General features: G+C 67.4%; 230 protein-coding genes, 5 pseudogenes and 1 riboswitch (2 of these 236 only partly in view). Of the genes and pseudogenes, 106 read left to right on the forward strand and 129 right to left on the reverse strand.

Annotated features, from left to right (window positions below):
* On the forward strand, nucleotides 1–877 hold the 3' portion of the coding sequence (locus tag AB431_RS16160) for a glycogen/starch/alpha-glucan phosphorylase (protein ID WP_047330785.1). The gene continues 1,646 nt to the left of window position 1, outside the view; 877 of the gene's 2,523 nt are visible here — the last part of the coding sequence; its start codon lies off the left edge, out of view; its stop codon occupies nucleotides 875–877.
* On the opposite strand, the gene AB431_RS16165 is transcribed toward AB431_RS16160, so the two are convergent.
* Both AB431_RS16165 and AB431_RS16170 read right to left on the reverse strand, forming a co-directional pair.
* Nucleotides 874–1,806, reverse strand: a complete 933-nt coding sequence (locus tag AB431_RS16165; RefSeq protein WP_200902648.1) for a zinc-binding dehydrogenase — start codon at nucleotides 1,804–1,806, stop codon at nucleotides 874–876. The genes AB431_RS16160 and AB431_RS16165 overlap by 4 nt on opposite strands.
* A 24-nt stretch (nucleotides 1,807–1,830) precedes the next feature.
* Entirely contained in the window at nucleotides 1,831–3,456 is a 1,626-nt protein-coding gene (locus AB431_RS16170; RefSeq protein WP_047330786.1) for a cytochrome bc complex cytochrome b subunit, read from the reverse strand.
* 247 nt (nucleotides 3,457–3,703) lie between these two features.
* Here AB431_RS16170 and AB431_RS16175 point away from each other — a divergent pair, with 247 nt between their 5' ends.
* Genes AB431_RS16175 through AB431_RS16185 form a run of 3 tightly spaced genes read left to right on the forward strand, consistent with a single transcriptional unit; the run spans nucleotide 3,704 to nucleotide 5,888 of the window.
* Nucleotides 3,704–4,702, forward strand: coding sequence for a DUF3533 domain-containing protein (locus tag AB431_RS16175; protein ID WP_235435693.1), 999 nt, complete (start codon nucleotides 3,704–3,706; stop codon nucleotides 4,700–4,702).
* Between the two features lie 17 nt (nucleotides 4,703–4,719).
* Nucleotides 4,720–5,700, forward strand: a complete 981-nt coding sequence (locus tag AB431_RS16180; RefSeq protein ID WP_052960296.1) for an MOSC domain-containing protein — start codon at nucleotides 4,720–4,722, stop codon at nucleotides 5,698–5,700.
* Between the two features lie 2 nt (nucleotides 5,701–5,702).
* A complete protein-coding gene (locus AB431_RS16185) occupies nucleotides 5,703–5,888 on the forward strand; it encodes a hypothetical protein (protein WP_047330788.1) in 186 nt (61 codons plus the stop codon).
* Here AB431_RS16185 and AB431_RS30830 read toward each other — a convergent pair.
* Genes AB431_RS30830 through AB431_RS16195 form a run of 3 tightly spaced genes read right to left on the reverse strand, consistent with a single transcriptional unit; the run spans nucleotide 5,885 to nucleotide 7,929 of the window.
* Complete coding sequence (locus AB431_RS30830; protein ID WP_158423544.1) at nucleotides 5,885–6,028, reverse strand: hypothetical protein; 144 nt, start codon at nucleotides 6,026–6,028, stop codon at nucleotides 5,885–5,887. The genes AB431_RS16185 and AB431_RS30830 overlap by 4 nt on opposite strands.
* A gap of 43 nt (nucleotides 6,029–6,071) precedes the next feature.
* A complete protein-coding gene (locus AB431_RS16190) occupies nucleotides 6,072–7,028 on the reverse strand; it encodes an enolase C-terminal domain-like protein (protein WP_047330789.1) in 957 nt (318 codons plus the stop codon).
* Between the two features lie 7 nt (nucleotides 7,029–7,035).
* Nucleotides 7,036–7,929, reverse strand: coding sequence for a mycobacterial-type methylenetetrahydrofolate reductase (locus tag AB431_RS16195; protein ID WP_047330790.1), 894 nt, complete (start codon nucleotides 7,927–7,929; stop codon nucleotides 7,036–7,038).
* Nucleotides 7,930–8,060: 131 nt separating this feature from the next.
* Here AB431_RS16195 and AB431_RS30450 point away from each other — a divergent pair, with 131 nt between their 5' ends.
* The 3 genes from AB431_RS30450 to katG all read left to right on the forward strand — a co-directional run bounded on the left by AB431_RS30450 (nucleotide 8,061) and on the right by katG (nucleotide 11,077).
* Entirely contained in the window at nucleotides 8,061–8,294 is a 234-nt protein-coding gene (locus AB431_RS30450) for a hypothetical protein (RefSeq protein WP_144418277.1), read from the forward strand.
* A gap of 67 nt (nucleotides 8,295–8,361) precedes the next feature.
* Nucleotides 8,362–8,793, forward strand: coding sequence for a Fur family transcriptional regulator (locus tag AB431_RS16205; protein WP_047330792.1), 432 nt, complete (start codon nucleotides 8,362–8,364; stop codon nucleotides 8,791–8,793).
* Nucleotides 8,794–8,851: 58 nt separating this feature from the next.
* Nucleotides 8,852–11,077 carry a catalase/peroxidase HPI gene (gene katG, locus AB431_RS16210; protein WP_047330793.1) on the forward strand — a complete coding sequence of 742 codons (2,226 nt, stop codon included), beginning with the start codon at nucleotides 8,852–8,854 and terminating at the stop codon, nucleotides 11,075–11,077.
* 137 nt (nucleotides 11,078–11,214) lie between these two features.
* Here katG and AB431_RS16215 read toward each other — a convergent pair whose 3' ends face one another.
* From AB431_RS16215 to AB431_RS16225, 3 genes are all read right to left on the reverse strand, one after another.
* Nucleotides 11,215–11,517, reverse strand: a complete 303-nt coding sequence (locus AB431_RS16215; RefSeq protein WP_047333486.1) for a hypothetical protein — start codon at nucleotides 11,515–11,517, stop codon at nucleotides 11,215–11,217.
* 70 nt (nucleotides 11,518–11,587) lie between these two features.
* Nucleotides 11,588–12,406 carry a cytochrome c biogenesis CcdA family protein gene (locus tag AB431_RS16220; protein WP_369803069.1) on the reverse strand — a complete coding sequence of 273 codons (819 nt, stop codon included), beginning with the start codon at nucleotides 12,404–12,406 and terminating at the stop codon, nucleotides 11,588–11,590.
* Nucleotides 12,407–12,453: 47 nt separating this feature from the next.
* Nucleotides 12,454–12,942, reverse strand: coding sequence for a protein disulfide oxidoreductase (locus AB431_RS16225; RefSeq protein ID WP_047330795.1), 489 nt, complete (start codon nucleotides 12,940–12,942; stop codon nucleotides 12,454–12,456).
* A gap of 121 nt (nucleotides 12,943–13,063) precedes the next feature.
* Here AB431_RS16225 and AB431_RS16230 point away from each other — a divergent pair, with 121 nt between their 5' ends.
* From AB431_RS16230 to AB431_RS16240, 3 genes are read left to right on the forward strand one after another with little or no spacing between them, the layout of a single operon-like run.
* Nucleotides 13,064–13,684 (forward strand): TetR/AcrR family transcriptional regulator, encoded by a 621-nt coding sequence (locus AB431_RS16230; RefSeq protein WP_235435694.1) that lies wholly within the window; start codon nucleotides 13,064–13,066, stop codon nucleotides 13,682–13,684.
* 2 nt (nucleotides 13,685–13,686) lie between these two features.
* Nucleotides 13,687–14,757 carry a DUF1214 domain-containing protein gene (locus AB431_RS16235; protein ID WP_144418278.1) on the forward strand — a complete coding sequence of 357 codons (1,071 nt, stop codon included), beginning with the start codon at nucleotides 13,687–13,689 and terminating at the stop codon, nucleotides 14,755–14,757.
* Entirely contained in the window at nucleotides 14,754–16,001 is a 1,248-nt protein-coding gene (locus tag AB431_RS16240; protein WP_047330798.1) for a sulfotransferase, read from the forward strand. Before AB431_RS16235 ends, AB431_RS16240 begins: the two co-directional genes overlap by 4 nt.
* Here AB431_RS16240 and mug read toward each other — a convergent pair.
* On the reverse strand, nucleotides 15,974–16,495 hold the full coding sequence (gene mug / locus AB431_RS16245) for a G/U mismatch-specific DNA glycosylase (protein WP_047330799.1): 522 nt from the start codon (nucleotides 16,493–16,495) through the stop codon (nucleotides 15,974–15,976). The genes AB431_RS16240 and mug overlap by 28 nt on opposite strands.
* A 124-nt stretch (nucleotides 16,496–16,619) precedes the next feature.
* On the opposite strand from mug, the gene AB431_RS16250 reads away from it, so the two are divergent.
* Nucleotides 16,620–17,489 (forward strand): aldo/keto reductase, encoded by an 870-nt coding sequence (locus AB431_RS16250; RefSeq protein ID WP_047330800.1) that lies wholly within the window; start codon nucleotides 16,620–16,622, stop codon nucleotides 17,487–17,489.
* A gap of 9 nt (nucleotides 17,490–17,498) precedes the next feature.
* Here the strand turns inward: AB431_RS16250 and AB431_RS16255 are convergent, their stop codons facing one another.
* On the reverse strand, nucleotides 17,499–18,074 hold the full coding sequence (locus AB431_RS16255) for a restriction endonuclease (RefSeq protein ID WP_235435695.1): 576 nt from the start codon (nucleotides 18,072–18,074) through the stop codon (nucleotides 17,499–17,501).
* A gap of 111 nt (nucleotides 18,075–18,185) precedes the next feature.
* Here AB431_RS16255 and AB431_RS16260 point away from each other — a divergent pair, with 111 nt between their 5' ends.
* Complete coding sequence (locus tag AB431_RS16260) at nucleotides 18,186–19,148, forward strand: LLM class flavin-dependent oxidoreductase (RefSeq protein WP_047330801.1); 963 nt, start codon at nucleotides 18,186–18,188, stop codon at nucleotides 19,146–19,148.
* 172 nt (nucleotides 19,149–19,320) lie between these two features.
* On the forward strand, nucleotides 19,321–19,752 hold the full coding sequence (locus AB431_RS16265; RefSeq protein WP_082135699.1) for an STAS domain-containing protein: 432 nt from the start codon (nucleotides 19,321–19,323) through the stop codon (nucleotides 19,750–19,752).
* 9 nt (nucleotides 19,753–19,761) lie between these two features.
* Here the strand turns inward: AB431_RS16265 and AB431_RS16270 are convergent, their stop codons facing one another.
* Nucleotides 19,762–20,691 carry a homocysteine S-methyltransferase family protein gene (locus AB431_RS16270; protein WP_047330803.1) on the reverse strand — a complete coding sequence of 310 codons (930 nt, stop codon included), beginning with the start codon at nucleotides 20,689–20,691 and terminating at the stop codon, nucleotides 19,762–19,764.
* A gap of 128 nt (nucleotides 20,692–20,819) precedes the next feature.
* On the opposite strand from AB431_RS16270, the gene AB431_RS16275 reads away from it, so the two are divergent.
* Nucleotides 20,820–21,305 (forward strand): hypothetical protein, encoded by a 486-nt coding sequence (locus tag AB431_RS16275; protein WP_369803070.1) that lies wholly within the window; start codon nucleotides 20,820–20,822, stop codon nucleotides 21,303–21,305.
* 4 nt (nucleotides 21,306–21,309) lie between these two features.
* Here the strand turns inward: AB431_RS16275 and AB431_RS16280 are convergent, their stop codons facing one another.
* The 3 genes from AB431_RS16280 to AB431_RS16285 form a co-directional block, all read right to left on the reverse strand.
* Nucleotides 21,310–22,428: a YeiH family protein gene (locus AB431_RS16280; RefSeq protein ID WP_047330804.1), complete on the reverse strand. Its 1,119-nt coding sequence runs from the start codon at nucleotides 22,426–22,428 to the stop codon at nucleotides 21,310–21,312.
* A gap of 3 nt (nucleotides 22,429–22,431) precedes the next feature.
* Nucleotides 22,432–22,572, reverse strand: a complete 141-nt coding sequence (locus AB431_RS30920; protein WP_162489405.1) for a hypothetical protein — start codon at nucleotides 22,570–22,572, stop codon at nucleotides 22,432–22,434.
* Nucleotides 22,573–22,642: 70 nt separating this feature from the next.
* Nucleotides 22,643–23,431 (reverse strand): CDP-diacylglycerol diphosphatase, encoded by a 789-nt coding sequence (locus AB431_RS16285; RefSeq protein ID WP_047333489.1) that lies wholly within the window; start codon nucleotides 23,429–23,431, stop codon nucleotides 22,643–22,645.
* Between the two features lie 115 nt (nucleotides 23,432–23,546).
* Here AB431_RS16285 and AB431_RS16290 point away from each other — a divergent pair, with 115 nt between their 5' ends.
* From AB431_RS16290 to AB431_RS16300, 3 genes are read left to right on the forward strand one after another with little or no spacing between them, the layout of a single operon-like run.
* Nucleotides 23,547–23,951, forward strand: coding sequence for a molybdopterin-binding protein (locus tag AB431_RS16290; RefSeq protein ID WP_047330805.1), 405 nt, complete (start codon nucleotides 23,547–23,549; stop codon nucleotides 23,949–23,951).
* Complete coding sequence (gene modA / locus AB431_RS16295) at nucleotides 23,948–24,709, forward strand: molybdate ABC transporter substrate-binding protein (protein WP_047330806.1); 762 nt, start codon at nucleotides 23,948–23,950, stop codon at nucleotides 24,707–24,709. The genes AB431_RS16290 and modA overlap by 4 nt, the downstream gene beginning before the upstream one ends.
* A gap of 21 nt (nucleotides 24,710–24,730) precedes the next feature.
* Nucleotides 24,731–25,867 (forward strand): alkaline phosphatase family protein, encoded by a 1,137-nt coding sequence (locus tag AB431_RS16300; RefSeq protein ID WP_047330807.1) that lies wholly within the window; start codon nucleotides 24,731–24,733, stop codon nucleotides 25,865–25,867.
* Here AB431_RS16300 and AB431_RS16305 read toward each other — a convergent pair.
* Nucleotides 25,858–26,487, reverse strand: a complete 630-nt coding sequence (locus AB431_RS16305) for a nitroreductase family protein (protein WP_047333490.1) — start codon at nucleotides 26,485–26,487, stop codon at nucleotides 25,858–25,860. The genes AB431_RS16300 and AB431_RS16305 overlap by 10 nt on opposite strands.
* A gap of 47 nt (nucleotides 26,488–26,534) precedes the next feature.
* Nucleotides 26,535–27,815: a diguanylate cyclase gene (locus AB431_RS16310; RefSeq protein ID WP_047330808.1), complete on the reverse strand. Its 1,281-nt coding sequence runs from the start codon at nucleotides 27,813–27,815 to the stop codon at nucleotides 26,535–26,537.
* Nucleotides 27,816–27,942: 127 nt separating this feature from the next.
* Between AB431_RS16310 and yaaA the strand changes: the two are divergent.
* Together yaaA and AB431_RS16320 are read left to right on the forward strand one after the other, a co-directional pair.
* A pseudogene (gene yaaA, locus AB431_RS16315) lies at nucleotides 27,943–28,688 on the forward strand (peroxide stress protein YaaA).
* A 178-nt stretch (nucleotides 28,689–28,866) separates the two neighbouring features.
* Nucleotides 28,867–29,991: a GGDEF domain-containing protein gene (locus AB431_RS16320; RefSeq protein WP_047330809.1), complete on the forward strand. Its 1,125-nt coding sequence runs from the start codon at nucleotides 28,867–28,869 to the stop codon at nucleotides 29,989–29,991.
* Between the two features lie 3 nt (nucleotides 29,992–29,994).
* Here AB431_RS16320 and AB431_RS16325 read toward each other — a convergent pair whose 3' ends face one another.
* Complete coding sequence (locus tag AB431_RS16325) at nucleotides 29,995–30,393, reverse strand: nuclear transport factor 2 family protein (protein ID WP_047330810.1); 399 nt, start codon at nucleotides 30,391–30,393, stop codon at nucleotides 29,995–29,997.
* A gap of 118 nt (nucleotides 30,394–30,511) precedes the next feature.
* Here AB431_RS16325 and speB point away from each other — a divergent pair, with 118 nt between their 5' ends.
* Nucleotides 30,512–31,510 (forward strand): agmatinase, encoded by a 999-nt coding sequence (gene speB / locus AB431_RS16330; protein ID WP_047333491.1) that lies wholly within the window; start codon nucleotides 30,512–30,514, stop codon nucleotides 31,508–31,510.
* Here the strand turns inward: speB and AB431_RS16335 are convergent.
* Nucleotides 31,504–32,628 (reverse strand): hypothetical protein, encoded by a 1,125-nt coding sequence (locus AB431_RS16335; RefSeq protein ID WP_047330811.1) that lies wholly within the window; start codon nucleotides 32,626–32,628, stop codon nucleotides 31,504–31,506. The two genes, speB and AB431_RS16335, sit on opposite strands and share 7 nt — an antisense overlap.
* A complete protein-coding gene (locus tag AB431_RS16340; RefSeq protein ID WP_047330812.1) occupies nucleotides 32,625–33,944 on the reverse strand; it encodes a hypothetical protein in 1,320 nt (439 codons plus the stop codon). The genes AB431_RS16335 and AB431_RS16340 overlap by 4 nt, the downstream gene beginning before the upstream one ends.
* A gap of 66 nt (nucleotides 33,945–34,010) precedes the next feature.
* Between AB431_RS16340 and AB431_RS31010 the strand changes: the two genes are divergently transcribed.
* Complete coding sequence (locus AB431_RS31010; RefSeq protein WP_200902649.1) at nucleotides 34,011–34,670, forward strand: hypothetical protein; 660 nt, start codon at nucleotides 34,011–34,013, stop codon at nucleotides 34,668–34,670.
* 5 nt (nucleotides 34,671–34,675) lie between these two features.
* Here AB431_RS31010 and AB431_RS16350 read toward each other — a convergent pair whose 3' ends face one another.
* From AB431_RS16350 to AB431_RS16365, 4 genes are all read right to left on the reverse strand, one after another.
* Complete coding sequence (locus AB431_RS16350; protein ID WP_047330813.1) at nucleotides 34,676–36,058, reverse strand: CHAT domain-containing protein; 1,383 nt, start codon at nucleotides 36,056–36,058, stop codon at nucleotides 34,676–34,678.
* Nucleotides 36,049–37,731: a hypothetical protein gene (locus AB431_RS16355; protein ID WP_047333493.1), complete on the reverse strand. Its 1,683-nt coding sequence runs from the start codon at nucleotides 37,729–37,731 to the stop codon at nucleotides 36,049–36,051. Before AB431_RS16355 ends, AB431_RS16350 begins: the two co-directional genes overlap by 10 nt.
* 100 nt (nucleotides 37,732–37,831) lie before the next feature.
* On the reverse strand, nucleotides 37,832–38,329 hold the full coding sequence (locus tag AB431_RS16360; RefSeq protein ID WP_047330814.1) for a lipoprotein LpqH: 498 nt from the start codon (nucleotides 38,327–38,329) through the stop codon (nucleotides 37,832–37,834).
* 167 nt (nucleotides 38,330–38,496) lie between these two features.
* Nucleotides 38,497–39,759, reverse strand: coding sequence for an amidohydrolase family protein (locus AB431_RS16365; protein WP_047330815.1), 1,263 nt, complete (start codon nucleotides 39,757–39,759; stop codon nucleotides 38,497–38,499).
* A gap of 24 nt (nucleotides 39,760–39,783) precedes the next feature.
* Here AB431_RS16365 and AB431_RS16370 point away from each other — a divergent pair, with 24 nt between their 5' ends.
* On the forward strand, nucleotides 39,784–40,644 hold the full coding sequence (locus tag AB431_RS16370) for a helix-turn-helix transcriptional regulator (protein WP_047330816.1): 861 nt from the start codon (nucleotides 39,784–39,786) through the stop codon (nucleotides 40,642–40,644).
* Between the two features lie 212 nt (nucleotides 40,645–40,856).
* On the opposite strand, the gene AB431_RS16375 is transcribed toward AB431_RS16370, so the two are convergent.
* On the reverse strand, nucleotides 40,857–41,492 hold the full coding sequence (locus AB431_RS16375; protein ID WP_047330817.1) for a hypothetical protein: 636 nt from the start codon (nucleotides 41,490–41,492) through the stop codon (nucleotides 40,857–40,859).
* 215 nt (nucleotides 41,493–41,707) lie between these two features.
* Between AB431_RS16375 and AB431_RS16380 the strand changes: the two genes are divergently transcribed.
* The 3 genes from AB431_RS16380 to AB431_RS16390 all read left to right on the forward strand — a co-directional run bounded on the left by AB431_RS16380 (nucleotide 41,708) and on the right by AB431_RS16390 (nucleotide 44,657).
* Entirely contained in the window at nucleotides 41,708–42,145 is a 438-nt protein-coding gene (locus AB431_RS16380; RefSeq protein WP_047330818.1) for a hypothetical protein, read from the forward strand.
* 53 nt (nucleotides 42,146–42,198) lie between these two features.
* A complete protein-coding gene (locus AB431_RS16385) occupies nucleotides 42,199–43,668 on the forward strand; it encodes an amidase (RefSeq protein WP_047330819.1) in 1,470 nt (489 codons plus the stop codon).
* A gap of 74 nt (nucleotides 43,669–43,742) precedes the next feature.
* A complete protein-coding gene (locus AB431_RS16390; RefSeq protein WP_047330820.1) occupies nucleotides 43,743–44,657 on the forward strand; it encodes an alpha/beta fold hydrolase in 915 nt (304 codons plus the stop codon).
* Between the two features lie 91 nt (nucleotides 44,658–44,748).
* Here AB431_RS16390 and AB431_RS16395 read toward each other — a convergent pair whose 3' ends face one another.
* Complete coding sequence (locus AB431_RS16395; protein WP_047330821.1) at nucleotides 44,749–45,276, reverse strand: hypothetical protein; 528 nt, start codon at nucleotides 45,274–45,276, stop codon at nucleotides 44,749–44,751.
* A gap of 56 nt (nucleotides 45,277–45,332) precedes the next feature.
* On the reverse strand, nucleotides 45,333–45,560 hold the full coding sequence (locus tag AB431_RS30015; RefSeq protein ID WP_082135702.1) for a hypothetical protein: 228 nt from the start codon (nucleotides 45,558–45,560) through the stop codon (nucleotides 45,333–45,335).
* Between the two features lie 261 nt (nucleotides 45,561–45,821).
* Here AB431_RS30015 and AB431_RS16400 point away from each other — a divergent pair, with 261 nt between their 5' ends.
* A complete protein-coding gene (locus AB431_RS16400) occupies nucleotides 45,822–46,079 on the forward strand; it encodes a hypothetical protein (protein WP_047330822.1) in 258 nt (85 codons plus the stop codon).
* Here AB431_RS16400 and AB431_RS16405 read toward each other — a convergent pair.
* From AB431_RS16405 to AB431_RS16415, 3 genes are read right to left on the reverse strand one after another with little or no spacing between them, the layout of a single operon-like run.
* The gene (locus tag AB431_RS16405; RefSeq protein ID WP_047330823.1) at nucleotides 46,076–47,338 is read right to left on the reverse strand and encodes a competence/damage-inducible protein A; all 1,263 of its coding nucleotides are present in this window, start codon (nucleotides 47,336–47,338) and stop codon (nucleotides 46,076–46,078) included. The two genes, AB431_RS16400 and AB431_RS16405, sit on opposite strands and share 4 nt — an antisense overlap.
* Nucleotides 47,339–47,362: 24 nt before the next feature.
* Nucleotides 47,363–47,827, reverse strand: a complete 465-nt coding sequence (locus AB431_RS16410) for a hypothetical protein (protein ID WP_047330824.1) — start codon at nucleotides 47,825–47,827, stop codon at nucleotides 47,363–47,365.
* Between the two features lie 12 nt (nucleotides 47,828–47,839).
* Nucleotides 47,840–48,505 (reverse strand): GNAT family N-acetyltransferase, encoded by a 666-nt coding sequence (locus AB431_RS16415; RefSeq protein ID WP_047330825.1) that lies wholly within the window; start codon nucleotides 48,503–48,505, stop codon nucleotides 47,840–47,842.
* 229 nt (nucleotides 48,506–48,734) lie between these two features.
* Between AB431_RS16415 and AB431_RS16420 the strand changes: the two genes are divergently transcribed.
* Both AB431_RS16420 and AB431_RS16425 read left to right on the forward strand, forming a co-directional pair.
* The gene (locus tag AB431_RS16420; RefSeq protein WP_082135703.1) at nucleotides 48,735–51,491 is read left to right on the forward strand and encodes a sugar-binding domain-containing protein; all 2,757 of its coding nucleotides are present in this window, start codon (nucleotides 48,735–48,737) and stop codon (nucleotides 51,489–51,491) included.
* Between the two features lie 95 nt (nucleotides 51,492–51,586).
* Nucleotides 51,587–52,483 carry a DMT family transporter gene (locus tag AB431_RS16425; protein ID WP_047330826.1) on the forward strand — a complete coding sequence of 299 codons (897 nt, stop codon included), beginning with the start codon at nucleotides 51,587–51,589 and terminating at the stop codon, nucleotides 52,481–52,483.
* On the opposite strand, the gene AB431_RS16430 is transcribed toward AB431_RS16425, so the two are convergent.
* On the reverse strand, nucleotides 52,480–52,905 hold the full coding sequence (locus tag AB431_RS16430; RefSeq protein ID WP_047330827.1) for a TIGR03618 family F420-dependent PPOX class oxidoreductase: 426 nt from the start codon (nucleotides 52,903–52,905) through the stop codon (nucleotides 52,480–52,482). The two genes, AB431_RS16425 and AB431_RS16430, sit on opposite strands and share 4 nt — an antisense overlap.
* A gap of 52 nt (nucleotides 52,906–52,957) precedes the next feature.
* On the opposite strand from AB431_RS16430, the gene AB431_RS16435 reads away from it, so the two are divergent.
* A complete protein-coding gene (locus AB431_RS16435) occupies nucleotides 52,958–53,782 on the forward strand; it encodes an HAD family phosphatase (protein WP_047330828.1) in 825 nt (274 codons plus the stop codon).
* Nucleotides 53,783–53,785: 3 nt separating this feature from the next.
* On the opposite strand, the gene AB431_RS16440 is transcribed toward AB431_RS16435, so the two are convergent.
* Nucleotides 53,786–54,529: a glucose 1-dehydrogenase gene (locus AB431_RS16440; protein WP_047330829.1), complete on the reverse strand. Its 744-nt coding sequence runs from the start codon at nucleotides 54,527–54,529 to the stop codon at nucleotides 53,786–53,788.
* A gap of 106 nt (nucleotides 54,530–54,635) precedes the next feature.
* On the opposite strand from AB431_RS16440, the gene AB431_RS16445 reads away from it, so the two are divergent.
* Together AB431_RS16445 and AB431_RS16450 are read left to right on the forward strand one after the other, a co-directional pair.
* Complete coding sequence (locus tag AB431_RS16445) at nucleotides 54,636–55,712, forward strand: diacylglycerol kinase (protein ID WP_047330830.1); 1,077 nt, start codon at nucleotides 54,636–54,638, stop codon at nucleotides 55,710–55,712.
* Between the two features lie 75 nt (nucleotides 55,713–55,787).
* Nucleotides 55,788–56,135, forward strand: coding sequence for a hypothetical protein (locus AB431_RS16450; protein ID WP_047330831.1), 348 nt, complete (start codon nucleotides 55,788–55,790; stop codon nucleotides 56,133–56,135).
* Here the strand turns inward: AB431_RS16450 and AB431_RS16455 are convergent.
* Nucleotides 56,132–56,410 (reverse strand): hypothetical protein, encoded by a 279-nt coding sequence (locus AB431_RS16455; protein ID WP_047330832.1) that lies wholly within the window; start codon nucleotides 56,408–56,410, stop codon nucleotides 56,132–56,134. The genes AB431_RS16450 and AB431_RS16455 overlap by 4 nt on opposite strands.
* Before the next feature lie 171 nt (nucleotides 56,411–56,581).
* Here AB431_RS16455 and AB431_RS16460 point away from each other — a divergent pair, with 171 nt between their 5' ends.
* Nucleotides 56,582–57,715 (forward strand): nitronate monooxygenase, encoded by a 1,134-nt coding sequence (locus AB431_RS16460; RefSeq protein WP_047330833.1) that lies wholly within the window; start codon nucleotides 56,582–56,584, stop codon nucleotides 57,713–57,715.
* A gap of 67 nt (nucleotides 57,716–57,782) precedes the next feature.
* Here AB431_RS16460 and AB431_RS16465 read toward each other — a convergent pair whose 3' ends face one another.
* A complete protein-coding gene (locus AB431_RS16465; protein ID WP_047330834.1) occupies nucleotides 57,783–58,226 on the reverse strand; it encodes a hypothetical protein in 444 nt (147 codons plus the stop codon).
* A 465-nt stretch (nucleotides 58,227–58,691) separates the two neighbouring features.
* Between AB431_RS16465 and AB431_RS16470 the strand changes: the two genes are divergently transcribed.
* The 3 genes from AB431_RS16470 to AB431_RS16480 all read left to right on the forward strand — a co-directional run bounded on the left by AB431_RS16470 (nucleotide 58,692) and on the right by AB431_RS16480 (nucleotide 61,195).
* Nucleotides 58,692–59,003 carry an STAS domain-containing protein gene (locus AB431_RS16470; protein WP_047330835.1) on the forward strand — a complete coding sequence of 104 codons (312 nt, stop codon included), beginning with the start codon at nucleotides 58,692–58,694 and terminating at the stop codon, nucleotides 59,001–59,003.
* A gap of 10 nt (nucleotides 59,004–59,013) precedes the next feature.
* The gene (locus AB431_RS16475; protein ID WP_047330836.1) at nucleotides 59,014–59,829 is read left to right on the forward strand and encodes an ANTAR domain-containing protein; all 816 of its coding nucleotides are present in this window, start codon (nucleotides 59,014–59,016) and stop codon (nucleotides 59,827–59,829) included.
* Between the two features lie 706 nt (nucleotides 59,830–60,535).
* Nucleotides 60,536–61,195, forward strand: coding sequence for a hypothetical protein (locus AB431_RS16480; RefSeq protein ID WP_144418280.1), 660 nt, complete (start codon nucleotides 60,536–60,538; stop codon nucleotides 61,193–61,195).
* Between the two features lie 3 nt (nucleotides 61,196–61,198).
* Here AB431_RS16480 and AB431_RS16485 read toward each other — a convergent pair whose 3' ends face one another.
* Nucleotides 61,199–61,909 carry an SDR family NAD(P)-dependent oxidoreductase gene (locus AB431_RS16485; protein WP_047330837.1) on the reverse strand — a complete coding sequence of 237 codons (711 nt, stop codon included), beginning with the start codon at nucleotides 61,907–61,909 and terminating at the stop codon, nucleotides 61,199–61,201.
* An 89-nt stretch (nucleotides 61,910–61,998) separates the two neighbouring features.
* Complete coding sequence (locus AB431_RS16490; RefSeq protein WP_047330838.1) at nucleotides 61,999–62,577, reverse strand: TetR/AcrR family transcriptional regulator; 579 nt, start codon at nucleotides 62,575–62,577, stop codon at nucleotides 61,999–62,001.
* Nucleotides 62,578–62,692: 115 nt separating this feature from the next.
* Between AB431_RS16490 and AB431_RS16495 the strand changes: the two genes are divergently transcribed.
* Together AB431_RS16495 and AB431_RS16500 are read left to right on the forward strand one after the other, a co-directional pair.
* Nucleotides 62,693–63,973: a cytochrome P450 gene (locus AB431_RS16495; protein ID WP_047330839.1), complete on the forward strand. Its 1,281-nt coding sequence runs from the start codon at nucleotides 62,693–62,695 to the stop codon at nucleotides 63,971–63,973.
* On the forward strand, nucleotides 63,970–64,161 hold the full coding sequence (locus AB431_RS16500) for a ferredoxin (protein WP_047330840.1): 192 nt from the start codon (nucleotides 63,970–63,972) through the stop codon (nucleotides 64,159–64,161). The genes AB431_RS16495 and AB431_RS16500 overlap by 4 nt, the downstream gene beginning before the upstream one ends.
* On the opposite strand, the gene AB431_RS16505 is transcribed toward AB431_RS16500, so the two are convergent.
* Nucleotides 64,155–64,439: a hypothetical protein gene (locus tag AB431_RS16505; protein ID WP_047333496.1), complete on the reverse strand. Its 285-nt coding sequence runs from the start codon at nucleotides 64,437–64,439 to the stop codon at nucleotides 64,155–64,157. The two genes, AB431_RS16500 and AB431_RS16505, sit on opposite strands and share 7 nt — an antisense overlap.
* 53 nt (nucleotides 64,440–64,492) lie before the next feature.
* Between AB431_RS16505 and AB431_RS16510 the strand changes: the two genes are divergently transcribed.
* From AB431_RS16510 to AB431_RS16530, 5 genes are all read left to right on the forward strand, one after another.
* Nucleotides 64,493–65,296 (forward strand): helix-turn-helix domain-containing protein, encoded by an 804-nt coding sequence (locus AB431_RS16510; protein WP_144418281.1) that lies wholly within the window; start codon nucleotides 64,493–64,495, stop codon nucleotides 65,294–65,296.
* A 109-nt stretch (nucleotides 65,297–65,405) separates the two neighbouring features.
* Nucleotides 65,406–66,653 (forward strand): cytochrome P450, encoded by a 1,248-nt coding sequence (locus tag AB431_RS16515; protein ID WP_047330842.1) that lies wholly within the window; start codon nucleotides 65,406–65,408, stop codon nucleotides 66,651–66,653.
* Between the two features lie 29 nt (nucleotides 66,654–66,682).
* The gene (locus tag AB431_RS16520) at nucleotides 66,683–67,228 is read left to right on the forward strand and encodes a YceI family protein (RefSeq protein WP_047330843.1); all 546 of its coding nucleotides are present in this window, start codon (nucleotides 66,683–66,685) and stop codon (nucleotides 67,226–67,228) included.
* Between the two features lie 126 nt (nucleotides 67,229–67,354).
* Nucleotides 67,355–68,077, forward strand: a complete 723-nt coding sequence (locus tag AB431_RS16525; RefSeq protein WP_047330844.1) for a FadR/GntR family transcriptional regulator — start codon at nucleotides 67,355–67,357, stop codon at nucleotides 68,075–68,077.
* Nucleotides 68,074–68,757: a sterol desaturase family protein gene (locus AB431_RS16530; protein WP_047330845.1), complete on the forward strand. Its 684-nt coding sequence runs from the start codon at nucleotides 68,074–68,076 to the stop codon at nucleotides 68,755–68,757. The genes AB431_RS16525 and AB431_RS16530 overlap by 4 nt, the downstream gene beginning before the upstream one ends.
* On the opposite strand, the gene AB431_RS16535 is transcribed toward AB431_RS16530, so the two are convergent.
* From AB431_RS16535 to AB431_RS16560, 6 genes and pseudogenes are all read right to left on the reverse strand, one after another.
* Complete coding sequence (locus tag AB431_RS16535) at nucleotides 68,747–69,502, reverse strand: L,D-transpeptidase (RefSeq protein ID WP_047330846.1); 756 nt, start codon at nucleotides 69,500–69,502, stop codon at nucleotides 68,747–68,749. The genes AB431_RS16530 and AB431_RS16535 overlap by 11 nt on opposite strands.
* A 148-nt stretch (nucleotides 69,503–69,650) precedes the next feature.
* Nucleotides 69,651–70,820: a hypothetical protein gene (locus AB431_RS16540; RefSeq protein ID WP_144418282.1), complete on the reverse strand. Its 1,170-nt coding sequence runs from the start codon at nucleotides 70,818–70,820 to the stop codon at nucleotides 69,651–69,653.
* A 253-nt stretch (nucleotides 70,821–71,073) separates the two neighbouring features.
* Entirely contained in the window at nucleotides 71,074–71,418 is a 345-nt protein-coding gene (gene fdxA, locus AB431_RS16545; RefSeq protein WP_047330847.1) for a ferredoxin, read from the reverse strand.
* Between the two features lie 95 nt (nucleotides 71,419–71,513).
* A complete protein-coding gene (locus tag AB431_RS16550; protein WP_052960301.1) occupies nucleotides 71,514–72,083 on the reverse strand; it encodes a hypothetical protein in 570 nt (189 codons plus the stop codon).
* 187 nt (nucleotides 72,084–72,270) lie between these two features.
* Nucleotides 72,271–73,125 (reverse strand): cyclopropane mycolic acid synthase family methyltransferase, encoded by an 855-nt coding sequence (locus tag AB431_RS16555; RefSeq protein ID WP_047330848.1) that lies wholly within the window; start codon nucleotides 73,123–73,125, stop codon nucleotides 72,271–72,273.
* 210 nt (nucleotides 73,126–73,335) lie between these two features.
* Nucleotides 73,336–73,542 (reverse strand): annotated as a pseudogene (locus tag AB431_RS16560) (hypothetical protein); the annotation flags it as partial.
* 158 nt (nucleotides 73,543–73,700) lie between these two features.
* Between AB431_RS16560 and AB431_RS16565 the strand changes: the two are divergent.
* Nucleotides 73,701–74,771: a S1C family serine protease gene (locus AB431_RS16565; RefSeq protein ID WP_047330850.1), complete on the forward strand. Its 1,071-nt coding sequence runs from the start codon at nucleotides 73,701–73,703 to the stop codon at nucleotides 74,769–74,771.
* 2 nt (nucleotides 74,772–74,773) lie between these two features.
* Here the strand turns inward: AB431_RS16565 and AB431_RS16570 are convergent, their stop codons facing one another.
* Nucleotides 74,774–75,544 (reverse strand): class I SAM-dependent methyltransferase, encoded by a 771-nt coding sequence (locus AB431_RS16570; protein WP_047333499.1) that lies wholly within the window; start codon nucleotides 75,542–75,544, stop codon nucleotides 74,774–74,776.
* Nucleotides 75,545–75,601: 57 nt separating this feature from the next.
* Between AB431_RS16570 and AB431_RS16575 the strand changes: the two genes are divergently transcribed.
* The gene (locus tag AB431_RS16575; RefSeq protein WP_047330851.1) at nucleotides 75,602–76,168 is read left to right on the forward strand and encodes a chorismate mutase; all 567 of its coding nucleotides are present in this window, start codon (nucleotides 75,602–75,604) and stop codon (nucleotides 76,166–76,168) included.
* Here AB431_RS16575 and AB431_RS16580 read toward each other — a convergent pair.
* Nucleotides 76,165–77,175, reverse strand: coding sequence for a DUF4331 family protein (locus AB431_RS16580; protein WP_047330852.1), 1,011 nt, complete (start codon nucleotides 77,173–77,175; stop codon nucleotides 76,165–76,167). The two genes, AB431_RS16575 and AB431_RS16580, sit on opposite strands and share 4 nt — an antisense overlap.
* Nucleotides 77,176–77,193: 18 nt before the next feature.
* Nucleotides 77,194–78,075, reverse strand: coding sequence for a TIGR03854 family LLM class F420-dependent oxidoreductase (locus tag AB431_RS16585; protein WP_047330853.1), 882 nt, complete (start codon nucleotides 78,073–78,075; stop codon nucleotides 77,194–77,196).
* A gap of 135 nt (nucleotides 78,076–78,210) precedes the next feature.
* On the opposite strand from AB431_RS16585, the gene AB431_RS16590 reads away from it, so the two are divergent.
* Complete coding sequence (locus tag AB431_RS16590; RefSeq protein WP_047330854.1) at nucleotides 78,211–79,035, forward strand: polysaccharide deacetylase family protein; 825 nt, start codon at nucleotides 78,211–78,213, stop codon at nucleotides 79,033–79,035.
* On the opposite strand, the gene AB431_RS16595 is transcribed toward AB431_RS16590, so the two are convergent.
* Entirely contained in the window at nucleotides 79,022–79,432 is a 411-nt protein-coding gene (locus AB431_RS16595; RefSeq protein WP_047330855.1) for an SRPBCC family protein, read from the reverse strand. The two genes, AB431_RS16590 and AB431_RS16595, sit on opposite strands and share 14 nt — an antisense overlap.
* Before the next feature lie 37 nt (nucleotides 79,433–79,469).
* On the opposite strand from AB431_RS16595, the gene AB431_RS16600 reads away from it, so the two are divergent.
* Nucleotides 79,470–79,925 (forward strand): SRPBCC family protein, encoded by a 456-nt coding sequence (locus AB431_RS16600; RefSeq protein WP_047330856.1) that lies wholly within the window; start codon nucleotides 79,470–79,472, stop codon nucleotides 79,923–79,925.
* 41 nt (nucleotides 79,926–79,966) lie between these two features.
* Nucleotides 79,967–80,470 (forward strand): nuclear transport factor 2 family protein, encoded by a 504-nt coding sequence (locus tag AB431_RS16605; protein ID WP_047330857.1) that lies wholly within the window; start codon nucleotides 79,967–79,969, stop codon nucleotides 80,468–80,470.
* A 1-nt stretch (nucleotide 80,471) separates the two neighbouring features.
* Here the strand turns inward: AB431_RS16605 and AB431_RS16610 are convergent, their stop codons facing one another.
* The 3 genes from AB431_RS16610 to AB431_RS16620 are packed head-to-tail and all read right to left on the reverse strand — an operon-like array spanning nucleotide 80,472 to nucleotide 82,467.
* Nucleotides 80,472–80,660: a hypothetical protein gene (locus AB431_RS16610; protein ID WP_047330858.1), complete on the reverse strand. Its 189-nt coding sequence runs from the start codon at nucleotides 80,658–80,660 to the stop codon at nucleotides 80,472–80,474.
* 29 nt (nucleotides 80,661–80,689) lie between these two features.
* Complete coding sequence (locus AB431_RS16615) at nucleotides 80,690–81,802, reverse strand: pyridoxal-phosphate dependent enzyme (RefSeq protein ID WP_235435696.1); 1,113 nt, start codon at nucleotides 81,800–81,802, stop codon at nucleotides 80,690–80,692.
* On the reverse strand, nucleotides 81,799–82,467 hold the full coding sequence (locus AB431_RS16620) for a YoaK family protein (RefSeq protein ID WP_047330859.1): 669 nt from the start codon (nucleotides 82,465–82,467) through the stop codon (nucleotides 81,799–81,801). Before AB431_RS16620 ends, AB431_RS16615 begins: the two co-directional genes overlap by 4 nt.
* A gap of 99 nt (nucleotides 82,468–82,566) precedes the next feature.
* On the opposite strand from AB431_RS16620, the gene AB431_RS16625 reads away from it, so the two are divergent.
* Together AB431_RS16625 and AB431_RS16630 are read left to right on the forward strand one after the other, a co-directional pair.
* Nucleotides 82,567–83,847, forward strand: coding sequence for a cytochrome P450 (locus tag AB431_RS16625; RefSeq protein WP_047330860.1), 1,281 nt, complete (start codon nucleotides 82,567–82,569; stop codon nucleotides 83,845–83,847).
* A gap of 41 nt (nucleotides 83,848–83,888) precedes the next feature.
* Nucleotides 83,889–85,199, forward strand: a complete 1,311-nt coding sequence (locus AB431_RS16630) for a cytochrome P450 (protein ID WP_047333501.1) — start codon at nucleotides 83,889–83,891, stop codon at nucleotides 85,197–85,199.
* Here the strand turns inward: AB431_RS16630 and AB431_RS16635 are convergent.
* Nucleotides 85,152–85,568: a hypothetical protein gene (locus AB431_RS16635; protein ID WP_047330861.1), complete on the reverse strand. Its 417-nt coding sequence runs from the start codon at nucleotides 85,566–85,568 to the stop codon at nucleotides 85,152–85,154. The two genes, AB431_RS16630 and AB431_RS16635, sit on opposite strands and share 48 nt — an antisense overlap.
* A gap of 39 nt (nucleotides 85,569–85,607) precedes the next feature.
* A complete protein-coding gene (locus AB431_RS16640; RefSeq protein WP_047333502.1) occupies nucleotides 85,608–86,744 on the reverse strand; it encodes a glycosyltransferase in 1,137 nt (378 codons plus the stop codon).
* A 102-nt stretch (nucleotides 86,745–86,846) separates the two neighbouring features.
* Between AB431_RS16640 and AB431_RS16645 the strand changes: the two genes are divergently transcribed.
* Nucleotides 86,847–87,194 (forward strand): hypothetical protein, encoded by a 348-nt coding sequence (locus AB431_RS16645; RefSeq protein WP_200902650.1) that lies wholly within the window; start codon nucleotides 86,847–86,849, stop codon nucleotides 87,192–87,194.
* On the opposite strand, the gene AB431_RS16650 is transcribed toward AB431_RS16645, so the two are convergent.
* Nucleotides 87,191–88,105, reverse strand: coding sequence for a dienelactone hydrolase family protein (locus tag AB431_RS16650; protein ID WP_047330862.1), 915 nt, complete (start codon nucleotides 88,103–88,105; stop codon nucleotides 87,191–87,193). The two genes, AB431_RS16645 and AB431_RS16650, sit on opposite strands and share 4 nt — an antisense overlap.
* 67 nt (nucleotides 88,106–88,172) lie before the next feature.
* Between AB431_RS16650 and AB431_RS16655 the strand changes: the two genes are divergently transcribed.
* The 4 genes from AB431_RS16655 to AB431_RS16670 all read left to right on the forward strand — a co-directional run bounded on the left by AB431_RS16655 (nucleotide 88,173) and on the right by AB431_RS16670 (nucleotide 91,879).
* Nucleotides 88,173–88,685 (forward strand): flavin reductase family protein, encoded by a 513-nt coding sequence (locus AB431_RS16655; RefSeq protein WP_047330863.1) that lies wholly within the window; start codon nucleotides 88,173–88,175, stop codon nucleotides 88,683–88,685.
* The gene (locus AB431_RS16660; RefSeq protein WP_047330864.1) at nucleotides 88,675–89,559 is read left to right on the forward strand and encodes an SDR family oxidoreductase; all 885 of its coding nucleotides are present in this window, start codon (nucleotides 88,675–88,677) and stop codon (nucleotides 89,557–89,559) included. The genes AB431_RS16655 and AB431_RS16660 overlap by 11 nt, the downstream gene beginning before the upstream one ends.
* 69 nt (nucleotides 89,560–89,628) lie before the next feature.
* The gene (locus AB431_RS16665; RefSeq protein ID WP_200902651.1) at nucleotides 89,629–91,419 is read left to right on the forward strand and encodes an amidohydrolase family protein; all 1,791 of its coding nucleotides are present in this window, start codon (nucleotides 89,629–89,631) and stop codon (nucleotides 91,417–91,419) included.
* Nucleotides 91,409–91,879, forward strand: a complete 471-nt coding sequence (locus AB431_RS16670) for a limonene-1,2-epoxide hydrolase family protein (RefSeq protein ID WP_047330866.1) — start codon at nucleotides 91,409–91,411, stop codon at nucleotides 91,877–91,879. Before AB431_RS16665 ends, AB431_RS16670 begins: the two co-directional genes overlap by 11 nt.
* Before the next feature lie 5 nt (nucleotides 91,880–91,884).
* On the opposite strand, the gene AB431_RS16675 is transcribed toward AB431_RS16670, so the two are convergent.
* A complete protein-coding gene (locus AB431_RS16675; RefSeq protein ID WP_144418283.1) occupies nucleotides 91,885–92,415 on the reverse strand; it encodes a hypothetical protein in 531 nt (176 codons plus the stop codon).
* A 207-nt stretch (nucleotides 92,416–92,622) separates the two neighbouring features.
* Here AB431_RS16675 and AB431_RS16680 point away from each other — a divergent pair, with 207 nt between their 5' ends.
* Nucleotides 92,623–93,021, forward strand: a complete 399-nt coding sequence (locus AB431_RS16680) for a hypothetical protein (RefSeq protein WP_047330868.1) — start codon at nucleotides 92,623–92,625, stop codon at nucleotides 93,019–93,021.
* 418 nt (nucleotides 93,022–93,439) lie between these two features.
* Nucleotides 93,440–94,486, forward strand: a complete 1,047-nt coding sequence (locus tag AB431_RS16685) for a hypothetical protein (protein ID WP_047330869.1) — start codon at nucleotides 93,440–93,442, stop codon at nucleotides 94,484–94,486.
* A 19-nt stretch (nucleotides 94,487–94,505) separates the two neighbouring features.
* Here the strand turns inward: AB431_RS16685 and AB431_RS16690 are convergent, their stop codons facing one another.
* From AB431_RS16690 to AB431_RS16705, 4 genes are all read right to left on the reverse strand, one after another.
* Nucleotides 94,506–95,531, reverse strand: a complete 1,026-nt coding sequence (locus AB431_RS16690; protein ID WP_047330870.1) for a PE-PPE domain-containing protein — start codon at nucleotides 95,529–95,531, stop codon at nucleotides 94,506–94,508.
* Nucleotides 95,532–95,627: 96 nt separating this feature from the next.
* Nucleotides 95,628–96,740, reverse strand: coding sequence for an amidohydrolase family protein (locus AB431_RS16695; RefSeq protein WP_047330871.1), 1,113 nt, complete (start codon nucleotides 96,738–96,740; stop codon nucleotides 95,628–95,630).
* Entirely contained in the window at nucleotides 96,741–98,099 is a 1,359-nt protein-coding gene (locus AB431_RS16700; RefSeq protein WP_162489414.1) for a glutamine synthetase family protein, read from the reverse strand.
* 37 nt (nucleotides 98,100–98,136) lie between these two features.
* Nucleotides 98,137–98,634 (reverse strand): carboxymuconolactone decarboxylase family protein, encoded by a 498-nt coding sequence (locus AB431_RS16705; RefSeq protein WP_047330872.1) that lies wholly within the window; start codon nucleotides 98,632–98,634, stop codon nucleotides 98,137–98,139.
* 89 nt (nucleotides 98,635–98,723) lie between these two features.
* On the opposite strand from AB431_RS16705, the gene AB431_RS16710 reads away from it, so the two are divergent.
* Entirely contained in the window at nucleotides 98,724–99,629 is a 906-nt protein-coding gene (locus AB431_RS16710) for an FkbM family methyltransferase (protein WP_047330873.1), read from the forward strand.
* 1 nt (nucleotide 99,630) lies between these two features.
* On the opposite strand, the gene bfr is transcribed toward AB431_RS16710, so the two are convergent.
* Entirely contained in the window at nucleotides 99,631–100,110 is a 480-nt protein-coding gene (gene bfr, locus AB431_RS16715; protein WP_047330874.1) for a bacterioferritin, read from the reverse strand.
* Between the two features lie 136 nt (nucleotides 100,111–100,246).
* On the opposite strand from bfr, the pseudogene AB431_RS31590 reads away from it, so the two are divergent.
* Nucleotides 100,247–100,393: pseudogene (locus AB431_RS31590) on the forward strand (bacterioferritin-associated ferredoxin); the annotation flags it as partial.
* 115 nt (nucleotides 100,394–100,508) lie between these two features.
* Here AB431_RS31590 and AB431_RS16725 read toward each other — a convergent pair.
* The 5 genes from AB431_RS16725 to AB431_RS16745 form a co-directional block, all read right to left on the reverse strand.
* Entirely contained in the window at nucleotides 100,509–101,264 is a 756-nt protein-coding gene (locus tag AB431_RS16725; RefSeq protein WP_047333505.1) for an enoyl-CoA hydratase/isomerase family protein, read from the reverse strand.
* Between the two features lie 59 nt (nucleotides 101,265–101,323).
* Nucleotides 101,324–102,640 carry an HNH endonuclease signature motif containing protein gene (locus AB431_RS16730; RefSeq protein WP_047330876.1) on the reverse strand — a complete coding sequence of 439 codons (1,317 nt, stop codon included), beginning with the start codon at nucleotides 102,638–102,640 and terminating at the stop codon, nucleotides 101,324–101,326.
* Nucleotides 102,641–102,726: 86 nt separating this feature from the next.
* A complete protein-coding gene (locus AB431_RS16735) occupies nucleotides 102,727–103,170 on the reverse strand; it encodes a TIGR03618 family F420-dependent PPOX class oxidoreductase (RefSeq protein WP_047330877.1) in 444 nt (147 codons plus the stop codon).
* On the reverse strand, nucleotides 103,167–103,877 hold the full coding sequence (locus AB431_RS16740; RefSeq protein WP_047330878.1) for an EthD domain-containing protein: 711 nt from the start codon (nucleotides 103,875–103,877) through the stop codon (nucleotides 103,167–103,169). The genes AB431_RS16735 and AB431_RS16740 overlap by 4 nt, the downstream gene beginning before the upstream one ends.
* A gap of 18 nt (nucleotides 103,878–103,895) precedes the next feature.
* Nucleotides 103,896–104,519 carry a PaaI family thioesterase gene (locus AB431_RS16745; RefSeq protein ID WP_047330879.1) on the reverse strand — a complete coding sequence of 208 codons (624 nt, stop codon included), beginning with the start codon at nucleotides 104,517–104,519 and terminating at the stop codon, nucleotides 103,896–103,898.
* Nucleotides 104,520–104,682: 163 nt separating this feature from the next.
* Between AB431_RS16745 and AB431_RS16750 the strand changes: the two genes are divergently transcribed.
* Nucleotides 104,683–106,266 (forward strand): hypothetical protein, encoded by a 1,584-nt coding sequence (locus tag AB431_RS16750; protein ID WP_047330880.1) that lies wholly within the window; start codon nucleotides 104,683–104,685, stop codon nucleotides 106,264–106,266.
* Here the strand turns inward: AB431_RS16750 and AB431_RS16755 are convergent.
* Nucleotides 106,263–106,646: a cupin domain-containing protein gene (locus tag AB431_RS16755; RefSeq protein ID WP_047330881.1), complete on the reverse strand. Its 384-nt coding sequence runs from the start codon at nucleotides 106,644–106,646 to the stop codon at nucleotides 106,263–106,265. The genes AB431_RS16750 and AB431_RS16755 overlap by 4 nt on opposite strands.
* A 69-nt stretch (nucleotides 106,647–106,715) precedes the next feature.
* On the opposite strand from AB431_RS16755, the gene AB431_RS16760 reads away from it, so the two are divergent.
* From AB431_RS16760 to AB431_RS16775, 4 genes are read left to right on the forward strand one after another with little or no spacing between them, the layout of a single operon-like run.
* Complete coding sequence (locus tag AB431_RS16760; RefSeq protein ID WP_047333506.1) at nucleotides 106,716–108,404, forward strand: tetratricopeptide repeat protein; 1,689 nt, start codon at nucleotides 106,716–106,718, stop codon at nucleotides 108,402–108,404.
* Nucleotides 108,405–108,421: 17 nt separating this feature from the next.
* Nucleotides 108,422–109,138 (forward strand): rhomboid-like protein, encoded by a 717-nt coding sequence (locus tag AB431_RS16765; RefSeq protein WP_235435697.1) that lies wholly within the window; start codon nucleotides 108,422–108,424, stop codon nucleotides 109,136–109,138.
* Nucleotides 109,139–109,149: 11 nt separating this feature from the next.
* Complete coding sequence (locus AB431_RS16770) at nucleotides 109,150–109,629, forward strand: nucleoside deaminase (RefSeq protein ID WP_047330882.1); 480 nt, start codon at nucleotides 109,150–109,152, stop codon at nucleotides 109,627–109,629.
* Nucleotides 109,626–110,933, forward strand: coding sequence for an alpha-amylase family protein (locus AB431_RS16775; protein ID WP_047330883.1), 1,308 nt, complete (start codon nucleotides 109,626–109,628; stop codon nucleotides 110,931–110,933). Before AB431_RS16770 ends, AB431_RS16775 begins: the two co-directional genes overlap by 4 nt.
* Here the strand turns inward: AB431_RS16775 and AB431_RS16780 are convergent.
* Entirely contained in the window at nucleotides 110,928–111,344 is a 417-nt protein-coding gene (locus AB431_RS16780; protein WP_047330884.1) for a DUF1810 domain-containing protein, read from the reverse strand. The genes AB431_RS16775 and AB431_RS16780 overlap by 6 nt on opposite strands.
* 226 nt (nucleotides 111,345–111,570) lie before the next feature.
* On the opposite strand from AB431_RS16780, the gene AB431_RS16785 reads away from it, so the two are divergent.
* From AB431_RS16785 to AB431_RS16810, 6 genes are all read left to right on the forward strand, one after another.
* Entirely contained in the window at nucleotides 111,571–112,569 is a 999-nt protein-coding gene (locus tag AB431_RS16785) for an esterase family protein (RefSeq protein ID WP_047333508.1), read from the forward strand.
* Between the two features lie 130 nt (nucleotides 112,570–112,699).
* The gene (gene lon / locus AB431_RS16790; RefSeq protein WP_047333509.1) at nucleotides 112,700–115,018 is read left to right on the forward strand and encodes an endopeptidase La; all 2,319 of its coding nucleotides are present in this window, start codon (nucleotides 112,700–112,702) and stop codon (nucleotides 115,016–115,018) included.
* A gap of 69 nt (nucleotides 115,019–115,087) precedes the next feature.
* Nucleotides 115,088–115,420, forward strand: coding sequence for a TfoX/Sxy family protein (locus AB431_RS16795; protein ID WP_047333510.1), 333 nt, complete (start codon nucleotides 115,088–115,090; stop codon nucleotides 115,418–115,420).
* Between the two features lie 39 nt (nucleotides 115,421–115,459).
* The gene (locus AB431_RS16800; RefSeq protein ID WP_047330885.1) at nucleotides 115,460–116,275 is read left to right on the forward strand and encodes an LLM class F420-dependent oxidoreductase; all 816 of its coding nucleotides are present in this window, start codon (nucleotides 115,460–115,462) and stop codon (nucleotides 116,273–116,275) included.
* Nucleotides 116,276–116,337: 62 nt separating this feature from the next.
* The gene (locus tag AB431_RS16805) at nucleotides 116,338–116,979 is read left to right on the forward strand and encodes an endonuclease (protein WP_047330886.1); all 642 of its coding nucleotides are present in this window, start codon (nucleotides 116,338–116,340) and stop codon (nucleotides 116,977–116,979) included.
* 3 nt (nucleotides 116,980–116,982) lie between these two features.
* Nucleotides 116,983–117,711, forward strand: a complete 729-nt coding sequence (locus tag AB431_RS16810; RefSeq protein WP_047330887.1) for a DUF72 domain-containing protein — start codon at nucleotides 116,983–116,985, stop codon at nucleotides 117,709–117,711.
* Here AB431_RS16810 and AB431_RS16815 read toward each other — a convergent pair.
* The 4 genes from AB431_RS16815 to AB431_RS16825 all read right to left on the reverse strand — a co-directional run bounded on the left by AB431_RS16815 (nucleotide 117,697) and on the right by AB431_RS16825 (nucleotide 122,342).
* Nucleotides 117,697–118,440: an SHOCT domain-containing protein gene (locus AB431_RS16815; protein ID WP_082135707.1), complete on the reverse strand. Its 744-nt coding sequence runs from the start codon at nucleotides 118,438–118,440 to the stop codon at nucleotides 117,697–117,699. The two genes, AB431_RS16810 and AB431_RS16815, sit on opposite strands and share 15 nt — an antisense overlap.
* Nucleotides 118,441–118,462: 22 nt before the next feature.
* Nucleotides 118,463–119,551, reverse strand: a complete 1,089-nt coding sequence (locus AB431_RS29560) for a hypothetical protein (protein ID WP_052960302.1) — start codon at nucleotides 119,549–119,551, stop codon at nucleotides 118,463–118,465.
* Nucleotides 119,520–120,785: a hypothetical protein gene (locus AB431_RS29565; RefSeq protein ID WP_052960303.1), complete on the reverse strand. Its 1,266-nt coding sequence runs from the start codon at nucleotides 120,783–120,785 to the stop codon at nucleotides 119,520–119,522. Before AB431_RS29565 ends, AB431_RS29560 begins: the two co-directional genes overlap by 32 nt.
* 90 nt (nucleotides 120,786–120,875) lie before the next feature.
* Nucleotides 120,876–122,342, reverse strand: a complete 1,467-nt coding sequence (locus tag AB431_RS16825; RefSeq protein WP_047330889.1) for an acetyl-CoA acetyltransferase — start codon at nucleotides 122,340–122,342, stop codon at nucleotides 120,876–120,878.
* Nucleotides 122,343–122,459: 117 nt separating this feature from the next.
* Between AB431_RS16825 and AB431_RS16830 the strand changes: the two genes are divergently transcribed.
* Both AB431_RS16830 and AB431_RS16835 read left to right on the forward strand, forming a co-directional pair.
* Nucleotides 122,460–123,206 carry an alpha/beta fold hydrolase gene (locus AB431_RS16830; protein ID WP_047330890.1) on the forward strand — a complete coding sequence of 249 codons (747 nt, stop codon included), beginning with the start codon at nucleotides 122,460–122,462 and terminating at the stop codon, nucleotides 123,204–123,206.
* A gap of 143 nt (nucleotides 123,207–123,349) precedes the next feature.
* A complete protein-coding gene (locus tag AB431_RS16835; protein WP_052960304.1) occupies nucleotides 123,350–123,751 on the forward strand; it encodes a hypothetical protein in 402 nt (133 codons plus the stop codon).
* 71 nt (nucleotides 123,752–123,822) lie between these two features.
* Here AB431_RS16835 and AB431_RS16840 read toward each other — a convergent pair whose 3' ends face one another.
* Nucleotides 123,823–125,259 carry an aldehyde dehydrogenase gene (locus AB431_RS16840; RefSeq protein WP_047330891.1) on the reverse strand — a complete coding sequence of 479 codons (1,437 nt, stop codon included), beginning with the start codon at nucleotides 125,257–125,259 and terminating at the stop codon, nucleotides 123,823–123,825.
* Complete coding sequence (locus tag AB431_RS16845) at nucleotides 125,256–127,589, reverse strand: CoA transferase (protein WP_235435698.1); 2,334 nt, start codon at nucleotides 127,587–127,589, stop codon at nucleotides 125,256–125,258. Before AB431_RS16845 ends, AB431_RS16840 begins: the two co-directional genes overlap by 4 nt.
* Nucleotides 127,590–127,683: 94 nt before the next feature.
* Between AB431_RS16845 and AB431_RS16850 the strand changes: the two genes are divergently transcribed.
* Together AB431_RS16850 and AB431_RS16855 are read left to right on the forward strand one after the other, a co-directional pair.
* Nucleotides 127,684–130,110, forward strand: coding sequence for a phosphoketolase (locus AB431_RS16850; RefSeq protein ID WP_047330892.1), 2,427 nt, complete (start codon nucleotides 127,684–127,686; stop codon nucleotides 130,108–130,110).
* A gap of 54 nt (nucleotides 130,111–130,164) precedes the next feature.
* A complete protein-coding gene (locus AB431_RS16855; RefSeq protein ID WP_047330893.1) occupies nucleotides 130,165–130,929 on the forward strand; it encodes a CPBP family intramembrane glutamic endopeptidase in 765 nt (254 codons plus the stop codon).
* On the opposite strand, the gene AB431_RS16860 is transcribed toward AB431_RS16855, so the two are convergent.
* Complete coding sequence (locus AB431_RS16860) at nucleotides 130,921–131,499, reverse strand: CGNR zinc finger domain-containing protein (protein WP_047330894.1); 579 nt, start codon at nucleotides 131,497–131,499, stop codon at nucleotides 130,921–130,923. The two genes, AB431_RS16855 and AB431_RS16860, sit on opposite strands and share 9 nt — an antisense overlap.
* Nucleotides 131,500–131,621: 122 nt before the next feature.
* Between AB431_RS16860 and AB431_RS16865 the strand changes: the two genes are divergently transcribed.
* A complete protein-coding gene (locus tag AB431_RS16865; protein ID WP_235435699.1) occupies nucleotides 131,622–132,125 on the forward strand; it encodes a hypothetical protein in 504 nt (167 codons plus the stop codon).
* A gap of 1 nt (nucleotide 132,126) precedes the next feature.
* Here AB431_RS16865 and AB431_RS16870 read toward each other — a convergent pair whose 3' ends face one another.
* From AB431_RS16870 to AB431_RS16890, 5 genes are all read right to left on the reverse strand, one after another.
* Complete coding sequence (locus AB431_RS16870; protein WP_047330895.1) at nucleotides 132,127–133,152, reverse strand: zinc-binding alcohol dehydrogenase family protein; 1,026 nt, start codon at nucleotides 133,150–133,152, stop codon at nucleotides 132,127–132,129.
* A gap of 63 nt (nucleotides 133,153–133,215) precedes the next feature.
* The gene (locus tag AB431_RS16875) at nucleotides 133,216–133,515 is read right to left on the reverse strand and encodes a GlsB/YeaQ/YmgE family stress response membrane protein (protein ID WP_047330896.1); all 300 of its coding nucleotides are present in this window, start codon (nucleotides 133,513–133,515) and stop codon (nucleotides 133,216–133,218) included.
* 102 nt (nucleotides 133,516–133,617) lie between these two features.
* The gene (locus tag AB431_RS16880; protein ID WP_047330897.1) at nucleotides 133,618–134,610 is read right to left on the reverse strand and encodes an APA family fibronectin-binding glycoprotein; all 993 of its coding nucleotides are present in this window, start codon (nucleotides 134,608–134,610) and stop codon (nucleotides 133,618–133,620) included.
* A gap of 119 nt (nucleotides 134,611–134,729) precedes the next feature.
* Nucleotides 134,730–135,812, reverse strand: coding sequence for a sulfate/molybdate ABC transporter ATP-binding protein (locus AB431_RS16885; RefSeq protein ID WP_047330898.1), 1,083 nt, complete (start codon nucleotides 135,810–135,812; stop codon nucleotides 134,730–134,732).
* On the reverse strand, nucleotides 135,805–136,620 hold the full coding sequence (locus AB431_RS16890) for an ABC transporter permease (RefSeq protein ID WP_235435700.1): 816 nt from the start codon (nucleotides 136,618–136,620) through the stop codon (nucleotides 135,805–135,807). The genes AB431_RS16885 and AB431_RS16890 overlap by 8 nt, the downstream gene beginning before the upstream one ends.
* 115 nt (nucleotides 136,621–136,735) lie before the next feature.
* Between AB431_RS16890 and AB431_RS16895 the strand changes: the two genes are divergently transcribed.
* From AB431_RS16895 to AB431_RS16915, 5 genes are all read left to right on the forward strand, one after another.
* Nucleotides 136,736–137,407 carry an SDR family oxidoreductase gene (locus AB431_RS16895; RefSeq protein ID WP_047330899.1) on the forward strand — a complete coding sequence of 224 codons (672 nt, stop codon included), beginning with the start codon at nucleotides 136,736–136,738 and terminating at the stop codon, nucleotides 137,405–137,407.
* A 43-nt stretch (nucleotides 137,408–137,450) separates the two neighbouring features.
* Entirely contained in the window at nucleotides 137,451–138,380 is a 930-nt protein-coding gene (locus tag AB431_RS16900; RefSeq protein ID WP_047330900.1) for an LLM class F420-dependent oxidoreductase, read from the forward strand.
* A 108-nt stretch (nucleotides 138,381–138,488) separates the two neighbouring features.
* A complete protein-coding gene (locus tag AB431_RS16905) occupies nucleotides 138,489–139,859 on the forward strand; it encodes an NAD(P)/FAD-dependent oxidoreductase (RefSeq protein ID WP_047330901.1) in 1,371 nt (456 codons plus the stop codon).
* A gap of 111 nt (nucleotides 139,860–139,970) precedes the next feature.
* Nucleotides 139,971–140,360 carry a heme-binding protein gene (locus tag AB431_RS16910; RefSeq protein WP_047330902.1) on the forward strand — a complete coding sequence of 130 codons (390 nt, stop codon included), beginning with the start codon at nucleotides 139,971–139,973 and terminating at the stop codon, nucleotides 140,358–140,360.
* 112 nt (nucleotides 140,361–140,472) lie between these two features.
* Nucleotides 140,473–141,786 carry a HAMP domain-containing sensor histidine kinase gene (locus AB431_RS16915; RefSeq protein WP_047333515.1) on the forward strand — a complete coding sequence of 438 codons (1,314 nt, stop codon included), beginning with the start codon at nucleotides 140,473–140,475 and terminating at the stop codon, nucleotides 141,784–141,786.
* On the opposite strand, the gene AB431_RS16920 is transcribed toward AB431_RS16915, so the two are convergent.
* From AB431_RS16920 to AB431_RS16955, 8 genes are all read right to left on the reverse strand, one after another.
* Nucleotides 141,777–142,409, reverse strand: coding sequence for an urease accessory protein UreD (locus tag AB431_RS16920; RefSeq protein WP_047330903.1), 633 nt, complete (start codon nucleotides 142,407–142,409; stop codon nucleotides 141,777–141,779). The genes AB431_RS16915 and AB431_RS16920 overlap by 10 nt on opposite strands.
* Before the next feature lie 6 nt (nucleotides 142,410–142,415).
* Nucleotides 142,416–143,096, reverse strand: coding sequence for an urease accessory protein UreG (gene ureG / locus AB431_RS16925; protein ID WP_047330904.1), 681 nt, complete (start codon nucleotides 143,094–143,096; stop codon nucleotides 142,416–142,418).
* Nucleotides 143,097–143,106: 10 nt separating this feature from the next.
* Complete coding sequence (locus tag AB431_RS16930) at nucleotides 143,107–143,742, reverse strand: urease accessory protein UreF (RefSeq protein ID WP_047330905.1); 636 nt, start codon at nucleotides 143,740–143,742, stop codon at nucleotides 143,107–143,109.
* Between the two features lie 8 nt (nucleotides 143,743–143,750).
* Nucleotides 143,751–145,472, reverse strand: a complete 1,722-nt coding sequence (locus tag AB431_RS16935) for an urease subunit alpha (RefSeq protein ID WP_047330906.1) — start codon at nucleotides 145,470–145,472, stop codon at nucleotides 143,751–143,753.
* On the reverse strand, nucleotides 145,469–145,780 hold the full coding sequence (locus tag AB431_RS16940) for an urease subunit beta (protein WP_047330907.1): 312 nt from the start codon (nucleotides 145,778–145,780) through the stop codon (nucleotides 145,469–145,471). Before AB431_RS16940 ends, AB431_RS16935 begins: the two co-directional genes overlap by 4 nt.
* A gap of 16 nt (nucleotides 145,781–145,796) precedes the next feature.
* Nucleotides 145,797–146,099, reverse strand: a complete 303-nt coding sequence (locus AB431_RS16945; RefSeq protein ID WP_047330908.1) for an urease subunit gamma — start codon at nucleotides 146,097–146,099, stop codon at nucleotides 145,797–145,799.
* A 52-nt stretch (nucleotides 146,100–146,151) separates the two neighbouring features.
* Complete coding sequence (locus AB431_RS16950) at nucleotides 146,152–146,580, reverse strand: PaaI family thioesterase (protein WP_047330909.1); 429 nt, start codon at nucleotides 146,578–146,580, stop codon at nucleotides 146,152–146,154.
* A gap of 163 nt (nucleotides 146,581–146,743) precedes the next feature.
* The gene (locus tag AB431_RS16955) at nucleotides 146,744–147,463 is read right to left on the reverse strand and encodes a hypothetical protein (protein ID WP_047330910.1); all 720 of its coding nucleotides are present in this window, start codon (nucleotides 147,461–147,463) and stop codon (nucleotides 146,744–146,746) included.
* A gap of 239 nt (nucleotides 147,464–147,702) precedes the next feature.
* Between AB431_RS16955 and AB431_RS16960 the strand changes: the two genes are divergently transcribed.
* From AB431_RS16960 to AB431_RS17000, 9 genes are all read left to right on the forward strand, one after another.
* Nucleotides 147,703–148,119 carry a BlaI/MecI/CopY family transcriptional regulator gene (locus AB431_RS16960; RefSeq protein ID WP_047330911.1) on the forward strand — a complete coding sequence of 139 codons (417 nt, stop codon included), beginning with the start codon at nucleotides 147,703–147,705 and terminating at the stop codon, nucleotides 148,117–148,119.
* Nucleotides 148,120–148,133: 14 nt separating this feature from the next.
* A complete protein-coding gene (locus AB431_RS16965; RefSeq protein WP_047330912.1) occupies nucleotides 148,134–149,060 on the forward strand; it encodes a M56 family metallopeptidase in 927 nt (308 codons plus the stop codon).
* 59 nt (nucleotides 149,061–149,119) lie between these two features.
* Nucleotides 149,120–150,574: an NADP-dependent phosphogluconate dehydrogenase gene (gene gndA / locus AB431_RS16970; RefSeq protein WP_047330913.1), complete on the forward strand. Its 1,455-nt coding sequence runs from the start codon at nucleotides 149,120–149,122 to the stop codon at nucleotides 150,572–150,574.
* A gap of 23 nt (nucleotides 150,575–150,597) precedes the next feature.
* On the forward strand, nucleotides 150,598–152,034 hold the full coding sequence (locus tag AB431_RS16975) for a GuaB1 family IMP dehydrogenase-related protein (protein WP_047330914.1): 1,437 nt from the start codon (nucleotides 150,598–150,600) through the stop codon (nucleotides 152,032–152,034).
* Nucleotides 152,035–152,231: 197 nt separating this feature from the next.
* The gene (locus AB431_RS16980; protein ID WP_047330915.1) at nucleotides 152,232–153,593 is read left to right on the forward strand and encodes a hemolysin family protein; all 1,362 of its coding nucleotides are present in this window, start codon (nucleotides 152,232–152,234) and stop codon (nucleotides 153,591–153,593) included.
* Nucleotides 153,586–154,638: a hemolysin family protein gene (locus AB431_RS16985; protein ID WP_047330916.1), complete on the forward strand. Its 1,053-nt coding sequence runs from the start codon at nucleotides 153,586–153,588 to the stop codon at nucleotides 154,636–154,638. Before AB431_RS16980 ends, AB431_RS16985 begins: the two co-directional genes overlap by 8 nt.
* Nucleotides 154,631–155,548 (forward strand): hypothetical protein, encoded by a 918-nt coding sequence (locus AB431_RS16990; RefSeq protein WP_047330917.1) that lies wholly within the window; start codon nucleotides 154,631–154,633, stop codon nucleotides 155,546–155,548. The genes AB431_RS16985 and AB431_RS16990 overlap by 8 nt, the downstream gene beginning before the upstream one ends.
* A 19-nt stretch (nucleotides 155,549–155,567) precedes the next feature.
* Complete coding sequence (locus AB431_RS16995; RefSeq protein ID WP_047330918.1) at nucleotides 155,568–157,784, forward strand: malate synthase G; 2,217 nt, start codon at nucleotides 155,568–155,570, stop codon at nucleotides 157,782–157,784.
* 51 nt (nucleotides 157,785–157,835) lie between these two features.
* A complete protein-coding gene (locus AB431_RS17000; protein WP_047330919.1) occupies nucleotides 157,836–159,731 on the forward strand; it encodes a substrate-binding domain-containing protein in 1,896 nt (631 codons plus the stop codon).
* Here the strand turns inward: AB431_RS17000 and AB431_RS17005 are convergent.
* The 12 genes from AB431_RS17005 to secA2 all read right to left on the reverse strand — a co-directional run bounded on the left by AB431_RS17005 (nucleotide 159,728) and on the right by secA2 (nucleotide 171,936).
* The gene (locus AB431_RS17005; protein WP_082135710.1) at nucleotides 159,728–160,594 is read right to left on the reverse strand and encodes an alpha/beta fold hydrolase; all 867 of its coding nucleotides are present in this window, start codon (nucleotides 160,592–160,594) and stop codon (nucleotides 159,728–159,730) included. The two genes, AB431_RS17000 and AB431_RS17005, sit on opposite strands and share 4 nt — an antisense overlap.
* Before the next feature lie 12 nt (nucleotides 160,595–160,606).
* Nucleotides 160,607–163,462: an aminomethyl-transferring glycine dehydrogenase gene (gene gcvP / locus AB431_RS17010; RefSeq protein WP_047330920.1), complete on the reverse strand. Its 2,856-nt coding sequence runs from the start codon at nucleotides 163,460–163,462 to the stop codon at nucleotides 160,607–160,609.
* 159 nt (nucleotides 163,463–163,621) lie between these two features.
* Nucleotides 163,622–163,719: riboswitch (glycine riboswitch) on the reverse strand.
* Nucleotides 163,720–163,732: 13 nt separating this feature from the next.
* Nucleotides 163,733–164,377 carry a MerR family transcriptional regulator gene (locus AB431_RS17015; RefSeq protein ID WP_047330921.1) on the reverse strand — a complete coding sequence of 215 codons (645 nt, stop codon included), beginning with the start codon at nucleotides 164,375–164,377 and terminating at the stop codon, nucleotides 163,733–163,735.
* A gap of 245 nt (nucleotides 164,378–164,622) precedes the next feature.
* Nucleotides 164,623–165,117: a bifunctional nuclease family protein gene (locus AB431_RS17020; protein ID WP_047330922.1), complete on the reverse strand. Its 495-nt coding sequence runs from the start codon at nucleotides 165,115–165,117 to the stop codon at nucleotides 164,623–164,625.
* 49 nt (nucleotides 165,118–165,166) lie between these two features.
* Entirely contained in the window at nucleotides 165,167–165,907 is a 741-nt protein-coding gene (locus AB431_RS17025; RefSeq protein WP_047330923.1) for a MerR family transcriptional regulator, read from the reverse strand.
* Nucleotides 165,907–166,374: a glycogen accumulation regulator GarA gene (garA, locus tag AB431_RS17030; RefSeq protein WP_047330924.1), complete on the reverse strand. Its 468-nt coding sequence runs from the start codon at nucleotides 166,372–166,374 to the stop codon at nucleotides 165,907–165,909. Before garA ends, AB431_RS17025 begins: the two co-directional genes overlap by 1 nt.
* A 155-nt stretch (nucleotides 166,375–166,529) precedes the next feature.
* Nucleotides 166,530–166,925 (reverse strand): glycine cleavage system protein GcvH, encoded by a 396-nt coding sequence (gcvH, locus tag AB431_RS17035; protein WP_047330925.1) that lies wholly within the window; start codon nucleotides 166,923–166,925, stop codon nucleotides 166,530–166,532.
* 22 nt (nucleotides 166,926–166,947) lie between these two features.
* On the reverse strand, nucleotides 166,948–167,709 hold the full coding sequence (locus tag AB431_RS17040) for a DUF881 domain-containing protein (protein ID WP_047330926.1): 762 nt from the start codon (nucleotides 167,707–167,709) through the stop codon (nucleotides 166,948–166,950).
* A 1-nt stretch (nucleotide 167,710) separates the two neighbouring features.
* Complete coding sequence (locus AB431_RS17045; protein ID WP_036344963.1) at nucleotides 167,711–168,043, reverse strand: small basic family protein; 333 nt, start codon at nucleotides 168,041–168,043, stop codon at nucleotides 167,711–167,713.
* Nucleotides 168,044–168,088: 45 nt separating this feature from the next.
* Nucleotides 168,089–169,003, reverse strand: coding sequence for a DUF881 domain-containing protein (locus AB431_RS17050; protein ID WP_047330927.1), 915 nt, complete (start codon nucleotides 169,001–169,003; stop codon nucleotides 168,089–168,091).
* On the reverse strand, nucleotides 168,990–169,586 hold the full coding sequence (locus tag AB431_RS17055; RefSeq protein ID WP_047330928.1) for a CDP-alcohol phosphatidyltransferase family protein: 597 nt from the start codon (nucleotides 169,584–169,586) through the stop codon (nucleotides 168,990–168,992). Before AB431_RS17055 ends, AB431_RS17050 begins: the two co-directional genes overlap by 14 nt.
* 16 nt (nucleotides 169,587–169,602) lie before the next feature.
* Complete coding sequence (gene secA2 / locus AB431_RS17060; RefSeq protein WP_047330929.1) at nucleotides 169,603–171,936, reverse strand: accessory Sec system translocase SecA2; 2,334 nt, start codon at nucleotides 171,934–171,936, stop codon at nucleotides 169,603–169,605.
* A gap of 215 nt (nucleotides 171,937–172,151) precedes the next feature.
* Between secA2 and AB431_RS17065 the strand changes: the two genes are divergently transcribed.
* Both AB431_RS17065 and AB431_RS17070 read left to right on the forward strand, forming a co-directional pair.
* Entirely contained in the window at nucleotides 172,152–174,059 is a 1,908-nt protein-coding gene (locus tag AB431_RS17065) for an ABC transporter ATP-binding protein/permease (protein WP_162489446.1), read from the forward strand.
* Between the two features lie 84 nt (nucleotides 174,060–174,143).
* Nucleotides 174,144–174,522, forward strand: a pseudogene (locus AB431_RS17070) (LuxR C-terminal-related transcriptional regulator); the annotation flags it as partial.
* Between the two features lie 4 nt (nucleotides 174,523–174,526).
* Here the strand turns inward: AB431_RS17070 and AB431_RS17075 are convergent.
* Genes AB431_RS17075 through AB431_RS17085 form a run of 3 tightly spaced genes read right to left on the reverse strand, consistent with a single transcriptional unit; the run spans nucleotide 174,527 to nucleotide 177,215 of the window.
* Nucleotides 174,527–175,990, reverse strand: coding sequence for an FAD-binding protein (locus AB431_RS17075; RefSeq protein ID WP_047330931.1), 1,464 nt, complete (start codon nucleotides 175,988–175,990; stop codon nucleotides 174,527–174,529).
* A complete protein-coding gene (locus tag AB431_RS17080; protein ID WP_047330932.1) occupies nucleotides 175,987–176,478 on the reverse strand; it encodes a VOC family protein in 492 nt (163 codons plus the stop codon). The genes AB431_RS17075 and AB431_RS17080 overlap by 4 nt, the downstream gene beginning before the upstream one ends.
* The gene (locus AB431_RS17085; protein WP_200902652.1) at nucleotides 176,475–177,215 is read right to left on the reverse strand and encodes a TetR/AcrR family transcriptional regulator; all 741 of its coding nucleotides are present in this window, start codon (nucleotides 177,213–177,215) and stop codon (nucleotides 176,475–176,477) included. The genes AB431_RS17080 and AB431_RS17085 overlap by 4 nt, the downstream gene beginning before the upstream one ends.
* Nucleotides 177,216–177,315: 100 nt before the next feature.
* Between AB431_RS17085 and AB431_RS17090 the strand changes: the two genes are divergently transcribed.
* Nucleotides 177,316–177,756 carry a nitroreductase/quinone reductase family protein gene (locus AB431_RS17090; protein WP_047330933.1) on the forward strand — a complete coding sequence of 147 codons (441 nt, stop codon included), beginning with the start codon at nucleotides 177,316–177,318 and terminating at the stop codon, nucleotides 177,754–177,756.
* Here the strand turns inward: AB431_RS17090 and AB431_RS17095 are convergent.
* The 6 genes from AB431_RS17095 to AB431_RS17120 all read right to left on the reverse strand — a co-directional run bounded on the left by AB431_RS17095 (nucleotide 177,753) and on the right by AB431_RS17120 (nucleotide 184,223).
* On the reverse strand, nucleotides 177,753–178,448 hold the full coding sequence (locus tag AB431_RS17095) for a hypothetical protein (RefSeq protein WP_047330934.1): 696 nt from the start codon (nucleotides 178,446–178,448) through the stop codon (nucleotides 177,753–177,755). The two genes, AB431_RS17090 and AB431_RS17095, sit on opposite strands and share 4 nt — an antisense overlap.
* A 139-nt stretch (nucleotides 178,449–178,587) precedes the next feature.
* Complete coding sequence (locus tag AB431_RS17100) at nucleotides 178,588–179,994, reverse strand: FAD-binding oxidoreductase (protein WP_047330935.1); 1,407 nt, start codon at nucleotides 179,992–179,994, stop codon at nucleotides 178,588–178,590.
* A gap of 28 nt (nucleotides 179,995–180,022) precedes the next feature.
* Entirely contained in the window at nucleotides 180,023–181,147 is a 1,125-nt protein-coding gene (locus AB431_RS17105) for a cation:proton antiporter (protein WP_047330936.1), read from the reverse strand.
* A gap of 5 nt (nucleotides 181,148–181,152) precedes the next feature.
* The gene (locus tag AB431_RS17110) at nucleotides 181,153–181,635 is read right to left on the reverse strand and encodes a cation:proton antiporter regulatory subunit (RefSeq protein WP_047330937.1); all 483 of its coding nucleotides are present in this window, start codon (nucleotides 181,633–181,635) and stop codon (nucleotides 181,153–181,155) included.
* 33 nt (nucleotides 181,636–181,668) lie between these two features.
* Nucleotides 181,669–182,550, reverse strand: a complete 882-nt coding sequence (locus AB431_RS17115) for a sterol desaturase family protein (RefSeq protein WP_082135712.1) — start codon at nucleotides 182,548–182,550, stop codon at nucleotides 181,669–181,671.
* A gap of 134 nt (nucleotides 182,551–182,684) precedes the next feature.
* Nucleotides 182,685–184,223 (reverse strand): carboxylesterase/lipase family protein, encoded by a 1,539-nt coding sequence (locus AB431_RS17120; protein ID WP_047330939.1) that lies wholly within the window; start codon nucleotides 184,221–184,223, stop codon nucleotides 182,685–182,687.
* Nucleotides 184,224–184,383: 160 nt separating this feature from the next.
* Between AB431_RS17120 and AB431_RS17125 the strand changes: the two genes are divergently transcribed.
* A complete protein-coding gene (locus tag AB431_RS17125; RefSeq protein ID WP_047333518.1) occupies nucleotides 184,384–184,728 on the forward strand; it encodes a multidrug efflux SMR transporter in 345 nt (114 codons plus the stop codon).
* Entirely contained in the window at nucleotides 184,728–185,051 is a 324-nt protein-coding gene (locus AB431_RS17130; RefSeq protein ID WP_047333519.1) for a multidrug efflux SMR transporter, read from the forward strand. Before AB431_RS17125 ends, AB431_RS17130 begins: the two co-directional genes overlap by 1 nt.
* On the opposite strand, the gene AB431_RS17135 is transcribed toward AB431_RS17130, so the two are convergent.
* The gene (locus tag AB431_RS17135) at nucleotides 185,020–186,213 is read right to left on the reverse strand and encodes an MFS transporter (RefSeq protein ID WP_047330940.1); all 1,194 of its coding nucleotides are present in this window, start codon (nucleotides 186,211–186,213) and stop codon (nucleotides 185,020–185,022) included. The genes AB431_RS17130 and AB431_RS17135 overlap by 32 nt on opposite strands.
* A gap of 39 nt (nucleotides 186,214–186,252) precedes the next feature.
* Here AB431_RS17135 and malQ point away from each other — a divergent pair, with 39 nt between their 5' ends.
* The 5 genes from malQ to AB431_RS17160 all read left to right on the forward strand — a co-directional run bounded on the left by malQ (nucleotide 186,253) and on the right by AB431_RS17160 (nucleotide 193,500).
* Nucleotides 186,253–188,385, forward strand: a complete 2,133-nt coding sequence (gene malQ / locus AB431_RS17140) for a 4-alpha-glucanotransferase (protein WP_047330941.1) — start codon at nucleotides 186,253–186,255, stop codon at nucleotides 188,383–188,385.
* A 2-nt stretch (nucleotides 188,386–188,387) separates the two neighbouring features.
* Complete coding sequence (locus AB431_RS17145; RefSeq protein ID WP_047330942.1) at nucleotides 188,388–188,885, forward strand: NUDIX domain-containing protein; 498 nt, start codon at nucleotides 188,388–188,390, stop codon at nucleotides 188,883–188,885.
* A gap of 9 nt (nucleotides 188,886–188,894) precedes the next feature.
* Entirely contained in the window at nucleotides 188,895–189,776 is an 882-nt protein-coding gene (locus AB431_RS17150; protein ID WP_047330943.1) for an LLM class F420-dependent oxidoreductase, read from the forward strand.
* Complete coding sequence (locus AB431_RS17155) at nucleotides 189,773–190,228, forward strand: nuclear transport factor 2 family protein (RefSeq protein WP_047330944.1); 456 nt, start codon at nucleotides 189,773–189,775, stop codon at nucleotides 190,226–190,228. Before AB431_RS17150 ends, AB431_RS17155 begins: the two co-directional genes overlap by 4 nt.
* A gap of 191 nt (nucleotides 190,229–190,419) precedes the next feature.
* Nucleotides 190,420–193,500: an adenylate/guanylate cyclase domain-containing protein gene (locus tag AB431_RS17160; protein ID WP_369802913.1), complete on the forward strand. Its 3,081-nt coding sequence runs from the start codon at nucleotides 190,420–190,422 to the stop codon at nucleotides 193,498–193,500.
* 66 nt (nucleotides 193,501–193,566) lie between these two features.
* Here the strand turns inward: AB431_RS17160 and AB431_RS17165 are convergent, their stop codons facing one another.
* The 11 genes from AB431_RS17165 to AB431_RS17215 are packed head-to-tail and all read right to left on the reverse strand — an operon-like array spanning nucleotide 193,567 to nucleotide 205,208.
* Nucleotides 193,567–194,598, reverse strand: coding sequence for an isopenicillin N synthase family oxygenase (locus tag AB431_RS17165; RefSeq protein ID WP_047330946.1), 1,032 nt, complete (start codon nucleotides 194,596–194,598; stop codon nucleotides 193,567–193,569).
* On the reverse strand, nucleotides 194,595–195,170 hold the full coding sequence (locus AB431_RS17170) for a hypothetical protein (protein ID WP_052960306.1): 576 nt from the start codon (nucleotides 195,168–195,170) through the stop codon (nucleotides 194,595–194,597). Before AB431_RS17170 ends, AB431_RS17165 begins: the two co-directional genes overlap by 4 nt.
* Nucleotides 195,167–196,177, reverse strand: coding sequence for an allantoicase (locus tag AB431_RS17175; RefSeq protein ID WP_047330948.1), 1,011 nt, complete (start codon nucleotides 196,175–196,177; stop codon nucleotides 195,167–195,169). Before AB431_RS17175 ends, AB431_RS17170 begins: the two co-directional genes overlap by 4 nt.
* The gene (locus tag AB431_RS17180) at nucleotides 196,174–196,920 is read right to left on the reverse strand and encodes an aspartate/glutamate racemase family protein (RefSeq protein ID WP_047330949.1); all 747 of its coding nucleotides are present in this window, start codon (nucleotides 196,918–196,920) and stop codon (nucleotides 196,174–196,176) included. The genes AB431_RS17175 and AB431_RS17180 overlap by 4 nt, the downstream gene beginning before the upstream one ends.
* Complete coding sequence (gene allB / locus AB431_RS17185; protein ID WP_052960307.1) at nucleotides 196,917–198,263, reverse strand: allantoinase AllB; 1,347 nt, start codon at nucleotides 198,261–198,263, stop codon at nucleotides 196,917–196,919. The genes AB431_RS17180 and allB overlap by 4 nt, the downstream gene beginning before the upstream one ends.
* Nucleotides 198,260–199,093, reverse strand: a complete 834-nt coding sequence (locus AB431_RS17190; RefSeq protein ID WP_047330951.1) for an N-acyl homoserine lactonase family protein — start codon at nucleotides 199,091–199,093, stop codon at nucleotides 198,260–198,262. Before AB431_RS17190 ends, allB begins: the two co-directional genes overlap by 4 nt.
* 5 nt (nucleotides 199,094–199,098) lie before the next feature.
* Complete coding sequence (locus AB431_RS17195) at nucleotides 199,099–200,679, reverse strand: ABC transporter substrate-binding protein (RefSeq protein ID WP_047330952.1); 1,581 nt, start codon at nucleotides 200,677–200,679, stop codon at nucleotides 199,099–199,101.
* The gene (locus AB431_RS17200; protein WP_047330953.1) at nucleotides 200,676–201,317 is read right to left on the reverse strand and encodes a cysteine hydrolase family protein; all 642 of its coding nucleotides are present in this window, start codon (nucleotides 201,315–201,317) and stop codon (nucleotides 200,676–200,678) included. Before AB431_RS17200 ends, AB431_RS17195 begins: the two co-directional genes overlap by 4 nt.
* A gap of 5 nt (nucleotides 201,318–201,322) precedes the next feature.
* The gene (locus AB431_RS17205) at nucleotides 201,323–202,327 is read right to left on the reverse strand and encodes an ABC transporter permease (protein ID WP_047330954.1); all 1,005 of its coding nucleotides are present in this window, start codon (nucleotides 202,325–202,327) and stop codon (nucleotides 201,323–201,325) included.
* A gap of 11 nt (nucleotides 202,328–202,338) precedes the next feature.
* Entirely contained in the window at nucleotides 202,339–203,208 is an 870-nt protein-coding gene (locus AB431_RS17210) for an ABC transporter permease (protein ID WP_047330955.1), read from the reverse strand.
* A complete protein-coding gene (locus tag AB431_RS17215; protein ID WP_047330956.1) occupies nucleotides 203,208–205,208 on the reverse strand; it encodes an ABC transporter ATP-binding protein in 2,001 nt (666 codons plus the stop codon). Before AB431_RS17215 ends, AB431_RS17210 begins: the two co-directional genes overlap by 1 nt.
* Before the next feature lie 220 nt (nucleotides 205,209–205,428).
* Here AB431_RS17215 and AB431_RS17220 point away from each other — a divergent pair, with 220 nt between their 5' ends.
* The 6 genes from AB431_RS17220 (at nucleotide 205,429) to AB431_RS17245 (ending at nucleotide 211,618) form a co-directional block, all read left to right on the forward strand.
* Nucleotides 205,429–206,082, forward strand: coding sequence for a TetR/AcrR family transcriptional regulator (locus tag AB431_RS17220; RefSeq protein ID WP_047333520.1), 654 nt, complete (start codon nucleotides 205,429–205,431; stop codon nucleotides 206,080–206,082).
* Nucleotides 206,083–206,091: 9 nt separating this feature from the next.
* The gene (locus tag AB431_RS17225) at nucleotides 206,092–207,531 is read left to right on the forward strand and encodes a serine/threonine-protein kinase (protein ID WP_047330957.1); all 1,440 of its coding nucleotides are present in this window, start codon (nucleotides 206,092–206,094) and stop codon (nucleotides 207,529–207,531) included.
* A gap of 10 nt (nucleotides 207,532–207,541) precedes the next feature.
* Nucleotides 207,542–209,026, forward strand: a complete 1,485-nt coding sequence (locus AB431_RS17230) for a cryptochrome/photolyase family protein (RefSeq protein WP_047330958.1) — start codon at nucleotides 207,542–207,544, stop codon at nucleotides 209,024–209,026.
* Between the two features lie 129 nt (nucleotides 209,027–209,155).
* The gene (locus AB431_RS17235; RefSeq protein WP_047330959.1) at nucleotides 209,156–209,569 is read left to right on the forward strand and encodes a hypothetical protein; all 414 of its coding nucleotides are present in this window, start codon (nucleotides 209,156–209,158) and stop codon (nucleotides 209,567–209,569) included.
* 52 nt (nucleotides 209,570–209,621) lie between these two features.
* Nucleotides 209,622–210,521 carry a metal-dependent hydrolase gene (locus AB431_RS17240; RefSeq protein ID WP_047330960.1) on the forward strand — a complete coding sequence of 300 codons (900 nt, stop codon included), beginning with the start codon at nucleotides 209,622–209,624 and terminating at the stop codon, nucleotides 210,519–210,521.
* On the forward strand, nucleotides 210,518–211,618 hold the full coding sequence (locus AB431_RS17245) for a PDR/VanB family oxidoreductase (RefSeq protein WP_047330961.1): 1,101 nt from the start codon (nucleotides 210,518–210,520) through the stop codon (nucleotides 211,616–211,618). Before AB431_RS17240 ends, AB431_RS17245 begins: the two co-directional genes overlap by 4 nt.
* Here the strand turns inward: AB431_RS17245 and AB431_RS17250 are convergent, their stop codons facing one another.
* On the reverse strand, nucleotides 211,619–212,929 hold the full coding sequence (locus tag AB431_RS17250) for an NAD(P)/FAD-dependent oxidoreductase (protein ID WP_047330962.1): 1,311 nt from the start codon (nucleotides 212,927–212,929) through the stop codon (nucleotides 211,619–211,621).
* Nucleotides 212,930–213,018: 89 nt separating this feature from the next.
* On the opposite strand from AB431_RS17250, the gene AB431_RS17255 reads away from it, so the two are divergent.
* Nucleotides 213,019–213,798: a hypothetical protein gene (locus AB431_RS17255; protein WP_047330963.1), complete on the forward strand. Its 780-nt coding sequence runs from the start codon at nucleotides 213,019–213,021 to the stop codon at nucleotides 213,796–213,798.
* Here AB431_RS17255 and AB431_RS17260 read toward each other — a convergent pair.
* The 7 genes and pseudogenes from AB431_RS17260 to AB431_RS17290 all read right to left on the reverse strand — a co-directional run.
* A pseudogene (locus AB431_RS17260) lies at nucleotides 213,784–214,821 on the reverse strand (phosphatase PAP2 family protein); the annotation flags it as partial. The gene AB431_RS17255 and the pseudogene AB431_RS17260 overlap by 15 nt on opposite strands.
* Before the next feature lie 151 nt (nucleotides 214,822–214,972).
* Nucleotides 214,973–215,530 carry a hypothetical protein gene (locus AB431_RS17265; protein WP_047330964.1) on the reverse strand — a complete coding sequence of 186 codons (558 nt, stop codon included), beginning with the start codon at nucleotides 215,528–215,530 and terminating at the stop codon, nucleotides 214,973–214,975.
* A 64-nt stretch (nucleotides 215,531–215,594) separates the two neighbouring features.
* On the reverse strand, nucleotides 215,595–216,080 hold the full coding sequence (locus AB431_RS17270; protein ID WP_369802914.1) for a MarR family winged helix-turn-helix transcriptional regulator: 486 nt from the start codon (nucleotides 216,078–216,080) through the stop codon (nucleotides 215,595–215,597).
* Between the two features lie 169 nt (nucleotides 216,081–216,249).
* Complete coding sequence (locus AB431_RS17275; protein WP_047330966.1) at nucleotides 216,250–217,638, reverse strand: acyl-CoA desaturase; 1,389 nt, start codon at nucleotides 217,636–217,638, stop codon at nucleotides 216,250–216,252.
* 14 nt (nucleotides 217,639–217,652) lie between these two features.
* The gene (locus AB431_RS17280) at nucleotides 217,653–218,750 is read right to left on the reverse strand and encodes a ferredoxin reductase (protein WP_047330967.1); all 1,098 of its coding nucleotides are present in this window, start codon (nucleotides 218,748–218,750) and stop codon (nucleotides 217,653–217,655) included.
* A 185-nt stretch (nucleotides 218,751–218,935) separates the two neighbouring features.
* Nucleotides 218,936–220,429, reverse strand: a complete 1,494-nt coding sequence (locus AB431_RS17285; RefSeq protein WP_200902775.1) for an NAD(P)/FAD-dependent oxidoreductase — start codon at nucleotides 220,427–220,429, stop codon at nucleotides 218,936–218,938.
* 78 nt (nucleotides 220,430–220,507) lie between these two features.
* Nucleotides 220,508–221,107 (reverse strand): TetR-like C-terminal domain-containing protein, encoded by a 600-nt coding sequence (locus tag AB431_RS17290; RefSeq protein ID WP_235435701.1) that lies wholly within the window; start codon nucleotides 221,105–221,107, stop codon nucleotides 220,508–220,510.
* 100 nt (nucleotides 221,108–221,207) lie between these two features.
* Here AB431_RS17290 and AB431_RS17295 point away from each other — a divergent pair, with 100 nt between their 5' ends.
* Nucleotides 221,208–222,527, forward strand: a complete 1,320-nt coding sequence (locus AB431_RS17295; RefSeq protein ID WP_047330969.1) for an MFS transporter — start codon at nucleotides 221,208–221,210, stop codon at nucleotides 222,525–222,527.
* Here AB431_RS17295 and dtd read toward each other — a convergent pair.
* The 3 genes in view from dtd to AB431_RS17310 are tightly spaced (at most 38 nt apart) and all read right to left on the reverse strand, a layout consistent with a single transcriptional unit that may run on beyond the window.
* Nucleotides 222,505–222,936, reverse strand: a complete 432-nt coding sequence (gene dtd, locus AB431_RS17300) for a D-aminoacyl-tRNA deacylase (RefSeq protein ID WP_047330970.1) — start codon at nucleotides 222,934–222,936, stop codon at nucleotides 222,505–222,507. The genes AB431_RS17295 and dtd overlap by 23 nt on opposite strands.
* A 30-nt stretch (nucleotides 222,937–222,966) precedes the next feature.
* Complete coding sequence (locus AB431_RS17305) at nucleotides 222,967–224,403, reverse strand: aldehyde dehydrogenase family protein (RefSeq protein WP_047330971.1); 1,437 nt, start codon at nucleotides 224,401–224,403, stop codon at nucleotides 222,967–222,969.
* A gap of 38 nt (nucleotides 224,404–224,441) precedes the next feature.
* Nucleotides 224,442–225,052, reverse strand: partial view of a thiamine pyrophosphate-binding protein gene (locus AB431_RS17310; protein ID WP_047330972.1) — the 3' portion only. It continues 1,105 nt past the right edge of the window; only the last 611 of its 1,716 coding nucleotides appear in the window; the start codon falls outside the window, past its right edge; its stop codon occupies nucleotides 224,442–224,444.

Consider the following 225,052-nt stretch of genomic DNA (forward strand, 5'->3'; position numbering starts at 1 on the left):
TCGACTCGCCGAGTACGTGCACTCCGCGACCGGCATCGAACTCGACCCGACCTGGATGTTCGACATCCAGGTCAAGCGCATCCACGAATACAAGCGTCAGCACCTCAACGTGCTGCACATCATCACCCTGTACAACCGGCTCAAGCGCAACCCGGGCTTCGCGATCGCGCCGCGGGCGTTCATCTTCGGCGGTAAGGCGGCACCCGGCTACTTCATCGCCAAGCGGATGATCCGGTTGATCACCGCTGTGGGCGCCACCGTCAACAACGATCCCGACGTCAACCGGTTCATGCGGGTGGTGTTCCTGCCGAACTTCAACGTCAAGAACGCCCACCTCATCTACCCCGCGGCCAATCTGTCCGAGCAGATCTCCACCGCCGGCAAGGAAGCATCCGGCACCGGGAACATGAAGTTCATGATCAACGGCGCGTTGACCATCGGGACGCTCGACGGCGCCAATGTCGAAATCCGCGAGGAAGCCGGCCCCGAGAACTTCTTCCTGTTCGGCCTCACCGTCGAGGAGGTGGAGGAACTCAAAACCGGCGGTTACCAGCCGACGAGCTTCGTGGAGCGCGACCCCGAGCTGGCCGAGGTGCTTGAACTCCTCGCCGGCGGCACCTTCACCCACGGTAATACCGAGGTGTTGCGGCCGCTGCTCGACAACCTGCTGCACCACGATCCGTTCCTGGTGCTCGCGGACTATCGCTCGTATGTGGACTGCCAGGCGCGGGTCAGCGCCGCGTGGCAGGACACCGACGCGTGGTCGCGGATGTCGATCCTCAACGCCGCGCGCAGCGGCAGATTCTCCTCGGATCGCGCCATCGCCGAGTACTCCGACGAGATCTGGCATGTCGGTGCGATGCCGGTGACGCTCTAGGGCTCCAGCACGACCTTGATGGCTCCGCTTCGGCGGTCGCCCGCAACGCGAAATGCCTCCGCAGCGTCGGCCAGAGGGAAGCGGTGGGTGATGACCGTGGCCGCGATTTCCGGGTCCGCCGCCAATGCCGCTGCCGCGTCGATGAATTCACGACCGCCGGGCTTGCGGTCGTAGCACATGGAGGCGGTCAGCGTCAGTTCCTTGAGCATCCACGGGATGCCGGGAATCGCTCGGTCTCCGTGCGAGACACCGACTACCGCGATCCGGCCGCCCGGCACGGCCTGTCGCACACAGTCGGCCACCGCCTCGTCGGAGCCCACCGCCTCGACGACGACGTCGTACTCGCCTTTCGGGGCTCCGCCGCCGAGTCGCTCGCCGGCTTCGATCTGATGCGGGTGGCGGGCCTGCAGGTCGACCTCCAGGCCCATGGCGCGGGCCGCGGCAACGGCCAGCAACCCGACGCTGCCGCCGCCGACGACCAGCACCCGGTCGGTCGACCCGGCGCCGACCTTGCGCAACGCATGCCAGGAGACCGCGAGGGGTTCCACCAGGCAGGCGTCGGACACGGGCAGGCCGGCGGGCAGCGGGACAAGGCACTCGGTTGGCACCCGGACGCGGTCGGCGAGACCGCCGTCGAATGCGACCCCGAGCAGCCCGTGCGGCGCGCGTCCCCGGCACCGCTGCGGTGACCCGCCGCCGCACTGATCGCACTGCCCGCAGCCCACTGTCGGTTCGACACAGTACGTCTGGCCATCCACGGTTCCGGCGATCTCGTGACCAATCGTGACCGGCAGGCTGAACGACAGCATGCCGAGGTCACTGCCGCAGATGCTGGCCGACCCGACCTCGAGGACCGGCCACACACCCGTGGGCTCGTCCACGTCGACGACGGTGGCTGACCCCTGGATCGAGCGGACGGCGCGCATCATCGTTCGATTGTCCAGTAGGCGTCGTCACCGGCCGTGCACGGACCCGTCGAGGGCCTGACGTTCCTTCAGCGCGGTGCGTGCCCGTTGCTCGGCGGCGTGTGCCGCCTCGGTGAGCGCGGCGTCCTCGTCGGCGGGGTCGGCGGTGAGGAAGCTGCCGCTACCGGGTGCGCCACCGAAGCCGAGCTTGTTCATCCGCTTGGGCACCGGAGCGCCCTGGTATTCCAGCGCGATCGGGTGTCCGTCGGCGCCCACCGGTCCCAGCGGCTGATGCAGCTCGACGTATGCGCCGTGCGGCAGCCGCTTGAGGATGCCGGTCTCGACGCCGTGCTCGAGCACCTCCCGGTCGCTGCGCTGCAGCGCGACCGCCCAGCGGTAGGTGATGAAGAAGACCAGCGGTGGCAGCACCACCATTCCGATGCGGCCGATCCAGGTCGTCGCGTTCAACGATATGTGGAAGGTGTAGGCGATGATGTCGTTCATCGCGCTGTAGGTCAGCACGATGTAGAAGGCGATCGCCATGGCGCCGATGCCGGTTCGCACCGGTGCGTCCCGCGGCCGCTGCAGCAGGTTGTGGTGCGCGTCATCGCCGGTGAACCGCTTCTCGATCCACGGGTAGGCGATGAGCACCAGGAAGATGACGCCCATCAGGACGGCGACCGCGACCGCCGCCGGAATGGTGTGGTGGCCGACGTAGATTTCCCATGCGGGCCACAACCGGATCAGCCCGTCGGTCCACATCAGATAGAAGTCGGGCTGGCTACCCGCCGACACCTGGGCGGGCTTGTATGGGCCGATCTGCCAGATCGGGTTGATCTGCAGCAAGCCCCCCATCAAGCCCAGGATGCCGACCGTCATCGCGAAGAAGGCACCCGACTTCACCGCGAACACCGGCATGACCCGCACCCCGACCACGTTCTTCTCGGTACGGCCGGGACCAGGAAACTGCGTGTGCTTTTGAAACCACACCAGCGCCAGATGAAGACCGATGAGCGCCAACATGATTCCGGGGAAGATCAGGATGTGGATGGCGTAGAGCCGCGGGATCAGAACTTCGCCCGGGAAGTCGCCGCCGAACAGCGCCCAGTGCAACCAGGTGCCGATCACCGGAATCCCGAGTGTGATCGACGACAGCGCCGCCCGGATTCCGGTGCCCGAGAGCAGGTCGTCGGGCAACGAGTAGCCGAAGAACCCTTCGAACATGGCCAAGATCAACAGCAGTGATCCGATCACCCAATTGGCCTCGCGGGGGCGACGGAAGGCGCCGGTGAAGAAGATGCGCGCGAGGTGCACCATGATCGCCGCGGCGAACAGCAGCGCCGCCCAGTGGTGAATCTGGCGGACGAACAAGCCGCCACGCACCTCGAAGGTGATGTCGAGGGTGGAGGCGTAGGCCTTCGACATCTGGATACCGCGCAGCGGCTGGTACGCGCCGTTATACGTGACCTCGGTCATCGACGGGTCGAAGAACAACGTCAGATATACGCCCGTCAACAGCAGGACGATGAAGCTGTACAACGCGATCTCGCCCAGCAGGAACGACCAATGTGTGGGGAAGACTTTGTTCAGCTGGCGCCGGACCGCGGCCGACGGGTGATAGCGAGAGTCGATTGCATCCCCTTGGGATGCGACCAGCGTGGACAGTGATTTCATTGCGAGGCTCCTGCAAGCTGCGCCCGTGCTGAGTTGAGCAGACAAGGGTGCTTCGGAGCCGCGCGCGCCGCGGATGGCCGCCGGGGCGCCTGGTCATTATTACGTCAGAATTGGCGGCTCAGGCCTCGAGCGGCGCGCTGGTCTTGACGGCACCCACCGGCAAAGTGCGCCATGCCTTTTGGCAGGGATCGAGAACGTTCCGTGTCGTCGGGGTACGTTGATCTGCGACGGATGACGAGGAGTGTGAGTGGGTGCAGTGACGGAGGACGCTCCCCCGGCTGGGTTCCGGCGCATCCCGCTGGAAATCCGCAAGGTCGCCACGGTCCTTGCCATCGCGATCGTGCTGGCGTCGAGCTTCGCCGCCGCCTACACCGTCGCACTCGGACGGCCCTCCCCGCGCAACCTGCCGGTCGGCGTGGTCGGGTCGACAGCGGCCACCGCACCGTTTGTGAATGCGTTGCACAGCAACAAGAACGAGTTCGACGTTCACGGTTACCCGACGCGGGACGAGGCGGTCACCGCGATCAACCAGCAGCGCATCACGGCCGCGATCGACGCCACCGCAAGTCCGCCGCAGCTGTTGCTGTCCAGTGCCAGCGACCCGTCGGGCAGCCGCGCCCTGATCCAGCTGGACCAGACCCAGCCTGGACAGTTCATCCTGCCCATCGTCGACCTGCATCCACTGCCGCCGTCCGACCCCGCGGGGCTGGCCACGTTCTATCTCGTCATCGCCGCCACGATCCTGGGCTTCATAACGATGTTCCAGCTGCGCGCCAACGTCAAAACACTCACTTTGCGGCGCTGGCTGCTGTGCATGCTGGTGCTCGCGGTCGTCGGCGGAGCGGCGCTGGCGGTGGTGACCGGACCGGTTCTCAAAGCGCTGAGCACCCCGTTCCCCCAGCTCTGGCTGCTGATTTCACTACAGATCGCAGTCGCTGCGGCGTTCAATTCGACGATGCTCGTGCTGATCCACCGGTGGGCCATCATCCCGACCTGGCTCGTGTTCATCCTGCTGGGCAACACCTCGTCCGGCGGGGCGGTGTCGGCGACGCTGCTGCCGCAGCCGTTTGCGTTCTTCAACCACGCGCTGCCCAGCGGCGCGACGGTGTCGGCGATCCACGCGGCGACCTACTTTCCGCACAATCAGCGACCGCTGCCGTACATCGTGCTCGGCCTCTGGCTGGCGGTCAGCCTGACCGCGCTGGTCGTGGCCTCGCGCACGCTGCGCCGCTCACCGGCGGAGTGACGATCTACGCTGGGTGAATGATTACCGCCGGCCGTATCACCTCGATCTGGCGTTATCCGGTGAAGTCGATGCAGGGCGAGCGTGTGGCCGAGGCCGCGATCGGTGAGCTCGGTCTGCACGCCGACCGCACCTGGGCCGTGCGCGACATCGAATCGGACGCCACCACCAGCGCCAAACGACTGCCCGGGCTGCTGTGGTTGACGGCGCACTACGCGACGACCCCGGCGCCGGACGCCGGGCCGGGACACGCCCCCGAGGTGCTGATCAGCTTCCCGGACGGCGCCCAAATTTCCAGCTCTGATCCCGATGTGCACCAAGCACTTTCGCGATACCTCGACCGCGAGGTCGAGCTTCGGCCGCTGCCGCCGCTCGACCGCCGAGACCAATACCGCGGACCCATGGCCACAAAGACCGACCTGCGCACGATCTTCGGCCTCGAGGACGACGAGCCGCTACCCGACCTGTCGATGTTCCCGGTACGCAAGCTCGCCGAGATCAGCCGCTACGCCACCCCGGTCGGCAGCTACGTGGATGCCTACCCGGTCCACATCATCACCGAGCAGAGCCTGGCCACCCTCGGGTCAATGGCACCCGATTCCGATTTCGACGTCCGGCGGTTCCGCCCGACGATCGTCGTGGACTCCCCCAGCACGGCGGCGCATCCGGAATGGGAGTGGTGTGGCGGACGGCTTCACAGCCCGCGTGCCGAACTGCAGCCGCTGATCCCCACCATCCGCTGCGTGATGCCTTCGCACGAGCAGCCCGAGCTCAAGCGGGACAAGGACATCACCCGAACCATCGCCGCACATACCCGCCGCTGTTTGGGCGTCTACGGCAACGTCACGCGCGCCGGCCATCTCGCCGAAGGCGATGTGCTGCAGTTGAATCCGCCCAATCGAACGGCGCTGGGCGCGACCGCCGGCTCCGGTGCGGCGACAGTGAAGCGAGCCGTCATGCGCGCGGTGTCCGCGGCCATGCCGAGCGGGAAAAGGGGTTGAGCATGCGTCATGTCATCGGTGGTCTCGGCGTGCTGGTCGCGCTGTTCGGGCTGTTGTTCACGCTCCAGGGCTTCGGAGCGGTTCAGGGCAGCCCGATGAGCAACACCACGACCTGGTCGGTACTGGGGCCGATCGTGGTCCTGGTCGGCGTCTTCCTTGCCTTCATGGTCTGGCGACCGCGCCGCTAGGTGGCGTAGACCCAGTACAGAACCAGGATGATCGCGGCCACCACGTAGGTCGTCCACAGGACGATGACGGTGGTTCGCCTCGACTCGAACGGGGACATCGACTGCGGTGGGATGGGCGGATCCGCCGGCTCTGAAGTCATCGGCGCGTTTGTACCCACAGGTCGTTGCGATCAAACAATGTGCTCACAGAAGTTCGCGGGCGATGCGCAGCCGCTCGCGCCACCATGCGATGCGGTCGGCGTCGTCGACGGCGAATTCGGCGACCCGACGCAAATCGGGCGCCGGGGCCGAGGGTGCCACCGGCAGGAAACCGTCGTCGGAGATCAACACGCGCGCCGCGGGCACGAGGTCTCCGGCCAGCGCCGCAGCAGTCCGCAGCCCGCTGGCGAATGGAAGCTCGGGCAGCGCGCCGGCCAACGCGAGACCGCTGGCCAACCCCATGCTGGTCTGGCCGACTGCCGACACCACCAACGGGAGGTCACACTTCTCGGCGAACCGCAGTGCCCGGCGTACGCCGCCGAGGGCGGCCACGTCCAGCACCACGACATCGGCGACCTCCGACAGGGTCAGCCCGTCACTGCTGAGGTCGGACACGTCGACCGCAATCGGCACGTCGACCTGGCGGCGCAACATGGCCAGCTCACCTGCCGTCGCGCATGGCTGCTGGACGAACTCCAGACCACCGGCCGCGGTGTCCAGCCGCGGGACCATCGCAGCGGCGGTCTCGACGTCCCACGCTTCGACGGCCACGCATCGGACCGCCCCGTCCGATCCGAGGGCCGCGCGTACCGCCTCGAGCCGCTCGGCGTCGTCGGGCTGACCGGTGACCACCACGTCAGCCGAACGGCAGCCACTGTCGGCGGCGATGGCTCCCGCCTGCTCGGCGCTCACTGCGGGTACCGCCACCGCCACCGCCACCCGGCCACGGATGGGGTCCGGCCAACCGACTGTGCCGCCCTCGATGGCCGAGGTCAGCCAGCGGGCAGCCACCAGATCGCTGCTCCCGCGGGGCGGGCAGAACTCACCCCACCCTTGCGGACCCTCGACGAGCATCCCCTCGCAGCCGCCGAAGCCGTGATAGCCGTCGCGGGCCGGGATGGCGAAAACCGGTGCGCCGTCGAAGTCGATCAGTGCCTTCATGTGGCGCTCAGGAGGCGGACGCGGCCGGCGACCAGTAGGCCAGCATCTCCGCGAAGGTGTCGAAGGCCGGGCGGGACATGCCGTAGGTGGCTTCGAAGTGGATGCTCAGGGGGAACCCGAGGTCGGCGACGCCGTCGATGACACGCTTGTAGAGGTCGACCAGCAGCTGCCGCTTGACTGCCGGGTCGCTCTCGGCGAGTGAGCGCACGAAGTCCTGCTCGGCCTCGACGGCCGCATTGCCGGGGTCCTGGATCAGCCAGTTGATCAGGCCGACCCGGGACTCGACCTTCGGCACGAACCCGAACGACAGCAGGATCTCCGGGCGGTACTCGGTGGTCGCGGCGAACTCGGTCAAGAAGCCCACGATCGCGTCGGAGTAGAGCAGCTGCGTCATCCCGTACGTGGCGCCCCGGCCGCATTTGAATCCGAACCGGCCGGCTTCCTCGGCTCGGGTCGGAATGAGGATCGCGCCTCGATTCGGGACGAGGTCGGAGAAGATCGTCAACGCGTCGGTCGGTGCCACGCCGGCACCCTCGCCGTCGTTCATGGTCCGCGGAACACCCACGAACGCAACACCTTCCATGCCCGCATCGAGCAGAGCGGTCAGTCGAGCGAGCAGTGTCGGCTCGTCCATGAAGGCCGTCACCTGGGTGCACAGGCCGCGAACCCCGGGGAGCTCTGGAGAGATGCGCAACCAGTAGTCGAGCACGTCCAGCTTGGGCTTCATCTCGATCGGACGGCCACTGTCTTCTTCGATCATGCCGGGGATCATCACGTGCCCGATCCGAAGGCCGGTCTCGGCCGACAGCTGCACGACCTTGCGCGCTTCCTCCAGCATCTCGCCCGGGCTGCGGTCGGTGTTGGGCGGCACGAGTTCGAGCGCGACGGTGTTGAGGGGCACGAAACTGCTCCTGACGAGACGACTGGTTCCGGTATGTGGTCCGGGTTGGCCGCCGGACGCGATCCGCCGATCACCATACAGATAGCCCGGTCGAGGCCTTGATTCGCCCGAAACGCGGTAACTTTCTGGGGATGCAGAGGCGGAGCCGAACGGTGTGGCTGGTGGCGTTGGCCGGTGTCGGCGTCGTCGCGTTCCCGGCGTGCGGATCCAAGGACCACGGCGCTCCGGCCCCCACGCCCTCGAGCGCCTCGGTGCAGCCCACCAGTAAGGCCACGATTCCAGGGCCGAACAGCTTCAGCCCCGCGCCGATCGCGCCGCTGAATCCCACCGCCAGTCCACGAAACGCGCCCCCGCAACGCCCCTGACCGGCACCCCGGAAATCGATTGCGAACAACTCTTGACTGATTCCAGAAAAGAGACGACTATCAAAACGTGACCTCCGTCTCGGACCTCTCCGACCAGCTGCGGGCAGCGCAGCTGAGGGTCACCCGCCCCCGTATCGCGGTCCTGGACGCGGTGCACTCACACCCGCACGCCGATACCGACACCATCTTCGGAGCCGTCCGGACCGGCCTGCCGGACGTGTCGCGGCAGGCGGTGTACGACGTCTTGCACGCGCTGACCGCGGCCGGTCTGGTGCGGCGCATCCAGCCGTCCGGCTCGGTGGCCCGCTACGAGGCACGCGTCGGCGACAACCACCACCACGTGGTGTGCCGCTCGTGCGGTGTCATCGGCGACGTCGACTGCGCCGTCGGCGACGCACCGTGTTTGACGCCGTCTGATCACAACGGTTTCGTGCTCGACGAAGCCGAGGTCATCTACTGGGGCCTGTGTCCGGATTGCTCACCCAAAGAACCCTCCTGATCACACAAGTGATCACGGACCAATCGTCAACAGTTGTACGGAATTAGAAAGGGAAACAGTGTCCTCTGATACGTCCGAAAGCCACCCGCCGGCCCCGAACCAGGGCGCTTCGACCAGCGAGAGCGAGAACCCGGCGATCAAATCCCCGGAGCCGAAAGCGCGCGGACCGCGGACCAACCAGGACTGGTGGCCGAATCAGGTCGACGTCACCAAGCTGCATCCGCATTCGCCGTACTCCAACCCGCTCGGCGATGACTTCGACTACGCCACCGAGTTCGCCAAGCTCGACACTGCCGCACTGAAGGCCGACCTGCTCTCGGTCATCACCACCTCGCAGGACTGGTGGCCCGCCGACTACGGCAGCTACGCCGGCCTGTTCATCCGGATGAGCTGGCACGCCGCCGGCACCTACCGCATCTTCGACGGCCGCGGCGGCGGCGGACAGGGCATGCAGCGCTTCGCCCCGCTCAACAGCTGGCCGGACAACGCCAACCTGGACAAGGCCCGCCGGCTGCTGTGGCCGGTGAAGAAGAAGTACGGCAACAAGATCTCCTGGGCCGACCTGCTGGTGTTCGCCGGGAACGTCGCGCTGGAGTCGGCCGGCTTCCAGACCTTCGGCTTCGGCTTCGGCCGCCCCGACGTGTGGGAGCCCGAAGAGACCCTGTTCGGCGAGGAAGACGAATGGTTGGGCACCGACAAGCGCTACTCCGGTGAGCGCGAGCTCGCCGAGCCGTACGGTGCCACCACCATGGGTCTGATCTACGTCAATCCCGAAGGACCGGAAGGCAATCCGGACCCGCTGAAGGCCGCGATCGACATCAAGGAAACCTTCGGCCGGATGGCGATGAACGTCGAGGAGACCGCGGCGCTGATCGTCGGCGGCCACACGCTGGGCAAGACCCACGGCGCCGGTGACGGCGACCTGGTCGGGCCCGAGCCCGAGGGTGCCCCGATCGAGCAGCAGGGCCTGGGCTGGAAGTGCCCGTTCGGCACCGGTAACGCCGGCGACACCATCACCAGCGGCCTCGAAGTGGTGTGGACCCCCACCCCGACAAAGTGGAGCAACTCCTTCCTGGAGATCCTCTACGGCTACGAGTGGGAGCTCACCAAGAGCCCGGCCGGTGCGTGGCAGTTCCAGGCCAAGGACGCCGAGGCGATCATCCCGGATCCGTTCGGCGGACCGAATCGCAAGCCCACCATGCTGGTCACCGACGTCTCGATGCGGGTCGATCCGGAGTTCGGTGCGATCACCCGGCGTTGGCTCGACCACCCCGAGGAGCTCAACGAGGCGTTCGCGAAGGCCTGGTACAAGCTGCTGCACCGCGACCTGGGCCCGATCACCCGCTACCTGGGCCCCTGGGTTGCCGAGCCGCAGCTGTGGCAGGACCCCGTTCCCCCGGTTCAGGGTGAGCTCATCGACGACTACGATGCCGCGACCCTGAAGGCCAGGATCCTGGACTCCGGCCTGACGGTTCAGCAGCTGGTCAAGACGGCATGGGCGTCGGCGTCGAGCTACCGCAACACCGACAAGCGCGGCGGTGCCAACGGCGCCCGGCTGCGGCTGGAGCCGCAGCGCAACTGGGAGGCCAACGAGCCCGCCGAGCTGGCCAAGGTGCTTCCGGTGCTGGAGAAGATCCAGCAGGAGTTCAACGCCGCGGGTGGCAAGACGGTGTCGCTGGCCGACGTGATCGTGCTCGGCGGCAATGCCGCGATCGAGAAGGCGGCCAAGGAGGCCGGTTACGCGATCGACGTGCACTTCGCCCCCGGCCGCACCGACGCCACCCAGGAGCAGACCGACGTGGAGTCGTTCGCGGTTCTCGAACCGCGGGCCGACGGGTTCCGCAACTATGTGCGGCCCGGCGAGAAGGCTGCGTTGGAGGAGCTGCTGATCGAGAAGGCCTACCTGGTGGGTGTCACCGCTCCGGAGATGACCGTGCTGTTGGGCGGTCTACGGGTGCTCGGCGCCAACCACGGCGGCACCAAGCACGGCGTGTTCACCGACCGGGTCGGTGTGCTCTCGAACGACTTCTTCACCAACCTGCTCGACATGGGCACGGAGTGGAAGCCGTCGGAGAACACCGAGAACGTCTACGAGGGGACCGACCGGACCACCGGTGCGCTCAAGTGGACGGCAACCGCCAACGACCTGGTGTTCGGCTCGAACTCGATCCTGCGCGCGCTGGTCGAGGTCTACGCCCAGGACGACAACGCGGGCAAGTTCGTCGAGGACTTCGTCGCGGCGTGGGTCAAGGTCATGAACGCTGACCGGTTCGACCTGTCCTGATCTGAAGCGGTAAGCGAAACCCCGCGGGCATTGCCCGCGGGGTTTCGTCGTTGTGGCGCACAATCTCTCACCAACGTGCGTCGTCATACGCGACACGCCGTGCGGGGCGTATCGCAGCGCACGCTCGCGGCCGAAATCTAGCGGCAGCCGCCCGCGCTGACCCAGCGACCGTTGTAGCCGACACACCCGGTTACCGGCGGGGGCGGCGGTGGCGGAGGCGGTGGGTAGTCCTCGGGCATCGGCGCGTAGTACGACGGTGGCGGTACGTAGGGCGCCATCACATCCGAGAGGTTCGCGCAGCCGCTGACCGAGATTCGCCGACCGGCGCTGGCGCAGACATCGGCATTGGCCTGACCGCTCGGCTGGATCGTCACGATCGACGCGGGAATCCCGGTCAGTGCCAGCACAGCCGCCGCGGCGGCCCCCCAGGTTCGTCTCATGAATGTCTCCTCCCCTGCGTCGTGCGTGTAGCGCGGAGTATATCGGCGCGCGCCGCCCGATTCACCGAGATCAGTGCCTGCGCTGGCGGCCGCGTCGCAGCCGGACCAGAACTGCCGCCGCAAGCAGAATGGCCAGCACCGCGAACCACGTCCACGCGCTGGTGCGGTAGACCCAGCCGGCCAGCGCTCCCTGCAGCCGCCCGGCGGCGGCTATCACTGGATCGGCGGGGTTCTGCTGCGCGCTGAACAACCTGATCTCGTAAAGGCCGTAATAGCCGACGTAGAGCCCCACCGCGATCAGCACAACGCCGCTGATCCGGTTGACGTAGGGCAGCAGCCGGCGCAGCCGATCCACCAAAGCTGTTCTGGTCAAGGCGATCCCGACTGCCAGCACGCCGACCACCAGCGCGAGGCCGGCCGCGTAGGCGGCGTAGACCAACACCGCGTGAACAGCAGAGCCGGTACGCAGGGTGCTGCCGGTGACTGCGAGGAACGGGCCGATCGTGCACGACAGCGACGCGACGGCATAGCCCACCCCGTAGCCGAACATCGATCCCAGTCGCGCCGTCGGCGCCCAGCGCCAGTTGGGGCCGATCGGGCCCGGGGCCAACTCCCGACCGGAGAGAAACCAAATGCCAAGGGCGACAAGAGCTATGCCGATGACGACCGTCGCATAGGGCAGGTAGCGCTGGACGGCGGAGGCGACCGGCACCGTCAGCAGGCCGAAACCTCCGAACACCGCCAGGAAGCCCAGTGCCATTGCACCGGTGGCCCCGAGCGCGCGCCCGACCGCAGCGGTCCGGCCCGGACCGGCATCCTCACCGCGCACCACGAGCGTCAGATAGGCCGGCAACATCGCGAACCCACACGGGTTGAGCGCAGCCACCATCCCCGCGGCCAATGCCAGGCCGGTCAGATTCGCGTCCACCGACAGGCTCAGGACGCGAGCGCGCGCACCCGGTCGCTGAGCTCCTGCTCCGACATCGCCGAGGTCGGGTTGTTGACGAACGTCGACGAGCCGTCGGGACGCAGGAAAACGTACGCGGGTTGCCATGGCACGTTGAATCGCGCCCAGATGGACCCGTCCGCGTCGTTGAGGTTGGTGAAGTTCAGGTTGTATTTCGACACGAAGGCCTGCATCTGTCCGACATCGGAGCGCGCGGCGACACCCACGAACGTGACCTTCGGATTGGCCGCGGCCACCTGGCTGACGTTGGGTGCTTCCTGATTGCAGAACGGGCACCACGGGGTCCAGAACCACAGGACCGCCGGCTTGCCCTGCAGGCTCGCGCCGTTGAACGACGCTCCGCTCAGCGTGGTGCCGCTGAACGCCAGCTGATCGTCGGCGACAGCCGAGCCGGCTGACGCAACGCCGATGGTCAGTGCGGACAGCACCACGGCCAGCGCTCGAAGCATGAGTTTCATGGCATGACCTCCTGGCCGTCGGGATCAACTGATTCTGGTGTCACGATTCCCCTGGGTGAACGGGTTCAATCCGGACGTCACACTCTTGACAGTTTACGTTACGTAACGAAACATAATCCGCGTGACAACGCCCGATCGCGCGGTGGCGGTGCCCGAGCCGGTGCGAGGCCGGCCGCGAGACCCGCGCACCGACTCCGCGATCCTGGCGGCCACCCGCCGGCTGCTCACCGATGTCGGCTACGACCAGGTGTCCATGGAGTCGATCGCCCGCGCGGCCGGCGTCAGCCGCCCGACCCTCTATCGGCGCTGGCCGTCCAAGGCTCATGTGGTGTTCGAGGCGGCATTCGGAACCGACGGCGCCACAAGCGGATTGCCGCGGTCCGGTGACTTCGAAGCCGATCTGCGCGAGTTCGCCCGTGGGGCCGTCGCATTCTGGCGCGAGCCGGTCGTCGAAGCCGCCACGATGGGCATTCTCGCCGAACGACGCCGCGACGCCGAATTGCACATCCGCACACAGCAATTGCTCGACGACAGGATCCGCGCCGAGCTCGCCGACCTCGTCCGCGCCGGTGCCGCACAAGGGGTGGTGCGCGCCGACATCGACACCGACACGCTGTTCAACGTGCTGGTCGGCACCACCTTCTACGGCGCGCTCGTCGACGGGCGCGACGACACCGATCTTCTGGTCGACAAGCTCTGTTCCCTGGTCATGCAAGGCGCGCAGCCACGAGAGAAGGAATGACGATGGCAGGCGACGAACTATCCACGGCTTTTCACGAACTCCTCGACGAACTCGGCGCAATCGAACGCAAATTCCTGGCCAGCGATCCGCCGCTGTCCGAGGCGGACATCCTCGACGGGTACCGGCTGACGTTCAGCCTGCTGCGGGTGGCGGTCGACGCCTACGTCTGGGGCGATAAGGACAATCCGCGTTTCGTCGACGTCATCGGCCCCTATCAACGGTGGGGTGGCGACAATTCGGATGCGTTCTATCAACTCGCCCCCATCGACCCCGCCCGCACCTACCGGGTGACCGGCAATCGCGGTGACTCGGTCTACCTGTCGATCACCGTCTACGGCGGTCCCGACGACGGGCATTACAGCAACCGCATCGTCGGAACCATGAACGACCGGTCGCTGGAGTTCGACGACTCCGGCAACTTCGAATTCACCATCAGCCCCGACCCACAGCCCGGCGCGTGGCTCAAACTGGAGGACGACGCCGTCGTCGCCCTGACCCGCGACTACCTGAACGACCCCGAGACCGATCGCCGGGTGCAGTGGAAGATCGAGGCGGTCGATCCCCCGGCCCGCAAGCGGGACGACCGCGCCGACCTCATCCGCCGGCTGCGGGCCGCCCGCACGTGGCTCACCGAGCAATACTCGTTCATCCCCACCAAGGTCGAGCCGGCCAACGAGATCGCCGAGCCTTACCCCGTGCCGCAGCAGACCTACGGCTGGGCGGCCGGCGACGCCGCCTATGCGATGGGGGCCTACGAATTGCAGCCCGGTCAGGCACTGATCATCGAGGGCAGCTCACCACCGTGCGTGTTCTGGAACCTGTGCCTGTGGAATCCGTTCCTGCACACCTACGACTACACCTACGAGCGGGTCACCATCAACGGCGCGCACGTCATCTACGAGCCCGACGGCTCATGGCGGATCGTGGTCAGCGACACCGATCCCGGCCACCCCAACTGGGTGTCGACGGCCGGGCGGACCAAGGGCCTGATCTGGCTGCGCTGGTTCCTGCCCGAGGAGACCCCGAAGCGGCCGACCTGCCGGGTGGTCGACGTTGCGGAGGTGACGGCGTGACCGCCGGTGTACAGCGCCCCGGGCCGATCAAGTTCACCGACCTCGCTCGCCCGGTGTTTCCCGAGGCCGCGCAGCCGCTGCGCGAGGCGCTCGCCGGCTACGGGTCGATCCTCGAGCTGACCTCGGCTGCCCTGTTGGCCACCGCGGCCGAACGCACCGGTCTGGACTGCTGGGGCGAGGACAGCTTTCGGGAACGGCTCGATGTCTTGACCGCCTCACTGCGCGAGGAGGCCGGCCTGTCCGACGTCGGCGTCGCCGTGGTCTTCGAACAACTCGTCGGCAATCTGGTCAATCGGTTGCGACTGGAGGCGCTGATCGCCGAGCACCCGGAGATCGAGGACATCGAGATCGCCCGGCCGATCGTGATCTGCGGCCTGCCCCGCACCGGTACCACCCACCTGCACAACCTGATCGCCGCCGACCCCAATATGCGCTACCTGCCGTACTGGGAGAGCCTGGAGCCCTTTCCCGCTCCCGACGACGACGACCAGGCGCGACGAGACCGATGTACGGCCGGACTCGAGCTGGTTGACACGTCGATGCCGGAGTTCAAGCGGATGCACGACATGACTGTCGACCATGCCCACGAGGAGATTCAGCTGCTGGCCAACGACATCTCCGGCATGCTGTTCGAAACCACCTACTATCTGCCGTCGTTCGCCGCGCACTACAAGGCCCACGACCAGGGCCGGTCGTACGCCTACCTCAAACGCCAGCTGCAGGCCATGCAGTGGCTGCGCGGCGGCACCCGCTGGGTGTTGAAGTCCCCCCAGCACCTCGAGCAGTTCCGCACCCTGCATGCCACCTTCCCCGACGCGACTTTCGTTGTGACGCATCGGGATCCGGTTGAGGTGACGCGCTCGATGCTCACCATGATCGCCTATGCCTCCCGAATGGCGTGCGCCGAGCCGGATCCGGTCAAGATCGGCCGGTACTGGCTGGACCGGGCCGACGATCTGTTCGGCGGGTGCCTGCGCGACCGCGACCTGCTTCCCCCGGAGCAGTCGATCGACGTGCGGTTCACCGACTTCATGGCCGACGAGCAGGGCACCCTGTCGGCGATCTATGCGCTCGCCGATCAGCCGTTCGGTGACGACGCGCGAGCCGCGATGGCTGACTTCATCGCCGAGCACCCGCGCGGCCGCTACGGCGAGGTGATCTACGACCTCGCCGACGTGGGACTCGACGCCGCCGAGGTGGCCGAGCGGCTCAGCGCCTACCGGGACCGGTTCATCGCGACGTAGTCGTACAGTTCGGCGTACGCCGCGACAAGCGCCTCGAGGGTGAACCGTTGATTGCGGCCGCTCGGGTTCGGCAAGACCCACGCCGCTGCGTCGGCGACGGTGTCGCGTTGGAGACCCCACCCCACCGAGTTCGTTCCGAGTGCTACCGAGATCGCCGGTTTACCCAGAAAGGCCAGCGTGCCGGGCGCGATATTCCGCATTTTCGTGTCGAACGCCGAAAGTGATTGCCGTATCTCGACGTTCGACACTTCGTGCGCAGCCGATGTCGGCCGCGCCACGACGGCAGTGATCCCACACCCGTAATCCAGGAGGGTCCGCTCCTCCGACGGCGCCAGCTGCCGGTCGGTGAAACCGGCCCGGTAGATCGCCGTCCAGAACCGGTTGGTGGGGCTGGAGAAGTTGTATCCATCGGCCTGCGCGGTGAGCGCCGGATTGATGCCGCAGAACACCACATCCAGGCCAGGGGCCAGGATGTCTGGTTGATATGTGGGCATCAGGAAGAAAGTGAAGCACGAGAGCCGTCACCGCCGATGCGCTCACTCGGATCGCCACCATTCGACAGGCCAGAGCACCGGTGCCACGCTGGGGTGTGGATCCCCCACCAACGAACGGAGCACCATGACGGACGCGACGACCGCGGCGGCAGCAGGCACGATCGCCATCGGCGACCTGACCGTCAACCGGCTCGGCTTCGGATCGATGCGACTCACCGGCAAGGGGGTCTGGGGTCCTCCGGACGATCACGACGAATCCATCCGCGTCCTGCGTCGCGCGGTCGAACTGGGTGTCAACTTCATCGACACGGCCGACTCCTATGGCCCCTATGTCGCCGAAGAATTGATCCACGAAGCCCTGCACCCATACCCCGACGACGTCGTGATCGCCACCAAGGCAGGGCTGCTGCGCACCGGGCCGGACGTCTGGATTCCGCTCGGCAACCCCAGCTACCTGCGTCAAGAAGTCGAACTCAGCTTGCGCCGCCTCGGCGTCGATCGCATCGACCTGCATCAGCTGCACCGCGTCGACCCGAACTTCCCGCTCGAGGACCAGGTCGGCGAACTCGCGACGCTGCAACAGGAGGGCAAGATCCGGCACATCGGACTCTCCGAGATCGACGTCGACCAACTCAAGGCCGCCCAGAAGGTCGCGCCCATCGTCTCGGTGCAAAATCTGTACAACTTGACGACCCGCACGGCCGAACCGCTGCTCGAGGAGGCCGAAGCCCAAGGCATCGCGTTCATTCCGTGGTTCCCCCTGGCCGCCGGCCCTCTCGCCGACACCGGCGGTCCCCTCGGTTCACTGGCCGCCGACCACGGCGCGAGCCCGTCCCAACTGGCGCTCGCCTGGCTGCTGAAGCGCTCGCCGGTGATCGTCCCGATCCCCGGGACGTCACGCGTCGACCACCTCGAACCGAACGTCGCCGCTGCGGGGATCGAGCTCACCGAGGACGAGTTCCGAGCCATCGACGCGGCGACCGCCGGCACCTAGCGCCGCGGTTCAGCGCCGCGCCCGTGACAACCGTGCCAACCGGGTGCGGTCGATCAATACGCAGCCGTGCACCTCGGCGAGTTGCTCGGCGGCCCTGGTGTAGCGGTTGTTGGACACCACCATCGTCGCGGCGCAGTCGTGGACGGCGGCGCCGGCGACCACCTGCTGAACAGCGGACCCGTTGACCACCCGGTTCTGCCGCTTGCACTGCACCGCGGTCCGGGCGCCGTCTTTCGTCGCGATCAGGTCGACGCCGAAATCGCCTGTCACCCTGGTCAGTTCGACGGTATAGCCGATCCCCCGCAATACGGCGGCAACGTAGAGCTCGAACTCGACACCGGTCATGGCATCCACGGCAGCCTGCCCTGTGGCGCGGTAGAGCGCGTCGCGCCTGAGGTTCCGGCGGTGGTCGAGCCAGGCAAGCAGAGCGCGCCACGCACACGCCGCGACCGCCACCGCACTCAGCGCGGCCAACAACCAGGCCGCCTTGTTCAGCATGCCGACGAAGATCAGCAGCGCGGTGGCGGCCACCCACAACCCCAACCACTGCAACGCCGTCGTCACCGCGGCCGAGCTCTCCCGCACGCCGTCACGGTAGCGGCGGCCCCTGACAGCGATTTCGGCGACGAGGCACAGCAGCCAAATCGTGACCCGTTCGCATCGAGTTTGGCGTAATCGCACCCATACAGTGCTCAGATGCTCGCAATTCTCCGCTTCAATTTCGCCTCTCCCGGAGGAGATCCCGGCGTTCAGGGTGAATTGCTTTCCGCTGCAATGGAGTTGGCTCAGTTCGGCGACCGGCACGGCATCGCGGCGATCAGCGTCGACGAGCACCACGTCACCGGCCACGGCTGGAGCTGCAATCCGGTGATGATCGCGGGGATGTTCCTGGCCCGTACCGCCAACATCTTCGCCAGCATCGACTGTGCGCTGGGGCCCCTGTGGAACCCGGTCCGGATGGCCGAGGACATCGCGCTGGTCGATGCCATGAGCCAGGGCCGGCTGCACACCACCGTCGGCCTGGGCTACCGGGAAGAGGAGTACCGGGCCCTCGGGGTGGATTTCGGCCGCCGCGGCGAACTGATGGATCAGCTGCTGGACACCATGTTGGCCGCGTGGACCGGTGACACCGGCATCGTGTCCGGCACCTGGACCAAGCCGCACCCCCCGCTCTACGTAGGTGGCGGCGTCCGGGCCACCGTCCGCCGGGCGGTGCGGTTCGGCCTGCCGCTGAGCCTGCCCGACCACCGCCCCGATCTGGCGGAGTACTACTCGCAGCTGTGCCGGGAGGCCGGCCTGCGGCCGTTCGTCCTGATGCCGCCCGCGGTCAACCGCGGAATGATCTATCTGCACGAGGATCCCGAGCGCGCCTGGGCCGAACTCGGTAGCCACATTTTGTGGGAGGCGGTCACTTATGGAGCGTGGTCGGATGACCCGTCGCGGTCGTCCATGCACCTGCCCGGAGTGCAGACTCTCGAGGAGGTCCGGGCCTCGGGCCGCTATCGGTTCCTCACCCCCGACCAGTTGATCGACGAAGCCCGCGGATGCGCAAACTACGGACCGATCGTGATGCATCCGCTGGTCGGAGGCATGCCGGTGGAGGAGGCATGGAAGTCCGTAACTCTGCTTACAGACGAGGTTCTGCCGGCTCTGCGTTAGCCCTTCCGGTGGCCGACGTTGCCCGTTTTGGTGCTTGCTCGCCAAAGTTGGGTTCTTAACAGAGTTTTAGCCGCTGCTCCCGGTGACCTTAGATTTGCGGCATAACGTTTGCGTCAAGTTGAGGTGGCCGTTGGGTCGCCACACACGCAACAGGACCGAAATGAGGCACCCCATGACGAGCTTCACGTCGCGATACGGAAACCCCGCTGTCGACTACGAGGGCGCCCACATCCGAGCACACTCGCGCCACATGGCAACCGTTGTCGCGGTCAGCGGAAGCATCGATTCCGTCAACGTCGACCGGGTGACCGAATGCGCGAAGCGATTGGTGCTCGCCGAGAAGCCGTTCGTTCTGGACCTGTCGGGGGTGAGCTCGTTTGCTCCGCAGGCCATCCGATTGCTGTGTGACATCGACGACGTCTGCACCGCGGCCGGTGTCGAATGGGCCGTCGTCGGTAGCGAAGCGGTCAACCGCCGCCTGCGCCGCGACAGCGATGTCGTGTTCCCGATCGTGGCGTCGGTCGCCGAGGCCGAGCATGAGTTCGATGACGCGGTTCTGAGCCGTCGCCGGCTGCTGCTCCCCCTGCTGAGCAAGACCGCCTGATCCGAACGCTCACCCGTTGGTGAGCAACTGCCCCAGAGCGCGCATATGGGCGTCGGTCGTGCCACAACATCCGCCGACGACGGGCACGTCGTAGCCGCGTCGTAGGTCGTTCATGGCCGCGGCGAACTCGGCAGGCGGATCGCTCTCGGCATGGTCCAGCGCGATGAGTTCAGCGGGTGTCAGCATGGAGCCGTTGGCCTTCACCTCACGAATTCGGCTGCCAGCTTCGGCGCAGCCGGCCAGCGCACGTGCAGCGACCGTCGGATGGATGCACGACAGCGAGAAGTAGGTTGGTGCCGCTTCGTCATCCACTCGATGGATGGCCTCGGCCAGCGCCGTTCCGTCCAGGACCCGGGTATCGGCGTCGAGCACCCAGGACACGACGAACGGCAAGCCGGTGCGGGCCATCGCCCGGGCTACTCCGATCGCTTCGCCGACGGCGGGCAAGGTGGCCGCGAACAGGAAGTCCACCCCGGCCTCGGCGAGGGCTTCGATCTGCGGCCGGTGGTACTCGGCGGCAGCCGGTGCCGACGGCGCCTCGGCGGGCCGGTAAGCGTCGCCGGCCGGCCCGATCACCCCGGCAATCCACGCCGGCGGACCGGGGTGACCGTCGAGCAACTCCCGGTGAAAGGCGACCGCGGCGCTGTTGAGCCGCTGCACGGCATCGACATCGCCGAGACCGGCGCGGCGGGTGTAGTTGACGCTCGCTCGAAAGGTGGGTGTCCCGATCACCACCGGCACGCCGGTCGAACTCGCGGCATCGAGATAGCTCCGGTAGATCGCCCTCAGGGCGGGCGCACCCTGTGGGTCGCCGACCAATCCGGCGACCTGGATCTCGGGATTCATCGTGATCGACGTCTCGAACATGACGCGCGTCTCGATGCCGCCGTCGGTGAGCACCGGAGTTCCACTCGCGATCGCGTCGCTGAAGCTGGGCATCCGCTGACGTTAACTCAGTCCGGTCCGAGTGGGTCTGAACCCGGGTTACCCTAGTTGACGTGGGTCGACTAACGATCGTGATCGCAATCAGCTCGCTGGCGCTGACCGCCGGCGTCCTCGGCGGGGGTATGGCAGCCGCCGACCCGGCGACCACTCCGGCGCCCACACCGTCACCGACCGGGCCCGCGCCCGGCCCGGTCAACGCTGCGGCCCCGTCGGCGGCACCCGGCGCGACGCCCGCACCGGTACCTGCCGGCGCACCCAAGACCACCATCGACAGCGACGGAACCTACAAGGTCGGCGTCGACATCGTGCCGGGGACCTACGCATCGGCAGGCCCCGTCGAGGGCGGCGCCTGCTACTGGAAGCGGACCGGCGGGCCCGACGGGCAGACCAACGTGGACAACGCACTGACGAAGAAGCCTTCGGTGGTGCAGATCGATCCGGGCGACGTCTCGTTCAAGACCGACGGTTGCCAGCCGTGGACGCTGACCGACGCCCAGCCACCCGCTCCCGCCGGGCCGCTGCTGTCCCAGCTTCAGCTGCGCCATGCTCTGGACACCCTCAACGGAATGGCGGGGGCATCCGGCCAGGGTCAGCTTCCGCCGTACTGATCGTTCAGGTCGCGCCCACTCCCCAGTGCAGCACCCGTGAGGTGAACAGGACCAGGCCGAGCGACACCACGGCCACCACGACCAAACCGATGACCGCCACGACCAGTGGACGCCACCCGGTACGGGCCAGTTCCCGGAAGTTGGTGTTGAGCCCGACGCCGGCGAAGGTCAACAGGAAGGCCCACTTCGAGACGTTGCCGAGGTTCGCGATCTGGCCCTTGCTCAGCAGGTGCGCCGTGGCGAGCGTCGACACTGCCAGGAAGCCCAGCACGAACTTGGGGAACTTCTCCCACACGAACCTCGCCTTGGCCCCGAACCCGGGCGCGAGCTCGTCGGCCTCGCCCTTCGACGCCCAGTACAACGCAAAGCCCAAGACGACGAACCCGATCAGCGCGTTGCGGACCGACTTCACCAGCACGGCCAACTTGCCGGCCTCGTCGGAATACAGGTAGCCGGTCGCGGTGGTCTCGGCGGTGTTGTCGACTGCCAGACCCGCCCACAACCCGAACTCATGGCTGGACAACCCCAGCGCGTGACCGATGACCGGCAGCGTGAACAGGGCGACCGCACCCAGCGCGAGGATCGCTGCGATCGCATAGCTGACATCGGAATTGCGCGCGCGGATCGCGCCCTTCGAGGCCACGATGGCCGACACCCCACAGATGGACGTGCCGATGGCCAACAGCGATCCCAACTTCCCGGACAGTCCGAACGCCTTGGCGGCCAACAGAATGATGGTGCCGGCGATCGTCATGTCGAGCAGGATCTGCACCAGTGAGATGCCGCCCAGTTTGACGATGTCACCCAAGACGAACCGCGCACCGAGCAGAACGATCCCGATCTTCAGCCAGAACTCGTAGGTCTGTACGCCGGGCCGGAAAATCCGGTGCAACCCAACGGTATTGGTGATCAGGAGACCGATCACGATCGCCCACAGAACGTACTCGATATCGGGAACAGTCCAATGTTGGTTCTTGGCAAGCGCATTCCACCAGATTTGGGCGTACTTACCCAGCAGGCCGATGCCGATGAGCAGCAGGACACCGGGGACGTAGTCCAGCAGGTTGCGGCTGGTGAAGATCGGCTGCTCTTCGGAAGTCTGCGCGACGTCAGTTGTGGTCACCGGTCACCACGGAATCTTGGGGAGCACACCTGCGACGGCGAGCACGACGAAGACGCCTGCGACGATGGTCGCCCACCAGTCGACGCCAATGCTGAAACGACTCCGGCTCGCTGCGCTTCTGCCGGGCTCTTTTGATTCGGTCACGGTCACCGATGTTGACGACCTGGCACGGTCCTGACCAGGAATGTGCTCGCGGTGATTCCAGAGGTGATGGCTATTTGGCGGTGGCCGATGACGCCGGCTGCAATGCCGGACAGGCGTCGTGGTCTTGCAGCTCTTCACCGCCGGCACTGCCGGTGGCATCGGCGCGGTCGGCCAAGACGACGAAGCCGGCACGCCCGACCGGGTTGGCGGCGCCCACGACCACCAAGGTGAACTGCCCCATGTCGTCGCGTGCGCCGTCGAGGCCGTCGGCGAGCAGGCGAAAGGGGTTGGCGTCCAGATCGGTGCCGTCGACGCCCATTGCCCAGTAGGTGTGGCCGGTCAGCGGAACCGGCAACGGCGCCCACGCCGCCCCGATGGCACCGGCCGCCGAGCGCAGCGCGTCGTGCACATCGGCGCGCAGGCAGTCGACGTGGATGTGCAGCTGGTTCTGCGTGCGGGCTACGGCGGAGTTGACCGCCAGGCTCATCCAGTCTCGCGGGATCGTTCCGCCGGCCCGCTGTTCGACGAACGACCGGGCCTGCCAGGCCGCGCCGAAGTAGTTGACGGTGTGCGGGTTCAGCAGCTCGGGGCTCTCGATGCCGGCGATGCGGGCGGTCGGGATCAGCAGATACTGCCGGTCGCCGACCATGTCCTTGAAGACCGCGTAGCCGGCACCTTCGCCGCCGCTGAGGTCCACCCGTGCACACGGCGCCGGATCGCGGTGCTGCTGCACATCGACGACGCACTGGTCGTGGACGATATTCCACAAGGCGTCCGGGTCGGCATGGGCGGCCCCGGGGGCCAGTAGCAGTAGCGCCAGTGCCGCCGCCAGCGGCCCGCTGCCGCGCGTATGTCGCACGGCCACACCCTACGACGCGAGGGTAAAGGCCCCAACCGGACCATCACCAGCCGCATATGCGGTTGCAAAGCAGTATAAGACCCGCGGATGCGGTCAGACCGGCTACGCTTCACACGTGCCGATGCTGCGGGTCCGCGAAGCCGCCGAGTTGCTGGGCGTCAGCGATGACACCATCCGGCGCTGGATCGACGACGGTGACCTGCCGACGGGCAGCGACCAGTCCGGTCGGAAGACCGTCGACGGAGCCGCACTGGCCGCCTACTCCCGTCGCAATGCCGCCGCGGCCCCGAAGGACCCGCTGTCGGTCGCCAGCTCCGCCCGCAACCGGTTCGCCGGGCTGGTCACCAAGGTGCTCACCGACACCGTGATGGCCCAGGTGGAGATGCAGTGCGGGCCGTTCACCGTGGTCTCGCTGATGAGTAGCGATGCCGTGCGCGAGCTGAATCTCGAACCGGGAAGCGTCGCGGTCGCCGTCGTCAAAGCAACCACGGTGATCGTCGAAACATCAGGACAATTGTGATCAGGACTCCGTTGCCGGTACTGGCTGTCGCTCTGCTGCTCACCGCGGGCTGCAGTTCCTCGTCCCAACAACCGCCGGCCGGGCAGCAGACAATCATCGTGTTCGCCGCCGCTTCATTGAAGGCCGCCCTCACCGCGCTCGGCGACCAGTTCAGCAAGGACAACCCCGGTGCCTCCGTGGAGTTCTCGTTCGCGGGGTCCTCGGATCTGGTGACCCAGCTGACCCAGGGTGCGCATGCCGACGTCTTCGCCTCCGCCGACACCAAGAACATGGACAAGGCTGCCAAGGCCGGTCTGCTCGCCGGCCCTCCGGTCGACTTCGCTTCCAACACACTGACCATCGCCGTCGCCCCCGGAAATCCGAAGGGCATCAAGACATTCCAAGACCTGAGCAGGCCCGGCCTCAACGTCGTGGTGTGCGCGCCGCAGGTGCCATGCGGAGCGGCCACCCAGACGGTGGAAACCAAGACCGGCGTGAGCCTGAACCCGGTCAGTGAGGAGTCCGCGGTCACCGACGTCCTGAACAAGGTCACCAGTGGTCAGGCCGACGCCGGCCTCGTCTATGTCACCGATACCGCGGGCGCCGGCGCCAAAGTCCTCGCGGTGTCGTTCCCCGAGGCGGCCGGTGCGGTCAACACCTATCCGATCGCGACCCTCGCCCACGCCGGAAATGCAGTCCTGGCAGGCAAGTTCGTCAACCTGGTGACCGGGCCGGCCGGACAGGAGATCCTGACGAAAGCCGGCTTCGGCAAGCCCTGACAGTCTGGCAGGCTCGAAGCTGTGAACCTGCCGCGCGTGGACACCGAGACTCCCCATCTGGCCGACGTGGTGCCGTCGGTGTTGGCCGCGATGGGAGTGGCCGGCTTCGAGCCGCGGATCGACCTGCCTCGACCTGTCGCCGGAGGCTGCGTGCTGCTGATCGACGGCCTGGGCGCCGAGCTGCTCGACACCTACGCCGACGACGCCCCCGTTCTGGCCGGCCTGCGCGGACGCACCCTGCATGTCGGGTTTCCCTCGACGACCGCGGCGGGGCTGGCCGCGGTCGGCACCGGGCTTGCCTCGGGTGGCCACGGCCTGGTCGGGTTGTCCTTCCGGCTCCCCGAGGTCGGCATCATCAACGCATTGCGCTGGCGTCCGCATCCATGGGGCGATGACGCGCGTGAGCTCGCGATCCCCGAGGAAATCCAGCCGCTGTCAACGACTTTCGAGCGCGCCACATCAGCCGGCATGGCGGTCAGCGTGGTGTCGGGAGCCGAGTTCACCGGCTCCGGACTGACCCGTGCGGTGCTGCGCGGCGGCCGCTACGTCGGCGTGATCGGTCTCGGCGATCTGGCCGCCGAAGTCCGCACCACGATCGCCGGTGGTGGCTTCTGTTACGGCTATCACGGTGATCTCGACCTGATGGGTCACCTCTACGGTCCCGGTTCGCCCGCCTGGCGGCTGGAACTGCGTCAGGTGGACCGGCTGGTGGAGTCTGTCGTCGAGAGCCTGCCCGCCGGCGGGCTACTCGCGGTGGTGGCCGATCACGGGATGGTTGCCGTCGACGGCTCGGCCACCGTCGACCTCGACGCCGCCACCGACCTTCTCGAGGATGTGGTGGCGATCGGCGGCGAGGCGCGGGCCCGTCATGTCTACGTCCGCGACGGTGCAGCCGCCGACGTCCTGGCCACGTGGCGCGAGACATTGGCCGACCACGCCTGGGTGGTCTCCCGGGACGAGGCCATCGCCGCCGGCTGGTTCGGCGACGGAGTCGACGACCGGGTCCGGCCCCGCATCGGCGACCTGGTGGCCGCCACCCGCGACCGCGCCGCACTGGTACGCCGGACCGCCGAGCCCATGGAGTCGTCGCTGATCGGCCAGCACGGCTCGCTGACCAGCGCCGAGCAGCAGGTGCCGCTGCTGCTGGCCTACGGCTGAGCGTCTTTCGCGGCCAGTAGTTCGTCGGCTGGAGCATCCCAGCGGTCGAGGTTTACCGCGGCCGAGAGGGGACGTCGCCGCAACGGACCGTGCCTGCCCCGCGGCCAGCCAACCACGACGTGGCCGGCGATCAGCCAACCCGCGGGTACGCCGACCGCCTCGCGAAGCAGATCTGCGCCGCCGTACGACGCCCAACCGGTCGGACACGCGCCCAGCCCCTGAGCCCGGGCGGCCAACAGGAAGTTCTGCATGGCCGGGAAGATCGAGCCGCCGAGGAGCAGCTCCGAAGCGGTCGGATAGTGCTGTTGGGCAAATAGTACCGAGGTGAATTCCCCTGCGCGGTCGTGCAATTCGTAGGTCGCTCGGTTGTTGCGGGCCTGCCTGCCGGTGTCATCGGGCGCCGGCCGGCTCATGCCGTACACCGGCTCGATGACCTCCAGCGCGCGGGCTGCCGCTTCGGCGACGACCGCCCGCTGCTCGGGTGAACGCAACACCACGAACCGCCAGCCCTGCGCATTCGCTCCCGAGGGGGCCCAGGTTGCCGCCTGCAGGCAGCGGGCCAGCGTGGCGTCGTCGACCGGCTCGGAGGTGAACCGCCTGATGGTTCTGGCGGTCGACATCACATCCCAGACATCGCTGCTGATTGCCTTCACGCTCTGACGGTTTATCAGACGTTCGGACCGCCTGGGACAGCGGAGTCGCCAAGCCGGGCCTTGTGCCGGTACATGTCGATGTCGGCCTTGCGGATGAGTTCCTCGGCGTGATCCTCGTGACCCCACGTCCACCCCACCGACGCGGTGAGGTCGAACTCGCTGGAGTCAACGACGTAGCGGCCGGTCAGCGCCGAGCCGACCGCTGCAGACAGCTCGCCCACCTCGGCTTCCCGCGCGGCCCCCGGGACCAGCACCACGAATTCGTCGCCCCCGAGGCGGTAGGCCGAATCCGGTTCGGCGACAGCGCTATTCAATCGGCGGGCAACCTCGGCGAGAACGACGTCGCCGGTGGCGTGCCCGTGCGTATCGTTGACCTGTTTGAATCCGTCGAGGTCGATGAAGATCAGGCCCAACGGGGTGCCCGGCCTCGCGGTCTGGTGCTCGGCGACGCGGCTCACCAGGGCGCGACGGTTGTACAAGCCGGTCAGCTGATCTGTGACGGCCATCCGGGCCAGCTCGGCTTCGGCGTGCCGCCGGGCGGTCACGTCCTGGAACTGTGCGATGACGAGGTCTTCGGCGCCCGGCAACCGTCCGGGCACGAGTACCGCGCTGCGCTGCATCCAGATGACGTTGCCGTCGCGGCGGATGTAGCGACGCTCGGACGAGACCTGGGTGACCGTCCCGGCGAGCAGCGCCGCCATCTCCTGCTCGCCGGCGGCCACGTCGTCGGGATGAACGAATTCGCGATAATCGCGGCCGACGAGTTCGTCTGCGCTGTACCCGATCAGCGCGCACAGAGCCGGGTTGGCGAGCAGCATCTCGCCGGTTGTGGTCACCACTGCCTTGCCGAACGGCGCGTTGGCCATGCTGATCTCGAACAGTCGTCGCCCGTCGTCGAGGGTCCGCTCGGCGTTGGCCTCCTCGGTCAGATCGGTGCCCTGGATGTAGAAACCCTGCACCTCGCCGTCGACGATGTCGGGGATATAGGACAGCAGCGTGCGGCGTCGAATTCCGCCGAGGCCGATCAGCTCACGCTCGAAGAGCTGTGGCCGGCCGGCGAGCGCGCCCATGATGTAGGGCAGGTTCAACGCGTAGACGGTCTCCCCCAGCACCTCGCGGATATGCCGACCGTGAACCTGGTGCGGCGCCATCGCGAAGTAGCTCAGATACGCATCGTTGGCAATCACGTTGCGCAGATTGCGATCCCAATACCCGACAATTCCCGGCAGATGGTTGATCAGCTGCCGGAGTTGCCGTACCTCGTCTTCAGGGTTCGGCTGTTCGGCCGGCGCCACCTTTGCCCCTCGGTGTGCAGCTGCATATTCCGTGTCCTGTTGCGTCAAGACATGTCAGCGCCAAATTTATCAGCGTCACGGCGGGGGCCGGCACTGGCTGGCCGCGCCGGCCGCTAGCGTCTGGGACGTGATCGTTCTGCTTCCGCCGTCGGAGACCAAGCGCGCCGGCGGTGACGGACCCCCACTGCGGCTGGACGATCTCAGCAATCCGGCGCTGGGTCCGCTGCGCCGGATCCTGGTCGACGAACTCGTCGCGCTGGCCGCCGAGCCGGCGGCATGCCGGGCCGCGCTGGGCATCTCGCCGGCGCAGCATGCCGAGATCGAACGCAACGCCGCCCTGCTGAGCTCACCGACTCTGCCGGCCATCACCCGCTACACCGGTGTGCTCTATGACGCGCTGGATGTGGAGTCACTGCGCGGTGCCGCGGCCGCACGGGCGCGCGCCCGCCTGGCGGTTGGCTCCGCCCTCTTCGGCGTGCTCCGAGCCGACGACCCGATTCCGGCCTACCGGCTGTCGGCCTCCTCGAAACTTCCGGGCAGCACGACGCTCGCCGCTCGGTGGCGCCCCGTCCTGGAGCCGGTGCTGGCCGAGATGGCCGCCGCCGAGCTGATCGTCGACCTGCGGTCAGGTTCCTACGCGGCCTTGGGCCGCCTTCCCGACGCGGTGCGCGTCGACGTCCTCGCCGAACACCCCGATGGTCGCCGCACCGTGATCACCCACTTCAACAAGGCACACAGGGCCGGTTCGCCCGGGCGCTTGCGACGACGCGGTCCGAACCCGGTGACGCGGCCGCGGTCGCCGCCGTCGCGCGCCGGGCCGGGATGCGGGTCGAGCGCACCGGCAACGAGCTGACCGTCGTCGTCTCGGCCTGACCGATTTCGACCGTTCGCCAGCGCCGTCGAAATTGTCGCAGCTGCAAAATCTCAGAAAAGCCGGGGTGGCCTGTGCAGAAAGCGTTCGCTAGGCTCGTTATCCGGCACCGATGGCGCGACCGCGAATTCGTTGCTGGCGAATCGTGCAGCAGCGGTGCGATGACGAAGGGGTGGGTTGATGCGACTGTCGTTGTCGGCCCGTTCCGCGAATCAGTACTACACCCTGACCGCGCTGCTTGCAGCCCGCGGCGCGCAGACCTACACGTCCCGGGTGATTGCGGGAAGTGTCTTCACGTTGGGCCTGATCACGCTGTCGACGATCGGGAGCGGGGCGACGCTGCAGTGGCCGATCAGCCGCCCGCTGCTCATCGGCGTGTCCGTCCTGTGCTTCGCGTCCACGTTCATCTGGCTACGCCACCGCTGGCCGACCCGCAACGAGTCGGCGTTGCTGGTCGCCATCGCGGCGGTTGCCATTCCGGTCGGGACCATCGTCCCGGTGATTCCGTTGTACGGGCTGCTGGGCGCATCGTCGTTCGCGTTGATCATCGGCTACACCGCGCTCTTTCATGGCCCGCGGCTGCTGGCGACGGTCCTGACAATCGCCGTCGGGACACTGATCTACCTCGCGGTGCGGATGGCCAGGATCGACCTGCCTTTGGCGTTGGCCGGTGTCGCGCTGATGCTGCTGCTGTATGTGTTCGCCGCCTTCTCCTGCCGGCTGGTGGTTTGGCTGACCGGAGCCGAGGACGGGGCCGACGCCGTCGAACCGCTGACCGGCCTGCTCAACCGCGATGCGTTCTATCTTCAGACCGCCACACTGCTGGCCTCCCGCAACCGCGACGACGACCGCTACCTGGTGATCGCCGTCGTCAACATCGACAGCTTCGCGGCGATGGTCGCCGTCGCCGGGAACCGGGGCGGTAACCGGGCGCGGGTGGCCGCCGGTCAGGCGCTGCGCGAAACCGTCCGCCGGGACGCCATCGTCGGCCACGTCAGCGAGGCCGAATTCCTTGTGGCCGACTGCTTCACGACCCCCGATTCGTCACCGCTGATCGAGCGCATCCGCGGCGCGGTCGCCTCATCGCCGGCCGGCATGACAGCCAGCATCGGGGTGGTGAGCACCCCGCTGCAGCCGTTGGTGGAGCACCCGCCCAACGAGATCCTCGACGAGATCGTCGCGCTGGCGACCACGGCGATGTACGAAGCGCGCCGGGCCGGCGGTAACCAGGCCCGCTACGTGGTGCGCCCGAACCTCAGCATCTCCGACGACGAGGCCGACGGTTACGACACCCCGCTGCTGTGATCCTCAGCGAGCCGCTGGCCGGACGTCGGCGGGCGCGCCCACCGAGTCCGGGTCGACCTCCACGCCGTACGACGTGATCGACGCGATCTGCGGGCCGACGAATCGGCAGATGTGGCAGCTCGAGACGACGGTGACGCCGTCCGGGCGCTGGTACCGGCCCAGTACCTCGACGACCACGGTGTCGGCCTGCTCCACCGTCAAGCATCGGTCCCAGGTGGCGACCGTCGCGGCGAGCCCGCCTGCGGTGTCGCGGCAGGTGGTGCCGACGGCGTCGGCGCCCTCCAGCACCGAGAAGCCGACGATCGTCCACACCACATCGCGGGCCAGATGAGGCAGGGCCTCGTCGAAACGGTGCTGGGCGAAGGCGCGGGCGATCTCAACCCGGTCGGTCGGTTCGCTCACTGCTCAACTCCTATCGACGGCACTGTCTTCGAGGCTAACTCCGGCGGCGGGCCGGAGGTAATGTCTGGCCATGAGTTCCGGCCATGACGACAAGCCCGTGCGCGAACTGCCTCCCGGGATGGCCGGGCAACTGGATCTGCCCTACGCGGGCCTGGCGTCGTTCGGGCATCGCCCGTTTCTGACCGAGCCGGAGCAGTTGGACAGCTGGCGTCCGGATGTGGCGATCGTCGGGGCCCCGTTCGACATCTCGACCACGAACCGCCCGGGTGCCCGATTCGGGCCGCGGGCGATCAGAGCCACCGCGTACGAGCCCGGCACGTACCACATGGATCTCGGGCTGGAGATCTTCGACTGGCTCGAGGTCGTGGACTTCGGTGACGCGTATTGCCCGCACGGGTTGACCGAGGTCTCGCACGCCAACATCCGCGAACGGGTGCACACCATCGCCTCGCGCGGCATCGTGCCGGTCGTCCTCGGCGGTGACCATTCGATCACCTGGCCGGCGGCGACCGCGGTGGCCGACGTGCACGGCTACGGCAATGTCGGGATCGTTCATTTCGATGCCCACGCCGACACCGCCGACATCATCGACGGCAACCTTGCCAGCCACGGAACTCCGATGCGACGTCTGATCGAGTCCGGCGCCGTTCCCGGAACGCATTTCGTTCAGGTCGGTCTGCGCGGGTACTGGCCACCGCAAGACACTTTCGAGTGGATGCAGGAACAGGGCATGACCTGGCATACCATGCAGGAAATCTGGGACGTGGGCTTCAAGGACGTGATGCGCCGGGCCGTCGCCGAAGCCCTCGACAAGGCCGAAAAGCTTTACGTCTCAGTCGATATCGATGTTCTGGATCCGGCGCACGCCCCGGGCACGGGCACACCGGAGCCGGGCGGCATCACCAGCGCCGACCTGCTGCGCATGGTCCGGCAACTCTGTCACGAACACGACGTCGTCGGCGTCGACGTGGTCGAGGTCGCCCCGGCCTATGACCACGCGGAGCTGACCGTCAACGCTGCCCATCGGGTGGTGTTCGAGGCGCTGGCCGGGATGGCGGCGCGCCGCCGTGACGCGGCGAACGCCAAGCCGGGACCACCGTCCCCGCTGGCTCAGTAGTCGGACTCGGCGGCCAGTATCTCGGCGAGGTAGGCGTCCGGCCCCGGTTGGGCGAGACGGCGCCTCGCGAGTTGCCGGACCCGCTCGCGTGCTTGTCTCGACTCCGCCACCTCCGCCCCGACCGTGACCGCGGTCGCCGACCAGTCCTGGTCCCACGCCGCCGACGCGGTCACCGGGGCGTCTGCGTCGTCGAGGAGTGTGATCGTCGCCCGGCCCCACGAGTCCAGCGCGCCGGCTCCGGTGAACTCCCCACAACGCAGGGCGATGGGAATACCGGCCGGCGAGCCCGGGCCGATCGCCGCGGCGTACACCGTCGCGGTCACCCGGTCGCCGTCGGCGGCCACCGCCCAGCTCACGGTGTCCTCGGCGGCGTCGAACACGCCGCCCGGTACCCCGGACCAGGCGATCGACGCGGCGCCACGGGCGATCAGCCCGGCCGGCGCCGGTCCGGCATCGCCTCCCGCGGCCAGCGCATAGTCGTCCTGGTGCGCGGTCGCCTGGTGGTGCTGCGCGTTCTCCACTGCGTCGGACAGCTCGGCCCAGCCTGGGGCGTCGACGCCGGCATCGTCGGCCAGGTGGACGGATCTGCGCACCAGTTCCACCACCCGCGGATCCCCGACCAGCAGGTGCATTGTCAGAGCGGCCGCGTGCGGGGCCAGCAGCGCGGCGATGTCGCCGTCGATGCTGTCCTCCCCCACGAAGTCCTCGGCGTCCGCGGTCAGCAGCGCGATCTCGGCATCCAACAGCGCCGGATCCAGTCCGCTGATGCCGTCGCGTACGCTCGCCGGCCACCAACGGCGCAGCCAGTGCCCCAACGCCAGCCTGCGTAAGCCGTCGAGTGCGCCGACCCGTACCTCGACTCCGGAAAGCTCAACTCCGGCAGTGTGATCCGGCGGGTCCTCGGTGGCGGCCGCCAGGGCATGATGGCCGTCCTCACCGAGCACCTGCCACAGCCAATCGGCCCGGGTGGTGTCGGTCAGCGTGATCTGGGCGCCCGCATCAAGCTCGTCAACGGTCCAGGCCAGCACGGCGCCATCGACCTCGAGCACCGCGACCAGTGGCACCGCCGCCACCGCCGGCCCGAGACGCCACAGCCCGGAGTCGGCAACCATTCTCATTGCGCCACCTGCACTTCCAGCATCGCCTTGATCCGCTGGCGGTGATCGAGGCTCACCGAACGGGCGACGCCCTCCAACAGGGCTCGCAGATCGTCGACGTCATCACAGGGTTCCTGCCACACGTCGCGACCGTGCAGCCGCGCCCACAGCCGGCTCAGGTACGGCCTGGCGAAGCGGGCAAGATCCTCGACGACCTGGCGCTGCCGCGGATGCACCGGCTCGGCACCGGCCAGAACGCGGCGTGCGTGCAGCACGTAAGCTTCCTTGCGCAGCCGGGCCTGAATGATCGACGCCAGCTGATACCCAGCGACGGCACGTTCGTCCAGGGGCGCCAGCTGGCCGGCCACCTCGATGCCCGCCACCAGTGCGGCCTGCTTGTCCTCACCGAGGAAACCCCAAGGGGCGCAAGCCCGGTCGACCTCCTCGGCGCACAACAGCGGGACGTCCGGCAGCTCATCGCGATCCAGTGCCCGGCGCAGGGTCGCGCGGACGCGGTCGACCACGCTGCGGTCCAGCGGCCGGTCGCGCTCCGGTCCGCCGGACAACGACGGCGGCGCCAGCGGCAGCGCCGAGGTGAGGCCGAGGTCGAGGATCGACCAGGGCAGCGCTGACGGCTCGGTGCGCGCCCGAGCGCCGAGGTTGTGCGGCGTCGCGTCGGCGATCAGTGCCGACCACACCCGTTGACGGGCAACGCCGGCGCGATGTCCCTCGGCCGGCCCCAGCACCGTGGTCAGCCCGGCCAGGAATGGTCCACTGATGCTGTCGTCGGCCCGGACGTCGGCCCAGCTGCGGTCCAGTTGGGCCGACAGGCGAGCAACGACCTGCGGGGAGGCCACGTGCTGGTTGAGCACTTCGACAGCTGTGCGGTCGCGGTCGTCGTGGACGGCGCGCAATGCGTCTGCCGCGGCGCGGGTGCCGTGGTCGCCGGGCGCGCCGTCGGTGACCGCGAGCTCGAAACACACCGGGAAGTAGAGATCCTGGGCGTTGCCGGTGGTGATGCGCAGGCGGCGACGCTCCTGCTTCATCAGCTCGAACCACGCTGCGGCCCATCGCAATCGGTCGGCATGATCGAGAATCACATCGGTCATCTCGGCTGCCAGGTCGGCGTCCACGAACGGCGCCGAATACGCGGGATTACTGCGTAGCCGCAGCACGAGCGGGTCGATGATGCGCTTCACCGTCCGACGCAGTGGGCCGCCGTCGTCGCCGCTGAGAACCTCCACACCCGGCCCGATCGTCCGCCACGCACGGTCGATCACGGCCCGCCGCGGTTGCGACGTGCCGACACCCACGACCGTGTCCGAGCCGGCGCTCATCGGGACAGAATAAGGCCAGCGCAAAGTTGGGTTCGGTAGCCGGTGACGGTAGGCACGCTGCTCACCATGTCTGATGCACTCCTGGGCGCCATCGCCGTCGTCTCCGCCATCGCACTCGCCTCGATCATCGTCGCTGCCGGGCTCGCCGGCCAGCCGCCGCGACCGTCCCGCCCCCGCAGTACCCGCTGCTCGCGTTCGATCGGTGTCGGCACCGTGCAGATGGTCGCCGGCGCCGACGATCCGGTCATCGTCGTCGAGGTGGAAAGCGTTGCCGGTCAGCGCTTCACCGGACGCCTGTGCCACGGCCACAACGATCCGGTGGTGTCGGCCCTGCGTCCCGGCCTCATCGTGCTGGTGTCGTTCGACCCGGCCAGCCGCAAGCGGCTCTCGCTGGCCGACGATGCGATCGCCGTGCGGGCCGCCGCCGACCACACGCTGCTGCGTCAGGGCGTGCTCACCCACGACCAGCTCGATCTGATCCGGTTCGGCACCCGGTCCTGCGGTGTGGTGACCGGGATGCGGGCCACCGGCCGTGAGCGCGAGGACTATCGCGAAGTCGAACTGGATCTGATGGTCAGCCGCCGGGGCGGCGGGCAGTTCCCGGCCCAGGAGGTCACGCTGGTGCCCGAGGCCGTGCTGGCGAAGGTCGCCCCCGGCAGCATCATCGACACGTACTACCTGCCGGAGGACGAGTCCGCGATCGCGGTCTGCCTCCCCCCGGCCTGACGCGCTCACCGGGCATCCCCGACCGCGAAGGTGACCACTGCCGCCCAGTACAACGGGCTGGCGGTGGTTTCGCCGTCGCGCCACCGCCGCATCTGGTTGCGCTGCCAGCGGTTCAGGCTCAATACCGCGTCGTCGGCCTCGTGGGCGTCGTCGACGGCCATGACCACCTCCGCCATCGGGTCCGCGGTTCGCCCGGTGAACCGTCGATAACCTGCGGTGGTGGGCAACGACCACAGCGTCGCGGTCACCAGTTCGCTGCCGCACAGGACCATCGCAGCGACCAGACCGGTCGCCTCGTCGAACTGATAGTCACCACCGGAACCACACGCGAGCAGAGCCACCCGCGGGGGCACCGGCAGCTGGGCAGCCATCAGGTCGGCGGCCAGTAGCGGGCGGTGATCGCCCACCGGCTCCGCGGCGCCCTCCACCGCGGACGTGCACGCCAGGTGCAGGGCGGCGCGGTCGGCGTAACCGTGCGCGCGGTCGGCAGCGCTGGCATGGCCGACGTACAACAGGCGGCTCGGCGCGCGATCCAGCTGCGCGGCCAGCCAGCCCCGGTCGGTGTCACTGCGGCGGAACAGCTCCACCGGTGCCTCGACCTCAGGCAGCACACAGCGGTGGGCGAGCAGCTCACCGAAATGACGAGACAACGCGCTCTCACTCGACGGCCGGCCCAGGACCGACCCGAGGGCCGAATCCGGCCGCTGACCCGGCACACGGGGATCGACCACGAGAAGCGCTGGGGAGCTTCGCCTTTCGCGCCACTGTGCCGGCTTGCGCGGCGCGTGCACGATGTTGGGTGGGACCGCCATCACCACGTCGGCCATCTCCATCAGGCGGAAACCCTCGGTGACGGTGTCGATGTCGGCAAGCTGCCACGGAATGCGCGCCGCCCTGGTCCCTTTGAACGTCACGGCTTCATTGCGGGCGGCGACCAGTTCCTCGGGGCTGGGGCCGGTCAGCGGGACCGCCAGCGCCCCCCAGGGGATGCGCGCCAGGCGAGCGCTCGGCGAGATGAACAGCACCGGCCGCGGATCGGCGACCGTAGCCATGTCCCCGGTCGCTTCGCTCCTGGCCGCCGCTTCCCCCAGCAGCTGCCAGGCGGGCTCGGAAATCAGCAGCACACCCAGGATGTAGGCGAGGGTCAGTTCCCCCTGTGCGGTGGCGAATGGGCCCCGGGTCAGTGCCCGGTCGAGAGCGTCGGCCAGGCTCTCGTCACCATCGGGGTCGGGCAGCGCACCACGCAGTTCTTCCAGTGCGGCAAGCACGATCGGCTCGTGGACCACCCACGTCACCGTGCGCTCGGGCTGGCCGACGATCCGCAGGCTGGCGTAGGTCGCCACGCCGACATCGGCGAACCGCAGCACCAGTGTCGTCGTCATGGCCATGTCGACCAGACGGGACCGCCGGACGTGACGGCCTGACCATAGCGGTTCTGCGCCAGGAGCCGGTAACGCGCCAGGATGGGCGAACCGTCAGGGTCCATCTGCAGCGGCGGAAGTGCACCCAGTGTGGTCTGGGTCAGGGCATCGACCGAGTACCCACCCGCGGCCAGCGCCTCCTCGTCGAGGGTCTCGACGGGGACCGTCACCGTGGCCGGGGCGTCCCAGCCACCGGCTTCACCGCGCGGCTCGTTGGCGAAAGTACCTCGTGCACAGTGATATTCGATGAGCTCGCTGAGCAGGGCGTCGTTCTCCCACTCCCACGCCACCGAGAACGCGCCGGCCAGCATCCGCGCCGAAACCTGAGAGGCCCATCGCCAGCGGGCGTCGGCGTCGGTCATGGCGTAGCGCACCGAGTCGACGGCCAGGGCGGCGGGAATCTTGAGCTCCGCGGCTTTTTCCAGCTTTCTACATGCACTGCGGTGGCGCTCGCTTCCGCTGTCGAAACGGGTGACTCCCTGAGAGGCCACCTGGCGTTCCTTGCCGGCTTGCCAACTCTCCGACGGATCGCCGATACCGTCGAAGTTCAGGTCGGCCAACGCGTCCGCCCGCCAGATCGAGCCGAGGTGGTCGTCGAGCCGCGCGTACTGCAGCCAACTCGATCTCGGCCAGCGGTCGAGGAACGTGCGGGCTTCGGCCACCTGTTCGACCGCCTCGGCGAATCGGCCGCGAAACACCGAGATCCAGCTGCGCTGCAACAGGATGCGGTGCACGAACAGCGGGCGTCCCAGTTCTCGCCACTGCGTTTCGGCGTGGCCCCAGGATTCATCGGCCTCTTTCAGCCACCCGAATCCCAGTCGGGTGAGGCCGAAATACAGCCAGCAGCGGGCGACGTCGTGGGCGCGGGAGTGTTCGGCGATCACCGGATAGGCGGACCCGACCAGCCGCTCGGTCGATTCGTGGTCACCGCGCATCCACATGGCCGCGGCGGTCTCGAGTTCGGCTCTCGCCCAATACAGTCCCCATTCCCGCCGCTGCGCCCGGGCACCCGCGCGACGCAGCCACTGCTCCCCCTCGTCCAGCCGGCCGGTCTCCACACAGAACCGGCCATAGGCGATACCGGCGGCGACCAGCAGTTGATCGGCCTCGTCGGTGCCTGCGCCCAGCCCGTCGACGATCGGAATGATGTTCTGCCACAGTTCGGCTGCCGGTACGTGCAGGTCGTCGTCGCACAACGCCGTCGCGCACAGCACCCCGGCCAACGTTTCCAGGTGCCGTTGCTCGGGCTCCAGGTCGGCGAACCGCCGCGCGGCGTCGTCGTCGCGCAGGCCCGCGAGTTCGCGCGCGGCTTCTTCGTGATCGCCTGCGGCTGCGGCCAGACCGGTGCGCAGGAAGCCGGCTCGCAGGCGGTAACGGGCGACCATGTGGTCGGTATCGGGTCCCGCATCGGAATACTTGTCGAGGCAGTCGGTCATCCGCTGCAGACACTCGCGGGTCCCGTCGTAAGCCGTTCGGGTGAGGTAGATTTCGCCGAGCTGAGCGAAGACTTCGAGCGCCAGGTCGTCTCGGTCGTCGCGTTCGATGTCCGGCATCAACGACAGCAGGAGGTCTTTGGCCTTCTCCTCCTGGGCGGCGAGGGCGAGCTGGCGAGCCCGTTGCAGCTCACCGGTAATGGACACGGCTGGATCATAAATCGCGCGCAGCCGAGGATGCAGATAACGGCGAGACGGCGGACGTGCTCGGCACGTCCGCCGTCCCTCGCGCGGGTTGTTGATCACGTCACTTGCAGGTGACGGAGATTTCGAACTTCTTGGTGATCATGCCGGCCATCGGGTTCTTCATGTCCGCGCCGGCGGCCTCACCGGTGATGGTGTAGGTGGTGCCGTCGACCTTCACGTCGGCAGAACCGGTCTTGACGCCCATGTTGTCGCTGACCGCGAGTGCGTTGCCGTCAACGACCATCCCGAGGGACTGCACGGTCGGCGGCTGGCCGTCTTTCATGACCACCCCGAGCCCCTGCTGACCACCTACCGCCCCACTGGCGATGTTGATCGTGCCGCCCTGCTTGACGCACGTCACGGAATTCAGATCCAGGCCCTGCAGGTCGTTGCCCTCGACCTTCACCGACGTCTTCCCGCCGGATGCCACCGAAACGCTGGTGGGCGCGCCGCCGGTTGCCGAGCTGGAGCCCTTGCTGCTGCTGTTGTTGTCGGAGCAAGCCATGAGCAGCATGCTGCAGCCGAGCACGCCGACACCGACCGCGAGAATTCGCTTCACCTGTAGTCCCTTCGCTCGCGCGGCGCCTCGGTGGCGCCGTCACGAGCCAAGTACAGATCGCGGCCGCGGCTACCGATCCCAAACTTTCTGCGCCGAGATCGACGAAATGATGGCGATTACTCGCACTTTCTCAGCGGATCGTCGGTTTCGGCGAAAGGGAAAGCGGCTCAGGCCTTGGTGAGCTGCTTTTCGGCGTAGCGTGCGGCCCACTCCTTGCGCGACCGGATCGACACGTCGACATCGGCGGCCATGGCACGCAGCGCAGCGACAGTGGTTTCCTCGCGGGGCGTGCGGGCGAAGGGATCCCAGCTGAAGAACCGGCAGGAGTTCTCCCAGGTGATCTTGTTGATGTCGGAATCGTCGGCGCCGGCCGCGTTCAACTCCGCGAGAACTTGCTCGGGCGCATCGGGCCAGAAGCAGTCCGAGTGCGGGTAGTCGCACTCCCAGGCGATGATGTCGATGCCGATCTCGTGGCGCAGCTTCAGCGACGTCTTGTCGGTGACGTAGCAGGCCAGCGAGTGATCGCGGAAGACCTCACTGGGCATTTGAGCGCCGAAGTCGCGGCGTAGCCACTTCTGGTTGGTGTAGTGCCGATCTGAGCGGTCCAGATAGAACGGGATCCAGCCGATGCCACCTTCGGAGAAGGCGAACTTCAGGTCCGGGTAATTACGCATGGCCGGACCCCACAACAGGTCCTGAGCGCACATTGCCGAGACCTGGGTGGCCAGGATGATCATGTTGTCGATCGGCGCGTTCGGCGCCATGCTGATCGCGCCGAAGCCGGTGCCGATGTGCAGACACATCACCACGTTCTCTTCCGACAGCGTGCGGAACACCGGGCCCCAATAGTCCTCGTCGTGGTAACTCGGCAGGCCCTCCAGGTGCGGGAGTTCGGGCATCGTGACCGCCCGGCAGCCCTTGGCCGCGACGCGACGGATCTCATTGCACATTCCCTCGGGGGTCCACGTCGGCAGGATCGCGATGGGGATGAAGCGGTCCGGGTAAGAACCGGCCCATTCGTCGATGTGCCAGTCGTTGTAGGCCGACACCATCACCAGGGTGACGTCTTCGCGGGTCATGTTCAGGTGGCGGGCGGAGAAGCCGGTGAACGTCGGGAAGCACATCGAGGCGAGGATGCCGTTGCGGTTCATGTCGCGCACCCGCTCGTGGACGTCGTAGACACCCGGGCGCATCTCGGCGAAGCCGGCCGGGTCGCGGCCCCACTCCTCGGCGGGCCAGGACACCACGGCGTTCAGGCCACTGACGCCCTGCGGGCGACCCTGGTACATCCACTGATCGACACCTTTGTCGTCGGTGACGACGATCGGGGCCTCGGGCTTGTACTTGGCGGGGACGTGGTTGAGGAACATGTCAGGCGGCTCCACGACATGGTCATCGATGCTCACCAGGATCAGGTCGTCGACATTCATGCAACAGTTGTACCCTCGATATTCGTGACCGTCTCCGCACATTCGGCCAGAGAATTGGCCGGAACGGCCAAAATTGGGCCGCGCGCTCTACCGGCCAACATCGGCCAGGTGGAACTGCGGCGGGGCGGCCGGGTCCTGGCCGGCAGCTATCTCTACGAAGGCGAGCTGCTGGTCACCGGCTGGCATTTCCACGATGTGCACCAGATCGAATACGCGATCGGCGGCGTGGTCGAGGTCGAGACAGCTTCGGCGCACCATCTGCTGCCACCCCAGCAGGCCGCGTGGATTCCGGCCGGCTTGGAACATCAGGCGACCATGAACCCGTCGGTCAAGACGCTGGCGGTGATGTTCGACCCGGAACTCATCCCGACTGCGGGTGACCGGGCCCGGATCTTGGCGGTCTCGCCGCTGATCCGCGAGATGATGCTCTACGCCCTCCGGTGGCCGATCTACCGGGCCGCCGGAGACGAAACCTCCGACGGGTTCTTTCGCACGCTGGCCAACCTGGTGGCCGAGGCACTGGATCACGAAGCGCCGCTGAGCCTTCCGAGCTCCCATGATCCCGTGGTTGCCGCGGCGATGGCCTACACCAAGGAGCACCTGCAGACGGTGACGCTCGCACAGGTGTGCCGGGCGGTCGCGGTATCCGAACGGACCCTGCGCCGACAATTCCAGATCGAGGCCGAAATGTCTTGGCGCACCTATTTGTTGCACGCAAGGATGCTGCGGGCGATGGCCTTGCTGGCCGCCCCTACCCAGAGCGTGCAACAGACCGCCACCGCCGTGGGCTTCGACAGCGTGGGGTCGTTCACCCGGGCGTTCAGTCAGTTCTGCGGAGAAACCCCGTCGTCATACCGAAGGCGAGTGACCAGTACCGGTATGTGAGGTGAGCGGCCGCCGGTGGTTGCGCTCGTGCCAACGCAGACGCAGCAACAGCAGGCCGCGGTGCGCCTCGAACCCCAGCGACAACGGGTGTCGCCAGGGACCCGATCGTGTCCGCCGAATTTGTGCCACACCACCACTGTGCCAGCCGGCCGGCACCGGTTGCCGCGACACGCGACCGATTGTGCCGCTTGTCACCTGAAGTTCGTTGGCTGTCAAGAATCCTCACCTGTGCCCGTGATCGCGGCGACCAGCGGCTGGAGTTCACCTCCGACGGCATCGCGGACCTCCTGACCGGCCCGCTTGACCGACTCGTTGACGTCACCTCGGGCGGCGACCGCGGTGGCCCGTAATGCCTCGATGTTGCGGGACAGCGCCGCACGTACGTCGTCACCCCGGGTGGCGGCGGTCGCCACACCGAAAACACCGTCGAGGGCCGAACCCGCCACCGTGCCCTGCGCGGACGCCACGGAAGCCGCCACCTCGCCGGCATATCCGAGGGCAGCCACCGGCAGCGTCGCCTGGTGGCCCACGTAGCTCACGAGTGCGGTACGTAGCCGGCCGCGGGCCTCGCCGACGACGTCCTGCACGCCGGTGCCGGTGCGCTCCCAGGCCGCCGCGATCGTGTCGCCGTCCTGGATCACGCCCGCGAAGGTGGCGGGTGCGTGGGCGACGGCGGTGGTGACAAGTGTTGCAGCATCGATCAATTGGCCGCCTAGCGCCTGACCGGCGGCGATCTGGCGCTCGAGGATGTGGCGGATGGCAATTTTCGTCCGTGGTTCCGGCTGCTCGTCGACGATCAAGACGGTGTCGACTCGTTCGGACTCGGTCGGGGTCTCAGTCTCAGACATGGTGTCAGTCAACCCGTCCGGCCCGACCGGCCGATATCGGCAACATGACAGGCAGCACTCCGGCAGGCAAAAAGCCGTCGCTGGGTGAAGCCTGTCAGCTACCAGCATGCAACCAGCTGTCACCCAGTTAATTGCCAGTAAGTGGCCCTATTCTCAGTTTTCCGCGTCCCGGCGCCTGTGACGCTGGTTGGGATCTGCCGTGGAGGACACTCGATATGACCAAGCTCATCGGACTCGGACTCGGAGCGTTGTGCCTCGGTGCGCTGTCGCTCACCCTCGGATCGGGCGTCGCGCTCGCAGACGCCTACGCCGGGCAGTCGTATTCGGATGCGTCCAAGGCGATCAGCGACGCCGGACAGAAGGCCGTCATCGCCACGGCCGTCGGAGACTCGGTCAGCCAGGGCGACTGTGTGGTGACCCGCTCACAGAAGGCGGACTGGCTCAAAGGTGACAACTTCTCCCCGGTCACCGACACCGTGCTCCTCTACCTGAACTGCAACGCCAAACTCGCCTCGGCGGGTAAGTCCGGTAACTCGTTGGGCAGCCCGGAGGGTCGTGCGGAGAAGGCAGCCGAGGAGGAACAGGCCGCCAAGGACGCCGCCGCCGCCCAGCAGAGCCAATCGAGCGAACTGGCCACCCCCGGCGGGAACTGACGGTCCGCGCGCCGGCTTGCCGGCGCGACCCCCGGCGGCGAGGATCCGTGGCAATGGATCTCAAACATGCCGCCGACCTTGCCGATCTCGACGCCATCGGACAGGCGGCCCTTGCCGCTTCCGGAGAGGTGTCGGCCGCCGAATTGCTGGACGCGGCGATCTTGAGGCTCGAAGCCGCCCGCGGCCTCAATGCCGTCATCACCGACCTTTTCGAACGTGGACGCGATCAAGCGGTCGCCATCGACCGGGCGGGCACGCTGCGCACCGGTGACGCAGGACCGGTGGCCGGAGTTCCCTTCCTGCTCAAGGACCTTGGGGCGTCGCTGGCCGGCGCTCGTGAGGCGATGGGTTCGCGCGCCCTGCGCAATCACATCGCCCCGCACACGGCGTGGATCGTCGAGCGTTATCTGGCGGCCGGGCTGGTGGTGTTCGGCAAGACCAACACTCCGGAATGGGGCAACCACTGCACCACCGAACCGACGCTGTTCGGCCGCACCGCCAACCCGTGGGCGCCGGACATCACGCCCGGCGGTTCAAGCGGCGGGTCGGCTTCGGCGGTGGCCGCCGGTGTCGTGCCGGCAGCCTCGGGCGGCGACGGCACGGGGTCGATCCGAGTGCCCGCGTCCTGCTGCGGACTGGTCGGCCTCAAACCTCGGCGGGCACGCACGTCGTTCGCACCGTCCGGTCAGCTGCTCGAGGGACTGGCGGTCGAACATGCGCTGACCCGCACGGTCCGCGACAGCGCCGCCCTGCTCGATGTGGTCACCGGCGGTGCGCCGGGCGATCCGTACAACGCGCCGTTGCCCGCTCAGGGTTTTCTGCAGGCACTCGGTCAGCCACCGGCACCGCAGCGGATCCTGGTCGCCACACATTCCCCTTTTCCGGCCCCGCAGACCGACCCGCGGGTCGCGGCCGCTGTCGAATCCGCCGGGCTCGCATTGGAATCAGCCGGCCACCACGTAGACCCGGGGGCGCCGGCGTTCGACACCGACGCCGTCGCCGACGCAATCGCGATCCTGCACACCGTGAGCAACGTGCAGCTGTACAACTACGCGAAGTCCCACCTCGGCCGTGAGCCCCGCGAGGACGAGTTCGAGCCCAGCAGCTGGGTGATGATGCGGGAAGGCTTCACCACCTCCGGTGTCGACTACGCCGACGCCATCGAAGCCATTCACGCCCAGACCCGCCGATTCGTCACGGGAATGAGCGCCCACGACGTCCTGTTGGTTCCGACGTTGCTGGCGCCGCCGCCGCATTACGGCATTCTGGATCAACCCCGGGGCACCACCCGCGCGTTCTTCGACGTCGAATTCGCACATACCGGGTGGACCACCATGGCCAACGTGACCGGCTGGGCGGCGATCTCGCTACCCCTGGCGACCACCGAGGACGGGTTGCCCATCGGTGTTCAGTTGATGGCGCCCGAGGAGACGGTACTGCTGCAGCTGGCCGCGCAACTCGAGCAGGCGGTTCCGTGGGCGCAGCGACACCCGGCGGGATGGTTGGGCGCGCCCCCGGCCTGAGCGCCTTTGCTGCGGCACCCCCCCTTTGCAGCGAACCGCGCGGCGGCGGTCCACCGGCGTGAGACACTGTGCCTATGGTTGTCGCTATCGCTCGTCCCAAGCTGGAGGGCAATATCGCCGTCTCGGAGGACCGTCAGATCGGTTTCGCCGAGTTCGGCTGTGCCCAGGGCCGGGCCGTCTTCTGGTTGCACGGTACGCCCGGCGCTCGACGGCAGATCCCGGTAGAAGCGCGAGTGTTCGCCGAACAGAACGACATTCGGCTCATCGGGGTCGACCGGCCCGGGATCGGATCGTCCACCCCGTACCAGTACGAAAATGTGTTGGCGTTTTCGAAGGACCTGGCGATCATCGCCGACACCCTCGGGGTCGACAAGATGGCCGTCGTCGGGCTGTCCGGCGGCGGTCCGTACACGCTGGGCTGTGCGACCGCGATGCCCGAACGGGTCGTGGCTGCCGCCGTGCTTGGCGGGGTGGCACCGACCGTCGGGCCCGAGGCCATCAAAGGCGGGTTGATGAAGGTGGGCACGGCCGCGGCCCCGCTCATCGAGGTCGCCGGCGCGCCGCTGCGTCTCGCGGCCGTCAGCTTGATCCGGCTGATCAAGCCGGTGGCGGAGCCCGCCCTCTACATCTATGCCAGCATCTCCCCCGAGGGTGACCGCAAGATGCTGGTGCGACCGGAATTCAAGGCGATGTTCCTCGACGACCTGCTCAACGGCAGCCGCAAGCAGCTGGCGGCCCCACTGGCCGACATCGTGGTGTTCGCCCGGGACTGGGGATTCCGCCTCGACGAGGTGAAGGTGCCTGTCCGGTGGTGGCACGGCGACAAAGACCACATCGTGCCGTTCGCGCATGGACAGCACGTGGTGTCCAAGCTGCCCGACGCGCAGCTCTACACCCTGCCCGGTGAGAGCCACCTGGCCGGCCTGGGCCGCGCCGAGGAGATCCTGCGCGCCATGCTGGAGCTGTGGGATCGCGACGAGAACGCGTAACTCAAGGTTCAATTAGCCTCGGAATCACCGCGATTCGACGAAAGTGCCCGCGCCGCGCGGATTGATCCGGCGCGACGCGGGCATCGAGTCACTAAGCGCCGAGTTGGCTCTTGATCAACGCGTCCTGCTTCTGGCCGAACTCGATCACCAGATCGTTGGGCGCCGGGTCGGCGACGGGGCCGGAGAACTCCAGTGCCGAAGCGGCATTGCCTTCGGTGAAATACAGAACGCTCAGCGATCGCGTGCCATCCGGGGACGTCCCGGTGATCAGTTGTCCGCCCTGTCCGACCGGAGCGGCCACCGACTTCTGGTTGGCGACCGGCGTGGCCGCCTGCGCCGAACTGATTGCACCGGCGGCGGCACCCGGATCACGCAACACCCATACGGTGTCGGTGATCGTGCGCCCGTCGCGGTGGGTGTAGACCGTCATGGCGCCGGGCTGACCGCCGGGGTTGAGGGTCGGCGGGCCCGCGGTATAGGCCAGCGAGTCGGTCACAATGTTCGGATCGATCAACAGGACGGTGTAATCACCGGGGTCGGCGGATGCCAAGCCGGCGCCAAGAGACATACCGGCCGACAACAGAGCGGCGGTCAGACCGCCGATACAACGAGAGTTCATATTCGAAGTCTTCCGTTCAGGAAAGGAATGAATGACGGGTTATTCGGCGAAAGCGATCAGCACGGGTAGCAACCCCAGCCGCGCCAGCCGTCGCGCCAGAAAAAGCCTGCGCCACAACCCATGTCGCCGGTTCCTCCTCGACAATCCAGCGCGGTGATCACCGGTGAATGCCCCGGGCCATACGGCGTGGGAGTGGTCGTCGATGCGGCATTGGCGGACACTGCGCCGGCCAGCGAACCGGCAATCATTCCTGCCGTCGCAATACCCAAGATGAATTTTCGCATGAAAGTCGCTCCACATTAGGGTCGCGGTGAATAGGACCGTCCTACGGTACGTGAGCTATTGCGCCGGTCGCGGTAATTTCGGACGTGTTGGTCAATTTGTGTTGTACGCGAACTGACTCCGGCTTATGTCCAATGCCCCCACCGGCATGGGCCAGAAGTCCCTGTCGGTAAGCGCGGACACAGGAGAAGCTAATAGGGGTAATGGGGGTCGCCGGTGTATTGACGCTCGAGTCATGAGCACCGCCGTCGAAAGGTGCAGATATGAACGACGTGCTCGCAGAACGCAATTACGCGTGGCGGATGATCCGTGCCGCGCGGATATCGCACGCGGATGGCATCAATGCCGATGGTGCGCAGAATCGCCGTATCGACATCGGTCTACTGCTCGGCGAGGCTCTCGAAGCCGGACTGGACCGCGCCGAGATCATTCTCGAACTCGCCGACCTCGGAGCGCGCATGTATGCGCTGTGCAATCCCGACGAGCTCGTCGTCGCCGATGCCGAAGGCTGTCTGACTTAAGCCAATCCGAGCAGAGTTCGCCGCAGTAGGTGCATTGCCACTGTGGTGGACCGCTCTCTGATGTCTGCGCGCTCACCGGGTAGCCGAACCGAGCGGCTGACCGTCGTGCCGTCACCCAGCATCACGCAAAAACACACCGTCCCTACCGGTTTGGCTTCCGTCCCGCCACCCGGCCCGGCGATACCGGTGATCGCGACCGCGGTATCTGCGCCGAACCGGCGTAACGCCCCGGCGGCCATGGCCTCGGCCACCTCCTGGGAGACCGCGCCGCGGGTGTCGATGAGCGCGCGATCGACCCCCAGCACATCCACCTTCGCCTCGTTCGCATAAGCCACCACCGCACCTGCCACGTAGGCCGACGAACCGGCCTGGTCGGTGAGCCGTGCCGCCAGCAAGCCCGCCGTGCACGACTCCGCCGTCACGATGCGCCGCCCCGCCAACAGTCGCGCGACCTGATCATCGACCAGGGAGCCATCCTCAGAGAACACCAGTTCACCGTGCCGGGCCCGGATCAGTTCCATCAGCTGCGCATAGGCCGGCGCGCTGTGCGGTTCGTAGCGGGTGACCATTTCCACCTCGCCACGGCGCAGGCAGGTGGTCTCCAGGTCGGTGAAGCCCGGCAGCGCCTCGGCTTCGCGCAAGGTCTCGGCCAACCCGGACTCGGCCAGCCCGAACATCCGGACCGTCTCCTGGCGGTAGACGGTCCGCCCGGCGACGGCCTGCTGGAAGGCCTCATCCGCGACGGCGGCCGGCCACATCGCCTGAAGTTCACGCGGCGGGCCGGGAAGCACCAGCACCGTCGGCGAACCAGGGACGACGACGCCCGGCGCGGTTCCCACCGGGTCGAGGACGTGGGCGCCGACCGGCACCATCGCCTGTTTGCGGTTGGCCGCACGCACCGCATCGAAATCGACACCGGTGAAGCGCGCCATCAGATTCCGCAGGATCGCGGCGATCCTGGCTTCCAGTTCCGCGTCGAGCGCCAGTTCGCGTCCGCAGAAGCGCGCCACGATTTCCACGGTCATGTCGTCGGCGGTCGGGCCGAGGCCACCGGTGGTGACGATCAGGTCGACGCCCTCGGCGGCGAGGAAGCGAAGCTGTGCTTCGATGTCGGCGGGCCGGTCGCCGCAGATCGTGATGTGGGCCAGCTCGACGCCCAGTTCCAGCAGGCGGTCGGCCACCCAAGGGCCGTTGCGATCTGCGACGCGCCCCGTCAGGACCTCGGTGCCAGTGACCACGATTCCCGCGCGCACGCTCATACCGGCGAGATTACGCAGTAGCGATCAGGCCACGGGATCGGGCTTGCGCCCGGTGGCCTCACCGAGAGCCTGCAGCCAAGCCGCAGTGTCCGTGACGTAGAAGCCGATCTCCCCGCCGGCAGTGCGCACCAGCAGGTGCGTCCAGCCGCCGGCGACGCTGCCCTTGAATGTCTTCGCCAGCCGCAGCCCGGTGATGGTGTCCAACGGAATGCTGATCGTGGTGCCGGTCAGCGTGAGGAAGACCAGACGCCGCCTCGTCAGGGCGATACGGCCGTTGTTCTTCACCGCCGGGTAGCCCGGTGCGGTGGCGCCCCGGTAGTTCCCCTTCTCGAATGGCCGGATGACGGTCTCGACCGCCAGTTCACTCGTCAGCTGTCCGGAGGCGGCGCGGTACTTGCCTCGGTAGATCAGCACGATGACGCCGGCGATCAGTCCGAGCACCACGGCGATGCCGACCACCAACGCGCCGATCTGTACCGCGATGTTCATCCGGTCACCCGGTCAGCGCGGCGCCGCGCCGGGAGCGCGAACGACCAGCGGCACCGCGGGGAATGCGGCCGCCATCTCCGAGCGCGACTTCCGCAGGGCTGCCGTGCCGTAACCCTTCTTGCGGTGGTCGGGATGTATCCAGATTCGCACGTTGACCTCCCCGCCGACCAACTCGCCGAACACCAGGCCAACCTTGTCCTCGCCGTCGATGGCGACGAACCAGGCCGCCTCCTCGGCGCTCAATCTGTCACGCGCCAAGCGGATTTCGTCGTCCAGATTTCCGGCCGGCGCGCCTGAACCGTCACCCGCCGCGCCGACCTCCTGGGTACGGGTGGCGAAGATGTCGCGGTCGGACTCGTCGGAGAACGGACGCAGTTGCAGGCTCTCATCGGTACTGGCCGGCCGCTCCCCCAGGGTGAAGGACAGTTGGCTGTTGAGGTCGCGCAGTTCGGCGGTGATGCGGTCGCGCGAGTCCCGCGTCACCTGATCGAACGACAGGCCCAGGACGGCTTCGGTACCCCGGCGTGACGTGCCGAGTAGCGCGCTGACGGCAGTGATTGCAGAGTCCCGATTGTCAGAGGCGACGATCGCGTCGAGCACCTCGTGGCGGCGCTCGAGCGCGTTGAGTAGTGCATCGGCTATCTCGCGGCGGGCGGCGGCACGGTCTTGGGCGGTCATGGCCCCAGCGTAGATCCGCCCGCCCGAGTTCGGCGGCGCTGCGCCGAACTCCGCGACTAACCTGGATCTCGGAGTCACGGTGCGGCCCGCACGCGAGCTCACTGTGCGACGTTGCACATGAACCAGATACGGCCATTGCGCCACCGCTCTGCCAAGATGAACGCGCGGCAGATGACCGGTTGCGCGACGGTGTCCTGTCGCGGATCTCGACAAGAGGAGTTTGGGGACGGTGGCGAAGACCTTCGGGACGCTGTCCGTCTTGCTGCTCTTGCTGCTCTGCGCGGGAGACCTGCGCGTGTTGGGCGGTCCGCAACCGCATCCCGCGCAAGACATCGAGCTGGCCGACGGCTGGCGGCTCACCTCGGCACAAGGCCTCGCCGCCGACGGCGCGACCATCTCGGCCGACGGTTATGACGCCGCGGCATGGCACCCGGTGCGACGGATGCCGGCCACCGTTCTGGAGACGCTGCAGGACGACGGCGTGTACCCGAACCTCTATTACGGCAAGAACCTGCTCCAGGAGGTCCCGCAGGACCTCTACGAACAGGATTGGTGGTACCGCACCACCTTCACCGCACCGAGCGACTATCCGACCTACGTTCTGGACTTCCCGGGCATCAACTACCGCGCCGAGGTCTGGCTCAACGGCCGTCGCGTCGCCGACAACCGGCAGGTCGTCGGCATGTACAACGACCACGAACTCGACGTCTCGCGCTGGATTCAGCCCGGCCAGCCCAACACCCTGGCCGTCAAGGTGACCCCCGAACGGGCCATCCAGGACGTCAGCGGCGTCGAACTCGCCGACAGCTGGTACGACTGGATCAACTGGCGGTACCTGGGCTACCAGGGGCCCGACAAGAACCCGGCGAACGGCAATTCCTTCGTGCCCGACCGCAATGCCGGTATCTGGAAACCGGTGTACCTCAAGACATCCGGACGGGTGTCGATCGGTGAGGCCACGGTCAACACCGATCTCCCGCTGCCCGACACCGACAGCGCTCGGCTGACGGTCTACGCCCCGCTGCGCAACTACGGACGCGAAAAGATGCGCGGCGTATTGCGCACCTCGATCACCCGCGAGGGCAAAGCACCCATCCGCATCGACGAACCCGTGACGCTGATGCCCGGCGAGCAGCGTGAGGTCACGCTGAGCCCCGACCGTTTCGATGCCCTGATCGTCGACCACCCGGACCTGTGGTGGCCGTACACGATGGGGCAGCCGAACCTCTACGACCTGAAGCTCGAGTTCGTGCAGAACGGCCAGGCCACCGAGGTGGCGACACAGAAGTTCGGCATCCGCACCATCACCCAGGGCCGCGACTCCGACGACACGTTCGCCGACCTTGGCACCGGCGGCAACTTCTACCTCCAGGTCAACGGCAAGAACTTCCTGGTGCGCGGCGCCACGTACACGCCCGACCTGCTCTACAAGTACGACCCCGAGCGCGACGCCGCGATCCTGCGCTACGTCAAGGACCTCGGGCTGAACATGCTGCGACTGGAGTCCAAGATCTCGTCGCAGCGGTTCGTCGAGCAGGCCGACGAACTCGGCATCCCGCTGATGTACGGCTGGATGTGCTGCAACCAGTGGGAGAAGTGGCAGCAATGGGACGACGAGGATCGGCGCGTCTCGCAGGACAGCATGCGCTCGCAGATCGAGATGCTGCGCTCGCACGCCTCGGTGTTCGTGTGGGCCAACGGCAGCGACGGCCGGCCGCCGGCAGAAGTGCTGGCCGACTATCACCAGATCCTGTCCGACCTGCATTGGCAGAACGCCACCGTCGACACGGTGTCGTCGTTGAACCGCGACGCCGACGGCCAGCAGGTGTGGGACGGCATCCAGATGGCCGGCCCTTACACCTGGCGCCCACCGTCGTACTGGTTCGCCGGCCAGTACGGCGCGGCCCGCGGCTCCTCGGCCGAACAGGGCGACAACGAACACATCCCACCGTTCGCGAGCCTGCAGAAGTTCATCCCGCCGGACAAGCTGTGGCCGATCAACGACACCTGGTTCTTCCACGCCGGATCGGACCCGCAGAACTCGCGGTTGGCCAACGTCCAGCGGGTCATCGACCGCCGCTACGGGCCGTCCACCAACGCGCGGATGTTCGCCGACAAGGCGCAGCTGGCCCACTACGAGGCCACCCGCGCCCAGTTCGAGTCGTTCGCGGCCAACGGCTGGGACGGGCACAAGATGACGATCTACTGGATGCTCAACAGCCACTGGCCGTCGTTCTTCGGCAACATCTTCGACTACTACCTGCGTCCCGGCGGCGCGTACTACGGCGCCAAGAAAGGGCTGCAGCCGCTGTCGGTGGTGTTCGACTCCTACGCGACCGGCAATCATCGCCAGGCCCGGGTGTTCGTGGTGAACCAGACGCCCGACACCCGCGAGAACCTGCGTGTCCGGGTGCGCATCTACGGCTTGAACGGCGCGCTGCGCGACGACCGGGCCGCCGACGACATCACCGTCGACCCGGGCGGCGCGGTGCAGGCGATGACGCTGCCGCCCGGGCCGGCCGACGCCCCCGTGTTCTTCGTGCGCGCCGAGCTCATCGACCCGTCCGGCAACGTCGTCGCGAACAACGTCTACTGGCAGTCCCGCCAGGCCGACGACGTCGGCCCGCCGGCCAACGATGCGGCGTTCAACTCCAATCAGGTCAGCTGGGCCGATATGACCGCATTGAACGCCATGCCGAAGGTGCCGCTGGACGTCAGCGCCACCGGCGGGGACGACGCCGGCCGCGACGTCACGATCAGCGTGCACAACCCGACGCGGGACATCGCCTTCTTCGAGCGCGCCGAACTGCTGACCGGCCCGCTCGCCGACGAGATCCTGCCGATCGAATACGACGACAACTATGTGACCGTGTTCCCCGGGGAGACGGTCCAGATCAAGGGCCGGGTACCGGACTCCGGGCCCGCCCCGGCGTGGGTCAGGGTCACCGGGTACAACAGCACACCGGTGGTCGCGCAGGTTCGCTGACACACGCGGCGCGACCTCGCTGACGTCGCGACATACGCGCGTGCCCTAGATTCGGTGGTGACGCCGCCGGAGAGACACCGTGGAAGGGACGGAGATTGCTGCAGCACGCACTCGTCGTGGCAGCCGCCCTTGCCGGTGCGGTGTTCGCCGCCATCGGCATCGTGGTCCGTCAGCGGGCCACCATGGACGTGCCCGCCGACCAAGGTGTCAGCACCATGATGGTGTCGACGTTGTTGCGGCGCCGGCTGTGGTGGGCCGGCACCGCCTCCGCGGTGACGGGCTACGCGTTCCAGGCGGTCGCGCTGGCTTATGGCTCGCTGCTGTTGGTCGCCCCGCTCATGGTGTCGGCGTTGCTGTTCGCGCTGCCGCTGAGCGCGCGGCTGGCCCACCGCCGGGTGTCCCGCGCCGAGTGGATGTGGGCCGTGGTGCTCACCCTCGCGCTGGCGGTATTCGTGTTGCTGGCCCGTACAAAGCCCGGTGACTACGACGGCGCGACGCTGCCTGCCGTGGTGGTGGCCGGGATCAGCCTGCTGTTCGTGGCGGGCTGCCTGCTGATAGCGCTGCGACTCTCGGACTGGCGGCGGGCGATCCTGCTGGCGGTTGGCGTCGGCGTCCTCTTCGGTGTGGTGGCCGTGCTGACCAAACTCGTCATGCACATCGTGCGTGAAGGCAACATGGTGCGGCTGTTCACCTCACCGGTGCTATACGTCGTCCTCGCCGTCGGTGTTGTCGCAACCCTGCTGCAGCAGTCGGCATTTCACGCCGGGTCGTTGCGCGCGTCGGTGCCGGCGATGCTGGTCCTGGAACCGGTGATCGCGGTGTTGTTCGGTGAGGTGGTCCTCGGGGAGCACCTCGCGGTCACCAAACCGGTAGCGCTGGTGCTGGCCGTCGCCGTCGGGGCCATGGCCGCTGCCACCATCGCACTCGGACGTGACGAGGGTGCGTGGGAAGAGGAGCTCGAAGCGAGCGCCAAGAACCGCCCGCGCGGCTAGGGCGCCCAGGGCCCGATGCCGCCGACGGCGTCGATCCGGATCCGGGTGAGGTATCCCGGTGGCGCGTCCTCGGGTGGGAACACCACGCCGTCGTCGGAGACCATCACCGACGCGAGTTGCCGCAGCAGTTCGGGCGCCCCGCCCTCGACGATGCGGGCTGTGCCGGTCACCGCCAGATAGGGGCGTCGTACTTCGCCCGGCTCGCTCGAGATGATGGTCAGCGCGACGCGGCCGTCACGGCGCACGTTGCGGACCTTTTTGCGATCGGCCAGGCTTGCGACGACCAGTTCGTCGCCGTCCTCACCGCGTTGCAGTGCGACCCACACCAATGACACCTGTGGGCTGCCGTCCGGATTGAGGGTGACCAAGGTGGCGTCGGCACCGGAGCCGATCAGAGCGCGTGCCGCGGCGTTGAGCAACATGTGAGTGTGCAACACCACACGGCGCCGGGCATTCCCACCTCGGCATGATGGTGTGGTGGCGCTGTCATCGGATCCACTGACCCAGATCGCCGGAAGCCCCCCGGGCCCGGCGGTCGGTGCGTTCTTCGACCTGGACGGCACCTTGGTCGCCGGGTTCACCGCGACCGCGCACGCCAGCGACCGGGTCCGGCGGGGGCAGGCCAGGATCGGCGAGGTGCTCGGGGTGATCGAGGCCTCCCTGCGCTACAAGCTGGGCCGGATGCAGTTCGAGCGGCTGCTGGTCCGCGCCGCGGGCTATCTGCGCGGCGAATCACTGGCCGAGCTCGATGAGATCGGCGAGCGGCTCTACGCCGAACAGATCGCCGCGCGGGTGTATCCGCTGATGCGCGATATCGTCGCCGCACACCGGGCGCGCGGACACACGGTCGTGTTGAGCTCGTCAGCCCTGACCATCCATGCCGAGCCGGTGGCCCGCGCGCTGGGCATCACCGACGTCGTCTGCAACACCTTCGAACTCGACGGCGACGGCCGGTTGACCGGGACCATCACCAAGCCCGTCGTGTGGGGGCGACAGAAAGCCGCTGCGGTGCAACGGTTCTGCGAGTCCAACGGGATCGACCTGGCCCGCAGCTACTTCTACGCCGACGGCGACGAGGATGCCGCGCTGATGACGCTGGTCGGCCATCCGCGCCCGGTCAACCCGCGGCCGGGCCTGGCGGCGAAAGCTGCGGCGAACGACTGGCCGGTGCTGCGCTTGTCGCTTCCGGGCCGTCGCAGCAGCGCAGCCAATGCGATGGGCCACTTCCCCGCGCTGGGGCGCGCGGCCCTCGGCGCGGCGTTCGGGTCTCTGGCGCTGCGGACGCGCAGACGCGACTAGGGGCTAGGGCATCGCCCGGTGTGGGACGTCGGTGATCAGGCCGCCGTCGACGACGTACTCCGAGCCGGTGGAGAACGACGACTCGTCGCTGGCCAGGAACACGATGAAGGTGGCAACCTCCTCGGGCCGACCCGGACGGCCCAGCGGGGCACTGACCATGTCCTCGGGCAGGTGCTTGGTCATCGGTGTGCGAATGAAGCCCGGGTGCACCGAGTTGACCCGGATGTTGTCCGAGGCCAGTTCCAGCGCAGCCGATTTCGTCAGGCCGCGCAGGCCCCACTTGGACGCCACGTAGCTGTGCACCCATGAGGCGCCGCGCATGCCCTCGATGGAGGACACGTTGATGATCGACCCGCCGCCGGCGGCCTTCATCGGCTCCAGCACCGCTTTGATACCGAGCAGCGCGCCGGTCAGGTTGACGTCGAGAACCTTCTTCCAGCGCTCCACGTCGAGCGATTTCAGCGGCGCGACCTGGACGATGCCGGCGTTGTTGACCAGCACGTTGACCTTGCCGAACTCGGTGACGGCGGTCTCGACGGCAGCCGCCCACTGGTCGGCGTCGCTGACGTCGAGGTGCACATAGCGCGCGGCGTCGCCCAACTCGTCGGCGAGCTCCTTGCCCTTGTCATCGAGGATGTCCCCGATGAGGACCTTGGCGCCCTCGGCGACCAGCATCCGCGCGTCAGCGGCACCCATCCCCTGTGCGCCACCGGTGATGATGGCTACCTTGTCGTCTACGCGTCCCATGAGCCGACAGGCTACCGCAGCGAATTTCTCGAAGTAGAACTTGTTCCAGTTTCGCGCTGGAGTGCGCATACTGATCCCACCGCAGACCCGAGCATGAGGAGAAGTCATGGCCATCCGCGTTGCCCATATCGGCACCGGAAACGTCGGACGCATAGCGCTATCCGAGTTGATCGAGAACCCGGGATTCGAGCTGACCGGATTGTGCGTGTCGGCCGACGAGAAGGTGGGCAAGGACGCGGGCGAGCTGGCCGGCCTGGATATCAAGACCGGAATCCTGGCCACGAAGGACCTCGACGCGGTCCTGGCCGGAGAGCCCGAGTGCGCCGTCTACTGCGCGATGGGTGACAACCGCATGCCGCAGGCGATGGAGGATGTCCGCAAGATCCTGGCGGCCGGTATCAACGTCGTCGGCTCCGCCCCGGTGGTGCTGCAGTTCCCCTGGCATGTGATGCCGGACAAGTACATCGAGCCGTTGGAATCCGCTGGCCGCCTTGGCAATTCGAGCATATACATCAACGGCGTCGACCCCGGCTTCGTCACCGACCTGATTCCGTTGGCGTTCGCCAGCACCTGTCAGAGCATCGAGGCTGTGCGCTGTATGGAGATCGCCGACTACGCCACCTACGACGGCGCGATCGTGATGTTCGACGTCATGGGGTTCGGCAAGCCGCTCGACGAGGTCCCGATGCTGTTCCAGCCCGGTGTGCTCGGCATCGCCTGGGGCTGCGGCATCCGCCAGCTCGCGGCCGGGCTGAACATCTCTCTGGACTCGATCACCGAAAGCTACGAACGTGAGCCTGCCCCAGAGTCTTTCGACGTCGCCGCCGGCCACATCCCGAAGGGCGGCGTGGCCGCGGTGCGATTCGAGATCAAGGGCATGGTCGGCGACCACGCGGCGATCGTCGTCGAGCACGTGACCCGGCTCCGGGAAGACCTGCGGCCGGACTGGGCGCAGCCGGCCCAGCCCGGCGGCTCCTACCGCGTGGAGATCACCGGTGAGCCGTCCTACCGCGTCGACATCTGCCCGACGAGCAAGAAGGGCGACCACAACTACGCCGCGATTGCGGCCGGCGCCGGCCGCATCGTCAACGCCATTCCCGCGGTGGTCGCCGCCCCGCCGGGCATCCGCACCACCCTGAACCTGCCGCTGGTCTCCGAGGTGGAGCTCTTCGCCAAGCCCTGACGCCGCGTTTGACCGAATCAACGCCGGGGTATTTACCGCGCACCGATTTCGACGGATGCGTAAGGAGACACGGACATGGCGGCTAAGCGCTTGATCCTTCTGGTGGGCGCGGTGCTCCTGGTGGCCGGAGTGATCGCACTCTTGGTGCCGGTGTCGACCTCGGACGGCAACGGCGGCAGCATCGGCTGCGGTAACGCGATCTCGGAAGACCTGTCGGCAGCGCGCGAAGCCAACAACAAGAACGTCATCGCCAATGTGCCGATCCTCAACCAGATCGTCCAGCACCCCGATTTCGTGGCGCAGTGCCAGTCGTCGGTCTCGTCGCGGCGGGCATGGTCGATCCCACTCGCCGTGATCGGCGTGCTGGTGGCCGGCGGGTCGCTGGTGGTCGGCAACCGGCGCGGAGTCGGCTCGACGACCTAGGGGCGATAGCCCGGGACGATCAGGGTGCCCGGGTAATTCACGTAGTACGACAGGCAGATCGGGCTGTGCCGGCACGCGATGATCGCCCCGGCATCGGGCGCGCCGCCCATGACTTGGTTGCCACGCGGCGGCAGGTTGCAGTTCACCACGTACGGGTTGAGCGGGACGACGCCGTTGGTGCAGTCCGGTGAAGCGCTCGCCGGGGCGGCCGGCGCGAGCACCGAAGTCAGGGCGGTCGCGGCGATTCCGGCCGATGCCAGCCTGGACAAGATCATGCCGCACCCCCGTGAAGAGCAGACGCGTCAACGGTACTCCAAGCACGGAGTTTGGCCGATAGTCATTCGTTCGCGCCCCGATGCCGGATACCTGCAACTGACACCGACGGTCCGTACTAAACTAGAACACGTTCCAGTCTGCTTACGCCCCCCGCTTGAAGGAGCCGGTCCATGCGCACTCCCCTTTGCGACGACCTCGATATCGAATATCCGATCTTCGCGTTCACCCACTGCCGCGACGTGGTCGTGGCGGTCAGCAAGGCCGGCGGCTTCGGCGTGCTCGGCGCGGTCGGATTCTCGCCCGAACAACTCGAGATCGAACTCAAGTGGATCGACGAGAACATCGGCGACCACCACTACGGCGTCGACATCGTAATCCCCAACAAATACGAGGGCATGGACTCGGCGGACTTGTCCCCCGAGGTGCTGAAGAAGACGCTCAACGATCTGGTCCCGCAGGAGCACATCGATTTCGCGAAAAAGGTTCTCGCCGACCACGGTGTGCCGGTCGAGCACAGCGACGACGATGCCCTGCAATTGCTGGGCTGGACCGAGGCGACCGCGACCCCGCAGGTTGAGGTCGCGCTCCAGCATCCGAAGTGCACGCTGATCGCCAACGCCCTCGGCACCCCGCCCGCCGAGATGATCAAGCACATCCACGACGAGGGCCGTAAGGTCGCCGCGCTCTGCGGTTCCCCGTCACAGGCGAAGAAGCACGCCGAAGCCGGCGTGGACATCATCATCGCCCAAGGCGGCGAGGCCGGCGGTCACTGCGGCGAGATCGGCTCGATCGTGCTGTGGCCACAGGTCGTCAAGGCGGTGGCGCCGGTGCCGGTGCTGGCGGCCGGCGGTATCGGCAGCGGCCAACAGATCGCCGCGGCGCTCGCGCTGGGTGCGCAGGGCGCATGGACGGGCTCGCAGTGGGTCATGGTCGAGGAGTCCGAGCACACCGACGTGCAACACGCCGCGTACGCGAAGGCCGAAAGCCGCGACACCGTGCGCAGCCGGTCGTTCACCGGCAAGCCCGCACGCATGCTGCGCAATGAGTGGACCGAGGCCTGGGAGAAGGAGGGCAATCCCAAGCCGCTCGGAATGCCGTTGCAGTACATGGTTTCCGGCATGGCCGTCGCGGCCACGCACAAGTACCCCAACGAGAGTGTCGACGTCGCGTTCAATCCGATCGGACAGGTCGTCGGTCAGTTCACCAAGGTCGAGAAGACCGCGACGGTGATCGAACGCTGGGTGCAGGAGTATCTCGAGGCCACCACCCGCCTCGACGAGCTCAACGAGGCGGCGTCGGTCTAACACGCACTGAGAGTGCAATCAGGGCGAGGATCCCCAGGATCTCTCGCCCTGATTGCGTTCTCGACGCCTAGCTGGCCGGGTAGAAGTCGTTCCCGTTGCCCCAGTCGCCGGAATGCATCGATCCCGGCTGCCAGCCCTGAGCGCCCAAGCAGAGCATGGGCAGCCCGTCGGGCGACTGGGCCGCGGCCTGCGATCCCGGGCACGGCGAGCCGACGGCCTGCACGCCGTAGATCTTGGGCGAGAGCACCCAGAAGCCAACGCCCTCCGGCGGACGGTCCATGCCGATCGGCGACTGCCCCGGAATCCAATGGCAGGCCAGCGGCTCCCCACCGGGTCCGCGGCCGAAGACGAACCGGTCCCAGCGATAGCAGGGCGCGTTCAGATAGGCCTCGTAGCTCATGCCCGGCGGATCGCCCGGGAACGGGCCGTGGGGTTCGTCGGCTGCGGCAGCTGGTGCCACAGCCAGCGCCGTGCCGGCAACGGCCGCTGCGATGACGAATTCGCGGAGCATCTATCCACCCTCTAGGTCTCAACCCGCGGGCCCCTTGCCCCCGGCAACCCTCGGGCTTGAGCCTAACCGCTGTTGCGGGTGTGTCTGCGGTGAACTCCGAAAGGCGCCGCGGTAATCGTCGGAGGCGATGGCCCGGTAGTTTTGCCATCGCTGACAGCTTGGGGCGCATCGAAGCTTGCTAAGCTGCGCGGCGATTACGTCGTCGGGGGTGGAGATGGCGACGGGAGGAGTGGTGGGTTCAGCGCGCGGCCCGGTATCGGTTGCTGCGACCGATCAGAGTGCGACCGGTCAGAGCGGGTGTTCGGGCCTAACATGGTGTCGACTGCCCGATCCCCGGTCGGCGGTCACCGGCTGCGGATTCCGATTCGGCGACACCTGTTGGAACCATCCGCGACAATCGCGGAGTAACTGCCGTTACGGTTCGTGCATCGGAACCACCACCGAGATACTCGAGGAGTTGCGCTGATGGCAGAGGCCCAGTTCCGGGTCGCGGTGGGCTCCGATGTGGAGTCGCCGCATGTGGTTGCCGCCGGCGAGATCGATCTGGCCAATGTCAGCCAGTTTCAGGACGTCATGGCCAAGGCCGCCGCTGGATCTGCCAGGCTGACCGTTGACCTGTCCCAGGTCAGCTATTGCGACAGCGCGGCGGTGCGCGCTCTGTTCGCCATCGCCGCGACAACCGCGCTCACGATGATCGTGGCGGCCCAGGGACCGATAAAAACCCTGCTCGGTATCTCCGGTCTGGACCGGGTGGCCACCGTCGTCACCCAGGAGTGAGTCGCACACCATGCCCGTCCCCGAGTTCCACCCGCGCGAGGATTCCCAGCAGGGCGAGCTGTTCGACCGGATCCTCGAACGTGTCCATCTCGACCTTCCCGACGCTGTCGGACTGGCGATCACCCTGCATGAACGGCGCCTCGACGAAGAAGAGGTGACGGTGCTGGCCGCCCGCGGCTACGGCGGCGAGATCGTCGAAGCCCAGTTGGCCGGCCTCGGCGGTCCGGTCATCGACGCCTTCACCTACCAGATGCCGGTCCTGACGCTGGATCTGTGGGCCGATGAACGCTGGCCTGAGCTGAGCCTGCAGGCCATAGAGAGCCGGGTGCCCGAACACAGCGCCGCGTGGCGCGAGGTCCGCGGCGTGGTCGCGGTGCCCGGGGTGTGGAAGGCCGACAGCATGGTCGTGCTGTCCTGCGCACTGGACCGGCCGTCGACTGCAACGACGGTCACCACCCTCATCGGCTATGAGCAGCTGGTCTCGGCGGCCATGGTGTCAGCCGGAGCGGAGGACGAGACCGCGACTGCCGACATGCTGGCCGTGTTGCAGTCGCGCGGCGCCATCGAGCAGGCCAAAGGCGCGATCATGGGACGGCTGATGTGCGATGCCGACACCGCGTGGGCGACGCTGCGCCGCGCCAGCCACGAATCCAACGTGAAGCTGCGATCACTGGCAGTGGCGTTGGTCGAACACATCAGCGGCGCCCCGGCCGAACAACCCGCGGCGGGCTCGCCCATCGTGCCGAACGAGCAGGCCCGGCAGGCCGCCGGTCTGTTGTGGGCGGTGCTCACCCACGAGTCGACGCCGGCCGAACCGGCCGGCTGACGCGCCCACGTCGATGGTCGTCGTGACGGCGACGATCTGAGGGGCCGGTGGCGCCGACGAAAACCCGAAACCGACTGCAGGCAGCAATGGAGCCACCGCACCGAGGTCATGCCCGCCGAAGTTGCCGCTGACCGAAACGATGCGGCGGGAACGCCGGACGCCGTAGTACTCCCGCCGTCCCTGTCCGGCGCTACCGGCGGTGTGGACGCCCGGCACGATCCGTGACGCGACGGGGTCGATCGCACTGAGCCACCACGGCGCAACGGCCAGTCGGGCAGGCACCAGACGCAACAGCCGGTTCAAGGGTGCGGGTCCGCCGATACCGACAGCGACGGAAAGCTCACCGGCAGTAACCTCGAGCCGGTCCTCGGACATCTCGGCCGTCACCGTGTCGACCTCGACGCGGTCGAACTGATAGGTGTCCGAGACGAAGTCCGCGACCTCGGCGCCGGGTGCCAGCAGGATGCGCTCGTCAGCCGCGGTCTGCACCATGACGTCGGTGAACGCGCCGAACGGTGATCGCGTCCAGTGTCCGATGACCAGGCGCACACCGGAGCTGGTCCCGAACCCCGCGATGTATCCGCTGAAAACCAAACGCTGTCCGCCCATGGGCTCGAGCGTAGTGACGAACCTCTGCCGACGATTGATCGCCGAAACGCCGCTGCACCAGCGCCGAAATTGCCGCGCGAGGTGGTTCGCTTAGGCCATGTCAGCTCAATTAGTGCCGTGGCTCGGGATCAGCGGGGTCGTCGCTGCGGTCGGTCTGGTGGTCGGGGCGGCCGTGACCTCCGGCTCCTCCGACGCGCTGCCCGTCGCGCATGCCGCGCCCACGACCTTGTCATCGACGGCCGCCACGACAACCGCGACAACGTCGGCCTCGACCTCCACCAGCTCGACGACCTCCACGTCGAGCGCCGGCGCACCGGCGTCATTCAAAGCCGATTCGCGGGGCTACGTCGACACCGGCGCCCGGTGCGACGAAAACCAGACGCTGATGGCCTACGGCCGCACCTCGAAGTCTCTGGTGGTCATCTGCGTGAAGGCCGACGGCGGCCTCGAATACCGCGGCGTGCGACTGTCCGACAACGCTCCCCTGCACCTGCCGATCACCCGTAGCTCCGACGGAACGCTGGTCGCCTCGAACGACGGTGTCACGTACGCGGTTTCGCCCACCCAGATCCTGGTGTCCTCGGGTGACGACGTGATCTACAAGGACTCGTGGATCGAGTTCAAGGAAGCCAGCTTCTCGCCGCCCAGCACCTCGGGCAGCGCCAGCACCTCGGCGAGCGCGACAACGACGGTGAGTACGACCACGGTCACGGTGACGTCATCGGCGACCCCTACATCGACGAAGCCGGCCGGCTAGACCCTAGGTGTTGCGGCCGCCGTTGACGCCGAGGATCTGGCCGGTGATGTAGCCGGCTTCTTCGGAGATGAAGAAGGCGCAGGCAGCCGCGATGTCCTCGGGCTTGCCCATCCGCCGCACCGGGGTGGCGTCGATCGTGGCCTGGATGTCACCCATGTTTCCGCGGGCTTCGGCCTTGCGCAGCATCGGGGTGTCGATGAAACCGGGTGGGACGGCGTTGACGGTGATACCGGCCGGGCCGTATTCCAGGGCAAGGCTTTTCGTGAGGCCGTTGACACCGGACTTGGCCGCGACGTAGGCGGACATGTAGGGCACCCCCGAATGGGTGCTCGACGACGAAATGTTGACGATACGGCCCCAGCCGGCCTCGATCATGTCGGGCAGGACGGCCTGTGTGGTGTGGAAGACCCCGTGCAGGTTGATGTCGACGATGTTCTGCCACTGCTCGAAGCTGAGGTCGAGGAACCGGCGGAAGCTGTCCTTGCCTGCGGCGTTGACGAGGATCGTGACCGGACCCAGCGTGGCGCGGATTTCGGTGAGCGCTGCGTCGATCTGCGCGCGGTCGGTGACGTCGGCGACGTAGGAGAACTCCGCTTCCGACGGGGTCAGGTCGAGGATGGCCACGTTGTAGCCGTCCGCGCGCAGCCGATTGACGATCGCCGCACCGATCCCCGAGCCGCCACCGGTCACCACTGCCGTCTTCGAGGTGGACACAGGTTTCCCCTTTCCGGCGGTCGTACCGCCTGGTGAACACGGCGCCTGATTGCGCTCTTCACTTCGTTCATCGCAGATATGTTGCGAATTCAGGACGTTCGCCGGGGTGGACGCAACCCCAGCGCCCGTCGGCCGGTGTCGACGAGCTGGCCGTGCAACCACTCGTCGTCGGCCTCGCGTTTCGGATCGGCCGACCCGGCGATGCCCGCGAACACGAACTGCGCCCGCATGAGCCCACCCGGGCCGGGGTGGACGTCGGCGAGTAGCGTCATCTGACGCGCGATCATGCGCGTCCAGTCGCGGTTGGCCTTCAGGACCGTGTGCACGCTCGGATCGGCCGCGAGCACCGAGACCAGCATGGGGTTCTCCACGGCCAGTCGCGCGTAACCGTTGAGCATCCGCTCGGCGCGGGCATGCACACCGCGCTGCTTCTCCGCGTCGTCGACCACCGCAGACAGCTTGTCGATGATCGGCTCGAGGATCGCGGTGAGCAGTTGCTCGCGAGTCCGAAAGTGATGGTAGATGGCAGCTTTGGTGAAACCGAGCTCGTCGGCGATCATCTGCAGCGACGTGCCGGCAAAGCTGTGCCGGATGAACAGCGCGATCGCAGCGTCGATCAGCCGCTGTCTGGTATCGGGTGTCGAGGCGGCTACAGCGACTGCGCTCATCGTCGACTCCCTTCGAACGCCAGCTTTACGATCGGCTAGTAAACTACCATACGATCGGCTAGCATTCTCCTTGCCGATCGTATGGCAGCTGCCGTGTAGTGAAGGGATTCCCTCAGTGACCGACGTAGACGCCGTCAACTTCTTCACCGATCGCGGCCTGGTGGCCGATCCGTATCCCTATCTGGAGGCGCTGCAGGCCCGCTGCCCGGTCTCGAAGGAGCCGCACCACAACGTGTGGATGGTCACCGGCTGGGAAGAGGCCACCGAGGTCGCCGGCGACGCCGACCGATTCTCGTCCTGCATCGCGGTGACCGGCCCCTTCCCCGGCTTCCCGGTTCCCGTCGAGGGCCGCGACGATGTCGCCGAGCTCATCGAGGAACATCGCGACGAGCTTCCGTTCTTCGATCAGTTGCCGGCGCTGGATCCGCCGGTGCACACCGATCACCGTGCCTTGCTGATGCGGCTCATCACGCCCAAGCGCCTCAAGGAGAACGAGGACGCGATGTGGACGATGGTCGACCGCGCGCTCGACGACTACCTCGTCGGCACCCGTGGCGAGCTGATTTCCGGCTTCGCCCAACCGTTTACGTTGATGATCATCGCCGACCTGCTCGGTGTTCCCGACGCCGATCGCGAGCAGTTCCTCCGCGAGATGCAAAGCGGTGCCCACCACGGCGGCGGCATCGGCAGCGTCAAGGGGGAAAGCCTGGCCAAGTCCCCGCTGGAATTCCTGTACGACAAGTTCGTCGACTACATCGAAGACCGGCGGGCCAACCCCCGCGGGGACGTACTCTCCGAGATGGCCGCAGCGACCTTCCCCGACGGGTCGGTGCCCGACCCCGGCGACGTCGCGCGGGTGGCCGCAAACCTGTATTCCGCCGGCCAGGAGACCACCGTCCGGCTGCTCAGCGCCGCCCTGCAGATCCTCGGCGACCACCCCGAATTCCAGGCACAGCTGCGAGCAGACCGATCCAAGGTGAGCAACTTCATCGAGGAGGCCCTGCGCTTCGAGAGCCCGGTCAAGGGCGACTTCCGGTTGTCCAAGGAGCCGGTCACCCTCGGCGGGGTGGAGGTGCCCTCGGGCTCCACACTGATGGTCGTTCAGGCCGCGGCCAACCGCGATCCGCGTCGTTTCACCGATCCGAACACCTTCGATCCCGCGCGGTCAAATGCCCGCCAGCACATAGCATTCGGCCGCGGCATCCACACCTGCCCGGGCGCCCCACTGGCTCGGGCCGAGGCCCGGGTGGCGCTCGAGCGGTTGCTCGATCGCACCACCGACATCCGCATCAGCGAGGAGCACCACGGCCCCGCCGATGCGCGCCGGTACAGCTACGTGCCGACCTACATCCTGCGTGGGCTCACCGAATTGCACCTGGAGTTTGATCTCGCATGAAAGCCAGCATCGATGACGGACGCTGTCGCGGACACGGCGTGTGCACCACCGTCTGCCCGGACGTCTTCGCCATGACCGACGACGGGTACGCCGAGGCCATCGTCGACGAGGTGCCCGCCGGCCTCGAGGACTCTGCCCGGGAGGCCGCGGACGCCTGCCCGGAGAATGCGGTCATCCTCGATCAGTAGTTCACGATCGAGCGCCAATAGTCCTCGGGGATCTCGGCATTCGAGCGCATGATCATCGCCAGTCCGGTGGCCATCGCGACCCCGAGCAAGCCGAGCCAGAGCCCGAACAGGCCGACGATCACCCAGATCGCGAGGGTCAGCCCGGGCCACGGTGACACCAGGGTGAGCAGCGGCGCCAGGAAGAAGCCGGCCCCGACGAACCACGCCGAGCCGGCGCGGTCGGACCTGAGCACGAAGCCGAGCCAGCGCGGAACCGGATGCGGATCACTGTGGGTCATCATGGCTCCAACGCTCCTCCGCTGAGGTAAGCGGCGCAATTACCCCAGAGGTAATGGCGCAGCGTCCTGGTGTGGGTGATGCTGACGGGATGGGCAGCACGGCTTTCGGTGAACTACTGCGTGACTGGCGACGCCGGCGTCGGCTCAGCCAGCTCGACCTCGCGCTGGAGGCCGACGTCTCGGCGCGGCATGTCAGCTTTGTCGAGAGCGGACGCTCGACGCCCAGCCGCGCCATGGTGCTGCGACTGGCGGATGCGTTGGCGGTACCGCCGCGCGAGCAGAACCGCCTGCTGCTCGCCGCGGGGCTGGCGCCGGCGTATGCCGAGCGGGACCTCGACGACCCCGAGATGGCCGCCGTCGTCGCCGGCGTGGACCGGGTTCTCGCCGCCTACGATCCGTACCCCTGTCTGGCGGTGGACCGCAATTGGGATGTGCTGCAGATCAATTCGGGCACCTCGGTCCTCTTGGACGGGATCGCGACGCATCTGCTGGTAACCCCGAATGCCCTGCGAATCGCGTTACACCCCGACGGTCTGGCACCCCGTATCCGCAATCTGGCGCAGTGGCGTCACCATCTGCTGAGCCGACTGCGCCGTGAGGCCGGCGCGGGCGGCTCCGCCGAGTTGCTGGCCGAGCTCGAGTCCTACCCCGGCGGCGAGGACGCGTCGACCGATCTCGGTGGTGTCGCGGTGCCGCTGGCGTTCGACCGGCTCGACGGGGTGCGGCTGACGTTCATCTCGATGGTCACGACGTTCGGAACCGCACTCGATCTGACCGCCGCGGAGCTGAGTATCGAGGCGTTCCTGCCCGCCGACGAGGCCACCGCCCAGGCGCTGCAGCCCACGGCGGCGGGCTGATAGAACACGTTTCAGTTATCAGTTCCCGAAAGCCCGCCCGAGGCCTCCGTGCGTGGTGTAGGCATGGATTACCGGGCACTAGATGACGTCGTATGGAGGTGCGCTTTTTATGCCCAGTCCGAACCTGCCCCCCGGTTTCGACTTCACTGATCCTGATCTGAACAACGAGCGGCTGCCCGTCGAGGAACTCGCCGAGCTGCGCCGAACCGCGCCGATCTGGTGGAACGAGCAACCGCGGGATGTCGGCGGTTTCGACGACGACGGCTATTGGGTCGTCACCAAGCACAAGGACGTCAAGGAGATCTCGCGCCGCAGCGACGTCTTCTCCAGCCTGGAGAACACCGCCCTGCCGCGCTACCCGGACAACGCGGCGGTGTCGCACAAGGACACCGGCCAGTTCATCCTGCTGAACATGGACGCGCCGCGGCATACGCATCTACGCCAGATCGTGTCTCGCGCGTTCACGCCGCGAGCGGTCGAGACCCTACGCGAGAATCTGAGAGAGCGCGCCCAGGCGATCGCCAAGGCCGCCGCCGCGGAGGGCTCGGGCGATTTCGTCGAACAGGTATCCTGCGAGCTGCCGCTGCAGGCCATCGCAGACCTGATGGGGGTTCCACAGGAGGAACGCAAGAAGCTCTTCGACTGGTCCAATCAGATGGTCGGTGAAGCGGATCCCGAGTTTCACCGCAACGACCCTCAGGGGGCCGCCGGTGAGCTGATCATGTACGGGATGCAGATGGCGGCCGACCGAACGGCCAATCCGGGCGACGACCTGGTGACCAAGCTGGTGCAGGCCGACGTCGACGGACACAAGCTCTCCGACGACGAGTTCGGCTTCTTCGTGATTCTGCTGGCGGTGGCAGGCAACGAGACCACCCGCAACTCGATCACCCACGGGATGACCGCGTTCACCGATTTCCCGGATCAGTGGCAGCTGTACAAAGCTCAACGCCCTGTGACCGCGGTGGACGAAATCGTGCGGTGGGCCACGCCCGTGACATCGTTCCAGCGGACCGCCCTGGAAGACGTCGAGCTCTCGGGTGTGCAGATCAAGAAGGGCCAGCGGGTGGTGATGTCCTACCGCTCGGCCAATTTCGACGAAGAGGTGTTCGAGGATCCGTTCAGGTTCAACATCCTTCGCGACCCCAATCCGCATGTCGGCTTCGGCGGCACCGGCGCGCACTACTGCCTCGGCGCCAACCTGGCCAGGATGACGATCGATCTGATGTTCAATGCGATCGCCGACCACATGCCGGATCTGACCCCGCTGGCGAAGCCCGAGCGATTGCGCTCGGGCTGGCTCAACGGCATCAAGCACTGGCAGGTCGACTACACCGGTGCCGCCGCGGGCAAGTAGCTTGTGGCACAGGCCGATACAGTCGAGGTGTGACGGATACCGCGTGGAAACTGACTGCGGCCGAGGGCGAGCTGCAGATACTCACCGGCGTCGGAGGGCCCGCCGCCAAGATGGGGCATCGCCTGACCATCGCCTTCGCAGCGTGGCAGGCTGAGGTCCATTGGCGGGGGGATGACCCGGTGGCGGCCAGGCTGGTCGTCGATGTTGACTCGCTGCAGGTCCTCAGGGGCGAGGGTGGCGTGACACCGTTGACCGGACCGGAGAAAGGCGTGGTGCGCTCCAACGCCTTGAAGTCCCTCGACGCCAAGAAGTATCCGGCGATCACCTTCGTCGCCGACGACATCGACGCGATTTCGACCGGCTATCGCCTGACCGGCACCGTCGAAATCCATGGCAAGTCGCGACCGCAATCGGTGGATCTCGCGGTGGAGGACGCCGGCGACACATGGGTGATGACGACGTCGGTGGCGGTGGTGCAAAGTCAATTCGCCATCAAGCCGTACTCGCTGTTCATGGGGACATTGAAAGTGGCCGACGAGGTCACACTGCGGTTCACCGCGCGCCACGCGAAGTAGTCGGTGCCGAGATCGACGACAGCGCGGGCTCTACTCGCACATCGGCGTCCAATCGTCGGTTTGGCCGATGAGGAGCACTGGTCTGACCACTTGACCTCTGGCCGGTGCGTCGGGCATGCTGGGGTCATGGCACTGCAGCCGGTGAACCGACGCTCCGTTCCCGAGGACGTCTTCGAGCAGATCCTCGCCGACGTGCTCAGCGGCGAGATGCAACCCGGGGAGCCACTTCCCAGTGAGCGCAGGCTCGCGGAGGTACTCGGCGTTTCCCGTCCCGCTGTCCGTGAGGCGCTCAAGCGGGTCGCGGCCGCGGGCTTGGTCGAGGTCCGCCAGGGCGATGCCACCACCGTCCGCGACTTCCGCCGGCACGCCGGGCTGGACCTACTCCCCCAATTGCTCTTGCGCGGCGGGCAACTCGATGTGTCGGTGGCCCGCAGCATCCTCGAAGCTCGCCTGCACAACGGGCCCAAGGTCGCCGAGCTGGCGGCGCAACGTCAGCGCGCCGGCTTGGCCGGGCTGCTCGAGGATTCGATCAGGGCGCTGGAATCGGCCGAGGACCCGCTCGAGCAGCAGCGGCACGCACTGGCGTTCTGGGATCACGTCGTCGACGGCGCCGACTCCATCGCCTTTCGGTTGATGTTCAACACGTTACGGGCCGCCTACGAGCCCGCACTGCCCGCGCTGGCCACACTGATGGCCGCCGAAGTGGGACAAACCCAGGCTTACCGCACCGTGGCGCAGGCCATCGCGGCCGGCAAGCCCGACGAGGCGGCAGCCGCCGCCCGTGCACTCCTCGAGCCCGCCACCACCGCGCTGGTGACGGCCCTGACCGCACTGGAGGATCAGCAATGAGCGCACCGAATGCCCGCCGCGGCCTCACCCTCGCCGACGCCGGCCGCGAATTCTGGCGCCACCGGACCCCGTGGCTGTTCGTCGTCGCACTGACCGGGGCCGTGATCGCCCGGATCGTCGTCGGCGACTGGCAGCTCACCGATGCCGTGGTGCCGTTTGCAGTCGCCGCGGCATTTCCGTTCCTGGAGTGGACGATTCACGTGTTCATCCTGCACTGGCGGCCACGCCGGGTCGGCAGGATCACCCTTGATCCGCTGCTCGCCCGGAAGCACCGCGAGCATCACGTCGCCCCGCGTGACGTAGACCTGGTGTTCATCCCGCTGCAGTCTGCGATCGGCGCGGTGGTCTCCGCGGTCGCGATCGCCCTGTTGCTCTTTCCGCGAACCGGAATGGGACTGACATTCCTGGTCGTGATGCTGACCTTCGGGCTGCTCTACGAGTGGTGCCACTACCTGGTGCACACCGACTACAAACCGAAAACCGCTGCCTACCGGGTCATCTGGCGCGACCACCGGCTGCATCACTTCAAGAACGAGCACTACTGGTTCGGGGTGACCACCCCCGGCACCGCCGACCGGGTGCTGCGGACGTACCCCGATCCCGCCACGGTGCCGGCCTCACCGACCGCCAAGAACCTCCACGCGATCGACTCCGAAAGCGCAGCGGCAGTTACGCGTTGATGACCACCGGGTCCCCGACGTGGACCTGGTTGAAATACCACGAGGCGTTGTCCGGGCTCAGATTGATGCAGCCGTGACTGACGTTGGCGTAGCCCTGGGAGCCGACCGACCACGGCGCGGAATGCACGTACACCCCGCCCCACGTGACGCGGACGGCGTCATTCACGGTGAGCTTGTAACCCTCCGGATCGCTGAGCGGAATGCCGATCGTGCGCGAATCCATCACCACGGTGGATTGCTTTTCCAGGACGCTGAAGCTGCCCACCGGGGTTGGGTGCCTGGGCTTGCCCATCGACGCGGGCATCTGACGGGCCACCTGCCCGTCGATGCTGACGGTGAACGTGTGCGCCGAGATATCGGCGACGCCAAGGACGATCGAGCCGGTGCCGAATGTCCGCGGGATGCCGCCGGCCATCATCGTGATCTCGGAGTGCGCCGGCCAGTATTGGTCGGGCACGAACTGAACCGTCTTGTCATCGCGCCAGTCGAACCGTCCCGCCACATTGGCAGGCGTCGTCACCGTGATCGACTGCTGAGCCGCCCAGCGATCGGTGACCGGCTTGGTGAACGTCACGGTGATCGGCATGGCGACCCCGACGACCTGCCCGTTGGTGGGTGCAACGGAGGCAACCGTCGCTCCGTCGATGGAAGGGGCGACAGCTGCCGTGCTGGTCTGCACAGAAGCCGCCATTGAAAGCACCGCGATCCCCGCGGCGGCGATTGCTCGTCGAACTGCTTTGGCCATGGCTTCCGTCCTTACGTGGGCGATCAGCAAAGTGACAGTCTAGATGTTCCGCATGGCTGCACCGGCCAAACATGAGGTGACATGCCGTAACTGCGCCAGGTGGGCGGTGAAACGCGTGCGATAGCCGATCCTCAGCGAAAGCCGGGTATCAACCGCCGTGCAGACGTTCCCAAATGCGCTGCCGAAGCGACTGCTTGGGCTGGTTCACCGGTGGCACGGTGGCGACCGGTGCCGGGGGCGGCGGTGGTGCCGCGGCCTCGACCGGCGGCATGGCGGCCGGGTCAGCGTTCAGGTCCGCGGGGGGCGCCTGGGGCGGCGGCGCGGGCACGTTCATCGTCATCGCCACGACGGGAGCGCTGTCAAAGGTGGGCTCGGTCGTCGACTCCGGTGCCTGAGCCGGGCGGGACCGCTCGTCGGCACCGGAGAGCGATTCCGGTGCGGGTGCCGGTGCCGTGACGGGCCGCAGCGGTGGCGCCTCGGCGGTGTTGACCACGTCGCGATGTTCGGGGCGCGCTCCCCGGTCGGGCAGCAGCTCGAGACCGACGGCCACCGAAGCGGACACCACAAACGCCACCACGCCGCCGGCCAGCAGCGCGGTCGCCCCGCGTAGTGCGGTCGAGTCCTGCCGGCGCGCTGCCGGCGCAGCGGGGAGGTCGAACAGCTGGTCGTCGGCCACACCGATGCCGTTCACCGAGGCCAGCGCCGCCCCGCGGGCAAGCGCTAACTCTGCCTCGGCCGGCGCGAATACCGGGATGCCCAGGATCTGCTCGAGGCGGCGGGCGATCGACTCCAACCCCTCGCCCGAACCCAGCAGCACCAGGCCGTCGGGCTCCCACTCGCTGCCACCCAGCATTTCGGAGAGCCAGTCGATCAGGTCCTGATCGGTTTCCAGGGCGTAGGTCACGGCCGTTTGCACTGCGCCCTCGCGTGCGTCGACGATCAACGCGACGATGGCTTCCGGCTCGACGACGCACACTGCGGTGACGTCGGAGCCGATGACCGCTCCGATGCCGCGGGCGAACGCCTCGGTGGCTTCGGGCAGGCGGATGGGGATGACGTTGGCGAACCCACAGTCCGCGAGCGATTCCAACAGCAGCGAGGCCTCCACGGAGGCGTCATCACTCCATGTCACACCGATGGACTGCAGGCGTTGTCCGCCCGCGATGGCCTGTGTGCGCGACAGCGCCTCGGCGACGAACTCCGAGGTCGTCACCGGGCTGAACCCGCCGCGGCGGACCTCGAACGCGTCGTGGCCCTTCGTGGCGCTCTCGGCGCCGTCGCCTTCGACCAGCACGAGGCCGACGGTGGTCGGGGTCATCGACAGTCCTAGGACGGTCTCCAACTTCAAGCACTCCTCTTCGGTGCGCACTTGCCGGCCTCACACAACACGCAGACGCACCGAAAAGCCCGGTGCGGTACTGCGCTGGAAGCGCCGGAGAGCGTGGTCGCCTTCGATCTCCGTGGAGCCTACCCGCAGCGGCGTATACCGGCGAATGAGCACCATTCGGCACCGCGATGGCGACGATCCGATAACGGCGGCCCCGGAGGAGCCGACGACGAGTGCGGGCTGGTCAGCCCTGGTGTTGGGGAAGCGCGGCGACCATCGGGGTATCCACCCCGACCGGACCGAGCTCGCAGGCCCCGCCCGGGTTGCCGATCGGAGCATCGCGACCCGGCAGCACCTCGGTGAAGAAAGCGGCGTTGTCGGCGAGGAACTTCTTCTCCTCGTCGGGCAGATCACTCTCGAAGTAGATCGCGTCCACCTCGCAGAGGATCCGGCACGCGCCGCATTCCACGCATTCGACGGGGTTGATGTACATCGTCCGGTCACCCTCGTAGATGCAGTCGACCGGGCATTCCTGCATGCAGGCCTTGTGCTTGACATCGACACACGCACTGCTGATCACGTAGGTCATGACGCCGATTCTATCTGTAACCCGCCGTATCATGTACGGGCAGAAGGCCCGTGAAGTCCGGGACGAAAGTCCCCGATCGCCGGGATACGCCCAGCTCAGCGCGGTAGCGCTGGGGTGACATCGATCCACCCCGTGGTGTCCCTGCGGTGGTCAGTGGTGTTGCGGCATTCACCGTAGATCTGCATTGTGGCCCGGTTGCTTCTGTCGTCATTGCGGAAGTAGATGACGATGACGCCGTCGCGGGTGAACGTGTGCCCGCCGGGATGCCGGTTGGGCGGCATTCCCTCAGTCCAGCCGTCGGCTGCCATCGTCGTTGCCAGCGAGTCGAAGTACTTCGGTGTCGCCAGGACGTCGGGAACGTCGAAGTTGAGATAGATCGCACCCTGATAGGGCGGCTCGTCGGCGTTCTTGCACGACACGAGCAGATAACTTGCGCTGACGCCCTTGAGTTGGCCGGCACCGACGACCTCCCGCGCCGGTCCGAGCACCTGCGCTTTGGCCTGCTCGTCGGTCAGCGGCTGCGCCACCGGGTCGACCGCCGCGCCGCGCATATCCCGAAAGTGGTGCAGCGCAACAAAACTCAGGGCCAGAATCAAACTGACCAACAGGGCGGCCGCGATCAGCAACCGCGCGGGGCGGGAGCGCAGGACAGTCGCGGCGGGCATGACCTCAACATAGTGACACCGAGCAAGGGACCAATGGCCCTATGAGTTGCGGGCCTTCTACCCGCGACCGCGACTCGGTCGGACCAATAACGTCAAAGCTGTCATCGTGATGCGGCGTACGCCGGGGGATACGTCTCGATGGGTGCCCACTCACCCGCCAAGGGTGAAGCCGGGGGCTGGCGAAGCGTCAGCCCTTGGCCAGGGTGAACTGGCAGATGTCGGTATAGCCGTCACGGAACAGCTCGGCGCAGCCGGTCAGATACTTCATGTAGCGGTCGTAGACCTCGCGGGACTGCAGGGCGACGGCCTCTTCCTCATTCTCTTGCAGCGCTGCGGCCCACAGATCCAGCGTGCGGGCGTAGTGCAGCCGCAAGGGCTGAATTCGGTTGATGCTGAAGCCGGCACGGGTGGCGTGCTCGGTCACCGTCTCCGGCTGCGGAAGCCGCCCGCCGGGGAAGATCTCGTCCATGATGAATTTGAAGAACTTCAGGTGCCGCATGGTGATCGGCAGTGCGCGCGCCGTGAAGTCCTCGTCGCTCGGCTTGACGATGGTGTGCAGCAACATGACACCGTCGGCGGGCAGCGTGTCGTAAGCCATCTTGAAGAACGCGTCGTAGCGGTCGTAGCCGAAATGTTCGAAGGCACCGATGGAGACGATCCGGTCGACCTTCTCGTCGAACTGCTCCCAGCCCTCGAGCAGGACGCGCTTGGACCGTGAACTCTGCGATTCGTCGAAGAGATGCTGGACATGCAGGGCCTGATTCTTGCTCAGTGTCAAGCCGATGACATTGACGTCGTACTTCTCCAGGGCGCGCATCATCGTCGCTCCCCAGCCACAGCCGATGTCGAGCAGCGTCATGCCCGGTTCGAGTCCGAGCTTTCCCAGCGACAAATCGATCTTCGCGATCTGCGCCTCTTCCAGCGTCAGGTCATCGCGCTCGAAATATGCGCAGCTGTAGGTCTGAGTCGGGTCCAGGAACAGCCGATAGAAGTCGTCCGACAGGTCGTAATGATGCTGCACATCATCGAAGTGCGGCTCCATCTGCGGCGTTTTCGCGGGTGTTTTCAAAATCTCGATGTCCTGTTCTTGCGTCTGCACTCCGGTCCACCCCCGCGAGACCAGTCGCACTCCCCTGGTGACGTATCCCGGGTAGCCTACGCGACTGCGCTCAAACTCCACACCTGAGCAAACTGGACGGCGCCTGGGTGCAAGCTGTCATGAAGATTTTTCGGCGTCGCCCTCGTTGCCGAATTTCGGCCGTCCTTCCTCGTCAAGCCAGTCGTTGACTGCCGTCCCCGTGACGGTGTTGTCGGATCCGGGCAACACCGCGGTCGGCCGGTCCTCGTAGGACGTCATCATTTCTTTAGCTTTGGCCTTCGCGCTGTCGTCCGGCTCGGGTTTTTCGATCGCCGGCTCCCGCTGGTCGGGGCTTTCGGAGCGTTCCGGTGTGCTCACGATGGGGTTCCTTCGCGTTCGGTTCCGAGCGGACGTGATGCTTGCATGGGTCTGCCCACTAATGTGACGCACCAAACAGTGCGATCGCCGTCAGCAACCCCGCGAACGGCCAAAAGGCCATCCGAATGTTATGTACGCCGCTTTTCGGGCAAAGTTGAGTCATGGACGCAACGCCATCTCGTCATCGGCGCCGGCTATTGACCGTGCTGGCCGCCCTTCTGCTGGTGCCCGGTCTGCTCTCCGGACCGGCCCACGCGGCACCTGTAGTTGGTGTGCCGGCTCCCCTGGCGCCGCTGGACCAGTCGGCGGTGATGGGCCGGGTCACCCCTGGCCTGGTCGACATCAACACGACGCTCAACTATCAGAGCGCCGTCGGTGCGGGCACCGGCATCGTGCTCGATCCCAGCGGCGAGGTGCTGACCAACAACCACGTCATCGAAGGCGCCACCAGCATCACGGCGACCAGCCTGGCCAACGGGCGCACCTACCCTGTCGACGTCATCGGCTTCGACCGGGCCAATGACATCGCCCTGGTGCGGTTGCGTGGCGCCGGGGACCTGCCCGTCGCATCACTGGGCACCTCGTCGTCGCTGGCGGTCGGTGACCCGATCGCGGCGATCGGCAATGCCGGTGGGGCGGGTGGGGCCCCGAGTTTCTCGCCGGGCAATGTCACGCAGCTCGGCGCTTCAGTGCGGGCATCCGACGAATCCGGCGGTGGCTCACGGGAGCTCACCGATCTGATCCGGGTGGCCGCCGACGTGCGCCCCGGTGATTCCGGTGGCCCGCTGGTCAACGCTGCCGGCCAGGTGGTCGGCGTCAACGTCGCCGCGACGCTGACCTACCGGATGGGCAACGTGCGCGGCGGCGAGGGCTTCGCGATCCCGATCGACCGTGCGCTCGGCGTCGCGGGCGCGATCCGGTCCGGCGGCGGCCCCGGCATTCATATCGGCGACACCGCCTTCATCGGTGTCGGAATCGCCGACCCGGCAGCCGGCGGACCATCGGGAGCCGTTGTGCGCCAGGTTCTTCCGGATACCGCCGCACGCGGCGCGGGCCTCGCGGCGGGTGACGTCATCACCTCGGCGGACGGGGTGCCGATCAACACCGCCACCGACCTCTCCAACTTCATGGACGCCCACCATCCCGGTGACACCATCACGTTGAACTGGGTGGACCGCGAGGGCAATCCCCGCAGCGCGCCCATCGTGCTCGGCGCGGGCCCGGTCGGCTGAACTCAGGCCCGCAACTCGGCCCGCAGCTGCATGAACCGGAACAGACCCGGACGGCCGGCGACCGGCTGGTAGGCGCCGACCATATCGTCGACAAACGCCGCACGGTCAGAATCGGGCAGACGGTCGGTCCACGCCGTCGAACCCACACTGCACCAGGCGGTGAACCGCTCGACGGTCCCGAAATCCCACTCGCGGTCACGCACCGTCATCGCATCCACCCGCAGACCGCAACTTTCGGCCAGTTCGCGCAGCGCTGCCGGATCGGGATGGCTGAAGGGAGCGCTGAATCCGGCGAAATAGGATACCCAGCGGTCGCCGGCGGCCACCTGCATGGCAGTGGACTCGATGCTGGGTCGCGTTCCCCCGCAGACCATTTGGATCAGGGCGCGGCCCTGCGGGCGCAGCACCGCGGCGATACCGGCGATCGCGTCGCCGAGCTGAACCACCCAGTGCAACGCGTTGAACGAGACGACCATGTCGAAGCTCCTGCCGAACGGCAGTTGTCGCGCGTCGGCGCATACGAAAACCGGCCCGGCCGGCGACGACGGGCCGGAATGCCCTGCGGTGGCGACCATCCGCGGCGAGGCGTCGACTCCGACGATGTAGCCGCGTGGGAGGCGGGTGCCGATCTCGCGGGTGAGGAAGCCGTCGCCGCAACCGATGTCGAGGACCCACTCGCCACCGTCGACGACGAGTTCGGCCAGTGTCTCGGCGGCGACCGTGCGCTGCAGGCTGCTGACCCGGCTGTAGTCCCGGCCGCTCCAGTCCGCCACCGACACAGTTAACGTCAATGCCGGTATCGGGGGCAATAGTCGTCAAGGATGGGTCTCATGACCACTGCCCTGGCGCGCGGCGCCGCAGCGATGATGGCGATCACGGCGCTGGCGACCGCCGCACCGGCCTTGGCCGATTCACCGGGACCGCTGTACGAACTGGTCGACGCGGCGGCGCAGCGCCTGCAGACCGCTGACGCGGTGGCCGCCAACAAGTGGTTGACCGGCGGCCCGATCACCGACCCCGCCCGGGTGCAGCAGGTGCTGGCCGCGGTGTCCAAGGATGCCGAATCACGTGGTGTGGCAACCGATTACGTTGCCACTATCTTCACCAACCAGATCAATGCCACCGAGGCGATCGAGTACGCGAGGTTCGCCGGCTGGAAGTTCGACCCGGCCGGGGCCCCGACATCCGCCCCTGACCTCGCATCGTCCCGCACGGCGATCGACGCCCTCAATCGCCGAATGGTCGAACAGATCGCCGCGCAGGGGCCGCTGTTGCACTCACCGGGATGCGGCGTCGAGCTGGACGCGGCCAAGAACGCAGTCGCCGCGCAGCGCCAGTTCGACGATCTGTACCGCACGGCGCTGGACGCCGCCACCCGGTCGTACTGCGGGTTCTAATCCGAGGGGTGCGGGTTGCCCAGGTAGGGGAACACGTCCAGGGTGTCGGTGTGCGGGGCGAGACCGCTGGGCGGGCAGTCGCCCTTGGTCAGGAACGCCAGCCGATAGTCGATGACGTCGTCTTTGAACGTCCGCCCGTTCGGGTACTTGGCCGGCTTGGCCGGATCGAACGTCAGCATGTCGGGCAGGGTGCCCTCGGTGTCGATCGCCTCGATGGCCTCGTCATCGGTGTAACCACCGGTATGCCCCATCAAGTGGATGAACTGCCCGATCCAGCGCTCGCGGTCGCGGATCGGCTCGCTGGCGTTGTATTCCTCTTTGGTGTCGTCGGTGTTGAAGAAGCTGCTCACCGACGGGTGACCGGCGCGGTCGACGTGGAGCAGTTCGCCGTCGCGGTTGAGGCTGCAGCGCCCCCATATCCGGAGGTCGGGATCGGGGCCGAGCTCGGCGGTCGGCAGCTCGATGGCGATCGAGAACACGTTGGCGCTTGTGTTCGAGTCCACCCCGGTCCACGGCGATTCACCGCCGAGATGTGGCGCGGTGAAGTTACGGCCGCCGGTGATGTCGAACAGATTCTTGATGCCGTCGAAGTCGAAGAAGAACGCGTCGCTGCGCGCACCGGCGGCGAAGGTGTAGCCGTCCGACGAGACGACATTGGCGGTCGGTCCGAACGACACGTCGACAGCCTCGAAGATCTTCTCGCCCACGGCATATGGTGACTCGGCCTCGTCGCCGACCGCCTTGAAGACATCGACGGTCTGGCGCCCGTCCTCGGGCACCGAGAACACGAAGCTGAACGCGATGTCGTTGCGCAGGTCGCCGTTGTTGTCGACAGCCAACCGATAGATCGCGTCGGGATGCAGGGCGTCGGCGTTCGGGTTGGCGTTCAAGATGAGCACCGTTCGGCCCGCGTCGGCCGGCGACTGAAATGCATAGAGATCACAAAGATCCAGTCGCTGGTCGCCCAGTGGTGGGCCGAGGCTCAGGCCGGTGAAGTGATTCGACATCAGCGGTACTCTGCCGGATCAGTTCTGCCGCGGCAACAGCTCGTCGATGAAACGTTCGATGAACTCGTCCACCGGCGTCTCGCCGACCGGCCGGATGACGAACTTGCTCAGCCCCGCGGCGATCAGCCCGTCAAGCTGCCGGTGCAGCTGCGGCCAGTCGCCGGCGATCAATTCGGCCGGATCGACGTCGGACCGCCGGGACCGGACGGCGGCGGCGATCTCGCCGGGCAGCTGACCGTCGGCGACCGCCAGGCTCAGCCCGTAGTGGTCCGGCTCGACCGTGCGACCCGCCTCGGCGGCGGCCCGCTCGATGCTCTCCCGCGCGCCGCGCGCCTCCTCAGCAGTGAGGAAGCTGCCAAGCCAGCCGTCGGCCAGCCGCCCGATCCGGCGAAACGCGGCGGGCGCCGAGCCGCCGAGCCAGATGTCGACCGGGCCCGGCGGCTGGACGCCCAGCGACACACCGGCGAGTTGAAAGTACCGGCCGTCGAACGTGACCTCGTCACCAGTGAGCAAGGCGCGCAACACTTCCAAGGCTTCGTCGAACACCGCGGCGCGCTGCCCGTCGGGGACCGGGAACAAGTCCCATTCCGCCTTCGACGCCGGGCGCAGACCGAATGCCGGCAGCACCCGCTTTGGAGCCAGGGCGGCCAGCGATGCCAGCTGTTTGGCGACCAGCACCGGGTTGCGGCCGGGCAGTACCGCCACCGAGGTGCCGACCTTCAGCCGGCTGGTGCGGCCCAGGGTGTAGGCCATCCCGGCGAACGGGTCGACGGCGGGGGTGTAGACCAACTCCGAGAACCACAGCGAGTCGACGCCCGCGGACTCGAGCCGATCGACGATGCGCGGCAGTTCCTCGACTCCGGTGTTGAACCCCAAACTGACCCCGAACCGGATCTTCACTGCGCCCACCCCGCCACGGTATCCCGCTTGCGAAGGCGACACAGTGGCGGATGTACCCGGTTTGGGCGGTCGCGCAGCTTAGCCTATGGGTGTGACGGGTGTTACGGATGTGACTTCAGGACGCAGGATCGTGACGTGCCCGAGGTAACCCGCCGCCAGTTCGTGATCGGGTTGTTCGCCTCGGCCGGACTTGTCGGCGCATCCAGCGCAATCGCGATGTCGCAGGCGCCTGCGCCGTTGGCCGCCAAGGCTCCCCCGCCGCCGATCGGCGCGGCACCGCTGCTGCCCCCGCCGCCGGTGACGGCGCGAATCCCGTTGCCGGGTGGCGGTGAGCTGACCAGGATCCCCGGCAAGGGGGATCTGCTGGCGCTCACCGTCGATGACGGCGTGGATTCCGACGTGGTCCGCCTTTATACGCAACTGGCCAAGGACACCGGGATCCGGCTGACATTCTTCGTCAACGGGGTCTACGACTCCTGGCGGGACAATGCCGCCCTGCTGCGACCGCTGGTGGATTCCGGCCAGATCCAGCTCGGCAACCACACCTGGTCACATCCGGACCTCACCACGCTGACCAAGGAACAGGTCGCCGACCAGTTGCAGCGCAACGACCGATTCCTGCGCAACACATTCGGTACCGACGCCACACCGTACTTCCGCCCGCCCTACGGCAATCACAACGATGCCGTCGACGCGGTGGCCGCCGACCTGGGATACCGGGTTCCCACCCTGTGGGCGGGTTCGCTGGCCGACTCCACCCCGGTTGCCGAGGACTTCATCGTGAAGATGGCCGACCAGTACTTCATTCAGCAGAACATCGTGATCGGGCACCTCAACCACCCGCCGGTCACCCACGTCTTTCCCGCACTGGTCGACGTCATCCGGTCACGCAACCTGCGCACGGTCACTCTCAACGATGTGTTCCTACAGCCGGAGATCCCGCACGTCACGTCCGCGTAGCGGCCAGAGTTTCGATGCGCCGCAACGCAATTGCGCACACAGCAGCGTACGGCGCGGCCCATATCGGCACCTCGAACCAGGCCCGGCAGCCACCCGGCGCCGACTCGACGCCGTGAGCGGTGGCCGGCACCCCGACGACCGACCACGCCCACCGTCGTCCCGCATCGAACTCGGTGACCGTGAACGGCACGCTGACGCCGGGTAGCGCCCACACCCGTCCGGTCGACCCGGCTGTGAGCTGCTTGCCACCGTCATCGAGTGCGGCCCCGCTGATCGTCGGGCCCCATCGCGGCCAGGCATCCAGATCGACTAGCACGCTCCAGACCGCTTCAGGCGGAGCCTCGATAGCGCGATCCACCCGCACCATGGGCAGCCGAAGTCGCACACCTGAGCCCATGGCTGAAACGCTACGCCTGCTGCATAGGATCAGCGTCATGGAAGGCTCCGTGACAGTGCACATGGCCGCACCGGCCGACAAGATCTGGAATGTCATCTCCGACATCACCAGGACCGGCGAGTTCTCGCCGGAGGTGTTCGAGTCTGAGTGGCTCGGCGGCGCCACCGGTCCCGCACTGGGCGCGAAGTTCCGCGGCCACGTGCGCCGCAACGAGATCGGCCCGGTGTACTGGACCACCTGCCGCGTCACCGCCTGCGAACCCGGACGCGAATTCGGCTTCGCCGTCCTGGCCGGCGACAAAGTGGTCAACAACTGGCACTACCGGCTGGACCCACAAGGTGACGGCACCGACGTGACGGAGTCCTTCCGGCTCGCCGACTTCCCCGGGGTGCGGCTCTTCGAGTTGTTCGGCGGGCAGCTGCGGGTCCGCCGCAACAAGCGAGACATGCGCACCACACTGGAACGGATCAAGAAGGTCGTGGAGAAGGACTGAATCGTCGCCACACCTGCCGGTCCGTTTGATAGAACCGGTGCATGGGTCGGTGGTCACACGAGGAAATCGCGTCGGCGTTCGAGGAACACAAGCAGGTTGTCGTCGGTATCGCCGACAGCTGGGACTGGTCGCGATTCGCCGACCAGTTCACCGAAGACGCCACCTACGTCGAACATTCCTACGGGACGTTCCATGGCCGGGAAGCGATCCGCACGTGGATCGTCAACACCATGAACACATTTCCCGGCAACGAGATGCCCTGGTTCCCCTCGACTTGGCATTCGATCGATGTGGACAAGGGTTGGGTGATCTGCGAGTTCCAGAATCGGATGCGCGATCCCGGCGACGGCAGCATCCATGAGGAGCCGAACATCTCGGTGCTCAAGTACGCCGGCGACGGGCTGTGGAGTTACGAGGAAGACGCATACAACCCGATGAATTTCATGCCGATGGTGCGCGGCTACATCGAAGCGTCGAAGAAGCTGGGCACCATTTCCGATGATGCGGTGGTTTTCGCCCGCAACATGGGATGGGATCTGGCCTGAGTCAGTCCGGGCTACCTTCGCTGTCGTCGAAGAAGCTCCACTCACCGTCGTGCTCGACTTCCATGCGCCAGCCCAATTCAGAGTTGTCCGCTTTGGAATCGACGAACCAGGCGTGGGCGTCCTCGGCGCTCTCGATGTCCTTCGTGTCGACGACGTCGCCCTTGGGGTTGATCACGCGATAGGTTGCCATGCTTCATTGCTTCCCCGCGTGAGCGCAGTTCAATCGCCCGGATGCTTGAGACCCGCGCCGCACAGTGGAAGCACCATGTCGCCTCCTGCCAAGAAATCATTGAGCCGCCGCCAGTTCGACTCTGATCGGCCGGGCGCGGCGACGGCGGCGGCGTAGCAGACCGCTGCCGTCGGCTCGACGAACAAGCCCTCCCGCGCCAACGCATGACGCCCGGCGACGATCGCGTCGTCGTCGACGGTGACGATCGTGCCGCCGCAGGCCCGAACCGCCGCCAGGATCTGTTCGGCGCGCGGCGGTGCGGTGATCGCGATGCCCTCGGCCACCGTCGGCGCGGCAGCGTATTCCGTGCCCTCCCATACCGCGCCCTCCCATACCGCGCCCTCCCATACCGCCGCCAGCGGTGCGCAGCCGGCCGCCTGAACCGCGAACAGCGCCGGCATCCGGTCCGCGAGCCCGGCCGCGACGAGTTCGGCGAACGCCAGATAACAGCCCAGCAGCAGAGTGCCGTTGCCGACCGGGACCAGCACCCCCGACGGCAGGCGGCGTCCGTTCTGCTGCCAGATCTCGTAGCCGTAGGTCTTCACACCGTGCATGAAGTACGGGTGGTAGACGTGGCTGGCGTAGAACATGCCGGGGAGCGCGGCGATGTCCATTGCCGCAGCGGCGGTATCGGCCCGGCTGCCCGGTACCAGGGTCAGGGTGGCGCCGTGCGCCCGGATCTGGGCGAGCTTTTCCGGTGAGGTCGACGCCGGAACCAGCACCTCGCAGTCGATGCCGGCCCTGGCGAAATAGGCCGCGGCCGCCGTACCGGCATTGCCGCTGCTGTCCACCACGGCCCTGCCGACGCGCAGCTCCGCGGCCAACGCTGCCAGCACCACTGCTCCGCGGTCCTTGAAAGACAAGGTGGGACTGAGGAATTCGAGCTTGAACCGAACGCTCGGCAGGGTCTGCGACGGGATCATCGGGGTGTTGCCCTCACCCAGCGTGATCGATCGACCCACCGGCACCGGCAGGACTGACTGCGCAGTGGGCCGCCACGTGCGCGTCACGTCGAGCAATCCCCCACACGCACATCGCCACACCAGCTCGGCGACGTCGAATTCGCGCCCACACGAGCGGCATTGCAGCGGCGGCAGATTCATGGCTCGATCCCCTTGCGCTCATCGACGACGAACAGGATCAGCGTGACGAACAACACCGCCGCGGGGATCCAGATTGCGTGCACGCTCCACGCCCGGGTGGCGAAGGCACCGATCACCGCGCCGCCGGTGAAGGACACGGTCAGCCAGACGTACGTGGTGAACGCCTGCCGCGCTGTGGAATCGCGGTCCACGAAGCCGGTATAACCACTTTCCACCAGGCGCATCAAGTTGCCGGTGGTTGCCACCGGCAGATACACGAAATCACCGATATTCCGGAACAACCCGATCTGCATTGCCGCGACGAATGAGATGGGCACCGTCACATAGCTGTGCGCGACGGTGGTCGGTACGAAACCGATCGTGAACAGGACAACGGCCTGCAGCAGCATGGTCCAGCGCATCGGGTGCTTGAGATACCGCTCCACCCGGCCCGACTTGAGATGCGATGCCAGCCCCACGCCGGCGAAGAACGCGAGCAGCGGCCAGACATGCGCAAGCGCCCCGGTGAGATTGCGGTGACTCATGTTGAGCGCGAACAAGATGACGTTGGCTGTCTGCACGTTCGCGAACACCCCGCCACGGGCCAGGTAGGTGTAGGCGTCCAGGAAGCCGTTTGCCAGCGTGAGCAGCAAGCCGAAACGCAGTGTCGTCGAGGTGCGCGTCATCGTGGCAGCAAGCTTGCCTGAATACGGAAATGATCACGAGCGCAGGAGGCGAGAATCTACTGTCGTACTGACCGCAGCACGACGACGGAACGGATCCGCATGGGCATCGCCACTCGAATCAATGGTCAGCAGCCACCCGAGATGCCCCTCGAAGACATCAATCTGGGCACCTTCGAGTTCTGGGGCATGGACGATTCGCTGCGCGACGGCGCATTCGCGACCCTTCGCCGCGAGGCCCCGATCAAGTTCTTCGGTGAGGTGGAGTTCGAGGGTATCGAGCCGGGCCCCGGCCATTGGGCCCTGACCAAGCTCGACGATGTCTTCTACGCCAGCCGCCATCCGGAGATCTTCAGTTCCTACCCCAATATCACCATCGGCGACCAGATCCCCGAGGTCGCCGAGTACTTCGGCTCGATGATCGCGCTGGACGACCCGCGGCATGCCCGGCTGCGCAACATCGTGCGCAGCGCCTTCACCCCGAAGGTGGTGGCCCGCACCGAGGAGTCGGTGCGCGACCGCGCGCAGCAACTCGTGTCGGCGATGATCGCCAACCACCCGGACGGCAACGCCGAACTGGTGACCGAGCTGTCCGGCCCGCTGCCGTTGCAGGTCATCTGCGACATGATGGGCATCCCCGAAGAAGACCACGACCGGATCTTCCATTGGACCAACATCATTCTGGGCTTCGGCGACCCCGACCTGACCACCGATTTCGACGAGTTCCTCAAAGTGGCCTTCGACATCGGCGCCTACGCCACCGCCCTCGCCGAGGATCGGCGGGTCAACCCCCGTGAAGACCTGACGACCGCGCTGGTGGCCGCCGAGGTCGACGGGGAGCGGCTGACGTCGGCCGAGATCGCGTCGTTCTTCATCCTGCTGGCCGTCGCAGGTAACGAGACCACCCGCAACGCCATCAGCCACGGGGTTCTGGCGCTGACCCGCTATCCCGAGCAGCGCCAGATCTGGTGGGACAACTTCGAGGACGTCAGCGGTACCGCGGTCGAGGAGGTGGTGCGGTGGGCGTCGCCGGTGATCTACATGCGCCGCACGGTCACCCGTGACGTCGAGCTCAGCGGCGTCACGATGGCCGAGGGCGACAAGGTGACCATGTGGTACGCCTCGGCCAACCGTGACGAAGACAAGTTCGCCAACCCGTGGCTCTTCGATGTCACCCGCACCCCCAACCATCATGTCGGGTTCGGCGGCGGTGGTGCGCACTTCTGCCTGGGCGCCAATCTGGCCCGCCGCGAGATCGCCGTGGTGTTCTCCGAACTGCACCGTCGCATGCCGGACATCGCGGTGACCGAAGAGCCGTCGATGCTGCTTTCGGCGTTCATCCATGGCATCAAGCGGCTGCCGGTCAGCTGGTCGCCTGCCTGAGGTTGTGGCGCGCACCGCGGCACCCTCGTAGCGTGATGAGCATGAAGCAGCGGGTGCACTGGTTGGTGATGCACGGCGTGATCCGAGCGGTGGCCAGCGTGGCGGCCCGGCGCGGCGACCCGCAGGCCCGGATGGCATTCGACCCGACGGTGCGCACCGACCCGGTCTCGTTCATCGAGGAGATGCGTCCTGCGGGCCCGATGATCCCCACCCGCCTGGGTTTCCTCACCCTCGACCACGCGGTGGCGCACGAGTTGCTGCGGTCCGACGATTTCCGGGTGATCATTCTCGGCGGCAATCTGCCCAAGCCGCTGCGATGGGTGGAGCGACACACCCGTGACGACCTGCTGCACCCCCTGCGCCCGCCGTCACTGCTGGCCGTCGAGCCACCGGAGCACACCCGCTATCGCAAGACCGTCTCGTCGGTGTTCACCTCGCGTGCGGTGGCCGCGCTGCGCGACCGGGTCGAGGAGACCGCCGCTGATCTGCTCGACGGCTTGTCGGACGGACCGGGCGTCGTCGACATCGTCGACCGGTACTGCTCGCAGCTGCCCGTCGCGATCATCGGCGACATTCTCGGCGTGCCGGATGCCGACCGCCCGCGGATTCTGGAGTTCGGCGAACTCGCCGCACCCAGCCTGGACGTCGGGTTGTCCTGGTCGCAGTACCAGCGGGTGCAGGCCGGCCTCGCCGGCTTCAACCGGTGGCTGTCCGCGCACCTTCGCCACCTGCGCGAGCACCCGGGTGACGATCTGATGAGCCAGCTGATCGCCGCGTCCGAGGACGGTCAGTACCTCGACGAGACCGAGCTGCAGGGCGTCGCCGGTCTGGTGCTCGCCGCCGGATTCGAGACCACAGTGAACCTGCTGGGCAATGGAATTCGGTTGCTGCTGAACTCCCCTGATCAGCTTGCCCGGTTGCGCGAAGATCCGTCGCTGTGGCCGAACGCGGTCGAAGAGATTCTCCGCCTCGAGTCGCCGGTGCAGTTGTCGGCACGCATCGCGCTGCGCGACACCGAGGTTGCCGGCGCCACCGTGCGGGCCGGCGATATGGTGGCGATCTATCTCGCCGCCGCCAACCGCGACCCGGCCGTGTTCGACGACCCGCACCGCTTCGATGTTGCCCGGCCGAATGCCGGTAAGCACCTTGCCTTTTCCGGTGGACGGCACTTCTGCCTCGGGGCGGCGCTGGCGCGCGCCGAGGGCGAGGTGGGCCTGCGCCGGTTCTTCACGCACTTCCCCGAGGCGCGGTTGGCCGGGCTCGGCAGCCGCCGCGACACCCGGGTGCTGCGTGGGTGGGCCGAACTACCGGTCAGCCTGGGTGCGCCCGGGCTGATCTCCTCGCGCGACTGATTCGGCGCGCTCGCCGTCGGAGACCCGGGGGTCGAGCGAGTCGGCCTCCTGCGCGCGCTGGTCGAGGTCTTCGCGATGGGCGGAGGCCTCGGTGCGATGCTTTTCGGCGTGCTCCTGCAGGCGGGCCGCCTCGGCTGCCTTGGCCTCCGCTTCGGCTTGCGCCGCACGGGCTTTCGCAGCGGTTTCGGCAGCCAATGCCTCACGGCGCTGCACCTTGACGTGGTCCTCGCGGACCCCTTCGCGGATCTCGTCGGCCTTCGCGACACGGCGGCTGATCTGCCGCTTGCGGCCAACCCAGACAAGGGCGGCGACGACGATCAGCGCGGCGATGACGGCGATAACGATCCACACGACATTGTTCGAGGCCATGCTGGCTCCTTCAGTGAGCGGGCCGCTGATGCGGCACCGTCAATTCACGGCGTTCCCGTCGCGGCCCCCTGCCAAACCGCCCAGCGCCGTCAGCATGCCCGCCGCCGACCGTGGCCAGGTGAAAGTCTCGGCACGCCGACGAGCGCAATACCGCCGCTGCTGCTCGGGACGGCCGATGACACCGGCGACGGCCGCGGCGATCGCCTGCGGATCATTGTCCGCACATGCGCCGCTGTCAGAAGTCAGGATCTCGGTCAGTGCGGAGGTGCGCGACACCACCGCCGGTGTACCACAAGCCAGCGCCTCCAACGCAGCCAAGCCGAACGTCTCGTGCGGGCCGGGCGCCAGGGCGACGTCGGCGGAGGCCAGCAGGGTGGCAACGGCGTTTCGCGAGTCGATGAAACCGGTGAAGTCGACCGGCAGGCGCGCGGCCTGTCGCTGCAGGCGCGCCCGCATCGGTCCATCGCCGGCGATCACCAGTCGGGCATCGACACCCGAATCACGAAGGGCGGCAAGCGCATCGATACTTCGGTCGGCGCGTTTCTCGACCGACAGCCGGCCGCAGTGCACCAGCAGAACCTGGTCCGGGGCGGCCCAGCGGTTGCGGGTTCGGGTGCAGAACCGGTTGGGATGGAACATGTCCAGGTCCACACCCAGCGGCACGGTCATCACGTTGGTGGCGCCGATGCGGTCGAACTCTTCTCGGGCAAAGCTGGTGGTACACAGCACTGTGTCGTAGTTCGCCGCGGTGCGTCGGTTGGCCATGTCGGCGATCCGGCGCGCCAGCGGCCTTGGCATGACCTGACCGGTCAACCGGTCCAGCCGCTCATGGGAGATCATCACGGTGGTGACACCCTGCCGTGCGCCCCATCCACCCAGCGAGCGCAGGGTGAACCGGTCGGACACTTCGATCGCGTCGGGTGCCAACCGTTCCAGCAGCGCGGTCACCGGGGCGGGCATCACCGCCCGGTATCCACCGGTGAAGGGAATGTGCCTGGCGGGCACAGTGATTCGGGTGACACCGCTCGGCAACGCGGCGCGGGCACCCGTCGCTCCCGGCACGATCAGGAAGACTTCGTGCCCCGCCGCGCAGTATTCCGCGCCCAGCCGGTCGACCGCCGTGCGCAGGCCACCCGAGCGTGGACCGTAGAAGTTCGCGACCTGCGCGACCCTCATCATGGCCGTATCCGACCTTGCTGCGGTGTGCACATGGCGACCCCAGCGCTTCCGCGTCCTGAACACGCGGTGAACAGCCCCGATTGGACTAGCGTTGACCACGTGCGGATTTCGGAGGTGCTCCACGCAGCAGCCGGTGCGGTGAATCGCGGCGCCACCGCGCTGATCACATCGCCGCGATGGGGCCGCATCGTCGGGCTCGGGCTGACTGAGATCCGCTATACGGGCCGGCGCAGCGGACGCACCGTGGCTTTGCCCGTCGGCTACCGGCGTCGTGGTTCCGAAATTCTGATCGGGGTCGCCATGCCGGACGGCAAGAAATGGTGGCGCAACTTCACCGGAGCGGGTGCGCCGCTGACTATCCTGCTCGGCGGCACCGAACGACCCGGCCATGGGGTCGCCAACCGCGACGAGCGCGGCCGGGTGACGGTCACCGTCCGGCTCGACTAGCCGACGTACCGAGAAAACCAGTCCTGCACACGCGTCCACGCGTCAGCAGCGGCGACCGGGTTGTACCGCGGTCCGGTGTCGTTGAAGAACGCATGATCGGCATCGGGTTCGACGACGAGGTCGTTGACCAGACCGGCCTGATTCAGCGCCGCCTTGGCCGCCGGCTCCGACGACGTGACGCGTTGGTCGAGCGCGCCGTACAAGCCGAGCACCGCCGCGTTCGTGGAGCCGGCGAAGATCGGGGTGTCGGGCAGCGGACCGTAGAACGGCACCGCTGCAGCCAGTCGTTTCTCACCGGTGGCCAACAGCCGCCAGACCAGCCCGCCGCCGAAGCAGAAGCCGACGACGGCGAGCTTCTGCCCCGGCGTGCGGCGTGCCACCTCGTCGAGCCCGGACCGTAGATCGGCGACGAAACGATCGGGTGCGATGGTGCCCAGCGCGGCGGTTGCCGCGGCGGGGTCGGTGAACTTGGCGGTACCGCCCTCCTCGGAGAGCAGGTCGATCGCCAGTGCGGAGTAGCCGATCCCGGCCAGCCGGCCGGCGACGGTGCGCACCCAGTCGTTGAGGCCCTTGTTCTCGTGGATGACCAGCACCCCTCCGCGTGGGGTGGCGGCCTGCGCCCAGGCGCCCTGCAATGTCCCCCTCGGGCCGGCCCAGGTGACCGGCGAAGTGGGCAGTGCCGTCGCCATCCCCGGCGGCGGCGCGTCGGGTGTCGGTGAGGCGGTCGATGACGAGGACGGCGACGACGCGGCCTTCGGCTTGTCGGTGGCGCACGCGGCGATCAGCGCGCTCGCTGCCCCCGCGCCGACGCCCAGCAACGCCAGCCTGCGCAGCGCTTCGCGGCGGCTCAGCAGGCCGTCCACGTGATCCGTGGCGATCTCTTCGGCGATGTAGCGCTGTAGTGGAGTCACCTAGGCGAGTATGCGCTTGCTGGGTAGCCGTGGGCTGAAGGCATGATCGTCACCGGAGGTATCGACTATGGCAGACCACGACGTACTACCTGGTTCCGAGGCGTTCGAGCAGGTGGTCGGGCTGTTGGACTATCCGATGTTCGTGGTGACGACGCGCGTCGGAGACCAGCGTGCGGGTTGCCTGGTCGGCTTCAGCAGCCAGGTGTCGATCAATCCGTCCAGGTTTCTGGTCGGACTCTCCAAGAAGAACCACACCTACCGGGTTGCCGCGGATGGCGCGACGCATCTGGCCGTGCACCTACTGGCCAAGGAACACCGGGAGCTGGCGCGACTGTTCGGCAGCGAGACCGGCGACCGGGTGGACAAGTTCACCCGCTGCGAATGGTCGGACGGCCCCGAGGGCCTGCCGATCCTTGCCGACGCCTCGGCGTGGTTCGCCGGCCGAATTCTGACGCGGTTCGACCTCGGTGATCACGTGGGGCATCTGACCCAGCCGGTGGCCGGCGCGGCACCTGAGCAGTTCGGCGACTTGGTGACGTTCACCGACGTCAAAGACCTAGAGCCGGGGCATGAGGCCTGACCGGTTGACTGGCCGGATCGCCGTCGTGGCCGGTGCCACCCGGGGGGCCGGTCGCGGAATCGCAGCAGCGCTCGGCGAAGCAGGCGCAACCGTGATCTGTACCGGCCGGAGCAGCGTCACCGGGCGCGGCGGATCCGACTACGACCGGCCGGAGACGATCGAAGAGACCGCGGCACTGGTCGACGAACTCGGCGGAACGGGCGTGGCAATCCAGGTCGATCACCTGGACCCGTCCCAGGTTGCCGGGTTGGCCGACCGAATCCGGTCGGAGTACGGCCACATCGACGTGCTGGTCAACGACATCTGGGGTGCCGAGATCCTCAAGGGTCCGCCCCCGCAGTGGGACCGCCCGATCTGGGAACTCGACATCGATGACGGCCTGCGAATCCTTCGGCTCGGCGTCGACACCCACCTGATCACCGCGCACGCGCTGCTGCCGCTGTTGGTCGGGCAGCCAGGCGGCCTGCTGATCGAAATGACCGATGGCACAGCTGAATACAATGCAACCAACTACCGCATCTCGGTGTTCTACGACGCGGTGAAATCCGCCGTCAACCGGCTGGCCTTCGCGCTGGGGCACGAGCTGACGCCCTACGGCGCGACGGCCGTCGCCGTCACGCCCGGCTGGTTGCGCTCGGAGATCATGCTCGAGCACTACGGGGTCACCGAAGAGACCTGGCGAGAAGCGGACGCCCCACCGGGTTTCGCCGAGTCGGAGTCGCCCCGTTTCGTGGGCCGAGGAATCGCCGCCCTCGCCGCCGACGACGACCACTCGCGCTGGCATCAGCGCTCGGTGACGGCTGCGGAGTTGGCCCGCGAGTACGGGGTCACCGACCTCGACGGCCGGCAACCGGACGCCTGGTCAGCAGGTTAGTAAACACATCCGAAAATGTGTCCACTAAATCGTTGACACTCGCGCAGGCAAACGGTTCTATTGACGCTCGTGAGCTACGACACGATCATCCGCAACGGCCGGTGGTTCGACGGCACGGGCGCTCCGTCCGGAATTCGTGACATCGGTATCCGCGATGGCCGCGTCGCCGTGGTCAGCCTGCGTCCACTCGACGTGACCGGCTGCGACGACGTCGTCGAGGCCGGCGGCCGGTGGGTCCTGCCGGGGATGGTCGACGTGCACACCCACTACGACGTCGAGGTGCTGGGCGGTCCCGGTCTGCCGGAATCGGTACGCCACGGCGTCACCACCGTCCTGCTCGGTTCCTGCTCGCTGTCCACGATCCACGTCAACGGCAGTGACGCCGGCGACTTGTTCGGGCGGGTCGAGGCAATTCCCCGCGAGCACGTCATCGCCGCGGTCGACGACGCCAAGACGTGGAACACGGCCGAGGGGTACGTCCAGGCCCTGGAATCGCGGGCCCTGGGACCCAACGTCGCGGCGTTCATCGGTCACTCCGATATGCGCACTGCTGTGCTGGGATTGGATCGCGCCACCCGAGAAGATGTGCGGCCCAACGCGAGTCAGCAGGCCGAGATGGAGCGCATGCTGACCGAGGCGCTGGATGCCGGGTTTGTCGGGCTGTCCTCGCAACAGCTGTTGTTCGACAAGATCGACGGCGAGACCTGCCGATCGCGCACCCTTCCGTCCACCTACGCCAAGCCGCGCGAGCTGCGCCGGCTCAAATCGCTGCTGCGCAAACGCGGTCGCGTGCTGCAATCCGGCCCGGACATCCAGAATCCACTGAACCTGGTCTCACAAGTGGCGCAATCGATTCCAGTCCTGCGGGACAAGCTCAAGACCAGCCTGCTGTCGGCCGCCGACGTCAAGGCGAATCCGTTCGCCATTTTCATCATGGGTCCCCTGGCCAAGGCGGCGAACAAGTTGGGCGGCGACTTCCGCTGGCAGCACCTGCCGGTTCCGTTCGAGGTCTACGCCGACGGGATCGACCTGGTGGTGTTCGAGGAGTTCGGTTCAGGCGCTGCCGCGCTGCACCTGCGTGACGAGGTCGAGCGCAACGCCCTGCTGGCCGACGAGGCATACCGGCGGCAGTTCCGCAAGGATTACGACAGCAAGTTCGGGGTCCGCGTGTGGCACCGAGACTTCTTCGACGCCGAGATCGTTTTCTGCCCTGACGAATCCGTGGTGGGCAAGTCCTTCGGCCAGGTCGGCATGGAACGCGGCGAGCTGCATCCGGTCGACGCGTTCCTGGATCTGGTCCTCGAGCACGGCACGAAGCTGCGCTGGCGCACCACGATCTCCAACCACCGGCCGGAAATTCTCCAGAAGCTCGCCCGCGACCCCGGCGTCCAGATGGGCTTCTCCGATGCCGGTGCGCACCTGCGCAACATGGCGTTCTACAACTACGGCCTGCGGCTGCTGCGCCATGTGCGCGACGCCGACCGCAAGGGACGCCCGTTCATGAGCGTTGAGCAGGCTGTGCATCGAATGACCGGTGAACTGGCCGACTGGTATCAGATCGACGCGGGCCACCTCCGCGTCGGCGACCGCGCCGACCTGGTGGTGATCAACCCCAAGTACCTGGACAAGCACCTCGACGACTACGCCGAAGAACCGGTGGAGCAGTACGGCAACTTGCCGAGGATGGTCAACCGCAACAACGACGCTGTCGAGCTGGTGCTGATCGGCGGACGTGCGGTGGTCCGCGACGGTGAGCCGACCGATGTGCTCGGGTCCGAGCGCACCGGAAGCTTCCTTCGGGTGGGTCGGGCGACGCCGGCGCCCGGGACGACGGAATCGGAGCTGGCCCATGCCAATTGACACCTCGGCGGTACCGACTGAGGTCGCCGAGACCGTGCTCGGCATGTGGAAGGCGCTCTCGAACCGCGACTGGGAGACGCTGAAGACGTTCCTGTCCGACGACTGCATTTACGTCGACATGCCGGTCGGTCCGATCGCGGCTGCGCGTGGACCCGAGGACATCGTCAAGCGACTCAAGATCGGTCTCGAGCCGCTGGCCGGCTACGAGAATCACGACGGCGTGCTGGTGAGCAACGGCGTGGACACCATGTACGAGCACTCCGAGACGTGGACGTTCGCCACCGGCGAGCAGGGCGTGCTGCGCTTCGTCACCGTGCACAAGGTCTCCGACGGCAAGATCACGCTGTGGAAGGACTATTGGGACATGAACGGCCTCACGAGCTTCGCGCCCCCCACGTGGCTCGAGGATCTCGCAGGAGCCGACATGTCGTGGATGTTCGACGCCACCGGCCTGATCTGAGCTGACTAGCCCATCTGGACCGATTCGCCCAGATCCTGATCCAGGATCGTGCCCGCTCGACCCATCGCGGCGTTGCCCGAGCGGAGGAACTCGAGCGAGTGCCGCAGTTCGTTGGCGTCGATGTCTTCCGTTGCCGCCATGCAGAAGTGCATCGCCACGTCGTAATCCGAGAGCCCAGCCTGGAATTCGGCCCCGAAAGCCGGGTCAGGCGGCGGCATGTGACCCTGCAGTCCAGCCACCCCATCGTGGTAACGCACGCAGGCCGTACTCAGCGACGCGACGTCGTTGGCCTGCGCTGCCGCCGACACGGCGTCGGTCGCCGACTGGATTGCCCTGACGTGGTCCTGCACCGTGTCCCACCATGCCCGCATCGACTGCTGCAGCGGCGGTGTGGGCGGTGCGACCGTCCTCGTCTGAGTGAGCGGCGACGGCGCAGCAGTGACCACACTGGTCTTCACGGGCAGGACGCCCGCCGGACCACACGCAGTGAGGGCTATCGCGGCGATCCCGACGAGGAGCATCCGTGGCGACCGCATGGGAACCTCCCGTTTCTGGTGCTGTCAGATCAGGCAAGCGTCACCCCATGGCAGCGGGATCGGGAGGGTCCAAGGGCCCCGATAATCCCGACTCGACGGCCCACACCTCGTGGATCTTGAAGGTAAGACGGGCTGATCTGAGCACCTGGCCGCCCTCGCGACGCTAGTCTGATCAGGCCGAACCGGCACCGTCGTCAGGAGGCACAGATGCGCAGGGTCGTCATTGGGTCGATTGTCGCGTCGGGACTGCTGAGCGCGGCGATCCCGCTCGCGGCACCGGCGTCGGCCACCTCCTGCCATTCCCCGAGCTGCGTGCCGAACGTCGCCCAGAACGTCGTCGGCGGGACGCCCTGTACGCCGAGCCCATCGTTCGTGTTCGGGTTCGACGCCCAGAAGAACACGCTCATCTGCGCGGCCAGCGGTGTGTGGATGTCCACCGGCCCGCTGGTCGGCGAGGCGGCGAACGCACTCCCCTGCACCACACCCGGAACCACGGCGCAGGAACGGGTGGCCGGTGACGAATGGGAGCCGAAGGTCTATGGCGTGCCGCTGATATGCACCGGACCGGCCGACTGGGCGCACTGGATGCACTTCCCGCCGGCCTGACGAATCTGCCGGCACTGTTGACGGTGTCGGCAAAGAGTGCCGAAAATCGTTACCACACAGCATATTCCCAGCCAATTCGATGGCACATCGACCGTGACATTTCATCGAACGCACTGCAGGCAAACGTCGCTCATTCGGCGAATCCGGATGTGAGCAAGGCTATTACGCCGACTGGCCGGGGTCAGCAAGGACGATGCGGCGACGCCCAACGGTCCGAAGCCGTCGACGCGTCCAGTCGCAATGGGTTCGGACACCCGAACACTCACGGCGAGGCAACTGGACAGCGAAGCTAAGTTGATGCTCAATCCGTTGCGTATGCAAGCAGTATTACTTGCATACGCATACATTACTTACTTCGGGGTAAGTTTTGGAGTTACTTTGCTAGTGGGTGCTCAATCCGACTTGAAAGGGGACCCCGATGTACACCGCGATCCGTCCCTATGCCACCGCCGGCGTGGCCTTACTCGGAGCCGGCGCTGTCGCCGTCACGCCGATCGCTCCTATTATCGATCCGATACATTCAGCAGCACAGCTCTTTTCGCATGCCGACGTGGGCCTGGTCGCACTCGTCGACCCGATCAGCGCGTACACCAACCTCGTCACGCACACCGTTGCCAGCCTCACAGGGCTGGCGAATGAGGTCGCAGCCGACCCGTTGCCCATTCTTCGCGCGATGCTGGGCAACGACCTCGGTAATGCCCAGATTTTCGGCGCTGCCCTCGACGCCGCCGGAGCGGCGCTCTCCGACCAACTGAAGGCCTTGCCGGACGAGTTGCAGACCACCCTCACCCAGTTGCGCAACGGTCAGGTCAGCGCTGCGATCGTCGGCCTGTTCGGCACCGGTACCGGCCTACTGCTGGGTCCGGCGCTGCCGCTGATCGGTGGTGTCTTGCCGGTGATCCAGAACATGGTCGCCAACTACAACGACGTCATCCAAAACTCCCTTTCGATCGTCTTGACATCGGTGGCGCTCGCCCCGATCTACCCCATCAACGCGACCGTGTCTGCCTTCGCGGCCCTATCGCAGAATGTGGTCGACTCGATCTCGTCGCACGATTTCAGATCGGTGGTCGAGGACTTTGTCAGCGCACCCGCCGTGCTGACCGACGCCTTCCTGAACGGATTCCCCGGTGGCCCAACGGCGTTCATCGATCCGGCGGGCGGGCTGCTTTCCGGCGCCTCGGTCGGCTTCGGGACCGTCGAGAACCTGCTCCAGGCGGCCAAGGCCATCGCTACCCAGCTGACCCGACCGGGCCCGCCCGCGTCATTCACCTTTGCGCTGCCGCATCTGGTGCCCGCCGCAGGCGCGGCGACGGCGACGCTGGCCCCCGTCGCCAAGAAAGGTGTCGCCGCCTCAGCGAGCAAGGCTTCAGCCGGCAAGTCCTCGACCGGCCAGGCCAAAGCACCTGCACGAGCCAAGGCCAATGGAACCGCCGGGTCCAAGCGAGCCGCGAGGGGACGCTAGAGCCGCAGGAAGTCGGTCACTACCGAGGGCTCTGCGCAAGCGATTTCGCCGCCGAGCGACGGTTGTCCCCGATCTTCACTGCGCGGGAAGGCATCCGCTGTCTGGTCGGCGAGACCAAGGTGGGTCGCGCACTGTGCCCGCGATCTGGCACTGCCCGCCCGTTTCGATCGACAAGGCCACCTCCCGGGCCAAGATGGGGCCCGGCGTCGGGAGTCAACTCTGAATAACCCAGAGCGATCATCGGTGTCAGGATCTTGTCCAGGACCGCAACCGACTGCGGAAAGAGCGGTTCTAACAGATGGGTCAGCGCGGGGGTCTGCTGGATGGTGTAGGTGGTGGTGGTGCCGCCCATCGAATTCTTGCTCGTGGTGATGTTGTCAGCCGGCACTTCACCGTTGAGGACCATCTGGGCGGCTCTGCCGTAGTGGTCGGTGCCGTGATATACGGCCGCTCCGGCAATCGCGTTGAGATCAGCGAGCAGGTGCCATGGCCGGTCGGGTGTGCTGGCGATCGCGTCGTACTGAAGCTTCACGACAGTGATGTCGTAACCGGTTACGGGTATGGGCTCGGTAACTGCGCCGGTGAGCAGCTCCGGGCTGCCGGTGGGCAGGTATGAGAACAAGCCACCCGGTCGAGACGGGTCCGCGATCACCATGAACTGCAGCTGTGACGGGTCCGGTGCAGCCGGATCGTTGGCGAGTTTGCGCAATTCCTCGTCGACCACCAAGGATCCCAGCGATTCGCCGATCACCATGACCTTGCCCTGCGCGAGCGCGGTGTTGATCATCTTGTCCAGCAGTGGCGCCCCGGCATCGATAGAGTGCGCGCCCGTCGCGCTGGCAAGCCCGGTCCACGGCCACAAGCCGTCGGGGTAGTCGAGCTCTTCGAGCGTGTAGCCAGGGGGTACGCGCCGCATCACGTCCCAGTTCGGGCTACCGGCGGCGCCGGCACCGGGCACCCAGATGGCTGTGTCAGCGTGCCCACAGGGTGCCCACGCGACCAACGCTGCGAACGTCGCCGACAACAGCAGACCGAGCGCCTTCATAAATCCCCCGACAGTTGAGACTCGTTCGTAGCCTCGCCTGGTCGCCGGGGCGCCGGAAAGGGACTTTCGCCATGAACACTGATGGCGAAGCTCCCGTCACAGCCGGTAGACGCGCACGGCGTTGTCCCTTCCGATCAGGTCGATCACCCGCATCGCGTCGGCCTCACTCCACTGGTCACGCGCCACAAAGCCGGTGAGGACGGCGGCCATCCCCGCCCGCCACAACAACGAACCGAGGTAGTGCAGCTCGGCGGGCCCGAAAGCATCCGAGGAGTAGAGGATCTTGCGGAACGGAGCCAGCTCCAGAGTCCTGGCGATGAACGCTTCGGCCCGCGCCCCGAGGTGGTTGATACTCAGGCCCACGTCGAGGTAGACGTTGTTGAAAGCCTGGGCGAGATATCCGGCTTCGCGTTCGTATGGATAACAGTGCAACAGCACGATCGGCGTGGCGCCGGATTGGCGGAGGAAGTTCAGCAGCAGCATCGGATTCGTCCGGTGCAAGTAACAGTCGCGGTCGCCGAGGCCGACATGGAATTGCAACGGCTTGCCCAGCCGAAGTGCTTCGTGGACGCCGAATCGCAGGAGCGTGCGGTCGGTCAGCCGGACTCCGCCGGCGTCGCGCCACCGCGCCGCCGCGTCGGCGACCTCGCGGGGAGCCGGTTCCGACAGGTCGCCGTCGAACCCGCCCCGGTAAGCCAGCACTGTCTTGGTGGCGACCGCAGTCACGCTGCGGTCGTGCAGGATTCGGCGGAACGCGTCGGCGTAGTCACCCGGTGATGCCGCCGCCTGCTCGGCGAGCTGCTCGAGCCGGACGATCTCGCCGACGTCGCCTCCGGAAGCCTCTGCCATCTCGGACAACCCGGCGATCCCGCCCGGCAGGCCGGTGTCGACCAGCCAGTCGCTGACCCCGGCCGCGGGCAGGAACACCCGCGCCAACTGGCCTTCGCTCATCTCGCTACGGCGCTCCCAATAGCTGTGTGGGTCCGCATGTTCCGGTAAACCGAGCAACGGTGCGCAGTGCGCCCGCACCGCGAAGCCGAGTTGGGTGTCGAAGCCGGAGTCGAAGTCGGCCAGCGGTTCGGTGTTGGCTTCGTTGAGCCCGTTCTCGAAGCGCCTGCGGTCATCAGACGTCAGCCAGAAGCCGTGTACGTGGTTATCCACCAGGCGCACACCGGCAATGTGCTCATCCAGCGCCGTGGCCACAGGCACTTATAGGCTCCAGGCCATCCGGAACTTCTCGGTCAGCGCTTCGGCGTCCAGATGCGAATACATCTCGTGTTCGTACTGGCGCACTGCAACCAACACGTCGACCGCGGGATCGCCGAGGATCGCCCGCAATCGGGCCGAGCGGTCCAGGGCCGCGATCTCCTCGGGCTGGTCGGCGCTGAGCGCGACGGTGCCCGCGGCAGCGCGATCGTCGTCGGACAGTGTTGCGGGGTCGACCGTCGTTTCCGGCGGCAGCCGGACACCACTCTCGATCCCGTCCAACGCGAGACCGAGGATCGCGGCGGAGGCGAAATATGGGTTGGCCGACGGGTCGACGACCTTGACCTCGACATTGGCGCCGTACGGATTGCCTTGCCCGCCAAGCACGAAACGAACCGCGGCCTCCCGGTTCTCGGTGCCCCAGCAGGCATAGGCACCGGACCAGTTCCCTGGCTGCATCCGCAACCCGGACACGATCGAGCCGCAGAAGATCAACTGCGCCTGGGGCAGGCCCGCCAGGATGCCGCCGATAGCACTTTCACCTTCCGCGGTCATGCCTTGCGCTCCGGTGCCGCCAGAGAACACCGGGGTGTCGCCGCGCAGCAGCGAAACATGTTGGTGGGCACCTGAACCCACGCTCCCGGCGAACGGAACCGGGGACAGGCTCACCCGCAGTCCGTATGTGCGGGCCACCCGGCTGATGATGATGCGGGCCAGGATGAGCTGATCGGCGGCAGCGACCGGCGACTTGGGAGTCAGTGAGATCTCGAACTGATTGATCCCGTACTCGGGATGAAACTGCTCGATGCCGACGCCGGCCGCCGCGGCGGCAGCGGTCACGTCCCGCACGAAGCCCTCGTACTCCAGCACCCCGGCCAACCCGTATTGTGCCCACAGGTTGCCCGGCAGACGGTTGCCCTCCGGATCGACGAGCAGGAACTCGATTTCGTGGCCGACCAGTGCCTGCAAGCCGGCCTCGGCCAACCGCGATTCGATGCGCCCGAGCGTTCCGCGCGCACAGGCGGCGATCGGGTTGCCGTCCTGGTCGAAGAAGGATGCGGGCGCCCATGCCAACCCACCGCCGATGATCCGGAGCGCGTCGAGGTCGATGCGGATTCGTTGATCCCCGACGACGCTGATTCCCAGGGCGAAAGCGATGCCGGAGCGGTCGATGGCGAACCCGTGAGCGACTGGGCTGAAGCCCAGCCCCGGATCGGCGAACGCGTTGAGCCGGCGCGACGGCACGGTCTTGGCGTGCGTCAGCCCGGCGGGATTGACGAAGGTTCCGACGACGGTGTCCACCCCGTCGGCTTCCAATTGGCCGATAGCCGCGCCCGCGTGCGGTGTGGTCATGGCAGCCATTGTGCCGACCGCACCCGCCGGGCGCGGTGAATAGCCGCTACGCGCGGCTCGGCAGCGTCAGCTTGCAGGTCTGCCCGATGTCCAGGGTGGACAGCATCCGGCCCATGCCGACCCACATTGCGCAGGACAACGTCAGGTCGGCCATCAGCTCGTCGGAGAAGTGCTCACGAGCGCGGTCCCAGAAGTCCTCGTCGTACTTGAGCTTCGCCCAGTCGGTGCCGAACCGGTGAGCGAACTCGGCGGCGATGCGCTCCTGGTCGCTGTAGCCCTCCCACGTCTTCCACTCCAGCGCGTGGTCGTAGAGGTCCTCGTCGACACCGGCCGCCGGGCCGTCGGCGTCGCGGGTGTTCTGACACAAGACGCATTCGTTGTCGTGGGCGATCACCGCGCGGGCGAGCTCGCGCACCCGCATCGGCAGCCGGTTCTTGTCGCTGTAGACCGCGTGGGAGAAGGCGGCCATGGCCGTCCCCAGATCAGGAGACTTGACTATCCAGCCCGCGACGTCGTCTTCGGGGAAGTTTCCGATTCGGCTCATGGGCGAGATGGTACGCCGCAACCAGGCAATCTGGAACGTGTTCTAGTTTATCGACCGGACGAGGACACCCGCTCGGGGACAATGCCCGCATGGTCTCTCTTTCCCTCCGGCGTGTGCTGTTCGGGCCGCCGAATGGTGGCAGCCCGGTGACGCTGCCGAACGGCATGCGCATCCGGCAATGGCAGAGAATCGAGACCAACTTCCTCTACGGAGAGACGTTCGGCGAGGACTCCGTCTATGCGAAGGGCAATCTCATCGATTTCCGGCCCGGCGCAGTGGTTGTCGACGCCGGCGCGAACATCGGGATGTTCACGCTGTTCGCGGCCCTCCGGTGCCGCGGTGAGGCCGAGGTCTTCGCGTTCGAACCCATCCCCTCGACTTTCTCGGTACTGGCGGCCAACGCTGCCGCGGCCAATCGGGGCGAGTACGCCGCCGCGATGAGCACCCGGCCCGGTGCGTCCTTGACGGTCCATCCGATCAATTGCGGACTGTCCGACACGCGGGATGAGGTGATGTTCCAACACCACCCGAACTTCTCCCTATGGAGCACCCGGGATGCCGATTTCGCGCGCCAGCGTGTGGATCGGTTCGTCGCGGACGTGGCGGGAATGATCCGCGTCATCCCGGCCCGGCTCGGCCGAGTCGCTGTGCGTCCGATCGTCGCGTGGATGGGCCGGATCAAGACGGTGACGGTCGCACTGGTGCCGCTGTCGTCAGTCATCGAGCAGCACCGCCTCGATCGCATCGACGTCTTGAAGGTGGACGTCGAAGGCGCCGAAGTAGCTGTCCTGCAGGGGATCTCAGCCGAGCACTGGGACCTGATACGTCAGGTGGTGCTGGAGGTGGAGTACTTCGCCACCAAGGATCGCGTCATCGAAACGCTCGAAGCGCGCGGATTCACGACGTATTGGTTCGCCAGTGAGCGTGAGCGCTATGGCGCTGTGCAGAGCGAGGTGTGCATGGTCTACGCGTGGCGCGCCGAAGACCGCTTGTAGATTACTGCGGCGGGCGCGACACGCACTGTGCGGAGTAAAGCTCGACGCCGAGCTTGTCCATCAGCTCGAGCTGCGTCTCGAGGTAGTCGATGTGATGCTCCTCGTCGGCCACGATCCCCTCGAAGAGGTTGGCCGTGGTGGAGTCCAGCTTCTCGCGGCACAGGATGATGGCCGGCTTGAGGCGGCCCACGACCTCGTACTCGATGGCCAGGTCGCTCTCGAACTGCTCGCGAAGTGTCTGCCCGACGCGAAGCGAGCCGAGCCGCTGGTAGTTGGGCAGGCCGTCGAGAAGCAGGATCCGATCGGTGATGGCCTCGGCGTGGCGCATCTCGTCGAACGATTCCTCGCGGGTGTGCTTGGCGAGCTCGGTGAAGCCCCAGTTGTCCTGCATCTTTGAATGCAGGAAGTACTGGTTGATTGCGGTGAGTTCACTGGTCAGCTGCTCGTTGAGCAGGCGCAGAACTTCTGGATCACCTTGCATGACCGCAACCCTAGTGCAGGGCCGCCGGCACTCTCGCGAAGTTTGCGCCCTCGGGGTGTTGTAGGTCGGCCTAACTAAGGTTAGTCTCCACTAATATGTCCGCTGTGCGACGCCATCCTGCGAGAGGGAGACGCTGATGTACGTGTGCCTCTGCGCGGGGGCGACCAGCGCGACGGTCACCGAGGCCGTTGCCGGTGGGGCGTTCACGTCCAAGCAGGTCGCGGCGGCCTGCGGCGCAGGAGGCGATTGCGGCCGGTGCCGCCGCTCCGTGCGGGCCATCATCGAGCAGTATTTCGCCGCCACCGCGGGTGAGCCGCCGTGCCGGCAATGCACAGGAAATTTGTTCTGCCAGCTTCATGCGGCCGGCTCTCGGCGTTCCGCGGCGCGCGCCAGCTGACTTAGGACTTTCCGCGGTGGAAATCCGCCAGCGCCTCGGCGTTGGCGGCGGCGCCCATCAACTTCTCGAACAGTGCGTTCTCCCGTGCGGTCGCATCGGCGATTCCGTTCCGGTACGGCTCGACCATCGTCTGCTTGACCGCCATGAGACTCGAAAGAGGCCGGGAGGCAAGCACTTCCGCGCGCTTGCGTGCATCGGCGATCAGTTCGTCTGGCTCACTGACCCGCCACACGAGGCCCATGCGCAGCGCCTCGGTGGCATCCACCCACTCCGAGGACATCAGCAGCCACGCCGCATTCTGCCGACCGATCAACTGCGGCAACAGATATGACGACGCCGCCTCGGGGGCAACCCCCAGGCTGGTGAACGGGCATTTCAGCCGCGCCGTCGAGGACATGAACGCCAGATCGGCATAACCCAGAATCGTCGTGCCGATGCCGAGGCCGACCCCGTTGACCGCACAGATCAGCGGCTTGGGAAATTGGCTCAGCGCGGTGATCAGGCCTGGAAAGCCGTGCTTGCCCTGGACGAAATCGGGATTGGTGATGCGCTCCTGCATGTCCCCAAGGTCCTGGCCGGCGCTGAACGCCCGGCCGGCTCCGGTGATGATCACGACGGCGACGTCGGGATCCTCGGCGGCGGTCAGCAGAGCCTCGGCGGTGGCGTCGTAGAGCGCCTCGTTGAATGCGTTGAGGGCATCCGGACGATTGAGGGTGATCGTGCGGACCCGGTTCTCGTCGTCGATGAGCAGCGTCACGCGGCACACCCTAACGGCGTGGCACATCGTGCCGGGCCGACAAGCCCGGCAGGTGGGACCTAGCTCCCCAGTAGTCGTTCCGGGTGGTGGTAGGTGTTGGTGCCTGCTGCTAGCGGGAGTTGTGGTGGAGGGATCCACTCGGTGTCGCCGTTGGCGAGTTTGCGGGTTTTCCAACCCTGGTCGAGTAGTCGGTGATCGGCGGGGCAGGCCAGGGTGAGTTTGTCGATGTTGGTCAGACCGCCCTGGGCCCATTCGTCGACGTGGTGGACCTCGGTCAGGTATCCCGGCGCGTCGCAGCCGGGTCGGGTGCAGCCGCGTTCCTTACCGTGCAGCATGATCCGCTGATCCGCCGAGGCGACGCGTTTGGTCCGCCCCAGCCACAATGCCCGCCCGTCCACGCCGTCGAACAACGCGAGGTAGTGGTAGGAGTGGCTGGCCATCCGGATCAGGTCGGGGATCGGCAGCAGCGTGCCGGTGGCGGTGACGGCGTGCCCGGCCTTGGCCTGCAGGTCGTGCACGGTGGCGGTTGCGATCACGGTCACCGGTAACCCGTTGTGCTGACCCAGTTTCGGGTCACCGAGTTGTCCGCGCACCAATGCCGTCAACGCGTCATGCTGGCGTTGACCATGGCTGCGCAGGTCGCGTTCGGCCACCTGCTCCGACGGCGTGAGGGTGGGCGTTTGATCGGCGGGGTTGCAGACGCCGGGCGCGGCGAATTTGGTGAACCAGGCATCGAGCATGCAGCGCAGCTGCGGGTCGGCGATCAGCCGGCCCACGCTCATGCCGTCGACCTGTTGGCCGCCGCACCACACGAAGCCGCGCTTGCGGGCGCGGTCCTCATCGGAGAATCTGCCGTCGGGATTGAGCAGCAAGCTCAGCTGATGCGCGATCTTCTCCAATTGATCGGGCCGCAGATCCACCGCATGCTCGGCGAGTGTGCGTTCGGCGTTCTCGACGTCGGTGGGCGGCACGTGGTCGGGCAGGTCGCGGAAGAACTTTTGAACTACCCGCAGATGCTCGCCGTCGAGTTTCCCGTCATGCCAGGCCTTTGAGGTTTCGGGCAGCAGCGGCGGTAGCGGCTCACCGGTCAGTGCCCGGCGCGGCGCCAGCTCCTCGGCATCCCGGATCCGCCGCTTGGCCTCCCGCGGGCTGATCCGCAACACATCACCCAACGTGATCGGGATTGGCGGGCAACCCTCGAACTGCTCCAACCGGGCCACCACCGCATGCGACATCGCGACCTGACGACGCCGCGCGACCTCCAACCGCTCCAGCACCACGAACCGCTCCGGCGGGGCCAACACGTCGAGATCGACCGCGGCCAGAGACTCGACCGCATTGTCGAGCGCCTCCAGCACCAAATCAACCGAACTCACACTTCGAACACTAGTGCGAACCACCGACAAAAATGGATCCCGAAAGCGATCTGGGGATGAACGCGGATCTGGGGATAAACCCCCGGTCAGCCGTTGCTGTAGACGCGTGTCGGCGCGATCAACACCACGACGCGGCCCTGCTCGACCATCGTCTTGTCGTACTCGGCCCAATTGTCATGGGTGCCACCGCAAGCGGTGAACACCTCACGCAGTAGCAGTCGCAACTGGTCGGCTGACGCCAGCCAGTCCGGCTGGTCGTCGGGCCCCGCGAGCTCGGCGCGACCCTCCACCGACGCCCATTGCCAACCGTCGCGGAATGTCAGCGTGACCGCGGGCCGGGCCCGCAGGTTCGCCAGCTTGACCCGGCCGTAGGTGACGAAGGCCAGCACCGGATCGCCGGTCGCCGGGTGCGTCACGATCCCGGCGTTGACCAGCGACGCCTGAACGGTGTTGTCTGCGCGCACCGTCGATACCACAGCCAGCCCACGGTCGGCCCGGGCCAGTGCGACGGCCTCGTCCAGGGTGGTCATGCTTGCTCGGCCTGGAACGGGCTGCGGAAGAGGTAGCGGCTGGTGGGCACCGCATCGATGTTCACGTTGGCCCCGAACGCCGCTGTGCTGGCGACCATCTGCTCCATGCGGCTCTGCAGATCGGCATCATCGGCGGCGCCGAAGAACGCGTGCAAGCTGCTGACCGCCTCGATCGGAAAGTGCTCCTCGACGATCGCGTTGATCACCGGGGCGTCCTCGGTGAGCGCCCGCACCACATAGTTCTGGACGTAGGTGAACGTCGACTGGGTGGCGATCGCCACCGGCGTGTGGTTACCGTGCCAGCGCGCAAGCCACGTGGGCTCGTCCATGTCGGCCGGCCTGCGCAGCAGCGCCATGTTGGCCAGACCGGGCGTCCGCTCCCCGGCCGGTGTCACCGGCGGCGGCAACGGAACCGACTCCGTCACCAGATAAGCGGCGATGAATTCGGCGTAGTGGCCGAGCAGTTCGAGCGCCATGAGGACCTGATCGCCGTAGTACTGCTGGGTCCAGATACTGACCAGCGCCTGCACCGGCGGGTCCAGCGTCGTCAGCGTCATCAGCGAATCGCGAACGTCGCGGTCGCGGACGTTGACCGTCAGTCCGGGCAGGCCCAGATCGAGCAGTTCCTTCGCCACCGGACCCCGCAGCTGCCCGGCCCACTCGTCGTCGGCGGCGCCGGTGCGCAGCGTGACAATCACCTTCTCCATGGCTGGAACCTACCGCAGTCAGTCGCGCAGCCAGCGCGGAGTGATGAAGACGCCGTCGGCCTCGACGGTGATGCCCTCGGCATCGGAGATATAGCCGGAGACAAAGGTTTTCACGCCGTCGACCCGGGTGATCTGAGCTTCGGCATGCAGCGCCCCGAGCGGGCAGGCTCGCGGATATCGCACAGTGATGCTGCCGGTGAAGCGCGGCTTGCCGTCCGGGCTCGCCGCCTCCCCCAGCACGTGATCCAGAACCAGCGCCGACACCCCGCCGTGAGCATGCCCGGGCGGACCCTCGTACGGCGCGCCGAGATGGAAGTCGCACCAGTACCGGCCATCAGGATCGCGGTGGATTTCCAGCGGCGGGGCGATCGGATTGCGCAAACCGATCACCGCATTACCCCAACTCATGCTCTGCCCGGACGTCGTGCGCTTCACGCCGAAGGCGCCGTCGATCTGGTTGCTCCGCAGCCTGGCGGTCGCGGCATCGATGTCGGCCTTCACCGCGGCGACGGTGTCGGCGTCGACCTCGGTGCGGATCGTGGCGTCGACCAGTTCGCGCACCGAGATGGTTAGCGGCTCATAGATCGCCCGCAGCCGTTCGATCTCCTCGGCGGACAGGTCCTCGACGGTGAATTCCAGCACTCCAGCACTAGAGCACGGCGCCGATGCGCTGTCGAACGAGGGTCTCGTCGCGCACTAGGCCATGGCTAACACGAACGACACACAACCGACCTCTGGTTGGAATGCAAGCGTCGAGAATCTCCAGGTAGCGACGGACGTTCCGGCGCGTCCAGGAGGCCTGCCGATGAGCACTGACGTCACCGAGCCCGAAACACCGTCGAGCGAGCTGAAGATCCCGTGGTGGACCCGCGGTGATCTCAACGCCTTCTTCGGGCTGGGGTTCAACATTTTGGTCAACGTCCTGACCCTGACCACGTTGATGATCGGTGTGATCAAACTGCCCGCCGACGACGTCCTGGGCACCGTGCTGCCGGCGCTCGGGGTCGCGCTGGTGCTGGGCAACCTCTACTACACATTCCTGGCGCGCCGACTGGCGCGGCGGGAGAACCGCACCGACGTGACCGCACTGCCGTATGGGCCGAGCGTGCCGCACATGTTCATCGTGGTCTTCGTCGTCATGCTGCCGGTGTATCTGGCCACCAAGGATCCGATCCAGGCGTGGCAGTCCGGGCTGGCATGGGCGTTCATGATCGGCGTCATCGTCATCATCGGTGGGTTTGTCGGCCCCTTCATCCGTAAGCTCACCCCGCGCGCGGCCATGCTGGGAACGCTGGCCGGAATCTCGATCACGTTCATCTCCATGCGGCCGGCAGCCCAGATGTGGGAGGCCGCCTGGATCGGCCTGCCCGTCCTGGCGATCATCCTGATCGGCTTCTTCACCGACGTGAAGCTGCCGGGCAACATTCCCGTCGGCCTGGTCGCGCTGCTGGTCGGTACCGCGATCGGCTGGATCGGTGGGTTCATGTCGGCACCCGACGTGAGCAAAGCCGTCTCCGACATCGCGATCGGCATCCCGGACCTCCGTCTCGACCTGTTGTGGTCCGGCCTCTCGCATCTGGCCCCGCTGCTCGGCACCGCAATTCCATTGGGCGTCTACAACTTCACCGAAGCCATGAGCAATGTGGAGAGCGCGGCCGCCGCCGGGGACAACTACAACCTGCGAAGTGTGCTGCTGGCCGACGGCGCCGGCGCGGTGATCGGGTCGGCGTTCGGCTCACCGTTTCCGCCCGCGGTCTACATCGGCCACCCCGGATGGAAGGACGCCGGCGGGCGGGCGGGCTACTCGCTGGCCAGCGGCGTGGTCATCGGATTGCTGTGTTTCCTAGGGTTGTTCGGGGTGCTGGCCGCGCTTCTGCCGGTGCCGGCGATCGTGCCGATCCTGCTCTACATCGGTCTGCTGATCGGTGCCCAAGCCTTCCAGGCCGTTCCGCGGTTGCACGCGGTGGCCGTCGTGGCCGCGCTGTTGCCCAACCTGGCGCAGTGGGCCAGCGGGCTGATCGACAACGCGTTGAACGCGGCCGGGACGTCGGCCGCCAAGGTCGGCATGGACGCCCTCGGCGGTGCCGGGGTGGTCTACGACGGGCTGCAGACCCTTGGCGAGGGCGCGATCCTGGTCGGCCTGCTGCTGGGCACCATGGTGACGTTCATCTTGGAGAAGAAGTTCCGCTACGCGGCGCTGGCGTCGGTGGTGGCTGCCGCACTGTCGTTCATCGGGCTGATCCACGCACCCGAGATCGCGTGGGCCGCCAATCCCCAAGTGGCACTGGGCTATTTGTTCTTCGGGGTGGTGTGTCTGCTGTATTCGCTACTGCCCGGGGCCAAGGAGCCGGTCACGGTCGACGAATCCGATATCGTCGCCGGGCACTAGTCGGCGAGGAACGGCACCTCGGCACCGTCGGCGAGGACGATGTAGAGCCGCCGCCACGGATCATCGTCGACCAGGCGCCATTGGTGACCGGAGCCGGCGGTGTCCTCGGCCAGCAGCACATCGCCCGGGGCGAGGGTGAACTCCTCGCCGTCGCGGGTGGTGAATACCAGCGTCCCGGCGAGGGTGACGACGAGCTGGCGGACGGGCGCGGTGTGCCAGGCCAGAGTTCCACCGGTGGCCGTTTCCTCCGCCGTCACCCGGGTCGACGCCATCGCGGCCGACACCAGATCGTCATTGCGGCCCGGCGACAGGTCGAGGCGGCCGATCTGGACGTGGGACTGTTGGTCGGCTCCGGTGAGCAAGCGCACGCAGCGAATCACTTCGCCCCCTTTCGTTCTGGTCGGTTGCAACGCTATCCGCCCCTGCCGCGCTGTCCTAGGGTGAGCAGCATGGCGGTTCTGCTCGGCGACACCGAGCCGTATTACGACCTCGGGGACTTTCACCGGCCCGTCGACACCTCGTCGTCCCAGGCGCAGGTGTGGTTCGACCGCGGCCTGGTGTGGGCGTACGCCTTCAACCATGAAGAGGCGATCACCTGCTTCGAGCGTGCCCTGGCCCTCGACGCCGACCTCGCGATCGCCCGGTGGGGCATTGCGTATGCGATCGGGCCGAATTACAACAAAGGTTGGGAGGCCTTCGACGCCGTCGACCTGGCCGCCTCGCTGGCCCGGGCCCGAATGGAGCTGGAGCTGGCCGCCAAGAGCCGGGGCAGCGTCGTCGAGCACGCCTTGATCGCGGCGCTGGCCGCCCGGTTTCCCACCGACAACCCCGATGACGCCGAGGCCCTGGCCGCCGGGCACGTCGCCTACGCCGACGCCATGGCCGAGTTGGTGCGGGCGTATCCCGACGATGTCGACGTGCTGGCGCTGGCCGCCGACGCTCTGGTGAATGTCACGGCATGGGCGTTGTGGGACACCGCAACCGGCGAGCCGGCCCCCGGATCGCGGGTGGTGCAGGCCAAGGAACTCCTCGACGCCGCCTTGCGCACCGAGGCGGGCCGGGCCCATCCCGGTGTGCTGCACCTCTACATCCACGCGATGGAGATGTCCGCACATCCCGAGGACGCGCTGCCGGCCGCCGACCTGCTGCGCGGCCTGGTTCCCGACGCCGGTCACCTGCAGCACATGCCGTCGCACATCGACGTGCTGTGCGGCAATTACCGAGATTCGGTGCTGGCGAACCAGTCTGCGGTCACCGCCGACCGGCGCTTCGTGGCGCATGCCGGACCGCTCAACTTCTACTCGCTCTACCGCGCGCACGACCTGCATTTCATCGTCTACTCGGCGATGTTCGCGGGCCAGTCCCAGATCGCGCTACAGGCCGCTGACGAGCTCTCCGGGCAGTTGACCGCCGAGTTGCTGTCGATCGAGTCTCCGCCGATGGCCGACTGGCTGGAAGCATTCGTCCCGCTGCGGGTGCACGTGCTGATCCGGTTCGGCCGATGGGACGAGTTGATTGCCGAGCCGCTTCCTTCCGATCCCGAATTATATTGCACCACAACGGCAACCATTCACTATGGACGTGGTGTCGCGCACGCGGCCAAGGGGCAGCTGGTCCAGGCCGTCGCCGAACGCGAGGCGTTCGCGGCCGCGTATGCCCGCGTGCCGGAGTCGCGCTATCTGTTCAACAACACCAGCCGCGACATCCTCGCCGTTGCCGCCGCCATGCTCGACGGTGAAATTGCCTATCGGCAGGGTGATTTCGAGGTGGCCTTCGATCATCTCCGGCGAGCGATCGCCCTGGATGACGCGCTGCCCTACGACGAACCCTGGGGCTGGATGCAGCCCACCCGGCACGCCTACGGCGCGCTGCTACTTGAGCAGGGTCGGGTCGCAGACGCCGCCGCGGTATATGCCGCCGACCTCGGTCTGGACCCGACGCTGAGCCGGCCCTGCCAACACCCGGGCAACGTGTGGAGCCTGCACGGTTACCACGAGTGCCTGCAACGGCTGGGCCGTGTGGGTGAGGCGTTGATCATCGGCCGCCAGCTCGAGCTGGCGAAAGCCCGCGCCGACGTCCCGATCCTGGCGTCGTGCCTGTGCCGGCTCGAGGTTCTCAGCGAAGACTGTTGCCACTGAGGCAGTAATCTCGGTGGGTGCACGACGGCCTCGAACCTCCCTCGCCGGTCCTGCCGACCCGGCGCGGCTGGCCCGGCAGGGTCGTGCATTTCATCGGCAGCGCGCCGATCACCTTCGGCTGGCTGGCGGTGCTGTTCCTCACAACCATCGCCCAGCACCTGCTGCCGCGCTGGCACCTGCTCGAGCTACTGCGCAAAGACTCCACCAACCTCCACCACCTGGCCTCCGACCCCATCCGGGTGCTGATCACCAGCCTGCTGTGGCTCGACGGCGCGGCGTGGTGGCCGTATCTGGTGATGTTCTGCCTCTTCCTGGCGCCGGCGGAGCGCTGGCTGGGCCACCTGCGGTTCGTGATCGCCGGGCTGATCGCCCACATCGTGGCGACCTACGCCAGTGAGGGATACCTGTACTGGCAGATCCAGGAGGCGCTGATCTCGCCGCGCTATCTCAACGCCCGCGACATCGGCGTGAGCTATTTCGCCGTCGGCATCGTCGGCCTGTTGACCTATCACATCGCGCGACCGTGGCGCTGGCTGTACGTATTCGTCGCGCTCGCCTACTGCATCGGGGTCGTGGTGATCACCCCCACGTTCACACCGGTGGGGCACCTGGTTGCTCTGATCGTCGGATTCGCCAGCTACCCGCTGGCCCGCGGCCGTCCCGGCTCCCCGGTGGATCCGCAGCGGTTGCTGGACCTTTGGCGGTTCCGGCATCCACCGACACCGGTTGCGTAAGGTGAGACAGCGTGGCACTCGACGACGAGGACATCCGGCGGCTCGGCCGCTGCGTCGAGCTCGCCCGCACCGCACTCGACGCCGGTGACGAGCCGTTCGGCTCGATCCTGGTCGACGCCGACGGCGCGGTGCTGTTCGAGGATCACAATCACGTGGCCGGCGGGGACGCCACCGCGCATCCGGAGCTGGCAATCGCGCAGTGGTCGGTGATCCACCTCTCCCCCGCCGAGCGGGCTCGCGCCACCGTCTACACCTCCGGTGAACACTGCCCGATGTGCGCGGCCGCGCACGCCTGGGTTGGCTTGGGGCGCATCGTGTTTGCGGTCGCCGGCGGTCAGTTGGCACAGTGGCTGTCCGACTGGAAGGCGCCGTTGCCGCCGGTGGCCAGCCTGCCGATCACCGCAGTAGCCCCGTATGTGACCGTCGACGGCCCGGCCCCCGAGTACCAGGACGAGATGATGACCCTGTACGCCGCGAAGTTCGCGCCATGAGCGACTGGGTGCGCCACGCGATCTGGTGGCATGTCTATCCGCTCGGATTCGTCGGTGCCTTCCCCGCCTCCGAACCTCCCGGCGCGGGAGAGCACCGACTACGCCGGATCGTCGACTGGCTCGACCATGCGGTCGAACTGGGCACCTCGGGAATCGCGCTCGGCCCGGTCTTCGCCTCCCGCACCCACGGGTACGACACGACCGACCACTACCGCATCGACCCCCGGCTGGGTGACGACGGCGACTTCGATCACCTTGTCGCCGAAGCGCACCGGCGCGGATTGCGGGTGCTGCTCGACGGTGTGTTCAACCATGTCGGAACGGAATTCGAGCGCTATCGGCGTGCCGTCGAGGGCACCGACCCGGACGCTCAAGCGTGGTTCCGAGGGCGCCCCGGCCACTTCCACACCTTCGAAGGCCACAGCGAACTCGTCACCCTGAACCACGAGAGCCCAGCCGTCGTCGACTATGTCATCGACGTGATGAAACATTGGCTGAGCCGGGGCGCCGACGGCTGGCGGCTCGACGCGGCCTACGCCGTGCCGGAATCGTTCTGGGCCCGAGTGCTCCCCCGCGTCCGCGAGGCCCATCCCGACGCATGGTTCGTCGCCGAGGTGATCCACGGCGACTACGCCGCATTCGTCGACGGCTCCGGCGTCGACTCGGTGACCCAGTACGAACTGTGGAAGGCGATCTGGAGCAGCCTCAACGACGGCAACTTCCACGAGCTGGACTGGGCGCTGCAGCGCCACAACGACTTTCTGTACCGCTTCGCGCCACTGACATTCGTCGGCAACCACGACGTCACCCGCATCGCGAGCAGGCTGGAGCGCCCCGAGCAGGTGGCACATGCGCTGGTGCTGCTGTTCACCACCGGCGGAGTTCCCACTGTCTACGCCGGTGACGAACTCGGCTATCGCGGGGTCAAGGAAGACCGGGCCGGCGGCGACGACGCCGTGCGGCCCGAATTCGGCACGCCGCCGGTTCCGTTGGACGCCGCCGGACGCGAGACCCTGAACCTGCACCAGTACCTGATCGGCCTGCGCCGGCGGAACCCGTGGTTACACGAAGCGAAAACCACAGCGTTGCAAGTCGACAACCGCGGCTATGCCTACGAAACCCGTAATGGCGACGACGCACTGATCGTCGCGCTCAACATCGACGACGCGTCGATGCCGCTGCCGGTGGCCACGCTGACCGGCGGGCAGGCCCAGTTGGTGGGTGGGACGGCGGCGCCACCGGAAGACGTCGTCAGTGACGTGGTGGTCCCGCCGCAGGGCTGGCTGGTGCTCCGCCCGCTATAGCAACTCCAGCGTCCGGGCGTCCTGCTCCCCGCCGTAGAACTTGTCAAGCAAGGCGAGGAAGTCGGCGTTGTCTTCGCTCGCGTGGGCGAACAGCGTCATCGATGAGCGCACCTTCAGATTGTCGGGCCAGCCGAAGATGTCGTCGACCGAGCGACCCTCGACCGCCGTGACCAACCGGGCACACTCATGCAACCGTGTCCCGAGCACTGGGTGCGCCAGGTAGGCCTGCGCCTCGGCCAGCGAGCCGATACCGAAAAGCTTTGCTGTTGAGCTACTTCCGAGCGCGGCAAGCTGAGGGAAGATGAACCAGATCCAGTGACTACGCTTGGCACCGGCCCGCAGCTCGGCAAGCACCCGGTCGTAGGCGCGGTCCTGAGCATCGACGAAGCGCTGAAGATCGAACGGGTCCATGCCTGAACTCTACCGTTGCTTTCGTGTGACCTTTCCGTTATTGAACCGAGGTCAAAGCCGTTGCTGTGCTGAGGATCTGCGAGTCCAGCGCGTCTCCTGATCGTTAGCGAACCGCGACTTGGCGCACCGCGGCGCGTACCGAAGCCGAGCTGCCGCGCGTGATTAGCTACCGGCACACAGCTCACCTCCGGCTGTGAAACACGTACGAAAGGTGATGGTTTCCGTCATGAAGATCGTCGATAAGTTGCGAGGCACATGGTTGCGCCGCGTGGCCGCAACCTTTGTGGCCGCACTAGCTCTGCCCGGCCTGATTGGTGTCGTCGGCGGGTCGGCGACCGCGGCCGCCTTCTCCAAGCCCGGACTCCCCGTGCTCTACCTCGATGTCCCGTCCGCCGCGATGGGACGCAATATCCGTATCCAATTCCAGGGCGGTGGCCCGCACGCGGTGTACCTGCTCGACGGCCTGCGCGCGCAGGACGACTACAACGGCTGGGACATCAACACCCCGGCGTTCGAGTGGCTGTACGGCTCCGGTCTGTCGACCGTCATGCCGGTCGGTGGGCAGTCCAGCTTCTACACCGACTGGTACCAGCCGTCGCAGGGCAATGGGCAGAACTACACCTACAAGTGGGAAACGTTCATGACCCAGGAGCTGCCGGCCTACCTGTCGGCCAACTACGGGGTCAACCCGAACGGCAACGCCGTCGTCGGCCTGTCGATGGCCGGTAGCGCATCGCTGACCTACTCGATCTATTACCCGCAGAAGTACGTCTACGCCGCTTCACTGTCGGGCTTCCTGAACCCCTCCGAGGGCTGGTGGCCGATGCTGATCGGTCTGGCGATGAACGACGCGGGCGGGTTCAACGCGCAGAGCATGTGGGGACCGTCGTCTGACCCGGCGTGGCGGCGCAACGACCCCATGGTCAACATCAACCAGCTGGTCGCCAACAACACCCGGGTCTGGATCTACTGCGGCACCGGTACGCCGTCGGAGCTGGACACCTCCGGTGGCGGCGGCAATCTGATGGCCGCTCAGTTCCTCGAAGGCTTCACGTTGCGGACCAACAAGACCTTCATGGACAACTACCTCGCGGCTGGTGGACGCAACGGCGTGTTCAACTTCCCCGCGAACGGCACGCACAGCTGGGGCTACTGGGGACAGCAGCTGCAGCAGATGATTCCGGACATGCAGCGGGTACTGGGAGCCACTCCCTCCGCTGGGTGATCCACCCCGAACAACAGCGAGCCTGTCGCCATCCCCCGGCGGCAGGCTCGCTGCTTTGTCGGCAGCGGACCCGGGGAACAAACTGGAACCGGTCAAGGTTGAGTCGGTCAGACTGAACTTTGGAGGATTGATGGCTGAAGCCAAATCTGTGCCGGTGTTGTTTGTCAGCGATCCGATCGTGCTGCCCGGGATGGTGGTGCCGATCACGCTTGACGACGCTGCCCGCGCGGCCGTCGATGCGGCTCGCTCGAGCGAATCCGGCAAGTTACTGATTGCCCCCCGACTGGACGATCGTTATCCGTCGTACGGCGTGCTGGCATCGATCGTGCAGGTGGGCCGGATTGCCGGTAGCACTGCCGCGGTCGTGCGTGGCGAAACCCGGGCGCACATCGGTGCCGGAACCACCGGACCCGGCGCGGCGCTGTGGGTAGAAGTCACCGAGGTCGCCGAGCCCGAGCCGACCGAGGACACCAAGGCGCTGGCCGCCGAGTACAAGAAGCTGCTGCTGGCGCTGCTACAACGCCGGGAAGCCTGGCAGCTGGTCGACGCCGTCAACCAGCTCACCGATCCGTCGGCGCTGGCCGACACCGCCGGCTACGCGTCGTATCTGTCGGACGTCCAGAAGCGCCAGCTGCTGGAGACCGAGAACGTCGACGCTCGCCTGCAGGTGCTGATCGACTGGACGGCCGAGCACCTCGCCGAGGTGGAGGTCAGCGACAAGATCTCCCAGGACGTGCGCGAGGGCATGGAGAAGACGCAGAAGGAGTTCCTGCTGCGTCAGCAGCTCAACGCGATTCGCAAGGAGCTGGGCGAAGGCGAACCCGACGGATCAGATGACTACCGTGGCCGCATCGAGGCAGCCGATCTGCCCGAGAAAGTCCGCGAGGCAGCGCTGCGGGAGGTCGGCAAGCTGGAACGCTCCAGCGAGCAGAGCCCCGAGGGCGGCTGGATCCGGACTTGGCTGGACACCGTCCTGGACCTGCCGTGGAACACCCGCACCTCCGACTCGACCGACCTCAGAGCGGCCCGGGACATCTTGGACGCCGACCACCACGGGCTGGACGACGTCAAGGACCGCATCGTCGAGTACTTGGCCGTGCGCACTCGTCGGGCCCAGCGTGGCCTGCAGGTCGTCGGCGGTCGCGGCTCGGGTGCCGTGATGGTGCTGGCCGGCCCTCCCGGTGTCGGCAAGACATCGCTGGGTGAAAGTGTGGCAAGGGCCTTGGGCCGCAAGTTCGTTCGCGTCGCCCTCGGTGGCGTGCGCGACGAGGCGGAGATCCGCGGCCACCGTCGCACCTACGTCGGCGCGTTGCCCGGCCGTATCGTCCGCGCGATCGGCGAGGCCGGTTCGATGAACCCGGTCGTGCTGCTCGACGAGATCGATAAGGTCGGCTCGGACTACCGCGGCGACCCATCGGCCGCCCTGTTGGAGGTCCTGGATCCGGCGCAGAACCACACGTTCCGCGACCACTACCTGGACCTGGATCTCGACCTGTCGGACGTGGTGTTCCTGGCGACTGCCAACGTGATCGAGAACATCCCGTCGGCACTGCTGGACCGCATGGAGCTGGTGCAGATCGACGGCTATACCGAGGACGACAAGGTGGCCATCGCCCGCGACTACCTGCTGCCCCGGCAGCGCGACCGCGCGGCGCTGACCCCCGAGGAGGTCACGGTCACCGATGATGCGCTGCGCAAGATCGCGGCGGACTACACCCGCGAACCGGGTGTGCGGCAGTTCGAGCGACTGTTGGCCAAGGCACTGCGCAAGGCGACCACGAAGCTGGCCGACGACCCTTCGCCGTTGACCATCGACGAACCCGATTTGGTTGGCTACCTTGGCCGTCCGCGGTTCACGCCGGAATCGGCGGAACGCACCGCCGTGCCGGGAGTGGCGACCGGGCTGGCCGTGACGGGCCTGGGCGGCGATGTGCTCTACATCGAGGCCGGGTCTACCGAAGGCGAGCCGAGCCTGCAGTTGACCGGCCAACTGGGCGACGTGATGAAGGAATCGGCGCAGATCGCGCTGTCCTACGTCCGTAGCCATGCCGAGCAGCTCGGCGTGGATCCCGCGGCGCTGAACCGCAAGATCCACGTGCACGTGCCTGCGGGCGCGGTGCCCAAGGACGGTCCATCCGCCGGTGTGACGATGGTGACCGCGCTGGTCTCGATGGCCACCGGCAGGCAGGTCCGCTCGGATGTCGGGATGACCGGTGAGGTCACCCTGAACGGCCGGGTGCTGCCGATCGGCGGTGTCAAACAGAAGTTGCTGGCCGCGGGGCGTGCCGGGCTGTCAACGGTTTTCATCCCGCAACGCAACGAGGCCGACCTGGACGACGTCCCGGCCGAGGTGCTGGAGGCGCTGACGGTGAAGCCGATGACCGACGTCGCCGACATCGTGGCCCAGGCGCTGGAGCCGGCGGCCGAGGCAGCCACGGCTGCGGCCTGACCGGCTTAGAAGCACACAAAGTCGCACTGGTCCTTGAGGATCGGTGCGACTTTGTGTGTGCTGTTCGGTATGGCCTACGACGAAGATCTGGCGAACCGCCTACGGGAACTGGTCGCCGGCGAACGCGGCGTCGAAGAGAAGCGGATGTTCGGTGGTCTGGCGTTCCTGATCAACGGCAACATGGCCGTCGCCGCCAGCGGGCAGGGTGGCCTGATGGTGCGCGTGCCGCCCGCCGACACCGCCGAACTGCTGACCCGCGAACACACCGAACCCATGGTGATGGCAGGGCGGGAAACCCGCGGCTGGATCCGGGTGGCCGGCGACGGGGTGCGCACCAAGCGTCAGCTCCAGAGCTGGGTGACCCGCGGCGTCACCTATGCGAAATCACTGCCCGCGAAGTGACGCCGGAATAAACCACCGTGCGTCGTGATTGTCGCCTGCATGACCCGTCCCGTGCGCGTTGCCGTTCAGATCCAGCCAGCAGACACCCCTGACTACGCCACCTGGCGCCAGGCCGTCCTGCGTGCCGAGGAGATCGGCGTCGACGTCATCTTCGGCTACGACCATTTCCACGCCCCGTTCATCGACTCGATCGTCGACGCCAAGCCGATCCTGGCCGAGGTACAGCCCGATGTGAACAACTTCGAGGGCTGGACCGCGCTGGCGTCCTGGGGCGAGATCACCACGCGCGCTGAGCTGGGGTTGCTGGTGTCGGGGATGGGCTACCGCAATCCGGACCTGCTCGCGGATATGGCACGCACCGTCGACCACATCAATGGCGGCCGAACGATCCTCGGCGTCGGTGCCGGTTGGTACGAAAAGGACTACACCACTTATGGTTTCGACTTCGGAACAGTAAAGTCCCGGGCCGACGCCTTCGATGAGGGGCTGCTGCGCATCGAGCGCCGGTTCGCGCAGTTGCATCCGGCGCCGCTGCGCAAGATCCCGATCCTCATCGGTGGATCCGGCCCCAAGCGCACACTGCCCGCCGTCGCGCGACATGCCGACATCTGGCACACCTTCCTGCCCATCGACTCCTACCGGGAGGCCAGTGCCCGCGTCGCCGAGCTGGCCGCCGGATTCGGGCGTGCTGACGGCGATATCGAGCGGTCGACATTCTGGACCAATCCGAAGTCGGCGGACGACTACCTGGCCGCCGGGGCAACGTTGTTCCACACCGAGGTCCGCGCGTCCGAAGGCAAGTACGACCTCAGCACGGCCGAGAGGATGATCGACTGGCGCGACACGAGGCGCTGAAAGCTGTTACGCCGAAGTGACGCTTCGTTTCGTCGACCCACTAGGCGGGTATCGCCTGGCAGATGGACGATTCGGAAGCCAGGCGGCTCATACAGCGGTTGCGCCAGCACGCGGGCCGGACCTACGCCGCTGAAGCAGGAATCACCCTGCGGGACACTCCGATGCCGCTGTTCCAGCTGATGGTGCTGTGCATGCTGGCCAGCAAGCCGATCGACGCCTCGATCGCGATGCATGCCGCGAGGGAGTTGTTCCGCGCCGGACTGCGCACTCCCCGCGCGGTGCTCTCGGCCAACCGGCAGACGATGATCGACGCGTTCGCCCGGGCGCACTATGTGCGCTACGACGAGAGTTCGGCCTCCCGGCTGACCGAGCTCGCCACCCGGATCAACGACGATTACCGCAACGACCTGCGCACTCTGGCCCGGGTCAGCAAGCCCGATGTGCGGACCGCCAAGCAGCTGATCAAGCAGTTCACCGGTATCGGCGACACCGGCTCGGACATCTTCCTGCGCGAGGTCCAGGACGTCTGGCCGTGGGTACGGCCCTACTTCGACAAGCGCGCCCTGGACAGCGCCGAGCAGCTCGGACTGCCCCGCGATCCCGACAAGCTGGCCAGCCTCACCGGCCGGGTGATCGCACCGCTGGCCGCGGCGCTGGTGCGAGTTTCCCTGGACGACGACGTGCGGCAGCGCATCGCCGGCTGACAATTGACCGTCCGAATCGGCACTTCGGGGTGGTCCTACGACCACTGGGACTCAGTGCTGTACCGCCCGGGTCTGCCGGTGGCCAAACGACTGGCCCGCTACGTCGAAGTCTTCGACACCGTCGAACTCAACGCCAGCTTTTACCGCTGGCCCAAGGACGCCACCTTCGAAGGCTGGCGCACCAGGCTGCCCGACGGGTTCACGATGACGGTCAAAGTGCACCGCGGACTGAGCCACTACCGCCGGCTCAACAATCCGGAACCGTGGATCGATCGCCTCGAACGCTGCCAGCGGGCGCTGGGTGACAAGCGCGAGGCGGTGCTGGTTCAGCTGCATCCCGACCTCGAACGCGACGACGCCCGGCTGGAGCACTTCCTGGCGCTCATCCCCGACTGGGTGCGGGTGGCGCTGGAGATGCGCCACCCGACCTGGGACGACCCTGCGGTCTACGAGATCCTCGAGCGCTACCGTGCCGCGTACGTCGTCATCAGCGGGCCGGGGATGCCGTGTGTGCTGCGCGCGACCACCGACCTGGTCTACGTGCGGATGCACGGGCCCGACACCGCCCCTATCTATGCGGGCGACTACACCGAGGACGACCTGCGCTGGTGGACCGACCGGATCCAGGAATGGCTGGACCAGGACCGGCGGGTGCTGGTCTACTTCAACAACGACGGGCAGGGCCACGCGGTGCGTAATGCGTTGCGACTGCGCGAATTACTCGGCAGGTGACTCGAGAAGCCGCTTTCGCGCCGTGGCGAACTCGGCATCGGTGAGGTCGCCGCGATCGCGCATGGTCTTCAGCGTCTGCAAGCGTTCGGCCACCTCGCGCGGCAGGTCTTCCGGTTGCGGCGCGGCGCGGACGATGGGCTCGTCCTCGATGAGCTCGATGAGGTCCGGGCGGGCCGGATCAATGCGTACCGCGACCCGGTCATCGGCCTCAGGCAGCTCACCCAGGGTGAACGTCGCGGTGACGCGGGCCTCGTAAGGCGCTGTGCCATCGGGCCTTTCGACGCGCAGCCGCAGCACGCGGCGACTGGCATCCTTGTTGACCACGACGTTGAATGTCGGCCTGATGACCTCGAGCACGACGCCGCTGGCCGCCACCCCGGCGCTGCGCAACTGGTCCACCCGGGACACCTCGACAATCAGCCACGCCGCATAGCCGACGACGACCGCGGTCCACAGCACCGGCCACCACACCGACAACGGGGTGGTCCAGTCGGCAGCCCACGGCACTATCGAGGCGATTACCCAGCCCAGCACCGCCGGACGTGGCGACCGGCGGGAGATCGCCAGGAACACAATGAACTGCGCAATGTAACCGCCGAGCCAGACAGCGAGTACCCCGCCCTTGGCGGAGGTGGCACCGGCGTGGTCGAGCAGCCGGGTGGCGATCAACGCCGGTGCGACGATCAGCGCCCACCACAGCACTGAAAGTGTCGCTATCGTCCGCCACATCACCGGGCCACGGTATACCGCGTCAGGCTCCTATCACGTCGCAGGCAGCTGCGAGAACGGTGACCACCCCTGCCGAACCGTCGACACGCACCCGCATGCCGGTACACAACCGCGCGGGGATGCCGGCCACCACCGGGACATGCAGCCTCGGCTCACCGAACACGATGCCCTCGCCGGCGAGAACGGCGGCCGGGGTGCCCAGCAGCGCCACCGCCTCGATGTCGGCTCCTGCGACCACCGCGATGTCGTCAGCGGTCAGGTCGGCGTCAGCGGCCGAGTCGACCATCCGAACCGTGCCCTCCGCGACACCGGGGAACAGACCGGTGCCGTGCAGTTCCTCCTCGACCTGAGCGGTGGCTCCAGCGTCGACCGGCGTCCATGCCGTGTCGATGACCGCGGGCAGCCGGATCGCCTGCAGCCGCTCGCGTTCGGCGATACGGCGTTTGATGCGCAGCCGGGTGTCGGCGGGCACGGCCAAGGCCTCCTCGACGGTCAGTTGGAAGATGTCGTCGAGCCCGGCGATCTTGTCGTCGGCCACCAGCCGGCGGCCCAATTCCCGTACCGCAAGCCGGAGCTGGTTGGTGAACCGCAAAGTCGTGTCGTACGCCGCGACCCGGCTGGCGTGTGCGCCGGGCAGCGGCGGGTCCTCGGGAGAGCCTGAGCCGGGCACCCTGGTGACCGCGGCCAACAATGCGTCGGGCCGATCGCCGAGCACGGACGTGGCGAGTTCGACGCTGCCCGGCCCGCGATGCCCGATGTGAGCCAGTGCCGCCTCGAACGCGTTCGCCAGCATCGGCGCCCCGGTGCGCACCGCCGCCATGTCACCGGCCTCCAGAGCCGCGCGGGCATACGGATGTGCACGCAGTACGCGCGCGAGCGAGTCGACGCCGTCGCGAATGCCGACCGGCTGATCCGCCCCGTCCAGGTGCGTCGGAGCCACCTCGGCGAGCAGGACCGCCAACGCCGTCAGTTGCCAGCCTTCGTGAATTCGACTGCACAGCAGACGTATTCGTGCATCCAGCTGAGCATCTCGCAGCAGTCCGAGCTTGGCGACATCACGGCGCTCGGCGTCGGCAGCCTCACGGTATGCCCGCAGATGCCGGTTGTACATGCGGGCCGACGGGACCAGGCGGGTCGTGAACAGCCCGCCGGTGACCGCGGCGAGCAGGCCGGGACCTGGCGACCGGGGCGTCGGTGGCGGCGCGCAGCCGTCGCGACAGGGCGACCGCCCGGCCTGGCAGCCGCGGCTCGGCCGCCGCGAGAGCCGATGCGCCGAGGTAGATCCGATGGCCGAACGACGCGACCAGCCGGCTCGCCCATTCGTCGGCGACCGGCCCGCGGAGGTCCAGCAGCCGCGACAGGGATCGCCCGGCCAGCCGCAGCCCGGTCAGGTGCAGATCCAGCGACATCGGGGTCAGCGGGCCCGCGGAGGTGTCACCCAGGGGACTGGCGACGAACAGCGGAAAACGCTGATCGATCCGGTCGTCGAATTCACCGTCGGCGCCCTCGGATGCGGCGACGTTGCCCACCGCCCGTGGGACAGCGTTGACCGGCAACGGGATTCGGCCCGCAATCGCGACCGCACCGGCCGGGCCGACCCTGCGGCCCTGCAGCCCGCGTACGGTGTCGATCACGGCATCGCTTGCACCCCAGCCACATTCGAAGTCCCACTCGGTGCGCAGCGGGTCGAGAGCCAGCGGCGGGCACAACTGCGGCCAGCCCGGCACTCCCCGCACCCTTGGCCGGGGGTCCACTCCGGCGAGGAGCCTGCTTGCGGAGACCACGCTGGTCGTGTCGGCCCCGCCCAGGTCGACGACCCCGGTGCGGTCGGAACCCACGGCGCGAACCAGGAACCGGATGAGGTCGTCGATGTGCAGCACATGCACCGGCCCGGGCGCGTCGGCGTCCAGCAGCGCCGCGACCGAGCGGCACACCAGCGCGTCGGCTTGCCGACCCATCGGTGCGGCGATGCGAACCACCAGGCTCGGCGCCCAGCCGGTGCTGACCAGATCCTCGGCCTGCTGCCAGCCGCGCGGAGCCAGCAGGGACAACGACGGAAACACAATCCGCGCACCGCCGCGGGCGGCGGCGTCGCACACGAAGGCGACGTCCGCGGAGCATGGGACGAGGCGGCTTTCATCCGGCAGGTGAACCACCACGTCGACCAGCTCGGCCAACCGGTACAGAACCGGATGGCTCAGGGCTGCGCCGACGAAATCCACACCGGGATCGAGGTCGTGGTGCGGGCGCTCGGCGACGCCGTACACATCATGACCGGCCGCGAGCAGGCTCCGGGCGAGGGCGCGGCCGAGTTCTCCGGTGACCTCCGTGAGCAAGATCCGCATGCCACGCCCCTAGTTCCCCCGTCGTGCTCCCGACGAGAATACGCAGGTCGCGACGAAAAAATCGACCTTTCGACCGCGCGAGGAACAAGATCAGGAGAGGCTGGCCCGGCCGTCGGCGTGCACCCTGACCTTGGCGCCGGCGATGTCTTCGGCCACGGTGACCGCCGCCGCGGCGGCGTCGTCGATGACGGCCATCGCGCGTGCGTCGTCCGGGGTCCGCACCGCCAGGAACGCCTTCTCCGGACGTCCGTCGCGGTCGAATGGCGTGGTCCAGGACTCGACCGTGCCCTCGCCGTCATACTCCACCACCGCCGTGCGGGTGGGTTCGCGGTCGACCTCGGGCTGGACGTCTTCCCAGCGGAAGGCGGCCGGCGGTGGGGTGGCGCTGTAGACGCCGAAGCTGTGCTTGGTGAGGAAGCCGCCGTTGGCGGTGATGAGGCCGAACGCGGCCGGATCGGCCCGCAGCAGGCCGGCCATGGTGGCGATCGAGTGCATGACGTAGTTGTTCCAGGGGCCGCCGGCGAAGGTCAGCCCGCCGGTCACGGTCAACGGCCGCTGCGGGTCGTCGGTGGACAGGCCGAGCTCGTTGGCGGCTACCTGCACGGCCGACGGGAAGCACGAGTAGACGTCGATGTGCGCCAGGTCGTCGACGCCGACACCGGCCAGTTCGAGCGCGCGGCGCCCGGCGATGCGGATGGCCGGTGAGCGGTGCAGCTCGTGGCGTTCGGCCACCGCGTAGGTGTCGTGCGAGTCGGTGCCGGCGTAGGGAAAGACCCACTGATCGCGCGGGATCTCCAACTCGGTGGCCTTTTCCGCCGAGCAGAGGATGACGACGGCGGCCTGGTTGACCATGTTGTTGGAATTCATCAGCTTCGGATACGGCCAGCTGATCATTCGGTTGTCCGGGCCTGCCTGGCCTATCTCCTCGGCGGTGCGCGGCTCGCGGTTCCAGGCGTGCGGATTGTCCGCGGCGACCGCGCTGAATCGGGCCCACAGCTCGGCGATGCGGCGTTGATGGTCGTCGACGCTCTCGCCGCCCGCGATCCGCAGCGCCTGCTCGAAGAGCGGATAGACGTGCGACGGCAGCAGCAGCCCGATGCGCTCCTCGGCGGGGCTGGACATCGGGACCTCGTCCTCAGCGCCCGGGGGAACCGCGACGTCCTCACCCTGTCGGATCCAGTCAGGCTTGATTTCCTTGCCCTGCATGCGTTTCCGGTTACGCCAGGTTTCTCCCCCGGCCAGCAGCACGACATCGGCGCGGCCTTGTTGGATGTCCAGGCACGCCTGGTTCACCAGCGATTGCGGGGTGTTGCCCCCGACCCCGGTGTAATACGTCGACGGATTATCGGCACCGATCCGCCGGCCGAGCAGCAACCCGGGATCGCGGTAGCGCCACGACAACAGGTTGACCACCCGGACGGCGTCGACGGCCTGCAGCACCTTCGAATCGGCCGCCTCACGGGCGGCCGCGACCATCAGGTCGACGGGTTCGATCTGCGCGTCGTCGCGCTGATTGACCTGCCCCGCCCCGACCAGTACCGGCGTCCGAGGATCCATCGACGGCCCCTATCTGTAGTCGTGACGGCGTTTGACGCCTGTCAAAACCTAGCATCGGTCGCCCGAGCCGAGATGGCCGGTTCTGGTCGGCGCCGACGACCGTGCCAGGATGGCGCCATGACGGTCGTTCTGGTGCATGGCAATCCGGAAACCGACGTGATCTGGGGCCCGCTGGTCGAGGCGCTCGGTCGCGACGACGTGGTGCGGTTGTCACCACCGGGGTTCGGCGCGCCACTGCCCGACGACTTTCCGGCCACTATGGTGGCCTACCGGGATTGGCTGATGAGCGAGCTGGCGGAGTTCGACGCTCCGGTCGACCTGGTCGGCCACGACTGGGGCGGCGGGCATGTGCTCAACGTCGTCATGAATCGCCCCGAGCTGGTGCGGAGCTGGGCCAGCGACATCGTCGGAGTCATGCATCCCGACTACGTGTGGCACGACATGGCGCAGGTGTGGCAGACGCCCGGCGCCGGAGAAGAAGCCGTCGAGGCGATGATCGGCAGCCCGCTGGACGACCGGGTGGCCCTGCTGACGGGGATGGGCATCTCCGCTGCCGTCGCCACCGAGCTGGCGTTGGCGCAGGAACCCGAGATGGGGCGAGCCATCCTGGCGTTGTACCGCTCGGCCGCGCAGCCCGCGGTTTCCGAGGCGGGCCGGCACCTGGCGAACGCCACCGCGCGCCCCGGCCTGTCACTGCTGGCCACCGAGGACAACTTCGTCGGCACTGCCGAGCAGCGGCGCGCCGCGGCCGAGCAGGCCGGCGCCCGCACCGAGGTACTCGAGGGGCTCGGGCACTGGTGGATGCTGCAGGACCCGGTGCGCGGCGCCAGGGCACTGACCGACTTCTGGGACTCGCTGGACTGACTACGGACGCAACGCCAACCGGATACAGCCACGCCGGCCGTGCAGGATTCGTTTGTGCGCGAGGCGGGTACGCGGAAGGGTCCCCTAACAAGGAAGTGAGGGCCCGCATGGCTGTGGGATCGAGAGTGATTTCAAGGGCCGCTATGACATTCGTCGGCGGCGCCGCAGTGCTGACGCTTGCCGTCGGTTGTGGTACCAGCAATGACAATTCCAAGACGAGCACGACGACTACGACGACGTCGCCTACCTCGTCGGTGGTCGTGACGACCAGTCCGGCCGGCGGTGACACCACCGCGCCGGGCGGCGCGACCGGCACGGCACCCGGCGGCGTGTCCGGCGGCGCGGGACCCGGCGGAGCCACCGGAACGGCTCCCGGTGTCGAGGGGGGCGCCGGACCGGGCGGAGCCAGCGGATCGGCCCCGGGCGTCCAGGGCGGCGCTGGCCCCGGCGGTGCCGGCGGGTCGGCCCCGGGCGTCCAGGGCGGCGCCGGACCGGGCGGTGCCGGCGGTTGCGTCAACGGCGTCGGCTGCCTGGGAACGGGTTAGTACCGGGGAGCTGGTCCCTTGACTATCTGAGTGGCCATCTGTGACGCCAGCACCGCGTCACCGGTGGCCACTCAGTCGTCTGCGGGACCCACCCGATAGATCGACTTGAGCGAGAAGAAGGCGTCCAGCCCTTCCGGGCCCAGCTCCCGGCCGATACCGCTGGCCTTCACCCCGCCGAACGGCGCACGGAAATCAAGCTGGTAGTCGTTGATGCCGATCGTGCCGGTGTGCACAGCGCGGGCCACCTCGACGGCCCGCTCATCGTCGCTCGACCACACCGTGCCGGCGAGACCGAACTCGCTGTCGTTGGCCAGCGCGACGGCTTCGTCGTCGCTGTCGTACGGAATCACTGCCAGCACCGGGCCGAAGATCTCCTCCTGGGCGATCCGGTCCGAGTTGTCGACGTCGGCGAACACCGTCGGCGAGACGAACCAGCCGCGCGGCTGGTCGTCCGGAACCGAGCCGCCGACAACGAGTTTCGCCGAGCTGTTCTTCCCGGATTCGATGTAGCCCAGCACCCGCTCGCGCTGACGAGCACTGACCAGCGGGCCGATGTCGGTCGACTTGTCCAGCGGATCACCGACTTTGAGCTCGCCGACCATGCCGACCAGCGCGTCCAGCACCTCGCCGTAGCGCGACCGCGGCGCCAGTATCCGCGAACTCAGATGGCAGGTCTGGCCGTTGTTGACGAACGACGCGCTGCGCAAGCCCTTGACGGTGGCATCCAGGTCGGCGTCGTCGAGGATGATCGCCGCGGACTTGCCGCCCAGTTCCAGGGTCACCGGGCGCAACAGCCGGCCGCACACCTCGCCGATGGCGCGACCGGCGGCCGTCGAGCCGGTGAACGTGACCTTGTCGACGCTGGGGTGAGCGACCAGGTAGGCGCCCGCGGTCGCCCCGCCGGGAACGATGTTCAACACCCCCGGCGGCAGTCCGGCTTCTTCGGCGGCCTGCGCGAACACCAAGGCGTCCAATGCCGTTTCGGGCGCGGCCTTCAGCACCACCGTGCAACCGGCGGCCAGCGCGGGCGCCAGCTTGAACGCAGCCAGCGCCTGTGGATAGTTCCACGGCACGATCGCGGCCACCACGCCGACGGCCTCTCGGCGCACGATGGTGTGCCCGATCATGCTCGGGCGGATCTCCTCGATGGCAGTGTCAGTGATCAGCTGCGCGTAATAGCGAACCAGGGCCGCGGGGAAGCGGCCATTGGCCCCCCGTGACAACGACATCGGCATGCCGTTCTCCCGGGTCACCAGTTCATCGGTGATCTTGGCGCGTTTGTCGAGGGCTGCGGCAAAGGCATTGAGCAGCTGGGCCCGGTGATCGGGCGAGGCGGACTGCCAGTCCGGCAGCGCCACCCGCGCCGCGGCCACCGCGGCGTCGATCTCCGCCTCGGTGGCGCTGGCGCCGTCGCCCAGCGGCTCCCCCGTCGCCGCTTCGATCACCGGCTGCACCTGGTCGGCACGGCGGAACGATCCGTCGATGAAAATTTCTGCAGCCGTGGTCATCTCATCACTCCTGTGGTCTCAGCGGCGAACAGCACTCCGTCGGTGATCAACTGGTCGATCTCGTCGGCCGTCATGCCAAGCACGTCGCGGCAAACCTGACGGGTGTCGGCGCCGGGCAGCGGCGCGGGGCGCGGTGCGGGTGGGATGTGACGGTAGGGTGCCGGACCGGCCTCGGTGGGCAGCGGGAGTTCGAGCAGCGGATGAACCATGTCGCTGAACACGTTTCGTAACCGCAGCTGCGGGTCGTCGGCGAGTTCGGCCACCCGGTTCATCGGGCCGGCCGGCACTCCGGCGGCCTGCAGCGCCTCGGCGGCCTGCAGCGGTGGGCGGGCCTTCGTCCAATCGGCCAGTTCGGTGTCCCCGATGACGGCGGCGAGCGCCTGGCGGTCGGCGCCAGATCGGATCGACACCACGCACCATTCATCGTCACCGGCGCACGGCAGCACCAGGTGGGTGGCGGGGTCCGGCTCCACGTGCCCGGCGCCGGTCGCCTCGGCGGCCAGTGTGACGTAGAGGGTGTCGAGCTGATTGATCGCCGCCTCGGCCTGCGAGACGTGGATGCGGGCGCCGATTCCGTCGCGCCTGCGGCGGATCAGCCCGGCCAGCGCACCGATCGCACTGATCCGGCCCACGACATGGTCCGGAAAGATCGTCGTCGCATCGTAGAAGGCGTGCCGCGCGGTGGGCGCGGGCGGCTCCTGCGAGGTCCACAGCCGAGTCACCCCGATTGTCGCGCGCACCAGCGGGCCGTATCCCAGCCGCTTGCTCCACGGGCCGGTGTCGCCGAAGGCACTGCTTTCGGCCAGCACGAGACCGGGATTCAACTCACGCAGCCGCTCGTGGGAAAAGCCGAGTGCGGCAAGCGTTCCCGGCTTGAAGTTGGCGAAGACCGCATCGGAGGCGGACACCAGGCGGCTGAACACCTCGGCACCGGCGGCACTGCGCAGCTCCAGACCGAGGCCGAGTTGGTTGCGATGTGCGCGGGCGAACGATTCGCTGATCTGCTGATCTGGACGCTTCTGGCGCAGGCCGTCGGGATAGCCGGCGCTCTCGATCTTGATGACCTCGGCGCCCAGGTCGCCGAACAACCGGCTGAGTTCGCCACCGGCGACGATCACACCGAGATCGAGCACGCGAACGCCCTCCAGCGGGCGCGCGCCCACCGATTGCGTGGCATCGGGTGCGAATTGTGATGTCTGCCAGCGCTCGTCGTTGGCACCGAGTTCAGGCGCGGGTGCGCGGTATCCGGAGTGTCTGCCGTCGACGACCCAGTAGCCGGCCGGCACCCGAGCGCTCACCCCCGGCGCCAGCTCGGTATCGACCAACGCTCCGACCGCGGTGAGGTGCTCGGATTCCAGCGCCTCCGACGGTGTCAGCACCGCGGCAATCGGCACGCCGTGGGCCTGCCCCTCGCTGACCAGCTGGGCCATCGTCTTGTCGGCGAACAACGCGGCCATCAGTTGGCTGAGCTCACCGAAGGCCTTGGTGCGCGCGGCAATCGAGTCGAAGACCGGGTCCCGGAACTGCTCGGGCTCCCCCAGCCACGCCCGCATGCCGTGCCACTGGCGCGGCGCCAGCACACAGATCCGCACATATCCGTCGCGACAGGCGAAGATCGGATAGGAATCCTGATTTCTCGGCCGGCCGCGCCAGCGCTCTCCCGCATTACGCGCGGTCGCGGCCTGACCCTGGGTGCCGAACGGCGGATCGAGGGTCAGCACCACCGCGTCGAATCGGGAGAAATCGATGTAATCGCCTGTCCCACAACGTAACCGGTTGAAGTACCCGACCAGGACCGCCCAGACGGCCTGCACCGCCGCGGTCGTCGACGCGATGCCGTCGGGGGGCAGCACCGGCGGGCCTGTCGTCGGACCGGACCGGGACAACGCAGTGGACATCGCGTAGAGCACCGCGTCGGTGGCCCGCCACGACGCCCGCGGTCCTTGGCTGCCGAAGTCGGTGACCGACATGGCGACCAGTCGCGGGAAGCGGTCGGCCAGTGCGGCGCACGAGGTGCCGAACGCCGCCGCCAATCCGGGTGCCCCGCTGTCGACGACGATGTCGGCACTGCCGGCCAGTTCCATGAACTGCCGCCGGTCGTCCTCGTTCGCCGGATCCAGCACGATGCCGCGCTTGTTGGCGTTGTGCAACGCGAAGGGGATGCTGACACCGTCGAGGGTCGGTCGCGCCTGGCGCGCCGGACTACCGCCGGGCGCTTCGATTTTGATGACATCGGCGCCCAGGTCCGCCAGCAACCGGGCGACCGCGTCGCCGGTCTGTTCGCAAAGATCCAGCACGCGCACGCCGGTGAGCAGGCCGGGAGCGGTCACGAGTCCATCGCCAAGCCGAGCACGTCGGACAGCGTAGTAGTGAACAATCGGTGCCCCGGCGGCACGGTCGCGCCGATGAGGGTTTGATGGGGAGATGGACTCGATAAGCGCAGAGACCATTGACCAACTCGACGGCTGGTGGCGGGCAGCCAACTACCTCTCCGTCGGACAGATCTACCTGCTGGACAACCCGCTGCTGCGGACTCCGCTGTCCCGCGAGGACGTCAAGCCCCGGCTGCTCGGGCACTGGGGCACCACGCCCGGGCTGAACTTCCTCTACGCACACCTCAATCGCGCGATCAAACAGCGCGAGCAGTCGACGGTGTACGTCACCGGACCCGGCCACGGCGGTCCCGGGCTGGTGGCCAACGCCTACCTCGACGGCACCTACACCGAGACGTACCCCGACATCACCCAGGACGTCGAGGGCCTGCGCCGGTTGTTCCGCCAGTTCTCCTTTCCCGGCGGCATCCCCTCGCACGTCGCCCCGGAGACACCCGGCTCGATTCACGAGGGCGGCGAACTCGGTTACGCGCTGTCCCACGCGTACGGCGCGGCGTTCGACAATCCCGATCTGCTGGTGGTCGCGGTGGTCGGTGACGGCGAGGCCGAGACCGGCGCACTGGCGACGAGCTGGCATTCGAACAAATTCGTCAACACCGCGCGCGACGGTGTGGTGCTGCCGATCCTGCATCTCAACGGCTACAAGATCGCCAACCCGACCGTGCTCGCCCGCATCCCCGACGACGAATTACGCAGCCTGATGGCCGGATTCGGCCACGAGCCGTTCTTCTTCGAGGTGCCCGACGACGGTGCGGCCGATCATGCCGACGCCCACCGGCGCTTCGCCGCACTGCTCGACGAGGTGCTGGACCGAATCGCCGAGATCAAGGCCCAGCCAAGCGATGAGCGTCCGGCGTGGCCGATGATCGTGTTCCGCACGCCCAAAGGCTGGACCGGCCCGGCCTTCATCGACGGCAAGAAGACCACCGGGTCGTGGCGGGCGCACCAGGTTCCCCTGGCCAGTGCCCGGGACACCCCGGAACACCTGCAGGTGCTGGCCGACTGGCTGGCGTCGTATCGGGCCGATGAGCTCTTCGACGCCGACGGCAAACTGGACCCGCACATCGCCGCGCTGGCCCCGCACGGCCAGCTGCGGATGAGCGATAACCCGCATACCAATGGCGGCTTGCTGCTCAAGGACCTGCGGCTGCCGGACTTTCGCGCCTTCGGGGTGGACGTGCCCGCCCCGGGCGCCACCGTGGCCGAGGCGACCCGGGTGCTCGGGCAATGGCTGACCGAGGTGATCCGGCTCAACCCCGACAACTTCCGCATCTTCGGGCCCGACGAGACCGCCTCCAACCGGTTGCAGGCGGTATTCGAGGTGACCGACAAGCAGTGGAACGCCGAGTTTTTCGGCCCTGAGGTCGACGAGCATCTGGCCCGGGCGGGCCGGGTGATGGAGATGCTGTCCGAACACCAATGCCAGGGCTGGCTGGAGGGCTACCTGCTGACCGGCAGGCACGGGCTGTTCAACTGCTACGAGGCCTTCATCCACATCGTCGACTCGATGGTCAACCAGCACGCCAAGTGGCTGAAGGTCACCAACCACATCCCGTGGCGCCGCCCGATCGCCAGCCTCAATTACCTTCTGTCCAGCCATGTTTGGCGCCAGGATCACAACGGCTTTTCCCATCAGGATCCCGGTTTCATCGACCACGTCGTCAACAAGCGAGCCGAGGTGGTGCGGGTCTACCTGCCACCGGACGCCAACACCCTGCTCTCGACCTACGATCACTGCCTACGGTCGCGCCAGTACGTCAACGTCGTCGTTGCCGGCAAGCAGCCGCACCCCAACTTCCTCACCATGGCAGAGGCGATCGCGCACTGCACCCGCGGTCTGGGCATCTGGGAATGGGCAGGCAGCGAGACCGTCGGAGAAGACCCCGATGTGGTCATGGCGGCCGCGGGTGACGTGCCGACGCTGGAGGCCCTCGCCGCCGTCGACCTGTTGCGCCAACACCTGCCGGACTTGCGAGTACGGTTCGTCAACGTCGTGGACCTCATGCGGCTACAGGACGACACCGAACATCCGCACGGCCTGTCCGGCCGGGCGTTCGACGGGATCTTCACCGCGGACAAGCCGGTCATCTTCGCCTACCACGGCTACCCCTGGCTGATCCACCGGCTGACCTACCGTCGCAGCAACGACAGCCGGATCCACGTCCGTGGCTACAAGGAGGAAGGCACCACGACGACGCCGTTCGACATGGTGATGCTCAACGATCTGGACCGCTACCACCTCGTCATCGACGTCATCGACCGAGTGCCGCACCTGCAGTCGAGTTGCGCCACGCTGCGGCAGGAAATGGTCGACAAGCGGCTGGCCGCTCGGGAATACACCCGGGCCTACGGCGACGACATCCCCGAGGTGCGCGACTGGGTGTGGCCGGATTCGCGCGGCGTGCAGGCGAATGGATCGGTCGACGCCACCGTCGCCACCGGAGGGGACAACGAATAGCCGAACAATTTCCGGGTTCCTGCGGTTGTTACGCGCGCGTATAATAGACCGCAAATGTCTGAGCTGAGCGCGGTGGCCCCGCACCCGCATCCCGTGGTGTCGCAGCTGGCCGCCCTGCACCACTTCCGCATCTACGTCGACATCGGCGTCGTCGTCGTCGTGCTCGCCATGACCAACCTGCTCGCCCACTTCACCACCCCGTGGGCCAACATCGCGGTCGTGCCCGCTGCCGCGGCCGGCTTGCTGCTGCTGGTGCGCTCCCGCGGATTGGGTTGGGCCGAACTCGGATTGGGCCGCGAACACTGGAAGTCCGGCGCGCTCTACGCGCTGGGCGCGGTGCTGTTGGTGCTGACCGTGATCGCTGTCGGCGCCCTGCTGCCGTGGACCCGGCCGATGTTCCTGAACAACCACTACGCGACGCTGTCCGGTGCGCTGCTCGCCTCGATGATCATCATCCCGCTGCAGACCGTCATCCCCGAGGAGCTGGCGTTCCGGGGCGTGCTACACGGTGCGCTCGATCGCGCCTGGGGTTTCCGGGGCGTCGCCGCCGCCGGGTCGCTGTTGTTCGGGCTGTGGCACGTCGCCACCTCGCTGGGCCTGACCAGCAGCAATGTCGGCTTCACCCGGCTGTTCGGCGGCGGATTCGTGGGCATGGTCGCCGGGGTCCTGATGGCAGTGATGGCGACCGGCGCGGCCGGTTTCGTGTTCACCTGGCTGCGTCGACGCAGCGGTAGCCTGATCGCGCCGATCGCGCTGCACTGGTCACTCAACGGCCTCGGTGCGCTGGCGGCCGCGGTGGTGTGGCACCTGTCAACCTGAGGTTCGGCTGCGCCGCGCGCGGAATTCCCGGTTCTTGAGCTTGTTGCCGCAGGTGGCCATATCGCACCAGGTACCGCCGTGGTTTCGGGAGCGGTCGTAGAACGCCCACCGGCAGTTCGCGTTGCCGCAGGCCTTGAGCTGCGCCCAGGTCCCGTCGCGCTGCGCGTCCGAGACGACCAGGAGCATCGACAGCAGACGCCCCGCCAGGGAGTCGTCGTCCGCGGCCACCTCGACGGCACCGTCTGGGCCGAGGTGCACTCGCGCAGTGGCGGTGTCGGCGATCCCGCTCAGCGGGCGCAGCTCGTCCGGGGTCGGAGCGGGACCGCCCGCGTTGTGCACCAGCAGTGCGCGCAACGCCTCCCGCACCTCACGGACCACCTCCAATTCGCGAGGCGTGACAGTGCCGCCGGCCGGCAACAGGCCGTGCAACCGCAGCCACGGCTCGGCATTGTCCGCGCTGGCCAGCCGGTCGGCACCGGATTCCAGGTCGGCGGTGTTGACCAGCGCCTGAACCCGGTCGAGCGGCTCGGGCGCCGGCTTGCTCTCGGGGTCTGGCAGCCAGTCGGCCATGGCGTCGAGTGTAGGTATGGGTGACCATCAAAACAACTTGACTGGTCACGAATGACCGGTGTAACGTTTTGGGTGGTCATTTAGAGTAAGGCAACGAGGCCTGCTCGGAACAGGAAACGCCCATGGGGCTCAACCAATTTCACGATAACTTCGGCGAGATTAACACCCGGCTGACGGGCGGACTCGACGCCCCCGTGCCCGCCGCGCCGCTTCAGAATCTGACGGTCACCGCTCGACTGCGGGCACGCTTGTTCGCCGGCCGGCTCGACCGCGACGTCGACGACGGCATCGCACCGCTGCCCGGTAGTCCGCTGGCGATCCACATCGCGCGGCTCACCTCGATCACCGAACGCGAAGCGCTGGCCCGCAGCCTGCGCCAGGCCCTCGCCGACCTGCACCGTGAACGGCCGGCATTTTCGTCGCACATCCCGGTGCACCGGCAGCGGTTGGCGACCTGCCGCGACGTGATCGACGACATCACCTTGCGGCTGCACTCCCCGCAACCGGTGCGGGCGCGCGGCATGGCCCGGCTACGGATACTGCTGTCCGACGGAACCGGTCCGCTGTACCGCGGCGGGCGGGGCAGCCTTGCCGCCGGGCTGCGCGGAGTGCTCGCCGCCCTCTGAGTCAGGGCCGCAGGACCGCCGCCCCCGCGATGCGGCCCTCGACAAGGTCGGTCAAGGCGACATCGGCTTGTCCGAGCGGATACTCCGGTGTGGTGACCTCGATGCGATGACGACCCGCGAAGGCCAGGAACTCGCGCGCGTCGGCACGGGTGTTCGACGACACCGACCGGACCTGGCGTTCCTGGAAGAGGTGCCGTTGATAGTTCAGCGCCGGGATGTCGCTGAGGTGGATCCCGGCAATCGCCAGGGTGCCGCCGCGATCGAGAGCTTCCAGAGCCGGCAGCACGAGGTCCCCGACCGGGGCGAACAGGATCGCCGCGTCCAGCAGGACCGGCGGCGGGTCGGCCGCTCCCTGCGCGGATGCCACACCCAGGCGCAGCGCCAGCTCCTGAGCTTCGGCGCCGCGAGTCATCACGTGGACCTCCGCACCCTGGGCCAGTGCCACCTGCGCGGTGATGTGCGCGCTGCCGCCGAACCCGTACAAGCCCAGCCGCCCCCCGGGCGGGAGCTCGGCCCGCAGCAACGACCGATAGCCGATGATCCCGGCACACAGCAGCGGCGCCAGCTCGGTATCGGTATATCCAGCGGGCAGGTGATGGGCGAAATCGGCTGGGACGGTGGCGAAATCGGCGTACCCGCCGTCGGCGTCCCAGCCGGTGTAGCGGGAATTCGGGCACAGGTTCTCCGCGCCTCGTCGGCAGTACCGGCACACCCCGCAGGTGTGGCGCAGCCAGGCGATGCCGACCCGGTCGCCGATGGCGAATTCGTCGCCGGCATCGGATCCTTTTCCGACAACCTCGCCGACCACCTCGTGGCCGGGCGTGACGTGTGGACGATGCACCGGCAGATCGCCCTCGGTGACGTGCAGGTCGGTCCGGCAGACACCGCAGGCCAGCACCGCCACCAGCAGTTCGCCCGGCGCCGGCTGCGGTACCGGGGTGGCGCTGTCGAAGTCCAGTGGGTGGCTGCGCATCGGGCCGGGCCGGCGTACCCGCCAGGCGCGCATCGTGGTCGGTGGGGCTGCCATCTCCCTATCGTGCAACGCCCGGCCGAGGTTGTGGGCTCAGCCGGGCGTCGAGAGCGCAGCGGGTCAGGTCCGGCGGGCCATGCCGACGATCCAGAGCAGGATCACCGAACCGAGGATCGCGGTGAACAGGGTGAACCACCACCCGCCTGCGGCGGTGTCGAGGAAGAAGCTCAGCAGGAACCCACCGATGAGCGCGCCGACGATCCCGATGACGATGTTCAACAGGATGCCGGAACCACCGCCCTTGACGAGCTTGCCTGCGATCCAGCCGGCAAGGGCGCCGATGATGATGTAGCCGATCCAGCCGACGCTGGTCAGCGTCGTCGAACGGGCCAGGAATTCAGTGGCTGCAACCATGTCCATGACGGTCTCCTCCAGGTCGCTGGCCAGCGCCGATGCTGGCCGCTATCCCTTCGGTATACGCCTGGCAGGTAACGATTGGCCTCCTGAAACGGCCACGATCACCTACTGGCCGGGCGTCATTCCGGGAACCGGTGTCTCCACCGGGACGGGAACACCCAGCGGGATCCGGCCACCGGCGGCGGGCGGGGGTGCGTTCGGGTCGCTCACGGGCGCGTTCGGATCGGCGGCCGGGGCCGGCGGCGGCGTGTACGGCCGGATCGACTCGGCGAGCGCCTTGGCGGCGGCCGGATCGATCGGATCCTTGGCGGTACCCAGCCACACCACGAACCAGCGCTGGTTGCGCTGTTCGCGCGGCGCGTTCGGGACGGCGGTTCCGACCACACCGGCCCAGATCTGGCCGTTGGGCTTGGTGGTATCGGTGAACTTCACCTCGTAGGAGGAGAAGTTGCCCGGCATGTCACCGGCCTGCAGTGCCCCGCTCTGCTGGTTGATCCGCACGCCCGGGAACGGCATGAAGAATTCGCCCATGTCCGACGCCAGCCGGACCGCGGCCTTGCCGTTGTCCTGCTCGGCGCCGGCGAACAGCTTCAGGTCCAGTCGGCCCAGGATGACGCTGGTGTCGTTGGCAGTCGGGGCGGGCTGACCGTTCTCAGCCGGCGCGGTGGTCTTGCTCAGCAGCGCCTGGCCGTAGTTCAGCCGTGACGCGTCAGACACCACCCAGCCCGCGGGCAGCAGGTAGCTGAAGCCGCCCGCCGTGTTGGGGACGCGACCCGGCTCCAGCGGTGCGGGAGGCGGCGGCGGCGCGTTGGGATCCGCGGCCGGCGGCACCACCGGCGGGGCGTTCGGATCGGCGGGCGGCGGCGGTGGTGCGTTGGGATCCGCGGGCGGCGGCACCACCGGTGCGTTGGGATCGGTGGCCGGCGGTGCGGCCGGCGGGGCGGCTGGCGCCGCCGTGGTGGGTGTCGGCGTCGCGGGATCGGCGACGGCAGACGTCGACGGCAGGGCGATTGTGACGGCGGTAGCGGCGGTCACCGCGGTGACCGCGAACGCCGTCCACAGGCCCGGCCGTCGCGAGATCGAGTCCGGCTGCGTCATGGCGATGAACCTACCGTGTTACAGCCGTGACGCAAGTGTGGCCTGCTCACGATGTGGCGCGGTGTAACGCTGTTGCGAGCTTACAAATCCGGGCATAAATGCAGGTCGCTGCGCGGTCGTCAGCGGGCTGCGGCGTGCAGGGCGACTTCCTGCGCCTTGACTGTGAACCACACGTCGTCCCCGGCAGCCAGCCTCAAGCCGGCCGCCGACTCCGCGGTGATGTCGGCGGCCAGGCCGGGCGCGCCGTCCGCCTGCTCCTGCCCGCGCACCCGTACCCGCGCGCCATCGGCATCCAGCTCGGCGACGCGGACCTGGACGCTGTTGCGTGGGCTGCCGTGCGGCAGTTCGCGGTACACCGCGACCGCGGCCGGCGAGAACACCGCCACCAGCGCGCCCGATTCCGGCGGATGCACGGCATGGCACCCGTGCCACAGGGTGCCGTCCGCGGCACGCAGGGCCTCCGATCCGTCCGCCACGCCCCGGACCACGTTCACGCCGGCGATGCGGGCGCCGAACATGCTGCGCGGCGCGGCCAGGACCTCACCGACCGCGCCGATCTCGGCGACGCGGCCGTCGTCGAGCACCAGCACCCGGTCGGCCAGCGTCAGCACATCGAGCAGATCGTGGGTGATCAGCAGCGTCGCCCGACCCGATTCCGACGACACCCGGCGCAGCAACGCCCGCACCGAGGCCGCCACCGCGACATCGAGCCCGGCCAGCGGCTCGTCGAGCAGCAGCACCTCCGGCTCGGCGGCCAACGCCCGCGCGATCGCGGCCCGCTGCGCCTGCCCGCCGGACAGCTGATCCGGTTTGCGCGCGGCCAGCTCGGTCAGTCCCACCTCGGCCAGCCATGCCGTCGCGGTGCGGCGCGTTGCCGCCCGCCCGGCCCCGCGGCTGCGCGGCGCGAACTCGACGTTGGCCTGCACAGTCAAGTGCGGAAACAGCAGCGGATCTTGCAGCAGCAGCCCGACGCGGCGGTCGTGGGTGGCCACCGAGATGCCGGCCGCGGTGTCGGTCAGCGTCCGCCCGCCGAGCCGCACCGAGCCCGAATCTGGTTGCAGCAGACCGGCAATGACATGCAGCGTGGTGGACTTGCCTGCACCGTTGGGCCCGAGGATGGCCAGCACTTCCCCACTGGCGACCTCAAACGCCACCTCGTAGGACCGGTCGGTCACCACGGCCGTGAACTGCAGCTCAGCCATTGCCGGCCCAGCCCGACAACCGCCGCACCCCGAGCCCGAGTACCACCACCGCGGCCACCCCGACCAACAGCAGCGACAGCGCGACCGCCGCGTCGGCGTCGCTCTCCCGCTGCAGATAGATCTCCAGCGGCAGGGTTCTGGTGACGCCTTGGCGCGAACCGGCGAAGGTGAGGGTGGCCCCGAACTCACCGAGCGACCGGGCGAAGGCCAGCACGGCGCCCGATACCAGGCCCGGCGTCAGCAGCGGCAACGTCACCCGCCACCACACGGTCGCCGGTCCGGCCCCCAGCGTCGCCGCCACGACGTCGTAGTCGCTTCCCCGGGTGCGTGCCGCGCCCTCCAGCGCGATCACCAGGAACGGCAGCGAAACGAACGTCTGGGCCAGCACCACAGCGGTGGTGGTGAACGCGATCCGGATACCCGCCGCCTCCAGATAGCTACCGAGCAGGCCGAGGCGGCCGAAGGCGTACAGCAACGCGATTCCACCGACCACCGGCGGCAGAACCAGCGGCAACAGGATCAGCGGACGCATCGCGCGCACGACCGGGCCGTCGTTGCGGGCCAGAACCAGAGCCATCGGCACACCCAGAACCAGGCAGATCACGGTGCTGGCCGCCGCTGTGCGCAGACTCAGCAACAGCGCGGCCTGCGACGGTGCACTGCTGATCAGGGACCAGAAGTGCGTCCAATCGACCTTGACCGCCATCGCCGCCAACGGCAACACCACGAAGGCCGCGCCGAGCGCCGCGGGCACGTACACCCAACGGGGCAGCGGGGGCTGCGTGCGGTGCGCCCGGCTGCGCTTCACCCGACACACCCTAGGGCGAAACATCATGTCGTGTCCGGATCGTGTCGGAGCGGCATTGGCCTCTTTAGCTACCGTCCAGTAACATTTCCTCTAATCAACGAGGAGGTCGAAGGCGATGGACGTGCTGGTCACCGGAGGTGACACCGAACTGGGTCGCACGATCGCGGAGGGCTTCCGCGACGCAGGCCACAAGGTCGTCATCAGCGGAGCGCGCCGCGACGATCTCGAGGTGGCCGCCAAGGAACTCGACGTCGACGCCATCGTGTGCGACACCACCGATGCCGAGAGCCTGGCCGAGCTGCGCAGCCAGTTCCCGCATCACCTGGACACCATCGTTCACGTACCCGCGCCGGCCTGGGTCGGCGACGATCCCCGCACCTACACGCTGAGCGAGACCGCGAAGGCCTGGCGAACGGCCCTGGATACCAGCGTCCTGTCCGCGGTGCTGCTCGTGCAGAACATCGGTGATCACCTGCGCGCGGGCGGATCGATCGTGACCGTCGTTCCGGAGAACCCGCGCGACGGCGGCGCCGATGCCGCGGTCAAGGCCGCACTGTCGAATTGGACTGCGGGACAATCGGATTACTTCGGAACCCGCGGCATCACCGTCAACACCGTGGCCTGCGGCCGCAGTGCCGAGCCGTCGTACGACGGATTGTCCACCGCCCCGCCGTCGGCGGCGGCGGAGATCGCGCGCCTGGCGCTGTTCCTGACCACGCCCGCGGCCCGGCACATCACCGGCCAGACAGTGCACGTCGGCCGGGGCGCGCTCGCCAACTTCGGCTGATCGGTTCACCTGCCATTCGCCGGCGAGGACTAACGTCGCATAAGTGACGATCCGACTCGGAATCCAGATCCCCAACTTCTCCTACGGGACCGGCGTCCCGGAGTTGTTTCCCACGGTCATCGCGCAGGCCCAGGAGGCCGAAGCGGCCGGCGCTGACGCCGTCCTCGTGATGGACCACTTCTATCAGCTGCCCAACCTCGGCAAGCCCGAGGAGCCGATGCTGGAGGCCTACACGGCCCTGGGTGCTCTGGCGAATGCGACGCAGCGGGTGCAGCTGGGCACACTCGTCACCGGCAACACCTACCGCAACCCGACGCTGCTGGCCAAGGCGATCACCACGCTCGACGTGATCAGCCAGGGCCGCGCGATCCTGGGCATCGGCACCGGCTGGTTCGAGCTCGAGCACGACTCGCTGGGCTACGAGTTCGGCACCTTCACCGACCGGTTCAACAAGCTCGACGAGGCACTGCAGATCATCCTGCCGATGCTCGCGGGCGAGCGGGTGACCGTGGACGGCAAGTACTACCGGACCAACGAGGCGTTCGCCATTCCCCGGTTCCGCGATCACATTCCGCTGATGATCGGCGGCAGCGGCGAGAAGAAGACAATTCCGTTGGCCGCCAAGTACTTCGACCACCTCAACGTCATCGCCGGATTCGACGAGCTGCCCCGCAAGGTCCAGGTCGTCAACGAGCAGTGCGAAAAGGTCGGCCGCGACCCCGCCACGCTGGAGACCAGCATGCTGGTCTTCGCCCTGATCGACGAGAACATCACCGCCGACTTCATTCCCGAGGACGTCAGGCAGCGTGCGGTCTGGGGAGCCCCCGAGCAGATCGCCGAGCAGATCAAAACCAACGTGCTCGACGCCGGCGTCGACGGTGTCATCCTCAGCCCGGTCACGCACCTGGACGGCTACCACCCCGGCCGGATCACCGCCGTCGCCGAGGTCTTACGCCCGCTGCTTGGCGGGTAATCGGTGGGCGTGGCCTAGATCACCTGATCGGCACGGGTACCGCCGCGAAACCGATTGCCCGGGCGACTACCGTAGTAGGTGTCCTGTGCATGTCGTTGAGGAGCTGAAATGACCCACCCCGGTGCCACTCCATCGGATAAGCACAAGGTCGTCATCATCGGATCGGGATTTGGCGGCCTGAACGCCGCCAAGCATCTCAAGCGAGCCGACGTCGACATCAAGATGATCGCCAAGACCACCCACCACCTGTTCCAGCCGCTGCTGTACCAGGTGGCCACCGGCATCATCTCGGAAGGCGAGATCGCCCCGCCGACCCGCGTGGTGCTGCGCGACCAGAAGAACTGCCAGGTTCTGCTGGGCGAGGTCACCAACATCGATCTGTCGAACAAGACGGTCGACTCGATCCTGCTGGGCCACACCTACCGGACCCCGTACGACACGTTGATCGTGGCCGCCGGGGCGGGACAGTCCTATTTCGGCAACGACCACTTCGCCGAGTGGGCGCCCGGTATGAAGACCATCGACGACGCACTGGAACTTCGCGGCCGCATTCTGGGCGCCTTCGAGCAGGCCGAGCGGTCGAGCGATCCGGTCCGCCGGGCGAAGCTGCTGACCTTCGTCGTCGTCGGCGCCGGCCCCACGGGTGTCGAGATGGCCGGCCAGATCGCCGAACTCGCCGACCACACCCTCAAGGGTGCGTTCCGGCACATCGACTCCACGCGCGCGCGGGTGATCCTGCTTGACGCCGCCCCGGCCGTGCTGCCGCCGATGGGCGAGAAGCTCGGTAAGAAGGCCGCCGACCGGCTGGAGAAGCTGGGCGTTGAGATCCAGCTCGGCGCGATGGTCACCGACGTCGACCGCAACGGCATCACCGTCAAGCGCGGAGACGGCAGCCTGGACCGCATCGAATGCGCCACCAAGGTGTGGTCGGCCGGTGTGTCGGCCAGCCCGCTCGGCAAGATCATCGCCGACCAGTCCGGCGCCGAGATCGACCGGGCCGGCCGCGTCAAAGTGCTACCGGACCTCACCGTTCCCGGCAACCCGAACGTGTTCGTGGTCGGCGACATGGCGTTCGTCGACGGTGTCCCCGGCATGGCGCAGGGTGCCATCCAGGGCGCCAAGTACGCCGCCAAGCTGGTCAAGGCCGAGCTCAAGGGCGCCGACCCGGCGGCTCGTGAGCCGTTCCAGTACTTCGACAAGGGCTCCATGGCGACGGTGTCGCGGTACTCGGCGGTCGCCAAGATCGGCAAGATCGAGTTCAGCGGCTACATCGCCTGGCTGGCCTGGCTGTTCCTGCACCTGATCTACCTGGTCGGCTTCAAGGCGCGGCTGACCACGTCGTTGTCGTGGATCAGCACGTTCATCGGCAGCCACCGCGGTCAGCTGACGATCACCGAGCAGCAGGCGTACGCCCGAACCAGAATCGAACAGCTCGAGGAGATCGCGGCCACGGTGGAGGACGAGAAAGCCGCCAGCTGACCTCGCCTGCGCTGACTGGGAATCGCCCGTGAGCGCAGGCCAAATCAGCGTGTTCACCGCTCGGCTGCCCTAGCATGATCAGCGCAGACAGACTGACTACAAGGGGGCTCGATGACATCCAATCGTTCCGTGCGTCGCGCGGCTGCGGCAGCGATCGGCGCCGGCGCGGTGTTGCTCAGCGTGGCAGGCCCGGCTGGGTTGCTCTTGGCCGGCCCGGCCGCAGCCGACCCGCCGCCCAACTGCACCACCGCGGACATGACCGGAATCATGTCCGGCGTGTCGGCGGCGATGTCGAACTACCTGTTCACGCACCCGGACGTCAACGCATTCTTCTCCGGTCTGCAGGGGCTGCCGAAAGATCAGGTCAAGACCCAGACGCAGCAATACCTGAACGCCAACCCGCAAATTCGCGCCGACCTGGATGGCATCCGCCAGCCGTCGACCGACTTCCGCAGCCGCTGCGGCCTTCCGCAACGCCCGCTTGCACCCGGCGTGATCTAGCGGCGCCCCGGCGCGCTCGCACGTCCGTCGTACGCCGCACCCTAAGGTGGTCGGCGTGGTCGTGAAGCCCGACGAGATCGTTTACCGCGTGCTGCAGCGGCTGCCAACCCGCATGCTCTCGCTGCGCACGATCGTCATCGTGGCGGCGCTGTCCGTCGTCATCCTGGTGCTCACTCTGGGCACCTGGGTGTGGCTGGGCGTCACCAACGACCAGTACAGCCAGCTCGACCGCAGGCTTGACTCGGTGAGCAGCCTCGGTGACGTCGGGTCGCTGCTGACGACCGCGAAGCCGGCTGCGGCGGGCACCCCCACCCCCGACGGAAACCTGGTGCGCACCATCCGGGTCGGGGCGATGGCGATGTCGGTGCCGCCGGAGGTCGTACTGCCCCAGCTGGACAACGGCTACGCCAACACCACGATCGACGGCGTCGAGTACCGGGTGCGGACCTTCTCGGTCGGTGGGGCCACTATCGCGCTGGGCGCGCCGCTGGCCGAGACTCAGCGCCGCATCGCCGAACTGCATCTGCGGGTGCTGTTGATCTGCACCGGGGTCATCGCCGGCACCGTGCTGGTGGGGTGGCTGATCTCGCTGATCATGATCAACCCGTTTCGGCTGCTGGCGCAGCAGGCCCGCGCGATCAACGCCCAGTCCAACCCCGACGACGTCCAGGTCCGCGGCGTCAAGGAGGCGGTCGAGATCGCCGAGGCCGTCGAAGGCATGCTGGCCCGGATCGGTGACGAGCAGGGCCGCACCAAGGCCGCGCTCGAGTCCGCCCGGGACTTCGCGGCGGTGGCCTCCCACGAACTGCGCACTCCGCTGACCGCGATGCGCACCAACCTCGAGGTGCTCTCCACGCTCGACCTCGCGCCCGAACAGCGCAACGAGGTGATCGGCGACGTGATCCGCACCCAGAGCCGCATCGAGGCCACGCTCACCGCGCTGGAGCGGCTGGCCCAGGGCGAGTTGACCACGGCCGACGATTTCGTGCCCTTCGACGTCACCGAACTGCTCGACCGCGCCGCACACGACGCCGAGCGGATCTACCGCGACCTCAAGGTCTCGCTGGTGCCCTCTCCCGCGGTGTTGATGGTCGGGCTGCCGGTGGGGCTGCGGCTCGTGATCGACAACGCGATTGCCAACGCGGTCAAGCACGGTGCGGCCACCGAGGTGCAACTGTCGGTGTCCAGCTCGGCCGCCGGAGTACAGATCACCGTCGACGACGACGGCAGCGGCGTTCCCGAAGACGAGCGGGCCGCGGTGTTCGAGCGGTTCTCCCGCGGCTCTACCGCGTCCCGGTCAGGGTCGGGTCTCGGACTGGCGCTGGTCGCCCAGCAGGCCGAATTGCACGGTGGCACAGCATCATTGACCACCAGCCCGTTGGGCGGCGCCCGGCTGGTGCTGACTCTGGCCGGCCGTCACGAGTAGAGCCGCGGGCCCTGCCAGGTCGACAAGCTGCCGCCCTTGGCGAGGTCGAGGGTGACGCCGGCCGCGTCGGTGGCCGGCTCCGGGTAGCGCAGTTCGCTCACGCAGGCCAGCGGAGTACCCAGTGCATCGTCGGCCACCGAGGCCGGCCCGAGCTCGACGCGGTGTCGCAGCAGCGGGGTGCCTGCCACGTCGGCGCGCATAGCGCCGCTCCAAAACCCTTCGCGCTCACCGGTTCTGCCTATCTGAACCCGCTCCCGGATCCGCAGGCGGGCCGTGTCGTCGAGGCAGATCGTCAGTTCGCTGAGGTGCGCGGCGTCGGCCGCCACGATCGTCGGCCCGGGGTCGACGTCGAGCTCACCGGCGGCCTCGATATGCCAGCAGGCGTGTGACTGGGTGGTGGTGGCGCCGGGCAGCGCAACGGTCGCCGCGGCGCTGCGCAGCCGCAGTCGCGCACCGGGTTCTACGATGATCCGGATCGCGATGGTGTCCCCGCCCAGCGGCGTCGCTGCCGCCGACACCAGGTGCACGGTGTCGGGTTCGGTGTGCCGCGCGGCCAGAGCCCCGCGACATTCGATGCGGGGCAGCCGGCCCGGCTGCGCCACCACCACGACATCGGAACGCACTGCGACTCAGGCGGGCTCGTTGACGCGCAGCTGCTCGCGCACCCACGTCAGCACTGCGGATGCCGCCGGATCCTCGGTCAGGGAGATCAGCACCGTGGGCCGTCCTTCACGCACCTTGGCGGCGTCGCGGCGCATGACGTCGAGGTCGGCGCCGACCAGCGGCGCCAGGTCGGTCTTGTTGACCACCAGCAGATCCGAGAACGTCACCCCCGGGCCGCCCTTGCGCGGCACCTTGTCTCCCCCGGCCACGTCGACGACGAAGATCTGGACGTCGACCAGCCCGGAGGAGAACGTCGCGGTCAGATTGTCCCCACCGGATTCCACCAGGATCAGGTCCAGCTGGTCGTGTCCGGCGATCAGGTCGTCGATGGCGTCGAGGTTGGCGGTGATGTCGTCGCGGATCGCGGTGTGCGGGCAGCCGCCGGTCTGCACCGCGGCGATCCGGTCCTCGGGCAACACCGCGTGGCGGCGCAGGAAGTCGGCGTCCTCGGTGGTGTAGATGTCGTTGGTCAACACCGCCAGCGACAGCTCGTCACGCAGCTGGCGGCACAGCGCGGCCACCAGCGCGGTCTTGCCCGAGCCGACCGGGCCGCCGATCCCGATCCGCAGCGGCTCCCCCGGTTGGCGGCTCCGCTTGGGCCGGTCCGCGTGCGCGTGCGGCTGGCCGTCTGTGAAATGTGGTGGCATGCGGCTTCTTTCAGGAGACGAACAGAGGACGTTCGCGTTGGGCGTGCCGCTGCGCGAGCTCGTCGAGCAGCGGATCGGACAGGTCGGCCAGCCCGGCGGCGGCCAGCCCGGCGGTGTCTTCGCACAGTTGCGCCAGGCCGAAGGTCAGCGCCGCGACGTCGGCGGGATCCAGCGCCAGCAGCCGCTGAGCGGCGGTGGCGGTACCGGTCATCGTGGTGTAGACGAGCGACAGCGCGGTCTGCCCGGGGCTCAATCCGCTGACCGCACCGACGCGCCCGGCGATCACTGCCAGATGTGGGCGGGGACCCAGCGCATCCCAATTCTGCGCAGGCCAGACCCTACGGGCCAGCCGCAGCAGCCCACGGCCCTGGGCGCGGGACGCCTGACGGGCCGCGGGTGACGGTGTGCGAGAGTCGGTTTCGGCATCGGCGCCCCCCACGGTCAGGTCGCCGCGGTGCACGGCGGCCGCGACTGAGGCCATCACCAACCCGCTGGTGCGGATCCGGCGGCGCAGATAGGCATCCAGCGTGGTGAGGTCGACCACCAGCTTGCTGGTCACCGCCTCCTCCACCCCGCCGGAATGCACGTGACCGCCGGTGGGCAACCGCGAGTCGGCCAGCGTCAGCAGTGTGATCAGCGAGGACATCAGAACGCTCAGAACAGGAAGTAGCGCTGCGCCATCGGCAGTTCGGTGGCGGGTTGTTCGGCCCAGACCTCGCCGTCGATGCGCACGGTGAACGTGTCGGGGTCGACCTCGATGCGGGGCCGGGCGTCGTTGAGCGGCATCTGCGCCTTACCGATGGCGCGCACATTGCCGACGGCCACCAGTTTGCGGTTGACCGCGATCCGGTCGGCCAGTCCATCCTCGATGGCCTGCGGAGCGACGAAGTGCACCGAGGTGGCGGCCGCGGCTGCGGGTGCGGCGCCGAACATCGGTCGGGGCAGGACCGGCTGTGGCGTCGGAATCGAGGCGTTGGCATCACCCATCGCAGCCCACGCGATCATGCCGCCCTTGAGCACCGCATGCGGGCGCACACCGAAGAACGCGGGCTCCCACAGCACCAGGTCGGCCAGCTTGCCGACCTCCACCGAGCCGATCTCGCGGTCGAGGCCGTGCGCGACGGCCGGGCAGATCGTGTACTTCGCGATATAGCGACGCACCCGGTTGTTGTCCGCCGCCCCATCACCTGCCAAGGCTCCGCGGCGACGCTTCATCACATGAGCGGTCTGCCAGGTGCGCAGCACCACCTCGCCGATACGGCCCATCGCCTGCGCGTCGCTGCCGATCATCGAGATTGCCCCGAGGTCGTGCAATAGGTCTTCGGCGGCGATCGTCGACGGCCGGATGCGGCTTTCGGCGAACGCCAGATCCTCGGGCACGCTGGGGTTCAGGTGATGGCAGACCATCAGCATGTCGAGGTGTTCGTCGAGGGTGTTGACGGTGTGCGGGCGGGTCGGGTTGGTGGAGCTCGGCAACACATACGACTCGGCCGCGACAGTGATGATGTCCGGGGCGTGCCCGCCGCCGGCGCCCTCGGTGTGATAGGCGTGGATGTTGCGGCCCTTGATCGCGGCCAGCGTGTCCTCGACGAAGCCGGCCTCGTTGAGGGTGTCGGTGTGGATGTTCACCTGCACCCCGGCGGCCTCGGCCACCGTCAGGCACGCGTCGATCGCCGCCGGAGTTGTCCCCCAGTCCTCATGCAGCTTGAAACCTGCTGCCCCGGAACGCAACTGCTCCCACATCGCGTCGGCGTTGACGGTGTTCCCCTTGCCGAGTAGCGCAACGTTCAGCGGCCAGTGATCGAGCGACTCCAGCATGCGGCCCAGATGCCACGCGCCCGGCGTGACGGTGGTGGCCTTGGAGCCCTCGGCGGGTCCGGTGCCGCCGGCCACGATCGTGGTGATGCCACCGCCGATCGCTTCTTCCATGATCTGTGGACAGATCAGGTGCACGTGACAGTCGATCGCCCCGGCGGTGAGGATGCGACCATTACCGGCGATGATCTCCGTCGACGGGCCGACCACCAGGTCGGGATGCACACCCGACATGATGTCGGGGTTGCCGGCCTTGCCGATGGCTACGATGCGACCGTCACGAATGCCGATGTCGGCCTTGATGATTCCCCAGTAGTCGATGATCACCGCGCCGGTGATCACGGTGTCGGGCGCGCCATCGGCGCGGGTCGCCCGCCCCTGACCCATCGACTCGCGCAGCACCTTGCCGCCGCCGAACACCGCCTCGTTTCCGGCCAGCCCGGGGCCGCCGCTGCGGTCCTCGGTGATCTCGACGAGCAGGTCGGTGTCGGCCAGCCGGATCCGGTCGCCGGTGGTGGGGCCGAACAGCGCGGCGTAGCGCGCTCTGGACAGCTCGGTCATGCATCCAGCTTTCCGGGTGGATTGAGGCTCAAGCCGTGCACCTCACGGCTTCCTGCGAGCGGAACCAGGGAGACTCGTTGCACCACACCGGGTTCGAAACGCACGGCGGTGCCCGCGGGAATGTCGAACCGGTACCCGTGCGCGGCCGCCCGGTCGAAGGACAGCGCGGCGTTGGCTTGCGGCAGATGCACGTGACTGCCGACCTGCACCGGCCGGTCACCGGTGTTCACGATCTCCAGCTCGATACGCGCGGCGCCGGCATTGATCTCGATCTCACCGTCACCGAGAAAGACCTCACCGGGAATCATGCTGTCCTTTCTGGTCTCACGGAATCGGGTGGTGGACGGTCACCAGCTTGGTGCCGTCCGGGAACGTGGCTTCGACCTGCACGTCGTGCAGCATCTCGGGCACGCCCTCCATCACGTCGTCGCGCGAGAGCACCTCACGGCCACTGACCATCAGGTCGGCGACGGTGCGACCGTCGCGCGCGCCTTCCAGGACGTGGTCGGTGATGATCGCGACCGTCTCGGGATAGTTGAGCTTCAGCCCGCGCGCCTGCCTGCGGCGGGCGAGGTCGGCGGCATAGGACAGCAGCAACCGGTCGGTCTCGTGCGGTGTCAGTTGCATAGTGCGCGATCCTGCCACGCCCACACGCGATCAGCAGGACGGCGAGGGGCCGCTACGCCTGCGGCGCCTCGGGTTCGAGATTCTGCAGGCGCACCTGGCCGCGCGCGACGACCCTGTCCTTGTCGTCGCGGATCGTCACCAGCCACAGCTGCTGCCGACGGCCCCGGTGCACGGGCTCGGTCACGCCGTAGACGGTGCCGGCGGAGATCGCCCGCAGGAAGTCGGTGTTGTTGTTGACGCCCACGACGTTGCCGCCGCCGTTGGCGGCCAGCCAGACGAAAGCCGACGTGCTGGCCATCGACTCGATCATCGAGCAGTAGACCCCGCCGTGGACGATGCCCATCGGCTGCAGCAGTTTGGGCTGCACATCCAACTGGGCCTTGGCGCCGTCGACGGTCAGTTCGGTGAACACCAGACCGAGTTCGTTGTCGAACGGGGCGGAGAAGGCGATCTGCTCGATCGGCGACTGCTCTGATTGCACGCATCTGTGTCTACACCAGCATGGCCGAGACGAGGGACGGGCCCCGCGATGAATGCGGGGCCCGTCCTCGGCATGGACCGGGGGTTTCTGCAGCCCTCAGAAACTCCGGCGCGGTCCGTTGGTCTGGGGTAAGACTAGGCAAGGCTTGCCTAACTCACAAGCCCTACCCCGCTCGCCGAAGCGCTCGCACCGGCAGCCCGAAGCCGATCAGCGCGTCGAGTACCGCCTGACCGCGCCGCATGCAGGTGAGCTCGCCGCTGCCGGTCAGCGCCGGGACCTGGGTCGCGGTGATGACCACCGCCGAGCCCACCATCTGCCACATGGCCGCCGGGGTGAGCGCGCCCCGGCTCAGTCGGTGCAGGCCTTCAAAGATCGGTTCCAATGACCGGTGGCAGCGGTGTGCCGTCCAGGTGGCCAAGGCGAGCTCGTTGGGCAGTCGGACCACGTCGGTCGTCGCCCGATCATCGGGCAGCACCCGCAGCGTCGGATCCACGACCGCCGCCCAGTCGATCGAGCCTTCGGAGTCGACGTGCATCCACAGGTTGCCCGGTCCGGCATCCCAGGTCCGACCCTCGAGAACGAGCGCGGTAACCGCCCGGCCCAGTACGGCGTGCGTGAAGGTGGCCGCAAGCTGATGGCCGGCGGCGCGGCGGTCACCCAATTCGTCGGCGGCGTCGTCGAACATCTGCGCCAGTCGACCCGTCGAAACCACTGAATCCAGTGGCCACCAACGGCGGCGGGACACATCAGCCATGACAGCCACTCCGTGCACCCGGGGCGAATCCGGGCTCAGGTCACGTAACCGGCGACAGGATTCATGCAACGGCAAAATCCGGCGAATGGTCATTCCGTCGATCAACGGGTCAACCACGGCTGTGGTCACGGCACCTCCTCATTTATGGTTAGGTAAGCCTAACCATAAGAAAGGGCGGCTAGTTAGGCTGCCTTTTGTGAAAGCCGTCACAGTCTTGCCGCAGTTTCGTTGCGTGGCCTGCGACGACCCGGTCGCAGACCGGGGCATGGGAACACCGCCGACGGGAGCGGAGTTATCGACACATTGGATACGACGCGCGGTAGTAATCGGGAGTACGCTGATTTGACTGCCCACGGAGATGAACGGATATGGCCAAGTTGACTCGTCTCGGCGAACTTGAACGCGCGGTGATGGACCACTTGTGGGCCGCTGGCGAACCGCTCACGGTTCGACAGGTCCACGAGGCTCTGTGTACGCAGCGCGACCTCGCCTACACCACGGTGATGACCGTTCTGCAGCGCCTTGCCCGCAAGAATCTGGTCTCCCAGATCCGTGACGACCGCGCCCATCAGTACGCCCCCGTCCACGGCCGTGACGAACTGGTCGCCGGGTTGATGGTCGACGCGCTCGATCAGGCCTCCGACTCGGGTAGCCGGCAGGCCGCCCTGGTGCACTTCGTCGAACGGGTGGGTGTCGACGAGGCCGACGCGTTGCGCCGCGCCTTGGCGGAATTGGAGTCAAAGCACCGTTCAACCTGGCCCGCTGGCGGCACGCCCGACGCCTGAGAGACAATTTCAGCGTGTCCGCGCTGGCCTTCACCTTCCTCGCTTTGATGCTGGTTGGTCCGGTGCCCGCGCTGCTGGCGCGAGCCTCATGGCCGATGCGTGCGCCGCGTGCCGCGATCGTGCTCTGGCAGTCGGTTGCGGTGGCAGCGGTGCTGTCCGCGTTCAGTGCGGGACTGGCGATCGCCAGCAGGCTTTTCGCCCCAGGTCCCGACGGCCGCCCCACCGCCACGATCACCAGTGAGATCGAGGTTCTGGGCTGGCCGCTGTGGCTGGCGTACGTCGTCGTCTTCGCGATCACCCTGTTCATCGGCGCCCGGCTGCTCGTCGCGGTGGTGCAGGTCGCCGTCGCGACGCGACGGCGTCGGGCCCATCACCGGATGGTCGTCGATCTGCTCGGCGAATGCCGTCACGGCATGAGTGGCCTGCGGGTGCTCGACGTGTCCGAGCCGCTGGCCTACTGCCTGCCCGGAGTGCGCAGCCGCGTCGTGCTCAGCGAAGGCACCCTGTCCGCGTTGAGCGACTCCGAACTGGTCGCGATCCTCAGCCACGAGCGTGCCCACCTGCGTGCCCGTCACGACCTGGTGCTCGAGGCCTTCATCGCCGTACACACGGCGTTCCCCCGCTTCGTCCGTAGCGGAAGCGCCCTTGCCGCGGTTCGGCTGCTGGTCGAGATGCTGGCCGACGACGCGGCGGTGCGCACTGCCGGACCCGCTCCCCTGGCCCGCGCCCTGGTGGCATGCGCGTCGGGTCGGACCCCGAAAGGCGCACTGGCCGGCGGTGGCCCCACCACGCTGATCCGGGTGCGCCGCCTGGCTGGCCGGCCGAACAGCCTGCTGCTCTCGCTGGCCGCCTACACCGCCGCGGCCGCCGTGCTCGTGGTGCCCACCGTCGCGGTTGCGATGCCGTGGCTGACCGAACTGCACCGGCTATTTCTGACCTGAACCAATCCTGGCGAAAGTTTCAGAGCCACAACCACATTCACACAACTGAAAGGCGCGAGATGAGCTCATCGCAGACGGACGGCACTGCACAGATCGGTGTTACCGGATTGGCGGTGATGGGCTCGAACATCGCGCGGAACTTCGCTCACCACGGCTACACCGTCGCCCTGCACAACCGCTCGGTCGCCAAGACCGATGCCCTGCTCACCGAGCACGGCTCGGAAGGTACCTTCGTCCGCACCGAGACCATGGCGGAGTTCGCCGCCGCGCTGGAGAAGCCCCGCCGGGCGCTGATCATGGTCAAGGCCGGCGACCCCACCGACGCCGTGATCAACGAGCTGTGCGAGGTTTTCGAGCCCGGCGACATCATCATCGACGGTGGCAATGCGCTTTACACCGACACCATCCGCCGCGAGAAGGCGGTCCGCGAGCGCGGCCTGCACTTCGTCGGCGCCGGCATCTCCGGCGGCGAGGAAGGCGCGCTCAACGGGCCGTCGATCATGCCGGGCGGTCCTGCCGAGTCCTACAAGTCGCTGGGCCCGCTGCTCGAGGAGATCTCCGCCCACGTCGACGGCGTTCCGTGCTGCACCCACATCGGCCCCGACGGCGCCGGCCACTTCGTCAAGATGGTGCACAACGGCATCGAGTACTCCGATATGCAGCTCATCGGCGAGGCCTACCAGCTGCTGCGCGACGGGCTCGGCAAGTCCGCCCCCGAGATCGCCGAGATCTTCGCCGACTGGAACAAAGGCGACCTGGACAGCTACCTGATCGAGATCACCGCCGAGGTGCTCAAGCAGATCGACGCCAAGACCGGCAAGCCGCTGGTCGACGTCATCCTCGACGAGGCCGAGCAGAAGGGCACCGGCCGCTGGACGGTCAAATCCGCCCTCGACCTCGGGGTGCCGGTGACCGGTATCGCCGAGGCGGTCTTCGCCCGCGCCCTGTCGGGTTCGGTGGCACAGCGCAAGGCCACCACCGGCCTGGCCTCCGGCGACCTGGGTGAGCGACCCACGGATGCAACGCAATTCATCGACGACGTCAGCAAGGCGCTGTACGCGTCCAAGATCATCGCCTACGCGCAGGGCTTCAACCAGATCCAGGCCGGCAGCGCCGAATACAACTGGGGCATCACCCTCGGCGACATGGCCACCATCTGGCGCGGCGGCTGCATCATCCGGGCCAAGTTCCTCAACCGGATCAAGGAAGCATTCGACGAGGACGCGCAGTTGGCCACGCTGATCTCCGCGCCGTACTTCCGCGACGCCGTCGAAGCCGGAATCGACAGCTGGCGGCGCGTCGTGGTGAAGGCCACCGAGCTGGGCATCCCGATCCCCGGGTTCGCCTCGGCGCTGTCCTACTACGACGCGCTGCGCACCGAGCGGTTGCCCGCGGCGCTGACCCAGGGCCTGCGCGACTTCTTCGGTGCGCACACCTACGGCCGCATCGACGCCGACCCGGCCGCCCGCTTCCACACGCTGTGGAGCGGCGACCGCACCGAAGTCGAGGCCTGACAACTGGCAGTACCCTGAGGTACGTGCAGTTTCTCGACGGCCAGCGGCCTGCGTACGACCTGACCTACGACGACGTCTTCGTCGTGCCCAGCCGATCAGATGTCGCCTCGCGGTTCGACGTCGACCTGTCGACCTCGGATGGCACGGGCACGACGATCCCGGTCGTCGTGGCGAACATGACCGCGGTCGCGGGGCGGCGGATGGCCGAGACGGTCGCCCGCCGCGGAGGCATCGTCGTGCTGCCGCAAGACCTCCCGATCACTGCGGTCAAGGAGACCGTCGAGTTCGTGAAAAGCCGCGACCTGGTGGCTGACACCCCGGTGGTCCTGGCACCCGACGACTCGGTATCCGATGCCGTCGCGCTGATCCACAAACGTGCGCACGGGGTGGCCGTGGTGGTGTTCGAGGGCCGGCCCATCGGCCTGGTGACCGAGGCCGCCACCGCCGGCGTCGACCGGTTCGCGCGGGTTCGCGACATCGCGATCACCGACTTCGTCACCGCGCCCGCACACACCGAGCCCCGCCAGGTGTTCGAGCTGCTCGAGCACGCGCCGGTGGACGTCGCCGTCCTGACCGACGCCGATGGCGCTCTGGCCGGGGTGCTGACCCGGATCGGTGCCATCCGTGCGGGGATCTACACCCCCGCCGTCGACGCATCGGGCCGGCTGCGGATCGCGGCTGCGGTGGGCATCAACGGTGACGTGGCCGCCAAGGCGCAGGCCCTGGCCGAGGTCGGCGTCGACGTACTGGTGGTCGACACCGCACACGGCCATCAGCTCAAGATGCTCGACGCGATCAAGGCGGTGTCGTCACTGGACCTCGGCATCCCGCTGGCCGCGGGCAACGTCGTCTCGGCCGAAGGAGCGCGCGACCTGATCGGGGCCGGCGCGTCGATCGTCAAGGTCGGGGTCGGACCCGGCGCGATGTGCACCACCCGGATGATGACCGGCGTCGGGCGTCCGCAGTTCTCCGCCGTGCTCGAATGTTCCACCGCCGCACGGGAACTCGGCGCCCATGTGTGGGCCGACGGCGGCGTGCGCCACCCGCGCGATGTCGCGCTGGCCCTGGCGGCCGGAGCGTCCAACGTGATGATCGGATCCTGGTTCGCAGGCACCTATGAATCCCCGGGCGACCTGATGCGCGACCGCGACGGCCGGCCCTACAAGGAGAGCTACGGTATGGCCTCCAAACGGGCGGTGGCCGCCCGCACCTCCGCCGACAGCGCCTTCGACCGCGCCCGCAAGGCGTTGTTCGAGGAGGGCATCTCGACCTCACGGATGGCAGTGGACCCCAACCGCGGCGGAGTCGAGGACCTGCTCGACCACATCACATCCGGGGTTCGCAGCACCTGTACCTACGTCGGCGCGGCCACCATCGCCGAGTTACACGAACGGGTCGTGCTGGGCGTCCAGTCCGCGGCCGGCTTCGCCGAAGGGCACCCGCTGCCGACTGGCTGGTGAGCCGGGTTCACTAGGCCGAGCCGCTAACATAGGAGTCTGTCCAGACTCCGAGGAAAGGGATCTCCAGTGCCGCAGGCACCCGTCGAGGCGCCCGCGGACCGGGCTGCCCGGGGAGAGCGACCCGCCGACGAGGCCGACGCCGAACCCTCCACTAGTCAGCCGGGCGCACGGCCCGGCGACCCCGCGGTGAGGACCCGATGAGCGTCATCACCATCCTGCTCAGCTTCCTCGGGTTCATCGTGTTGACGCTGGGCACCGCGGTATTCGTGGCCGCGGAGTTCTCGCTGACGGCACTCGAGCGCAGCACGGTCGACGCCAACGCCCGAGTCGGTGGCCGGCGCGACAAGATCGTGCAGCGCGCGCACCGGACGCTGTCGTTTCAGCTGTCCGGCGCCCAGATCGGCATCTCGATCACCACACTGATCACCGGCTATCTCGCCGAGCCGTTGATCGCGCGGCTGCTGGCGGGCCCGCTGCACAGCGCCGGACTGCCCGCCGAGTGGGTGGACACCACCGCGCTGCTGATCGCGCTGCTGATCGCCACCTCGGTATCGATGGTGTTCGGCGAGCTGGTGGCCCAATACCTCGCGGTTGCCATCCCGCTGCAGACCGCACGGGTGGTGGCCGGTCCCCAGGTGCTGTTCTCGGCCTTGTTCACGCCACTGATCCAGCTGACCAACGGCTCCGCGAACTGGATGCTCAAACGCTTCGGCATCGAACCTGCCGACGAACTGCGCTCCGCCCGTTCACCCCAGGAGCTGGTGTCGCTGGTCCGCACGTCGGCCCGGCAGGGTTCACTGGACCAGCTCACCGCCTCGCTGGTCGACCGCTCGCTGCAGTTCGGCGCACGGACCGCCGAAGAGCTGATGACCCCACGCTCGAAGATCGAATCGCTCGAGGGCGACGACACCGTCGGCGACCTGCTCGCGATGGCCAAGGAAACCGGGCACTCCCGGTTCCCGGTCACCCGTGGCGACCTCGACGAGACCATCGGCCTGGTCCACCTCAAACAGGTCTTCGCGCTGCCGCACGCCAGCCGGGACAACACCCGGCTGGCGGCGCTGGCCCGGCAGGTCCCCGTGGTGCCCTCGACGCTGGATGGTGACGCGCTGATGTCGCAGCTGCGGGCCACCGGGCTGCAGACCGCGCTGGTGGCCGACGAATACGGCGGCATCGCCGGCATGGTCACCGTCGAGGACCTGATCGAGGAGATCGTCGGCGACATCCGCGATGAACACGACGAAGCCACCCCCGACGTGGAACGCACCGCCGACGGTTGGGAGGTATCAGGTCTGCTGCGCATCGACGAGGTCGCCGAGACCACCGATTTTCGCGCCTCGGAAGGCGACTACGAGACCATCGGCGGCCTGGTGATGTATGCGCTGGGGCACATCCCGGAAGTCGGTGAGTCGGTGGAGTTGCGCGCCTTCGACCCCGATGCCCCACTCGACGAGCAGCCCCGCTGGCGGGCGACCGTGCTGCGGATGGACGGCCGGCGGGTGGACGTGGTCGGCCTGGCCCCGGTGCCCGCCGACGAACCGGAGGCCACCGATGGGTGACGTCCTCGCCGTCCTGCTGACCCTGCTGCTGATCCTGGCGAACGCCTTCTTCGTCGGCGCGGAGTTCGCGCTGATCTCCGCGCGCCGCGACCGCCTCGAGGCGCTGGCCGAGCAGGGTAAACGCAGCGCCGTCACGGTGATCCGGGCCGGCGAGAACCTCTCGGTGATGCTGGCCGGAGCGCAGCTGGGCATCACGCTGTGTTCGATCATCCTGGGCCGGGTCGGCGAGCCGGCGGTGGCGCATCTGCTTGCGCCGGTCTTCGATCTTCTCGGAGTGCCCGACGCCGTTCTGCACACGGTGTCGTTCCTGGTGGCCATCACGGTGGTGGTGATCCTTCACGTCCTGCTCGGCGAGATGGTGCCCAAGAACATCGCGCTGGCCGGCCCGGAGAAGTCGGCAATGCTCCTGGTGCCGCCATACCTGTTGTGGGTCAAGGCAACCCGACCGGTCATCGCCTTCTACGACTGGTGTGCGCAGATGCTGGTGCGTGCCCTCGGCGTCGAACCCAAGACGGAGCTGGAGAACACCGTCTCCATGGTCGAACTGTCGGAGATGATCGCCGAGTCGCTGTCGGAGGGACTGCTGGACCAGGAGGAGCACATGCGACTCTCGCGAGCCCTGCAGATCCGCAATCGCGTCGTCAACGACGTGGCCGTCCCGGTGCGTGACATCCGCGCCGTGCCCGTGGCCCCGGCCGGCGGTGGTCCGACCGTGGCCGCAATCGAGCAGGCGCTCACCGAGACGGGTTACTCCCGATTCCCGATCACCGACGCCGCCGGCGACTTCATCGGCTTCATCCACATCAAGGACATCCTCGACCAGATGGACGACCGCGATGCGGTGGTCGACAGCGCGGTGGTGCGCCCGCTGCCGCGGGTGCCCGCCGACATGCCGCTGCCCGACGCCCTGTCGCAACTGCGCCGAGACAACAGCCACCTGGCCCTGGTCACCGACGGCGATCAGTCGGTCTGCGCGATGGTCGCATTGGAGGACCTCGTCGAGGACGTGATCGGCACGGTGCGCGACGGGATGCACCGTGCGTGACGGAGTCCGGGCGCAGGAGGTGTGGCTGGGGCGGGCGCAAGCCCACCGCGCCCGGGTGGATGCGTTCATCGGACCGCACCGAGACCGCGCCCGGCGCGGTGACGCTCACCCGGTGTGGGATTTCCTGTTCACCTACTACAGCCTGCGTCCCCGCCAGCTGCGGGTGTGGCACCCCGGCTACGGCACCGCGCTGGCCGGCCCGGCCGGCGCCGAATACCTCGACCGCGCCGGGTACACCGCCACAGCCGACGGCGTGACCGTCAGCGCTGAATACCTGCGCTCCCGGCTGTCGACGGTCCGCTTCGTGGCCGACCTGCTGCGCGCCACCGAGGCGCGTGCGCCGCAGTTCGGCTGCTTCGGCATGCACGAGTGGGCGATGGTCTACCGCACCGACGCCGTCCGCCACGGCACGGTGCCGCTGCGCCTCGGTGGCGCAGGCACCGACGCGGTGGTCGAGTCGACACCATTGCGCTGCACCCACTTCGACGCGTATCGGTTCTTCACGACCGCGGCCGCGCCGCGCAACCGCGGGCAACCGACGCGTGCCACTCAGCGCGACTGGGAACAGCCGGGGTGTCTGCACGCGAACATGGATCTCTACAAGTGGTGCTTCAAGCTCGGACCGCTGGTGAATTCGGAGTTGCTGGTGGGCTGCCTGGAGCTGGCCGCGGACGCACGTGAACTCGACATGCGGGCCAGTCCCTATGACCTGTCGGACTTCGGGTTTGAGCCCATCACCGTCGAGGAACCCGCCGGGCGAGCGGAATACGTCCGGCGCCAGGGGGTTATAGCCGAGCGCGCCGCGCCGTTGCGGGCGGCGCTGCTGGCGTGGTGTGAGCGGCTGCTGGGTGCGGAGGTGGCCTACGACACTGTGTCGGAGGGGTTCCTACCTGCGGGTAAGATGAATTGATTGTCGTGAGGGAGGACAGATGAGCGATCGCGTGCCCGTGGGCAACCTGCGTGTGGCGCAGGTGTTGTACGACTTCATCACCAACGAGGCGCTGCCCGGCACCGGGATTGACGCCGACAGCTTCTGGGCCGGCGTGGACAAGGTCGTCACCGACCTGACGCCGCAGAATCAGGACCTGCTGGCCCGCCGCGACGATCTGCAGGCGCAGATCGACAAGTGGCACCGCCAGCGGATCATCGGCGGTATCGACGCCAGTGAGTACCAGCAGTTCCTCACCGACATCGGCTACCTGCAGCCGGACCCGGGTGACTTCAGCATCACCACCTCCGGAGTGGACGACGAGATCACCACCACGGCAGGCCCGCAGCTGGTGGTTCCGATCCTCAACGCCCGGTTCGCGCTGAACGCCGCGAATGCGCGCTGGGGCTCGCTATACGACGCGCTGTACGGCACCGACGTCATCAGCACCGAGGGCGGCGCCGAACCTGGCACCAGCTACAACAAGGTGCGCGGCGATAAGGTCATCGCCTACGCCCGGGACTTCCTCGACAAGGCCGTTCCGCTGGCGTCGGGCTCTTGGGCCGATGCCACCGGACTCAGCGTCGCCGACGGTGTGCTCGAGGTCGCGCAGGATGAGCAGTCCTCCGGTCTGGCCAGCCCGGAGAAGTTCCTCGGCTACACCGGTGAACTCGGCGAACCCGCCTGGTCGGTGCTGCTGGTCAACAACGGTCTGCATATCGAGATCCTGATCGACCCCGAATCCCCGGTCGGCAAGACCGACAAAGCCGGCATCAAAGACGTCGTGCTGGAGTCGGCGATCACCACGATCATGGACTTCGAGGACTCGGTGGCCGCCGTCGACGCCGACGACAAGGTGCTCGGATACCGCAACTGGCTCGGCCTCAACAAGGGCGACCTGGCCGAAGAGGTCAGCAAGGGCGGCAAGACCTTCACCCGCGTGCTCAACGACGACCGCACCTACAAGACGGCTCGGCCCGATGTCGCCGACGGATCGGCTCCGGCAGACGGCAGCACTTTCACTCTGCCCGGCCGCTCCCTGCTGTTCGTCCGCAACGTCGGGCATCTGATGACCAATGACGCGATCGTCGACTCTGACGGCAACGAGATTCCCGAGGGTATCCAGGACGCCCTGTTCACCAGCCTGATCGCGGTGCACGGGCTCAAGGCCGAGGACGGCAGCCCGCGGCAGAACAGCCGCACCGGCTCGATCTACATCGTGAAGCCGAAGATGCACGGGCCAGACGAGGTCGCGTTCACCTGCGAACTGTTCAGCCGCGTCGAGGACGTGCTGGGCCTGCCGCAGAACACCATCAAGGTCGGCATCATGGACGAGGAGCGCCGTACCTCGGCCAACCTCAAGGCCTGCATCAAGGCCGCCGCCGACCGGGTTGCGTTCATCAACACCGGCTTCCTGGACCGCACCGGCGACGAGATCCACACCTCGATGGAGGCCGGCCCGATGATCCGCAAGGGCGCCATGAAGAGCCAGCCGTGGATCAAGGCCTACGAAGACCAGAACGTCGACATCGGCCTGGCGACCGGGTTCTCCGGCAAGGCCCAGATCGGAAAAGGCATGTGGGCCATGACCGACCTGATGGCCGACATGGTGGAGCAGAAGATCGGTCAGCCCAAGGCCGGCGCCACCACCGCGTGGGTGCCGTCGCCGACGGCGGCCACGCTGCACGCCATGCACTACCACTACGTCGACGTCTACGAGGTTCACAAGGAGCTGGCCGGGAAGTCCCGCACCAGCATCGACGAGTTGCTGACGATCCCGCTGGCCAAGGAGCTCGCGTGGTCGCCGGAGGAGATCCACGAAGAGGTGGACAACAACTGCCAGTCGATTCTCGGCTACGTGGTGCGCTGGATCGACGCCGGTGTCGGCTGCTCGAAGGTGCCCGACATTCACGACGTCGCGCTGATGGAAGATCGTGCGACGCTGCGCATTTCAAGCCAGCTACTGGCGAACTGGTTGCGGCACGGCGTGATCACCGAGGACGACGTCCGCGAGAGCCTGCGCCGGATGGCGGCGGTGGTCGACGAGCAGAACGCCAAGGATCCCGACTTCAAGCCGATGGCGACGGACCCGGACAACAGCATCGCGTTCCAGGCCGCTCAGGAGCTGATCCTGGCCGGCGCGGCCCAGCCGAACGGCTACACCGAGCCGATCCTGCATCGGCGCCGCCGGGAGTACAAGGCCAGTACCGGCGCCTGACCTCCAAGCTGCACCGCATCACCGTTGAACGAAAGAGGATGAGGCACCGCCATGGGCAGGCACAGCAGACCGGGTCCCGGGGGCTCCTTCGGTGACGAGCCTGCCGACGAAACACCGACCGGTCGCTTCGCCCGCTCCGGCAACGATGCCGATGTCCCTGACGTCGAGGACGCCGATTCGTCGTCGCTGACCGACACCGCCCGCCGCAGAATCGCTTTCGAGGGCGGGCACCGCAGCGAGGGCGGCCGCCGCGGGGTGAGCCTCGGGGTGATTGCCGCGCTGGTCACCGTGGTCGTGGTCGTCGGTGGAGTGATCCTGTGGCGGTTCTTCGGCGACGCGTTGTCACACCGGTCGACCGACGCGGCCCAGAAATGTCTGGCAGGCACCCTCAACGTCGGTGTGGTCGCCGACCCGTCGATCGCCGACAACGTCACCAAGTTCGCCGAGGGCTTCAACGCCACGGTCACCCCGGTCGGCGACCGTTGCGTGAAGATGGTTGTCACCGCTGCCGATTCCGATCGGGTGGTCGACGGGTTCGTCGCCAACTGGCCGGGCGATCTCGGCGAGCGTCCCGCGCTGTGGGTTCCGGCCAGTTCCATCGGCGCGGCGCGCCTTCAGTCCACCGCGGGTAAGGAAGTCGTCAGCGACGCGCGCTCTCTGGTCAGTTCGCCGGTGGTCCTCGCGGTGCGTCCGCAGCTCAAAGATGCTCTGGGACAGCAGAGTTGGTCGGCGTTGCCGGGCCTGCAGTCGAACCCGACGGCGCTCGACGGCCTGAACCTGCCCGGCTGGGGTTCGCTACGGCTGGCGCTGCCCACCGTCGGTGATGCCGACGCCACCTATCTGGCCGCCGAAGCGGTGGCCACGTCGTCAGCGCCCGCGAACGCGCCCGCCACCGCCGGCCTCGGCGCGGTCAACGGGCTGCTCGCCGGTCAGCCCAAGCTGGCCGACACCACCACCGACACGGCGTGGAAGGCGCTTCTGGGTTCCGGTGACTCCGCCGGTGCGCCCGTGCATGCCGTCGCGACCACCGAGCAGCAGTTGTTCGCGCGCGCATCCTCGGTGCAGGATGCCAAGAACAGCGTCGCAGAGTGGCTGCCGCAGGGACCGGTCGCCGTGGCCGACTACCCCACCGTCCTGCTCTCGGGCAGCTGGCTGTCCGAGGAACAGGTCAGTGCAGCAAGCCAATTCGCCCGGTTCATGCGCAAACCGGAACAGCTGAGCACCCTGGCCAAGGCCGGCTTCCGGGCCGAAGGCGCCACCCCGCCGGGCAACGACGTGGTGAGCTTCCCGCAACTGGGTTCGCCGCTGACCATCGACGACGAGTCGGTGCGCGCCACGCTAGCCGCGGCGGTGTCCACCCCGGCCACCGGATCGGCCACCACGATCATGCTCAATCAGGCGATGGGTGCCGACGAGGGCGGCAAGTCACGCCTGGCCAATGTCGTGACCGCGCTGACCAATCGCATCGGTGCGCTCCCGTCGAACGCGGCGGTCGGGTTGTGGACGTTCAACGGCACCGAGGGCAAGTCGGCGGTGCCGATGGGGCCGTTGACCGATGACCTCAACGGGCAGCCGCGCTCGGCCGCGCTGACCGGCACTCTGGGCGGATTGTCGCCGTCGGGCAGCGGTGCCGTGTCGTTCACGACGCTGCGGTTGGCGTACGGCGAGGCGATGGCGAACTTCCGCCAGGGACAAACCAATTCGCTGCTGGTGATCACCCAGGGTCCGCACACCGATCAGACGCTGGACGGCCCGGGGCTGATTCAGTACGTCAAGTCGGCGGCCGATCCGGCCAAGCCGGTGGCGATCAACGTCATCGACTTCGGTGACGACTCCGACCGTGCAACGTGGGAGGCGGTCGCCCAAGCCTCGGGTGGCACATATCAGAATGTCGCGTCGTCGGATTCGCCGGACCTGGCGACCGCCGTGTCGACGCTGCTGTCCTAGATCTTGAGCAACTGCCGTGCGCCGGCGGTGAATTCGTCGGGGACCTCGATCTGCGGGTAGTGGCCGATTCCCGTCAGTTCGATCACCTCGGCCGCGGGCCGCAGCTCCCGCAGGCCGGCGAGCACATTCGTGGTGGCCACCGGATCGCCGGTCGCCCAGAGGAATCCGAGTGGCTTGTCCCAGTCGCGGACGGCGCCGTGCCAGCGTTCGGCGAACCGAACCCGCTCGTTGAGGTAGGCGCACAGCAGATTGATGATGCGGTGACCGTCGTCGCGCGCCATCAGAGCCCACTGCGCGTTCGCCTCGTCGTCGCTCAGCGGGTGCGCCGCGCTGAAGAGTTTGGCGAAGCCGCGCAGGAAGCCCCGCTCGTTGGTCAGCCGAGCGAGCAGCGGTCCAAGCGGGCCGCGCAGGATCTTCTGGCTGGGCCGCAGGCTCGCGCGTTCGATGATCACGCTGCCGTTGGTGAGCACAGCACGCTGGATGTCGAACGGCAGCGATCCGGAGACATCACGGGCCAGAAGTTCGGTGGCCACCGAGGTGCCCATGTCGTGGGCGAGCAGCACCACCGGGCCGGGCGCGGCGTCGGCGACCACCTGCTGCACGATGTCGGCCTGCTCCAGCAGGCTGTAGCGATGCGGGCGGGGTTTGTCGGAGAGCCCGAACCCGAGGAAGTCCAGCGTCAGCCAGGCCTGGTCGCCGAGGCGTTCGACGACGCCACGAAAGTCGTAGGAACTCGACGGGAACCCGTGTAGCAGAAGCACGGTCGGGCCGGACCCGGGTCGCGACCGCACGAAGACCTGACCCGCGCTGGTCGACAGCATGCGACCACCGTCTTGCCACTGACGAACGCTGGCAGGCAGCATCCGCTGACGCTATCAGGCGAACGCCTCCACCGGCGGGCACGAGCACACCAGGTTCCGGTCACCGTACGCCCCGTCGATGCGGCGCACCGGCGGCCACACCTTCGGCCGGAAGTTCTTGCCCAGCGGGTAGGCCGCCTGCTCGCGGGTGTAGGGGTGGGTCCACTCGTCGACCAGCAGGCATTCGGCAGTGTGCGGTGAATTGCGCAGCGGGTTGTCATCGGCAGGCCACTCCCCCGAGCCGACCTTGTCGATCTCGGCGCGGATGGCGATCATCGCCTCGCAGAACGCATCCACCTCGGCCAGGCTCTCACTCTCGGTGGGCTCCACCATCAGCGTGCCGGCCACCGGGAAGCTCATCGTCGGCGCGTGGAAACCGAAGTCCGCCAGCCGCTTCGCCACATCATCGACGGTAACGCCGGTGGCCTTGGTGATGCCGCGCAGATCGAGGATGCACTCGTGGGCGACCATGCCGTTCTCGCCGGTGTACAGCACCGGGTAGTACTCGTCGAGTCGGCGGGCGATGTAATTGGCCGAGGCGATCGCGGTCAGCGTCGCATCACGTAGCCCCTCGCCGCCCATCATCCTGATGTAGGCCCACGTGATCGGCAGGATCGACGCCGACCCGTACGGTGCCGCAGACACCGGGCGCCCCTTCGGCAGTTCCTCGGCCAGCGGATGGCCGGGCAGGAACGCCGCCAGATGCGACCGCACCGCCACCGGGCCGACGCCCGGGCCGCCGCCGCCGTGCGGGATGCAGAACGTCTTGTGCAGGTTGAGATGGCTGACGTCGCCGCCGAACTTGCCCGGGCGGGCCAGGCCGACCAAGGCGTTGAGGTTGGCGCCGTCGACGTACACCTGCCCGCCCGCGTCGTGCACGGCCGCGCAGATGTTGGCGATGTCGTGCTCATACACCCCGTGCGTGGACGGGTAGGTGATCATCAGCGCGGCCAGCCGCTCGGCGTGCTCGCTCACCTTGGCACGCAGGTCGTCCAGGTCGACGTCGCCGTTCTCCCGGCAGGCCACCACGACCACCCGCATGCCGACCATCGCGGCCGACGCGGCGTTGGTGCCGTGCGCACTGGATGGGATCAGGCAGACGTCGCGCCCGGTGTCGCCGTTGGCCAGGTGGTAGTCGCGAATGGCCAGCAGCCCGGCGTACTCGCCCTGCGATCCGGCGTTGGGCTGCAACGAGATTGCGTCATATCCGGTCAGCCCGGTCAGCCAGTTCTCCAGGTCCGCGATCAGCTTGCGCAGCCCCGGGGTGTCGCCGGCCGGGGCGAACGGGTGCTGGCGGCCGAACTCCGGCCAGGTGATGGACTCCATCTCGGCGGCGGCGTTGAGCTTCATCGTGCACGACCCCAGCGGGATCATGCTGCGATCCAGCGCAATGTCCTTGTCCGCCAGGGTGCGCAGATAGCGCATCATCTCGGTCTCGGTGCGATACCGATGAAAGGCCGGGTGGGTCAAGAATTCGGTTGTCCGCGAATCGATCTCGGGTCCCGCGTAGTCACCGGCAACCGACGCACCGAAGGCCTCCAGCACCAGCGCGATGTGCGCGGCGGTGGTGGCCTCGTCGCAGGCGACCGACACATGGTCGGCGTCCACCCGCCAGATGTTGATGCCGCGGCCCTTGGCCTCGGCTTGCACCGCGGCGGCCCGGTTCGGGACGTGCACCAGCACGGTGTCGAAGAAGGTGTCGTGCACCACCTCGACACCCGCCGCGCTCAGGCCGGCAGCCAGCGTGCGGGCGTACCCGTGCACGCGGCGGGCGATCCCGGTCAGGCCGTCGGGGCCGTGGTAGCTGGCGTACGACGCGGCCATCACCGCCAGCAGCACCTGGGCGGTGCAGATGTTGGAGGTCGCCTTGTCGCGGCGGATGTGCTGTTCGCGCGTCTGCAGCGACAACCGGTATGCCGGTGCGCCGTCACTGTCCACCGAGACGCCGACCAACCGGCCGGGAAGCTGGCGGGCATGCTTGGAGTGCACCGCCAGGAAGCCGGCGTGCGGGCCGCCGAATCCCATTGGCACACCGAATCTTTGGGCGCTTCCGAAGGCGACGTCGGCGCCGAACTCGCCGGGCGGCGCGATCAGCGTCATCGCCAGCAGGTCGGCGCCCAGTGCCACCAGCGCACCGCGCTCGTGGGCCTGCTCGACCAGCTTGGACCAGTCGGTCACCCGTCCGCTGGCGCCGGGCAGCTGCGCGATCACCCCGAAGAACTCACCCTCGGGCAGGCCGCCCCGCAGGTCGGCGGTGACGATCTCGATGCCCAGCGGCTCGGCGCGCGTCGCCAGGATGGCCGCGGTCTGGGGGAACAGGTCGGTGTCGACGGCCAGCCGGTTGACCGACCCGCGGACCGCACGGTGCATGAGGGTCATCGCCTCGGCCGCCGCGGTGGCCTCGTCGAGCATCGAGGCTCCTGCGATCTCGAGCCCGGTCAGGTCGGCGATCATGGTCTGGAAGTTCAGCAGCACCTCGAGGCGGCCCTGGCTGATCTCCGGTTGATACGGCGTGTAGGCGGTGTACCAGGCCGGGTTCTCCAGGATGTTGCGCAGCAGCACCGGCGGGGTGAGCGTGTCGTAGTAGCCCTGCCCGATCATGGAGACGGCGATGGTGTTGGTATCGGCCAACCGCCGCAGTTCGGCCAGCGCCTCATGCTCGCCGACCGCGGCGGGCAGCTGATCGAGGCCGGGCGCCAGGCCGTCGGCCGCGAGCGCGTCGAGGATGCCCGCCGGCAACGCCTTGGCGGCCAATTCTTCGAGCGAGGCGACCCCGATCACGTCGAGCATCGTCGCGATGGCATCGGAATCCGGTCCGATATGGCGATCGGCGAAGGTGGGGGTGTGGTTGGACCCTGCTTGTTTCGACATGGGGGACTCCTGACTTACGGCGCAGCCGTCAGCGGCGTCCTCTCCCTCTGTCGTCCACCCGGACCGGGCGCCTGAGAGATTCGGTCAGCCCGCGTCAGCGGCGCGACTGCCTTTCCCCATGGGCGGGTGACCACTGGTCACCGCTTTCCAGAGGCATCGTGGCCACGCGCGGTCCGGGTGCCTGAGAGGTTGACGGAGAGGTGTTGCTCCTTCGGCGTCCGTGGCTGGCTGCCACGAAGCTCTCCCGCGCGAGGGCGATACCCCGCGATTCTAACCGATCTTGCGGTCGCGGCTCTTGCGTCGGGAGGCCAGCTCGTCCTCCGGCGAGGCGATCGACTCGCCGCCGTCGGCCCGCTCACCCGGGAAGTCTGCGATCGCGCCGGACAGTTCCCGCATGGCGCCGCTGACCGCGATGCCGAACACACCCTGGCCGCCCTGCAGCAAGTCGACGACCTCTTCGGCCGACGTGCACTCGTACACCGTTGTGCCATCGGAGAACAGGGTGATGTTGGCCAGGTCCTGCACGCCGCGCTGACGCAGATGGTCGACGGCGACGCGGATGTTGTGCAGCGAGATGCCGGTGTCGAGCAGCCGCTTGACGATCTTGAGGACCAGGATGTCCTTGAACGAATACAGGCGCTGGCTGCCGGAGCCCGCCGCACCGCGGATGGACGGCACCACCAATGAGGTGCGGGCCCAGTAATCCAACTGGCGGTAGGTGATTCCGGCGATCTGGCAGGCACTCGGCCCCCGGTAACCGACCAGCTCGTCGGGGACCGAGTCGTCGGGGAACAGGCCCGGCTGCACCGGCTCACTCACCGGCGCGCCGCGGGGTGTGTCCGCCTCGAAGCGGCCATCGGAATCAGAGCCCGTGCCAGCAAGGTCCAACTGTCCCTGACGTGGCTGCTCGCCCACGATGCTTCCTCTCGCCGTTCGAACCTATGGCCCGCTGACCGCTCCACCAACCACGTTTGCCCAGTCCGAGTCCACCGAGCATACGCTTTTCGACGGGCGGTCGCGCTCGTCGTTCGCAATCAAAGTATGGCTGCCCTTGGCTGCGCTCCGCGTCATCCGCCGCGCGTGTCGAACCGCTGCAGGCCAAGTGAGACGCATCCGTGATCTTGCTCTCGGTGTCTCACCAGGCACGGCCGGACACCCCGTCAGGTCGCCTTGAAATCGTCCGGGGACACGCTGTCGAGAAACTCTTTGAATTTCTCGACCTCGTCCTCGCGCACGGCCCCGGTGGATTCGTCGTCGCCCTCGTCCGGAATCAGCAGCCCGGCCTCGGCCAGTACCGCCTCCTCGACGTAGATCGGCACACCCATCCGCAGCGCGATCGCCACCGAGTCCGACGGCCGGGCGGACACCTTGATGTCACGGTCGAAGATCAGGTCGGCGTAGAACGTGCCTTCCTGCAAGTCCACGATCCGCACCTCTTTGAGCGAATGCCCCAGTGCGCCAATGACATCTCGGAACAGGTCGTGGGTCAGCGGCCGGGCCGGCTCGACGCCCTGCTGTTCGAGCGCGATCGCGGTGGCCTCCGACTGACCGATCCAGATGGGCAGGTAGCGGTCGCCGTTGGATTCCCGCAGTAACAGAACCGGCTGGTTCTGGGGCTGCTCGACGCGAATGCCAACCACACGAACCTCACCCATCTGTGCCTGACCTCCGCGCTGGTTGTGCCATCATCGGCGAGTCTAGTCCTCAGCGGTCGAGAACGTCTCGTACCGCGGACTTGATCAGCGATGTGTGCAACGTGATTGCCAGAGCGGCAACCTCACGCGCCAAATCGTCGGCGCGGTCGCGCGCACCGGTCTTGGATGCCTTGCCCACCGGTCCTGCGATCTGCGCGATCAGGTCGGACTGCCGGTCCGCCGCCGACCGAAATGCCCGCAGGTGTCGCGGTTCGACGCCGTACTCCCCCAGCGCCCGTGCGCATTGCGCGATGACCACCGAATGTTCGTCGAACAACCCGCCCGGGCCGGTGGTGATCACCCCCGCTTTGCACAGCGCGGTCAGCATCTCCTCGCCCACACCGGATCGCTCCAGCAGGTCTTCTCGGCTCAGCCGCACCTGAGCGCGTGCGACATCGATATCGTCGCCGGCGTCAGGCGAGTCCTGGTCGGCCACCGTCACCAAACGCGGTACGGCGTAAGGCGATCCGACGTGGGGCAGCTCGCCGTCCGGCTGGGCGTCGAGCTGTGCCTTGATGACCTTCAGCGGCAGATAGTGGTCACGCTGGGCGGTCAGGATGAACCGCAACCGGGCACAGTCGTACGCGGTGAATCGCCGATACCCCGATCCGCTGCGCTCCGGCGTGACGAGACCCTCGGCTTCCAAGAATCGGATCTTGGAGATCGTCACGTCCGGGAAGTCCGGTCGCAGCAGGTCCAGGACCGCTCCGATAGACATCCCGGCAAGCGCGGGAGTATCGGGGGCGGTCACTAGCTTCCTGGACCGCCTTCGTCGTCGGACGACTTCGGTCCGGTGAGGAAGACCAGGCGGAACTTGCCGATCTGGACCTCGTCGCCGTTGGCCAGCGTGGCCGAGTCGACCGGTTCGCGGTTGACGTAGGTGCCGTTGAGGCTGCCGACGTCGACGACCTGGAATTCGTTGCCGTCCAAGCGGAACTCGGCGTGCCGACGGCTGACGGTCACGTCATCGAGGAAGATGTCGGAGTCCGGGTGACGGCCGGCCGAGGTCGTCGCCTGATCCAGGAGGAACCGCGAGCCCGCGTTGGGGCCACGCTTGACGACCAGCAGCGCCGAGCCCACCGGCAGGCCTTCGACCCCGGATACCGAGCTCTCGCCGCCGGTGGCCGCCGGGGCGTCCAGCTCGTTGAGGAAGTCGGCGCGGAAGACCGAAGTCGTCTCCACGGTGACTTCGTCAGAGTTCTGGTCCTTGTCGGTCACCCGCTACTCCTCACTGGCTGCCGTGGCTGTACTTGGCGGGTATCCGCACAAGACGCCCGTCCGCCTCAACAATCAATTACGTCGACCGTACCGCGCAGTGGTCGTCGTTGTGTCCACCACCGCCGGATCGGTGGCTGGCAGGCACCCTAACAATGTCATTCAGTCACTGTGTCCCGATAGGCGTCCGCATCGAGCAACGCCGCCAACCCCTTTTCGAGGGTATCGCCGTCGACCTGCAACTCCAACAACCACCCCTGACCGTAGGGGTCGGAGTTGACCAGCCCGGGGCTGCCCTCCAATTCGCCGTTGACCGCAATCACTTTGGCCGTGACGGGGGCGTAGAGATCCGAAACCGACTTGGTGGACTCCACCTCGCCGAAGGACTCACCGGACGTGACGTCGCTGCCCACCTCGGGTAACTGCACGTACACCACGTCGCCGAGCGAGGACTGGGCGAAGTCGGTGATGCCGACGCGCACGGTGTCGTCACCGATGCGCTGCACCCACTCGTGCTCGGCGGTGTAGCGCAGGTCGGCTGGGATTTCGCTCACGGTGCTCCTCGGTGTCGGATGCTCATTTGACGGGCTGAGCGTATTGGCGCGCTTTCGGTTGCCGCAAGGTGGTGATGTCCACCTTGTCGGACTGCGCGACGGTCATTCGCCCACCCACCCGCTCGACGCTGTCGACCGCACCGCCGGGGATGTTCATCGCCGCAGCCAGGGTGGGTGGATCGCCAATGGCCAGAACAGAATACGGCGGGCCGAGCGTCTGCGTGTCGATCACCAGCGCGCCGGGACTGCCGACCACCCAGGTGTCGACCCCAACCCGGACGGCCTGCTGGCCGGAGCGGATCTCCATCGCCTCCGCGCCTGCGGCCCGCAGCTCGTTGATGACGTCGAGCATGGTCTCGGGCGCGACCCCCGGTCCGGGATCGTCGATGGTGATCGTCACGCCGGGCCCGGTGGCCGCGACGGTACCGATGAGGATCGACAGGGCGGCCAGCCTGGCCTGCGCGTTCTGGATCGCCGCCTGATCGCTGCTGCCCGCGGTCTGCATGGCCGCGAGGTTGCGCTGCAGTTCGGCGACCTCGGTGTTGAGCGTGGCTTCCCGCTGCTGCAGCGAGCCGAGCAGGACGAGCAGGTCGGCCGGGCGCGCGGTGTCCAGGGCGTCGCCGGACTCGGTCTGGCGGGCCTGGGTGGCGATGGCCACACCGAGCATCAGGCACAGCAGCACGCCGAGCACACCGAAGATCACCTGCACGCGACTGCGGGGCCGGCGCACCGGCGCCGGCGCCGGGCCGGGCAGTTCGTGGCGGCCGTGCTCCTCGTCGGTCACCTCACGCCCCGAACAACCTGCGTCTCAGCGCGGCGGCGTTGCCGAAGATGCGGATGCCGAGGACGACGATGATCGCGGTCGACAACTGCGTGCCCACGCCGAGTTGATCGCCGACGTACACGATCAGCGCGGCGACCAGCACGTTGAAGACGAACGAGACGACGAACACCTTGGGATCGAAGATCTTCTCCAGGTAGGCACGCAGACCGCCGAACACCGCGTCCAGCGCGGCGACGACGGCGATCGGCAGGTAGGGCTGGATCACCTCGGGGACGCTGGGGTGCAGGACAAGACCCAGCACGATGCCGACGATGAGTGCGGCGATTCCGATCACTGTGCTAGTCGCCCTTCCCCGGGTCACTGCTGCCCACCGGACCCCCTACCGACCGATCTGCTTCGCAAATTTAATCTCCCGTACCGCACCCGCGGGCAACGACAGGCCGTCGCCGCTGCTCACGCTGACCCCCACCCCGTAGGACACCTCCAGCAGCCGCAACCGCTGCAGTCCGCCGCTGCGGTCGAACGTATCGCGCATCTGGCTGGGCGATCCCACCGCCAGAATGGTGTAGGGGCTGCTGATCGGATGATTGTCGACCAGGATGGCGCCGCCCGCCTGGCGGATCGTCACGTTGGGTCCCATTCGGACTCCCCCGACCGAGATCGCCTCGGCGCCGCTGGCCCACAGTGAGTTCACCACGAGCTGAAGATCGCGATCCAGAATGATCTGGCGGCTGCCGGCCACCCGCTGCTTGGAAACGTCGGACAGGTCGCGCCCGATGCCGGGGTCGGTCACCGTGATGGCGAGGCCGGGCCCGATGACGGCGGTCGAAGCGGCGGCCAGGCTGAGCGCATCGAGCCGGCTGAGCAGATCGCGGCCGGCCGCGTCCTCGCGCAGCTGGCGGCGCTGGACGGTGTCGGCCTCGGCGGCCAGCTCGTCGCGGCGGCGGGTGAGCCGGTCGGTGGTGCCTTCGGCGGACCGCACGCTGGCGGCCAGCACCTGCTGGGCCGCGTTCACGCCCGGCGCGGTCGACCGCGCCTGCGCGACGGCGGCGGCGAACACGACCGCGATCAGCACGGCGGCCAGCGCCTCCCACGCGTGGGTGGCCAGCGGTCGGCGGGGTTGCGCGGCCTGTTCGCGCTGGGCGGCAGCGGCGGCGTACCCGGGGTCGAGGTGTTCGGTCAGTAGCGAGCGCAGCAGGCCCGGCAGCGGGATCAGGGTGGGCCGCTGCTCGTGGCGTTCGCTGCGGCCGGCCTGCGGGTCGTAGCCGCCGAGCGCGCTGTCAGGTGCGGGCATCGGTGACGCCGGACTTGGGCAGCGTGGTCACGACCAGACGGACCTGCAGCAGGTACAGCACCGCCGACCACAGGTACATGCCGACGCCCCAGATCAGGAAACCCCAGCCACACGCGCCGATCACATGGCTCCACGTCGCATCCCACTGGCCGAGCAGCACCAGCGGGAAACCGGACATCAGCGCAAACGTCGCGGCCTTGCCGATGTAGGTGACCGGCAGCGCGGTCAGTCCTCGGCTGCGCACCACCGGAAGGGTGGCGGCCAGCACCAGATCACGGCCGATCAGGGTCGCGATCAGCCACCACGGCACCACACCGGCGAAGCCCATACCCAGCGGCACGGCCAGCATGTAGATCCGGTCGACCAGCGGGTCCAGCAGCGCACCCAAGCGCGACGACTGGTTGGGCACCAGGCGAGCGATCTTGCCGTCCGCCCAGTCGGAGAAGCCGCTGAACATCAGGATCGCGACCGCGAGTGCGTACGCGTCGGTGGCAAGGAGCAGGTACAGGAACACCGGCACCAGCACCAGCCGGATCACCGACAGGACGTTCGGGATCGTCAGCACCCGATCACGGCGGTCCATGGTGATGAACTTAGCCCTAGCGGAAGACCCCGGGCAGGCTGAGCGCGGACAACGTGTCGTCGTTGAGCGGGTTGTCGTGGACCATGTAGGTCCATGTCGAGGTCGGGCGCGCCAGCTTCGACAGGTCCAGGCCCTGCTCCTCTTCGAGGATGTTGGCGGTTTCAAAGGTCTGCTGGGCGGCCTCGATGGCGTCGGCGGCCAGGTTCGCGAACGCGTCGACGGCCATCCGGTGGAACTCGTCGAGCGGGTTCTGCCGGCCCAGCGCTCGCAGGTGGATGCTCTCCCGGATGTCGGCCAGGTAAGCCAGGTGGTCGGCCCAGCCGCGGTCGAGGTGGAACAGCATGATCTGACGGCAGATGACCTCCAGCTGCTCCTCGCTGGACTTCTCGGCGAGCTCCTCGTATCGGTCCGGCGAGAGTTCCTTGAGTTCGTTGCGCGCGGCCGGCGTGCTCAGCAGCGTATTGCGCCGCTCCACGATGATGGCCCGCTGCTGGGCGATGAGCTGGTTGTAGCGCCAGGTGTTGGCATGTACGTCGAGCAGCCGGCCCTCGGCGACCCGCTGGGCGTGGTCGAGCAGGGCGCCGGCCTTGGGGCTGGTGATCCGCCCGGTCTCGTCGGCCTCGGTGGGCAGCTTGCCCTCGTCGAGGTGGGCGACGACGACGTCGTCCTCCCAGCTGGCGAAGAACACCGATGAGCCGGGGTCGCCCTGGCGGCCCGCGCGGCCGCGCAGCTGGTTGTCCAGGCGTTCGGTGCGGTGCCGCCCGGTGCCGATGACGTGCAGGCCACCTAGCTCGGCGACTTTGTCGTGGTCGGTTTCCTCCGACCCGCCGAGCCGGATGTCGGTACCGCGGCCGGCCATCTGGGTGGAGACCGTGACGGTGCCGAGCTTGCCGGCTTCGGCGATGACGGCGGCCTCTTCCTCATCGTTCTTGGCGTTGAGGACCACCGCCGGAACGCCGCGGCGGACGAGCCGCTCGTGCAGTTCCTCGGACTCGGCGACGTCGTGGGTGCCGACCAGGATCGGCTGACCGGTGGCGTGCACATCGACGATGTGCTCCATGATCGCCTCGATCTTGGCCGCCGCGGTGATGTAGACGCGGTCGTCGGCGTCCTCGCGGATGTTGGGCGTGTTCGGCGGGATCGGTGAGACGCCCAGTTTGTAGAACTGGCGCAGCTGCTCACCGGCGGCCAGCGCGGTACCGGTCATTCCGCAGACCGTCGGATAGCGGTTTATCAGCGCCTGCACGGTGATGGTGTCCAGCACCTCGCCGGTCTCGGTGGTCTCGATGCCTTCTTTGGCCTCGACCGCCGCCTGCAGGCCATCCGGCCAGCGCTGCAGCTGGGCGATGCGGCCGCGGCTGGAGTTGATCAGCTGCACGGCGCCGTCACGGACGATGTAGTGCACGTCGCGCTGCAGCAGCACATGCGCGTGCAGGGCGACGTTCACCTCGGTCAGGGTGGTGCTGACGTGCTCCTCGGAGTAGAGATCGATCCCGCCGAGCGCGGCCTCGAGCTTCTTGGCCCCCTCCTCGGTGAGGTGGACGTTGCGGCTGTCGGAGTCGGTGTCGTAATCCCTTCCGGCCGCGAGTTCGCCGACCAGACGGACGATTTCGACCTTGGGGGTCTCCCGATGCGTGGTGCCGGCCAGCACCAGCGGCACGAGCGCCTCGTCGACGAGCACGGAGTCGGCTTCGTCGATCAGCGCGACGTCGGGGTTGGGCGAGACCAGGTCGGCGACGTCGGTGACCAACTGGTCACGCAGCACGTCGAAGCCGATTTCGTTGACCGAGGCGTACGTGACGTTGCACTGGTAGGCGGCCCTGCGCTCCGCAGCCGTCGACTCGGCGGTGATCCAGCCGACCGTGAGGCCCATCGCCTCGATCAGCGGGCCCATCCACTCGGCGTCGCGGCGGGCCAGGTAGTCGTTGATGGTGACGACGTGGACGTTGCGCCCACCGAGGGCGTAGCCGGCAGCGGCGATGGCGCCGGCCAGCGTCTTGCCCTCACCGGTGGCCATCTCGATGACATCGCCGGCGAGCATGCGCAGCGCCCCGGCCAGCTGTACGTCAAAGGGACGGAGTCCGGTCGTCCGGTCCGCAGCCTCGCGGGCGATGGCCAGGAACTGCGGGATATCAGCCGACGAGGCGAGGTCACCGAGGTCCAGCAACTTCGCGGCCTTGGCCAGCTGCACATCGTCGAGGCCCTTGGCCTTCTCGTTGAACTCGGCCGAGGCGTTCACCTCAGCCATCGAATGTTCCTTGGCCTTCTCGGTGGTGGCACCGAGCAGGCGCCAGAAGCCCCGGCTGATGCGGCCGGGTCCGACAGCGCTGTCCTTGCGAGTTTTCGCCACGTGTCAACGGTACCGTCGGCGCCGTTGGACGCCTGATACCAACCTGACGGTTACGCACCCGCAGTTATCAGGGCGGCCGGTTATCTTTGCTTCACCGGGTCTGACGGCGGCGCTGAAGCTCACATTTCGCTAGTCATCTGACACACCCGCGCGCCTTCGCCGGAATGCCGGGGTAGGTTCGCCGGGAAAGCCATCGGAGGAGAAGCGCGTTGGAGATGTTCCACCCGTCCATGGACTGGGGACACGAGCTCGTCCCGTCCCTGATCTGGATCGCCAAGGCGTGGGCCATCAGCGCCGTCCTGAGCCTGATCGTGTTGGTCATCCTGGCCAAGTACACGACCTGGGGCCGGCAGTACTGGCGGATCACCGGCGAATACTTCAAGGGTCGGCAGAGCATCAGGGTCTGGATCTGGGTCGGCGTGCTGCTGTTGTCGACGATCATCTCGGTGCGCCTCGACGTGCTGCTCAGCTACTACAGCAATGACCTGTACACCTCGCTGCAGGTGGCGTTCCAGGGTGCCGGCGGCGGCAATGAGGAAATGAAGCAGTCCGGCATCCACGGGTTCTGGGCGGCGCTGATCCTGTTCGCCATTCTGGCAACCATCTACATCAGCCGGGTGATGCTGGACATCTATCTGATGCAGCGGTTCATCATCCGCTGGCGCGTGTGGCTCACCGACCGGCTCACCTGCGACTGGCTTGACGACCACGCGTACTACCGCACCCGCTTCACCGACAGCGATATCGACAACCCCGACCAGCGCATCCAGTACGACATCGACATCTTCACCGCCGGCGTCGGCTCGTCACCGAACCAGCCGACGATCATGAGCTCCAACACCCTGCTGTTCGGCGCCATCAACTCTCTGGTGACGGTCGTTTCGTTCACCGTGATCCTGTGGAACCTGTCCGGTCCGCTGACGTTCCTCGGGGTGACGCTCGGGCACGCGTTGTTCTGGGTGGTCCTGGTCTATGTGATCTTCGCGACGATCATCGCGTTCTGGATCGGCCACCCGCTGATCAAGCTGAGTTTCCGCAACGAGCTGACCAACGCCGTGTTCCGCTACGCGCTGGTGCGCCTGCGTGATGCCGCCGAGGCCGTCGGCTTCTATCGGGGCGAGAACGCCGAGCGCGGGCTGCTGCGCGCCAAGTTCGCCCAGATCATCGCCAACTACAAGCGCTATGTGAACCGCACGATCGCCCTGACCGGCTGGAACCTGTCGATGAGCCAGATCATCAACCCGCTGCCGTTGGTGATCCAGGCGCCGCGGCTGTTCGCCGGGCAGATCGACCTCGGTGACGTCACCCAGTCGTCGAGTGCGTTCGGCTCCATCCACGACTCACTGTCGTTTTTCCGCAACGCCTATGACTCGTTCGCTTCCTACCGGGCCGCCATCATCCGTCTGCACGGTCTGGTGGAAACCAACGCCGAGGCCCGCGAACTGCCCAAGCTGACCACGGTCGCCAGCCACGACGGCTCGGTGGAGTTGCGCCGGGTCGAGGTCCGCACCCCCAGCGGCGCCCAGCTCGTCGATCCGATCGATCTGCGGCTGGAGCCGGGCGAGACGCTCGTCATCACCGGACCCTCGGGCGCCGGCAAGACGACGCTGCTGCGCAGCCTCGCGCAGCTGTGGCCGTTCACCTCGGGCACCCTGTGCCGCCCCGACGATGACGACACCATGTTCCTGTCGCAGATGCCCTATGTCCCGCTGGGCGATCTGCGCACGGTGGTGTCCTACCCGGCCACATCCGGCGCGATCAGCGATGACGAGCTGCAGCAGGCGCTGTCCAAAGTTGCTTTGTCGCACTTGACGATTCGGCTCAACGAGTCCCAGGACTGGGCGAAGGTGCTCTCACCGGGCGAGCAGCAGCGCATCGCGTTCGCCCGCGTGCTGCTGACCAAGCCGAAGGCAGTCTTCCTCGACGAGGCCACCTCGGCGCTGGACGAGGGTCTGGAGTTCGCGCTCTACGAGATGGTGCGCACCGAGCTGCCGAACACCATCCTGGTCAGCGTCAGCCACCGCAGCACCGTCGAGCAGCATCACGTCAAGCACCTGGAGCTGCTCGGCGAGGGCCAGTGGCGCCTCGGTCACGTCGAAGGCAACGAACCGGCGACGGTCTGATCGCCGCGGTAGTACCCGGCGTCCCCCCTGGGACGTAGTTCAAGATCAGTCCCCGGCACGATGTGCTCGGCGCACCGAGTTCATGGAAGTAGCCGCGCCGGCGCAGCCGGTTTCGTGCTGAAGGACTCGCCTGCCGAAGAAACTCATCCGAGCCGTGCGCGCGGTCGCTGCCGGCCAGGGTTTCCTCGACCCGGCGGTCACCGCGCGAATCCTGACCGCGTACCGGCGCACCGGGGCGCCCACGCGCCCCAACACCGCGCTGGAAAACGTCACCCCGCGCGAGATCGACGTCCTCACACTGATCGGCAAAGGCCGGACAAACGGCGAAATTGCCCACGAGCTCGGAATTTCCGCACTCACCGTCAAGACGCACATCGGCCGGATCTTCACCAAACTCGGACTGCGCGACCGCGCCTCGGCGATCGTGTTCGCCTACGATCATCGCCTGGTGTCGTCGCCCTGACGTCTCAGCCGCCAAGTGCCACCTTGGCGGCGTGCGTTCCGGCGCGCCGCCCGAAGAACGAGCCCTCCCCCAGCTGGGTGCCACTGGCATAACCCTTGCCGTCCTGGGCGATATTGGATGCGCACGCGCCCGCCGCGTACAACCCGGGGATCACGCTGCCGTCGTCGCGCAACACCTCGCCGTCGACGTCGGTGGCCAGACCGCCGACGGTGAAGCCGGAATACATCGCCTTGCCGAGCGTCAGATCGAAGGCCCCCCACGGCCCCTTGTCTTGTGGCGCAAGGAATTCCGGCTGCTTGTGGAACTCGGGGTCCTCGCCCTGTGCGGCGTACTTGTTGTAGTTGTTCAGTGTCTCGACAAGATTGCCTGGCGGGATGCCCAGTGCGGCTTCCATCTCCTCAACGGTCTCCCAGCCGTCGATGAACGTGATGAGCGGGATCTCCGGGCGCTGCATGTGCGCTTCGTCGACGATCAGGTACGCCGCACTGTCGGGCTGGTCCATCACGAAACCCGAAGTGCGCGAATGGTAGGAGTCTTCGGTGACGAACCGCTTGCCCTCCTTGTTGACGATGATTCCGGTCAGCAGGATCGACGGCGGGTAGACGGGCGCGGTGATGAAGATCTGGTCCATGTGCTTGGTTGCCCCGCCCACCGACTCACCGAGGCGGATGCCCAGGCCGTCGTCGTAGGTGTTGCCGAGCACGAACGGCTTCTCGGCGAGCTTCGGCGTGAGCTTGGCGACCATCTCCGGATTCATCACGAACCCACCCGCGGCGATCACTACCGCCTTCGCCCGGATCGACCCGGTCTCGGTGAACTTCTTCCACGACACCCCGACCACCGAGTCGCCATCGACCACGAGGTTGGTCGCGCCGGTCTCGTAGCGGATCTGCACACCCAACTCGGCGCACCGTTTGAGCAGCAGGTCGATCACCATGGCCGCGCCCTGGGTGTCACCGGGAACCGGCACTTTGTGGCCGCGCGGGGCGGGCACTGCCATGTTCTTGTACGGCCACACCTTCTCGTTGCCGGTGAACATCAGGCCCTCGGTGTTGGGCTGGATGACCGCCTTTTCGGGGTAATAGCTCCGCTCGAACGCGATCCCGAGTTCCTCGAGCCAGTCGAAGTGCTCGACGCTGCCCTCGCAGTAGGCGCGGATCTTGTCGAGTTCGGGCTCACGCGACACCGCGACCAGGTACTTGTACATCTCCTCGACGCTGTCGCTGTGCCCGGTCGCCTTCTGCACCGCGGTTCCGCCACCGAGGTAGAAATGGCCGCCGGCCATCGAGGTCGTGCCACCGGCGACCGCTGCGCGCTCGAGTACGAGGACCCGCGCGCCGGCGGCGGCGGCGCTGACCGCCGCGCACCCGCCGCCGATGCCGAACCCGATCACCACGACGTCGAACTCGTCGGACCACTCGGTCACGTCCGAGGCGGCGACGGTCGTGGGAATGTCCAGGCCACTCATTGCTGCTCCTGTTTCACATAGTCGAAGAACGTGCGGATCTCGTCGGGGATGTAAGCGATTTCCAGGTAGGGCACGCCGGCCGCGGCGGCGGACACGTACGCGAACCGCATGCCGCCCGGCATGACACCGCGGGCGACGACCTCCGCCTTCGAGCCCGCTTCGGTCAGCGCGGCCTCGAAGGCGTCGGCGTCGGGGACCTCCACGCAGATGTGGTGCAACCCGGGCCCGCTGTCGGCCAAGAAGTCCGTATAGATGCTCTCGCCACGGGTCGGCGCGATGAGCTCCAACTGGGTGTCGCCGGCGTAGCTCAGCGAGATGTCGGCGTGGTAGTCGGCGGGCGCGCCTCGGTGCTCGCAGGTATCCGGCCCGAAGTGCACGTCCGGCATCCGGATCCATTTCGCGGCCCCGAGCAGCGTGGTCAGCGCCGCCTCGGTGGCGTCCAGGTCGCCGGTCACCCACGCGATCTGGACAGGTGTCTGGTCAGTCATCGGTTCGAGGATATCCCCGCCCCGCCGGTGTGGCTAGAACGTGTTCTAGTTTGCGGTCCGGCGGTCAACATGTCGACGGCCAGCTCGATCTGCTGGTCGAACAATCCCTGCGGATCGGTGAAGGTGTCGGTTCCGTACTGGCCGAAAACCTCAAGGCTGACGGCCCCGATCACGATCGCCCAGACCGCGGTGCACCGGATCACCAGTGCGTCGTCGCCCGGAAAGCCGAACTCGTCGCGGACCCGCCTCAGGTCTGTCGACATCGGTTGTGCGACATGGTGTTCGGTGAGGCTAATGTCGCCGGTGACCACGCCGGAAGCCACCGCATCGAACAGCATGCCGATCACCCGCGTGCCGGGGCCGGTGGTCAACTCGGCGGGGGCGTGATAGCCCGGCACCGGGGTGCCGTACAGCAGCGCCCACTCGGCCGGGTGCTCCAGGGCCCAACCCCGGATCGCGCGGGCGATGGCCGCGACGTCTGCTCGCCAGCCGCCATCGGTTTCTGCGCGGGCCTGCCCGACTGCGTCGGCGAGGTCGGAGTACGCGTCGACCAGCAGCAGGGTCAGTAGCGCGTCGCGACTGGAAACGTAGCGATACACCGCCGAGGACACCATGCCGAGCTCGCGGGCGATCGCGCGCACCGACAGGCCGGCGGCGCCCACGCTGGCCAACTGCCGTCGGCCCAGCTCCACAATCTGAGCCTCGATGCGTTGCCGCGCGTCCTGCCGTTTCCCCACGTGCCGAGTCTCGCACAGCCGAGAACACTGCTCTTGCTATTCCACGGCGGCGGTGGCATCCTCAAAACAAGAGCATTGCTCTCTAATTTGAGGAGACCCCATGGCTACGCACTACGACCGCCCGAACGCCGCTGCCCGCGCGTTCAATGTCGTCATCCGCCACCTCGCCGAGGCCGGTATCAGCATCGCCGGCACCCGCGCGCTGCGGGTACGTGGGCGGAAATCCGGCGCGCCGCACCGCGTCGTCGTCAACGTGTTGCAGGTCGACGGGACGGACTATCTGGTTTCGCCGCGGGGCAACACCCAGTGGGCCCGCAACGCGCGGGCCGCCGGCGAGGTGGAACTCGGCTCACGTTGGCGGCGTTCGACAGTCGCACTCACCGAAGTCGACGACGAGGCCAAACCCGCGTTGTTGAAGAGCTACCTCGACCGGTGGTACTGGGAAGTCAAGGGGCACGTCGCCGAGCTGACGCCCGACTCGACTGCCGATCAATTGCGCGCTGCCGCACCGAAAATCCCGGTGTTCGCGCTCGCCCGCTAGTTGGCGTTCGCCTGCTCGGCCGCAGCCACGTTGACGACGTCGGCACCGGCGCGAACCTGCTGGCTGGTGGCGACCCATGACACCGCTGCGGGCAGGTTGCCCCAGGTGCTGTTGAAGAGCCCGACGATCACGGCCTTGTTGTTGTCGACCGGCATGTACACCGGGCCACCGGAGTCACCCTTCTGGCTCACCACACCGTTCGCCATGGTGAACCAGCCGTTGTTGACCCGCTCGATCGAGCCGCAGCTCTCACCGGTGATCACGCCGAAGTGGCAGACCGGCTGACCGTTGGCCATCGGCGGAGCGGCCTCGGCGACGAGCTGGCGCCCACCGGGCAGGATGTTGTTGACCGTGACGTCGGCGCCCAGCGTGATCATCTCGTAGTCGGAGATCACCTGGTCGGTGCGCACGACGGCGCCGTCGGGGGTGTTGTCCTGGAACGTCGACACCATGCCGATGAAACGACCGTCCCGGTCGGTCACCGGGCCGTCGGCCTGGCAGTGGCCGGCCGAGTAGGCGACTCGCGCCACCGGATCGACATAGCCGAGTGTGCACACGTTACTGGCCTGGCGGATTTCCATCCCGGGTGAGACCACGGCTCCGGGGGTAGCCTGGGCGATCGGTGCCAGGGTCGCGGATGCGGCGACGACAGCTGCGGCGGCGAGGACAACTTTGTGAGCAAAGTGCGACACTGTACACCCCGATCGGTCGGCGACTCGTCAAGGACGCGCCGCGAAAGAATCTCGACTGTGTATCGGCGCCGATCTCAAATCGTTACCAACGAGCTATGACGTACCCGGCGTGTCGCCGCGGGAATCACGCCAGATGGGCTTATGAGTCGAAGCCCAGCCCCAGCCGATCGAGTGTGCGCAGGATGAGATTGCGTTTGCCCTGGTTATGGTCCGCCCGATCGAGCGACCATCGGGTCGCCTGAATTCCGACGCTGGCCACCGGTTCGGGCGGGAACGGCAGCGGCTTGCGGTTGACCATCTCCAACTCGGTCCGCTCGGTGGGATGACCGTCGAGCAGATCCAGGCAGACGTCGGCGGCGAAGCGTGCCGCGCCGACGCCCAGACCGGTGAATCCGTTGACGTAGGCGATCCGTCCCCGGCCGGCCAGGCCCCAGTGCGCACAGAACCGGGTGTTGGTGTCGATTGCGCCGGCCCAACGATGGCTGAACCGGACGTCCTCGAGTTGCGGGAAGGTGATGAAGAAGTGTGCGGCCAGCTTGCGATAGGTCTCCGGGCGGTCCTCGTACATCGGGTCGACGCGACGGCCGTAGTGATAGACCGCGTCGTAGCCGCCCCAGACGATCCGGTTGTCCGCCGAGAGACGGTAGTAGTGGAACTGATTGCCGCTGTCGCCGATGCCCTGCCGTGAGCGCCACCCGATGCGGTCCAGCTGTTCGGCGGTCAGTGGCTCGGTGGCCAGCACGTAGTCGTACACCGGAATGGTGTGTAGCCGGTTGCGCTTTAGCAGACTCGGAAAGACGTTGGTGGCCAACACGATTTGATCGGAATCGATGAGCCCGGCGCGGGCCTGGACCCGGACCCCCCGCCGTTCGCGTTGCACCGACAGCGCCGAGGTGTGTTCGAAGATTTCAACGCCGGCCTCGGCGCAGGCGCGGGCCAGCTCGAACACCAGCCGGGCGGGATGGACGATCGCGCAGGTGTCAGTCGCCCACAGGCCGGCCCGATAGGTCGGCGAGGCGACCTCGTCGCGGACAGCGGCCTGGTCGAGGAACCGGCCCTCGCCGTCGTCGGCACCCTCGGCCAGCCAGTCGACCTGATGCGGTTCGGTGGCCACCGTCAGCATGCCGGTGCGCTCCCAGTCCACACTCATGCCGTAGGACTCGATATCGGCCTGCATCCCGTCGAGGTTGGCCAGGCCGAGTTTTTCCAGGCGCTCGAATTCGGTTGGCCAGCGCGACTTTCCGTTCTCGGCGCCATGCGTGATGCTGGCTTCGACGAAACCCCCGTTGCGTCCCGATGCCGCCCATCCGAGCCGCTCGGCTTCGATCAAGACCACTCGCGCCCCGGGGTTGCGCTGCTTGGCGTGCAGCGCCGACCACAGGCCGGCGTACCCGCCGCCGACCACCAGCAAGTCACAGGTCAGGCCGCCGGACAGCGCCGGATATTCAGGCCGCGGGATGTCCAGCCACATCGATCCGAACGCCGCCGGACCCAACGCCCGGGCAATCAGGGCGGGGTCGACTCGGCGATCGAATACGGTCTGCACCGTTGCATGGTGCCATGCCGTGAGCGCCCTACCGGGCGAACCGCGCGAGTAGGGGTCCGACGATGGCGAGCACGAAAACGTAGGGCGTGGCCAGCGATCCGATCGCAGCGACCGTGGTGCCCGCCAGCCCGATGATCACCAGCGAGAACTCGCCGCGCGCGACCAGCGCGGTCCCCGCGCGAAGCTGGCCCGGGCGGCCGACCCCGTCACGGCGGGCCGCATACACACCGGTGGCCACCTTGGTGGCCGCCGTGACCGCGGCGAGCAGCACAGCCACCGGCAGCATCGGCACCAGGTCCGCGGGTGCCACTGACAATCCGATAGCCACGAAGAACACGGCGGCGAACAGGTCGCGCAGTGGGGTCAGCACCGAACGGGCCCGCTCGGCGGTCTCCCCCGTCAGCGTCAAGCCGACCAGGAACGCACCCACCGCCGCCGAGGCGTGCAGATGTTCGGCGGCTGCCGACACGAGCAGGGTCAGCCCCAGAATGCGCAACAACAGTTGCTCGTCGTCGGGATGGCTGATCAGCCGGCCCAGGTGGTGGCCCCAGCGATACGACGCCGCGAAGACCACCGCGAGCGCGATCATCGCCGCGCCCATCCACAGCAGCGCCTCCCACCAGGTGCCGCCGGCCGCCAGCACGGCCAGCAGCGGCAAGTAGGCGGCCATCGCGAAATCCTCGAGCACCAAGATCGACAGCACCGCAGGGGTTTCGCGGTTACCCAATCGGCGCAGATCGTTGAGCAGGCGGGCGATCACGCCCGACGACGAGATGAACGTGATGCCCGCCATCGCCAGGATGCCGACGAAGTTCAGGCCCAGCAGCCAGCCGGCGATGGCACCCGGGGTGGCGTTGAGGATGAGATCGACGCCTGCCGACGGCAGGTGCCGCCGCATACTGGCGGCGAACTCGCCGATGGAGAACTCCAGGCCCAAGGTCAACAGCAGCAGCACCACGCCGATCGTGGCGCCGGTCGAGACGAACTCCCCCGCCGCCGGGACCGGCGCGATGCCGCCGTTGCCGAGCGCCAGCCCGGCCAGCAGGTACAGCGGGATCGGCGACAGCGCAAACCTGCGCGCCATGGTTCCGAGGATCGTCAGGACCGTGAAGATGACGCCGAGTTCGAGGAGGAGCGCCGCCGACACAGCCACGCAGATCAGCCTTGGTCGACTATTCGCCGGACGCCGGAAATGCCGTGCTCGGTTCCGATCACCACCAGAACATCACGGGCGTGCAGCACCTGGTCAGGCTTCGGTGAAGCCAGCACCTCTTCGTCGCGCACGATCGCCACAATCGATGCGCCGGTTCGGGTGCGCGCCTTGGTGTCGCCCAGCGGCCGGTCGACGAACGGCGACCCCGGCACGATTTCGACCTGGCCCGCGTCGAGCCCGGGGACTTCCTTGGTCAGGTCGGCGAAGCGTTCCACCATCCGCGGGGCACCGAGGATCTGGGCCAGCGCCTCGGCTTCCTCGTCGGTGAGGCGGAACACCGGGCGAGCCTGATCGGGGTCGGCGGCACCGTATACGACGACTTCGAAATCACCGCTGCGGCGTGCGATCACGCCGATGCGGTTGCCCTCGGCATTGTCGAATTCATAGCGCAGTCCGACTCCGGGCAGCAGGACTTCCTTGACCTCCATGGGCTCCATCCTCGATGACGGCACCGATGTTGACTAGCTGGTGGCCACCGTAGCGGCCGGCTGCGCGGCGGTGCGGGGTTGCCACCCGGGCGGCCCGAAGATGTAGCCCATGCGGTCGCGCCAGCGGTGCGCCGAGCGCACGTCGCGCGCGATCGCCGCGTATTCATGGGTCTGCAGTTTCCAGATGTTGAACGTGGTGACCGGTTTGGTCAGCCCGTAGTGCGGGCGGTACAGCTCCGGCTGGAAGGATCCGAACAACCGATCCCAGATGATCAGGATGCCGCCGTAGTTCTTGTCGAGATACTCCGGGTCCATCCCGTGATGCACCCGGTGGTGCGAGGGCGTGTTGAACACGAACTCGAAGGCGCGCGGCAGCTTGTCGATGCGCTCGGTATGGATCCAGAACTGGTATATCAGGCTGATCGAGAAGCTGGTGAACACCATCCACGGCGGAACGCCCAACAGCGGCAACGGAATCCACATGATGATCTCGCCGCTGTTGTTCCACTTCTGGCGCAGCGCGGTCGCGAAGTTGAAGTACCGGCTGGAGTGATGCGCCTGATGCGTCGCCCAGATCAGCCGGACCCGGTGGGCGGTGCGGTGATAGGCGTAGAACAGCACATCCACGCCGACGATCGCGATCACCCACGTGTACCACTTGGTCGGCGACAGGTGCCACGGCGCGACGTAGGCGTAGAGCGCCGCATAGCCGAGCAGTGCCCCGAACTTCCAGATGCCCATCGTCGCCACCGACATCAGCCCCATCGAGATCGAGGCCCACGCGTCGCGGGTGTGGTAGGCGCCGGAGGCGGGTTGCTCGGTTTCCGCCAGGCGCTCGAGCTTGCGGGCGGCGGTCCACTCGATGGTCAGCAGCAGCAGGAAGAACGGGATCGCGAACAACACCGGCTCACGCATCTGCGGCGGGAGAACGGACAACAGTTCCCCGAGTCGATCCACGCTGACTACCTCCGATGTCGCCCGGCCCAGCGGCCCCGACGTGGCATTCTAACGCGATCCGGCCGCACTGTTAGACACGGCGTCAAGAAGCGTCAGCGGAAGCTGAGCACCTCGTCGCCCCAGGTCTGGCGGATCGGGCGGTCCAGGTCGTCGACGACGCGGTCCTCGCGGTCGATGACCAACGTCGCCCGGTCATCTGCGCGATACGGCGCCCAGTGCGGCTGTCCGATCGGCAGGTTGGGATCGCCGGTGGCCGCGAACCTGGTCCACCGCGCCCGCATGCGCATCGACAACTCCTCGCCGGTCTTGAGCCCACCGAGTTTGAAGGTGAGGTCCCGGGGACCGGAGATCAGATTGCCCCACACGTAGATCAACTCGGTGGCATGGGCGGCGCCGAGTCGAATGGCCTTGAAAAGTGGCGTGGCCCAATCGAATCGGTAGAGATAGACGGGCGCGACATTGGTGTGCCCCTCGGCGAACCACACCGTCGGCATCCGGAAGCCCACGTCGCTTGCCACCCCCAGACTGCGGGTGCGCGCCATCTTGGCGGGGTATGCCGAACTGACCTGCTCGGAGGTCGGCAGTTGCAGGCCCGGCTGATCGTCGGCCATCTCGTTGAACATCGTTCGGACCGATCTGGGTGCGATCGGCATCAACGGTGAGCGCATGAGCCGGAACAGTGCCGCCTCGTCCTTGTTGGTGCCGATGAGCAGTGGCACGGGATGTGTTCTGCCCGCCCTGGCCAAGGTCACCGGGTAGTCCGGAACGAGCTCTCCGTCCACGGTCGGCGCGAACGCCAGCTGCCCGGGTTTGGTGGCAGGCACATGGTCGAACACCTGTTGGGAGGCGTCGATGAGGGTCGCAACGGGAGCCCGATGTGCCTCGTCTGCCGTCATCCCCAGCCGCTCGAGGAACAGCTCGGCCATCGCGCCGGCGCGTTGGCTGCCGTAGACCGAGGTGGCAGGTGCGCTCTGGGCAATCGCGCGGGAGAACAGACCCTTGGCTTCCGGTACGGCCAGCAGCGTGGTGGTGATCGCCGCCCCGGCGGACTCACCGAACAACGTCACCCGGTCCGGGTCGCCACCGAACGCGGCGATGTTGTCCTGCACCCAGCGCAACGCGGCCAGCACGTCGCGCAGGGCGACGTTGCTGTCGAAGCCGGCCGCCGAAAAATCAAGGAAGCCCAGCGCTCCGAGCCGGTAGTTGATGGTGACAACCACGACGTCGGAACCACCGGCCAGCACAGTGCCGTCGTACATCGGCTGGCTGCCCGAGCCGAAGATGTAGGCACCGCCATGGACCCACACCATGACCGGCTTGGCATCGGTCGAATCAGATGGCGCCCACACGTTGAGGAACAGGCAATCCTCATCGGCACGTGTGCCCAAGCCCATCGGGATGGGGCTGCGTGGCTGCGGGCTCACCGGACCGAACGTCGTCGCGTCCGCCACGTCGGTCCACGGCTGCGGAGGCACCGGCGCGCGCCAGCGGAGATCGCCGACCGGCGGGGCAGCGTAGCGAAGGCCCTTCCAGGTCCTGACCCGGCCGTCATCGGCACCGCGGACCGGACCGTAGCTGGTCTGGACGACCGGGCTGTCCACGATCGAACGAATGCTGGCATCCGCTGTCATCGTTATCCTCCTGCAGCTAGCGCGGCGTCGATGAACGACACCACCCGTCCAGGTTACCGGCGGGTAGCCGGCCCGACCGCGTTGCTGCTCGTCTATCCGGTCACCGCAACCGGCCCCTATGACGGCGGCCACAGCTGTCTTCCCAGCTATCCTGGCCGGCGTGCGGAAATGGGTGCTGCTGTTGGCCGCTATCGCCGTAGAGGTCACCGGAACCCTGTCGTTGCGAGCGTCGCAGGACCATTCCGCCTGGCTGGTCCTTGTGGTGACCGGCTATCTCGCCTCGTTCTATTTCCTCGCGCTGGTGCTGCGCGCCGGCATGCCGGTCGGGGTGGCCTACGGCGTCTGGGGTGCGCTGGGAACCGCGGCGACGGCGGTGCTCGCCGCGGTGATCTTCGGCGACCCGTTCACCGCCCCGATCGTCGTCGGGATCGGGCTGATCATTGCCGGGGTGTTGATGGTCGAGCTCGGCTCGCGGCATCCCGCCGGCGAGAACGGCACACCATGATGTGGCTGACGCTGGCCGGTGCCATCCTCATCGAGATCTGCGCGACTCTGTGCCTGCGCGCCTCTGACGGTTTCCGCAAGAGGGCGTGGATCGCGCCGATGCTGATCGGCTATCTGGTGTCGTTCACCCTGCTCTGGGTGACGCTGTCGCTGGGCATGCCGGTCGGCGTCGCCTACGGCGTGTGGTCGGCGGCCGGCGTCGCCCTGATCGCGGTGATCGCACGGTTCCTCTTCCGCGACCCGCTGACCCCGCTGATGATGGGCGGTATCGCGCTGATCATCGCCGGCGTGCTCACGATCGAGCTGACCGGCGCCGCGGGCTGAGAGCGGGGGCCAGCAGCACAGCGACGAGTCCCGCGGCGGGCACGATCAGCAGACCGACTCGCAATGACGCGGCGTCGGCGATCGCGCCGACGACAATCGGCGAGCCCAGGAATCCCACTCGCATCAGCCAGGTCAGTACCGTCAGCCCGGTTCCCGGCCGCAACCCCGGCAGCGCGTCGGCGGCGTGCATCGCGCCCGGTACCAGGGTGGCCGAGCCGAATCCGGCGGCGGCGAACCCGGCGATGGCGCCGGGAACGCCGGGAGACGCCAATGCGGTCGCCATGCCCACCGCGATGGTCAGGCCGCCGGCGCGGGCCACCGCACACGGTCCCCACCGGTCGGTCATCCGATCGCCGACGACGCGGCCGACGAACTGAAAGCCGACCAGCGCGACGTAACCGAACGCGGCCAGCGCCGCCGGTGCCGACAGCGAGTCCCGCAGGTACAGCGATGCCCACGAGCTGCCGGCGTCTTCGACGACGGCCCCGGCGATCGCAATGGCGACCAGCGCAGCCAGCACGACGTAGCCGGCCCGGCCCGAGCGCGCGCCGGCACGTGCTTCGGCGCGGCTCTCGGAGTCGTGATGGTCCGGCCCCGGCAGCAGGAAGCGGTAGGCGATCAGGCAGACGACGCTGAACAACACCGCCGACGCCGACAGCTGCACAGCGCGGGCGATTCCGAGATAGATCGCGCCTGCGCCGATCAAACCGCCGAGCACTGCACCGGATGACCACACCGCGTGCAGCGAATTGATGATGAACCGGCCGTACGTCCGCTGCACCCGCAGACCGTGCACATTCTGGGCGACATCGGTCACCGAATCGGCCGCGCCGGCGCAGAACAGTGCCGCGGCCAGCGTCGCCCCGGTCGGCGCCAGTCCGGCGGCGATGGTGAAAACGGCGATCAGCACGCTACCTGTCACCGCGACCACCGACGATCGGTAGCGGCGGATGAGCAGCGCCGCCGTCGGTCCTGTCAGCAGAGCGCCTGCCGAGAATGCCGCCACCGCAAGACCGAAGGCCGTGTTGGACAACTCGAGCTCCGATTTGATCTCGGGGAAGCGCGGCAGCAAGTTGGCGAACAACGCACCGTTGGTCAGGAACAGCGCGGCGCTGGCCACCCGGGCCCGACGGTGTCCCACGTCGAGTTCGGGGGTGCCCATGGCACGCGAGGTTACGGCCAACCAAGCAAGATGGCATCCATGACTGCTTCGTCGCTGGCCGAACTCGCGCATCGATTCAATGTGGCCACCGAGTATCACGACTGGACCGGTCGATCCGTGCCGGTCGACGAGGACACGCTGGTGGCGGTGCTGGGCGCACTCGGTGTCGAGGCGGGCACCGAAGAGGGCCGGGCCGCAGCGCTTTCGGCCCAGGACGCGCGGTATTGGGCACGGTCGCTGCCGCCGACGATCATCGGCCGCGACGACAGCGAGACCTCGTTCTGGGTTCATGTCACCCACGGCGAGGAGGCGCACGTCTGGGTCCGGCTCGAAGACGGCGCTGTCCGTACCGGTGTACGGCAGGCCGACAACTTCACCCCGCCCTACGACCTGGACGGCCGGCTGGTGGGTGAGGCGACATTCGTGTTGCCTTCGGATCTGCCGTTGGGATATCACCGAGTGCACCTGCGCTCTGGCGGTTATGAGACCAGCGCGCCATTGATCATCACTCCGGCCTGGCTCGGCGTACCCGCTCGGCTGGGTGCCCGCCGCACCTGGGGCCTGGCCACCCAGCTCTACAGCGTGCGCTCCAAGAATTCCTGGGGTGTCGGCGATCTCGGCGACCTCACCGATCTTGCGGTGTGGGCGGGAGCTCGCCACGGCGCCGGGTACGTCGTGGTCAACCCGCTGCACGCCGCGGCGCCGACCAAACCGATGGAGCCCTCCCCCTACCTGCCGACGTCGCGGCGGTTCACCAATCCGCTGTACCTACGGGTCGAGGCGATCGGAGAATTCGCCTATCTACCCAAACGCGGCCGGGTGTGGAAACTGCGCGCCGAGGTCCAGGGCCGGGCACGCAAGCTCGACGCGATCGACCGCGATTCGGCATGGGCCGCGAAACGTACTGCGCTGAAAGCGATTTACCGGGTCCCGCGGTCTGCGGGCCGCGAGCTGGCGTTCGAGGCCTTCAAGGCGAGGGAGGGCCAGGCTCTCGACGACTTCGCCACCTGGTCGGCGCTGGCCGAGAAGTACGGCGGCAACTGGCGCAAGTGGCCGAAGACCCTGCGACATCCGGCCAATTCCAAGGTGGCCGACTTCGTCGAACGGCACGGCTCCGCAGTGGATTTCCACCGCTGGTTGCAGTGGCAGCTCGATGACCAGCTCGCCGCCGCCCAGTCCCAGGCCGTGCGCACCGGGATGGCGCTGGGCATCATGCATGACTTGGCTGTCGGGGTTCATCCCGACGGCGCCGACGCCTGGGCGATGCAGAACGTGTTGGCGCTGGGGGTCACCGCGGGTGCGCCGCCGGACGAGTTCAATCAGCTCGGGCAGAACTGGTCACAGCCGCCTTGGCGCCCCGATCGGCTCGAAGAGCTTGGCTACCAACCATTTCGGGCTTTGATCGCGGCCGTCCTGCGACATGCGGGTGGAGTGCGCATCGATCACATCATCGGGCTGTTCCGGCTGTGGTGGATCCCGGCGGGCGCGTCGCCGACCAAAGGCACCTACGTGCGCTACAACCACGACGCGATGATCGGAATTGTCGCGCTCGAAGCGCACCGGGCCGGCGCGGTCGTCGTCGGTGAGGATCTCGGCACGGTGGAACCGTGGGTGCGTGACTACCTGCGCGCGCGCGGAGTGCTGGGCACCTCGATCCTGTGGTTCGAACTGGACCGCGACGGCGACGGCGGACCGCTGCCGGCCGAGCGCTGGCGAGAATTGTGCCTGTCCTCGGTGACCACCCATGACCTGCCGCCGACGCCGGGGTATCTGGCCGGTGAACATGTCCGGTTGCGCGACGAGCTCGGCCTGCTCACCCGGCCCGCAGAGGAAGAACTGGCCGACGACCGTGCCGAGCAGGCGGCCTGGTTGGCCGAGCTGCGCCGCGTCGGACTGCTCGGCGACGGCGCCGACGAGGAGCAGGTGATCCTGGGGCTCTACCGGTATCTGGCCCGAACCCCGTCGCGCCTGCTTGCGCTGGCGTTGACTGATGCCGTGGGCGACCGACGCACGCAAAACCAGCCGGGCACCACCGACGAGTATCCGAATTGGCGGGTTCCGTTGACCGGACCCGACGGCTCGCCGCTGCTGCTCGAAGATGTGCTGACCGATCCGCGGGCACAGGCGCTCGCCGCGGCGATGCAGGCCGCGACGGTATCGGGTCAACGGTAGCGGTGCCGAAATACAGTGCCGGCGTTCTGCTGCACCGCAACGTCGATGGTGTCGTCGAGGTGCTCATCGGCCATCCCGGCGGCCCGTTCTGGGCGCGCAAGGACGATGGCGCGTGGTCGATTCCCAAGGGCGAGTACGACCCTGACAACGACGACCCGTGGGCGGCTGCACAGCGCGAGTTCGCCGAGGAGTTGGGCTCCGAGGTGCCCGCCGGCCCGCGGATCGGGTTCGACGCGGTCAAGCAGCCGAGCGGCAAGGTGCTGACGGTGTTCGCGGTGAACGCCGACCTGGACGTGACCGAGGTGCACAGCAATTCGTTCACGCTGGAGTGGCCGAAGGGGTCGGGCCGGTTGCAGGAGTTTCCCGAGCTGGACCGGGTGGGCTGGTTCCCGCTGGCACAGGCACGCCGCAAGCTGCTCAAGGGCCATGTGGTGTTCCTGGACCGGCTGATGGCTCATCTGCCGGGACTGAGCGAAGGCGATCCGGATCCCGCGGGTTAGCCTCACGTCGTGAAGGTCGCCGTCGTCGCTCCCATCGGGGCCGGGGTCACCGCGGACCCGATGTGGATGGCCGAGTTCGCCCGCCATCTCGAGGCGTGCGGCTTCGAGTCGATCATCATGGCCGAGCACACGGTGCTGGTGACCGAATACACCAGCGTGTATCCCTACGATCCGTCCGGGCGGGTCGACGTTGCACCGGAGTGCCCGGTTCCCGATCCGCTGGAGATGCTGGCGTTCCTCGCCGGCCAGACCACGACGTTGGGCCTGGCCACCGGGGTGCTGGTGTTGCCCAATCACCAGCCGGTGATGCTGGCCAAGCGGGCCGCCACCGTCGACGTGCTGTCGGGTGGACGGCTGCGGCTGTGCGTCGGGGTCGGGTGGTTGCGCGAAGAGATCGAAGCGTGCGGAGCAGATTTCGAGAGCCGGGGCCGTCGCGCCGACGAGCAGATCGACGTGCTGCGGGCGCTGTGGACCGGCAGCCCCGACGGCGTCAGCCACCACGGCGAGTTCTATGACTTCGACCATGCCGTGTCACATCCGAAACCCATTGCCACCAAGGGTGTTCCGATTCACATCGGCGGGCACAGCCGACTTGCGGCCCGTCGGGCGGGACGTTTGGGCGATGGGTTCCAGCCGTTGGGAGTGGCCGGTGGGGAGCTTGCGACTCTGGTGGAGGTCATGCGGTTGGCCGCCGAGGAAGCCGGGCGCGACCCCGACGCCCTTGAGTTGTCACTCGGCCACCTGGTCGCCAAGGTCGACGCCGACCGAGCCGGACGGTTGGTCGAGGCCGGTGCCGATCGGCTCGTGCTGGGGATGCCGCCGGTGACTGACCTCTCCGAGGCCGAGGATCTGCTGTCGGCATGCGCGCAGCGACTGGGCCTGTCTCCGTGAGCCTTTCGATCGCGGATCGATCGGCCTTGTCGGGTCTGGTGCATCGGTACGCGGCGGCGGTCGACGATCAGGATGTCGGAGCCGTGATCGGGTTGTTCGCGGGCGACGGCGAACTGGTGCTGCCGGAACCGCCGGATGTGCTGACCCCGGTGCGGTCGCACAGCGGGCCTGCAGAGATCCGCGCGGCACTGGCCGCGGTGACCAGCGTCGGGCGGACTCATCACAGCATCGATTCCGAGGTGTACACGCCGGGTTCGAATCCCGATGTCGCACATGGACGTATCGCGGCCACCGCACACCACTGGAGCCGGCGCTCCGAGGGCATCACCGACCTGGTGTGGTACCTGCGCTACGACGACGAGTACCAGCGGGACGAGACGGGTTGGCTCGTGGCCCGGCGGGCTCTGACGATCGATGCGATCGAGACGCGAGCAACCCGCCGCCTCAGGTAGATCAGCGCTGGATCACCGCACCAGGATTTGAGTGTCGGTATTCCATCTATTGGCCCGGCGGCGGTGACACCATGATGTGGTGAGTCGGGTTGGCGAGGCTGCTTGAGATGACAGCAGAGGGTCCGGTGTGCGGAACCTGTGGTACGGAGCTGAGCTCGAAGGCGAAGTTCTGCCACGAGTGCGCTACGCCCGTGACGTCGACCACTGCACCGGCGGAATACAAGCAGGTCACGGTTCTCTTCGCGGACGTTGTTCACTCGATGGATATCGCCGGTTTCGTCGGCGCAGAGCGGCTCCGGGAGATCATGGCCGGACTGGTCGACCGGGCCGCCGCTGTGGTGCGGCGCTACGGCGGCACGTTGGACAAGTTCACCGGCGACGGGATCATGGCGCTGTTCGGCGCTCCGATCGCGCTCGAAGACCACGCCCTGCGGGCGTGCCGGGCTGCCTTGGAGGTCGGGAGTTCTGTCAGTGATCTTGCCGACGAGGTCAGGCAGCGCGACGGTGTAGATCTCCGGTTGCGGATCGGGTTGAACTCGGGGCAAGTGATCGCCGGCGAGGTCGGCACTGTCGCAACTGGTTACACCGCGATTGGCGAACAGGTCGGCCTGGCCCAGAGGATGGAGTCGGTGGCCCCGCCGGGCGGGGTGATGCTCAGTTCCTCGACCGCACGGCTGGTCGAGAGCGCCGCGGCGCTCGGTGAACCCACGCGTGTCCACATCAAAGGGGCGGCCCAGCCGGTGCTGGCGCGACGGTTGATGGGTCTGTTGGAGCGGGGTCGTCCTGCCGCAGGTATCGGGTCGCCTTTGGTAGGTCGGCGCAGAGAGATGGCTGCCGTCGAGGACCTCCTGGAGAACGCCATAAACGGGCACGGCGCGGTAGTCAGGGTGGTGGGCTCTCCGGGTGTCGGCAAGAGCCGTCTCGTCCGAGAGGTCGTGGCGCTGGCCGCCGACCGGGAGGTGGAGGTCTTGACTACGTATTGCGAATCGCACACCACCGATGTCCCGTTTCACGTGATCGGCCGGCTGCTGCGAGCGGCCACCGGAGTGAGCGATCTGGGCGGGCAGGAGGCCCGCGACCACGTGCGGGCCCGGGTTCCAGACGCAGACCCTGAGGACCTGTTGCTCTTCGATGACCTACTCGGTGTCGCCGATGCCGAGGTTGCTCTGCCGAACATCGATCCAGATGCCCGGCGGCGGCGGTTGACTGCTCTGGTCAACACGGCCTCGCTAGCCCGAAAGTCCCCGGCGGTCTATGTGATTGAGGACGCGCACTGGATCGACGAGGTCAGCGAATCGATCCTGACCGAGTTGATCACGGTGATGCCTCAGACCTCATCGCTGGTTGTGATCACCTACCGTCCCGAGCACGACGGGGCGCTTACTCGGGTACGTGGCGCAGAGACGATCACCCTGGCACCGCTCAGTCTCACCGAAGCCACGGCGTTGGTCGCTGGGCTGGTCGGGTCGGACCCCTCAGTCACCGGAGTGGCAGACCTGATCGTCGAGAGGGCTGCCGGGAACCCGTTTTTCGCCGAAGAGATCGCGCGGGAGCTGGCCGAGCGCGGTGTCCTGCGCGGCGAGCGGAGTGCGTATGTCTCGACAGCCGCCGCTGCCGAGGTCAGTGTGCCCGCAACCGTGCAGGCCACCATCGCCGCCCGTATCGACCGCCTGGACCCGGCAGCCAAACGCACTCTGAGCGCGGCAGCGGTCATCGGATCGAAGTTCACCTGGGACCTGCTTGACGCGCTGGACGTCGACCCTGTCCTCGACGACCTGGTGGGCGCACAGTTCCTGGATCAGAGCTCCCTCACTCAAGAACCCGAGTATGTGTTTCATCATCCCCTCATCCGAACCGTGGCCTATGAATCGCAACTGAAATCCGACCGCGCCCAGATGCATCAGAGGCTCGCCACCGCGATCGAAGCCCGTGACCCCGAGTCGGCTGACCAGAACGCCGCACTGATCGCTGAGCACCTAGAGGCTGCAGGCGACTGGCAAGCCGCCTACTCGTGGCATATGCGTGCGGCAACGTGGGCCGCCAGCCGTGAGGTCGGGGCTGCGCGGGCAAGTTGGGAACGTGCCCGCGACATCGCTGACCGGCGGGCAGAGGGTGATCCCGATCGACTGGCGCTACGGATAGCGCCCCGCACCATGTTGTGCGGCACCGCGTACCGGCTCGGCGGGGCCGTCGCCACCGCCGGCTTCGACGAGCTGCGAACATTGTGCGAAGCTGCCGACGATCGAGTCTCACTGGCAATGGGCATGTCCGGACTGCTGGTGCCGCTGACTTTGAACCTCCGATTTCACGAATTGGCAGCACCTACCGACGAATACACCGGCCTGCTCGAGTCGATCGGTAACCCCGACTTGATCGTCGGTCTGATGAACACGGCGGCCCACCCAAAACTCCATGCGGGTGAAGTCGCCGAGGCGCTCCGGTTGTCCGAGCGGGTCATCGAATTGGCCGATGGCGACACCACCAAAGGCAACTTCTTCTTCGAATCACCCCTTGCCTGGGGGATCACCCTGCGTGGCGTCGCCCGGTGCAGCCTCGGAGATCCAAGGTGGCGCGACGATCTACATACCGGATTCGCGATGGCTCGCACTGTGGGCGGGATAACCCAATCCAGTGTCACCACAGCTGGTTACGGATTACCTGTGCTCAACCGTGCGCTCCTGCCGGATGCGAGCATCATGCGGGACACATCTGCCGCTCTGGAAAATGCGGAGCGGCTCGGTGACGACCTGTCTCTGGCGTGGGCACGAATTGCGCACGGCATGATTCTGACGCGTCTCAGTGATGTGGATCAGGACGCCGGATCGAAACTTCTTAAGATGGGAGGGGCGCAAGCACGGGGACACGGCGACCTGTTCACCGCGGCAATAGCCGACATCGCGACCGCGGAATACAAGCATCAAATCGGCGCAATTGACGAGGCTATAGAAGTGGCCCGACTCGTCCGGAGCCACCTGTTCGCCAGCGGTGAAATGCTCTACCGCGGACCCGCGACTACCGTCCTGGTCGAATCATTGCTGCGTCGCGGCACCGGAAGGGACCTACGGGAAGCGCGGACCGCAATCGACCAACTCGCCGCCGCGCCAGCCGAACCCGGGTTCGTGCTCTATGAGGTGGCTTTGGGGCGGCTGCGCGCACTGCTGGCACAGGCACACGGTGACGAAGCCGGCTATCGCAACTGCCGGGACCGTTACCGCGAGATGGTGACATCGCTCGGTTTCGAGGGACACCTGAAGTGGGCCGACGAGCTGTAGTGACAGCGCCGGATAAGCGACTCTCGGCGAAAGCACAGGTCCGTGATCGGCTGGCGGGCTCCGCAGTCACCCCCGCGACTGCAACGCCTGCTGTCCGAACGTGCCGGTCTCCAGGGACCCGTCCGGCAGCACCAGCTCGCCGCTCTCCAACCGTGATCGTAGGTACGCGAATGTCTGCGCGGTCTGGGCGAACAGGTGCTCGCCGGCCACCAGCGCAGGTCGCGACGATCCGTCGGTGAACTGCGGCAGGGGCTGCACCACGGTGTGGTAGTCGACGTTGAAGAACAGCGGGAACGAATACCGCTCCTCTTTGACTTTGCGCACCCGGTGCGAAGTGGCGACGAATGCGCCGTTGGTCCACAGCTCGAGCATGTCGCCGACGTTGACTACGAACGTCCCGGGGATCGGCGGCACGTCGATCCACTCGCCGGCCCCGTTGAGTACTTCCAGTCCGGGCGCGGTGGGTTTGAGCAGGGTGAAGCATTCGTAGTCGGTGTGCGCGCCGATGCCCTGGGCGTCTTCGGCATCCGGATTGTGCGGATAGTAGACCAGCCGCAGTTGGCTCGGCGTCTTGGTCGCATGCTTGGTGAAGGTGTCCGGATCCTCTCCCAGCGCGATCGCGAAGGCGCCCAACAGATCCTGGCCGACTGCGAGTACGGCCCGGTAGTACGCGGTGACCGTCTCAGCGAAACCGGGGAGTTCCGGCCACACATTGGGTCCGAGCATCGGATTGCCCGCCAGATGGTCGGGGTCGTCGGCGGGCAGGTCCAGTGCGGTATCGAACGCCTCTTTGAAATCGGGCTTGTCGCCGTAGAAGCCCTCCTCCCCAACGGGCACATAACCGCGGTGGCAGGTCGACAGTCCAATGTAGGACTTCATCTTTTCCCCGACCGGCAGGGCGAAGAACTGCTTGGTCGCATCGAGCAACCGGTCGAACAGCTCGTCACTGACTGAGGTGCCGGAGATGTAGAAGAACCCCACCTCGCGGGCGGCAGCGCCGAGTTCGGCCGCGACCCGGTCACGCTCGGCCCGGTCAGCGGACCGCAATCCGCTGATGTCGATGACGGGTACCGATTGAAATGATGTCGCCCCGCTCACAGTGTCACGTTTCCTTCGCTTTCGTCGATGTCCCAGGCGATGTCGTCGTCGACCCCCAGCTGTCCGGAGTGCAGTCGCGGGCGCAATACCGTTGCTACCCGACATGAACTGCTGGATTCGGTTATCTGCCAGTCAGTTCCGCTGACGACCCCCAGCGAGATCTCATGGCGGTGTGCCCAGCCGAACCGATCCCCTACCCGCACCAGCACCCCAGTCGTGTCCGACGCCGACAGCAGAGCTCCCCAACACGGCTGTGTTGCACCGGATTCACGCTGCCAGTGCTCGGTGTAGTCGGCATGCACGCCGACTTCGACAAGGGTGTCACCCGCCCAGCTCATCCGCCCCGCATCGGGCAGGCCGGGCGGCTGCAGGTCCACCAGGCGGGTCCATTCGAAGATATCGTCGCGCTGGCCGAGACGCCCGGCGAACCCCTCCCCCGGACCCCGCAGGTCGACGAACATCGAGATGCCCTGCAACCACTGCACATTCGTTCCGGTATTGCGGGACCCGTCGGCCTCGACCAGCAGGGTGCGCCGCCACAGCCCGGTGCAGTCGGCGACGACGGGCGTCACTGCGCTGCCTCCCACTGCGTGCGCAGCTCGGCCAATCCGGCCTCGGTGGGCCGGCCCAGCGCCCGGACCCTGGCGATTCCGCCGTCCGGATAAGCCTGGACCCGAATGGCGGTGATCGCAGCGGCGTCGACCACGAACACCTGCCGCGCGTCCGCGAGCAGCCGGGTGCGGGGCAGCACGATCTCGTCGAAGGGCAGCGCCCACCACGGCCGTCGCGCATCGGGCTGCTCCCGGGTGCCGTACACGCACACCTCGCGGGAGGCATTGAACACGAAGTACGACGTGTCGATTTCGACCCTCTCCAGGTCGGTTGGCACCAGGAACGAGATCGTCACCGCGTCGTGGGTGTCCGGGCCGATGTCGCGGCGGCGCCGGGCTTCCCAGCCGGAACCCATGTTCTGTGGCCGGTCGGCGGCGATGATCGCCCGCGCGTCGGAGTAAAACGTGTCGCTGCAGTGCTCGACGCGTCCGCCCTGCTCGGCGCACGACACCTCGACAGTCACCCCGGACCACAGCGCGGGGTCCGGAACCGGATCGCCGTACGCCCGCAGTCTGGCGACCCCGCCGTCAGAGGCGATCACCAGCTTGAGATGGGTGTAGCAGCGCCGGTCGTCGACCGCGATCGGGTTGTGCCCGTCCGCTTTCAGCACCGTCGGGGGCGCCAGCCGCCGCCAGTTCACATCTCCATCGCACGGGTCCTGATCGGGCCTCAGAGTCGCCGCGTAGACGGTGGCGCCGGTCGGATGATTTCCGGTGAAGAAGCGGGTGTCGACGTCGACGGTGCGCAGGCGCCCCGGCACCCCGAGCCGGACGATTGCCCAGTCGGGTGCTGTCGCATGCCTGCGGGTCTCCCAGCCGTCGACCACTTCGCCGCGCAGGTCGAAAGTCCCTGGCACGAACGCGGGTTCGACCGGGTCGATCAGTCGCTCCTTGAAGCCGAACGATTCGTCGCTGGCCGCTACGACGCTGCCACCGACAGCCCTGGAGGCCAGGTCCAGTCCGGTCATGAGCCCAGCGCCTGTGACAGCGGCCAGTGCGTGCGCGGATTGTCCGGTCCGGCGGCGTACACCCCGCCCTTACTGGTCGACAGGCCTAGCCCGACCAGCATCTGCGCCAGCCCTACCGCGGCGGCCACCCCGTCGACGGCGGGCACCCCGAGTTTCTCAGTGATCGCGGCGGTCACACCCGCCATTCCCGCGCAGCCCAGGCAGATCACGTCGGCGCCATCCTGCGTCACGGCCCGTTCGGCTTCCGCAACGATCGCGGCGACCGCGCCGGACGGATCGGCGTCGACCTCCGCTGTCCCGAGTCCGCACGCCCGCACCGACACACAGTGCGCGGCCACACCCGCCAGCAGGAGCCGGTCCTCGATCGGAGCGATCGAGCGGGCCAGGGTGGTGATCACCGAAAACCGCCGGCCGATCAGATGCGCGACGTGGACCGCGGATTCAGCGATGTCGAGCACCGGAACGTCGAGCATCTCCTGCAGTGCATCCTTGCCGTGCTCGCCGAATCCCGCCAAGACCACCGCGTCGGCGTCGAAGGTTCCCGCGGCCAGTTGGGTGGCGACGACATCCATCACCCCAACGGCGGACAGGTAGCTTTCCGCCGCGGAGTCGATCGCGTCCGCGCCGAAACTGGGCTGTGCTGAGACGATTTCGGTGCGCGGAGCGGCGGCAGCCCGGGCCGCGGCTTCGATCTCGGCGGTCATCGTGGCCGACGTATTGGGGTTGAGCACCAGTATCTTCACGCCGGCTCCCGGATTCCGGCACGAAGCAATTCACCGCGGCTGTCCTCGCCGACCACCTGTCCGCCCCGCCACATCTGCCGTACCGCTCCGGTCAGTGCCACGCCCTCATAGGGGGTCACCGAATGTCGGTGCCTTAGTTCGGCGCCCCGCACCACCCACGAAACAGCCGGGTCGAACACGCAGAAGTCGGCGCGATTCCCGGGGGCGATCACACCGCGGTCGGCGAGTCCGGCCAGCTCGGCGGGGGCCTGCGCCATCCACCGGCACACCTCGGGCAAGCCGAATCCCGCCCGGGCGGCTTGAGTCCACAGCGCGGGCAGTGCGATCTGCAAAGAGCTGATCCCGCCGAACGCGCGGCCGAAGTCTCCGCCGATCAGGTCCTTCTGCTCTGGAGCGCACGGCGAGTGGTCGGAGACCACCATGTCCAGCGTGCCATCGGCCAGCGCGGCCCACAGCAGGTCGCGGTTGCCCTCGCCGCGGATGGGTGGGCATGCCGCGAACATCGTTGCGCCATCGGCGATGTCTTCAGCGGCGAACGTCAGGTAATGCGGGCAGGTTTCGGCGGTCACCGGCAGGCCTGCCGACTTGGCGCCGGCGATCATCGGCAACACCTCAGCACTGGAGACGTGCACGATGTGGGCGCGGGCGCCGGTGTCGGCGACCGCGTCGAGCACGATGCGCACCGCATCCTGCTCGACCGCGTCCGGGCGTGAGCGCAGGAAATCACCGTAGGTCCGACCGGTCGGCGAGGGGCAGCCGGCCAGAACCCGCGCGCTTTCCGCATGAACCAGCAGCACCGAATCAAGTTCTGCCACAATGGCCATCGCCGCGTGGAACTGATCAGGATCGAGCGGCGGGAAATCGGCGTTCCCCGATTCGGACAGAAAGCACTTGAACCCGAGCACTCCCGCAGCGGCCAGCTCCCCGAAGGTCTCGAGATTGCCGGGCACGATGCCGCCCCAGAACCCGGTGTCCACCCGGCAGGCACCGTCGGCCGCGGAACGCTTGACGCCTAAAGCCGCCACCGTGGTGGTCACCGGGTCGCTGTCCAGCGGCATGTCCACCACCGTGGTGATGCCACCGGCCAGCGCAGCGGCGGTGGCCGATGCGAATCCCTCCCAATCGGTGCCGGGCTCGTTGATATGGACATGGGTGTCCACCAGGCCCGGAAGCAACACCACCTCCGGGTCGAGCACCGTCTGGTCGCAGGCGCCCAACTCGGCGTCGAAGGAATCGACGACCCGAATCACGCCGTCCGCCACCCCGATCGCGAGCGGGCGCACCGCACCGTCGACCACAGCACGCGGTGCGCGAATGACGTGCTCGACGGCGGCCACGCTCACGGCGGCGTCACCGGGCCGAACCGCTGCGCGAATCGCTCGGTCAGCTCCGGCCACACATGCGGGTCGTGGCCGGGCACCAGCTCGTACCCCTTCTCGGAGGCCAGGCGTTTCAGCCGGCGGATCGGTTCCACGGTTTCGGCCGGGTCGACGTCGATGAAGCCACCGATCGGCAACTCCTGCTCGATGTTCTCCGTGAGGTCCGCGGCGTCGAACGCGAACACGAATCCACCGCCACCCACCGCATCGTCGAGATCGACGACGAAGCTCTGGTGCCCCGGTGTGTGCCCATAGGTGGGGACCGCGGTGATTCCGGGCGCGATCTCGGCTTCACCGTCGGCCAGCACCCAGTCGATGCGAGGATCGTCGAAGTCGATGCGGGCGATCGCATGGCGTTCGGGCTCAGGATGATTCGAAAGCCCGTACTCCACCTCGCGGCGCTGCGCATGCACCGGCACCTTGCCGGCGAACAGCTTCACGCCGCCGGCATGGTCGTGGTGCAGGTGCGACAGCGCCACGAGGTGGATGTCGTCGACGTCGATGCCGATGTCGTGCAACGACTCCTCGATCGGCTCCCCCGGCCCTGGGAGGACCGGGATGTACTCGACGGTCGGATAGAACCGTCGGTACAGCGCAGGATCCCGGATCAACGCGGTGTTGAAGCCGGTGTCGAGCAGCACCCAGCCACCGTCGGTCTGCAGCAGCACGCCGGGCACCGGCTCGCGCAATCGCAGCTTCCGCGGCGCGCCGTACACCGACACCGCCTTGGGTAGCTCCTCCCAACCCAGCGTCAGCAGAACGATCCGCCGAACCTTGCCGTCTCCCAGGGCCACTGGCGTCAGCCCGCCGACAGCGCCGCCAGACGCAGCGTGTTCGGGTCGGTCACCACATGGGCCTGCTCGACGCCCTTGAGCCACGGCTGGGCCACCATGAAATCGTTGACATCGGCGACGTTCAGCCAGCAACCCGTCTTCACCGCTTCCTCTCCGGCCGTGGAGAAGTCCGCGGCCGAGCCGGTCGGCAGGCCCTTGGCCAGCGCCTCGGCGATGGGCGGTGCCGAGCACCCGAAGAAGTTCAGGCCGCCGTCGGCATCCCAGGAGATGTGGCCCCAGGTGTAGGGCGACGGCGCGTCCGGCCAACCGAGGTAGGTCATGATCTCCGGTGCCGCCTGTCCGTCGCCGCCGACCCAGCCATAGATCTCCGACGTCGGATACGCCTGGACCTTGGCAGTCAGCCCGGCGGCTGCCAGCTGCGTCTGAATCAGGTTGCTGATCAACTGATTGTCGGGATTGGACGAGTCATAGCCGATGGTGACGGCCTTCTGGTCGGCGGGCAGGCCCGACGCGACCTGAGTCAGCACGGACGGATCATGGGTCACCGACTGCTTGCCGTACTCGGCGGCCATCACGTTCGGCGGGTAGATCTGCTCGGCCTTCTTGCCGCGACCGAAGTAGGTCTGCTTGACCAGCTCGTCGACGTCGATGGCCTGCATCACGGCATTGCGGTTCCTGGCGTCGGTCATCATGCCTTTTTTGGGATTGATGTACACGAAGTTCGACATCATGGTCGGTAGCGAATAGTTCGCGAACGACTTGTTGTCCAGGTAGGACTGCACCGCAGACGACGGGAGGTCATGCAGTATCGCCGCGAGCTGGCCGTTGTTGAACTGCAGCTGCTGTGCCGAGACATCGGTGATGACCGGCAGCTCCACCTTCTCGAAGTACGGCTTCGTGCCCCAGTAGTCCGGGTAGGCGGTCAGTTGGTACTTCGAGCCGACCTCGGCGGCGGTCAGCGTGTAGGGGCCGGTGCCCAAGTCGTGGGTGGTGAGATACCCCTGTGCGTGGTCGCTGCCCGCGTTCTTCTGCAGGCCCTCCGGGCTGAGCATGCGCGGTCCGTACGGGCACGCCAGGTAGTCCAGGAACGCCGAGTTGGGTGCCTTCAGCGTGACGGTGACGTCGTAATCGCCTTGAGTGGCAACCGACTCGATGTCGGAGACCATGTACGCGGGTCCCTGGTTCACCGCTGCGCGCCTGTCGAAGGAGGCCTTGACGGCGGCGGACGTGAACGGGGTGCCGTCGTGGAACTTCACGCCCTGACGCAGCTTGAACGTGAAGACCTTGTTGTCGGGCGAGGCCGTCCACTCGGTGGCCAGCAGCGGCTGCAACTCGGGCTTGTCGGTGCCGCCCTTGTATTGCAGCAGACCCTCATACGTATTGGTGGTCAGCAGCAGGCCCTGGCCGGCGTAGTAGATGTCGGGGTCCGGTGGCTGGCCCGGATCCTGCAGGAACGACAGCTTCAGCACCTTGTCGGTCGGCGCCGCGTTGGGAGTGCTGCCGCCGCCCGAATTCGACCCGCCGCAGGCGGTCAGGGTCAGTGCGGCTGTCGCGCCAATCGCGAGCAGCGTGGTCAGTTTCTTCATCGAGCAGCTCCTTCCAGGACGGGTGCCCCGAGTTCCTCGAAGGCGGCGATGATTTCGGCTCCGGTGCGCGTTGCACCGGCTTGCAGGTATTCCATGGCGTCCAGTGCGGCCTCGTGCCGGTACACCGACGAACCGCCGACGCAGTCGGTCACCACCCGGACGTAGAAGTCCCGCTGATGGGCATCGGCGAACGTATAGTGCACGCACACGTCGGTCAGGCCGCCGATCAGAATCAGCGTGTCGGCCTTCAGCCCGGAGAGCACGATCTCGAATTCTGTTCCGATGAAACCGGAGTAGCGGCGTTTGACGATATGGAACTCGTGGTTGGGGCCGTCCAGATCGGGCAACAGCCTCGGGTGCAGGGGCGTGCCCGCCCTGCCTTCGACGCAGTGCTCACCCTCGTTGCCGTCGAGCTCGCGGCCGAAGTCGACGCCGCTGGGCCGGTGCACTTCCTGGAAGAACACGATGGGGATCCCCGAAGCACGCGCGGCGGCGATCAACCGTTCGGCCAGCTCGATCCGGTCGTCGTAGCCGGGCATGTGTTCGATGCCCACCTCGGCGGCGGGCATGTCGCCGCTTTCCTGCATGTCGACGACGACCAGGACGGGATTGCCCACGATCAGTGGCTGTTTCGGCACCTAACTTATCCTCCTGTGACTGCGATGCGGGGGTCTGCGGCGGCCTGAAGAAGATCCACGACCGTGTTGATGAAGACGTAGAGTGCACCGAGCATCAGCGTCACGCCGGCGATCGCCGGGAAGTCGGCGACCGGAATGCTCTGCGCGATGTACTGACCGATGCCCGGCCAGCCGAAGACCTGCTCGATCACCAGCACGCCGGCAAACATCAGCCCGACCTGAAGTCCGGTCATCGACAAGGCCGAACCCACACAGTTGCGGAGCACGTGTCCGGCCACAATTCGGGTCTCCGACAGTCCTTTTGCCCGCGCGGTCCGCACGTAGTCGCTGTCCATGTCGGTCAGCAGGCTCGAGCGCAGCACCCGTCCGATCGCCACCGCCGGTCCCAGGGCGAGAACCAGTGCCGGCAGGATCAGGTGGTGCAGCGCGTCAGTGACGACGTCGAAGCGCCCGCTGATCAACCCGTCGACGGTCAGCAGTCCGGTGGGTCCGGTCGGCGGGTTGCCGATCGCGGTGCGGCCGTTGGCCGGTACCCATCCCAGATGCTGATAGAAGACGATCAGCCCGAGAATCCCGAGGAGGAACATCGGCGCCGATGCGCCGGTGAACAGCACCCCACGCAGCACCGCTGAACCACGCCACTTCAATGTCGTGCTGAAGGCCAGCAAGACCGCCAGCACCAAAGCGATGCCGATGCCGTAGATCGCCAGTTCGAGGGTCGCCGGAAAGAAGCTGCCGAGATCGGATGCGACGGCGTGCCGGGTTCGGTACGACGTTCCGAGGTCGCCCTGCACGGCCCCGGTCAGGTAGTGCCAGAACTGGGTGACGATCGGGTCGTTGAGGCCAAGTGCTTCCCGGCGCGCGGCCACCGCCGAGGCCGAGGCCTGCGCGCCCATCTGCGCCTTGACCGGATCCAGCGGCGAAATGTGTTGCAGCACAAACATCACTGCAGTCAGCGCGACCAGGATCACCAGCGTGGCCGCCAGCCGCGAGGCGATGAACGTCTTCAACTGCGGGCCTCCTAGCTTGTCTTCATCAGGTTGCGCAGGCTGTCACCGGCGATGTTGCCGATCACAGCCAGGACCAGGACGCCCAGACCGGGCATCACCGGAACCCACCACTGCTGCAGGAAGTAGCTCAGGTTGCGGGCGGCGTCAGCACCCAGCTCCGGGGCCGGGGCGGACTGCCCGAGCCCCAGGAACGACAGCGCCGCCAGGGTCAGGATCAGCGTGCCGAGGTCGAGGCTCGCGGCCACCAGTGCGTTGGGCACCGCGCCGGGCAACAGGTGGCGTACCGCGACCCGGATGGGTCCGACGCCGGCCAGCCGTGCGGCCTCGACGTGCGGTCGGGCGGCCAGCCGGGCGATCTCACCACGAATCAGCCTGGCGTAGAAGGGCCACCAGACGATCGACACCGCGATCAGGGTGTGGACGAAGCCGGGTCCGAGCGCGGCGACCACGGCGATCGCGAGAACCGGTGCGGGCAGCGACAGGAAGCCGTCGGTGATGCGCATCAACGTCGCGTCGACCCACCCGCCGACCGCCCCGGCGATCAGCCCGACGAGGCCTCCGATGAGCAGCCCGACCCCGACCACCACCAGCGCGGCGAACCAGCTCGATCGCACGCCGAAGAGCACCCGGCTCAGGATGTCGCGGCCGACACTGTCGGTGCCGAGCAGGAACCCGTTCTTGCCGGGCGCCTGCAGCGGCATGCCGACCGGGACGAGCGGGTCGTGCGGGGCCAGCAGCGGTACGGCGACGGCGATCACGGTCACCACCAGGATCAGCGATACGCCAAGCCAATTCAGCATCAGAGCACGGTCTCCCGGCAGAGCCGCCATCCGCTTCTCGCGGCTGCGCAGGAGCGCGGGGGCGGGTATCGCGATGGCCATCAGCGCGCCTTCCGTTCGATACAGGCGACCTGGTGCGGACTTCCGGGGATTCCTTCCAGGCGCACGTCGAGTTCGATGTCGCTACAGGTGTCGACTGCGATGGGGCACCTCGGATGGAAGGCGCATCCGGTCGGCGGCGACAGGGGGCTGGCGGGTTCGCCGGCCAGCACCCGGCAATCGCGGCCCAGATCGGGAATCGCGTCGACCAGCGCCTGGGTGTAGGGATGGGTCGGCCGGCCGATGACGTCTTCGGCGGGCCCGATCTCGACGATCCGGCCCAGGTACATCACCGCGATGCGGTCGGCCACCACCCGCGCCACCGACAGGTCGTGCGTCACGAACACCACCGACATGTCGAGGGTGCGGCGCAACTCCCCGATCAGGTTGAGCACCGAAGCCGCGAGCGACACGTCCAGCGCGCTGGTCGGCTCGTCGCAGAGCAGCACCTGCGGCGGGATGACGGTGGCCCGTGCCAGCGAAACCCGTTGCCGCTGACCACCGGACAGCTGCGCGGCCCGCGATTTGACCACATCCAAGGGCAGCCCCACCCGCTCGAGCACCGCGGCGACGGCGTCCTTGCGCTCAGCCCGCGACATCGACGTCTCGCGCAGCCGCTCCCCGATCAGCTCACCGACCGAAAGCCAGGGCGTCAGCGAGGCGCCGGCGTCCTGAAAGACCATCTGCGGGCGCCGGCTGCCGGCCAGCTCGACCTCACCGGTGGTCGGCTTCTCCAGCCCGGCGATGGTCCTCAGCAGGGTCGACTTGCCCGAGCCGCTCTCCCCCACCAGTGCCACCGATTCGCCCTGCGCGACGGTCAGCGACACGCCGCGAAGCGCCTGCAGTTTGCCTCCCGACGCTCCGGAACGGTCGAGCCGCCGGCGGCGCACCGTGAACGTCTTGGTGATGGCGCGGGCATCGACAGCGGGCGGCTGATCAACGCAGATCTCGACCCGATCGGCGAAAACGTCAGCCTCGGCCGCGATCACATCGGCCAGTTCTGTCCGCATCTGCGCGGGCTCGACGATGCAGGCACTGACCCGGTCGGTGGCGACCAATACCGGATCCGGTGGTGTCGCCGAGCATTCCGGCCGGGCCAGCGCACACCGCGGGACGAAGGGGCAGCCGGGCAGCGGCGCGCTTGCGCTGGGCACCTGGCCCGCCATCGCCGCCAGTGGACGATCGCGGGCGGTGTCCAGGGTCAGGCGTGATTGCAGCAGGCCGTGGGTGTACGGGTGCGCCGGAGTAGCGAGAACATCTGCGGTTGGCCCGATCTCGGCGATCCGCCCGGCGTAGAGCACGGCGATGCGATCGGCGATCTGGGCGGCGACGCCGAGGTCGTGGGTGATCAGCACAATGCTGCAGCCGATCTCGGCACGCAGCCGCTGCAGCAGAGCCAGCACCTGTGCCTGCACCGTGACGTCGAGGGCGGTGGTCGGTTCGTCGGCGATGATCAGCTCGGGGTCGCCGGCGACGGCGATCGCGATCATCACCCGCTGGCGCAGGCCACCAGACAGTTCGTGCGGGTACGCCCGCATCCGCCGCTCGGGGTCCGGAATGCCAACCGCAGTAAGCAGTTTCAGCGCCGCCTCGCGGCTGCCGGCCACCTCTTCCACCTGCTTGCCGATCCGCATGGTGGGGTTGAGCGAGGTCATCGGGTCCTGGAACACCGCTCCGAGGTCGAGCCGCCGGACCTTTCGCAATTCTTTGGCGGCGCCGGTGAGCATGTCGGTGCCGCAGACCGCAACGCTGCCAACGGTCTTCGCCGCACCGAGCAGACCGAGCATGCTGAAACCGAGCACGCTCTTGCCCGAGCCGGATTCGCCGACCAGGCCGACGATTTCGCCGGGTGTGATCCGTAGCGACACACCTCGTAGCGCATGCACGTCCCTGCCGTTGCGGCGGAACGTGACACACAGATCGTCCACTGCCGCCACCACGTCGCCGCGCGGCGTCGTCGCCGGGGCGTCAGGTCGTAGCGCAACACTTGCGGCGCTCGCCATGCAGGGTCTCCCGAGGGTCAGAAGGGTCCACGAAGATGCGCTCACCGCTGAGCCATCAGCCTGTCGATTGACAGTTTTGCGGGCCTCCCGTCACGGTGGGTGTCGCTGGCGTAACCAAACCAAGACGGCGCGTAACCGATACGTATCGCGCGTTTCTGTCGTGTGACAGAAACGGCCCGGGTCTGTCTTTTCGCAGGTGATGTGGGTCAACATCGGATCCATGGAGACAACGCGGGCGGGCCGCCCGCGCTTGACCGAGCGCCGCAGGCCCGGCACGACCGCCCGGGACGAGATCCTCGATGCTGCCGCCGAGCTGTTCACCACTCGCGGCTATGCCAGCACCTCCACCCGGGCCATCGCCGAGGCGGTGGGTATTCGGCAGGCCTCGCTGTATCACTACTTCAAGACCAAGGACGAGCTGCTGTCGGCGCTTTTGCATCAGACCGTCACCCCGACCCTGGCCTTCCTCGCCGAACTGGAACAGGATTCGGCGGCCCGCACCCTGCACGCCCTGGCCGCCTTCGACGGCGCCCAGCTGCTGACGTCGCGATGGAACCTGGGCGCGCTTTATCTATTGCCCGAGCTCCGCGAGGCCCGGCTGGCCGCGTTCTGGACCGAACGTGAGCGACTACGGCTGTCCTACCTCGACCTGAGCCGCACCGTTCTGGCGGCGACCGGCATCGCCGAAGACGCGGCCGACCTGCCCTTCCGCCTGGTCGAGTCCCTGGTGAACATGTGGACACCACCACCGCACCCCGATCCGGCCACACTGGCCGGCCACGTTGCCGATGCCTGCCTTCGAGTGCTCGGTGTCGGTGAAGACGAGCTTGCTGCGCTGCGCGCGTCCGAACCTGCTGAGGCGGGACATTTGTAGGATCAGCGCATGCCGCTGGCCGAAGGCGAGACTTTCGCGGGTTACACGATCCTGCGACTGCTGGGCGCGGGCGGAATGGGCGAGGTATACCTGGCGCAGCATCCCCGGTTGCCGCGCCACGACGCGCTCAAGGTGTTGCCCGCCTCGGTCAGCAGCGACGCCGAGTATCGCGCCCGGTTCGAGCGTGAGGCCGACATCGCCGCCACGCTATGGCACCCGCACATCGTCGGCGTCCACGATCGCGGCGAATTCGAGGGTCAGCTCTGGATCGCCATGGATTATGTCGACGGCAACGATGCCGCCGATCTGCTGACGAAGTTTCCCAACGGCCTACCGCAGCGCGAAGTGCTCAACATCGTCACCGCGGTCGCCGAGGCGCTGGACTACGCACACCAACGCCACCTGTTGCACCGCGACGTCAAGCCCGCCAACATCCTGGTGTCCAAACTGGACTCCGGCGAGGAACGAATCGTGTTGGCGGACTTTGGTATTGCCCGTTGGGACAACGATGCCAGTGGGCTGACGCAGACCAATATGACGGTTGGCACGGTGTCGTATGCCGCGCCGGAACAACTGATGGGCCGCGATCTCGACGGGCGGGCCGACCAGTACGCACTGGCCGCCACCGCCTATCACCTGCTCACCGGCACGCCGCCGTTCCCGCATTCCAATCCCGCGGTGGTGATCAGCCAACATCTGTCGGCGTTGCCACCGAGCCTGGCCGACCACCGCCCGGAACTCGCGAACCTCGACGCGGCATTGCGCAAGGCGTTGTCCAAAGACCCCGCCGAGCGCTTCGACCGTTGCGTGGACTTCGCGCGCGCCCTGTCCCACCACATCACCACACCGCTGTCCGGTGACGGCCTGACCGACCCCGAAGCCACCCGGCTCACCCCGATCACCGACGCCGCACCGATCGCCGAGCCGCCACCGCAGTCGCACAATCGGTGGCTGAAGGTCCTGCTCCCGCTGCTGCTGGTGCTGCTCGTCGTCGGTGTTGCCGCCGCATTCATCGCCGGGCGCAACCGCGGTGAGGACGTCGCGGCAAACGATGTCCGCACCTCCACGACGACGACGTCGTCCACGACTCCTGTCGCGCCACCGCCACCGCCACCGCCACCGGTGACGACGACACCATCGGTCAGCGCGACCACCGACACCGTCACCGTCGCGCCGACCCCGACCGCGGTGATCGGTTCAGACTGCCGCGAGCCCGGCGCCACCGGTACCACAGCGGACGGTGCGACCGCCTACTGCACGCAGCTGCAGTACACCGATCGCTACCTGTGGTCGGTGCACCAGGACACGATCCCCAATCCAGTGATCACGTCGTCGCCGACGACGCCACCTCCGACGGAGAACGAGTCCCCGGTGCGGATATGTATGCAGGAAACGGGGCACACCAGATTGCGATGCGCCGAGGAGATTTTGCGCGGCAACCGCGGCTAGGACCTATGCGATGAGCGCCGACGACACCCCGCTGTGGTTGTTCGCCGACCAGCTCGGCCCGCAGGTGTACAGCGGTGAGCACGCGCACCGCCCGGTTCTCCTGGTCGAGGCCGCTTCCACACTGCGGCGCCGCCGTTACCACCGGCAGAAGCTGCACCTGGTGCTGTCCGCGTTGCGGCACGCCGCGGCTGAGCTCGGGGAGCGCGCCACCCTCCTTCGCAACGACACCTACGCCGAGGCGCTCCGCGATTACGGCAGGCCGGTGCTGGTGCACGAACCGACGTCGTTTGCCGCCGATCGCTTCGTCCGGCGCCTTCAGCGCGACGGCCTGGTCGCCGACATCCTGCCCACCCCGACATTCGCGCTGCCGCGCGCCGAATTCCGGCAGTGGGCCGGGGACCGCCGAAAGTTCCGGATGGAGGATTTCTACCGGGAGCAGCGCCGGCGGTTCAGCGTGCTGATGGATGGCGCCGAGCCGGTAGGCGGCCGGTGGAACTTCGACACCGAGAATCGCGAATCACCGCCGAAGAACGAAGAACGACTCGACGTCGACGCGCCGTACCGACCACGCGAAGACGACATCGACGAGTCGGTGCGCCGTGACCTCGACGCCATGGATCTCGACACCGTCGGCGTCGACGGGCCGCGGCTGTTCGCAGTGACTCCGATCGAGGCGCAACGCGCGCTCAAACGATTCATCGACCGGCGGCTACCGCTGTTCGGCCGCTACGAGGACGCCATGATGAGCAACGACTGGGCCATGGCGCATTCGCTGCTGTCGGTGCCGTTGAATCTCGGAGTGCTGCATCCGCTGGACGCGGTACACGCCGCGGAGCAGGCCTACCGGGACGGCACGGCGCCGCTGGCCGCGGCCGAGGGTTTCATCCGTCAGATCCTGGGCTGGCGGGAGTACATGTGGCACCTGTACTGGCACTTCGGGCCCGATTACCTGGGCGAGAACGCGTTGGCCGCCCAGACGCCGTTACCGGCGTGGTGGACCGACCTCGATGCCGACTCGGTGACCGCGGAGTGTCTGCGGCATGCGTTGAGCGGGGTGCGGGACCGCGGATGGGCGCACCACATTCAGCGATTGATGGTGCTGGGAAGTCACGCGCTGCAGCGCGGCTACCAGCCGCGGGCGCTGACCGAGTGGTTCGCGACCGCCTTCGTCGACGGATTCGCGTGGGTGATGCCGACGAACGTGATCGGCATGAGCCAGCACGCCGACGGCGGGATGCTGGCCACCAAGCCCTACACCTCGGGTGGTGCGTACGTGAACAAGATGAGCGACCACTGCCGCGACTGCCGCTTCGACCCCAAGGTCCGTCTCGGAGCCGACGCGTGCCCGTTCACCGCCGGTTATTGGGCCTTCGTGCATCGCCATCAGGAATTGCTGGCGCGCAACCGCCGCACGGCGCGAGCGGTGTCGTCGATGTCGCGGCTCTCGGACCTGGATGCCGTCGTCGAACAAGAACGTCACCGCGACACGTTCTAGTCGGGCCTGCGCTGAAACGTTCTCCTGCCCTTGTGGCGATAGACGTCGCAAGAGGCTGGTGTGATCTGCTCGAAGAGCGACCTCCAAGCTCCCTGGGCTATGTTCGACCGGAGACAGACGGAGGTTGGAGTGAAGAGGCTCATCATGGTGGCCGCCGGCGCGCTTGCCGCAGGCTCAGCAGTAGCCGCCCTCAACATGGGGTCCAGCAGCGCCGACCCGAACGCCGGCGGCACGATGAACATCCTCGGCGAACCGTATTACAAGGCGGTCGCAATCCTGCACGCCCAAGGTATCCAGACAGTCTTCGGCGGCTCCGTGGGCAGTGACGTGCCCCAGGCGAAGTGTGTCGTTCAGAGCCAGAAATACCTGGCCAGCGGCAAGATGTCACTGATGCTGAACTGCACCAAGGCCGCTCAGCCCGACGCGCCTGCGCCCAGCGGGCCGGGCCAGACTCCCGCACAGCAGATCCCCTCCGACGGTGGTTCCCGCCCGACTCCGGGTGCCCCCGGGACCGTCATCGTCACGCCGACTCAGGTCGGCTGACAGACCCGCTGGCGCTAGACTCCACGGCATTCACCGCCGGGAGGTTTCGCCCATGCTGCGCCCACGCCGTTTCGAGCACGAGGTCGATCCGGGCCCGGTGCAGATCCAGGCTCGCAAGGTCGCCTTCAACGTCTCCGAAGCCCCGTTGCACTGGATTCCCGGCCACCCGGTCGCCTCGCATGTGGTGGGATTGCTCAACGTTGTCCTTCCGGTCGCCGAGCGCTGGTTCGTCGACACGTACAACGAGGCGTTGCCACTGGTGAAGGATCCCCGGCTCGCCGAGGACATGCGGGGGTTCATCGGTCAGGAGGCCACCCACGCCGACACCCACGAGCAGGTGCTGCAGGAGTTGATGGTGGCCCGCGGCGTGGATCCCGAGCCGATTCTGCGCCAGCTCGACTACGTCTTCGGCCAGGTGCTCTCACCCAGCCCCTCGTCTGATCCCCGAAAGCGGCTGAATCATCTGTGTGACCGGCTGTGGCTGATCGCGGCGATCGAGCACTACACCGCGGTGCTCGGCGACTTCGCACTGAACTGCGCCTGGGACGACTACGGCGCAGATCCCACACTGGTCGACGTGTTCCGCTGGCATGGCAGTGAAGAGGTCGAGCACCGCAATGTCGCACACGATGTCGCCGTCTACTTCCACGACAGCTATCTGGACCGGGTCCGGTCGATGGGCATGGCCGTAACCCTGATCGCCGGGTTCTTCAACCGCGGCTCGTGGTACCTGTGTCGCACCGACCCGACTCTGGACATGAGCTGGTGGCAGATGCAGCGGCTCCGGGCCAGAGATTCCAAGCTGGGTCTGCTACCCAAGTACCGCACGCTGTTCGGTACCACCACACTGACCTATTTCCGGCCGAACTATTCCCCCGAGGACGTCGGGTCCACCGCGCAAGCGGTGGCCTACCTGGCGAGCTCGCGCGCCGCGCGCGCCGCGCACCTGTGAGAGTGCGGCTGCGGTCCGCGCCGCCGAGTGCATCGGGTCGCACCCGTCACGATGTGCTGCTGCGCCTCACCGATGTGTCGATCACGGCGCTGTGGGCCATCAGCGGCGCGGTACGCCGCCCGGCGGTCCCCGCGAACCGTGATCGCACGCTCACGCTGCAGGTCGTCGACCGCCAGGTCGTCGCGCGTGACCAGAACGTCGTTGCGCTGACGCTGGCGGCCCCGGACCGGCGCCCACTGCCGGGCTGGCATCCCGGCGCGCACCTGGACATCCATCTGCCCAGCGGGCGGATCCGGCAGTACTCGCTGTGCGGGGATCCCGCGTTGATCACCAGCTATCGGATTGCGGTGCGCCGCATCCCCGACGGTGGTGGCGGCTCGATCGAGGTGCACGACGGCCTGGGGGTCGGGGCGACGGTGACCAGCGGCGGCCCGCGCAATGCCTTCCCACTGACCGTCCCCGGCTACGGTTCGCCCACGCAGCGGCTGCGGTTCGTCGCCGGCGGGATCGGCATCACGCCGATCCTGCCCATGCTGGGCCTGGCCGAGCGCCTGGGTGTCGACTGGTCGATGATCTACGCCGGCCGCAGCGAAGACTCCATCCCGTTCCTCGACGAGGTACGCAGATTCGGCGAGCGCGTGCAGGTCCGCACCGATGATGTCCACGGGCTACCAACCGCCGCAGACCTTTTGGGTGATTGCCCGGACGGAACGACCGTCTACACATGTGGACCCGCGCCGATGCTGACCGCGATCCGCACCGCCCTGGCCGGCCGCGACGATGTCGAATTGCACTTCGAGCGGTTCGCCGCCGCCCCGGTGGTCGACGGCACGACGTTCACTGCGGTCATTGCCTCCACCGGCGCCACCGTGTCGGTACATCGCCACGAGACCCTGTTGTCCGCCCTGCAGCGGGAACAGGTAGCCACCCCGTACTCCTGCCGGCAGGGATTCTGCGGCACCTGCCGCACTCGGGTGCTCGATGGTGTTGTGCAGCACCGGGATACGCTGCTCACCGAACCGGAGCGCGCTGACGGAATGATGCTTACCTGCGTGTCGCGCGCGCCCGAAGGCGGCCATCTGAGACTGGATCTGTAGTCAGTCGGCCTTGAGCATCGGGATACCCTCGCTCGTGGCGAACTTCGCGTCTTCCTGACTGGCGAGACCCATCGAGACCAGCGTGCGCGGGAAGATGAGATCGGTGAAGTACGCCAGCCCGACAGCCCAGCGGTTGACGGCTCGTGGAATCGCGTACAGGTGGTAGGCGCGGGTGACGGCCTTCGCCGGCAGACCGGAGACCTGGATGTTGAGCGGGTTGGCTACGGCCTTACCCGGCCCGAGGTCGACGACCAGGCCCATGTTGCGGTGCTTGTAGTCCTTGGGCGTGCCGAACCCCAGGCTGGCAGCGACATTGCGCGCCAAGGCTTTCCCTTGCCGCACGGCATGCTGGGCGGTGGGTGGCGTAATCGTGCCCGGTTGGGTCAGGTCGGGCACGGCGGCGGCGTCACCTGCGGAGAAGACGTCGGGATGGCCGGGAACCCGCAGGTCCGCGCCGACCTTCAACCTGCCCTTCTCGGTCGGCAGGCCCAGCGTCTCGATCAGCGGCGCGGCGGTCACACCCGTCACCCACGCCACCGTTCGGGTATCGAGCCGTGAATCATCGCTGAGCACAACATGATCGGCGTGCACTTCCTTCAGCGTCAGGCCCAGCCGCACGTCGACGCCGCGGTCGTGCAGTACCTTCATGGCGGCCTTGCCGAGTTTCTCCCCCACCTCGGGCATCACCTGTTCGGCGAGGTCCATCAGGACGAAGCGCACAGAGTTGGGGTCGAATGCCATCTGGCGTGCGGCGGCGTCGGCGAGAGCACGCAGCTGGACCACCAGCTCGGTGCCCGAATACGAAGCACCCACCACCACGATCGTGCGCCGGCCGGTGGCCACCGCGGGGTCATCGTCGAGGCTGGCCAGTTCCAGCTGCTCGAGGAAGTGGTCGCGCAGGTACAGCGCCTCGGCGATCGATTTGAGCCCGCGGGCGTAGGTGGCCAGGCCGGGAATGTCGAACAGCCGCGTCACCGAACCTGGGGTGAGCACCAGCCGATCCCAGGCCAACTCCCGGGTGCGGCCCTCGGGGTCGGTGTATCCCAGCGTGTGCCTCGTCAGATCGGCGTTCTCCACCCGGCCTCGGATAACCCGGACTCCGGGCAGCGTGCCGGCCAGGGGAATCGAAACGAACCGGGCGTCGACCAGTCCGCCGGCCACGTCGGGCAGCAGCGGCGTGTAGAGCATGTAGTCGATCGGCGAGATGAGGGTGATCTGCACGTCGGCGTCATGTCGGCGAAGTCGCCGCTGAAGTCGGCGCGCACACTCGAACCCGGTGAAGCCGCTGCCCACCACCACCACGGAGGTCATCGGGTCATTTATACCCGAGGGGCCGGATCACAAACGTACGCAAAGACTCTTGCGCCCCGCCGTGCCGACCGAGCAGGATGGATACCCCTATGTCGCGTTCGCTGGGTCTGCTGTCCTCGGTGTGGTCAACGGCGACCGCTCTCCCGGTGAGTTCCGGGGCCGCGGTGGCGTACCGAACCGTGTTCATGACCATCAAGCGGCTCGTCCTGGGCCGGACCATGACGGTGCGGCTCGACGGCGGCGACATCACGTTGACCGTCACCGAATTCGATTCGCGTCTCGACGTCCGCGGACTGGCTGTCGGCCAGTTGAACGATGTGCGGATAGCCGCAACCGATATTCATTGGGGCACACACTTTTTCGAGGCCGCCACGGTAGTGCTGCACAATGTTCACCTGAAGCCTGGCGTACCGCCGGTGCTGGTGGCGGCGCCGGTGGAGGTGACCATGGCGGTCTCCACGCACGCGCTCGACGCGGTGTTCTCCGACGCGCTGCCGCGTCTGTCGGGGCACGTCGGTGACGACGGTATCGCCCGGTTGCGCTGGGCCCGCCGTCCGGGGCTGGGAAGTATAGAGGTCGATGTGGCCTTGGACGGTTCCACGTTGTGGCTGAGGCCGCGGGCGCTGCGAACCCGGCGGCGCCGGTGGGCGTTGCCGCCTCGGCTGCCGGCCTATCCGGTGCGAGTGCCGGAACTCGCCAGCGGTCTGACCCTGACGAGTCTGTCGTTGGGGCCCGGATCCCTACACCTGACCGGTGGCTTGCCGGAGTGGCGCGCCGAGGTGCCCGGGACGCGCGTCGACGATGTCCTGGCCCAGCTGAGCGTCGTCGGACGGCCATTGAATTTCACCGGGTGGCCCCGCCGCGCCTAGCTGCCGGCGTTCGTAGCATCGGATGGCGACCGACGTCACGAGGGCCAGCATCCAGCCGAGCAGCAGGTCGATGACGTAATGCTCGGCCGAGTACACCAGGGCGAACGCCATGATGACCACATAGCCGGCGAGTAGCGGCTGCCACCGGCGGCCCACCCGGCCCCACAGGAACGCCGCGATCATCGCCGACAGTCCGGCATGCAGCGACGGAATGGCCGCCACCAGGTTGACGCTGGCCTGACCCTCGTCGAGCAGCGCCCGCGCCACGTCCAGGTGCAGCATTCCAAAGCCCCGGCTCGAGATCCGTTCGACGAAATCCCCTGCGCCCGCGTGCCGGGTGGTCACGGGCCCCAGCAAGCCGCCGTCGGGGAGCGGCACCGGGCGGAACATGCATGCCGGCGCCGACGGCCCGCCTGCCACATCGGCGGGGTCGCAGCGCGCCGCTGCCCAGGGCGGCGCGGCGGGCAGCACGGCGTAGATCCCCAGTGCCGTGAACGACAACACCACGAAGCGCCGTACGAACGCCTTCCACTCGGCCCGGTCGCGCAGCCACAGCACGGCGGCTACGACGTACGGAAGGATGAAGAACGACATATAGACCGTGCTGATGACCACCTCCCACCACGGCGGTGACGGCATCTTGAGGTGTTCCTGCAGCCAGACGGTGGGTATCGCGCCGAACATGCGGCGGTCCAGATCGGGCTGCCACGTCCACTGTGTGGGCGCGCCGATCAGGTCCGCCGCTCCCCTGCTCAAGTCGTAGACGATCAACACCAGGGCGAACGGCAGCCAGTCCCGCACGATCACCAGCAGGCGGCGCCTGCCGATGCCGGCGGCCAGCAAACCGGTGCATACGTAGAGCAGGACGAGTTCGCGGTTGAACGCCAAACCGCTTGTGGCGGTCCATATTACGATCGTCGCGGCCCAGACTCCGATTGCGGTGCGACGTAAAAGCATGAGCCGGTCGGTCCGACCATCCGGATCGTCCTGCGGCGCATGCGGCTCGACGTCGATCGCGGTCATCGCAGCCCACTCAACCGGTTCATCGCAACGGATTACCCGCTTTAGGCAAGATTGCGTTCAGCCCACCTTTGGAAGCGGTTAACCCGGTTGCAGTGGGCCGACCGGCATCGTGGTGGTGGCATGGGCCAGCGTTCGGCCGGACGGCATCTCCTCAGTCCCACGCCGAGGCGACGGCCTCGGCGACGTCGATCACCTTGGCGTCCTGCGACGCCGGGCTGTCGATCTCATCGGCGACGTAGGCCGCGACGAACCGGCGGATCTCGGTGTCCACGCCGGCCACGATGCGCAGGATCTCGCCGCGCACCGATTTCGAGGTCACGTGCACGGCGATGTCGGACGGCCGCGGCTTGGCGACATCGATGACCAGTATGAGCGGTTCGGCGGCCCGCGCAGTCGCTCGCAGCGCGATGTCACCGTCGACGGTGAATCGTTGCTTGTCCACCCGCAGGTCGACGATCAGCTCGATCAGCAGTGGGATGCGGACGTTGAAGGTGATGGTGTCGCCGACGCTGCGCCGGGCGACCGGCTGCTGGATCTTCACCTTGGCGGTGACCTTGGCCAGGCCGCCCGGCCCCTGAGCCATCGGGCCCATCTCGAACTCGCCGCCGGCGATCTCGGCGAACGCGGCAGCCACTCGCTCCTCGGTCACCGCTATTTCGAAGAACCGGCGACCGAATTCCTCGTAGGTGACGAAGTTGTGGGTGTGCATAGAGGTCTACGTTCTCACGTCTGATGTCGACACCAGAGCGCGGACCGGTAACAAATCGGTCGTGTCAGGCCGGGGGCCAGACCAGGCGCAGCCCGGCGTCGTCGGCCGGTTCGCCGGCGGCGACGCCGAAGGCGTCCAACGCGGCGACCACCGATTCGCGTTCGTCGGCGCTCATTGCGCGCAGCACTCGGGTGATCGAACGACGGCGATGGCGGTTCATCTTGCGAACCAATTGCCTGCCGTCGGTAGTGAGCGACAGGGAGATGTTGCGCCGGTCGGCCGCCGAGTCCTGACGGTCCAGGAAGCCTGCCTTGATCAGCCGATCACAGATCCGGCTGGCGTTGGACGGACTGATCTCCAGTGCGGCGGCGACCGACGCAAGATTCAGCGGCCCGCGGGTATCGATCATCACCAGCACTCGCAGCTGGGGAACCGTGACGACCTCGGAAACCTCGGCTATCGAGGCGGCCGCGATACCCACCAGCGCGCGGGAGGCCCGCAGGACCGCATCGATGTCGTCGGCCGACGGCCCCTCATCTGCCTCAGGCACAGCTTGCCTCCTCACCCCTGGCATTGTGCCAGCAGCGCGCCGGGAATCCGGTCCTCACCCGTATCGGAACGCGGTCCGGCCATTTCGGGCAGCGCAGGTGGTCGACCGCCAGTTCGCCGAATCCTAGTGCCGTGCAGGGAAGTCGACGGATCCTTGGCGTGAGCAGCCGTCAGTCGTTTCCGCGGGGTGGCGGCTGGACGGCCACACCGCCCGATTCGTGCTCTGGGCCGGCATCCGGATGCTCGGCGGGCACCCGCTCGCGGAAACGATGCGCCTCACTGGGTCCCGTCGGCGACGAGGCGCCGGCGCCGCGATACGGCCCGGGCTTGGGGCGTGGCTTGCCGCCGGGGAACGACAGCCGAATGATGGTGCGCTGTACCGACAACCACTGTTTGGAGAACGGTCCCGAGTTGTACGGCAACTGGTAGCGCTCGCAAATGTCCTTGATCTTCGGGGCGATCTCGGAATAGCGGCTGCTCGGCATGTCGGGGTACAGGTGATGCTCCACCTGGTAGCCGAGATTGCCGCTGATGAGATGGAACAGCGGGCTTCCTTCGATGTTGGCCGCGCCGACCAATTGCCGCACGTACCAGCCCCCGCGGGTCTCGTCGGCAACGTCATCTTCACTGAACGTGTATGTCTGATCGGGGAAATGCCCACAGAAGATGATGGCGTTCGACCACACGTTACGGATCACGTTGGCCAGCGCGTCGGCACCCAGGGTGCGCAGGAACGTGCTCTCCACCCCGGGCAGTACCCGGTCGAGGAAGGTCGCCGCCGAACTCCCGCGGCCGCCGGACAGCTGACGGAGCCGACGGCCGATGCGCGAATGCGCCGGTTGTTCGAGCCGGCCGCGCAGAGCGAGCTGGGTCAGCGCGAACGCCCCCGCGCTGATGGTCGGCCAGCCCACGTAGTCCTTGACGATCTGCGCGCGCGCCTTGCCGGTGATGCCTTTCAACTCGGAGCGAACTTCAGACCACGGCTTCTCGCCGCGCTGCGCGGCACGAAAATCGATGTCGTGCACGGCGACTCCCCACTCGAAGAGCATCATCAGCAAGAAGTTGAACAGCGGCTGCGCCAGCCATACCGGGTGCCATGGCTGATTGGGGTCGATGCGCATGATCTCGTAACCGAGATCGCGGTCCTTTCCGCGGATGTTTGTATAGGTGTGATGGATGTAGTTGTGTGAGTGCTTCCAGGCTTTCGCGGTGGACGCGGTGTCCCAGTCCCACACCGAGGAGTGGACGTCGGGGTCGTTCATCCAATCCCACTGGCCGTGCAGGATGTTGTGCCCCAGTTCCATGTTCTCCAGGATCTTCGCCATGCTCAGGCACGCCGTGCCGAGCACCCAGGCAGTCTTCGACCGCGAGGCGAGCAGTAACACCCGGCCGACGACGATGATTTGGCGTTGCGCGGTGATCACGGACTTGATGTAACGGCGATCGCGATCACCGAGTTCGGCAAAGACCTCATCGTGGATGGCGTCGAACTCCTTGGCGAGCTTTTCGAGCTCTCGATCGGTCAGGTGCGCAAACGGGCTACCGACGGTGGTGGTCATGATTTTCCTTCCGATCACAATTCGAGTTCCACGTCGCCCTCGGCGGTATGGATGCAGATCCGCACGTCCTGGTCGGTCGGCTCGGTGACCTCACCTGAGCGCAGGTCGCGCACCTTGCCTGACTTCACCGTGCCCACGCAGGTGTGGCAGATCCCGATGCGGCAGCCGAACGCCAGGTTGATTCCGGCTTGTTCGCCGGCCTCCAAAATCGGTGTGCCACTGCCGCAATCGACAGTGACGTCGCTGTCGCGGAACGTCACCTTCCCGCCCTTGCCGTCGCCGGGATTGCCACCGATCTTGGGCTGGAACCGTTCGTAATGCAGCCGCTCGGGTTCGCCGTTGTCCTGCCAGAACTCGATGAGCCCGTCGAGTAGCTCGCCGGGACCCGAGCAGAACGCTTCTCGTTCGCGCCAGTCCGGGCACACCTGGTCCAGTTCGCCGGGTGAGAATCTGCCGCGTTCGGATGTGAGCCGAACATCGAGCCGCACGCCGTCGTGCCGGCGCTCCAGGTCTTCCAACACCGACAGGAACATCACGTGTTCGCGGTGCCGGTCGGAGTGCAGCACCACCACATCGTGAAGCTCGTCGCGGTGGTCGAGGCTGCGGAGCATGCTGATGATGGGAGTGATGCCACTGCCCGCACTGATGAACAGCATCTTGGCCGGCAGTGGTTCGGGCAGTGTGAACACGCCTTCGATGTCACCGAGCCGCACCACCTCGCCCGGCTGAATCTTGTGCACGAGGTACGGCGATACGACGCCACTGTCGACCTTCTTGGGCGTGACGCTGATCAGACCGTCTTCCGGCTGCGAATCGGAGGTCAGCGAATACGCCCGCCAGTGATAGCGCCCGTCGATGACCAGACCCAGGCGCACATATTGACCGGGCTTGTGGCCCGGCCATTCGTAGCTGGGCCGAATCAAGACGCTTGCCGCTTCGGAACCCTGCGGTTCGACGCGTTCCACGCGGCCCCGCAACTCTCTGGTGGTCCATAGCGGATTCACCATCTCCAGATAGTCGTCCGGGCGCAACGGGCTGAACAGATGTCGCACCGCCCGCAGGAACAGTCGGCGCCCCCGGGGAACCGGTGGCTGCGCACCTCGTTCAGCCATGTCGTCGTCCCTCCCACGGCCTGGTGTGATGGGCACCACAGGCAGCTCTCCCGGCCTGTGTTGCCCCGATGCCGAGATGTGAAACCGCTCAGCCGTCTTTCACAGGTACGTCGCGGTAATCCTTCGATCCGACTGCGGTGCACATCCCCACCGAACGCTGAGTTAATTGCCGTACGGCAACTGTTTCAGCCGATCAAGCTTTGCGGCCCGATGTCGGGGAACTCCCGAATGCCGAATTGCTCGCTCAGGACTCGGGCGGCGGCGTGCATGCCGCACATCCCGTGTACCCCGGGCCCCGGTGGCGTGGCCCCCGAGCACAGGTACACGTTGCCCAACGGCGTGCGGTAAGGGTTCCACCGCGGGACCGGCCGCGCCAGAATGCGGTACATCGACACGGTGCCCACCGCGATGTCGCCGCCGACGTAGTTGGGGTTGTGCCCAGCCATCGCGGCGGCCGGGATGCAGCGTGAACCGATCACGACATCGCGGAAACCGGGCGCGAACCGTTCGATGTGTGCGGTCACCACCTCGGTCATGTCGTGGGTCGAACTGTTCGGCACGTGGGCGTACGTCCACAGCGGCCGCGTTCCGCCGGGCCCGAGCCGGCTGGAATCCACCACGGTGGGCTGGCTGGCCAGCGTCATCGGGGTCGCACTGTGCCGACCTGCCGCGGTGTCCTTCTCCGCCTGCTTCATCTCCTCGCGACTGCCACCGATGTGCAGGGTGCCCGCCTCAGCCAGCCGCGGGTCTGTCCACGGCACCGGGTCCGACAGTGCGAAGTCGACTTTGGCCACCCCGTTTCCGGGGGTGAACCGGCCGAGCGCTGATCGATAGCTCTCGGGCAGGCGTGAACCGAACACCTGCGTCAGGGTCCACGGCGACGTGTCGAACAGGTACGCCCGCGCCGGCGGCAGCTGGGCGGAGTCGGTGACCTGGCAATCGGTGACGACCTCGACGCCCCGCGCGGCCAGATCAGTCAGCAGTGCCCGGGTGATCGACTGGCTGCCGCCAGTGGGTATCGGCCACCCGTGGCTGTGCGCCAACGTTCCGAGTAGCAGCGCCGTTGCCGCACCGGCCAGCGACGGGATCTCGACATTGGCGTGGGCGGAAACGCCGGTGAGCAGCGCACCGGCGCGCGGCGCCCTGGTCAGCCGATCCCACAGCGGGGTGCCCAACTCCAACGCCCGCGCCGCCAGCCCCGCCGTCCCGGCCAGCCCCGACGGCCGCACCGCACTGGCCGGCAGGCTGCGGACGTCGGAAAGCCCGAGATCGCGCACTGCAGCCCAGCCCTCGACGAGCGGGGCCATCACCCGCCGATAGGTCCGGCCTTCCTGGGCGCCGTCCTCGGCCAACTCGCCGACCGTGCGGTTGAGATCTTGATAGGCCACCGCGGCTCGGCCGCCGAGCAGCGGTTGGGCGAACGCGATCGACGGGTGCCGCAATTCGACGCCGCGCGAAGGCAGATCGAACCGTTCGAAGAACGGCGAAGCCACCGCCATCGGATGCACGGCCGAGCACACGTCATGCAGCAGCGGCACCCCGAGGTCCAACTGCTCGGTGCGGCAACCACCGCCGGGGGTCGACTCGGATTCCAGTACCTGCACCGACAAGCCCGCGGCGGCGGCAATGACGGCGGCCGCGAGTCCGTTCGGCCCGGACCCGACGACCACCACGTCCACGGCTGCGCTCACCGTCGTCAGGTACCACCGCCCGGACCCTGCTAACCGTCGCCGGGCGGGCTGTTCGCCGGGACTACCTCAACGCTTCGCGATGGCGTGCCAGACCAGGTCGGCGATGGCGGCACAGTAGTGCTCGGCGATCGGCTCCCGGGTGTATAGCGCGCGCACGTTGATCGGGGCGAGGACGAGCTGCATCGCGGCGATCGTGTCGACGCCCTCTCGCAGCTCGCCGCGCGCGGCGGCGCGATCGAAAACCGCGCGGATACTGGCGAATCGTCTCATCCAAAACGCCATCCGGGTGTCGTCGGCAAAGGCGGCGCGGTCGTCGACGACCATCGCTCGCAGAAGGCTGCGGCCGACGGTGTCGTTGACCTGCTCGGCCACCACCGTGGCCAAGGCCTGCAGATCGGTGCGCAGAGATCCGGTGTCCGGGGCGGTGAGGACGTCGTTACTCCAGTACAGCAGCGCCTCGAGGGCGAGCCGGCTGCCGTCTCCCCAATACTTCGCGACCAGTGATGGCTCGATCTTGTGCCGCGAACACATCGTCGGAATGTCGAACCGCTCCAGACCCCACCGGGTCAGCTCGTCGTAGGCGGCCGTCATCACCGTTTGCCGGACGTCGTCGGGGATGCCGGCATCGGTGTTCTGCGGGTCACTTCCGATCGGTCGACCTCCCATCCCTCCCGGTTGAGCTTATCCCCTCGATTTGCCGCCAAACGACGAATGCGCGGGTAGATGTCGTTATCGTGCTGTTGACTTTGATTGCAGGAGAGAAACATTGCCCACCGATGAGCAGATAGCGAACACATCGCCCCTTCGCCGGGTCATCGTCGGAGCGTCGATCGGAAACGCCGTGGAGTGGTACGACTTCGCGATCTACGGCTTCCTCGCCACCATCATCTCGGTCAAGTTCTTTCCGCCCGGCAATGAAACAGCCGCGCTGTTGAACACGTTCGCGATCTTCGCCGCCGCCTTCTTCATGCGGCCGCTGGGTGGGTTCTTCTTCGGTCCGCTGGGTGATCGCATCGGCCGCCAGCGGGTGCTGGCCCTGGTGATCCTGTTGATGTCCGGCTCGACACTATTGATCGGCTTGTTGCCCACTTACGCTTCCGTCGGCGTGGCGTCCCCGTTCCTGCTGCTGCTGTTGCGCTGCCTGCAGGGCTTCTCCTCCGGCGGCGAATATGGCGGCGGCGCATGCTATCTCGCTGAATTTTCGACCGATCGCCGGCGTGGACTCGTGGTCGGGTTCCTGGTCTGGTCTGCCGTGTTGGGCTTTCTGGTGGGCTCGGTGACGGTGACTCTGCTAACGACGCTGCTTCCCACCGGTGCGATGGAGAGCTACGGGTGGCGGATACCGTTCCTGCTGGCCGGCCCGCTCGGCCTCGTCGGTCTCTACATCCGGCTGCGCCTCCAGGACACCCCCGCGTTCGCCGAACTGTCGGCGGCCGACGAGGTCGCCGCATCTCCGCTGCGGGAGGCCGTCACCACGGCATGGGCGCCGATCCTGCAGGTCATCGGGCTCATGATCATCCACAACGTCGCCTTCTACGTCGTGTTCACCTATCTGCCAACCTATTTCATCAAGACCCTGCACTTCTCCAAGACGGCGTCGTTCGTCTCGATCACCACGGCGAGCGTCGTCGCGCTGGTCCTCATCCTGCCTCTGGCGGCGTTATCCGACCGGATCGGACGGCGTCCGTTGCTGATCGCCGGTGCGGTCGGCTTCGTGGTGCTGTCCTATCCGGCCTTCTTGATGCTGAATTCAGGATCGCTGCCCTACGCCGTCGGAGCCCACTGCCTGTTGGCCGCCATCGAGGCGGTGTTCGTCTCGGTATCGCTGGCGGTCGCCGCCGAGTTGTTCGCCACCCGCTTGCGCTACAGCGGACTGTCGATCGGCTACAACGTCTCGGTCGCCGTCTTCGGCGGCACCACGCCCTACGTTGTCACCCTGCTGGCTGCTCGCACCGGTAACTCCTACGCCGCAGCGATTTACGTGATCATCGCCTCGGTGGTGTCGCTGGCGACGGTACTGACGCTGCGCGAGACCGCGGGCAAACCGCTGCAGACGCTGGGAGTCACAACTCCAGCAGCAGTGTGACCGGGCCGTCGTTGACCAACTCGACCTGCATGTCAGCGCCGAACACCCCGGTTTCGACGTGGGCGCCCAATTCCCGCAGCGCACCGGCGAACACCGTGACGAGCGGTTCGGCCACCGCGCCCGGCGCCGCGGCGTTCCAGCTCGGCCTGCGGCCCTTCACAGTGTTGGCATACAGCGTGAACTGACTGATCACCAGGATCGGCGCGCCGACGTCGGCGGCCGACCGCTCATCGTCGAGAATCCGCAACTGCCAGAGCTTTTCAGCCATCCGGCGAGCAACGGCGTCGGTGTCGGAATGGGTGACGCCGACCAGAGCCAGCAGACCCTGCCCGGACGGCCGGATTGCGCCGACCACGTCGCCAGTCACCGATACCGACGCCGAGGTGACCCGCTGCACCAGCACTCGCATAGGTGCCGATGCTAATGCGTGGTGTCCGCGCTACTCCCCCGTGCCGGCCGGCGCATAGCCCAGAATGGCCTTCGATTCAAGGAACTCGTCGAGGCCCTCTTCGCCCCATTCGCGGCCGTTACCGCTCTGCTTGTAACCGCCGAACGGCGCGGTGATGTCGAATGCGTGATTGATGGTCACCGTGCCGGCCCGGATCCGGCGGGCCAGGCCGCGGGCCTGATCCAGGTCGGCTCCCGAAACGTAGCCGTAGAGCCCGTAGTCGGTGTCGTTGCCGATCTCGATCGCCTGATCCAGGTCGTCGTAACCGAGGATGCACACCACCGGCCCGAAGATCTCCTCGCGGGCGATCGTCATGTCGTTGTTGACGTCGGCGAACACCGTCGGGCGCACGTAGTACCCGGTGTCCAACCCCTCGGGGCGGCCGGGGCCGCCGGCGACCACCGTCGCGCCCTCCTCGATACCCTTCTGGATCAGGCCCTGGACCTTCTCGAACTGCACCTTCGAGGCCACCGGTCCGATCGCCGAATTATCAGACAAGTCACCGACTTTGACGCCTTCGGCGGTCGCGCGGGCCACCGTGACCGCCTCGTCGAGCCGCGAGTTCGGCACGAGCATGCGCGACGGTGCGTTGCAGCTCTGCCCGGAGTTCACCATCATCACCGAAACGCCGGCCGCGACGCTCTGCGCGAAGGCCTCGTCGTCGAGCACGATGTTCGGGCTCTTGCCGCCGAGTTCCTGGGCCACCCGCTTGACCGTCGGCGCGGCGTTGCGCGCGACCTCGATGCCCGCCCGCGTGGATCCGGTGAACGACACCATGTCGATGCCGGGATGGCTTGACAGCGCAGCGCCGACGCCCGGCCCGTCACCGAAGACCATGTTGTAGACCCCGGCAGGCAATCCCGCCGCGTCCATGACCTCGGTGAAGATCTGCCCGCTGAACGGCGCGACCTCCGAGGGCTTGAGCACCATGGTGCAGCCGGCGGCCAGCGCCGGGAACACCTTGCAGGCGATCTGGTTGATCGGCCAGTTCCACGGTGTGATCAGCCCACAGACACCGATCGGTTCCTTGGCCACCAGGGTGGCGCCCTTCTGCTCCTCAAAGGAGTAGTTCTTCAGCACATCGATGGCGGTGGACAGCTGAAGCATGCCCATCATCACCTGCGAGCCGCCGGCCAGTGCCGGCGGTGCGCCCATCTCCTCGTGCACCGCGTCGGCGAGGTCGCCGGTCCGCTTCTGGTACTCCGCCAGCACCGCCTCCAACACGTCGAGGCGTTCCTCGCGCGTGGACTGCGACCAGGTGTTGAACGCTTTACGGGCGGCCTTGACCGCTTTGTCCACATCGGCCTCGGAGCCGATGGCGATCTTGCCGCCGACCTGCTCGAGCGTCGGGTTGTCGACGTCGAGGGTCCTCAGCTCGACCGGATCAACCCATTGGCCATCGATGTAGAACTTCAGATATTCGCGCATGGCTATCATCCTCCTAAATCCTTGCCCGCCCGTGGTCGTTATTGGGTGCCTTCGGCGTACCAGGTCCGGAATCGGTCGTACTTGGGCATCTCCTCGGAGTTGGCCTTCGGGTCGATGCACACGTGCACCACGCCGACTTTGCCACTCGCGTAGGCGCGAGCGATCGCCGGCCCGATCTCCTCTTCCTTTTCGACATACTCGCCGTGGCAGCCGAAGCCCTCGGCGATCTTGTCCATCCGGACGTCCTTGCTCCAGTGCACGCCGGGCTGTGGCGACGGCTGCTCGAAGGTGCGCTTGTAGACACCCACTTCGAGACCCCATTGGTGGTCCACGCCGACCACGCACACCAGCGGCAGGTTCTGCCGCGCCGCGGTCTCCAGTTCGGCGATGTGGAACAGGAACGCCGAGTCACTGGTCAGCAACATGACCGGGCGCTTGCCGCCCTCTGCGACCGAGGCGCCCACGGCGTACGGCAGACCCGTGCCGAGGTGTCCGAAGTTCTGGTTCCAGATCACATCGCGGGGTTTGGTCTGCGAGTACGTCCATTGGAAGATCACGGTCGCACCGCCGTCGCGCACCATGATGCCGTCGTCGGTGTACTCGTCGAATGCCTTGGTGGCCTCGACGACGTAGCGAGCCGGGTGGATCG

The sequence above is a fragment of the Mycobacterium sp. EPa45 genome, from assembly GCF_001021385.1.
GTDB lineage: Bacteria > Actinomycetota > Actinomycetes > Mycobacteriales > Mycobacteriaceae > Mycobacterium.

Bases quoted from the DNA above. Each gene is read 5' to 3' on its own strand.
- AB431_RS16165 (WP_200902648.1), bottom strand. From the start codon at position 1,806: ATGATGCGCGCCGTCCGCTCGATCCAGGGGTCAGCCACCGTCGTCGAC.
- AB431_RS16170 (WP_047330786.1), bottom strand. From the start codon at position 3,456: ATGAAATCACTGTCCACGCTGGTCGCATCCCAAGGGGATGCAATCGAC.
- AB431_RS16180 (WP_052960296.1), top strand. From the start codon at position 4,720: ATGATTACCGCCGGCCGTATCACCTCGATCTGGCGTTATCCGGTGAAG.
- AB431_RS16185 (WP_047330788.1), top strand. From the start codon at position 5,703: ATGCGTCATGTCATCGGTGGTCTCGGCGTGCTGGTCGCGCTGTTCGGG.
- AB431_RS30830 (WP_158423544.1), bottom strand. From the start codon at position 6,028: ATGACTTCAGAGCCGGCGGATCCGCCCATCCCACCGCAGTCGATGTCC.
- AB431_RS16190 (WP_047330789.1), bottom strand. From the start codon at position 7,028: ATGAAGGCACTGATCGACTTCGACGGCGCACCGGTTTTCGCCATCCCG.
- AB431_RS30450 (WP_144418277.1), top strand. From the start codon at position 8,061: ATGCAGAGGCGGAGCCGAACGGTGTGGCTGGTGGCGTTGGCCGGTGTC.
- AB431_RS16215 (WP_047333486.1), bottom strand. From the start codon at position 11,517: ATGAGACGAACCTGGGGGGCCGCCGCGGCGGCTGTGCTGGCACTGACC.
- AB431_RS16220 (WP_369803069.1), bottom strand. From the start codon at position 12,406: ATGGTGGCTGCGCTCAACCCGTGTGGGTTCGCGATGTTGCCGGCCTAT.
- AB431_RS16225 (WP_047330795.1), bottom strand. From the start codon at position 12,942: ATGAAACTCATGCTTCGAGCGCTGGCCGTGGTGCTGTCCGCACTGACC.
- AB431_RS16235 (WP_144418278.1), top strand. From the start codon at position 13,687: ATGGCAGGCGACGAACTATCCACGGCTTTTCACGAACTCCTCGACGAA.
- mug (WP_047330799.1), bottom strand. From the start codon at position 16,495: ATGCCCACATATCAACCAGACATCCTGGCCCCTGGCCTGGATGTGGTG.
- AB431_RS16250 (WP_047330800.1), top strand. From the start codon at position 16,620: ATGACGGACGCGACGACCGCGGCGGCAGCAGGCACGATCGCCATCGGC.
- AB431_RS16260 (WP_047330801.1), top strand. From the start codon at position 18,186: ATGCTCGCAATTCTCCGCTTCAATTTCGCCTCTCCCGGAGGAGATCCC.
- AB431_RS16265 (WP_082135699.1), top strand. From the start codon at position 19,321: ATGACGAGCTTCACGTCGCGATACGGAAACCCCGCTGTCGACTACGAG.
- AB431_RS16270 (WP_047330803.1), bottom strand. From the start codon at position 20,691: ATGCCCAGCTTCAGCGACGCGATCGCGAGTGGAACTCCGGTGCTCACC.
- AB431_RS16275 (WP_369803070.1), top strand. From the start codon at position 20,820: ATGGCAGCCGCCGACCCGGCGACCACTCCGGCGCCCACACCGTCACCG.
- AB431_RS16305 (WP_047333490.1), bottom strand. From the start codon at position 26,487: ATGTCGACCGCCAGAACCATCAGGCGGTTCACCTCCGAGCCGGTCGAC.
- AB431_RS16320 (WP_047330809.1), top strand. From the start codon at position 28,867: ATGCGACTGTCGTTGTCGGCCCGTTCCGCGAATCAGTACTACACCCTG.
- speB (WP_047333491.1), top strand. From the start codon at position 30,512: ATGGCCGGGCAACTGGATCTGCCCTACGCGGGCCTGGCGTCGTTCGGG.
- AB431_RS16335 (WP_047330811.1), bottom strand. From the start codon at position 32,628: ATGAGAATGGTTGCCGACTCCGGGCTGTGGCGTCTCGGGCCGGCGGTG.
- AB431_RS16340 (WP_047330812.1), bottom strand. From the start codon at position 33,944: ATGAGCGCCGGCTCGGACACGGTCGTGGGTGTCGGCACGTCGCAACCG.
- AB431_RS31010 (WP_200902649.1), top strand. From the start codon at position 34,011: ATGTCTGATGCACTCCTGGGCGCCATCGCCGTCGTCTCCGCCATCGCA.
- AB431_RS16350 (WP_047330813.1), bottom strand. From the start codon at position 36,058: ATGGCCATGACGACGACACTGGTGCTGCGGTTCGCCGATGTCGGCGTG.
- AB431_RS16365 (WP_047330815.1), bottom strand. From the start codon at position 39,759: ATGAATGTCGACGACCTGATCCTGGTGAGCATCGATGACCATGTCGTG.
- AB431_RS16375 (WP_047330817.1), bottom strand. From the start codon at position 41,492: ATGTCTGAGACTGAGACCCCGACCGAGTCCGAACGAGTCGACACCGTC.
- AB431_RS16380 (WP_047330818.1), top strand. From the start codon at position 41,708: ATGACCAAGCTCATCGGACTCGGACTCGGAGCGTTGTGCCTCGGTGCG.
- AB431_RS16385 (WP_047330819.1), top strand. From the start codon at position 42,199: ATGGATCTCAAACATGCCGCCGACCTTGCCGATCTCGACGCCATCGGA.
- AB431_RS16390 (WP_047330820.1), top strand. From the start codon at position 43,743: ATGGTTGTCGCTATCGCTCGTCCCAAGCTGGAGGGCAATATCGCCGTC.
- AB431_RS16395 (WP_047330821.1), bottom strand. From the start codon at position 45,276: ATGAACTCTCGTTGTATCGGCGGTCTGACCGCCGCTCTGTTGTCGGCC.
- AB431_RS30015 (WP_082135702.1), bottom strand. From the start codon at position 45,560: ATGCGAAAATTCATCTTGGGTATTGCGACGGCAGGAATGATTGCCGGT.
- AB431_RS16400 (WP_047330822.1), top strand. From the start codon at position 45,822: ATGAACGACGTGCTCGCAGAACGCAATTACGCGTGGCGGATGATCCGT.
- AB431_RS16405 (WP_047330823.1), bottom strand. From the start codon at position 47,338: ATGAGCGTGCGCGCGGGAATCGTGGTCACTGGCACCGAGGTCCTGACG.
- AB431_RS16410 (WP_047330824.1), bottom strand. From the start codon at position 47,827: ATGAACATCGCGGTACAGATCGGCGCGTTGGTGGTCGGCATCGCCGTG.
- AB431_RS16415 (WP_047330825.1), bottom strand. From the start codon at position 48,505: ATGACCGCCCAAGACCGTGCCGCCGCCCGCCGCGAGATAGCCGATGCA.
- AB431_RS16430 (WP_047330827.1), bottom strand. From the start codon at position 52,905: ATGTTGCTCAACGCCGCGGCACGCGCTCTGATCGGCTCCGGTGCCGAC.
- AB431_RS16440 (WP_047330829.1), bottom strand. From the start codon at position 54,529: ATGGGACGCGTAGACGACAAGGTAGCCATCATCACCGGTGGCGCACAG.
- AB431_RS16445 (WP_047330830.1), top strand. From the start codon at position 54,636: ATGGCCATCCGCGTTGCCCATATCGGCACCGGAAACGTCGGACGCATA.
- AB431_RS16450 (WP_047330831.1), top strand. From the start codon at position 55,788: ATGGCGGCTAAGCGCTTGATCCTTCTGGTGGGCGCGGTGCTCCTGGTG.
- AB431_RS16455 (WP_047330832.1), bottom strand. From the start codon at position 56,410: ATGATCTTGTCCAGGCTGGCATCGGCCGGAATCGCCGCGACCGCCCTG.
- AB431_RS16460 (WP_047330833.1), top strand. From the start codon at position 56,582: ATGCGCACTCCCCTTTGCGACGACCTCGATATCGAATATCCGATCTTC.
- AB431_RS16465 (WP_047330834.1), bottom strand. From the start codon at position 58,226: ATGCTCCGCGAATTCGTCATCGCAGCGGCCGTTGCCGGCACGGCGCTG.
- AB431_RS16470 (WP_047330835.1), top strand. From the start codon at position 58,692: ATGGCAGAGGCCCAGTTCCGGGTCGCGGTGGGCTCCGATGTGGAGTCG.
- AB431_RS16475 (WP_047330836.1), top strand. From the start codon at position 59,014: ATGCCCGTCCCCGAGTTCCACCCGCGCGAGGATTCCCAGCAGGGCGAG.
- AB431_RS16480 (WP_144418280.1), top strand. From the start codon at position 60,536: ATGTCAGCTCAATTAGTGCCGTGGCTCGGGATCAGCGGGGTCGTCGCT.
- AB431_RS16490 (WP_047330838.1), bottom strand. From the start codon at position 62,577: ATGAGCGCAGTCGCTGTAGCCGCCTCGACACCCGATACCAGACAGCGG.
- AB431_RS16500 (WP_047330840.1), top strand. From the start codon at position 63,970: ATGAAAGCCAGCATCGATGACGGACGCTGTCGCGGACACGGCGTGTGC.
- AB431_RS16505 (WP_047333496.1), bottom strand. From the start codon at position 64,439: ATGACCCACAGTGATCCGCATCCGGTTCCGCGCTGGCTCGGCTTCGTG.
- AB431_RS16510 (WP_144418281.1), top strand. From the start codon at position 64,493: ATGGCGCAGCGTCCTGGTGTGGGTGATGCTGACGGGATGGGCAGCACG.
- AB431_RS16515 (WP_047330842.1), top strand. From the start codon at position 65,406: ATGCCCAGTCCGAACCTGCCCCCCGGTTTCGACTTCACTGATCCTGAT.
- AB431_RS16525 (WP_047330844.1), top strand. From the start codon at position 67,355: ATGGCACTGCAGCCGGTGAACCGACGCTCCGTTCCCGAGGACGTCTTC.
- AB431_RS16530 (WP_047330845.1), top strand. From the start codon at position 68,074: ATGAGCGCACCGAATGCCCGCCGCGGCCTCACCCTCGCCGACGCCGGC.
- AB431_RS16535 (WP_047330846.1), bottom strand. From the start codon at position 69,502: ATGGCCAAAGCAGTTCGACGAGCAATCGCCGCCGCGGGGATCGCGGTG.
- AB431_RS16540 (WP_144418282.1), bottom strand. From the start codon at position 70,820: ATGACCCCGACCACCGTCGGCCTCGTGCTGGTCGAAGGCGACGGCGCC.
- fdxA (WP_047330847.1), bottom strand. From the start codon at position 71,418: ATGACCTACGTGATCAGCAGTGCGTGTGTCGATGTCAAGCACAAGGCC.
- AB431_RS16550 (WP_052960301.1), bottom strand. From the start codon at position 72,083: ATGCCCGCCGCGACTGTCCTGCGCTCCCGCCCCGCGCGGTTGCTGATC.
- AB431_RS16555 (WP_047330848.1), bottom strand. From the start codon at position 73,125: ATGGAGCCGCACTTCGATGATGTGCAGCATCATTACGACCTGTCGGAC.
- AB431_RS16565 (WP_047330850.1), top strand. From the start codon at position 73,701: ATGGACGCAACGCCATCTCGTCATCGGCGCCGGCTATTGACCGTGCTG.
- AB431_RS16575 (WP_047330851.1), top strand. From the start codon at position 75,602: ATGACCACTGCCCTGGCGCGCGGCGCCGCAGCGATGATGGCGATCACG.
- AB431_RS16580 (WP_047330852.1), bottom strand. From the start codon at position 77,175: ATGTCGAATCACTTCACCGGCCTGAGCCTCGGCCCACCACTGGGCGAC.
- AB431_RS16595 (WP_047330855.1), bottom strand. From the start codon at position 79,432: ATGGGCTCAGGTGTGCGACTTCGGCTGCCCATGGTGCGGGTGGATCGC.
- AB431_RS16600 (WP_047330856.1), top strand. From the start codon at position 79,470: ATGGAAGGCTCCGTGACAGTGCACATGGCCGCACCGGCCGACAAGATC.
- AB431_RS16605 (WP_047330857.1), top strand. From the start codon at position 79,967: ATGGGTCGGTGGTCACACGAGGAAATCGCGTCGGCGTTCGAGGAACAC.
- AB431_RS16610 (WP_047330858.1), bottom strand. From the start codon at position 80,660: ATGGCAACCTATCGCGTGATCAACCCCAAGGGCGACGTCGTCGACACG.
- AB431_RS16615 (WP_235435696.1), bottom strand. From the start codon at position 81,802: ATGAATCTGCCGCCGCTGCAATGCCGCTCGTGTGGGCGCGAATTCGAC.
- AB431_RS16620 (WP_047330859.1), bottom strand. From the start codon at position 82,467: ATGACGCGCACCTCGACGACACTGCGTTTCGGCTTGCTGCTCACGCTG.
- AB431_RS16625 (WP_047330860.1), top strand. From the start codon at position 82,567: ATGGGCATCGCCACTCGAATCAATGGTCAGCAGCCACCCGAGATGCCC.
- AB431_RS16630 (WP_047333501.1), top strand. From the start codon at position 83,889: ATGAAGCAGCGGGTGCACTGGTTGGTGATGCACGGCGTGATCCGAGCG.
- AB431_RS16635 (WP_047330861.1), bottom strand. From the start codon at position 85,568: ATGGCCTCGAACAATGTCGTGTGGATCGTTATCGCCGTCATCGCCGCG.
- AB431_RS16640 (WP_047333502.1), bottom strand. From the start codon at position 86,744: ATGAGGGTCGCGCAGGTCGCGAACTTCTACGGTCCACGCTCGGGTGGC.
- AB431_RS16655 (WP_047330863.1), top strand. From the start codon at position 88,173: ATGGCAGACCACGACGTACTACCTGGTTCCGAGGCGTTCGAGCAGGTG.
- AB431_RS16660 (WP_047330864.1), top strand. From the start codon at position 88,675: ATGAGGCCTGACCGGTTGACTGGCCGGATCGCCGTCGTGGCCGGTGCC.
- AB431_RS16670 (WP_047330866.1), top strand. From the start codon at position 91,409: ATGCCAATTGACACCTCGGCGGTACCGACTGAGGTCGCCGAGACCGTG.
- AB431_RS16675 (WP_144418283.1), bottom strand. From the start codon at position 92,415: ATGCGGTCGCCACGGATGCTCCTCGTCGGGATCGCCGCGATAGCCCTC.
- AB431_RS16680 (WP_047330868.1), top strand. From the start codon at position 92,623: ATGCGCAGGGTCGTCATTGGGTCGATTGTCGCGTCGGGACTGCTGAGC.
- AB431_RS16685 (WP_047330869.1), top strand. From the start codon at position 93,440: ATGTACACCGCGATCCGTCCCTATGCCACCGCCGGCGTGGCCTTACTC.
- AB431_RS16690 (WP_047330870.1), bottom strand. From the start codon at position 95,531: ATGAAGGCGCTCGGTCTGCTGTTGTCGGCGACGTTCGCAGCGTTGGTC.
- AB431_RS16700 (WP_162489414.1), bottom strand. From the start codon at position 98,099: ATGGCTGCCATGACCACACCGCACGCGGGCGCGGCTATCGGCCAATTG.
- AB431_RS16705 (WP_047330872.1), bottom strand. From the start codon at position 98,634: ATGAGCCGAATCGGAAACTTCCCCGAAGACGACGTCGCGGGCTGGATA.
- AB431_RS16710 (WP_047330873.1), top strand. From the start codon at position 98,724: ATGGTCTCTCTTTCCCTCCGGCGTGTGCTGTTCGGGCCGCCGAATGGT.
- bfr (WP_047330874.1), bottom strand. From the start codon at position 100,110: ATGCAAGGTGATCCAGAAGTTCTGCGCCTGCTCAACGAGCAGCTGACC.
- AB431_RS16735 (WP_047330877.1), bottom strand. From the start codon at position 103,170: ATGACCACCCTGGACGAGGCCGTCGCACTGGCCCGGGCCGACCGTGGG.
- AB431_RS16740 (WP_047330878.1), bottom strand. From the start codon at position 103,877: ATGGAGAAGGTGATTGTCACGCTGCGCACCGGCGCCGCCGACGACGAG.
- AB431_RS16750 (WP_047330880.1), top strand. From the start codon at position 104,683: ATGAGCACTGACGTCACCGAGCCCGAAACACCGTCGAGCGAGCTGAAG.
- AB431_RS16760 (WP_047333506.1), top strand. From the start codon at position 106,716: ATGGCGGTTCTGCTCGGCGACACCGAGCCGTATTACGACCTCGGGGAC.
- AB431_RS16775 (WP_047330883.1), top strand. From the start codon at position 109,626: ATGAGCGACTGGGTGCGCCACGCGATCTGGTGGCATGTCTATCCGCTC.
- AB431_RS16780 (WP_047330884.1), bottom strand. From the start codon at position 111,344: ATGGACCCGTTCGATCTTCAGCGCTTCGTCGATGCTCAGGACCGCGCC.
- AB431_RS16785 (WP_047333508.1), top strand. From the start codon at position 111,571: ATGAAGATCGTCGATAAGTTGCGAGGCACATGGTTGCGCCGCGTGGCC.
- lon (WP_047333509.1), top strand. From the start codon at position 112,700: ATGGCTGAAGCCAAATCTGTGCCGGTGTTGTTTGTCAGCGATCCGATC.
- AB431_RS16795 (WP_047333510.1), top strand. From the start codon at position 115,088: ATGGCCTACGACGAAGATCTGGCGAACCGCCTACGGGAACTGGTCGCC.
- AB431_RS16800 (WP_047330885.1), top strand. From the start codon at position 115,460: ATGACCCGTCCCGTGCGCGTTGCCGTTCAGATCCAGCCAGCAGACACC.
- AB431_RS16805 (WP_047330886.1), top strand. From the start codon at position 116,338: ATGGACGATTCGGAAGCCAGGCGGCTCATACAGCGGTTGCGCCAGCAC.
- AB431_RS16815 (WP_082135707.1), bottom strand. From the start codon at position 118,440: ATGTGGCGGACGATAGCGACACTTTCAGTGCTGTGGTGGGCGCTGATC.
- AB431_RS29560 (WP_052960302.1), bottom strand. From the start codon at position 119,551: ATGTACAACCGGCATCTGCGGGCATACCGTGAGGCTGCCGACGCCGAG.
- AB431_RS29565 (WP_052960303.1), bottom strand. From the start codon at position 120,785: ATGCGGATCTTGCTCACGGAGGTCACCGGAGAACTCGGCCGCGCCCTC.
- AB431_RS16825 (WP_047330889.1), bottom strand. From the start codon at position 122,342: ATGGATCCTCGGACGCCGGTACTGGTCGGGGCGGGGCAGGTCAATCAG.
- AB431_RS16830 (WP_047330890.1), top strand. From the start codon at position 122,460: ATGACGGTCGTTCTGGTGCATGGCAATCCGGAAACCGACGTGATCTGG.
- AB431_RS16835 (WP_052960304.1), top strand. From the start codon at position 123,350: ATGACATTCGTCGGCGGCGCCGCAGTGCTGACGCTTGCCGTCGGTTGT.
- AB431_RS16840 (WP_047330891.1), bottom strand. From the start codon at position 125,259: ATGACCACGGCTGCAGAAATTTTCATCGACGGATCGTTCCGCCGTGCC.
- AB431_RS16850 (WP_047330892.1), top strand. From the start codon at position 127,684: ATGGACTCGATAAGCGCAGAGACCATTGACCAACTCGACGGCTGGTGG.
- AB431_RS16855 (WP_047330893.1), top strand. From the start codon at position 130,165: ATGTCTGAGCTGAGCGCGGTGGCCCCGCACCCGCATCCCGTGGTGTCG.
- AB431_RS16860 (WP_047330894.1), bottom strand. From the start codon at position 131,499: ATGGCCGACTGGCTGCCAGACCCCGAGAGCAAGCCGGCGCCCGAGCCG.
- AB431_RS16865 (WP_235435699.1), top strand. From the start codon at position 131,622: ATGGGGCTCAACCAATTTCACGATAACTTCGGCGAGATTAACACCCGG.
- AB431_RS16870 (WP_047330895.1), bottom strand. From the start codon at position 133,152: ATGGCAGCCCCACCGACCACGATGCGCGCCTGGCGGGTACGCCGGCCC.
- AB431_RS16875 (WP_047330896.1), bottom strand. From the start codon at position 133,515: ATGGACATGGTTGCAGCCACTGAATTCCTGGCCCGTTCGACGACGCTG.
- AB431_RS16880 (WP_047330897.1), bottom strand. From the start codon at position 134,610: ATGACGCAGCCGGACTCGATCTCGCGACGGCCGGGCCTGTGGACGGCG.
- AB431_RS16885 (WP_047330898.1), bottom strand. From the start codon at position 135,812: ATGGCTGAGCTGCAGTTCACGGCCGTGGTGACCGACCGGTCCTACGAG.
- AB431_RS16895 (WP_047330899.1), top strand. From the start codon at position 136,736: ATGGACGTGCTGGTCACCGGAGGTGACACCGAACTGGGTCGCACGATC.
- AB431_RS16905 (WP_047330901.1), top strand. From the start codon at position 138,489: ATGACCCACCCCGGTGCCACTCCATCGGATAAGCACAAGGTCGTCATC.
- AB431_RS16910 (WP_047330902.1), top strand. From the start codon at position 139,971: ATGACATCCAATCGTTCCGTGCGTCGCGCGGCTGCGGCAGCGATCGGC.
- AB431_RS16915 (WP_047333515.1), top strand. From the start codon at position 140,473: ATGCTCTCGCTGCGCACGATCGTCATCGTGGCGGCGCTGTCCGTCGTC.
- ureG (WP_047330904.1), bottom strand. From the start codon at position 143,096: ATGCCACCACATTTCACAGACGGCCAGCCGCACGCGCACGCGGACCGG.
- AB431_RS16930 (WP_047330905.1), bottom strand. From the start codon at position 143,742: ATGTCCTCGCTGATCACACTGCTGACGCTGGCCGACTCGCGGTTGCCC.
- AB431_RS16935 (WP_047330906.1), bottom strand. From the start codon at position 145,472: ATGACCGAGCTGTCCAGAGCGCGCTACGCCGCGCTGTTCGGCCCCACC.
- AB431_RS16940 (WP_047330907.1), bottom strand. From the start codon at position 145,780: ATGATTCCCGGTGAGGTCTTTCTCGGTGACGGTGAGATCGAGATCAAT.
- AB431_RS16945 (WP_047330908.1), bottom strand. From the start codon at position 146,099: ATGCAACTGACACCGCACGAGACCGACCGGTTGCTGCTGTCCTATGCC.
- AB431_RS16960 (WP_047330911.1), top strand. From the start codon at position 147,703: ATGGCCAAGTTGACTCGTCTCGGCGAACTTGAACGCGCGGTGATGGAC.
- gndA (WP_047330913.1), top strand. From the start codon at position 149,120: ATGAGCTCATCGCAGACGGACGGCACTGCACAGATCGGTGTTACCGGA.
- AB431_RS16980 (WP_047330915.1), top strand. From the start codon at position 152,232: ATGAGCGTCATCACCATCCTGCTCAGCTTCCTCGGGTTCATCGTGTTG.
- AB431_RS16985 (WP_047330916.1), top strand. From the start codon at position 153,586: ATGGGTGACGTCCTCGCCGTCCTGCTGACCCTGCTGCTGATCCTGGCG.
- AB431_RS16995 (WP_047330918.1), top strand. From the start codon at position 155,568: ATGAGCGATCGCGTGCCCGTGGGCAACCTGCGTGTGGCGCAGGTGTTG.
- AB431_RS17000 (WP_047330919.1), top strand. From the start codon at position 157,836: ATGGGCAGGCACAGCAGACCGGGTCCCGGGGGCTCCTTCGGTGACGAG.
- AB431_RS17005 (WP_082135710.1), bottom strand. From the start codon at position 160,594: ATGCTGCCTGCCAGCGTTCGTCAGTGGCAAGACGGTGGTCGCATGCTG.
- gcvP (WP_047330920.1), bottom strand. From the start codon at position 163,462: ATGTCGAAACAAGCAGGGTCCAACCACACCCCCACCTTCGCCGATCGC.
- AB431_RS17020 (WP_047330922.1), bottom strand. From the start codon at position 165,117: ATGGGTGAGGTTCGTGTGGTTGGCATTCGCGTCGAGCAGCCCCAGAAC.
- AB431_RS17050 (WP_047330927.1), bottom strand. From the start codon at position 169,003: ATGCCCGCACCTGACAGCGCGCTCGGCGGCTACGACCCGCAGGCCGGC.
- AB431_RS17055 (WP_047330928.1), bottom strand. From the start codon at position 169,586: ATGGACCGCCGTGATCGGGTGCTGACGATCCCGAACGTCCTGTCGGTG.
- AB431_RS17065 (WP_162489446.1), top strand. From the start codon at position 172,152: ATGTTCCACCCGTCCATGGACTGGGGACACGAGCTCGTCCCGTCCCTG.
- AB431_RS17075 (WP_047330931.1), bottom strand. From the start codon at position 175,990: ATGAGTGGCCTGGACATTCCCACGACCGTCGCCGCCTCGGACGTGACC.
- AB431_RS17080 (WP_047330932.1), bottom strand. From the start codon at position 176,478: ATGACTGACCAGACACCTGTCCAGATCGCGTGGGTGACCGGCGACCTG.
- AB431_RS17090 (WP_047330933.1), top strand. From the start codon at position 177,316: ATGGCTACGCACTACGACCGCCCGAACGCCGCTGCCCGCGCGTTCAAT.
- AB431_RS17110 (WP_047330937.1), bottom strand. From the start codon at position 181,635: ATGGAGGTCAAGGAAGTCCTGCTGCCCGGAGTCGGACTGCGCTATGAA.
- AB431_RS17115 (WP_082135712.1), bottom strand. From the start codon at position 182,550: ATGCGTGAGCCGGTGTTGTTCGCGATCCCGTTCTTCCTGCTGCTGCTG.
- AB431_RS17120 (WP_047330939.1), bottom strand. From the start codon at position 184,223: ATGACAGCGGATGCCAGCATTCGTTCGATCGTGGACAGCCCGGTCGTC.
- AB431_RS17130 (WP_047333519.1), top strand. From the start codon at position 184,728: ATGTGGCTGACGCTGGCCGGTGCCATCCTCATCGAGATCTGCGCGACT.
- AB431_RS17135 (WP_047330940.1), bottom strand. From the start codon at position 186,213: ATGGGCACCCCCGAACTCGACGTGGGACACCGTCGGGCCCGGGTGGCC.
- malQ (WP_047330941.1), top strand. From the start codon at position 186,253: ATGACTGCTTCGTCGCTGGCCGAACTCGCGCATCGATTCAATGTGGCC.
- AB431_RS17175 (WP_047330948.1), bottom strand. From the start codon at position 196,177: ATGACCGGACTGGACCTGGCCTCCAGGGCTGTCGGTGGCAGCGTCGTA.
- AB431_RS17195 (WP_047330952.1), bottom strand. From the start codon at position 200,679: ATGAAGAAACTGACCACGCTGCTCGCGATTGGCGCGACAGCCGCACTG.
- AB431_RS17210 (WP_047330955.1), bottom strand. From the start codon at position 203,208: ATGGCCATCGCGATACCCGCCCCCGCGCTCCTGCGCAGCCGCGAGAAG.
- AB431_RS17215 (WP_047330956.1), bottom strand. From the start codon at position 205,208: ATGGCGAGCGCCGCAAGTGTTGCGCTACGACCTGACGCCCCGGCGACG.
- AB431_RS17220 (WP_047333520.1), top strand. From the start codon at position 205,429: ATGGAGACAACGCGGGCGGGCCGCCCGCGCTTGACCGAGCGCCGCAGG.
- AB431_RS17225 (WP_047330957.1), top strand. From the start codon at position 206,092: ATGCCGCTGGCCGAAGGCGAGACTTTCGCGGGTTACACGATCCTGCGA.
- AB431_RS17230 (WP_047330958.1), top strand. From the start codon at position 207,542: ATGAGCGCCGACGACACCCCGCTGTGGTTGTTCGCCGACCAGCTCGGC.
- AB431_RS17240 (WP_047330960.1), top strand. From the start codon at position 209,622: ATGCTGCGCCCACGCCGTTTCGAGCACGAGGTCGATCCGGGCCCGGTG.
- AB431_RS17250 (WP_047330962.1), bottom strand. From the start codon at position 212,929: ATGACCTCCGTGGTGGTGGTGGGCAGCGGCTTCACCGGGTTCGAGTGT.
- AB431_RS17255 (WP_047330963.1), top strand. From the start codon at position 213,019: ATGTCGCGTTCGCTGGGTCTGCTGTCCTCGGTGTGGTCAACGGCGACC.
- AB431_RS17265 (WP_047330964.1), bottom strand. From the start codon at position 215,530: ATGCACACCCACAACTTCGTCACCTACGAGGAATTCGGTCGCCGGTTC.
- AB431_RS17275 (WP_047330966.1), bottom strand. From the start codon at position 217,638: ATGACCACCACCGTCGGTAGCCCGTTTGCGCACCTGACCGATCGAGAG.
- AB431_RS17280 (WP_047330967.1), bottom strand. From the start codon at position 218,750: ATGGCTGAACGAGGTGCGCAGCCACCGGTTCCCCGGGGGCGCCGACTG.
- AB431_RS17290 (WP_235435701.1), bottom strand. From the start codon at position 221,107: ATGGGAGGTCGACCGATCGGAAGTGACCCGCAGAACACCGATGCCGGC.
- dtd (WP_047330970.1), bottom strand. From the start codon at position 222,936: ATGCGAGTGCTGGTGCAGCGGGTCACCTCGGCGTCGGTATCGGTGACT.
- AB431_RS17305 (WP_047330971.1), bottom strand. From the start codon at position 224,403: ATGCGCGAATATCTGAAGTTCTACATCGATGGCCAATGGGTTGATCCG.